This window comes from Micromonospora sp. B11E3 (assembly GCF_039871625.1).
Lineage (GTDB): Bacteria > Actinomycetota > Actinomycetes > Mycobacteriales > Micromonosporaceae > Micromonospora.
In genome coordinates this window covers 1-186,168 of record NZ_JBDPMC010000004.1, presented here as the reverse complement: position 1 = coordinate 186,168, position 186,168 = coordinate 1, and the positions used below count along the sequence as shown (strand labels likewise).

Annotated in this window: 181 protein-coding genes, 3 tRNA genes and 2 pseudogenes; 133 read left to right on the top strand and 53 right to left on the bottom strand. The window is 72.7% G+C overall.

Annotated features, from left to right (window positions below; genetic code table 11):
* The first annotated feature begins 552 nt into the window (after window positions 1–552).
* From ABGB16_RS04120 to ABGB16_RS04070, 11 genes and pseudogenes are all read left to right on the top strand, one after another.
* Window positions 553–927: a transcriptional regulator gene (locus tag ABGB16_RS04120; protein ID WP_347666587.1), complete on the top strand. Its 375-nt coding sequence runs from the start codon at window positions 553–555 to the stop codon at window positions 925–927.
* Window positions 928–1,128: 201 nt separating this feature from the next.
* Entirely contained in the window at window positions 1,129–2,724 is a 1,596-nt protein-coding gene (locus ABGB16_RS04115; RefSeq protein WP_347666586.1) for an FtsK/SpoIIIE domain-containing protein, read from the top strand.
* Window positions 2,721–2,987, top strand: coding sequence for a hypothetical protein (locus ABGB16_RS04110; RefSeq protein ID WP_347666585.1), 267 nt, complete (start codon window positions 2,721–2,723; stop codon window positions 2,985–2,987). The genes ABGB16_RS04115 and ABGB16_RS04110 overlap by 4 nt, the downstream gene beginning before the upstream one ends.
* A gap of 4 nt (window positions 2,988–2,991) precedes the next feature.
* The gene (locus tag ABGB16_RS04105; protein WP_347666584.1) at window positions 2,992–3,177 is read left to right on the top strand and encodes a hypothetical protein; all 186 of its coding nucleotides are present in this window, start codon (window positions 2,992–2,994) and stop codon (window positions 3,175–3,177) included.
* A complete protein-coding gene (locus tag ABGB16_RS04100; RefSeq protein ID WP_347666583.1) occupies window positions 3,174–3,758 on the top strand; it encodes a DUF2637 domain-containing protein in 585 nt (194 codons plus the stop codon). The genes ABGB16_RS04105 and ABGB16_RS04100 overlap by 4 nt, the downstream gene beginning before the upstream one ends.
* A gap of 114 nt (window positions 3,759–3,872) precedes the next feature.
* Window positions 3,873–4,271 (top strand): annotated as a pseudogene (locus ABGB16_RS04095) (replication initiator); the annotation flags it as partial.
* On the top strand, window positions 4,268–4,453 hold the full coding sequence (locus ABGB16_RS04090) for a helix-turn-helix domain-containing protein (protein WP_347666582.1): 186 nt from the start codon (window positions 4,268–4,270) through the stop codon (window positions 4,451–4,453). The pseudogene ABGB16_RS04095 and the gene ABGB16_RS04090, both read left to right, overlap by 4 nt.
* The gene (locus ABGB16_RS04085; RefSeq protein ID WP_347666581.1) at window positions 4,450–5,886 is read left to right on the top strand and encodes a tyrosine-type recombinase/integrase; all 1,437 of its coding nucleotides are present in this window, start codon (window positions 4,450–4,452) and stop codon (window positions 5,884–5,886) included. The genes ABGB16_RS04090 and ABGB16_RS04085 overlap by 4 nt, the downstream gene beginning before the upstream one ends.
* Window positions 5,887–6,003: 117 nt before the next feature.
* Window positions 6,004–7,389, top strand: coding sequence for a hypothetical protein (locus tag ABGB16_RS04080; RefSeq protein ID WP_347666580.1), 1,386 nt, complete (start codon window positions 6,004–6,006; stop codon window positions 7,387–7,389).
* A gap of 310 nt (window positions 7,390–7,699) precedes the next feature.
* Window positions 7,700–7,930: a hypothetical protein gene (locus ABGB16_RS04075; RefSeq protein ID WP_347666579.1), complete on the top strand. Its 231-nt coding sequence runs from the start codon at window positions 7,700–7,702 to the stop codon at window positions 7,928–7,930.
* Window positions 7,931–7,955: 25 nt separating this feature from the next.
* On the top strand, window positions 7,956–8,675 hold the full coding sequence (locus ABGB16_RS04070) for a hypothetical protein (protein ID WP_347666578.1): 720 nt from the start codon (window positions 7,956–7,958) through the stop codon (window positions 8,673–8,675).
* Window positions 8,676–8,831: 156 nt separating this feature from the next.
* Here ABGB16_RS04070 and ABGB16_RS04065 read toward each other — a convergent pair whose 3' ends face one another.
* The gene (locus ABGB16_RS04065) at window positions 8,832–9,776 is read right to left on the bottom strand and encodes a mechanosensitive ion channel domain-containing protein (protein ID WP_347666598.1); all 945 of its coding nucleotides are present in this window, start codon (window positions 9,774–9,776) and stop codon (window positions 8,832–8,834) included.
* Window positions 9,777–10,452: 676 nt separating this feature from the next.
* Here ABGB16_RS04065 and ABGB16_RS04060 point away from each other — a divergent pair.
* The 48 genes from ABGB16_RS04060 (at window position 10,453) to map (ending at window position 48,971) form a co-directional block, all read left to right on the top strand.
* Entirely contained in the window at window positions 10,453–10,596 is a 144-nt protein-coding gene (locus ABGB16_RS04060) for a hypothetical protein (RefSeq protein ID WP_347666577.1), read from the top strand.
* Window positions 10,597–10,704: 108 nt separating this feature from the next.
* Window positions 10,705–13,293, top strand: a complete 2,589-nt coding sequence (locus ABGB16_RS04055; RefSeq protein WP_347666576.1) for a bifunctional diguanylate cyclase/phosphodiesterase — start codon at window positions 10,705–10,707, stop codon at window positions 13,291–13,293.
* Window positions 13,294–13,396: 103 nt separating this feature from the next.
* A tRNA-Thr gene (locus ABGB16_RS04050) sits at window positions 13,397–13,469 on the top strand.
* 25 nt (window positions 13,470–13,494) lie between these two features.
* Window positions 13,495–13,567: transfer RNA gene (locus tag ABGB16_RS04045), tRNA-Met, on the top strand.
* Window positions 13,568–13,697: 130 nt separating this feature from the next.
* A complete protein-coding gene (gene rpmG / locus ABGB16_RS04040) occupies window positions 13,698–13,865 on the top strand; it encodes a 50S ribosomal protein L33 (protein ID WP_007073056.1) in 168 nt (55 codons plus the stop codon).
* 118 nt (window positions 13,866–13,983) lie between these two features.
* Window positions 13,984–14,430 (top strand): MaoC family dehydratase N-terminal domain-containing protein, encoded by a 447-nt coding sequence (locus ABGB16_RS04035; RefSeq protein WP_347666575.1) that lies wholly within the window; start codon window positions 13,984–13,986, stop codon window positions 14,428–14,430.
* 1 nt (window position 14,431) lies between these two features.
* Window positions 14,432–14,824, top strand: a complete 393-nt coding sequence (locus tag ABGB16_RS04030; protein ID WP_347666574.1) for a MaoC family dehydratase — start codon at window positions 14,432–14,434, stop codon at window positions 14,822–14,824.
* Between the two features lie 125 nt (window positions 14,825–14,949).
* Window positions 14,950–15,022 (top strand) — tRNA-Trp (locus ABGB16_RS04025).
* Window positions 15,023–15,231: 209 nt separating this feature from the next.
* Window positions 15,232–15,621, top strand: coding sequence for a preprotein translocase subunit SecE (gene secE, locus ABGB16_RS04020; RefSeq protein WP_347666573.1), 390 nt, complete (start codon window positions 15,232–15,234; stop codon window positions 15,619–15,621).
* 39 nt (window positions 15,622–15,660) lie between these two features.
* A complete protein-coding gene (gene nusG / locus ABGB16_RS04015; RefSeq protein WP_347666572.1) occupies window positions 15,661–16,383 on the top strand; it encodes a transcription termination/antitermination protein NusG in 723 nt (240 codons plus the stop codon).
* Window positions 16,384–16,569: 186 nt separating this feature from the next.
* A complete protein-coding gene (rplK, locus tag ABGB16_RS04010; protein ID WP_073828960.1) occupies window positions 16,570–17,001 on the top strand; it encodes a 50S ribosomal protein L11 in 432 nt (143 codons plus the stop codon).
* Between the two features lie 83 nt (window positions 17,002–17,084).
* On the top strand, window positions 17,085–17,801 hold the full coding sequence (gene rplA / locus ABGB16_RS04005; RefSeq protein WP_347666571.1) for a 50S ribosomal protein L1: 717 nt from the start codon (window positions 17,085–17,087) through the stop codon (window positions 17,799–17,801).
* A 78-nt stretch (window positions 17,802–17,879) separates the two neighbouring features.
* Window positions 17,880–18,773 carry an ABC transporter ATP-binding protein gene (locus ABGB16_RS04000; protein ID WP_347666570.1) on the top strand — a complete coding sequence of 298 codons (894 nt, stop codon included), beginning with the start codon at window positions 17,880–17,882 and terminating at the stop codon, window positions 18,771–18,773.
* Window positions 18,770–19,456, top strand: a complete 687-nt coding sequence (locus tag ABGB16_RS03995) for a hypothetical protein (RefSeq protein ID WP_347666569.1) — start codon at window positions 18,770–18,772, stop codon at window positions 19,454–19,456. Before ABGB16_RS04000 ends, ABGB16_RS03995 begins: the two co-directional genes overlap by 4 nt.
* Before the next feature lie 394 nt (window positions 19,457–19,850).
* A complete protein-coding gene (gene rplJ / locus ABGB16_RS03990; protein ID WP_347666568.1) occupies window positions 19,851–20,396 on the top strand; it encodes a 50S ribosomal protein L10 in 546 nt (181 codons plus the stop codon).
* A 54-nt stretch (window positions 20,397–20,450) separates the two neighbouring features.
* The gene (rplL, locus tag ABGB16_RS03985) at window positions 20,451–20,834 is read left to right on the top strand and encodes a 50S ribosomal protein L7/L12 (protein WP_347666567.1); all 384 of its coding nucleotides are present in this window, start codon (window positions 20,451–20,453) and stop codon (window positions 20,832–20,834) included.
* A 573-nt stretch (window positions 20,835–21,407) separates the two neighbouring features.
* Entirely contained in the window at window positions 21,408–24,839 is a 3,432-nt protein-coding gene (locus ABGB16_RS03980) for a DNA-directed RNA polymerase subunit beta (protein WP_347666566.1), read from the top strand.
* 165 nt (window positions 24,840–25,004) lie between these two features.
* A complete protein-coding gene (locus tag ABGB16_RS03975) occupies window positions 25,005–28,892 on the top strand; it encodes a DNA-directed RNA polymerase subunit beta' (RefSeq protein ID WP_347666565.1) in 3,888 nt (1,295 codons plus the stop codon).
* Between the two features lie 117 nt (window positions 28,893–29,009).
* Window positions 29,010–29,378: a hypothetical protein gene (locus tag ABGB16_RS03970; protein WP_347666564.1), complete on the top strand. Its 369-nt coding sequence runs from the start codon at window positions 29,010–29,012 to the stop codon at window positions 29,376–29,378.
* 805 nt (window positions 29,379–30,183) lie between these two features.
* Window positions 30,184–30,552, top strand: coding sequence for a hypothetical protein (locus ABGB16_RS03965; RefSeq protein WP_347666597.1), 369 nt, complete (start codon window positions 30,184–30,186; stop codon window positions 30,550–30,552).
* Window positions 30,553–31,274: 722 nt separating this feature from the next.
* The gene (gene rpsL, locus ABGB16_RS03960) at window positions 31,275–31,649 is read left to right on the top strand and encodes a 30S ribosomal protein S12 (RefSeq protein ID WP_014440718.1); all 375 of its coding nucleotides are present in this window, start codon (window positions 31,275–31,277) and stop codon (window positions 31,647–31,649) included.
* 1 nt (window position 31,650) lies between these two features.
* Window positions 31,651–32,121: a 30S ribosomal protein S7 gene (gene rpsG, locus ABGB16_RS03955; protein WP_013735957.1), complete on the top strand. Its 471-nt coding sequence runs from the start codon at window positions 31,651–31,653 to the stop codon at window positions 32,119–32,121.
* 76 nt (window positions 32,122–32,197) lie between these two features.
* Window positions 32,198–34,294, top strand: a complete 2,097-nt coding sequence (gene fusA / locus ABGB16_RS03950) for an elongation factor G (RefSeq protein WP_347666563.1) — start codon at window positions 32,198–32,200, stop codon at window positions 34,292–34,294.
* A 223-nt stretch (window positions 34,295–34,517) separates the two neighbouring features.
* Entirely contained in the window at window positions 34,518–35,711 is a 1,194-nt protein-coding gene (tuf, locus tag ABGB16_RS03945; RefSeq protein WP_347666562.1) for an elongation factor Tu, read from the top strand.
* 355 nt (window positions 35,712–36,066) lie between these two features.
* A complete protein-coding gene (gene rpsJ, locus ABGB16_RS03940; RefSeq protein ID WP_007073037.1) occupies window positions 36,067–36,375 on the top strand; it encodes a 30S ribosomal protein S10 in 309 nt (102 codons plus the stop codon).
* A gap of 11 nt (window positions 36,376–36,386) precedes the next feature.
* Window positions 36,387–37,052, top strand: coding sequence for a 50S ribosomal protein L3 (gene rplC, locus ABGB16_RS03935; RefSeq protein WP_347666561.1), 666 nt, complete (start codon window positions 36,387–36,389; stop codon window positions 37,050–37,052).
* Window positions 37,049–37,699: a 50S ribosomal protein L4 gene (gene rplD / locus ABGB16_RS03930; protein ID WP_347666560.1), complete on the top strand. Its 651-nt coding sequence runs from the start codon at window positions 37,049–37,051 to the stop codon at window positions 37,697–37,699. Before rplC ends, rplD begins: the two co-directional genes overlap by 4 nt.
* Window positions 37,696–37,998, top strand: a complete 303-nt coding sequence (rplW, locus tag ABGB16_RS03925; RefSeq protein WP_088982052.1) for a 50S ribosomal protein L23 — start codon at window positions 37,696–37,698, stop codon at window positions 37,996–37,998. The genes rplD and rplW overlap by 4 nt, the downstream gene beginning before the upstream one ends.
* Window positions 37,999–38,010: 12 nt before the next feature.
* Window positions 38,011–38,850 carry a 50S ribosomal protein L2 gene (gene rplB / locus ABGB16_RS03920; protein WP_347666559.1) on the top strand — a complete coding sequence of 280 codons (840 nt, stop codon included), beginning with the start codon at window positions 38,011–38,013 and terminating at the stop codon, window positions 38,848–38,850.
* A 15-nt stretch (window positions 38,851–38,865) separates the two neighbouring features.
* The gene (gene rpsS, locus ABGB16_RS03915) at window positions 38,866–39,147 is read left to right on the top strand and encodes a 30S ribosomal protein S19 (RefSeq protein WP_095563690.1); all 282 of its coding nucleotides are present in this window, start codon (window positions 38,866–38,868) and stop codon (window positions 39,145–39,147) included.
* 40 nt (window positions 39,148–39,187) lie between these two features.
* Window positions 39,188–39,646, top strand: a complete 459-nt coding sequence (gene rplV / locus ABGB16_RS03910) for a 50S ribosomal protein L22 (protein WP_145773679.1) — start codon at window positions 39,188–39,190, stop codon at window positions 39,644–39,646.
* On the top strand, window positions 39,646–40,512 hold the full coding sequence (rpsC, locus tag ABGB16_RS03905) for a 30S ribosomal protein S3 (RefSeq protein ID WP_347666558.1): 867 nt from the start codon (window positions 39,646–39,648) through the stop codon (window positions 40,510–40,512). The genes rplV and rpsC overlap by 1 nt, the downstream gene beginning before the upstream one ends.
* Before the next feature lie 3 nt (window positions 40,513–40,515).
* Window positions 40,516–40,941 carry a 50S ribosomal protein L16 gene (gene rplP, locus ABGB16_RS03900; protein WP_043965519.1) on the top strand — a complete coding sequence of 142 codons (426 nt, stop codon included), beginning with the start codon at window positions 40,516–40,518 and terminating at the stop codon, window positions 40,939–40,941.
* Window positions 40,941–41,177: a 50S ribosomal protein L29 gene (gene rpmC, locus ABGB16_RS03895; protein WP_347666557.1), complete on the top strand. Its 237-nt coding sequence runs from the start codon at window positions 40,941–40,943 to the stop codon at window positions 41,175–41,177. Before rplP ends, rpmC begins: the two co-directional genes overlap by 1 nt.
* Window positions 41,174–41,461: a 30S ribosomal protein S17 gene (gene rpsQ, locus ABGB16_RS03890; RefSeq protein WP_347666556.1), complete on the top strand. Its 288-nt coding sequence runs from the start codon at window positions 41,174–41,176 to the stop codon at window positions 41,459–41,461. Before rpmC ends, rpsQ begins: the two co-directional genes overlap by 4 nt.
* A gap of 97 nt (window positions 41,462–41,558) precedes the next feature.
* Window positions 41,559–41,927 (top strand): 50S ribosomal protein L14, encoded by a 369-nt coding sequence (rplN, locus tag ABGB16_RS03885; protein WP_007073026.1) that lies wholly within the window; start codon window positions 41,559–41,561, stop codon window positions 41,925–41,927.
* A complete protein-coding gene (gene rplX / locus ABGB16_RS03880) occupies window positions 41,924–42,244 on the top strand; it encodes a 50S ribosomal protein L24 (protein ID WP_211372506.1) in 321 nt (106 codons plus the stop codon). Before rplN ends, rplX begins: the two co-directional genes overlap by 4 nt.
* A complete protein-coding gene (rplE, locus tag ABGB16_RS03875) occupies window positions 42,244–42,813 on the top strand; it encodes a 50S ribosomal protein L5 (RefSeq protein WP_145773674.1) in 570 nt (189 codons plus the stop codon). The genes rplX and rplE overlap by 1 nt, the downstream gene beginning before the upstream one ends.
* A 1-nt stretch (window position 42,814) precedes the next feature.
* Complete coding sequence (locus ABGB16_RS03870) at window positions 42,815–43,000, top strand: type Z 30S ribosomal protein S14 (RefSeq protein ID WP_007073023.1); 186 nt, start codon at window positions 42,815–42,817, stop codon at window positions 42,998–43,000.
* 118 nt (window positions 43,001–43,118) lie between these two features.
* Entirely contained in the window at window positions 43,119–43,526 is a 408-nt protein-coding gene (rpsH, locus tag ABGB16_RS03865; protein ID WP_347666555.1) for a 30S ribosomal protein S8, read from the top strand.
* Window positions 43,527–43,542: 16 nt separating this feature from the next.
* Complete coding sequence (gene rplF / locus ABGB16_RS03860; protein ID WP_347666554.1) at window positions 43,543–44,085, top strand: 50S ribosomal protein L6; 543 nt, start codon at window positions 43,543–43,545, stop codon at window positions 44,083–44,085.
* A gap of 79 nt (window positions 44,086–44,164) precedes the next feature.
* Window positions 44,165–44,542 (top strand): 50S ribosomal protein L18, encoded by a 378-nt coding sequence (gene rplR / locus ABGB16_RS03855; protein WP_347666596.1) that lies wholly within the window; start codon window positions 44,165–44,167, stop codon window positions 44,540–44,542.
* A 33-nt stretch (window positions 44,543–44,575) separates the two neighbouring features.
* The gene (rpsE, locus tag ABGB16_RS03850; protein ID WP_067359624.1) at window positions 44,576–45,190 is read left to right on the top strand and encodes a 30S ribosomal protein S5; all 615 of its coding nucleotides are present in this window, start codon (window positions 44,576–44,578) and stop codon (window positions 45,188–45,190) included.
* Window positions 45,190–45,372, top strand: coding sequence for a 50S ribosomal protein L30 (gene rpmD / locus ABGB16_RS03845; RefSeq protein WP_145773670.1), 183 nt, complete (start codon window positions 45,190–45,192; stop codon window positions 45,370–45,372). Before rpsE ends, rpmD begins: the two co-directional genes overlap by 1 nt.
* The gene (gene rplO / locus ABGB16_RS03840) at window positions 45,372–45,815 is read left to right on the top strand and encodes a 50S ribosomal protein L15 (protein WP_347666553.1); all 444 of its coding nucleotides are present in this window, start codon (window positions 45,372–45,374) and stop codon (window positions 45,813–45,815) included. Before rpmD ends, rplO begins: the two co-directional genes overlap by 1 nt.
* Window positions 45,816–46,046: 231 nt before the next feature.
* Complete coding sequence (gene secY, locus ABGB16_RS03835) at window positions 46,047–47,375, top strand: preprotein translocase subunit SecY (protein WP_347666552.1); 1,329 nt, start codon at window positions 46,047–46,049, stop codon at window positions 47,373–47,375.
* Window positions 47,376–48,029: an adenylate kinase gene (locus ABGB16_RS03830; protein WP_347666551.1), complete on the top strand. Its 654-nt coding sequence runs from the start codon at window positions 47,376–47,378 to the stop codon at window positions 48,027–48,029.
* 90 nt (window positions 48,030–48,119) lie between these two features.
* Window positions 48,120–48,971 carry a type I methionyl aminopeptidase gene (map, locus tag ABGB16_RS03825; protein WP_347666550.1) on the top strand — a complete coding sequence of 284 codons (852 nt, stop codon included), beginning with the start codon at window positions 48,120–48,122 and terminating at the stop codon, window positions 48,969–48,971.
* A 239-nt stretch (window positions 48,972–49,210) separates the two neighbouring features.
* Here map and ABGB16_RS03820 read toward each other — a convergent pair whose 3' ends face one another.
* Window positions 49,211–49,348: a hypothetical protein gene (locus ABGB16_RS03820; protein ID WP_347666549.1), complete on the bottom strand. Its 138-nt coding sequence runs from the start codon at window positions 49,346–49,348 to the stop codon at window positions 49,211–49,213.
* 122 nt (window positions 49,349–49,470) lie between these two features.
* On the opposite strand from ABGB16_RS03820, the gene infA reads away from it, so the two are divergent.
* From infA to truA, 8 genes are all read left to right on the top strand, one after another.
* On the top strand, window positions 49,471–49,692 hold the full coding sequence (gene infA / locus ABGB16_RS03815) for a translation initiation factor IF-1 (protein ID WP_007073013.1): 222 nt from the start codon (window positions 49,471–49,473) through the stop codon (window positions 49,690–49,692).
* Between the two features lie 98 nt (window positions 49,693–49,790).
* Window positions 49,791–49,904 (top strand): 50S ribosomal protein L36, encoded by a 114-nt coding sequence (gene rpmJ, locus ABGB16_RS03810; protein WP_088982067.1) that lies wholly within the window; start codon window positions 49,791–49,793, stop codon window positions 49,902–49,904.
* A 251-nt stretch (window positions 49,905–50,155) separates the two neighbouring features.
* Complete coding sequence (rpsM, locus tag ABGB16_RS03805; RefSeq protein ID WP_007073012.1) at window positions 50,156–50,536, top strand: 30S ribosomal protein S13; 381 nt, start codon at window positions 50,156–50,158, stop codon at window positions 50,534–50,536.
* An 18-nt stretch (window positions 50,537–50,554) separates the two neighbouring features.
* A complete protein-coding gene (gene rpsK / locus ABGB16_RS03800) occupies window positions 50,555–50,962 on the top strand; it encodes a 30S ribosomal protein S11 (RefSeq protein WP_007073011.1) in 408 nt (135 codons plus the stop codon).
* A gap of 14 nt (window positions 50,963–50,976) precedes the next feature.
* Window positions 50,977–51,603, top strand: a complete 627-nt coding sequence (rpsD, locus tag ABGB16_RS03795; RefSeq protein ID WP_347666548.1) for a 30S ribosomal protein S4 — start codon at window positions 50,977–50,979, stop codon at window positions 51,601–51,603.
* A gap of 96 nt (window positions 51,604–51,699) precedes the next feature.
* A complete protein-coding gene (locus ABGB16_RS03790) occupies window positions 51,700–52,722 on the top strand; it encodes a DNA-directed RNA polymerase subunit alpha (protein ID WP_013735931.1) in 1,023 nt (340 codons plus the stop codon).
* A gap of 34 nt (window positions 52,723–52,756) precedes the next feature.
* Window positions 52,757–53,317 (top strand): 50S ribosomal protein L17, encoded by a 561-nt coding sequence (gene rplQ, locus ABGB16_RS03785; protein WP_347666547.1) that lies wholly within the window; start codon window positions 52,757–52,759, stop codon window positions 53,315–53,317.
* A gap of 69 nt (window positions 53,318–53,386) precedes the next feature.
* Window positions 53,387–54,217, top strand: coding sequence for a tRNA pseudouridine(38-40) synthase TruA (truA, locus tag ABGB16_RS03780; protein ID WP_347666546.1), 831 nt, complete (start codon window positions 53,387–53,389; stop codon window positions 54,215–54,217).
* A gap of 27 nt (window positions 54,218–54,244) precedes the next feature.
* Here truA and ABGB16_RS03775 read toward each other — a convergent pair whose 3' ends face one another.
* Complete coding sequence (locus ABGB16_RS03775; RefSeq protein ID WP_347666545.1) at window positions 54,245–55,108, bottom strand: hypothetical protein; 864 nt, start codon at window positions 55,106–55,108, stop codon at window positions 54,245–54,247.
* Between the two features lie 42 nt (window positions 55,109–55,150).
* On the opposite strand from ABGB16_RS03775, the gene ABGB16_RS03770 reads away from it, so the two are divergent.
* The 5 genes from ABGB16_RS03770 (at window position 55,151) to ABGB16_RS03750 (ending at window position 60,260) form a co-directional block, all read left to right on the top strand.
* On the top strand, window positions 55,151–55,984 hold the full coding sequence (locus ABGB16_RS03770; RefSeq protein ID WP_347666544.1) for a hypothetical protein: 834 nt from the start codon (window positions 55,151–55,153) through the stop codon (window positions 55,982–55,984).
* A gap of 99 nt (window positions 55,985–56,083) precedes the next feature.
* Entirely contained in the window at window positions 56,084–56,689 is a 606-nt protein-coding gene (locus tag ABGB16_RS03765; protein WP_347666543.1) for a methyltransferase, read from the top strand.
* A gap of 41 nt (window positions 56,690–56,730) precedes the next feature.
* Window positions 56,731–58,410: an ATP-binding cassette domain-containing protein gene (locus tag ABGB16_RS03760; RefSeq protein WP_347666542.1), complete on the top strand. Its 1,680-nt coding sequence runs from the start codon at window positions 56,731–56,733 to the stop codon at window positions 58,408–58,410.
* Window positions 58,407–59,237 carry a nucleotidyltransferase domain-containing protein gene (locus ABGB16_RS03755; RefSeq protein WP_347666541.1) on the top strand — a complete coding sequence of 277 codons (831 nt, stop codon included), beginning with the start codon at window positions 58,407–58,409 and terminating at the stop codon, window positions 59,235–59,237. Before ABGB16_RS03760 ends, ABGB16_RS03755 begins: the two co-directional genes overlap by 4 nt.
* A 78-nt stretch (window positions 59,238–59,315) precedes the next feature.
* Window positions 59,316–60,260: an aldo/keto reductase gene (locus ABGB16_RS03750; RefSeq protein WP_347666595.1), complete on the top strand. Its 945-nt coding sequence runs from the start codon at window positions 59,316–59,318 to the stop codon at window positions 60,258–60,260.
* Window positions 60,261–60,338: 78 nt separating this feature from the next.
* Here the strand turns inward: ABGB16_RS03750 and ABGB16_RS03745 are convergent, their stop codons facing one another.
* The 4 genes from ABGB16_RS03745 to ABGB16_RS03730 all read right to left on the bottom strand — a co-directional run bounded on the left by ABGB16_RS03745 (window position 60,339) and on the right by ABGB16_RS03730 (window position 65,866).
* Entirely contained in the window at window positions 60,339–63,650 is a 3,312-nt protein-coding gene (locus tag ABGB16_RS03745; protein ID WP_347666540.1) for a hypothetical protein, read from the bottom strand.
* 70 nt (window positions 63,651–63,720) lie between these two features.
* A complete protein-coding gene (locus ABGB16_RS03740; RefSeq protein ID WP_347666539.1) occupies window positions 63,721–64,029 on the bottom strand; it encodes a cupin in 309 nt (102 codons plus the stop codon).
* A complete protein-coding gene (locus ABGB16_RS03735; RefSeq protein WP_347666538.1) occupies window positions 64,026–64,976 on the bottom strand; it encodes an LLM class F420-dependent oxidoreductase in 951 nt (316 codons plus the stop codon). Before ABGB16_RS03735 ends, ABGB16_RS03740 begins: the two co-directional genes overlap by 4 nt.
* A gap of 2 nt (window positions 64,977–64,978) precedes the next feature.
* Window positions 64,979–65,866, bottom strand: a complete 888-nt coding sequence (locus tag ABGB16_RS03730; RefSeq protein ID WP_347666537.1) for an ABC transporter ATP-binding protein — start codon at window positions 65,864–65,866, stop codon at window positions 64,979–64,981.
* A gap of 270 nt (window positions 65,867–66,136) precedes the next feature.
* On the opposite strand from ABGB16_RS03730, the gene ABGB16_RS03725 reads away from it, so the two are divergent.
* Entirely contained in the window at window positions 66,137–67,165 is a 1,029-nt protein-coding gene (locus ABGB16_RS03725) for an ABC transporter substrate-binding protein (protein WP_347666536.1), read from the top strand.
* 99 nt (window positions 67,166–67,264) lie between these two features.
* Window positions 67,265–68,125, top strand: a complete 861-nt coding sequence (locus tag ABGB16_RS03720; RefSeq protein WP_347666535.1) for an ABC transporter permease — start codon at window positions 67,265–67,267, stop codon at window positions 68,123–68,125.
* Between the two features lie 65 nt (window positions 68,126–68,190).
* On the opposite strand, the gene ABGB16_RS03715 is transcribed toward ABGB16_RS03720, so the two are convergent.
* Window positions 68,191–69,372, bottom strand: a complete 1,182-nt coding sequence (locus tag ABGB16_RS03715; RefSeq protein ID WP_347666534.1) for an ABC transporter substrate-binding protein — start codon at window positions 69,370–69,372, stop codon at window positions 68,191–68,193.
* A gap of 447 nt (window positions 69,373–69,819) precedes the next feature.
* Here ABGB16_RS03715 and ABGB16_RS03710 point away from each other — a divergent pair, with 447 nt between their 5' ends.
* The 4 genes from ABGB16_RS03710 to ABGB16_RS03695 all read left to right on the top strand — a co-directional run bounded on the left by ABGB16_RS03710 (window position 69,820) and on the right by ABGB16_RS03695 (window position 74,292).
* Window positions 69,820–72,855 carry a nitrate- and nitrite sensing domain-containing protein gene (locus ABGB16_RS03710; protein ID WP_347666533.1) on the top strand — a complete coding sequence of 1,012 codons (3,036 nt, stop codon included), beginning with the start codon at window positions 69,820–69,822 and terminating at the stop codon, window positions 72,853–72,855.
* Window positions 72,852–73,259, top strand: coding sequence for a roadblock/LC7 domain-containing protein (locus tag ABGB16_RS03705; protein ID WP_043965587.1), 408 nt, complete (start codon window positions 72,852–72,854; stop codon window positions 73,257–73,259). Before ABGB16_RS03710 ends, ABGB16_RS03705 begins: the two co-directional genes overlap by 4 nt.
* A gap of 66 nt (window positions 73,260–73,325) precedes the next feature.
* Entirely contained in the window at window positions 73,326–73,691 is a 366-nt protein-coding gene (locus ABGB16_RS03700; protein ID WP_347666532.1) for a DUF742 domain-containing protein, read from the top strand.
* Entirely contained in the window at window positions 73,672–74,292 is a 621-nt protein-coding gene (locus ABGB16_RS03695) for an ATP/GTP-binding protein (RefSeq protein ID WP_347666531.1), read from the top strand. The genes ABGB16_RS03700 and ABGB16_RS03695 overlap by 20 nt, the downstream gene beginning before the upstream one ends.
* A 65-nt stretch (window positions 74,293–74,357) precedes the next feature.
* Here the strand turns inward: ABGB16_RS03695 and ABGB16_RS03690 are convergent, their stop codons facing one another.
* The 5 genes from ABGB16_RS03690 to ABGB16_RS03670 all read right to left on the bottom strand — a co-directional run bounded on the left by ABGB16_RS03690 (window position 74,358) and on the right by ABGB16_RS03670 (window position 82,002).
* The gene (locus tag ABGB16_RS03690; protein WP_347666530.1) at window positions 74,358–75,446 is read right to left on the bottom strand and encodes a uroporphyrinogen-III synthase; all 1,089 of its coding nucleotides are present in this window, start codon (window positions 75,444–75,446) and stop codon (window positions 74,358–74,360) included.
* On the bottom strand, window positions 75,446–75,790 hold the full coding sequence (nirD, locus tag ABGB16_RS03685) for a nitrite reductase small subunit NirD (RefSeq protein WP_347666529.1): 345 nt from the start codon (window positions 75,788–75,790) through the stop codon (window positions 75,446–75,448). Before nirD ends, ABGB16_RS03690 begins: the two co-directional genes overlap by 1 nt.
* On the bottom strand, window positions 75,787–78,324 hold the full coding sequence (gene nirB / locus ABGB16_RS03680) for a nitrite reductase large subunit NirB (protein WP_347666528.1): 2,538 nt from the start codon (window positions 78,322–78,324) through the stop codon (window positions 75,787–75,789). Before nirB ends, nirD begins: the two co-directional genes overlap by 4 nt.
* Before the next feature lie 76 nt (window positions 78,325–78,400).
* Window positions 78,401–79,885, bottom strand: coding sequence for an FAD-dependent oxidoreductase (locus ABGB16_RS03675; protein ID WP_347666527.1), 1,485 nt, complete (start codon window positions 79,883–79,885; stop codon window positions 78,401–78,403).
* Window positions 79,882–82,002: a molybdopterin oxidoreductase family protein gene (locus ABGB16_RS03670; RefSeq protein ID WP_347666526.1), complete on the bottom strand. Its 2,121-nt coding sequence runs from the start codon at window positions 82,000–82,002 to the stop codon at window positions 79,882–79,884. The genes ABGB16_RS03675 and ABGB16_RS03670 overlap by 4 nt, the downstream gene beginning before the upstream one ends.
* A 146-nt stretch (window positions 82,003–82,148) precedes the next feature.
* Between ABGB16_RS03670 and ABGB16_RS03665 the strand changes: the two genes are divergently transcribed.
* The 7 genes from ABGB16_RS03665 to glmM all read left to right on the top strand — a co-directional run bounded on the left by ABGB16_RS03665 (window position 82,149) and on the right by glmM (window position 87,581).
* Window positions 82,149–82,844, top strand: coding sequence for a class I SAM-dependent methyltransferase (locus ABGB16_RS03665; RefSeq protein WP_347666525.1), 696 nt, complete (start codon window positions 82,149–82,151; stop codon window positions 82,842–82,844).
* An 86-nt stretch (window positions 82,845–82,930) separates the two neighbouring features.
* The gene (locus ABGB16_RS03660; RefSeq protein ID WP_347666524.1) at window positions 82,931–83,191 is read left to right on the top strand and encodes a DUF6364 family protein; all 261 of its coding nucleotides are present in this window, start codon (window positions 82,931–82,933) and stop codon (window positions 83,189–83,191) included.
* Window positions 83,181–83,474, top strand: a complete 294-nt coding sequence (locus ABGB16_RS03655; protein WP_347666523.1) for a type II toxin-antitoxin system PemK/MazF family toxin — start codon at window positions 83,181–83,183, stop codon at window positions 83,472–83,474. The genes ABGB16_RS03660 and ABGB16_RS03655 overlap by 11 nt, the downstream gene beginning before the upstream one ends.
* A 122-nt stretch (window positions 83,475–83,596) precedes the next feature.
* A complete protein-coding gene (locus tag ABGB16_RS03650) occupies window positions 83,597–84,970 on the top strand; it encodes a nitrate/nitrite transporter (protein ID WP_347666522.1) in 1,374 nt (457 codons plus the stop codon).
* Between the two features lie 210 nt (window positions 84,971–85,180).
* Entirely contained in the window at window positions 85,181–85,624 is a 444-nt protein-coding gene (gene rplM / locus ABGB16_RS03645; RefSeq protein WP_347666521.1) for a 50S ribosomal protein L13, read from the top strand.
* 20 nt (window positions 85,625–85,644) lie between these two features.
* Entirely contained in the window at window positions 85,645–86,109 is a 465-nt protein-coding gene (gene rpsI / locus ABGB16_RS03640) for a 30S ribosomal protein S9 (protein WP_145773639.1), read from the top strand.
* Window positions 86,110–86,225: 116 nt separating this feature from the next.
* Complete coding sequence (glmM, locus tag ABGB16_RS03635; RefSeq protein WP_347666520.1) at window positions 86,226–87,581, top strand: phosphoglucosamine mutase; 1,356 nt, start codon at window positions 86,226–86,228, stop codon at window positions 87,579–87,581.
* A gap of 59 nt (window positions 87,582–87,640) precedes the next feature.
* Here the strand turns inward: glmM and ABGB16_RS03630 are convergent, their stop codons facing one another.
* On the bottom strand, window positions 87,641–88,387 hold the full coding sequence (locus tag ABGB16_RS03630; protein ID WP_347666519.1) for an ABC transporter ATP-binding protein: 747 nt from the start codon (window positions 88,385–88,387) through the stop codon (window positions 87,641–87,643).
* A gap of 2 nt (window positions 88,388–88,389) precedes the next feature.
* Window positions 88,390–91,212: an FtsX-like permease family protein gene (locus ABGB16_RS03625; RefSeq protein WP_347666518.1), complete on the bottom strand. Its 2,823-nt coding sequence runs from the start codon at window positions 91,210–91,212 to the stop codon at window positions 88,390–88,392.
* A gap of 102 nt (window positions 91,213–91,314) precedes the next feature.
* Between ABGB16_RS03625 and ABGB16_RS03620 the strand changes: the two genes are divergently transcribed.
* Complete coding sequence (locus ABGB16_RS03620) at window positions 91,315–91,920, top strand: PadR family transcriptional regulator (protein ID WP_347666517.1); 606 nt, start codon at window positions 91,315–91,317, stop codon at window positions 91,918–91,920.
* Window positions 91,921–91,937: 17 nt separating this feature from the next.
* Here the strand turns inward: ABGB16_RS03620 and ABGB16_RS03615 are convergent, their stop codons facing one another.
* Together ABGB16_RS03615 and ABGB16_RS03610 are read right to left on the bottom strand one after the other, a co-directional pair.
* Complete coding sequence (locus tag ABGB16_RS03615; RefSeq protein ID WP_347666516.1) at window positions 91,938–93,131, bottom strand: pyridoxal phosphate-dependent aminotransferase; 1,194 nt, start codon at window positions 93,129–93,131, stop codon at window positions 91,938–91,940.
* Window positions 93,132–93,172: 41 nt separating this feature from the next.
* The gene (locus ABGB16_RS03610; RefSeq protein ID WP_347666515.1) at window positions 93,173–94,087 is read right to left on the bottom strand and encodes an MmpS family transport accessory protein; all 915 of its coding nucleotides are present in this window, start codon (window positions 94,085–94,087) and stop codon (window positions 93,173–93,175) included.
* A gap of 310 nt (window positions 94,088–94,397) precedes the next feature.
* Here ABGB16_RS03610 and glmS point away from each other — a divergent pair, with 310 nt between their 5' ends.
* Window positions 94,398–96,311 carry a glutamine--fructose-6-phosphate transaminase (isomerizing) gene (gene glmS, locus ABGB16_RS03605; protein ID WP_347666514.1) on the top strand — a complete coding sequence of 638 codons (1,914 nt, stop codon included), beginning with the start codon at window positions 94,398–94,400 and terminating at the stop codon, window positions 96,309–96,311.
* 143 nt (window positions 96,312–96,454) lie between these two features.
* On the opposite strand, the gene ABGB16_RS03600 is transcribed toward glmS, so the two are convergent.
* Both ABGB16_RS03600 and ABGB16_RS03595 read right to left on the bottom strand, forming a co-directional pair.
* Window positions 96,455–98,140, bottom strand: coding sequence for an alpha/beta hydrolase (locus tag ABGB16_RS03600; protein WP_347666513.1), 1,686 nt, complete (start codon window positions 98,138–98,140; stop codon window positions 96,455–96,457).
* Window positions 98,137–98,433: a hypothetical protein gene (locus ABGB16_RS03595; RefSeq protein ID WP_347666512.1), complete on the bottom strand. Its 297-nt coding sequence runs from the start codon at window positions 98,431–98,433 to the stop codon at window positions 98,137–98,139. The genes ABGB16_RS03600 and ABGB16_RS03595 overlap by 4 nt, the downstream gene beginning before the upstream one ends.
* A gap of 237 nt (window positions 98,434–98,670) precedes the next feature.
* Here ABGB16_RS03595 and ABGB16_RS03590 point away from each other — a divergent pair, with 237 nt between their 5' ends.
* The 12 genes from ABGB16_RS03590 (at window position 98,671) to ABGB16_RS03535 (ending at window position 111,074) form a co-directional block, all read left to right on the top strand.
* On the top strand, window positions 98,671–98,799 hold the full coding sequence (locus ABGB16_RS03590) for a hypothetical protein (RefSeq protein WP_347666511.1): 129 nt from the start codon (window positions 98,671–98,673) through the stop codon (window positions 98,797–98,799).
* A complete protein-coding gene (locus ABGB16_RS03585) occupies window positions 98,796–100,265 on the top strand; it encodes an NAD(P)H-hydrate dehydratase (protein WP_347666510.1) in 1,470 nt (489 codons plus the stop codon). Before ABGB16_RS03590 ends, ABGB16_RS03585 begins: the two co-directional genes overlap by 4 nt.
* Before the next feature lie 129 nt (window positions 100,266–100,394).
* Complete coding sequence (gene alr / locus ABGB16_RS03580) at window positions 100,395–101,513, top strand: alanine racemase (RefSeq protein ID WP_347666509.1); 1,119 nt, start codon at window positions 100,395–100,397, stop codon at window positions 101,511–101,513.
* Between the two features lie 128 nt (window positions 101,514–101,641).
* On the top strand, window positions 101,642–102,736 hold the full coding sequence (locus tag ABGB16_RS03575) for an alpha/beta hydrolase (protein ID WP_347666508.1): 1,095 nt from the start codon (window positions 101,642–101,644) through the stop codon (window positions 102,734–102,736).
* A gap of 22 nt (window positions 102,737–102,758) precedes the next feature.
* Window positions 102,759–103,241, top strand: coding sequence for a tRNA (adenosine(37)-N6)-threonylcarbamoyltransferase complex ATPase subunit type 1 TsaE (gene tsaE / locus ABGB16_RS03570; protein WP_347666507.1), 483 nt, complete (start codon window positions 102,759–102,761; stop codon window positions 103,239–103,241).
* Window positions 103,242–103,710: 469 nt separating this feature from the next.
* Window positions 103,711–104,412 carry a uracil-DNA glycosylase gene (gene ung, locus ABGB16_RS03565; protein WP_347666506.1) on the top strand — a complete coding sequence of 234 codons (702 nt, stop codon included), beginning with the start codon at window positions 103,711–103,713 and terminating at the stop codon, window positions 104,410–104,412.
* A 280-nt stretch (window positions 104,413–104,692) separates the two neighbouring features.
* Complete coding sequence (tsaB, locus tag ABGB16_RS03560; RefSeq protein WP_347666505.1) at window positions 104,693–105,388, top strand: tRNA (adenosine(37)-N6)-threonylcarbamoyltransferase complex dimerization subunit type 1 TsaB; 696 nt, start codon at window positions 104,693–104,695, stop codon at window positions 105,386–105,388.
* A gap of 188 nt (window positions 105,389–105,576) precedes the next feature.
* Window positions 105,577–106,035, top strand: a complete 459-nt coding sequence (gene rimI, locus ABGB16_RS03555) for a ribosomal protein S18-alanine N-acetyltransferase (protein WP_347666594.1) — start codon at window positions 105,577–105,579, stop codon at window positions 106,033–106,035.
* A 2-nt stretch (window positions 106,036–106,037) separates the two neighbouring features.
* A complete protein-coding gene (gene tsaD, locus ABGB16_RS03550; protein WP_347666504.1) occupies window positions 106,038–107,084 on the top strand; it encodes a tRNA (adenosine(37)-N6)-threonylcarbamoyltransferase complex transferase subunit TsaD in 1,047 nt (348 codons plus the stop codon).
* A gap of 22 nt (window positions 107,085–107,106) precedes the next feature.
* Window positions 107,107–107,361, top strand: a complete 255-nt coding sequence (locus ABGB16_RS03545) for a hypothetical protein (RefSeq protein ID WP_347666503.1) — start codon at window positions 107,107–107,109, stop codon at window positions 107,359–107,361.
* Between the two features lie 123 nt (window positions 107,362–107,484).
* The gene (locus tag ABGB16_RS03540; RefSeq protein WP_347666502.1) at window positions 107,485–109,188 is read left to right on the top strand and encodes an ABC transporter ATP-binding protein; all 1,704 of its coding nucleotides are present in this window, start codon (window positions 107,485–107,487) and stop codon (window positions 109,186–109,188) included.
* Entirely contained in the window at window positions 109,188–111,074 is a 1,887-nt protein-coding gene (locus tag ABGB16_RS03535) for an ABC transporter ATP-binding protein (RefSeq protein ID WP_347666501.1), read from the top strand. The genes ABGB16_RS03540 and ABGB16_RS03535 overlap by 1 nt, the downstream gene beginning before the upstream one ends.
* Window positions 111,075–111,120: 46 nt before the next feature.
* Here ABGB16_RS03535 and ABGB16_RS03530 read toward each other — a convergent pair whose 3' ends face one another.
* From ABGB16_RS03530 to ABGB16_RS03505, 6 genes are all read right to left on the bottom strand, one after another.
* Window positions 111,121–112,302 (bottom strand): ROK family transcriptional regulator, encoded by a 1,182-nt coding sequence (locus ABGB16_RS03530; protein WP_347666500.1) that lies wholly within the window; start codon window positions 112,300–112,302, stop codon window positions 111,121–111,123.
* A 7-nt stretch (window positions 112,303–112,309) separates the two neighbouring features.
* Window positions 112,310–113,572: an ABC transporter permease gene (locus tag ABGB16_RS03525; RefSeq protein ID WP_347666499.1), complete on the bottom strand. Its 1,263-nt coding sequence runs from the start codon at window positions 113,570–113,572 to the stop codon at window positions 112,310–112,312.
* Window positions 113,569–114,375 (bottom strand): ATP-binding cassette domain-containing protein, encoded by an 807-nt coding sequence (locus ABGB16_RS03520; RefSeq protein ID WP_347666498.1) that lies wholly within the window; start codon window positions 114,373–114,375, stop codon window positions 113,569–113,571. The genes ABGB16_RS03525 and ABGB16_RS03520 overlap by 4 nt, the downstream gene beginning before the upstream one ends.
* A 93-nt stretch (window positions 114,376–114,468) precedes the next feature.
* The gene (locus tag ABGB16_RS03515; RefSeq protein WP_347666497.1) at window positions 114,469–115,560 is read right to left on the bottom strand and encodes a substrate-binding domain-containing protein; all 1,092 of its coding nucleotides are present in this window, start codon (window positions 115,558–115,560) and stop codon (window positions 114,469–114,471) included.
* A gap of 86 nt (window positions 115,561–115,646) precedes the next feature.
* Window positions 115,647–116,126 carry a Cys-tRNA(Pro) deacylase gene (gene ybaK, locus ABGB16_RS03510; protein ID WP_347666496.1) on the bottom strand — a complete coding sequence of 160 codons (480 nt, stop codon included), beginning with the start codon at window positions 116,124–116,126 and terminating at the stop codon, window positions 115,647–115,649.
* Between the two features lie 21 nt (window positions 116,127–116,147).
* Window positions 116,148–117,329 carry a methyltransferase domain-containing protein gene (locus ABGB16_RS03505; RefSeq protein ID WP_347666495.1) on the bottom strand — a complete coding sequence of 394 codons (1,182 nt, stop codon included), beginning with the start codon at window positions 117,327–117,329 and terminating at the stop codon, window positions 116,148–116,150.
* A gap of 455 nt (window positions 117,330–117,784) precedes the next feature.
* Between ABGB16_RS03505 and groES the strand changes: the two genes are divergently transcribed.
* The 3 genes from groES to ABGB16_RS03490 all read left to right on the top strand — a co-directional run bounded on the left by groES (window position 117,785) and on the right by ABGB16_RS03490 (window position 121,592).
* On the top strand, window positions 117,785–118,099 hold the full coding sequence (gene groES / locus ABGB16_RS03500; protein ID WP_145773611.1) for a co-chaperone GroES: 315 nt from the start codon (window positions 117,785–117,787) through the stop codon (window positions 118,097–118,099).
* Between the two features lie 70 nt (window positions 118,100–118,169).
* Window positions 118,170–119,816, top strand: coding sequence for a chaperonin GroEL (gene groL / locus ABGB16_RS03495; protein ID WP_347666494.1), 1,647 nt, complete (start codon window positions 118,170–118,172; stop codon window positions 119,814–119,816).
* A 126-nt stretch (window positions 119,817–119,942) separates the two neighbouring features.
* Entirely contained in the window at window positions 119,943–121,592 is a 1,650-nt protein-coding gene (locus tag ABGB16_RS03490; RefSeq protein WP_347666493.1) for a sulfite oxidase, read from the top strand.
* Window positions 121,593–121,781: 189 nt separating this feature from the next.
* Here ABGB16_RS03490 and ABGB16_RS03485 read toward each other — a convergent pair whose 3' ends face one another.
* Window positions 121,782–122,165, bottom strand: coding sequence for a WhiB family transcriptional regulator (locus ABGB16_RS03485; protein WP_347666492.1), 384 nt, complete (start codon window positions 122,163–122,165; stop codon window positions 121,782–121,784).
* A gap of 253 nt (window positions 122,166–122,418) precedes the next feature.
* Here ABGB16_RS03485 and ABGB16_RS03480 point away from each other — a divergent pair, with 253 nt between their 5' ends.
* Window positions 122,419–123,237: a helix-turn-helix transcriptional regulator gene (locus ABGB16_RS03480; RefSeq protein ID WP_347666491.1), complete on the top strand. Its 819-nt coding sequence runs from the start codon at window positions 122,419–122,421 to the stop codon at window positions 123,235–123,237.
* 159 nt (window positions 123,238–123,396) lie between these two features.
* Here the strand turns inward: ABGB16_RS03480 and ABGB16_RS03475 are convergent, their stop codons facing one another.
* Window positions 123,397–123,807 carry a DUF5319 domain-containing protein gene (locus ABGB16_RS03475; RefSeq protein ID WP_347666490.1) on the bottom strand — a complete coding sequence of 137 codons (411 nt, stop codon included), beginning with the start codon at window positions 123,805–123,807 and terminating at the stop codon, window positions 123,397–123,399.
* 370 nt (window positions 123,808–124,177) lie between these two features.
* On the opposite strand from ABGB16_RS03475, the gene guaB reads away from it, so the two are divergent.
* The 4 genes from guaB (at window position 124,178) to ABGB16_RS03455 (ending at window position 129,954) form a co-directional block, all read left to right on the top strand.
* The gene (guaB, locus tag ABGB16_RS03470) at window positions 124,178–125,668 is read left to right on the top strand and encodes an IMP dehydrogenase (protein WP_347666593.1); all 1,491 of its coding nucleotides are present in this window, start codon (window positions 124,178–124,180) and stop codon (window positions 125,666–125,668) included.
* A 31-nt stretch (window positions 125,669–125,699) separates the two neighbouring features.
* Complete coding sequence (locus ABGB16_RS03465; RefSeq protein ID WP_347666489.1) at window positions 125,700–126,818, top strand: GuaB3 family IMP dehydrogenase-related protein; 1,119 nt, start codon at window positions 125,700–125,702, stop codon at window positions 126,816–126,818.
* 113 nt (window positions 126,819–126,931) lie between these two features.
* Window positions 126,932–128,296 carry a M1 family metallopeptidase gene (locus ABGB16_RS03460; protein WP_347666592.1) on the top strand — a complete coding sequence of 455 codons (1,365 nt, stop codon included), beginning with the start codon at window positions 126,932–126,934 and terminating at the stop codon, window positions 128,294–128,296.
* Window positions 128,297–128,496: 200 nt separating this feature from the next.
* Window positions 128,497–129,954, top strand: a complete 1,458-nt coding sequence (locus ABGB16_RS03455; RefSeq protein ID WP_347666488.1) for a M1 family metallopeptidase — start codon at window positions 128,497–128,499, stop codon at window positions 129,952–129,954.
* Window positions 129,955–129,963: 9 nt separating this feature from the next.
* Here ABGB16_RS03455 and ABGB16_RS03450 read toward each other — a convergent pair whose 3' ends face one another.
* Entirely contained in the window at window positions 129,964–131,109 is a 1,146-nt protein-coding gene (locus ABGB16_RS03450; protein WP_347666487.1) for an LCP family protein, read from the bottom strand.
* Window positions 131,110–131,241: 132 nt separating this feature from the next.
* Here ABGB16_RS03450 and ABGB16_RS03445 point away from each other — a divergent pair, with 132 nt between their 5' ends.
* Both ABGB16_RS03445 and guaA read left to right on the top strand, forming a co-directional pair.
* The gene (locus ABGB16_RS03445; protein ID WP_347666486.1) at window positions 131,242–132,936 is read left to right on the top strand and encodes a GMC family oxidoreductase; all 1,695 of its coding nucleotides are present in this window, start codon (window positions 131,242–131,244) and stop codon (window positions 132,934–132,936) included.
* A 121-nt stretch (window positions 132,937–133,057) separates the two neighbouring features.
* Window positions 133,058–134,614 carry a glutamine-hydrolyzing GMP synthase gene (gene guaA, locus ABGB16_RS03440; RefSeq protein ID WP_347666485.1) on the top strand — a complete coding sequence of 519 codons (1,557 nt, stop codon included), beginning with the start codon at window positions 133,058–133,060 and terminating at the stop codon, window positions 134,612–134,614.
* A gap of 16 nt (window positions 134,615–134,630) precedes the next feature.
* On the opposite strand, the gene ABGB16_RS03435 is transcribed toward guaA, so the two are convergent.
* Complete coding sequence (locus ABGB16_RS03435) at window positions 134,631–135,047, bottom strand: PspC domain-containing protein (RefSeq protein WP_347666484.1); 417 nt, start codon at window positions 135,045–135,047, stop codon at window positions 134,631–134,633.
* A gap of 144 nt (window positions 135,048–135,191) precedes the next feature.
* Here ABGB16_RS03435 and ABGB16_RS03430 point away from each other — a divergent pair, with 144 nt between their 5' ends.
* The 3 genes from ABGB16_RS03430 (at window position 135,192) to ABGB16_RS03420 (ending at window position 138,570) form a co-directional block, all read left to right on the top strand.
* Complete coding sequence (locus tag ABGB16_RS03430) at window positions 135,192–136,139, top strand: NUDIX domain-containing protein (RefSeq protein ID WP_347666483.1); 948 nt, start codon at window positions 135,192–135,194, stop codon at window positions 136,137–136,139.
* A 133-nt stretch (window positions 136,140–136,272) separates the two neighbouring features.
* Window positions 136,273–137,304 (top strand): NUDIX domain-containing protein, encoded by a 1,032-nt coding sequence (locus ABGB16_RS03425; protein WP_347666482.1) that lies wholly within the window; start codon window positions 136,273–136,275, stop codon window positions 137,302–137,304.
* Between the two features lie 342 nt (window positions 137,305–137,646).
* Complete coding sequence (locus ABGB16_RS03420) at window positions 137,647–138,570, top strand: CDP-alcohol phosphatidyltransferase family protein (RefSeq protein ID WP_347666591.1); 924 nt, start codon at window positions 137,647–137,649, stop codon at window positions 138,568–138,570.
* A gap of 64 nt (window positions 138,571–138,634) precedes the next feature.
* Here the strand turns inward: ABGB16_RS03420 and ABGB16_RS03415 are convergent, their stop codons facing one another.
* From ABGB16_RS03415 to ABGB16_RS03405, 3 genes are all read right to left on the bottom strand, one after another.
* A complete protein-coding gene (locus ABGB16_RS03415) occupies window positions 138,635–139,888 on the bottom strand; it encodes a phosphatidylserine decarboxylase (protein ID WP_347666481.1) in 1,254 nt (417 codons plus the stop codon).
* Window positions 139,889–140,160: 272 nt separating this feature from the next.
* Window positions 140,161–140,652 (bottom strand): hypothetical protein, encoded by a 492-nt coding sequence (locus ABGB16_RS03410; RefSeq protein WP_347666480.1) that lies wholly within the window; start codon window positions 140,650–140,652, stop codon window positions 140,161–140,163.
* The gene (locus ABGB16_RS03405; protein WP_347666479.1) at window positions 140,649–142,217 is read right to left on the bottom strand and encodes a PspC domain-containing protein; all 1,569 of its coding nucleotides are present in this window, start codon (window positions 142,215–142,217) and stop codon (window positions 140,649–140,651) included. The genes ABGB16_RS03410 and ABGB16_RS03405 overlap by 4 nt, the downstream gene beginning before the upstream one ends.
* A gap of 237 nt (window positions 142,218–142,454) precedes the next feature.
* On the opposite strand from ABGB16_RS03405, the gene ABGB16_RS03400 reads away from it, so the two are divergent.
* Window positions 142,455–143,651, top strand: coding sequence for a PspC domain-containing protein (locus ABGB16_RS03400; protein WP_347666478.1), 1,197 nt, complete (start codon window positions 142,455–142,457; stop codon window positions 143,649–143,651).
* 2 nt (window positions 143,652–143,653) lie between these two features.
* Window positions 143,654–144,340: a response regulator transcription factor gene (locus ABGB16_RS03395; RefSeq protein WP_347666477.1), complete on the top strand. Its 687-nt coding sequence runs from the start codon at window positions 143,654–143,656 to the stop codon at window positions 144,338–144,340.
* A gap of 22 nt (window positions 144,341–144,362) precedes the next feature.
* Here ABGB16_RS03395 and ABGB16_RS03390 read toward each other — a convergent pair whose 3' ends face one another.
* Entirely contained in the window at window positions 144,363–145,097 is a 735-nt protein-coding gene (locus ABGB16_RS03390) for a PIG-L deacetylase family protein (protein ID WP_347666476.1), read from the bottom strand.
* A 424-nt stretch (window positions 145,098–145,521) separates the two neighbouring features.
* On the opposite strand from ABGB16_RS03390, the gene ABGB16_RS03385 reads away from it, so the two are divergent.
* The 5 genes from ABGB16_RS03385 to ABGB16_RS03365 all read left to right on the top strand — a co-directional run bounded on the left by ABGB16_RS03385 (window position 145,522) and on the right by ABGB16_RS03365 (window position 151,269).
* Window positions 145,522–147,165 carry an ABC transporter substrate-binding protein gene (locus ABGB16_RS03385; RefSeq protein ID WP_347666475.1) on the top strand — a complete coding sequence of 548 codons (1,644 nt, stop codon included), beginning with the start codon at window positions 145,522–145,524 and terminating at the stop codon, window positions 147,163–147,165.
* 144 nt (window positions 147,166–147,309) lie between these two features.
* Complete coding sequence (locus tag ABGB16_RS03380; RefSeq protein ID WP_347666474.1) at window positions 147,310–148,236, top strand: ABC transporter permease; 927 nt, start codon at window positions 147,310–147,312, stop codon at window positions 148,234–148,236.
* Complete coding sequence (locus ABGB16_RS03375; protein ID WP_347666473.1) at window positions 148,229–149,206, top strand: ABC transporter permease; 978 nt, start codon at window positions 148,229–148,231, stop codon at window positions 149,204–149,206. Before ABGB16_RS03380 ends, ABGB16_RS03375 begins: the two co-directional genes overlap by 8 nt.
* Window positions 149,207–149,234: 28 nt before the next feature.
* Window positions 149,235–150,263: an ABC transporter ATP-binding protein gene (locus tag ABGB16_RS03370; RefSeq protein ID WP_347666590.1), complete on the top strand. Its 1,029-nt coding sequence runs from the start codon at window positions 149,235–149,237 to the stop codon at window positions 150,261–150,263.
* Window positions 150,256–151,269 carry a dipeptide ABC transporter ATP-binding protein gene (locus ABGB16_RS03365; protein ID WP_347666472.1) on the top strand — a complete coding sequence of 338 codons (1,014 nt, stop codon included), beginning with the start codon at window positions 150,256–150,258 and terminating at the stop codon, window positions 151,267–151,269. Before ABGB16_RS03370 ends, ABGB16_RS03365 begins: the two co-directional genes overlap by 8 nt.
* 214 nt (window positions 151,270–151,483) lie before the next feature.
* Here the strand turns inward: ABGB16_RS03365 and ABGB16_RS03360 are convergent, their stop codons facing one another.
* On the bottom strand, window positions 151,484–151,834 hold the full coding sequence (locus tag ABGB16_RS03360) for a chorismate mutase (RefSeq protein WP_347666471.1): 351 nt from the start codon (window positions 151,832–151,834) through the stop codon (window positions 151,484–151,486).
* 406 nt (window positions 151,835–152,240) lie between these two features.
* Window positions 152,241–152,621: a peptidase inhibitor family I36 protein gene (locus tag ABGB16_RS03355; RefSeq protein ID WP_347666470.1), complete on the bottom strand. Its 381-nt coding sequence runs from the start codon at window positions 152,619–152,621 to the stop codon at window positions 152,241–152,243.
* Between the two features lie 266 nt (window positions 152,622–152,887).
* Between ABGB16_RS03355 and pcrA the strand changes: the two genes are divergently transcribed.
* The gene (pcrA, locus tag ABGB16_RS03350) at window positions 152,888–155,299 is read left to right on the top strand and encodes a DNA helicase PcrA (protein ID WP_347666469.1); all 2,412 of its coding nucleotides are present in this window, start codon (window positions 152,888–152,890) and stop codon (window positions 155,297–155,299) included.
* A 151-nt stretch (window positions 155,300–155,450) separates the two neighbouring features.
* Here the strand turns inward: pcrA and ABGB16_RS03345 are convergent, their stop codons facing one another.
* The 3 genes from ABGB16_RS03345 to ABGB16_RS03335 all read right to left on the bottom strand — a co-directional run bounded on the left by ABGB16_RS03345 (window position 155,451) and on the right by ABGB16_RS03335 (window position 157,768).
* A complete protein-coding gene (locus tag ABGB16_RS03345; RefSeq protein ID WP_347666589.1) occupies window positions 155,451–156,398 on the bottom strand; it encodes a phosphatase PAP2 family protein in 948 nt (315 codons plus the stop codon).
* 168 nt (window positions 156,399–156,566) lie between these two features.
* Window positions 156,567–157,079: a hypothetical protein gene (locus tag ABGB16_RS03340; protein ID WP_347666468.1), complete on the bottom strand. Its 513-nt coding sequence runs from the start codon at window positions 157,077–157,079 to the stop codon at window positions 156,567–156,569.
* Window positions 157,076–157,768 (bottom strand): glycosyltransferase family 87 protein, encoded by a 693-nt coding sequence (locus ABGB16_RS03335; protein WP_347666467.1) that lies wholly within the window; start codon window positions 157,766–157,768, stop codon window positions 157,076–157,078. The genes ABGB16_RS03340 and ABGB16_RS03335 overlap by 4 nt, the downstream gene beginning before the upstream one ends.
* Before the next feature lie 65 nt (window positions 157,769–157,833).
* Here ABGB16_RS03335 and ABGB16_RS03330 point away from each other — a divergent pair, with 65 nt between their 5' ends.
* Together ABGB16_RS03330 and ABGB16_RS03325 are read left to right on the top strand one after the other, a co-directional pair.
* The gene (locus ABGB16_RS03330) at window positions 157,834–158,271 is read left to right on the top strand and encodes a hypothetical protein (RefSeq protein ID WP_347666466.1); all 438 of its coding nucleotides are present in this window, start codon (window positions 157,834–157,836) and stop codon (window positions 158,269–158,271) included.
* Window positions 158,268–159,170: an MFS transporter permease gene (locus ABGB16_RS03325; RefSeq protein WP_347666465.1), complete on the top strand. Its 903-nt coding sequence runs from the start codon at window positions 158,268–158,270 to the stop codon at window positions 159,168–159,170. Before ABGB16_RS03330 ends, ABGB16_RS03325 begins: the two co-directional genes overlap by 4 nt.
* A gap of 49 nt (window positions 159,171–159,219) precedes the next feature.
* Here the strand turns inward: ABGB16_RS03325 and ABGB16_RS03320 are convergent, their stop codons facing one another.
* Both ABGB16_RS03320 and ABGB16_RS03315 read right to left on the bottom strand, forming a co-directional pair.
* Window positions 159,220–160,002, bottom strand: a complete 783-nt coding sequence (locus ABGB16_RS03320; protein ID WP_347666464.1) for a M23 family metallopeptidase — start codon at window positions 160,000–160,002, stop codon at window positions 159,220–159,222.
* A gap of 274 nt (window positions 160,003–160,276) precedes the next feature.
* Complete coding sequence (locus ABGB16_RS03315; RefSeq protein ID WP_347666463.1) at window positions 160,277–160,990, bottom strand: M23 family metallopeptidase; 714 nt, start codon at window positions 160,988–160,990, stop codon at window positions 160,277–160,279.
* A gap of 383 nt (window positions 160,991–161,373) precedes the next feature.
* Here ABGB16_RS03315 and ABGB16_RS03310 point away from each other — a divergent pair, with 383 nt between their 5' ends.
* From ABGB16_RS03310 to sucD, 3 genes are all read left to right on the top strand, one after another.
* Window positions 161,374–161,778: a cobalamin B12-binding domain-containing protein gene (locus ABGB16_RS03310; protein WP_145773587.1), complete on the top strand. Its 405-nt coding sequence runs from the start codon at window positions 161,374–161,376 to the stop codon at window positions 161,776–161,778.
* Between the two features lie 471 nt (window positions 161,779–162,249).
* A complete protein-coding gene (sucC, locus tag ABGB16_RS03305; protein ID WP_347666462.1) occupies window positions 162,250–163,428 on the top strand; it encodes an ADP-forming succinate--CoA ligase subunit beta in 1,179 nt (392 codons plus the stop codon).
* Between the two features lie 3 nt (window positions 163,429–163,431).
* A complete protein-coding gene (gene sucD, locus ABGB16_RS03300; protein WP_347666461.1) occupies window positions 163,432–164,319 on the top strand; it encodes a succinate--CoA ligase subunit alpha in 888 nt (295 codons plus the stop codon).
* Between the two features lie 59 nt (window positions 164,320–164,378).
* Here sucD and ABGB16_RS03295 read toward each other — a convergent pair whose 3' ends face one another.
* Entirely contained in the window at window positions 164,379–164,639 is a 261-nt protein-coding gene (locus tag ABGB16_RS03295; RefSeq protein ID WP_347666460.1) for a hypothetical protein, read from the bottom strand.
* Between the two features lie 150 nt (window positions 164,640–164,789).
* Here ABGB16_RS03295 and ABGB16_RS03290 point away from each other — a divergent pair, with 150 nt between their 5' ends.
* Complete coding sequence (locus tag ABGB16_RS03290) at window positions 164,790–166,082, top strand: DUF6350 family protein (RefSeq protein ID WP_347666459.1); 1,293 nt, start codon at window positions 164,790–164,792, stop codon at window positions 166,080–166,082.
* A 153-nt stretch (window positions 166,083–166,235) separates the two neighbouring features.
* Here the strand turns inward: ABGB16_RS03290 and ABGB16_RS03285 are convergent, their stop codons facing one another.
* Both ABGB16_RS03285 and ABGB16_RS03280 read right to left on the bottom strand, forming a co-directional pair.
* Window positions 166,236–166,826 carry a hypothetical protein gene (locus ABGB16_RS03285; RefSeq protein WP_347666458.1) on the bottom strand — a complete coding sequence of 197 codons (591 nt, stop codon included), beginning with the start codon at window positions 166,824–166,826 and terminating at the stop codon, window positions 166,236–166,238.
* Between the two features lie 29 nt (window positions 166,827–166,855).
* Entirely contained in the window at window positions 166,856–167,104 is a 249-nt protein-coding gene (locus ABGB16_RS03280; protein ID WP_347666457.1) for a CD225/dispanin family protein, read from the bottom strand.
* Window positions 167,105–167,419: 315 nt separating this feature from the next.
* Between ABGB16_RS03280 and purN the strand changes: the two genes are divergently transcribed.
* Together purN and purH are read left to right on the top strand one after the other, a co-directional pair.
* Window positions 167,420–168,034, top strand: a complete 615-nt coding sequence (gene purN, locus ABGB16_RS03275; RefSeq protein WP_347666456.1) for a phosphoribosylglycinamide formyltransferase — start codon at window positions 167,420–167,422, stop codon at window positions 168,032–168,034.
* Entirely contained in the window at window positions 168,031–169,602 is a 1,572-nt protein-coding gene (gene purH, locus ABGB16_RS03270) for a bifunctional phosphoribosylaminoimidazolecarboxamide formyltransferase/IMP cyclohydrolase (RefSeq protein WP_347666455.1), read from the top strand. Before purN ends, purH begins: the two co-directional genes overlap by 4 nt.
* Window positions 169,603–169,672: 70 nt before the next feature.
* On the opposite strand, the gene ABGB16_RS03265 is transcribed toward purH, so the two are convergent.
* Complete coding sequence (locus ABGB16_RS03265) at window positions 169,673–170,149, bottom strand: hypothetical protein (RefSeq protein ID WP_347666454.1); 477 nt, start codon at window positions 170,147–170,149, stop codon at window positions 169,673–169,675.
* A gap of 13 nt (window positions 170,150–170,162) precedes the next feature.
* Window positions 170,163–170,252, bottom strand: a pseudogene (locus ABGB16_RS03260) (hypothetical protein); the annotation flags it as partial.
* A 183-nt stretch (window positions 170,253–170,435) separates the two neighbouring features.
* Here ABGB16_RS03260 and ABGB16_RS03255 point away from each other — a divergent pair.
* From ABGB16_RS03255 to ABGB16_RS03245, 3 genes are all read left to right on the top strand, one after another.
* The gene (locus ABGB16_RS03255) at window positions 170,436–170,810 is read left to right on the top strand and encodes a peptidase inhibitor family I36 protein (RefSeq protein ID WP_347666588.1); all 375 of its coding nucleotides are present in this window, start codon (window positions 170,436–170,438) and stop codon (window positions 170,808–170,810) included.
* Between the two features lie 461 nt (window positions 170,811–171,271).
* Window positions 171,272–172,132, top strand: coding sequence for a bifunctional methylenetetrahydrofolate dehydrogenase/methenyltetrahydrofolate cyclohydrolase (locus ABGB16_RS03250; protein WP_347666453.1), 861 nt, complete (start codon window positions 171,272–171,274; stop codon window positions 172,130–172,132).
* 258 nt (window positions 172,133–172,390) lie between these two features.
* A complete protein-coding gene (locus ABGB16_RS03245; RefSeq protein ID WP_347666452.1) occupies window positions 172,391–173,341 on the top strand; it encodes a malate dehydrogenase in 951 nt (316 codons plus the stop codon).
* 88 nt (window positions 173,342–173,429) lie between these two features.
* Here ABGB16_RS03245 and ABGB16_RS03240 read toward each other — a convergent pair whose 3' ends face one another.
* Complete coding sequence (locus ABGB16_RS03240) at window positions 173,430–174,251, bottom strand: TetR/AcrR family transcriptional regulator C-terminal domain-containing protein (protein ID WP_347666451.1); 822 nt, start codon at window positions 174,249–174,251, stop codon at window positions 173,430–173,432.
* A gap of 83 nt (window positions 174,252–174,334) precedes the next feature.
* Here ABGB16_RS03240 and ABGB16_RS03235 point away from each other — a divergent pair, with 83 nt between their 5' ends.
* Both ABGB16_RS03235 and ABGB16_RS03230 read left to right on the top strand, forming a co-directional pair.
* Window positions 174,335–174,733, top strand: coding sequence for a VOC family protein (locus tag ABGB16_RS03235; protein WP_347666450.1), 399 nt, complete (start codon window positions 174,335–174,337; stop codon window positions 174,731–174,733).
* 173 nt (window positions 174,734–174,906) lie between these two features.
* Window positions 174,907–176,124 carry an NADP-dependent isocitrate dehydrogenase gene (locus ABGB16_RS03230; RefSeq protein ID WP_347666449.1) on the top strand — a complete coding sequence of 406 codons (1,218 nt, stop codon included), beginning with the start codon at window positions 174,907–174,909 and terminating at the stop codon, window positions 176,122–176,124.
* Window positions 176,125–176,535: 411 nt separating this feature from the next.
* Here the strand turns inward: ABGB16_RS03230 and galT are convergent, their stop codons facing one another.
* The 7 genes from galT to ABGB16_RS03195 all read right to left on the bottom strand — a co-directional run bounded on the left by galT (window position 176,536) and on the right by ABGB16_RS03195 (window position 185,931).
* Window positions 176,536–177,612 carry a galactose-1-phosphate uridylyltransferase gene (gene galT, locus ABGB16_RS03225; RefSeq protein WP_347666448.1) on the bottom strand — a complete coding sequence of 359 codons (1,077 nt, stop codon included), beginning with the start codon at window positions 177,610–177,612 and terminating at the stop codon, window positions 176,536–176,538.
* Entirely contained in the window at window positions 177,609–178,421 is an 813-nt protein-coding gene (locus tag ABGB16_RS03220) for a DeoR/GlpR family DNA-binding transcription regulator (RefSeq protein WP_347666447.1), read from the bottom strand. Before ABGB16_RS03220 ends, galT begins: the two co-directional genes overlap by 4 nt.
* A gap of 155 nt (window positions 178,422–178,576) precedes the next feature.
* The gene (gene cysC / locus ABGB16_RS03215) at window positions 178,577–180,106 is read right to left on the bottom strand and encodes an adenylyl-sulfate kinase (protein ID WP_347666446.1); all 1,530 of its coding nucleotides are present in this window, start codon (window positions 180,104–180,106) and stop codon (window positions 178,577–178,579) included.
* A gap of 97 nt (window positions 180,107–180,203) precedes the next feature.
* Complete coding sequence (locus tag ABGB16_RS03210) at window positions 180,204–180,758, bottom strand: DM13 domain-containing protein (protein WP_347666445.1); 555 nt, start codon at window positions 180,756–180,758, stop codon at window positions 180,204–180,206.
* A 316-nt stretch (window positions 180,759–181,074) separates the two neighbouring features.
* Window positions 181,075–183,693 carry a valine--tRNA ligase gene (gene valS / locus ABGB16_RS03205; protein ID WP_347666444.1) on the bottom strand — a complete coding sequence of 873 codons (2,619 nt, stop codon included), beginning with the start codon at window positions 183,691–183,693 and terminating at the stop codon, window positions 181,075–181,077.
* A gap of 143 nt (window positions 183,694–183,836) precedes the next feature.
* Entirely contained in the window at window positions 183,837–184,358 is a 522-nt protein-coding gene (locus tag ABGB16_RS03200) for a methylated-DNA--[protein]-cysteine S-methyltransferase (protein ID WP_347666443.1), read from the bottom strand.
* 70 nt (window positions 184,359–184,428) lie between these two features.
* Window positions 184,429–185,931, bottom strand: a complete 1,503-nt coding sequence (locus ABGB16_RS03195; RefSeq protein WP_347666442.1) for an AlkA N-terminal domain-containing protein — start codon at window positions 185,929–185,931, stop codon at window positions 184,429–184,431.
* Between the last annotated feature and the right edge of the window lie 237 nt (window positions 185,932–186,168).

Genomic DNA, 186,168 nt, shown 5'->3' with positions numbered 1-186,168 from the left:
CCAAAGCGGAGTTCCTGGTCTCGAGGGTTTCTTGGAGTGACTCACCTCAATACCGGAACTCCGCTTCTGTTTGCCTGAGCGACACACCCCTCGACAGCCGCCACAACGCCTTAACCGAGCGGCGTTGAGACTAGTGCCCCTGAGTCGCTAACTCGTTGATGAATTGCTGGTATGGGTGATGGCCGTGGCCCGAATCTGGCGCCGCAGGAGCTGACCGCCGAGGCCGCACTACCTCGTGTGTGTCTTTCGCGGCCACCTCTGCCGCTTCCTGCTCGGCTATCGCAAGCTGCCGCGTTAGATCCTTCGCTTGGCGCCGAAGCTCTTCCAGCTCCGCGACTCCCATGGAGCGGATGCCTCGTAAATTGCTCCTATCGATTGATTTGCTGCTAATCCTCGCAACTTGACGTGCTTGCGCTCGCCGCATCGCCGCCCTCCCTCAATCTCCGGCTCAATCCCGGATGTCCTTCAACCAACTTGTTGACTTGTCTGCCAAGTGGTGTCCATCTTGGAGTGCCAACTTGGCAGACATGCCAACAAGCTGGAGGTTGAGCGATGGCTCTGCGGGGCGGTGCGAGGTTCGCCGTGCGGTTCGAGGACGTGTTCCCGGCGGGGTGCGCGTTGGTGCCCGAGTCCCTGGGCGAGGTGGAGGACTACGACGAGAAGACCGGCCGGCGGAGCCCGGCGAAGGACAAGGTGACCGGCCAGCGGGTGTGGCAGGTGCGGGTGATGGACCTGGACCCGGAGTTGGGGAAGCGGTCGCGGGAGACGACGGTGAAGATCTCGGCTGACTACCAGCCGGTGCCGCCGACGGGTGCGCCGTTCGAGGCGGTGGAGTTCGACGGGATGACGGTCACGCCGTACGTGTCGAACAACGGCCGGATGGCGTACTCGCTGCGGGCGACCGGCATGCGCGCCCCGGCGGCGTGAAGTCGAAGGCGGCGGCGTAGCCGCATCTGGTGGGGGCGGGGCTGTCAGGTCTTGGCGGACGGCAGCCCCGCCGTCTGTCTCTTTCCCCTGCTCTGACGAGAGAGGTAGTGACGTGTCCAAGCGTAAGCCTGCCCTCGGGCCGGTGCTGATGGCGGCTGTGCGGGGTGCGCGATGATCCGCCGGCCGCGTGGTGAAGTCGTGATGACCACGGCCGGAGACCTGATAGTGATCCGGCCTCGCCGACTGGAACTGCCGTTCTGGTTGATCGCGCTGGGCCTGATGCTGCGGTGGCTGTGGCGGGGCCTGTGGTGGTGCCTGCGTCACCCGGTCACCGTCGCCCTGGTCGTCGCCGCGGTGGCCCTGTACCGGGAGTTCGGCCGGGCCGGTCTGGTGGTGCCGTTCGTGCTGGCGGCTGCGGTGTCGGCGCTGTGGCGGTGGCGGCACGAGACGTCCTGGTGGAAGTGGTGCGCCGGTCCGATCCTCGGTCGGTTCCGTCAGGTGTTCGTCTACCGGCGGGCCTGGCGGGAGGCCATGACGCTGTGCGGGCTGTCCAGGACGTACGACCATCGGCCGGTTCTGCCGCAGCTGCTGCGGGTGCGTTCGGATCAGGCCCTCGACGTGCTGACGATCCGCATGGTGCGCGGGCAGACGCCGGAGGAGTTCCAGCGGGTCACGGCGAACCTCGCGTACGCGTTCGGCCGGCGGCACGCCCGCGTCTACACCGAGCGGCCCGACGCCCCGCCGGCCCGCTCCGGGTACTGGGCGCTCGTCCTCGGGGCGGTCGACCGGCTGCGGTTCCGGGACCGGCCGTCGGTGGTGTACCTGGTGATCGTCCGCACCGACGCCCTGCGCACGGTCGTCGAGCCGTTCGACGTGCCGTTGGTGCCGGACTTCACCGCGCTTCCGCTGGCCCGGCGTGAGGATCTGCGGCACTGGCGCCTGCACCTGCTCGCCACCCACGTCCTGATCGGCGGTGCCACCCGGTCCGGCAAGGGCTCGGTGCTGTGGTCGCTGGTGCGGGCGCTCGGCGGGGGCATCGCCTCCGGGCTGGTGCGGCTGTGGGTGATCGACCCCAAGGGCGGCATGGAGTTCGCCATGGGCCGGCCGCTGTTCGCCCGGTTCGCCTGCAAGTCGTTCGAGGCCATGGCGGACCTGCTCGACGAGGCCGTGGCGGTCATGCGGGAGCGGCAGACCCGGCTGGCCGGCGCGGTGCGGGTGCACACCCCGACCGAGGCCGACCCCCTGGTGGTGGTCGTCGTTGACGAGATGGCGGCGCTGACGGCGTACCTCCAGGACGTCGAGCTGCGTAAGCGCATCGCGGGTTCGCTGGGGCTGCTGCTGTCGCAGGGGGCCGGCGTCGGCGTCCTGGTGGTGGCCGCGTTGCAGGACCCGCGCAAGGAGGTGCTGCCGTTCCGGGACCTGTTCCCGACCCGCATCGCCCTCGGCCTGACCGAGGCGTCACAGGTCGACCTGGTGCTCGGCGACGGTGCCCGCAACCGGGGCGCGCTGGCTGACCAGATGCCCCGGTGGGCCAAGGGCGTCGGGTACGTCATCCTCGACGGCACCCCGGAGCCCGCGCGGGTCCGCTTCTCGTACGTCACCGACGACCACATCCGCCAGCTCGCCGCCGAGTACCCGGCCCCCGTCGACGCGGCGGACATCCTCGCCCAGGTCGGCCGCGAGACCGCCGCCGAGCCGGCCCGGCCGCCGCTGCCTCGCCCGCGCAAGGGGCCGTTGCTGCCCGACTCGCTGCTGAACTTCCTCGACCCCGACCGCGACGGGGGTGAGCCGCGGTGACCGCCCCGACCGGCAGCCGCGCCTTCTACCGGCTCCGCGCTCCCGGCACTGACGGCGCCACCGGCACGGCCGTGTCCGTTCGCGTCGACCCCGACCGGCCCGACCCGTACCCGGTCTATCTCGCCGTCAGCGGCGGCCGGCGCCGCATGTACCTGACGCCCGACGAGGCGTGGGCGCTGTGGCGCTGCCTCTCCGAAGCGGTGGCCTCCCTCGGCGAGCCGCCCGACCACATCCGTACCCGTGTCACCCCGGCCCGGAGGTAACCCGATGTCCCTCAAGCGCTTCTTCCTCGGCACCGGCCGTGTCAAGCCGCTACACATCGAGCTGAACGACACCCCGGACCGGCTCGCCGCCGCCCTGCGCGGCCTGGCGCACTTCGTCAACCGCCGCCAGGACCTCGACGGCCAGCGCATCCACATCACGCTGACCGTCCGCACCGGGGGCCGCCGATGACCCGCCACCGACTCGAAAGCGTCGTACGGCTGCTGATCCTGCTCGCCATCGGCACCATGGCCGGCGCCGCCGCCTTCACCCACGTCCACGACCTGACCGTGGCCCACGGCCAGCCCGACTGGATCGGCTGGGCCAACGCCGTAGCCGTCGAGCTGATGGCCATCTACCTCGGCCTGGAGATCCGCGCCCGCCGCCGCGCCGGTCGCCCCGTCGGCCTGGTCGGCGTGCTCCTGGTCGCCTTCGCCCTGCTGTCCCTCGCCGCCCAGGTCGCCGAGGCCGAGCCGTCCGTGTGGGGCTGGATCGTCGCCGCGGTGCCGTCGCTGGCCTTCCTCGCCCTGGTCAAGGTCGTCCTGTCCAGCGCCCCTGTCACCGCCTCGACGGTCGAGCCCGACCAGCCCGAGCCCGCCCCGGCCCTCGACGAGCCGGAACCCGTCGAGCCTGAACCCGTCGAGCCTGAACCGCAGCCGGCCCCTGAGCCCGTCGTCACGGTCCCGGCCGTCCGCCCGACTCCGGCGGTGGTGCTGCCTCCGCTCGGCGTCGTCCAGCCCCAGCGGCCCCAGGTGGTGGGAGTCATCCGATGACCGCTCCGACCCTGCCCGGCCTCGCCCCCGCCGCCCCGACCCCGGCTGCTCCTCGCCCGGGGTCGCGGGCGGCCCGCATGGCGCTGCCCCGCTCGGTCGACGTGCTCAAACAGCAAGGGCAAGGTTCACCAGCGGGACACCCTCGGCATCGGCGGCCGGCGCATCCTCATCTCCCGCGACTGGTCCGGCAAGACCCTCGCCGACCACAAGCACGACGCGCGGGCCTGGGTCCGGGCGCTGCTTGGCGTCACCACCGACGGCACGGCCGGCGACGCGGCCCAGCCCATCGACGATCAGGCCGACACCGCCGAGCGGGTCCGGCACGCCTGGGAACTCGCCCGGCCCGACGACCCCGACGTGGGACCGCTGACCCACCGGCTCATGCGCTCCATCAGCGAACGCGCCCGCTGGCGGGCCGAACTGCTCGCCGCCAAGGACCGGGCCGAGCAGGGGGCGCCAGATCTTTCGGCAACTCAGCACCAGGCACAGCACGACGGGGAGGAACCGCGATGAAGGAGGAGTTGTTGACTGTGCCGGAAGTCCTCGCCGAGCTGCGCGTACCGCGCTCGACCTGGTTCTACTGGCGGCAGACCGGCAAGGGGCCCCGGGTTATCAAGCTCCCGAACGGGCAACTGCGGGTCCGCCGGTCGGCGCTCGGGCAGTGGCTCGGTGAGCTGGAGCAGGACGCGGCATGAAGAGCTATGAGGTCCAGATCTGGGAGATCGGCAAGCGTGCTGACCGGAAGGCCCGGCCGTGGCGGGTCCGCTGGGCGGTGAGCGGCCGGCGCTTCGAGGAGATGTTCCGTACCAAGGCGCTGGCGCACTCGTTCCGCGCCGAGCTGGTCCAGGCGTCGAACGCGGGGGAGCCCTTCGACCCGGCCACCGGTCGCCCGGTGTCCGAGGCGAGAACCAAGAACCCCACCACCTGGTACGCGCACAGCCGCGCGTACGTCGAGATGAAGTGGCCCCGGGCGGCGGCCAAGACCCGCCGGTCGATCGTCGAGGCGCTGACCTCGATCACGGTGACCCTGACCCGGCCGACGAAGCGGGGCCGACCGGATGACGCGCTGCTCCGTGAGGCGCTGTACCTCTACGGGCTCAACCCGCGTCGCTGGTCCGAGGAGATCCCGGCCGAGCATGCGGCGGCGCTCGCCTGGCTGGAAACCGCGTCGCTGCCGGTCGTCGAGCTGGACTCGCCCGCGATGGTCCGCCGGGTCCTGGACAGCCTGTGCGTACGCCTCGACGGCAAGCCCGCGGCTGCCTCCACCGTCCAACGGAAGCGGGCCACCTTCTACAACGCGCTCGGGTACGCGGTGGAGCTGGAACTGATCGACTCCAACCCCGTCGACCGGGTGCAGTGGACGGCCCCAGAGGTCGCGCAGTCCATCGACCGTCGGGTGGTGGCGAACCCGGCCCAGGTCGCCACGCTGCTGGAGGCGGTGAGATCTCTCGGCAAACGGGCCGACAAGGTCACGGCGTTCTTCGGCTGCCTCTACTACGCAGGGATGCGGCCCTCGGAAGCGGCGGACCTGCGGCGGGAGGACTGCGACCTTCCCGGGCGCTGCCTGGAGTGCGGGACCGACTTCGACGACCTGGTGACGGTCAAGCCCTCGGCGTCCTGCGATCACGAGAAGATCGAATATCGCTGGGGCCGCCTGGTGCTCGCGGGCACTTCGCCGCGTGCCGGGTCGCACTGGACGGATGATGGCGGGTCGCACGAGCGTCGCGGCCTCAAGCACCGGGCTCGGCAGGAAACGCGTACGGTCCCGATCCCGCCTCGGCTCGTCGAGCTGCTGTGCGCGCACGTCGAGAATCACGGCGTCGGCCCGGACGGCCGGTTCTTCCGGGGCCTGCACGGCGGGCCGCTCTCGGAGTCGGTCTATGACCGGTGGTGGAAGCTCGCCCGGGAGAGGGCGCTCACCGAGGCGCAGGTGGCCTCGCCTCTCGTACGCCGTCCCTACGACCTGCGTCACGCGGCGGCCTCGCTGTGGCTGAATGCCGGCGTCCCGCCGACCGAGGTGGCCCGGCGCCTGGGCCACGGCGTCGCCGTCCTGCTCCGGGTCTACGCCAACTGCATCGACGGGGGGAACGACACGATGAACGACAAGATCGGCGACGCGCTCGGATGAGTGGATGAGTGGACGAGATGCGCTAGACGTTGAGGGGTGGAGTTGCCCGCATCACAAACATCATCCCGGCCCGATGTTCACGTCGCGGTCGGTCCGATCGCGACCAATGAAAGCCCGGTGCCAGCACTGCGGCTCTGGGGCATCCGCCGGTCAATAGCTCTGGCTGTCGCAGCCGCGTTGACGCTGGTCGGTGCCTTGATCGCCGCAGCGCTCTGGTACGCCGGCTGGCCCGGCATCCAGCGGGATGCAACCGTCACGGCAGCTACGCTCTTCGACCTCCTGAAGCTCGTCTTTGCCGTTGTGGCGGGCGTTGGTGGCGTCGCAGCCTTGGTGGTCGCATACCGTCGGCAGCGAGTCGCGGAGCACACTAACGCGCTGGCAGAGTTCGCTCACCAACTGGCACACGCAGCTGACCTACGCGCCGAGGTCACCAAGGCTCTCGCTGAGGCGGCAGACGAACGGGCCAAGATTGAGACCGATCGTAACGGCGTCCGCCTGTTTAACGAACGCTTCGCCAAGGCATCCGAGCAGCTCGGGTCGGACAAGGCGGCGGTCCGACTGGCCGGTGTCTACGCCATGGCCGGCCTTGCAGATGACTGGCGGGAGGGTCGGCAAACCTGCATCGATGTCCTCTGCGCCTACCTCCGCATGCCCTACTCGCCGCCGTCGGAGACTCCGAGCGAAGCGTCGACGCAACAGGCTGAAGGCCAAGCGTCGACCGTGGACGCGGAGACGGCTCGGGCTGCTCGCGAGGAGCGGGAGGTGCGTCATACCGTTATCCGGCTCATCGGCAGGCACCTACGTTTAATCCTGGGCGATCCGACATCATGGCGCGGCCTTGACTTCGACTTCACCGGCGCGGTTTTCGACGGTGGCGACTTCTCGAACGTGACATTCAGTGGTGGGCGAGTGTCTTTCGAGGGGGCGACGTTCAGTGCCGGGCGGGTGCGCTTCAACCGGTCGACGTTCAGTGGTGGGGAGGTGTCCTTCAGGGGGTCGACTTTCGGTGGCGGGGAGGTGGTCTTCGGGGGCTCGACGTTCAGCGGCGGGCTGGTGTCCTTCGAGGGGGCGACTTTCGGTGGCGGGGAGGTGTTCTTCGCCTGGTCGACGTTCAGTGGTGGGGAAGTGTCCTTCGCGGGGTCGACTTTCGGTGGCGGGGAGGTGATCTTCGAGGGGTCGACGTTCAGCGGCGGGCGGGTGTCCTTCGGGGGGTCGACGTTCAGCGGCGGGCGGGTGTCCTTCGGGGGGTCGACGTTCGGTGGCGAGCGGGTGTTCTTCGGCGGCGCGACCTTCAGTGGGGGGCAGTTGCGGCTTGACAAGGCGCTCATCAACGTGCCGCCCGAGTTCGGCGTTTGGTCTGGTAAGGCGCCTCCCGATGGGCTGTTCCTGCCGGAGGCGTGGGCGTGGGCAGATGGTGGGCGGCTAGCCAAGCGGCACCTGGCTAGAGCGGAGAAGCGGCAGCTCACCAGGGCTGACGGGAGCAAGAACGCAGACGCCCTGTAAATCCGTCGCGAAAGCTACAGAGGTTCGAATCCGCCACCAGGCGCGACAATGGCCCCTTGACCAGTAGGAATGCTGATCGGGGGCCGACCGGTGGTGGAAGTCGGCTCGAGAGAAGGCGCTCACCGGAGCCCAGGTCGCCTCACTCCTCGTACGCGGTCTCTACGACCTGCATCGCGCGGCGGTCTCGCTCTGGCTCAATGCCGGCGTCCCCACCGACCGAGGTCGTCCAGCGCCTGGACCACGGCGTGGCCGTGCTGCTCCGGGTACGTCAACTGCAGCCTGCCCGGTCACGCTGGGCGAGAATGCCCGGGTGATTTACACAGCGGCGCTCGCCATGGTGGTGCTGGTGGTGCTGGGCCTGGTGGCGGTGGTCGCTGTGGTACACCTCGGGTTGGTTGTGGTGGTCCGGGAGACGTGCGGTTACATCTTTACCCCACCGGTTGAGGTCACTGACGGTCGAGCCACCACCGGGACGGGCATTCAACGACGCGCGGGACGTCTGGCCGATGCCGGCGGACGACCGGTAGAGGCGGCATCGTGAAGCTCAACTGTCCGGCGCTTTCCGGATGACGGAGTTGAAGGCCCTCGGCGGACGATCGGTGTGGCGTGGGGTGCTTCCCTCGCTTCTTGCGGGAGTCGCCCTGGGGGTGGCGGCGTTCACTGCCGACCTCGTGCCGGAAGCCGTGGGCAGGTTCCTCGTGCCAGCCTTCAGTTCGGGATTCGCCTGGGGCGTGGTGGCGCTCGCCGTGAGCTACTGCGCCCCGACCTTCAGGTCCACTCTCCTCGCCGGGGTCGGCACACTCGTCCTGGCGACCCTGGTCTATTACGGTCTCGTTGCCTCGCTGACTCGGGAGTGGCTCAGCGGTTCAGGGCCAGCGCTGTCGCCCGACGGGCTCCACTCCGTCATGCGTGCGTCGGCCTTCTGGCTGGCCGGCGCGTTGTTCGGCGGATTGGTGCTCGGCTGCCTCGCGCACGTCGTGAGGGTGGGCACGGTCCGTGACGCCGGCATTGCTCTCGGCGTCGCGTTCGGGCTGCTCGCCGGGGAGGCTGGTTATGTCATTTTCCACGTCGTCTTCATCTGGCTCGGGCCCGTGGATTCCTTCATCTTGGGCCGGCTTGGCGCGGCGGCAGTGCAACTTCTTCTTTCGGCAGCGGTCGTGCTCGCTGCGTTACGGCTCCGTCGACCGTCGGTCTCGATGTGGGTATTTCTGGTGGCCGCCACGGTGTCGACGGCGGCGAGCATCGCGAGTTGGCACCTGATCACTTCGGTCCGGATGACGCTGTAGCGCGGATCGGCGGTCATGGGGGCAGGGTTCGGTACGTGGGCAGGGATGGTGGGCCCTCCCGGTGTCGTTGCCGCTCCGCGGATGGGAGCAGGTCAGGGCTTGTAGTCGTTGCGGGTGCGGGGCAGCCACTCCGGGTGCTCCTCCCGCAGGAGCGCATCACGCCCTCGCGCACGTCGCAGCGGAGGTCCCAGGCGCTCGGGCCGTCGGCGGCGGACGCCTGGATCTCGATGACCACGCTGTGCGGGGTCGCGTCGACCATCTGCAGCACCCAATTGTCCGCGGTCCCAGAGCGGTGACGCCTCGACCAGCCGTCGGGCCTCGACGCGAAGGTCTTCGAGGTCGGCGGTGTGGTCCACGTGCAGGTGGACCCGGCAAGACCACCCGTCCCTCGTGCTTGGTCCAGTTCTGGAACGGCCGTTCGGTGAAGTAGGTGGTGGGCAGGATCAGCATCCGGTCGTCCCAGAGCCGGACGACGACGTGGGTGAGCTTCACCTCCTCGACGCGGCCCCACTCGCCGTCGATCACCAGCGCGTCGCCGATGTGCAGCGCGTCGGTGAAGGCGACCTGGATGCCGGCGAACGCGTTGGCCAGGGCGGTTCGGGCGGAGAGCCCGATCAGCGCGCCGACCACGCCGGCCGAGCCCAGCACCGACACCCCGAACAGGCGGAAGGGCCTGAAGGTGAGCAGGATCATGCCGATCGCCAGGACGGTGACGACCACCGACGTGAGGCGCCGTACCGGCCGGATCTGGGTGCGGGCGCGCCGAACGCTGCGCTGGCCGGCGGTCTCCGGCAGTCGGCTCGAGGCGACCGCCTCGGTCACGTGCAGGCCCCTGACGATCAGCCATCCGGTGACGGCGATGAGCAGCGCCAGGATCAGGTGCCGGAGTTCTCGCTGCCACTGCGCGGGCCCGGACGGCAGCGTGGCGTACGACGCGGCGAAGAGCACCACTCCGATCGCGGGCACCCGACAGGCCCGGTGCAGCGGCGTCACCAGCCACGCGTAGCGTCCGCCGGCGAGTCGGCGGCCGAGCACGTCGACCAACCGTTCCAGCACGACCGCCCCGACGACCGCGATCAGTACCTTCACCGTCCAGTGCATCACGGTCCGATCCGTGCGGCCTTGGTGCCCATGCTCCGCCCGCTCCTCGGTCAGTCGTCTGCCCGAGCGTGTCATGTAGAGGCGGGGCTATGCGGCTTTCGTGGCGAAATAGCGGGGTGCTCGCGCTGGTCGCGCCGGGCCGGGTGGCGTGCGCGGCCGGCCGGGAGCGCCGTGCAGGTCCAGGTTCGTTGCGCGAGGGGTCCGCTGGGCGACGGGTACGCCCATGATCCGCCTCCGCCGTTTCGGTGAATCGGTTCGACCGTCTCGCCTCTTCTGGCACCCGAAGGGGTATACGCCGCTTCCCGGACGGCTCTCGTTGCGGTAGACAGATAACTTCTTCGATAGATGGCTAGCGGAGGAGAAGGCCGCTCTGGTAGTCAGAGCGGGGCACATGGGGTATGGAGCCGGCCTTTGTCCGTTCGTGGGGTTCGGAGGGCACTCAGGAAAAATCAGCCATTGACGCCGAAAGTCCGAGTGTTCGCCAAGTGCATCGGGGCGCGGCGGGCTTTGCCTACCTGGGTATCAACCCGCCAGGCAGGCCCTGCTGCCAATCAGTCGGACTTGCCTGCGTCCCGGCGGAGGCCGCCCCGGGACGTCTTTGTTGCAGGTGCGGGGTGTGGCACCATCATGGAATCTTCACCCCCCGTGCTGCTTGTTCGCGACAGGAGCCCCACCGATGCTTATTCGAAAGCTGGGTCGGCTGCTCGGCTTGACCCTGATGCTGGTCGCCCTCGCTGCGGGCGTTGCCGGCGTCGCCGCCGGCGGTGCCGGCGCCCCCGCCGTCGGAGACCAGACAAGTCTCGAGTACGACTGGGCCTAGGCCCGCGGAGTGGAAATGGTCGCAGCTTCGCTTCCGGCGCAAGTGCGGGGCCGTGAGGTTCCGGATTGAACGCGGAGCGCGCGTCTCTGTGACGACGAGGGGGGCTGCATGGCCAGCGATGCCCGGGTGGCCCGACGGGCCACCGAGAATGCCTGGCTGATCACCGGGCCGCTGACGCTGCTTGCCATCGTCTGCTCGACCGTCCTGGCCCTCGCCCAGGTGGCAGCGGGTCGGCAGGGCGCCGGGGCCGACCCGCACACGGCGGTCGGCGCCGAGTGGGGCACCGCGGTCCTCATCTTCGTCGCCCTCGTGGCCGTGCAACTGCCGTTGCTCACCTTCGTGGTGCGCCGGCAGACGCTCACCGCCAACATCACCGAGATTCCGCTGGTGCTGGCGTTCTACTACCTTCCGCCCCTGCTCGTCGTCCTGATCGCGACCCTGGCCGCGGTCGTTGTCCAGCTACGACGCAGGTTGGGCCCGGCGAAGTTGGCATTCAACGTCGCCCGCTCGGCCGCGGCCACCTCGTTGGCCGGTCTGGTCCTGCTCGCGCTGCCGGAGATCCGTGGGGTGGGGCCGGGCACCTGGGGCATCCTCTTCGCGGTGGTGAGCACGGTCACCCTCGTCACCTTTGCCGCCGTGGTCGGGGTCATCACCCTGCTGCAGGGCTGGCAGGCCGGCCTGGAGATCGTCCGGACCTCGGTGGCGTCGCTCCTGGCGGCGGTGCTCAGCATGACGGTGGGGCTGATCATCCTCATCGCGGTGACGACGACCCAGTGGTCGCTGGTCCTGCTCGCCGCGCTGGCGCTGGCCGTGGCCACCCTCTACCGGACGTACGCGCAGTTCCTGCGACAGCACCGGACGCTGGCCGACATCTACGACCTGACGCGGGCGATGGCCCACAGTGGTCAGGACGGGACGCTGCCCGACGCCCTGCTCGGCCGGGTGCGCGCCCTCATGCAGGCCGAGTACGCGACCCTCTGGCTGCCGCAGCACGGACGCCACCCCGAGGTGCTGCTCACCGCCCGGCTGGACCGACCGGGCCTGCTCGACTTCGGCAAGATTCCGGCCACGCTCCGGGAACAGGCGGTGGAGCAGCGGCGGGCGATCGCCGTCGGCCCTCGGCTCGGCGGGGAGCGGCAGCAGCTCGCGGTGCTGCGGGAGGCGGCGGTGAAGGACGCCATCATCGTTCCGCTCCGGTCCGGCCCGGCGGTGATCGGCACACTCGAGGTCACCAACCGGCTCGGCGGCGTCAACTTCTTCACGGCGCAGGACGTACCCGTCCTGGAGACGGTGGCGGCGCACGCCGGGATCGCCCTGGAGAACTCCCGGCTGGTCGACCGGCTGCGCCACGACGCGTACCACGACACGCTGACCAGGCTTCCCAACCGGCGGCGGATCACCGGCGCGCTCGACGAGGCGGTCAAGATCCGGGCGCCGGGCGAGGTGGTCGCCGTCCTGCTGTTCGACGTCGACGGGCTGCGCCAGGTCAACGAGTCCCTCGGCCACGCCGCCGGCGATCAGGTCCTCGCCGAGGTCGCCGACCGGCTGCGCGCCTCCGCGCCGTCCTCGGCCCTGGTCGGCCGGGTCGGCGGCGACGAGTTCCTGGTCACCCTCCGCCTGGAGAACGCCGAGGCGGCGCTGGAGCTGGCGGCGCGGCTGCGCGAGGAGATCCGGGCCGAGATGGTCTTCGACGTGCTCACCCTCGACGTGGACACCGCCGTGGGGGTGGCCGTACATCCGGATCACGGCAGCGACGCGGCGACCCTGTTGCAGCGGGTGAACCTGGCGGCGACGGCGGCCAAGTCGGTGCCCGGCAACGTGCAGCTGTTCAGCCCGGCGTTGGAGTCCCGGTCGCTGCGCCGGCTCGGCATCGCCGGTGATCTGCGCCGCGCCCTCGACGAGGGCGAGCTGGAGGTCTACTTCCAGCCGAAGGTGACCCTGCGGGACCGCCGGCTGGTCGGGGTGGAGTGCCTGGCCCGGTGGGAGCACCCAGCGCACGGCGAGGTCGCCCCCGAGGACTTCGTCGCGGTGGCGGAGCACACCGGCCTGCTCGGCCGGCTCACCGAGGTGGTGCTCCGGGAGGGGCTGCGGCGCAGCCGGGACTGGGGTCACGCCCAGCGGCCGCTCGCCGTCTCGGTCAACCTCGCCGCCCGTACGCTCACCGACCGGCACTTCCCGGACCGGGTCAGGGAGCTGCTCGCCGAGTACGACGTGCCGCCGCAGCGGCTCACCTTCGAGATCCGGGAGGCCGCGGTCCTGGACGGCACGGACCGCCCGATCCCGGCCCTGCGCCGGCTGCGCGACCTCGGCGTACGGCTGTCGGTGGACGACTTCGGCGTCGGCTCCTCGTCCCTGGCGTACCTGCGCCGCCTGCCGGTGCACGAGGTGAAGGTCGACCGCTCGTTCGTGCAGGGCATGGCGACCGACCCGGGGGACCTGGCCATTGTCAACGCCGTGGTGACCCTCTCCCAGCAGTTCGGCCTGGCCGTGGTGGCCGAGGGCGTGGAGAGCGAGCTGACCCTGGAGCTGCTCCAGGACATCGGCTGCGAGATCGGCCAGGGCTTCCTGTTCAGCCGGCCGCTGCCGTACGAGCGGTTGGAGACCTGGTTCGGGGCGCAGGCTGACCCGGAGACGACCGCCGGCTTGGAGCATCCCCGGCTGCGGGTGGTCCCCGACCGCTCCACGATCCTGCTCTGACCTGCGGTAACGGGGGTCGTCGCTGGCGCGGGGGGATCCGATTTCACCTCTGGGATCGGGCCGTGTACTCTTACCTCTGCGCGGTCACGGAGTGATCGAGCAGGCCCCCTTAGCTCAGTCGGCAGAGCGTCTCCATGGTAAGGAGAAGGTCTACGGTTCGATTCCGTAAGGGGGCTCAAAGGGTCCGGCTGGACCCGCCACGGCGGTGTAGCTCAGATGGCAGAGCAAGCGGCTCATAATCGCTGTGTCGCCGGTTCAAGTCCGGCCACCGCTACTCTCGTCCTCCGGCTCGCTTCCGGTGGATGGTGAAAGGGGCGCCGAAGGCGCCCACTTTGCATGTCTGCGTCCGCAGCGCGTACGCTGTGACGCCGTAGTTGTTGACTGAGCGAGGAAGGCACTCCGCCGTGGCGAAGGCTACCGATGTCCGGCCGAAGATCACTTTGGCGTGTGTGGAGTGCAAGGAGCGCAACTACATCACGCGCAAGAACCGCCGCAACGACCCGGACCGTATCGAGCTGAAGAAGTTCTGCCCCCGGGACGGGCGGCACACGGTCCACCGCGAGACCCGCTGACATCGCTGGCGCGAGCCGGCAGCACGACTCCGAAAGCCGATCCGGTACGGACGGCGCGGCCCCTCGGCCGCCCGTCCACCCGGGTCGGCTTTCATGCTCTCCGTGTAGGTTCTCGGGCATGCCCTTGGACCCGTCCTTCGTCGGCCGGACCTATCCGCCGACCGCCCCCTACCAGGTGGGCCGAGAAAAGATCCGCGAGTTCGCCACCGCCATCGGCGCCACCGACCCGGCGCACCACGACCCGGCCGCCGCCCGGGCGCTCGGGCACCCGGACGTGGTCGCCCCGCCGACCTTTCCCGTGGTGCTGACCATGGCCGCCAGCCGGCAGATCGTCGAGGATCCCGCCCTCGGCGTGGACTACAGCCGGGTGGTGCACGGCGACCAGCGCTTCGCGTACGCCCGGCCCGTGGTGGCCGGGGACGAGCTGGTCTGCGTGAACACCATCGAGGGCATCAACCACCGGGGCGGGCACGACTTCCTCACCACCCGCACGGACGTCAGCACGCCGGCCGGCGAGCCGGTCGTCACCGTCTGGTCCAAGCTCGTCGTACGCGGGGAGGCCTGAGATGGAACTGCCCACCAAGACCTTCCGGGTCACCCGGGCCGACCTGGTCCGCTACGCGGGCGCCTCGGGCGACTTCAACCCGATCCACTGGAGCGACCGGTTCGCCACGAACGTGGGTCTGCCGGGGGTGATCGCGCACGGGATGTTCACCATGGCCCTCGTCGGCCGCGCGGTCGCCGAGTGGGCCGGGGCGCCGGACGCGGTGGTCGACTACGGGGTCCGGTTCACCCGCCCGGTGGTCGTCCCCGATGACGACGCCGGCACCGAGATCGAGGTCACCGCCAAGGTCAAGGAGGTCACCGACGAGGGCCTGACCAGGCTCGACATCACCGCGACATGCCGGGGCGAGAAGGTGCTCTCGCAGGCCCGGGCGGTGATCCGGACGCCCCGCTGAGGGGCTCCGCCACGCCAGATGGCAGACCGGTTGGGAAAGTGGCCTCGCTACCCGTACACTGGTCCGCCGTGGGGCAAGTGACCCCGCCCGGTGCTGGCTGGCCGGGCCGGGTGAGCGTGCCGCACAGGGGTGTAGCTCAATTGGCAGAGCAGCGGTCTCCAAAACCGCAGGCTGCAGGTTCAAGTCCTGTCACCCCTGCGCCTCAGGCCTGACCGTTCCGTGGGTCGCGCCGCCAACCGGCGGCGTTCGGCCCGTGGTGGTGGCATCGGTGGGGTGGTCCGAGGCATCGGGCCCGTCCGTCGATCCGCCGGCCGCGGCCCGTCGCGGGACGGTTGGTCCGGCCGGCGTGACCAGCGCCGCGCACACCGCACCGGTGTGCGACCCGATTTCCCGCGACGGAGGGCGAAGTGGCCGAGAACAAGCGGCGCAGCGAGGACGCCGGCGACGACCGTCTGAACGACGAGAACGTCGACGACGTGGCCGCCGACGACGCCACCGACGCGGAGGAGCCGGTCTCCCGGGGTGGCACCGCCACTCGGGCGCGGGCCAAGGCCGAGTCGGCTGACGACAGGAAGACCCGTAAGGACACCGACCGGGTGGGGCTGTTCGCCCGCATCGGGCGGTTCTTCCGCGAGGTCGTGGCCGAACTGCGTAAGGTCATCTGGCCGACCCGCAAGGAGTTGCTGACCTACACGGCCGTGGTCGTCACCTTCGTCGCCGTGATGCTGACGATCGTGGGCGCCCTGGACTACGCCTTCGCGAAGGGCGTGCTGTGGGTCTTCGGCAACGCCAGCTGACCGGCTGATTCAAGCCGATAGTGACGGAAGTGAGCGAGCGTGCCTGAGTACGACGAGACCGCCGAGACCACGGACGAGCAGTCCACGGTGGCGACGGCGGCCAGTGACGAGTCGGTCGAGGCCGCCAGCGAGCCGGACTTTCCGACCACCGAGCCTGCCCCGGACGAGGAGTACGACCCGGTGGCGGAGCTGCGCCAGAAGCTGCGCTACGCGCCTGGCGACTGGTACGTGGTGCACTCGTACGCCGGCTACGAGAACAAGGTCAAGACCAACCTCGAGACCCGGATCACGTCCCTCGACATGGAGGACTACATCTACCAGGTCGAGGTGCCGACCCGGGAAGAGGTCGAGGTCAAGAACGGCAAGCGGTCCCAGGTCCAGGCGAAGGTCTTCCCGGGCTACATCCTGGTCCGGATGGAGCTGACCGCCGAGTCGTACTCCTGCGTGCGCAACACCCCGGGCGTCACCGGCTTCGTGGGGGCGACCGACCGGGCCGACCGTCCGGCGCCGCTGAGCCTCGACGAGGTGCTCAAGTGGCTGGCCCCGGCGGTCGAGACCGAGCAGAAGAAGGTCAAGCCCGAGGTCAAGGTCCTCGACTTCGAGGTGGGCGACTCGGTCACCGTCACCGACGGCGCGTTCGCCTCGCTGCCGGCGACGATCAGCGAGATCAACGCCGACCAGCAGAAGCTCAAGGTGCTGGTGTCGATCTTCGGCCGGGAGACCCCGGTGGAGCTGAACTTCAACCAGGTCGCCAAGATCTGACGTACCGCTCGCCGGCGGTGGGCTGCGGGCCCGCCGCCGGCGTACTCGTTCCGCCTCCGTCGCCGGACCTCGGGGGAGGAGGCGGCGGAACGCTGCGCTACCCTAGAACGTCGCCGCTGTCGCACCGCGCTGACCGTGCGCGCCCGCGGCCGGCGCATTTCCCAGTTTCAAGCCCCAGGAAGAGACATGCCTCCGAAGAAGAAGCTCGTCAAGACGTTCACGCTTCAGCTGCCGGCGGGCCAGGCCACCCCGGCGCCGCCGGTCGGCCCCGCGCTCGGTCAGCACGGCGTGAACATCATGGAGTTCTGCAAGTCCTACAACGCGCAGACCGAGTCCCAGCGGGGCGACATCGTCCCCGCCGAGATCAGCGTGTACGAGGACCGCACCTTCACCTTCGTGCTGAAGACCCCGCCCGCCGCCCGGCTGCTGATCAAGGCCGCCGGCGTGCAGAAGGGCTCCGGCGTCCCGCACAAGGAGAAGGTCGGCAGCGTCACCCGCGCCCAGCTGCGCGAGATCGCCGAGAAGAAGATGGCCGACCTCAACGCCAACGACATCGAGCAGGCTGAGAAGATCATCGCCGGCACCGCCCGGTCGATGGGCCTGACCGTCGCCGACTGACGTCGCCCACCGCAGACCGGACCCGTTCGTGGGAGGGCGCGCGGACGCCGCGGCCCGCCATAGACCACAGGAGTAATCGAGAAATGCAGCGCAGCAAGAGCTACCGCAAGGCCGCCGAGGTCATCGACCGGGCGAAGCTCTACACCCCCGCCGAGGCCGTCAAGCTGGCCAAGGAGACCACCAACGTCAAGTTCGACGCCACGGTCGAGGTCGCGATGCGCCTCGGCGTCGACCCCCGCAAGGCGGACCAGATGGTCCGCGGCACGGTCAACCTGCCGCACGGCACCGGTAAGACCGCCCGCGTGATCGTCTTCGCCGCCGGCGCGAAGGCCGAGGAGGCCGCGGCCGCCGGTGCGGACGAGGTGGGCACCGACGAGCTCGTCGCCCGGATCCAGGGCGGCTGGCTCGACTTCGACGCGGCGATCGCCACGCCGGACCAGATGGCCAAGATCGGCCGGATCGCGCGGATCCTGGGCCCGCGCGGTCTCATGCCGAACCCGAAGACCGGCACCGTGACCATGGACGTCGCCAAGGCCGTCTCGGACATCAAGGGCGGCAAGATCACCTTCCGGGTGGACAAGCACTCCAACCTGCACCTGATCATCGGCAAGGCCTCGTTCTCCGAGTCCCAGCTGGTCGACAACTACGCCGCGGTCCTCGACGAGGTGCTGCGGGCCAAGCCGTCGGCGGCGAAGGGCAAGTACCTCAAGAAGGTCACCCTCACCACCACGATGGGCCCGGGCGTACCGGTCGACCCGAACCTGGTGAAGAACCTCCAGGAGGGCTCGGCCGAGGGCTGAGCACGGCTGCCTCGACGGGGCCCCGCCACGACCTGTGGCGGGGCCCCGTTCGTTCGTCCGCTGTGGCAGGCTCGTGGCATGCGGTGGGAGGACGTCTGGCTGCGCTACCACCGGCGTGGCCCGTGGGTGCTGCGCGCGGCGAGCCTGGGCATCGGCCCGGGCGAGGCGGCGGTGGTGCTCGGCCGTAACGGCGCCGGCAAGTCGACGCTGCTGCAGCTCGCGGCCGGGGTGCTGCGGCCCACCCGGGGCCGGGTCGTCGACCGCCCTCGGCGCGTCGGCTGGGTGCCGGAACGGTTCCCGGCCGACCAGCCGTTCACCGTCGGCCGCTACCTTGCCGGGATGGCCCGGGTCGCCGGCCTGGGAGCGGCGGAGGCCGACCGGGCGGTGGAACGGTGGGCCGAGCGGCTGGGCCTGACCCGGTTCCGCGACGTGCGGCTGCCGGAGCTGTCCAAGGGCACGGCCCAGAAGGTCGGCCTGGCCCAGGCCATGCTGCGCCGGCCGGGGCTGCTCGTCCTCGACGAGCCCTGGGAGGGGCTGGACGCCGCCGCGCGCGACCTGGTTCCCGCCCTGATCGACGAGGTGCTTGCCGACGGCGGGTCGGTCCTGGTCAGCGACCACCGGGGGGAGACGGTCCGGCTGCCCGGCGCCGCCCGCTGGACGGTCGCCGACGGCACCGTCACGGCCGAGGGGCCGGCCGCCGGGCCGGGCGGGTCCGTCGCGGTCGTGGAGATCGCGGTCCCGGCCGCGCGGGTGGCCGGCGCCGTCGCCCGGTTGCGCGCCGACGGCCACCACGTCCTGCGGGTACGCTCCGACGCCGCCCCGCCCGACGCCCCGGTCCCGCCCGAGGACCGTCCGGTCGTCGGCCTGCCCGCGGCCGTCGACTCCGCCGCGGCCGAGGGCGGGTCGGCTCCGCCGGGCGACGAGCCGGGCGGTGCGGTGCGGTCCGCCGAGCCCGGGCGGGTGGCCCGGTGAGCGCGCTGGTCCGGCTGCGGCTGGCCGGCTTCCTGCGTACCGGGCGGGCGGTCGCGCCGCTGCTGGCCGGCCTGCTGGTCCTCGGCGTCCTGTACGGCGGCGGCCGGGCCGAGCCGGCAGAGGCCTACGGCGTCTCGGCGGTGGTGCTCTTTCCGGTGCTGGCCTGGCAGACCAGGATCCTGCTCGACGTCGAGCCGGACGTGCAGCGCCGGCTGGCCGTGGTGGCCGTCGGGCCGACCCGGGAGCGGGCCGCCGGGCTGCTCGCGGCGGGCGCGGCGGGGCTGGGCGCGGTGGCCGTGGCGCTGGTGTTCCCCTGGCTGGTCGGCGGGGTGGCCGGCCCGGCGCCGGGGGACCGGTCGATGGCCGCCGGCGTGGCGCTCGGGCTCTGGGCGCACCTGCTCGCCCTGCCGGCGGCGGTGGCCCTCGGCGCGCTGGCCAGCCGGGCCGTCACGGGCAGCGCCGGCTACGGCGTGGCCGTGCTGGCGCTGGGCGCGGTGGGCGCCGTGGTCCTCGGCCTGTCCGGATCGGTGGCACCCTGGCTGGCGCCCCCGGTGATGCCGACCGCCCGGGCCGCCGCCGCCGGCCCGTCCGCGGCGACGGTGGTCCTGCTGAGCGCCTGGGCGGTGGCCTGGAGCGCGGCGGCCCTGGCGGGCTACGACTGGCGCCGCCGCGCCCGCGCCTGACGCACGCCGCCTTCCGGGGGACGGCGCCCGCGCGTCCCGGCTCTTCGGACAGGGCCGGCAGCGGCCGGCCGAGGCGACGTGACCCGGAGCACGCGGGGGGCGATTTGGCCCTTACCGCAGGTGTGGCGTAGCCTTGTCGCGAAGTACCACCCAGAGACCGCTGGTCACCGTGCCCCGGCACGGTCGAAGGTCCCGCTTCGACGGGCGACCCGCGCAGGGCGGCAAGCGAAAATCGGCTGTAGTTCCCGTGGTCCGCCGACTGCGGTGAGTCCGGTCGGCCCTCGCCCCGTGCGCCCTGCGCCGGGGCTTTTCTCGTTGTCGTGGGTCCCTTCGCAACCGCGGGAGCCCGCCGGCTTCCCGGTGCACCAGCCTCGAGCAACGAGAGAGGAGGGACATGGCGGACAAGCCGATCCGGGCCGACAAGGCCACGGCCGTCGCTGAGCTGACCGAGAGCTTCCGCAACGCGGGCGCGGCGGTCCTCACCGAGTACCGTGGCCTGACGGTTGCCCAGCTCACCCAGCTGCGGCGCTCGCTCGGCAAGGAGAGCACCTACACGGTCGCGAAGAACACGCTGGCGAAGCGTGCCGCGAGCGAGGCGGGCATCTCCGGCCTCGACGAGCTGTTCACCGGTCCTACCGCGCTGACTTTCGTTTCGGGCGACGTCGTCGAGGCGGCGAAGGGGCTTCGCGACTTCGCGAAGGCCAACCCGAAGCTCGTCATCAAGGGCGGCGTCTTCGAGGGCAAGGCCATCTCCGCGGCCGAGGTCACGAAGCTCGCCGACCTGGAGTCCCGCGAGGTGCTGCTGGCCAAGCTGGCCGGCGCGATGAAGGGCAACCTGAGCAAGGCCGCGGCCCTGTTCCAGGCCCCGCTGTCGAAGACCGCCCGCCTGGCGGCCGCCCTGCAGGACAAGCGCGAGAAGGAGGGCGCCGAGGCGGCCTGAGGCCCCGCGGCGCACCCACTTACCTAGTCAAGAATTCAGGAAAGGACGCCAGACATGGCGAAGCTCAGCACCGACGAGCTGCTCGACGCGTTCAAGGAGATGACGCTGATCGAGCTCTCCGAGTTCGTGAAGCAGTTCGAGGAGACCTTCGAGGTCACCGCCGCCGCCCCGGTCGCCGTGGCCGCCGCCGCCCAGGGTGCCGCCCCGGTCGAAGCCGAGCCGGAGAAGGACGAGTTCGACGTCGTCCTCGACGCCGACGGTGGCAAGAAGATCCAGGTCATCAAGGTCGTGCGCGAGCTGACCGGCCTGGGCCTGAAGGAGGCCAAGGACCTGGTCGAGGCCGCGCCGAAGGCGGTTCTGGAGAAGGTCAACAAGGAGACCGCCGACAAGGCCAAGGCCAAGCTCGAGGGCGAGGGCGCCAAGGTCACCCTCAAGTAACTGGGGGCCAGGCGCGTGTCCGGCTCCCCGTGAGCCAGGGCACACCGCGTGTGCGGCGGGCGACGATCCGAAAACGGGTCGTCGCCCGCCGTGTTGTTTGCAGACACCCACCGCAGCCGCGTGAGCAGGGCATCGACGCCGCGTGTCGGTCGGTGGGGCGGGGGCGGGCCGGTCGCCCGTCGGCGGGAAACGCCCCGCCCGGACGAGACGCCCCTTGACGCGGCCCCGGGCCGGCAGGCACGCTGACACCAGCAAGACCTTCCGCGCTTGCAACGGCCACCACTCGGGTAATGGCAGCGGCGGTGCATCCTCCGCAGCACCGGGCGGTCCGTGGGTTCGCCGCGTTCCGAGCGGCCCGGTGCGGCCCCGTTTCGAGGGGCCCCCGAGGCGCGTTCCGCGACGACCTGCGGGGCGGGCTGGACAGCGGTTAGCCTCTCGGCTACACTGCTAGTTTGCGCTGCCTTCCGACTTGACCCCTGCTCGGAAATGTCCGTTTATGGATATTTCTGGTGGGGTCATTGGAGTGCACGCGTACCAGCCGTTCTGCAGCACCGGTCCTCGGAAGGACGCATCTTGGCAGCTTCCCGCCCTGCGAAGACCAGTCGTACGTCGAGCGCTTTCGCGCCCCGCCGAGTCTCTTTCGGCAGGATCACCGAACACCTCGAGGTCCCCAACCTCCTCGCCATCCAGAACGAGTCCTTCGACTGGCTCGTCGGCAACGAGGCTTGGCAGGGCCGGTCGGCGGACGACCCGCACGCACGCTCGGGTCTCGCGGAGATCCTCGACGAGATCAGTCCCATTGAGGACTTCTCCGGCACCATGTCGCTCTCCTTCTCGGCCCCGCGCTTCGACGAGGTCAAGGCCTCGATCGAGGAGTGTAAGGAGAAGGACCTGACCTACTGCGCCCCGCTGTTCGTGACGGCGGAGTTCACCAACAACACCACCGGCGAGATCAAGAGCCAGACGGTGTTCATGGGTGACTTCCCGATGATGACGCCCAAGGGCACGTTCATCATCAACGGCACCGAGCGGGTCGTGGTCAGCCAGCTCGTCCGTTCCCCGGGCGTCTACTTCGACAAGCAGCCCGACAAGACCTCCGACCGCGACCTCTCCAGCGTCAAGCTCATCCCGAGCCGGGGTGCCTGGCTGGAGTTCGACGTCGACAAGCGCGACACCGTCGGCGTCCGTATCGACCGTAAGCGCCGGCAGGCCGTCACGGTGCTGCTCAAGGCCATCGGTTGGTCGGCGGAGCGGATCCGCGAGAAGTTCGGCTGGTCCGAGCTGATGATGACCACGCTCGAGAAGGACCACATCGCCGGCCAGGACGAGGCACTGCTCGACATCTACCGCAAGCTGCGCCCTGGCGAGCCGCCGACCCGCGAGAACGCCCAGACCCTGCTGGACAATCTCTTCTTCAACCCGAAGCGGTACGACATCGCCAAGGTCGGTCGGTACAAGTTCAACAAGAAGCTCGTCCTGGACGTGCCGATCACCACCGGCACGCTGACCGAGGACGACATCGTCGCCACCGTGGAGTACCTGTGCCGGCTGCACGCCGGTGAGGAGGGCTACGAGGCCGACGACATCGACCACTTCGGCAACCGCCGGATCCGTACCGTCGGCGAACTCATCCAGAACCAGGTCCGGGTCGGCCTGTCCCGGATGGAGCGGGTCGTCCGCGAGCGGATGACCACCCAGGACGTCGAGGCGATCACGCCGCAGACCCTGATCAACATCCGTCCGGTGGTGGCGGCGATCAAGGAGTTCTTCGGCACGTCGCAGCTGTCCCAGTTCATGGACCAGACCAACCCGCTGGCGGGCCTGACCCACCGGCGGCGGCTGAACGCGCTCGGCCCGGGTGGTCTGTCCCGGGAGCGGGCCGGCTTCGAGGTCCGTGACGTTCACCCGTCGCACTACGGCCGGATGTGCCCGATCGAGACGCCGGAAGGCCCGAACATCGGTCTGATCGGCGCCCTGTCCACCTTCGCCCGGGTCAACCCGTTCGGGTTCATCGAGACGCCGTACCGGAAGGTCGTCAACGGTCGGGTCACCGACCAGATCGACTACCTGACGGCGGACGAGGAGGACCGGTTCGTCAAGGCGCAGGCCAACGCCCCGCTGAAGTCCGACGGCTCCTTCGCCGAGGACCGCGTCCTGGTCCGCCGTAAGGGCGGCGAGACCGAGGACGTGGCGCCGGAGGCCGTGGACTACATGGACATCTCGCCGCGGCAGATGGTGTCCGTCGCGACCGCGATGATCCCGTTCCTCGAGCACGACGACGCCAACCGCGCGCTCATGGGCGCGAACATGCAGCGCCAGGCGGTGCCGCTGGTCAAGGCCGAGTCGCCGCTGGTCGGCACCGGCATGGAGTACCGTGCCGCCGTCGACGCCGGCGACGTGGTCGTCGCCGAGGTCGGTGGCGTCATCGAGGACCTGTGCGCCGACTACATCACCGTCCACCAGGACGACGGCCACCGCCGGACGTACCTGCTGCACAAGTTCCGCCGCTCCAACGCCGGCTCCTGCGTCAACCAGAAGCCGGTCGTCTTCGAGGGCGACCGGGTCGAGGCCGGCCAGGTCATCGCCGACGGTCCGTGCACCGACGAGGGCGAGATGGCGCTCGGGCGCAACCTGCTCGTGGCGTTCATGACCTGGGAGGGCCACAACTACGAGGACGCGATCATCCTGTCGCAGCGCCTCGTGCAGCAGGACGTCCTCACCTCGATCCACATCGAGGAGCACGAGGTCGACGCCCGGGACACCAAGCTCGGCCCGGAGGAGATCACCCGCGACATCCCGAACGTCAGCGAGGAGATGCTCGCCGACCTCGACGAGCGGGGCATCATCCGGATCGGCGCCGAGGTCGTCCCCGGCGACATCCTGGTCGGCAAGGTCACGCCCAAGGGCGAGACCGAGCTGACCCCGGAGGAGCGGCTGCTCCGCGCGATCTTCGGCGAGAAGGCGCGCGAGGTCCGGGACACCTCGCTGAAGGTGCCGCACGGTGAGACCGGCACGGTCATCGGCGTACGCACGTTCTCCCGCGAGGACGGCGACGAGCTGCCCCCGGGCGTCAACGAGCTGGTCCGGGTCTACGTGGCCCAGAAGCGGAAGATCCAGGACGGCGACAAGCTCGCCGGCCGGCACGGCAACAAGGGTGTCATCTCGAAGATCCTGCCGATCGAGGACATGCCGTTCCTGGAGGACGGCACCCCGGTCGACATCGTGCTGAACCCGCTGGGTGTGCCGTCCCGGATGAACATCGGCCAGGTGCTGGAGACGCACCTCGGCTGGGTGGCCAAGACGGGGTGGAAGGTCGAGGGCGACGACGTCGAGTGGAAGCGCCAGCTGCGCTCCATCGAGGCGCACGAGTCGGAGCCGGACACCAACGTGGCGACGCCGGTCTTCGACGGCGCCCGCGAGGAGGAGATCTCCGGTCTGCTCGCGTCGACCCTGCCCAACCGGGACGGCAAGCAGCTGATCGGCTCCAGCGGCAAGGCGCAGCTGTTCGACGGCCGCTCCGGCGAGCCGCTGCCGGACCCGATCGCGGTCGGCTACATCTACATCCTGAAGCTCAACCACCTGGTCGACGACAAGATCCACGCCCGGTCGACCGGCCCGTACTCGATGATCACGCAGCAGCCGCTGGGTGGTAAGGCGCAGTTCGGTGGCCAGCGCTTCGGTGAGATGGAGTGCTGGGCGATGCAGGCGTACGGCGCCGCGTACGCCCTGCAGGAGCTGCTGACGATCAAGTCCGACGACGTCCTGGGCCGGGTCAAGGTCTACGAGGCGATCGTCAAGGGCGAGAACATCCCGGAGCCGGGCATCCCGGAGTCGTTCAAGGTGCTGCTCAAGGAGCTCCAGTCGCTGTGCCTCAACGTCGAGGTGCTCTCCAGCGACGGGGTCGCCCTCGAGATGCGCGAGACCGACGACGAGGTGTTCCGGGCCGCGGAGGAGCTGGGCATCGACCTGTCCCGGCGCGAGCCGAGCTCGGTCGAAGAGGTCTGAGGTGGTGGTTCGGGGCAGGGCGACCCGCTCCGGCGCGGGGTTCCGGGGCGCGATGCGAAGCGGGCGCGCCGGAATCCGCGAGGTCAGGCTTGATCCCTACGCGGGTCGCCCTGCCCCGAACCCCGCTGGTTTGCTAGCAGTACAGACGACGACATAGGGGACATAGTGCTCGACGTCAACTTCTTCGACGAGCTGCGGATCGGCCTTGCCACCGCCGACGACATCCGTCAGTGGTCCCACGGCGAGGTCAAGAAGCCCGAGACGATCAACTACCGCACCCTCAAGCCGGAAAAGGACGGGCTCTTCTGCGAGAAGATCTTCGGCCCGCAGCGGGACTGGGAGTGCTACTGCGGTAAGTACAAGCGGGTCCGGTTCAAGGGCATCATCTGCGAGCGCTGCGGCGTCGAGGTGACCCGCTCCAAGGTCCGCCGCGAGCGGATGGGCCACATCGAGCTGGCCGCTCCGGTGACGCACATCTGGTACTTCAAGGGCGTCCCGAGCCGGCTGGGCTACCTGCTGGACCTCGCCCCCAAGGACCTCGAGAAGATCATCTACTTCGCCTCGTACGTCGTGACGAGCGTGGACGCCGAGGCGCGTCACCGCGACCTCTCGACGATCGAGAACGAGATCCTGGCGGAGAAGCGGCAGGCCGAGAACAGCCGCGACTCGGAGATCGAGAAGCGGGCCGCCAAGCTCGAGGCCGACCTGGCCGAGCTGGAGGCCGAGGGTGCCAAGGCGGACGTCCGGCGCAAGGTCAAGGAGGGCGGAGAGCGCGAGATGCGCCAGATCCGCGACCGGGCCCAGCGCGAGATCGACCGCCTGGACGAGGTGCTCGACACCTTCCGCAAGCTGGATTCGAAGCAGCTGGTCACCGACGAGCTGCTCTACCGGGAGCTGCGCGACCGGTTCGGCGAGTACTTCACCGGCGGCATGGGCGCCGAGGCCATCAAGGCGCTGGTCCAGAACATGGACCTCGACGCCGAGGCCGAGAGCCTGCGCGAGACCATCCGTACCGGCAAGGGCCAGCGGAAGATCCGGGCGCTCAAGCGGCTCAAGGTCGTGGCGGCGTTCCTGAACACCCGCAACTCGCCGCTCGGCATGGTGCTCGACTGCGTCCCGGTCATCCCGCCGGACCTGCGCCCGATGGTGCAGCTCGATGGTGGCCGCTTCGCGACCAGCGACCTGAACGACCTGTACCGCCGGGTGATCAACCGGAACAACCGCCTCAAGCGGCTGATCGACCTCGGCGCGCCCGAGATCATCGTCAACAACGAGAAGCGGATGCTCCAGGAGGCCGTCGACGCGCTGTTCGACAACGGCCGCCGCGGCCGGCCGGTCACCGGCCCGGGCAACCGTCCGCTGAAGTCGCTGTCCGACATGCTCAAGGGCAAGCAGGGCCGGTTCCGGCAGAACCTGCTGGGCAAGCGCGTCGACTACTCCGGCCGTTCGGTCATCGTGGTCGGCCCGAAGCTGAAGCTGCACCAGTGCGGCCTGCCCAAGCAGATGGCGCTGGAGCTGTTCAAGCCGTTCGTGATGAAGCGGCTGGTCGACCTCAACCACGCGCAGAACATCAAGTCCGCCAAGCGGATGGTCGAGCGGCAGCGGCCGGTCGTGTGGGACGTGCTGGAAGAGGTCATCGGCGAGCACCCGGTGCTGCTGAACCGTGCGCCGACCCTGCACCGTCTGGGCATCCAGGCCTTCGAGCCGCAGCTGGTCGAGGGTAAGGCCATCCAGATCCACCCGCTGGTCTGCACCGCGTTCAACGCCGACTTCGACGGTGACCAGATGGCGGTGCACGTGCCGCTGTCCGCCGAGGCCCAGGCCGAGGCGCGGATCCTGATGCTCTCGTCGAACAACATCCTCAAGCCGGCCGACGGCAAGCCGGTCACCATGCCCACCCAGGACATGGTCATCGGCCTGTACCACCTCACCCACCTCACCCCGGGTGGCAAGGGCGAGGGCCGGGCGTTCAGCTCGGACGCCGAGGCGCGGATGGCCTTCGACAACGGCGAACTGCACCTGCAGGCGCCGGTGAAGATCCGGCTGCGCGGGCTGGTCGGCGTCGACAACGGCGCGGGCGCCGAGCCGTGGGTCGCGCCGGAGGGCTGGGTCGAGGGCGACCCGGTGACCGTCGAGACCACCCTGGGCCGGGTGCTGTTCAACGAGACGCTGCCGCCGGGCTACCGCTTCGTGAACTACGAGATCCGCAAGGGCCAGCTCTCCGCGATCGTCAACGACCTCGCCGAGCGCTTCCCGAAGGTGGCCCTCGCGGCCACCCTCGACGGGCTCAAGGAGGCCGGTTTCCACTGGGCCACCTGGTCCGGCGTGACGATCGGCATGGAGGACGTCATCGCTCCGCCGCGCAAGCGGGAGATCCTGGAGCGGTACGAGAAGGAAGCCGACCGGATCGACAAGCAGTACCAGCGGGGTCTGATGACCGCCGAGGAGCGCCGCGGCGAGCTCATCGAGATCTGGACCAAGGCGACCAACGAGGTCGCCAAGGAGATGGACACCGCGCTGCCGCAGGAGAACCCGCTGTGGAAGATGATCAACTCGGGTGCCCGCGGTAACCTGCTCCAGCTCCGCCAGATCGCCGCGATTCGTGGTCTGGTGGCCAACCCGAAGGGCGAGATCATCCCGCGGCCGATCAAGGCCAGCTACCGGGAGGGTCTGTCCGTGCTGGAGTACTTCATCTCCACGCACGGTGCCCGCAAGGGTCTCGCCGACACCGCGCTGCGGACCGCCGACTCGGGTTACCTGACCCGTCGTCTGGTGGACGTCTCGCAGGACGTCATCATCCGCGAGGAGGACTGCGGCACCGACCGGGCCATCCCGATGCAGATCGGCGAGCGGCGCGACGGCAAGCTGTACATCCACGAGCACGCCGAGACCAGCGTGCACGCTCGGACCCTGGCCGACGACATCAAGGGGCCGGACGGCACCGTCGTCGCCGAGCGGGGTCAGGACGTCAACTCCATCCTGGTCGACAAGATCGTCGCCGCCGGGGTGGAGACGGTGCGGGTGCGCAGCGTGCTCACCTGCGAGTCGAAGCTGGGCGTCTGCGCGGCGTGCTACGGCCGCTCGCTGCCGACCGGCAAGACCGTGGACGTCGGCGAGGCGGTCGGCATCATCGCCGCCCAGTCGATCGGTGAGCCCGGTACGCAGCTGACGATGCGTACGTTCCACACCGGTGGCGTCGCGGGTGAGGACATCACCCAGGGTCTGCCGCGTGTCCAGGAGATCTTCGAGGCCCGCGTCCCGAAGGGCAAGGCGCCCATCGCCGACACCCCGGGCCGGATCCGGATCGAGGACGGCGAGCGCTCGCGGAAGATCATCGTGGTGCCGGACGACGGCAGCGACGAGATCGTCTACGACAAGATCTCCAAGCGGGTCCGGCTGCGGGCCCACGACGGGGACCACGTCGAGGTCGGCGAGAAGCTCACCGAGGGCACCATCGACCCGCACGAGCTGCTGCGCATCCTCGGCCCGCGCGCGGTCCAGGTCCACCTGACCCAGGAGGTCCAGGAGGTCTACCGCTCGCAGGGTGTGCTCATCCACGACAAGCACATCGAGATCATCATCCGCCAGATGCTCAAGCGGGTGACGGTCATCGACTCCGGCTCGACCGAGTTCCTGCCGGGCGTGCTGGTCGACCGGGCGCTGTTCGAGTCGGAGAACCGCCGGCTCGTGTCGGAGGGCGGCGAGCCCGCCGCCGGTCGCCCGGTGCTGATGGGCATCACCAAGGCCTCGCTGGCCACGGACTCCTGGCTGTCGGCGGCCTCCTTCCAGGAGACCACCCGGGTGCTGACGGACGCGGCGATCCACGCCCGCAGCGACTCGCTGATCGGCCTCAAGGAGAACGTGATCATTGGTAAGCTCATTCCGGCCGGTACGGGCATCAGCAAGTACCGCAACGTCCGGGTCGAGCCGACCGAGGAGGCGAAGGCCAAGGTCTACTCGATGACCGGATACCCGGAGACCGACTACGGCTTCGGGCCGGCCAGCGGGCAGGCGGTTCCGCTGGACGACTTCGACTTCGGGTCGTACCGCTAAAGCAGGACACGACGAGGCCCCCGGCACCCGCCGGGGGCCTCGCCGCGTTTCCGGCGGGACACCGCCATATGGCGGTAGCGGGACGGGCCGGTCGGCGGAGCGGGGCATGATGGGTGCATGACGATCGCACCCGGGCAGGTGCCCGTCGCGCAGTACGGGGCGCGCCACCCGCTCGACCCCGACCCGGTCCGCTCCAGCAAGGCCCGCGCGGTCTTCGCCCTCGGCCTGCTCGGCGCGCTCACCGGGCTCTTCCTCGGCGGGGTGGTCCCGGCCACGCTCGCCCTCGTACTGTCCCGGCAGGCCCGCCGGGAGGCGTACGCGTCCGGAGGCTTCCTCACCGGGGCGGACTGGCTGCGCCGGGGCGAGCGGCTGGCCTGGGCCGGGCTGGTCCTGGTCGCGGCGGCCCTGGTCGTCGCGGTGGTGATCGGCGTGGTCCGGCTGGCCGGCGACCCGTACGGGCACGACTTCGCCCCGAACGTGGACTGACCGTGTCGGGGAATGCCCGTACGCGCGTCCGCGGGCTCGGCCCGGCGGCGGTAGCCTGGCCGGTGCCCGTGTCCCTCACGCGATCGCGTCGATGGCCAAGTTCGCCATCGTCGGCCCGACGGTGGACACCGACCCGCGACAGGAGGCCCTCGTGACGGAACCGGCGCCGCCCTCGGGCGACCCGGCGGAGCGACCCGCCGCGCCCCCTGACCCGGCGGGCCCTGCGCCGGGGGAGAGCCCGTGGGCCAGGCCGAGGCCCGACGGGGGCTCGCAGTCGCGCATCGCCCCGGAGGTCGCCTCCGTGGAGTACGCCCCACCACCGGTCTCCCCGCCGCCAGCGGAGGCGCCGGGCGAGGCACCGGCCGCGCCGGCCGGAAATCCCGGGGTCCCCGCCGGTCCGCTCGCGCAGCCCGGCTCCGCGGCGCAGTCCGGTTCGGTCGCGCAGTCCGATCCGCTCGCGCAGTCCGGCTCCGCGGCAGAGTTCGGCTCGACGCCGCAGCAGGGCTCCGCACCGCAGTCCGGTACCACGCCGACGGTCGGACAGTCGCCGACGGTGGGCCCCGGACCGCAGGCCGGGCCGGGGCCGTACCTGGGGGCGCCGCACCCGGGCCCGCTTTCCGGCGGGCACGCGCAGCCGCCCGGGGCGTACCCGGGGCCGGCGGCCTGGCCGGGGCAGCCCGCCGGGGCGCACCCGGGCTACCCGGGCCAGCCGGCGGTCGGCGCCTGGGGCGGCCCGGGCGCGAGCTGGGGTCGGGTCCCCCCGCCGCCGCGGGAGGCTGCCCGGCCGCCGAAGCGGGTCGAGCCGGTGCCCGGAACGCCGTTCGGCGTGGTGCACCTCGACGTGCCCCCGGTGACCTCCGGGCTCGCCGTCGGGTCGCTGGTCGCCGGGATCGCTTCGGTCCTGGTGTCCGTCCTGGTGATCTGTGTCGGCGCGGCGGCCGGGTCCCAGGGCGTCTGGGCCGCCGGCGTGTTCACCGTGCTCGGCGTGCTGGTCGGCGCGGGGGCCGTCGTCGCGGGCCTGCTCGGCATGCGGCAGATTCGCCGGCCGGCGCCCCCGCCCGCGGTGCGCTTCACCGGCCGCGGGCGGGCGGTGGCGGGGATCAGCTGCGGGGCCACGGGGCTGGTGCTCAGCCTGCTCGGGCTGGGGCTGGCGTTGTTGCTGGGACTCGGCTGACGGCAGCGGCGGCGGAGCCCGGCGGACGAGATCTTGGTGCGAAACGGCCCCCAGAGGGGCCGAAATCGTCCAAGAATACTGAGCTGGAGCCGAACGGCCGTCGGAGCGAGCCGAAGGCGGCGGGGCCGCGGCGTGCCCGGAGGCGGGCGGGCGGCGGTTCGCTCGAGGCGTGAGGCCGTGGGGCGGGTTCGCCTCGGGGTGGGGGGTGGGGCTGGGCGGCGGTTCGCTCGAGGCGGGCGGGAGTAGGGCCCCGGATCCGGTCCGCGCGGGGGCGCCGGGCCGGATCCCACGGGAGCCGTTACACTTGTTGCCGTAGGTGCCCATCGCGGGTGGGCAGGCACGACGGTTCGGCCGGCAGGGCGGTGACGCGATCTCCGGGACCTCTCCGTTTTGACCTGTGCGGCTGTGATAGGTACTCTTTCCCCTTGTGCCCGGGCCTGCCCGGGCAACTCGTGCGTGCGCTGGACCCGGTCGACCCGGTGATCGCGCGGCGACACGACAGAGCCAAAGACCCGGTGCGCGAGACGACCGCGTGCCGGTGACAGAAATCCGGTGCGCGCGCGAGCGACGGCGCCGGGTCCGTGAGCTGGGCGACACGCCCGACCGCGGGTGCCGGGACCTCCGCAAGGTGGCCCTGGCCGGAATGTAGGAGAGCCGACCACCGGGTCGGCTACGGCAGACGGCGCGGTCGCTTCGGCGGCCGAAGGGAGCGGAGAAACCCGGTGCCCACGATCCAGCAGCTGGTCCGCAAGGGCCGCCAGGCGAAGACGAGTAAGACCAAGACCCCGGCGCTGAAGGGTTCCCCTCAGCGGCGCGGCGTGTGCACCCGCGTGTACACCACCACCCCCAAGAAGCCGAACTCGGCGCTGCGCAAGGTCGCTCGTGTCAAGCTCAGCAGCCAGATCGAGGTGACCGCCTACATCCCGGGCGTGGGTCACAACCTGCAGGAACACTCGATCGTGCTCGTGCGCGGCGGCCGTGTGAAGGACCTCCCCGGCGTGCGGTACAAGATCGTTCGCGGTTCGCTGGACACCCAGGGTGTCCGCAACCGCAAGCAGGCGCGCAGCCGCTACGGCGCGAAGAAGGAGAAGAGCTGAGATGCCGCGCAAGGGACCCGCTCCGCGGAAGCCGCTGGTCGCTGACCCGGTGTACAACTCGCCGCTGGTCACCCAGCTCGTGAACAAGATCCTGCTGCGCGGCAAGCGGCAGCTCGCCGAGCGCATCGTGTACGCGGCCCTCGAGGGCTGCCGCGAGAAGTCCGGCACCGACCCGGTCGTCACCCTCAAGCGGGCGATGGACAACGTCAAGCCGACCCTCGAGGTGCGCAGCCGCCGTGTCGGTGGCGCCACCTACCAGGTGCCGGTCGAGGTCCGTCCGGCGCGGGCGACCACCCTGGGCCTGCGCTGGCTGGTCACCTACTCCCGCGCCCGGCGCGAGAAGACCATGGTCGAGCGGCTGATGAACGAGCTGCTGGACGCCAGCAACGGCCTCGGTGCCGCCGTCAAGCGGCGCGAGGACACCCACAAGATGGCCGAGTCCAACAAGGCCTTCGCGCACTACCGCTGGTAACACCCTGGTTCCGGCGCCGGCTTCGGCGCCGGAACCGCAGCCAGTTGTGTCGAGACGACGATAAGTAGGGATTGAAGTGGCCGCCGCAGACGCGCTCGCCAACGTACGCAACATCGGCATCATGGCGCACATCGATGCCGGTAAGACCACGACCACCGAGCGGATCCTGTTCTACACCGGTATCACGTACAAGATCGGTGAGGTCCACGAGGGCGCTGCCGTCATGGACTGGATGGAGCAGGAGCAGGAGCGTGGTATCACCATCACCTCCGCTGCCACCAAGTGTGAGTGGAAGGGCCACACGATCCAGATCATCGACACGCCCGGCCACGTCGACTTCACGGTCGAGGTCGAGCGGTCGCTGCGGGTGCTGGACGGTGCGGTCGCGGTCTACGACGGCGTCGCCGGCGTGGAGCCGCAGACGGAGAACGTCTGGCGTCAGGCGGACAAGTACAACGTTCCCCGGATGTGCTTCGTCAACAAGCTCGACCGGACCGGCGCGGACTTCTTCCGCTGCGTCCAGATGATGATCGACCGGCTCAACGCCACCCCGCTGGTGCTCCAGATCCCGATCGGGACCGAGGCCGACCACATCGGCGTCGTCGACCTGATCGGCATGCGCGCCCTCACCTGGCGTGGGGAGACCCAGAAGGGCGAGGACTACGCGATCGAGGAGATCCCGGCCGACCTCGCCGACACCGCCGCGGAGTGGCGCGAGAAGCTGATGGAGACCCTGGCCGACGTCGACGACGCGGTGATGGAGAAGTACCTGGAGGGCGAGGAGATCTCCGTCGAGGAGATCAAGGCCGCCATCCGCCGGGCCACGATCGGCGGCAAGGCCAACCCGGTGCTCTGCGGCTCCGCGTTCAAGAACAAGGGCGTCCAGCCGATGCTCGACGCCGTGGTCGACTACCTGCCGTCGCCGCTGGACATCCCGGCGATCGAGGGCACCGCGACCGACGGCGAGACCCCGATGCAGCGGAAGCCGTCGACGTCCGAGCCGTTCTCCGGCCTGGCCTTCAAGATCCAGACCGACAAGCACCTCGGCAAGCTCACCTACGTCCGGGTGTACTCGGGCGTGGTCGAGTCCGGGTCCCAGGTGGTCAACTCCACCAAGGACCGCAAGGAGCGGATCGGCAAGATCTACCAGATGCACGCCAACAAGCGGGAGGAGCGCAGCTCCGCCAAGGCTGGCGACATCATCGCGGTCCAGGGTCTGAAGCAGACCACCACCGGTGACACGCTGTGCGACCCGGCCAACCCGGTCATCCTGGAGTCGATGACCTTCCCGGAGCCGGTCATCGAGGTCGCCATCGAGCCGAAGACCAAGGCCGACCAGGAGAAGCTCAGCACCGCCATCCAGCGGCTGGCCGAGGAGGACCCGACCTTCCGCGTCAAGCTGGACGAGGAGACCGGCCAGACGGTCATCTCCGGCATGGGCGAGCTGCACCTGGACATCCTGGTCGACCGGATGCGCCGCGAGTTCAACGTCGAGGCGAACATCGGTAAGCCGCAGGTGGCGTACCGCGAGACCATCCGTCGCAAGGTGGAGAAGGTCGAGTTCACCCACAAGAAGCAGACCGGTGGTTCCGGCCAGTACGCCCGGGTAATCATCACCCTGGAGCCGCTGCCGCTGGACAACGACTCCCCGACGTACGAGTTCGCCAACGCCGTCACCGGTGGCCGTATCCCCAGGGAGTTCATCCCCTCGGTGGACGCGGGCGCCCAGGACGCCATGCAGTACGGCATCCTGGCGGGCTTCCCGCTGGTCGGCGTGAAGCTGACGCTGGTGGACGGTCAGTACCACGAGGTCGACTCGTCCGAGATGGCGTTCAAGATCGCCGGTTCGATGGCGCTGAAGGAGGCGGCCCGCAAGGCCGACCCGGCGCTGCTCGAGCCGATGATGGCCGTTGAGGTCACCACTCCTGAGGAGAACATGGGTGACGTCATCGGCGACCTCAACTCCCGCCGTGGCATCATCCAGGCGATGGAGGAGCGCGGCGGTGCCCGCGTCGTCCGCGCCCTGGTGCCGTTGTCGGAGATGTTCGGCTACGTCGGCGACCTGCGGTCGAAGACCCAGGGCCGGGCTAGCTACAGCATGCAGTTCGACTCGTACGCCGAGGTTCCGGCCTCGGTGGCGAAGGAGATCATCGCCAAGGCGACTGGTGAGTGACGCTCACCTGAGTTGATCCGATGGTCCGAGGTGGGTCGCGGGGGAGGGCCCCTCGCCCGCGGCCACCTCGGTCGGGTTGCGTGAGACCGGGCCTGTAGGCTTCACCGCCGCAGAACCCACAAAGGCTCTCCGGCCGTCAGGCCGGAAAGGCTGTCGACAGAGTCCTAAGCGCCGACCGGCGCGCCGGGGCGAACGAACCAAGAAAGTCCACAGGAGGACACCAGTGGCGAAGGCGAAGTTCGAGCGGACTAAGCCGCACGTCAACATCGGCACCATTGGTCACATCGACCACGGTAAGACGACGCTGACGGCGGCCATCACCAAGGTCCTGCACGACCAGTTCCCGGACCTGAACCCGTACACGCCGTTCGACGAGATCGACAAGGCGCCGGAGGAGAAGGCCCGCGGTATCACCATCTCCATCGCGCACGTCGAGTACCAGACCGAGGCGCGGCACTACGCGCACGTCGACTGCCCCGGTCACGCCGACTACATCAAGAACATGATCACCGGTGCCGCCCAGATGGACGGCGCGATCCTGGTGGTCGCGGCGACCGACGGCCCGATGCCGCAGACCCGCGAGCACGTGCTGCTGGCCCGCCAGGTCGGCGTGCCGTACATCGTCGTGGCGCTCAACAAGAGCGACATGGTCGACGACGAGGAGCTCCTGGAGCTCGTCGAGCTCGAGGTCCGTGAGCTGCTGTCGGCGCAGGAGTACCCGGGTGACGACCTGCCGGTCGTCCGGGTCTCGGCGCTGAAGGCTCTCGAGGGTGACCCGGAGTGGACCAGCAAGCTCCTGGACCTGATGAACGCCGTCGACACCGCGATCCCGCAGCCGGAGCGCGAGACCGAGAAGCCGTTCCTGATGCCGATCGAGGACGTCTTCACGATCACCGGTCGTGGCACGGTCGTCACCGGCCGCGCGGAGCGCGGCATCCTCAAGCCGAACGAGGAGGTGGAGATCGTCGGCATCCGCGAGAAGTCGCAGAAGACGGTCTGCACCGGCATCGAGATGTTCCGCAAGCTGCTCGACGAGGCCCGCGCGGGTGAGAACGTCGGTCTGCTGCTGCGTGGCATCAAGCGCGAGGACGTCGAGCGCGGCATGGTGGTCATCAAGCCGGGCACCAGCACCCCGCACACGGAGTTCGAGGCGACGGTCTACATCCTCTCCAAGGAGGAGGGCGGCCGGCACACCCCGTTCTTCCAGAACTACCGTCCGCAGTTCTACTTCCGGACCACGGATGTCACCGGTGTCGTCACCCTGCCTGAGGGCACCGAGATGGTCATGCCGGGTGACAACACCACGATGACCGTGAAGCTGATCCAGCCCATCGCGATGGAGGAGAACCTCAAGTTCGCGATCCGGGAGGGTGGCCGTACGGTCGGCGCGGGTCGCGTCACCAAGATCATCAAGTGAGCTGGGTAACCCCGATTAGCGTCGCCGCGGGTCGTGCGGCATACTAGTCAGGTTGCGTAACGACGGTTCATCGCCCGTGTCCGGCATCCGCTGGACCTCCGGGTCGTAGAACGGTCGCGCGTAGGGTGGTTGGCCTGCCCCTGGCGGCCAACCACCCTCGCACGGCGTCCGGGTCGCGGTGACCGCGATCGGCGCCCTGACCCATCGCGTGGTCGGTAAAGCTCCGGGACTCTGGGGCGGAGCCCGGCCCGAGGGCGCGACACGCCCGACCGCGGGGGTCGGCGGAAGTGGGCCTGTGCCAGCCGGCGCAGGCGCCCGCAACACAGCGGCATCGAGAGAAGGAACAGAAGCCACCATGGCGGGACAGAAGATCCGCATCCGGCTCAAGGCCTATGACCACGAGGTCGTCGACTCCTCGGCTCGGAAGATCGTCGAGACGGTGACGCGTACCGGGGCGCAGGTCGCTGGCCCGGTGCCGCTGCCCACGGAGATCAACCGTTTCTGCGTCATCCGCTCGCCGCACAAGTACAAGGACTCGCGCGAGCACTTCGAGATGCGTACGCACAAGCGGCTGATCGACATCATCGACCCGACCCCCAAGACGGTCGACTCGCTCATGCGCCTCGACCTGCCGGCTGGCGTCGACATCGAGATCAAGCTGTAGGGACCGGACAAATGGACAGGCAAGTCAAGGGGATCCTGGGCGCAAAGCTCGGCATGACCCAGGTCTGGGACAACAACCGCGTTGTCCCCGTGACCGTGGTTCAGGCCGGCCCGTGCGTCGTGAGCCAGGTTCGTAGCGCCGAGAAGGACGGCTACTCGGCGATCCAGCTGGCGTACGGCGCGATCGACCCGCGCAAGGTCAAGAAGCCGATCGGCGGCCACTTCGCGAAGGCGGACGTCGCGCCGCGGCGGCACATCGTCGAGCTGCGGACCACGGACGCCGCGGACTACTCGCCGGGCCAGGAGGTCACGGTCGAGGAGTTCCCGGCCGGCATCAGCATCGACGTCACCGGCAAGACGAAGGGCAAGGGCTACGCCGGCCCGATGAAGCGGCACGGCTTCCACGGTCTGCGCGCCAGCCACGGTGTCGAGCGCAAGCACCGCTCGCCGGGCTCGATCGGCGCCTGCGCCACCCCGGGTCGCGTCTTCAAGGGCACCCGGATGGCGGGCCGGATGGGTGGCGTGCGCTACACCGTCCAGAACCTGACCGTCCAGGCGGTCGACACCGAGAACAACCTCCTGCTCGTCCGCGGTGCCATCCCCGGTCCCAAGGGCGCGCTGGTCCTGGTCCGTACCGCGGCCAAGACCAAGGCGAAGAAGGGCGGTGCGGGCAAGTGACCACCGTTGACGTCCTCAACGTCGAAGGCACCAAGAGCGGCTCCGTCGAGCTGCCGGGCGACGTCTTCGACGTCCAGGCGAACATCGCGCTGATGCACCAGGTCGTGGTGGCCCAGCTCGCGGCCGCGCGCCAGGGCACGCACAAGACGAAGACCCGCGGTGAGGTAGCCGGCGGCGGCAAGAAGCCGTACAAGCAGAAGGGCACCGGTCGCGCCCGGCAGGGCTCGATCCGCGCGCCGCAGTTCGCCGGCGGTGGCGTGGTCCACGGCCCGGTGCCGCGCGACTACAGCCAGCGGACCCCGAAGAAGATGAAGGCCGCCGCCCTGCGTGGTGCCCTCTCCGACCGGGCCCGCGCGGGCCAGGTGCACGTCGTCGAGACGTTTGTCTCGGGCGAGAAGCCGTCGACCAAGGCAGCCCTGGCCACGCTGGCCAAGGCGACCGAGGCCCGTCGGGTCCTGGTCGTGCTGAGCAGCACCGACGAGCTGAACTGGGTGTCGCTGCGCAACGAGCCGCGGGTGCACCTGATCGAGGCCGGCCAGCTCAACACGTACGACGTGCTGGTGGCCGACGACGTGGTCTTCACCAAGGACGCCCTGGACGAGTTCCTCGGCGTGCCCGCCGAGACCACCGAGGAGGGTGGCAAGTGAGCACGATCGCCGACCCGCGCGACATCATCGTGGCGCCGGTCGTCTCGGAGAAGAGCTACAGCGAGCTGAACCGCAACTGGTACACCTTCCTGGTGCACCCGGACGCCAACAAGACCGAGATCAAGATCGCTATCCAGCAGATCTTCAACGTCCGCGTCCTGACGGTCAACACGCTCAACCGCGAGGGCAAGCGCAAGCGCACCAAGACCGGCTTCGGTCAGCGCAAGGCCACCAAGCGGGCGATGGTGAAGCTGGCTGACGGTGACCGTATCGAGGCCTTCGGCGGCCCGGTCAGCTGAGGGGTGTAGACAATGGCTATCCGTAAGTACAAGCCGACGACGCCGGGCCGGCGTGGCTCGAGCGTCGCCGACTTCGCCGAGATCACCCGGTCGACGCCCGAGAAGTCGCTGCTGGTGCCGCTGCCGAAGAAGGGCGGTCGCAACGCCCACGGCCGGATCACCACGCGGCACCACGGTGGCGGCCACAAGCGCCAGTACCGTCTGATCGACTTCAAGCGGGTCGACAAGGACGGCATCCCGGCGAAGGTCGCCCACATCGAGTACGACCCGAACCGCACCGCGCGCATCGCGCTGCTGCACTACGCCGACGGCGAGAAGCGCTACATCATCGCGCCGAAGGACCTGAAGCAGGGCGACGCCGTCGAGTCGGGCCCGGGCGCCGACATCAAGCCGGGCAACAACTTGCCGCTGCGCAACATCCCGGTCGGTACCACGATCCACAACGTGGAGCTGCGCCCGGGCGGCGGCGCCAAGCTGGCCCGCTCGGCCGGCGTCGGCATCCAGCTGCTCGGCCGCGAGGGCGCGTACGCCACCCTCCGCATGCCGTCCGGCGAGATCCGGCGGGTCGACGTGCGCTGCCGCGCCAGCATCGGCGAGATCGGCAACGCCGACCAGTCGAACATCAACTGGGGCAAGGCCGGCCGTATGCGGTGGAAGGGCAGGCGCCCGACCGTCCGTGGTGTCGCCATGAACCCGGTCGACCACCCGCACGGTGGTGGTGAGGGTAAGACCTCCGGTGGTCGCCACCCGGTCAACCCGCAGGGTAAGCCCGAGGGCCGCACCCGTCGTAAGGGCCAGCCGAGCGACCGGCTGATCGTCCGCCGCCGCTATGCCACCCGCAAGCGCGGCTAACAGGAGAGCTGACTTATGCCTCGCAGCCTGAAGAAGGGCCCGTTCATCGACGACCACCTGCTCAAGAAGGTGGAGACGCAGAACGACAAGGGCTCGAAGAACGTCATCAAGACCTGGTCGCGGCGCTCGACGATCATTCCCGAGATGCTGGGCCACACGATCGCCGTGCACGACGGGCGCAAGCACGTCCCGGTGTTCATCACCGAGGCGATGGTCGGGCACAAGCTCGGCGAGTTCGCGCTGACCCGCACGTTCAAGGGTCACGAGAAGGACGACCGGAAGAGCCGCCGGCGCTGACGCCGCGGGCATACGGATAGAGGAACAAGGGGTTACAGCGATGCCAGGAAAGGGCGACGCTCCGGTGCTTCCGGGCGCGCGGGCGGTTGCGCGGCACGTGCGCATCTCGCCGATGAAGGCGCGCCGGGTGGTCAACCTCGTCCGCGGCCTGCCCGCGAAGGAGGCGCTCACGGTGCTGCAGTTCGCGCCGCAGGCTGCGAGCGAGCAGGTGTACAAGGTGCTCGCGAGCGCGATCGCCAACGCGGAGAACAACGAGCGGCTGGACCCCGACGCGCTGCTCGTCAGCGAGGCGTTCGTCGACGAGGGCCCGACGATGAAGCGGTTCCGGCCGCGGGCGCAGGGCCGGGCGTACCGGATCCGCAAGCGGACCTGTCACATCACCGTGGCGGTCGAGGCGGTGGCGCCGGCCGCGCCGAAGAAGGCGGCGGCGAAGAAGGCGGCCCCGGCGAAGCAGGCCGAGCCAGCGGAAGCGCAGAGCACGACGGAGGGTGCCGAGTAATGGGTCAGAAGGTTCACCCCACTGGGTTCCGGCTCGGCATCTCGACCGACTGGAAGTCCCGCTGGTTCACCGACAAGCTCTACAAGGACTACATCGGCGAGGACGTCAAGATCCGCCGGATGATGTCCAAGGGGCTGGAGCGGGCCGGCATCTCGAAGGTCGACATCGAGCGCACCCGGGACCGGGTCCGCGTCGACATCCACACCGCCCGGCCGGGCATCGTCATCGGCCGTAAGGGCGCGGAGGCCGACCGGATCCGCGGCGAGCTGGAGAAGCTCACCGGCAAGCAGGTGCAGCTGAACATCATCGAGGTCAAGAACCCCGAGTCGGACGCGCAGCTGGTCGCCCAGGGCGTCGCCGAGCAGCTCTCCAGCCGGGTCAGCTTCCGTCGGGCCATGCGCAAGGCGATGCAGTCGGCGATGAAGAACCCGGTCTGCAAGGGCATCCGGGTTCAGGTCTCGGGTCGCCTCGGCGGCGCCGAGATGAGCCGGACGGAGTTCTACCGCGAGGGTCGCGTCCCGCTGCACACGCTGCGGGCCAACATCGAGTACGGCTTCTTCGAGGCCCGTACCACCTTCGGCCGCATCGGCGTGAAGGTCTGGATCTACAAGGGTGACGCGGTGCCGGGTCGGGAGACCCCGGCCGAGGCTCCGTCGCGCCCGCGCCGTGAGCGCGGTGACCGCCCCGAGCGGCCGCGCCGTGGTCGGTCCGGCTCCGCTGGCACGACCGCCGGTGGCACCGAGGCCGGCCGGGCTGCCGCGACCACCATCGCGCAGCAGGCCGAGACGCCGAGCGGCGAGCCGATCGACAGCGCTGCTGTCTCCTCGGCCGCTTCGACTCCGGCAGAAACGCAGCAGGAGGGCTGACAGATGCTGATGCCGCGCAAGCCCCCGAAGGGCTTCCGCAAGCCGCACCACCCGGACCGCCACGGCGCGTCCAAGGGCGGCAACCGGGTGGTGTTCGGTGAGTTCGGGATCCAGGCTCTCGAGCCGGCGTACGTGACCAACCGGCAGATCGAGTCGGCGCGTATCGCGATGACCCGTCACATCAAGCGTGGCGGCAAGGTCTGGATCTCGATCTTCCCGGACCAGGCCCTGACCAAGAAGCCGGCGGAAACCCGAATGGGTTCCGGTAAGGGCTCGCCCGAGTGGTGGGTCGCCAACGTCAAGCCGGGGCGGATCCTCTTCGAGATGTCCTTCCCCAACGAGCAGATCGCGCGAGAGGCGATGCGTCGCGCGATCCACAAGCTCCCGATGAAGTGCCGCATTGTTACGCGCGAAGTGGGTGAATCCTGATGGCAGCGGGCGTTAAGGCCTCCGAGCTGCGTGAGCACTCCGACGAGGAGCTGGTCACGAAGCTGCGCGAGGCCAAGGCGGAGCTGTTCAACCTCCGCGTGCAGGCCGCAACCGGTCAGCTGGACAACAACCGGCGGCTGCAGGTCATCCGTCGGGAGATCGCCCGGATCTACACGATCATGCGTGAGCGCGAGCTGGGTCTCTCGGCCGCGCCGACTGAGGTGACTGCGTCATGAGTGAGAACACCACCACCACCACCACCACCGCCGCGCGGGCCCGCCGGAAGGTCCGCGAGGGCCTCGTGGTCAGCGACAAGATGGACAAGACCGTCGTCGTCGAGGTCGAGGACCGGGTCAAGCACGCGCTGTACGGCAAGATCATGCGCCGGACCAGCAAGCTGAAGGTGCACGACGAGCAGAACGCCGCCGGCATCGGCGACCGGGTGCTGATCATGGAGACCCGGCCGCTGTCGGCCACCAAGCGGTGGCGGCTCGTGGAGATCCTGGAAAAGGCCAAGTAGCGAAGGCTCGAGCTCGCCCGGCGTCAGCCGGGCGCAGGTTCCGCCAGGCTCCGGCCGCGACAGGCGGCCGGAGAACCGGCAGACATAGGAGATAGACGTGATTCAGCAGGAGTCGCGACTGCGCGTCGCCGACAACACGGGTGCCCGGGAGATCCTGTGCATCCGGGTTCTCGGTGGCTCCGGTCGGCGCTACGCGAGCATCGGCGACGTCATTGTGGCCACGGTCAAGGACGCGATCCCGGGTGCCGGTGTGAAGAAGGGCGACGTCGTCAAGGCTGTCGTCGTCCGCACCGCCAAGGAGAAGCGGCGGCCGGACGGCTCGTACATCCGCTTCGACGAGAACGCCGCCGTCATCATCAAGGACGGCGGGGACCCGCGCGGCACCCGTATCTTCGGCCCGGTGGGTCGCGAGCTGCGGGACAAGCGGTTCATGAAGATCATTTCCCTCGCGCCGGAGGTGTTGTGACCGTGAAGGTCAAGAAGGGCGACACGGTCGTCGTCATCGCCGGCAAGGACAAGGGTGCCAAGGGCAAGGTCATCGCGGCCTACCCGCGGCAGGACAAGGTTCTGGTCGAGGGCGTGAACCGGGTCAAGAAGCACACCCGCATCAGCACCACCCAGCGTGGCGCCAAGACCGGTGGCATCGTCACCCAGGAGGCCCCGATCCACGTCTCGAACGTGCAGGTCCTGGACTCCGACGGCAACCCGACCCGCGTCGGGTACCGGTTCGACGAGAACGGCCAGAAGGTTCGCATCGCGCGTAGCACCGGTAAGGACCTGTGATGACCACGGCTACCGAAACCAAGACCATGCCGCGCCTCAAGGAGCGGTACCGCAACGAGATCGTGGCCAAGCTGCAGGAGCAGCACAACTACGGCAACCCGATGCAGGTGCCGCGGCTGGTCAAGATCGTCGTGAACATGGGTGTCGGCGAGGCCGCCCGGGACGCCAAGCTGATCGACGGCGCCGTCCGCGACCTGGCCACCATCACCGGCCAGAAGCCGCAGGTGCGCCGGGCGACCAAGTCGATCGCGCAGTTCAAGCTCCGCGAGGGCATGCCGATCGGCGCGAAGGTCACCCTGCGCGGCGACCGGATGTGGGAGTTCCTGGACCGGCTGCTGTCGATCGCGCTGCCGCGTATCCGTGACTTCCGCGGTCTGGACGGGCGCAAGCTCGACGGGCACGGCAACTACACGTTCGGCCTGACCGAGCAGTCGGTGTTCCACGAGATCGACCAGGACAAGATCGATCGGCAGCGGGGCATGGACATCACGGTGGTCACGACCGCCACGACCGACGACGAGGGCCGGGCGCTGCTGAAGCTCCTGGGCTTCCCGTTCAAGGAGAACTGAGATGGCCAAGAAGGCGCTGATCCTCAAGGCGGCCGCGAAGCCGAAGTTCTCGGTTCGCGCGTACACCCGCTGCCAGCGGTGCGGGCGTCCCAAGGCGGTCTACCGCAAGTTCGGTCTCTGCCGGGTCTGCATCCGGGAGATGGCCCACCGCGGTGAGCTGCCGGGCGTGTCCAAGGCTTCCTGGTAAGGGCTGCCGCGCCCCGGTCGACGGCCGGGGCCCCCTTGCACCGATCACGTATTGCTCTTCGCCGTAGGCCCGGGGCTCACCGCCCCGGGAACCCCGGCGAGAAAGGCTGACGAAATCCATGACGATGACCGACCCGATCGCAGACATGCTCACGCGTCTGCGTAACGCCAACCAGGCGTACCACGACCGGGTGACGATGCCCTACTCGAAGATCAAGGCGAACATCGCCGAGGTCCTGAAGGCCGAGGGTTACATCAGCACCTGGTCGGTCGAGGAGCCCGAGGAGGGCGCCGTCGGCAAGCGACTGGTCGTCGAGCTGAAGTACGGCCAGAACCGCGAGCGGAGCCTGGCCGGCATCAAGCGCGTGTCCAAGCCCGGTCTCCGGGTTTACGCCAAGTCGGACGGGCTCCCGCGGGTGCTCGGCGGGCTGGGCGTGGCGATCATTTCGACGTCCCAGGGGCTGCTCACCGACCGGCAGGCCCGCAAGCGGAGCGTTGGCGGGGAAGTCCTCGCCTTCGTCTGGTAACGGGAGACAGGTAGAAATGTCGCGTATTGGACGTAAGTCGATCCCGGTGCCAGCCGGCGTCGACATCACGATCGACGGCCAGACCGTCACGGTCAAGGGCCCGAAGGGCGAGCTGAGGCACGTCCTGGCCGAGCCGATCACGGCGGAGCGGGGCGAGGACGGCCAGGTGCACGTCAACCGGCCCAACGACGAGCGCAAGGCCAAGGAGCTCCACGGCCTGAGCCGGACCCTGGTCGCCAACATGATCGTCGGCGTCACCGAGGGCTACCGGAAGAGCCTGGAGATCGCCGGTACGGGTTACCGCGTCACGGCCAAGGGCAAGGACCTGGAGTTCGCGCTCGGGTTCTCGCACCCGGTGCTGGTCCCGGCCCCTGAGGGCATCACCTTCACGGTGGAGAAGCCGACGCTGTTCCACGTGGCCGGCATCGACAAGCAGCAGGTCGGTGAGGTCGCCGCCAACATCCGGAAGATCCGTCCGCCGGAGCCCTACAAGGGCAAGGGTGTGAAGTACCAGGGCGAGGTCATCCGCCGTAAGGCTGGAAAGGCGGGCAAGAAGTGACCGCGGCCGTCAGCACCAAGGCGAGGTCGTCCGCCGGCCGTGAGGCCGTGAGAAAGGCAGGTAAGAAGTGAGCGCCACGCTGCTCAAGCGCCGCCGCGGCGTTGCCGCCAAGCGCGCCGTCGGGCGTGCGCGTCGGCACTTCCGGGTCCGCAAGAACATCAGCGGCACCGCCGAGCGTCCCCGCCTGGTCGTCACCCGGTCGCTGCGGCACATCGTGGCCCAGATCGTGGACGACACCAAGGGTCACACCCTGGCGTCGGCCTCGACCATGGACGCGTCGCTGCGCGGTGCCGAGGGCGACAAGAGCGCCCTGGCCGGCAAGGTCGGCGCCCTGCTCGCCGAGCGGGCCAAGGCCGCCGGCGTCTCGAAGGTCGTCTTCGACCGCGGTGGCAACCGGTACGCGGGGCGGGTCGCCGCCCTTGCCGACGCCGCCCGCGAAGCCGGGCTCGAGTTCTAGAAACCCCGTCACGAGAGAGAAGGAAGGCTGCTGATGCCAGGTCAACAGCGCCGTGGCGGCGGGTCCGGTGGCAACGAGGGTGGTCGCCGCGACAACCGCCGTGAGGGCGGCCGCGGAAACGCGCCCGTCGAGAAGACCCCGCACCTCGAGCGGGTCGTCGCGATCAACCGCGTCGCCAAGGTCGTGAAGGGTGGTCGTCGCTTCAGCTTCACCGCCCTGGTGATCGTGGGCGACGGCGACGGCACCGTCGGCGTGGGCTACGGAAAGGCCAAGGAGGTGCCCGCGGCGATCGCCAAGGGCGTCGAGGAGGCCAAGAAGCACTTCTTCAAGGTGCCGCGGATCGGTGCCTCGATCCCGCACCCGGTGCAGGGCGAGGACGCCGCCGGCGTGGTGCTGCTCAAGCCGGCCTCGGCCGGTACGGGCGTCATCGCCGGTGGCCCGGTGCGTGCCGTCCTGGAGTGCGCGGGCATCCACGACGTGCTCTCCAAGAGCCTCGGGTCGTCGAACCCGATCAACATCGTGCACGCCACGGTGGCGGCGCTGAAGGGGCTGGAGTCCCCCGAGGCCGTCGCGGCCCGTCGTGGCCTGCCGGTCGAGGACGTCGCGCCGGCCGCCATGCTCGCGTCGCGGGCGGGGGTGGCGTCCTGATGGCTCGCCTGAAGGTCACCCAGGTCCGGTCCGAGATCGGGGCCAAGCGGAACCAGCGTGACTCGCTGCGCTCGCTCGGCCTCAAGCGGATCAACGACGTGGTGGTCAAGGAGGACCGGCCGGAGATCCGCGGCATGATCTTCACGGTCAACCACCTCGTGAAGGTCGAGGAGGTCGAGTAATGACGATCAAGGTCCACCACCTGCGCCCGGCGCCCGGTGCCAAGACCCCGAAGACCCGGGTGGGTCGCGGTGAGGGCTCCAAGGGCAAGACCGCCGGTCGCGGTACCAAGGGTTCCAAGGCCCGCAAGAACATCTCGCCGGCGTTCGAGGGTGGGCAGATGCCCATCCACATGCGTCTGCCGAAGATGAAGGGCTTCAAGAACAAGTTCAAGGTGGTCTTCCAGGTGGTCAACCTGGACAGGCTCGCCGAACTGTTCCCCAACGGCGGCCAGGTCGGCCCGCTGGAGCTGGTCGAGGCCGGCGCGGTCCGCAAGGGCCAGCCGGTCAAGGTCCTCGGCACCGGCGACCTGGGTGGCGTGGCGCTCCAGGTGTCGGCGCACGCGTTCAGCGCGTCGGCCAAGGAGAAGATCGCCGCCGCCGGCGGCTCGGTCACCGAGCTGTAAGGCAGCATCCGTGGCGCCCGTTCAGTTGATCACAACTGGGCGGGCGCCATGGTCTACCTGGGCCGTGTGCGCCGGGTAACATCGGATTCGATTTATGTAGCCGGGCACACCTGCCCGGAGCGGGGTCGGACTGTTAGAGTCCCATCCCAGCCATGGATATCGGGCGTCCCGCCCGGCCCACCCCGACCCGCCAGGGACCACCGGCGGCCCGCCTCGCGCAGGAGGAAGAAGTTGCTGTCCGCCTTTCTCAGTGCGTTCCGTACGCCTGACCTGCGCAAGAAGCTGCTGTTCACAGTTGGCATCATCGCGGTCTACCGGCTCGGTGCCACCCTGCCCAGCCCGGGCGTGTCGTACGGCAACGTGCAGAAGTGCCTCGACACGCTCCAGGGCGGCAGCACAGGTGTGCTGAACCTGCTCAACCTCTTCTCCGGTGGGGCACTGCTCCAGCTGTCGGTCTTCGCGCTGGGCATCATGCCCTACATCACCGCGTCGATCATCCTGCAGCTGCTGACCGTGGTGATCCCGCGGCTGGAGCAGCTCCGCAAGGAGGGGCAGGCCGGCCAGGCGAAGATCACCCAGTACACGCGCTATCTGACCCTGGGCCTCGGCGTCCTGCAGGCCTCGGCGTTCGTGGCGCTGGCCCGCTCCGGGCAGCTGTTCCAGAACCAGTGCGACCAGTTCCCGATCATCCCCGAGGGCACCGGCATCCCCGACTGGCTGACCCTGGCCATCCTGGTCATGACGATGACGGCGGGCACCGGTGTGGTGATGTGGCTCGGCGAGCTGATCACCGACCGCGGCGTCGGCAACGGCATGTCCGTGCTGATCTTCACCTCGATCGCCGCCCGGCTCCCCGCCGAGGGCTGGAACATCAAGGAGAGCCAGGGCTGGTTCAAGTTCTTCCTGGTGATCGTGCTGGTCCTGGTCGTGATCACCCTGGTCACCTTCATCGAGCAGGCGCAGCGCCGGATCCCGGTGCAGTACGCCAAGCGGATGATCGGCCGGCGGATGTACGGCGGCACCTCGACCTACATCCCGCTCAAGGTCAACCAGGCGGGTGTCATCCCGGTCATCTTCGGCTCGTCGCTGCTCTACCTGCCGCAGCTGGCGTTGCAGTTCTTCGACCAGACCAACCCGGGCCCGACTCAGGCCTGGATCCAGAACAACCTGGTCGACCCGACGAGCCCGATCTACATCTCGGTCTACTTCCTGTTGATCATCTTCTTCACGTACTTCTACGTGTCGATCACGTTCAACCCGACCGAGGTCGCGGACAACATGAAAAAGTACGGCGGCTTCGTGCCGGGCATCCGCCCCGGCAAGCCGACCGCCGACTACCTCGACTTCATCCTCAGCCGGATCACGCTGCCGGGCGCGCTCTACCTCGGTGTCATCTCGATCCTGCCGAACTTCTTCTTCATCTGGCTGGACAAGCAGCAGTACCTCAACTTCCCGTTCGGCGGTACGGCGGTGCTGATCATGGTTGGCGTCGGTCTGGAGACCACCAAGCAGATCGAGAGCCAACTCATGCAGCGGAACTACGAAGGGTTCCTGCGGTAGATGCGACTCGTTCTGGTTGGCCCGCCGGGCGCGGGCAAGGGCACACAGGCGGAGTTCATCGCCGCGCACCTGTCGGTTCCGAAGATCTCGACCGGTGACATCTTCCGGGCGAACGTCTCCCAGGGCACGCCGCTGGGCGTCGAGGCCAAGCGGTACATGGACGCGGGCAAGCTGGTCCCCGACGAGGTGACCATCAACATGGTCCGGGACCGGCTCGCCGAGCCGGACGCCGCCGAGGGCTTCCTGCTCGACGGCTTCCCGCGCACCACGCCGCAGGCGGCCGCGCTGGACAAGCTCCTCGCCGACCTCGGCACCGCCCTGGACCTGGTCCTGGAGTTGGTCGTCGACGACGACGAGGTGATCCGGCGGCTCTCCGGCCGGCGTACCTGCCGCGGCTGCGGCAAGATCTGGCACGTCGAGTTCGACGCGACGACCCGGGACGGCATCTGCGACCGCTGCGGCGCCGAGCTGTTCCAGCGCGACGACGACAAGCCGGAGACCATCGCGGCCCGGCTCCGGGAGTACGCCGACAAGACCGCGCCGCTGGTGGACTACTACGGCGCGCAGGGCAAGCTGGTGGGCATCGACGCCACCGGCCCGGTGGAGGACGTCACCGTCCGCGCCATCGACGCCCTCCGCTCCTACAGCGGCTGACGTACCGCCGGGAGTCCGGCGGATAGAGTGCGAACAGCGGGGTACGTCCGACGTGCCCCGCTGTCCCGTGCGACGAAAGGTAACGGCTCCATGCGTCGTCCCCAGCTGGACATCCAGCTGAAGACCCCCGACCAGATCCAGAAGATGCGCGCGGCCGGCCTGGTGGTCGCCGAGGCGCTGCGTCGGATGCGGGAGGCGGTCGCCCCCGGGGTCACCACCGCCGACCTGGACGCGATCGCCGAGTCGACGATCCGCGAGGCCGGGGCCGTCCCCTCGTTCAAGGGGTACCACGGCTTTCCCGCCTCGATCTGCTCCTCCGTCAACGAGCAGGTCGTGCACGCGATCCCCGCGCCGCAGCAGGTGCTCCGCGAGGGCGACCTGATCTCGATCGACTGCGGGGCGATCCTGGACGGCTGGCACGGCGACGCGGCGATCACGGTCGGCGTGGGGGAGGCCGACCCGGCGCTGCTGAAGATGGCCGCCGTGGCCGAGGACGCGATGTGGGCCGGGATCGCCGCCGCCGCGCGGGGCGCGGCTAGCGGCAAGGGCCGGCTGACGGACATCTCCCACGCGGTCGAGAACGCGATCCGCAAGGGCGGCCGGTACGGCATCGTCGACGGGTACGGCGGCCACGGCATCGGCACCGAGATGCACCAGGACCCGCACGTGCTCAACCACGGCCGGCCGGGCAAGGGGCCCCGGCTGGTGCCCGGCATGGCGCTGGCGATCGAGCCGATGATCACGATGGGCTCGCCGCGTACGGTCGAGCTGGCCGACGGCTGGACCGTGGTCACCCGGGACGGCTCGATGGCCGTGCACGTCGAGCACACGATGGCGCTGCTGCCTGACGGGGTCTGGGTGCTGACGGCGTTCGACGGCGGGCGCGCCCGGCTCGGCGACCTGGTCACGCCCCGCCAGCCGGCCGAGTCGCCGGCGGCCTGAGCAGCCCCACCCGCGCCGCGCGGCGATGTCGATCGGGTGCGCTCAGAGGTGCCCTGCGCCGGCGCTGCCCGAGGCAACACTTTCACGGAAACTGCGGCCTCTGGCGCCCCGCGAGGCCACAGTTTCCGTGAAATTGCGCGCAAGCCCGGCGCGGGGCCGGCGGCGCGGGTCGGGGTGCGGGGCCGAGTGCGCAAGCTGGGTGCGGGGCCGGCCCGAGGCGCGGCCGAGCGGCGGCGGTCTCATGTGACGTAGGTCACCATGCGGATCTCATGATGCCGGAATTCCTCCGAGTGGGCGACCGGCCGGGTGGTCGGTTTGGCGACGGCGCGCAGGCGGGCGTACACTTTCTGATCGGCGCACAGCGTCCACTCCGGCATGCCCACCCTGCGCTTCGGTGGGGCCGGAGCCGCGGCTGGCTCGGGCACCCGATCAAGGTTCGGTGGCCCGTGTAAGACGTTGTGGGCCATCCGGAGCAACCGACGTCAGGACAGCGGAGGACATGCCGAAAAAAGACGGAGCCATCGAGATCGAGGGTCGGGTCATCGAGCCCCTGCCGAACGCCATGTTCCGGGTGGAGCTCGCGAACGGTCACAAGGTGCTGGCTCACATCAGCGGCAAGATGCGGCAGCACTATATCCGCATCCTGCCGGAGGACCGGGTCGTCGTTGAACTCTCGCCGTACGACCTGACCCGCGGGCGCATCGTCTACCGCTACAAGTAACCGAACCTGACGACGGCCGGGACGTCCCCGTGTCCGTCTTCGACGTCCGGTGTCGCGCGTAGCCGCGTCTCCGGGCCAGATTGGGAAGTAAGGCAACCGTGAAGGTCAAGCCGAGCGTCAAGCGGATCTGCAACAAGTGCCGGGTGATCCGCCGGCACGGCCGGGTCATGATCATCTGCAGCGACCCGCGCCACAAGCAGCGCCAGGGCTGATCCGGTTCCGGCCGACCGTGACCCGTCACGGCCGGTCGAACGGGCCCGGGCCGCAGGTCCAGCCAACACATCATCAGCTCGTCCCAGCCGCGAGCGGTGCGCGTCGCGTACCACTGCGTGGTTGACCCCCGGTCGGAGGCCGGGGCCCGTTCGGGCAACGGTCGTCGCTGGCGTCACGCCGGAGCAGACGACCGGAGCGGGGTGGGGCGGGTGCAGACCTCCGCCAGACACCACAAGGAGCACGCCCGCACATGGCACGTCTAGTCGGCGTCGACCTCCCCCGCGAGAAGCGGATGGAGATCGCGCTCACCTACATCTTCGGGGTCGGTCGTACCCGCGCCCTGGAGACGCTCGCCGCTACCGGCATCTCCCCGGACAAGCGCGCTCGGGACCTCACGGACGAGGAGCTGGTTCAGCTCCGCGACCACATCGAGGCCAACTACAAGGTTGAAGGTGACCTGCGCCGCGAGGTCGCCGCTGACATCCGCCGCAAGGTCGAGATCGGCTGCTACGCCGGCATCCGGCACCGCCGGGGCCTGCCCGTGCGTGGCCAGCGGACCCGGACCAACGCGCGGACCCGCAAGGGCCCGAAGCGGACCGTGGCCGGCAAGAAGAAGCCCGGCAAGAAGTAATTAGGAGCGCACAGACTTATGCCACCGAAGGCTCGTGCCGGAGCCGCCGTCAAGAAGGTCCGGCGCAAGGAACGCAAGAACGTCGCCCACGGGCAGGCGCACATCAAGAGCACCTTCAACAACACCATCGTGTCCATCACGGACCCGACCGGTGCCGTCATCTCGTGGGCCTCGGCTGGCCAGGTGGGCTTCAAGGGCTCCCGCAAGTCGACGCCGTTCGCCGCGCAGCTCGCCGCCGAGGCCGCCGCGCGCCGGGCGATGGAGCACGGCATGCGCAAGGTCGACGTGTTCGTCAAGGGCCCCGGCTCCGGCCGGGAGACCGCCATCCGTTCGCTGCAGGCCGTGGGCCTGGAGGTCGGTCAGATCTCCGACGTGACCCCGCAGCCGCACAACGGGTGCCGTCCGCCGAAGCGTCGCCGGGTCTGAGAGGTTAGAGAGAGATGGCTCGTTACACCGGTGCTGACTGCCGCCGTTGCCGGCGGGAGAAGATGAAGCTGTTCCTCAAGGGCAGCAAGTGCGATGGCCCGAAGTGCCCGTTCGAGTCCCGGCCGTTCCCGCCCGGGCAGCACGGCCGTGGCCGCACCAAGGAGACGGAGTACCTGCTCCAGCTCCGTGAGAAGCAGAAGGCCCGCCGCGTGTACGGCGTGCTGGAGAAGCAGTTCCGCGGTTACTACGAGGAGGCCGTGGCCAAGCAGGCCAAGACCGGTGAGGTCCTCCTGCAGATCCTCGAGTCGCGGCTGGACAACGTGGTCTACCGGGCCGGCTTCGCCAAGTCCCGGGACATGGCCCGTCAGCTGGTCAAGCACGGTCACTTCACGGTGAACGGCAAGAAGGTCGACATCCCGTCGTACCGCGTCAAGGAGCACGACATCATCGAGGTGCGGGCCAAGAGCAAGGAGCTCACCCCGTTCCTGGTGGCGCAGGCCGAGGCCGGCTCCCGCAGCGTTCCGGCGTGGCTCGAGGCCATCCCCAGCCAGATGAAGATCCTCGTGCACTCGCTCCCGGCCCGCCAGGTGATCGACACCCAGGTCCAGGAGCAGCTGATCGTCGAGCTCTACTCGAAGTAAGAGCTCGTTGCGGTGGCCCGCCCCGAGGGGCGGGCCACCGGAACAGTTTGTGTCGTGGGCGTCATATGGCGGGCGCCCCGGAAGAGAAGAGAAGACATGCTCATCAGCCAGCGACCGACCCTCTCCGAGGAGTCGATCAACGAGACCCGGTCCCGGTTCACCATCGAGCCGCTGGAGCCGGGCTTCGGCTACACCCTCGGCAACTCGCTGCGGCGTACGCTGCTGTCGTCCATCCCGGGCGCGGCGGTCACCTCGATCAAGATCGACGGTGTGCTGCACGAGTTCACCACGATCCCCGGTGTCAAGGAGGACGTGGTCGAGCTCGTCATGAACATCAAGGAGCTGTGCGTCAGCTCCGAGCACGACGAGCCGGTCAGCATGTACCTGCGCAAGCAGGGCCCGGGCGACGTGACCGCCGGTGACATCCAGCCCCCGGCCGGGGTCTCGGTGCACAACCCGGACCTGAAGCTCGCCACCCTGAACGGCAAGGGGCGGCTCGACATGGAGCTGACCGTCGAGCGGGGTCGCGGCTACGTGACGGCGGCGCAGAACAAGCAGGCCGGTGCCGAGATCGGCCGGATCCCCGTCGACTCGATCTACTCGCCGGTGCTCAAGGTGACGTACCGCGTCGAGGCGACCCGTGTCGAGCAGCGGACCGACTTCGACCGGCTGATCATCGACGTCGAGACCAAGCCGTCGATGGGCCCGCGTACGGCGCTGGCCTCCGCCGGGTCGACGCTGGTGGAGCTCTTCGGCCTGGCCCGGGAGCTGGACGAGACCGCCGAGGGCATCGACATCGGGCCGTCCCCGCAGGACGCCCAACTGGCGGCGGACCTGGCCCTGCCGATCGAGGAGCTGGACCTGACCGTCCGTTCCTACAACTGCCTCAAGCGCGAGGGCATCAACAGCGTTGGTGAGCTGATCGGGCGTACCGAGGCCGACCTCCTCGACATCCGCAACTTCGGCCAGAAGTCGATCGACGAGGTCAAGATGAAGCTGGCCGGGATGGGTCTGGGGCTGAAGGACTCGGCTCCGAACTTCGACCCGGCGCACGTCGTGGACGCCTTCGGTGAGGCCGACTACGACACCGACGACTACCGCGAGACCGAGCAGCTCTAGTCCCGGCTGCCGCCACACCTGAGGAGCACCAAGAATGCCCACGCCCACCAAGGGTCCCCGCCTCGGCGGCAGCCCGGCGCACGAGCGGCTGATGCTGGCCAACCTGGCCATGTCGCTGTTCCAGCACGGCAAGATCAAGACCACCGAGACCAAGGCCCGGCGGCTGCGCCCGCTCGCCGAGCAGCTCATCACCAAGGCCAAGCGTGGCGACCTGGCGTCCCGTCGGCGGGTGCTGGCCGTCGTCAAGGACAAGGACGTGGTCTACACCCTGTTCGACCAGATCGCGCCCCGGTACGCCAACCGCCCCGGTGGCTACACCCGGATCGTGAAGACCGGCCCGCGCAAGGGTGACGCCGCCCCGATGGCGATCATCGAGCTGGTCGAGGAACTGGTCGTCAGCGAGCCGAAGGCGAACAAGAAGACCGCGGCCCGCAAGGCCGCCCAGCAGGACAAGGTCGAGGCGCTCGCCCCGGCCGAGGAGACCCCGCAGTCGGCCCCGGCCGACCAGGACTCCGAGCCGCCGGTGTCGGCCAGCGGCGACACGGCCGAGGCGCGCGAGGACAGCGACGAGGCCGCCGAGAACGACAAGGCCTGATCAAGGGCACCGCGTCGGGCCCGGCACCCCTGTGTGGGTGCCGGGCCCGACCCGTGACGGGAGGCACGCGTGGACGATCGGACCCGGCTGCGGCTGGACGTCGCGTACGACGGAACCGACTTCTCCGGCTGGGCGGCCCAGCCGACCCGGCGGACGGTTGCCGGTGTGCTCACCGCGACCCTCGACCTGGTCCTCGGCGCGGGTGTGGCGACCGGGCTGACCGTGGCCGGGCGGACCGACGCCGGCGTGCACGCCACGGGCCAGGTGTGCCACCTCGACCTGCCGTCCGACGTCTGGCGCGGGTTCGAGGGCTCGCTGCTGCGCCGGCTCGCCCGGTTGCTCCCCACCGACGTGCGGGTCCGCGCGATGACCCCGGTGCCCGCCGACTTCGACGCCCGGTTCTCGGCCACCTTCCGCCGCTACGAGTACCGGGTGACCGACGCCCCGTACGGCGCCGAGCCGCTGCGCCGGCACGAGGTGCTGGCCTGGCCGAAGCGGCTCGACCTCGACCTGCTCAACGCCGCCGCGGCCGGGCTGGTGGGGGAGCACGACTTCGCCGCGTACTGCCGGCGCAAGGAGAACGCCACCACGCTGCGCGAGGTGACCCGGCTGGACTGGCGGCGCGACCCGGACGGCCTGCTGGTCGCCACGGTCCAGGCGGACGCGTTCTGCCAGGCGATGGTGCGCAGCCTCGTCGGGGCGATGCTGGTAGCCGGGGACGGGCGGCGCCCGGTGGACTGGCCGGGCGGCCTGCTGAGCCGCCGTGAGCGGTCCAGCGAGGTGACCGTGGCGCCGGCGCACGGCCTGACCCTGGTCGCCGTCGGCTACCCCGACGACCCCGCCGAGTACGCCCGCCGCGCCGACCTCACCCGCCGGCTCCGCGTCCCGGTCGAGGGCTGACGCGAATCCTTACGACGCTGAGCCGTGTCAGTCGCGCTCGGCGGCGTCGGGCGTCGGCTGGCTGGCCGAGCCGCCGGTGGCGCGGCGCTCCAGCACCGCCTTGCTCAGGTGCAGCTCGATCAGGTCGACGAGGATCTCGCGGGCCTTGGGGTCGCCGCTGCCGACCGGCTCCCCGTCGGCACGGACGACCACGCAGTAGGCGAGGTAGTGGCCCCGCGTCTGCCAGCCGACCCGGGACGGGGCCGTGGTGAGCGCCTCGGTGTCGGTGCCGGCCGCCATCCCCCGGAACCGGCCCTGCCGCTCGTCCAGCAGTTCCCGAACGCGGTCCCGGACGCGCTGGGCGGTGGCCACGTCGGTCAGGTTGAACAACCCCGCCGTGAGCAGGTAGGCCCCGTCGGGGGAGCGCAGCGTCGCCCGGACCACCTGGTTGCAGCCGAGCCGGACGAGCAGGTCGGCGACCTCGTCGGTGGCGGCGACGGCGCAGCTGCCGCTGGACTGGGTCTTCAACACCGAGTACGACGTCTGCCCGTCCGCGACCGTCAGCTTCTTGGTCGGGAAGACCTCCTTGGCGGTCAACGGCGCCTGGTCGCTGTCCCGGGAGTCGAGCTCGTGCCGGTCGCTCTGCGACGGCGACGGGGCGGCCCCCGTCGGCTGGGTCGGCGTGCCCTGCGGGTTGCCGCTCCGCTCCATGACCAGCGCGGCGGTGCCGAGCCCGCAGAGGGCGAGCAGCACCAGGACGGCAGCGCCCCCGACGAGCGCCTGCCAGAGCCGGCCGCCTCCCAACCGGGTGTTCCGACGCCAGCGGGGGCGGGGGCCGCCCGCCGGCTCGGGTCCGGCCGGCACCTGGGTCTGCGGCGCCGGAGCCACCGGTTCGGACCGGGTGGGGGACACCGGCTGCTCCTGCTGCGGAGGGGCCGGTGGTGCGTGCTGTGCGTGGGCGTGTGGCTGGTGCTCGACCTGGGCCGGCGGTTCGTGCCGGACGCCGGCGTGCGGTTCCTGTGCCTGGGCCTGGCCGTGGTGCTGAACGGCCTGCGGCTCGTGGTGCGTCTGGGGCTGCGAGTGGCGCTGAACCGCGGGTTCGTACTCTGCGTGGGTCTGCGGTTCCTGCTGGACGTGACGCTGGATGGCCTCGGGTTCGTGCTGCGTGTGGGCGTGCGGCTCGTGTTGGACGTGGGCCTGCGCGTGGTGCTGAACGGCCTGCGGTTCGTGCGGGCCGTAGGGCTGGGGTTCGTGCTGCGGGTGGGCCGGCGGTTGAGGCTGCGGGTACGCCTGCGACTCGTGCTGGGAATAGGGCTGCGGCTCGTGCTGGGGGTGGGCCGGCGGGTGGTGGTGGACGTACGGCTGCCGCTCGTGCTGCGCGTACGTCGGCGGTTCAGGATGCGGGTACTGCTGCGGCTCGTGCTGCGGGTAGGCCGGCGGGTGGTGCTGGACGTGCGCCGCCGGCTCCCGTTGGGCATGGTCCAGCTGTTCGTGCCGGACGTGCGCGGAGCCGGCCGGATAGGCCGGTCCGGCGGCGGCGCGGGCCGCCGCGGGGCCGGGCGCCCGTCCAGCCGTCGGGCCGGGGCCGGGCGGCGCGGCCCGGTTGACCCGGGGCAGCGACGGCGTCGGGAAGCGGGACGGGGAGGGCCGGGAACGGAGGGGCGGGCGCCCGCCCCGCATCGACGGGTCGGAACCCGACCCCGGGTACTCCTCGAAAGCGTCCTCATCGGACTCGTGCCGATACACCATGTCGCCCAGGGTAGGACCGATTATCCCTTTAGGGGGTAATAATGGGAAATTGTGGTGGAGTGGCGTGTCGCCTGGCAGTGGGCCGGAGGCGAGCAGCCCCGCACAGCGGCGCGCGGCGCCAGTGCGAGAATGCCGGGCGTGACCGGCGACCACTACTTCACCGCTGAGCCCACGGCCACGGCCCGGCCCCGGGAGGTCGAGTTCACCGTCGCCGGGCGCGAGTACACGCTGGCCTCGGCCGGCGGGGTCTTCTCCGCCGACCGCCTCGACCCGGGTACCGCCGTGCTGCTGCGCAAGGCCGAGCTGCCGGGGCGGGACGTCAGCGGGCCACTGCTCGACCTGGGCTGCGGCTTCGGCCCGATCACCTGCGTGCTCGCCGACAGCGCACCGGCGGCCACCGTCTGGGCGGTCGACGTCAACCAGCGGGCCCGGGAGTTGACGGCCGCCAACGCGGCCCGGGTCGGGGCCGCCGGCCGCGTACGGGTGGCCGCCCCGGACGACGTACCCGACGGGCTGACCTTCGCACAGATCTGGTCCAACCCGCCGATCCGGATCGGCAAGGAGGGCCTGCACGAGCTGCTGTCGCGCTGGCTGCCCCGGCTCGCCCCGGACGGCGTGGCCTGGCTGGTGATCGCGCGTCACCTCGGCGGCGACTCGGTGCACCGGTGGCTGGCTGAGCAGGGCTGGCGGGTGGAGCGGCACGCCAGCCAGAAGGGCTTCCGGGTACTGCGGGTCAACCGGTAATTGACTGGAGCCCGCCCCGGCCCCTCCGGGAGGATGCCGGCGTGGGATACGTGGACGTGGCGGCGGTCGGGCACATCCTGCCCGACGGCCGGGAGCTCTTCACCGACGTGTCGTTCCGGGTCGGTGAGGGCGCCAAGGTCGCCCTGGTCGGCCCGAACGGCGCGGGCAAGACCACGCTGCTGCGAATGGTCGCCGGCGACCTGCCGGTGAAGACCGGCGCCGTTTCCCGCTCGGGTGGCCTCGGCGTGATGCGGCAGTTCATCGGCATGATCGGCGACGACTCCACCCTCGCCGACCTGGCCCTCTCGCTCGCCCCGCCGGCGCTGCGCGACGCCGGTCGCCGGCTCGTCGAGACCGAGGCGGCCATGCGGGCGGCCGAGGTGCGCGGCAAGTACAGCAGCGCCGCGGGCAGGGCGCAGCTCGCGTACGCCGACGCCCTCGCCGCCTGGGGCGAGGTCGGCGGGTACGACGCCGAGGTGCTCTTCGACACCGTCGCCACCATCGTGCTCGACCTGCCCTGGGACAGCGCGCGGGAGCGTCCCGTGCGGACCCTCTCCGGCGGTCAGCAGAAGCGCTTTGCCCTGGAACTGCTGTTGCGCGGCACCGACGAGGTGCTGCTGCTGGACGAGCCGGACAACTTCCTCGACGTGCCCGGCAAGCGCTGGCTGGAGGCGCGGCTGCGCGAGTCGGGCAAGTCGGTGCTGTACGTCTCGCACGACCGGGAGCTGTTGGCGCAGACCGCCGACCGGGTGGTCGCCGTCGAGGGCGGCAGCGCCTGGGTGCACCCGGGCGGCTTCGCGAGCTGGCACGACGCCCGGGTGGCCCGGCACGCCCGCCTCGACGAGCAGCGCCGCCGCTGGGACGAGGAGCACCAGAAGCTGCGCGAGCTGATGCTGATGTACAAGCAGAAGGCCGCGTACAACGACGGGATGGCCTCGCGGTACCAGGCCGCGCAGACCCGGCTGCGTAAGTTCGAGGAGGCCGGGCCGCCGCCCGTACCGCCGAAGGACCAGGACATCCGGATGCGCCTGAGCGGCGGGCGGACCGGCAAGCGCGCGGTGGTCGCCGAGCAGCTGGAGCTGGACGGCCTGACCTACCCCTTCGACCTGGAGGTCTGGTACGGCGACCGGGTGGCGGTGCTCGGCGCGAACGGCACCGGAAAGTCGCACTTCCTGCGGCTGCTGGCGCGGGGCGGCACCGACCCGGACCCGGCCAACGGGCCGGTCGACGGCGCGGCGGCCCTCGCCCCGGTGGCCCACGACGGGGTGGTGCGGCTCGGCGCCCGGGTCCGCCCCGGCCACTTCTCGCAGACCCACGACCGCCCCGAGCTGATGGAACGGACGCTGGTCGACATCCTCTGGCGGGGCGACGAGCATCGGGCCGGGATGGACCGGCACGCGGCGATGGCGGCGCTGTCCCGGTACGAGCTGGCGGGGCAGGGCGACCAGCGGTTCGGCACGCTGTCCGGCGGCCAGCAGGCGCGCTTCCTGGTGCTGCTGCTGGAGCTGTCCGGTGCCACCCTGCTCCTGCTCGACGAGCCCACCGACAACCTCGACCTGGCCAGCGCGGAGGCGCTCGAAGCCGGCCTGAACGCGTTCGAGGGGACGGTGCTCGCGGTGACCCACGACCGGTGGTTCACCCGTACCTTCGACCGGTTCGTGCTGTTCCGCGGCGACGGCGAGGTGGTGGAGACGCCCGAACCGGTGTGGGACGTCGGGTGAACCCGGAGGAGCTGGCCGGCCGGCTCTGCGCGGTCGACGGCGTGGTGGCCGTGGCACTGGGCGGCAGCCGGTCGCGCGGCACCCACCGGCCGGACTCCGACTGGGATCTGGGCCTGTACTACCGAGGAAACCTGGACGTGCCGGGGCTGCGCGCGGTCGCCGCAACGGTCGCCGACGAGCCGGTCGCGTTGACGGAACCGGGCGGCTGGGGTCCGTGGGTGGACGGCGGCGGCTGGCTGCGCGTCGGCGGAACGCCCGTCGACTGGATCTACCGGGACCTCGACCGGGTACGCCGGGTGTGGAACGACTGCCGGGCGGGCCGCTACGAGGTGGGCGTGCAGGCGGGCCATCCGCTCGGCTTCTACTCCCACGCCTACGCGGGCGAGGTGGCGCTGTGCCGGGTACTCGCCGACCCCACCGGTGAGCTGGCCGCGCTGCGGGAGGAGACGCGGGCGTACCCGCCCGCGCTGGCCGATGCCCTGGTGCGCGGTGGCTGGGAGGCGGGATTCCTGCTCGACGGTGCGGCCAAGGCCGTCGCGGCCGGCGACAGCGGTGCGGCCAAGGCCATCGCGGCCGGCGACAGCGCGTACGTGGCCGGGTGCCTGTTCCGCGTGGTCGGGGTGCTGGTGCAGGTGCTCCACGCCCGTGCCGGGCACTGGCTGGTGAACGAGAAGGGCATGGTCGCCGCGGCCGGGCGGTTGCCCGGCGCGCCACCCGACTTCGCGTCCCGGGCACAGGCGCTGCTCGGCTCCGTCGGGCATTCACCGGCCGAGTTGACCGCCACCCTCGGCGCGGCCCGCCGGCTCTGCGTCGAGGTGCTCGGCTGAGTCGGGCATCACCCACCGAATGGGCTGCTGGCCCGCTGCGTCCCGCCGGACGGGCATAGGGTTGATCTCGTGACTGAGATGACCTACCGCCGGTTGGGCGACTCCGGGCTCGTGGTGTCCGTGGTCGGCATCGGCTGCAACAACTTCGGCCGCAAGCTCGACCTCGACGGCACCCGCGCGGTCGTCGACGCCGCCCTCGACGCCGGGATCACCCTGTTCGACACCGCCGACATCTACGGTGAGCCGCAGGGCGGCTCGGAGGAGCTGCTCGGCCAGGCGCTCAAGGGCCGGCGGGACGACGTGGTGCTGGCCACCAAGTTCGGCATGGACATGCACGGCCTCAACGGGCCGGACTTCGGCGCCCGGGGCTCGCGGCGGTACATCGTCCGGGCCGTGGAGGCGTCGCTGCGCCGGCTCGGCACGGACCACATCGACCTGTACCAGATGCACGAGCCCGACCCGGGAACCCCGATCGACGAGACCCTCGCCGCCCTGGACGACCTGGTCCGCGCCGGCAAGGTCCGCTACCTGGGCAACTCCAACTTCGCCGGCTGGCAGATCGCCGACGCCGACTGGACCGCCTCCTCCCAGGGGCTGACCCGGTTCGTCAGCGCCCAGAACCACTACAGCCTGCTGGATCGGGGCGTCGAGGCCGAGGTCATCCCCGCCTGCGAGCGGTTCGGCCTGGGCATGCTGCCGTTCTTCCCGCTGGCCAACGGGCTGCTGACCGGCAAGTACAAGCGGGGAGAGGCGCCGCCCGCCGGTAGCCGGCTCTCCGGCGGCGGCCGGTACGCGCAGCGCCTGGCTGCGGCGGACTGGGACACGATCGAGGCGATCGAGGCGTACGCCGCCGAGCGCGGCCTGTCGGTGCTCCAGGTGGCCATCGGCGGGCTGGCCGCCCGGCCCGCGGTGACCTCGGTGATCGCCGGTGCCACCACGCCGGAGCAGGTCCGGGCCAACGCCGAGGCCGGTGCCTGGCAGCCCACCGACGCCGACCTCGACGCGCTGGACGCCATTCTCTGACACCACCCTCGAAGACCTTGGTACGAAACGGCCCCCGGAGGGGCCACTTCGTACCAAGGTCTTTCTGTCGAAGGGGCGTCAGTCGCGGTGGTGGCGGCCGGGGGAGCGGCGCTTCCGTGACCCGCCGTCCGGGCCCCCGTCCTGGTCGACGTTGGAACGGCCGAGGCCCGCGACCCAGTCGACGTACTCCGCGTCCTGGGCGGGCAGCGGCTCCAGCTCGTGGCCCCGGTTGTCGTGGTCCGTGCCGGCGTCGTCGCCCCCGCGGGCCCGGTTGCGCCGGAACAGGCCACGACGGATCCGGGACAGGCCACCGCCCGACTCCTCCGCCGTGCCGCCGGGAACGCCGGCGACCGGGCCGCCGCCGGCCGAGCCGGTGCCGGGGTCCCGATGGTCACCGGACGGCCCGCCGGTGAATCCGGTGGTCCAGGTCGGTTCGTGGCCGACCGATGGCGGCACGGGACCGCGGGCGGCCGGGACCGTCCAGTCCACCGGCTGGGGGCCGGCCTGTCGAGCGGCGCTCGCGAGGGCGTCCCAGTTCGAGGCGCGGTCCAGCTCGGGTTGGGGGGCTCGGTGTCGGGGGAGCGGAGCCGGGTCGTAGAACTCCGGCTCCGTTCGACCGGTGGGCGCGTACGGCGGGACCGGCTCGGCGGCGGACCAGGTCGGCTGGGGTACGGCGGGCAGCGCCATGTCGTCCGCGGAGGGCGCCTCGAAGTACGGCGGGCCGGGCCTACCCACCGGCGGGGGCGCGGTCGGTTCGGGCGCCTCGGGGTGGCGGGGAGCGGGCGGTGGGAGGGTGCCGTGCGGCGTGCCCGGGCCGGCTGCGCCGACGGCCGGATCTGCGGCTGCCGCCGCCCCGGCCCCAGTCACCCCGGCTCCAGGCGCCTCCGCCTCAGCCAGTCCGTCTTCCTTGCGCTCGGCTCCGTTCGCGTGAGCCCGACCGGCGTTCGCGTGACCCGTGTCTGCGTGACCCGTGTCTGCGTGACCCGTGCCTGCGTGACCCGTGCCTGCGTGACCCGTGCCTGCGTGACCCGTGCCTGCGTGACCCGCGTTCGCGTGACCCGGGCTCGCCTCCGGGCCAAGGATTCGGGTGTCCGCGCCAGCCGGGCCGGCGGCCGGGCCGGGGACTGAGGCGCCCGCGTCAGCCGGGCCGGGGACGTGGGCCTCCGGGCCGACCGGGGAAGCACCGACGTCGGCCGGATACGGGTCGGGGGCGGCTGGGTACGGGTCGGGGGCGACCGGGCTGACGCCCGCCCCGGCGGGGGACGAGGCCGCGTCCGCCGTGCCCTTGTCCGCCCGGCCGCGGGCGCCGCCGCGGCTGCTCGTGCCGTCCGCCGGGCTGGCCGGGCCGGCGCCGGCCGTCCCGGGGGCGGCCGGGGAGGTGACCGCCCCGGAGGCGTCCGCCCCGGAGGCGGCCGGGCGGGAGGCGTCCGCCCCGGGGGTGACCAGGTGGGAGGCGTCCGCCCCGGAGGCGGCCGGGCGGGAGGCGTCCGCCCCGGGGGTGACCAGGTGGGAGGCGTCCGCCCCGGAGGCGTCCGCCCCGGAGGCGGCCGGGCGGGAGGCGTCCGCCCCGGGGGTGACCAGGTGGGAGGCATCCGCCTCGGGGGTGGCCGGGCCGGAGACGGCCGCACCGGAGGTCGCAGGGGCGGAGGTGGCCGAGGCCGAGGCCTTCGGCTTCCGGGCGCGCCTCGCGCGCGGGGCGGGCGCGACAGGAGTAACACTCTCCACCGGCGCGGCCGGGGCCGCTTCGTCCCGCGTGGCCGGAGCCACTTCCAGCTGTGCGACCGGGGTCGCTTCGTTCCGCGTGGCCGGGGCCACTTCCAGCTGTGCGACCGGGGTCGATTCGTTCCGCGTGGCCGGGGCCGGCTCGTTCCGCGTGGCCGGGGCCGGCTCGTTCCGCGGGACGGGAGCCGACTCGGTGCGCTGGACCGGAGTTGCCCGCTCCTGCAAAGCAGGCGCTGTCCGCTCCTGCAAAGCAGGCGCTACCTGCTCCCGCGGAACGGGTGCCGTTTCCTCCCGCGGGAGCGGTGCCCTCTGGCCCTCCTCGCCGGGAATGGTCGCCTCCTGCCGCGCGACCGGGGCGGCCAGTTCCTCCTGCGGGGCCGATGCGGCGTCTGCGGTGGCCGGCCAGTCCCGGTGGGCTGGAGCGGTTTCGGGTGTGGTGCCCGTCGCCGCGACGGTCGGCCGGTCGGCACCGGAGTGGCCGGGTTGACCGGCGGGAGAGGCGTCGGCGGCCGGGACCGGTTCGGCCGCGGGGTGCGGCGGCGGGTCACCGGCGGTCGCGGCGACCCGGCGCGCGCTCCGGCCTTCGGTGCCGCCGGCGTCGACCGGGTCACCGCTGCCGACCAGGTCAGCGCCGGCGGCCGGGTCGACGGTGGCGGCCAGGTCGACGGTGGCGGCACCCGCGCCCGCGCCCTCCCCGGCACCCGCGCCCGCGCCCTCCCCGGCACCCGCGCCGTCCCCGATGGGCGGGACCGGGCCGGTGGGCAGGGGCCGGAGGATGTCGGTGGGCTCGATGGCCGCCGGGTCGGCGCTTTCGGCGGCGATGAGCGGCCAGCGGACCAGCGTGGCGGCGGTCGAGCCGAGCGCGCCGGCGAAGACGGCGATCAGGGCGCCGTAGTAGGGCGCGAGCTGGTACCGGTCGGCGGTGTCGCCAGGCCCGGCGGCCAGGTAGGCGAACGCGATCATCACCGGGCCGGCCGCGCCGGAAGCGCCGCCGATGATCGGCGGGTGGTTGCGCCAGCGGGCCAGCGCGCCCGAGGCCGCGCCGGCCAGCAGGGTCAGCAGAGGCAGGACGAGCATCGACAGTCGCTGCGCCGTGTCGGCGCTCAGCCACCTCGGCTCCGGCACGCCGAGCCGTACGGTGTGCAGCGGGCCGGTGTCGAGCAGAGCCGGCAGGGACGAGACGAGGGCGATCGCCCAGATCCCGCAGGCAACCGTCGCGGCGTTCCAGCCCAGCGGCGGGCGGAGCAGCACGGCGAGGGCGGCCCCGGCACCGAGCACCGCGCCGAGGATCGCGCAGATGGCGACCGCCCAGACCGGGTCCACGTTGTTCAGCTCGGCGGCCCGCGCCGGCTGCATGCACAGCGGCGCGACGACGGTCGCGCCCAGCGCCGACGCGCCGGCGGTCCCGAGTCGCCCGGCCGTGGTGCCCATGACGCCGCGGGCGCGGGCGAGGCGCTCGGTGACGATGGCGCCGACCACGGCGGCGCTTGCGGCGAACCAGCCGACCCAGACCAGTTGGGCCGGCCAGCGATTGACGGTGGCGTCGGTGAACGCGCCGGTGAGCTGGACGATGCCGAACCCGTACGCGACGCCGAGCTGGCCGGCTCCGGCCAGCACGCTCACCCCGAGCGCCGTGAGCAGCCATCTGCCCCACGTGCGATAGGCCATGTCGGGCACGTTACGGCCCGGTACGCCCGATCGCCACCTTGACGCGGCGCGGCGGCGTGGCTGCTTACCGCTACTTCAGCTCGACCAACCGCGCCAGGTACGTCGTGTCGCCCACGTTGGTGAGCATGTGGACCGCGCCCGGGTCCCGGTAGACCACCCCGCCGGTCGGCTCGTCCGCGTCGATCGTCTTCCCGTCGATGGTCTGCACGATGTTCTTCGCGCCCTGCACGGCGATGACCAGGTACGGGTGGTCGTGGCGGTGCAGCGGCTGCCGCTCGCCCGGCTCCAGCCGGATGTGCCACACCCGCACCCGGTCGTTCTCGTAGACGATCTCCTGGCCCACCGGGCCCAGCTCGATCCCGTCGACGACGTCGGTCATCGGTCCGCTCCCAGCTGCGGCAGCACCTCGGCCGCGACGAGTTCCAGATGGTCGAGGTCGGCGAGGTCGATCAGCCGCAGGTGCACGCGGGTCGCCCCGACCGCGGCGAACTCGCCGATCCGGTCGACCAGTTGGGCGGGCGAGCCGACCACCGGGTCCTCCGGCGGCAGGGCGCTCTTGACGTGCAGCGGCGCCGCCCGCCGCTGCGCCTCGGCGTCGGTCCGCCCGATGGCCACCACGATCCCGGCGGAGAGCACGAGTGGCGGGCGCCCCGACTCCGTACGGCCGTGGCGCTCGCACGCCTCGGCCACCCGCTCGTACGCCGCCGCCGTCTCGGCGACGCTCTTGAACGGCATGTTGAACTCGTCGGCGTACCGGGCGGCCAGCTCGGGGGTGCGCTTGGGGCCGCGCCCGCCGACGATGACGGGCGGGCCCGGTTGCTGCACCGGCTTGGGCAGGGCGGGCGCGTCGGCGAGCCGGTAGTGGTCGCCGGTGAAGCTGTAGGTCTCGCCGACCGGGGTCCGCCACAGCCCGGTGATCACCTCGAGCTGCTCCGCCAGCCGGTCGAAGCGCTCCCCGACGACGGGGAACGGGATGCCGTACGAGGTGTGCTCCCGCTCGTACCAGCCGGCGCCGATGCCCAGCTCGATCCGGCCGCCGCTCATCTGGTCGACCTGGGCGGCCATCACCGCGAGCGGCCCGGGCAGCCGGAACGTGGCCGAGGTGACCAGGGTGCCGAGCCGGATCCGGGTGGTCTCCCGGGCGAGGGCGGCCAGCGTCAGCCAGGCGTCGGTGGGGCCGGGCAGCCCGGGCTCGTCGCCCATCGCCTGGTAGTGGTCGGCCCGGAGGAAGCCCTCGAAGCCGGCCGCCTCGACGGCGCGGGCGAAGCGCAGCTGGTCGGTGTAGCTGGCGCCGCGGTGCGGCTCGGTGAAGACGGACACCCGCACGGTCAGCGTCCCCCGCGGCCGGGCGAGGCCGACGCCTCCTCGCGGACGGCGGGGTCGGCCGGGACCGCGACGGCGTCGGCGGGCGGGTCGGCCGGCGTCGCGTCGGCCGGGGCCGCGACGGCGTCGTCGGCCGGGGCGTCGCGTTCCATCAGCAACTCGTGCAGCTCGGCGCTGACGCGGGCCACGTCGGCCAGGTGGGCGTTGCGCCCGAGGGTGCGGGGCCGGGGGATGTCCACCTCGACCACCGACCGGATCCGGCCGGGGCGGGGGCTGAGCACGACCACCCGGTCGGCCAGCAGCACCGCCTCGTCGATCGAGTGGGTGACGAAGACGACCGTGGCCCCGCTGGTCATGTGCACCCGCTGGAGCTCGCCGGAGAGCTCCTCCCGGGTGAGCGCGTCGAGGGCGGAGAACGGCTCGTCCATCAGCATCACCCGGGGGTCGCCGATCAGCGACCGGCACAGGGAGACCCGCTGTTGCATGCCACCGGAGAGCTCGTGCGGCAGCCGCTTCTCGAACCCGGCCAGCCCGGCCAGTTCGAGCAGCTCCCGGGCCCGGTCCCGGTGCTTGGCCCGTTTCCAGCCGAAGATCTCCACGGGCAGCAGGACATTGTCCAGCACCGAGCGCCAGGGCAGCAGGGCGGGCCGCTGGAACAGCATGGCGATGTCCCGGCGGGGACGGGTGATCGGCGTACCGGCGACGGTGATCTGCCCTGCGGTCGCCGGGATCAGCCCGGCGATCATCCGCAGCAGGGTCGACTTGCCGCAGCCCGAGCGGCCGAGCACGGCGAGGAACTCGCCCTCGGCGACTTCGAGGTCGATGCCCCGCAGGGCCTCGACACGGCCGGCGCGGCCGTCGAAGGTACGGGACACCCCGGACAGTCGGATCATCGCCGGTGGCCTCCCTGAGTAGATGGTCAGGATCGGAACCCAGGAAGGGTAGCTGGACGAAGCCCTGTCAGCACAGCCCCGGGCGGATGTGACTTCGTTTCCGTTCCGCAACCGACACGCGTGGCTACATCGGCTGGTCCTTCTCGTACGCTGTGCCCGCTAAGAGTCCCACCCGACGGCGGCGCCGGCCCCCCCTCTGTCGACGCCGTCGCTCTCGACGACCCGTTCAGGCGGCCTGTCGCCCCTGGTCGGAAAGGACATGGTGCACTGATGAAAAGGCTGACCCGTACGGTCGCCGCCGCCGCCCTGGCTGCCGCCCTCACCCTGGTTTCCGCGTGCAGCAGCGGCTCGGACTCGTCCGACGCCAAGGGCGGTGGAGGTACGGCCCTGGAAAAGGTGACCTACCTAACCTCGTTCGGCAACTTCGGCCGTGACTCCTATGCCTGGGTGGCCAAGGACAAGGGCTTCTTCAAGGAGGCCGGCTTCGACGTGGACATCAAGCCCGGCCAGGGCACCGGCGCAGTGATCCAGACCGTCGTCGGCGGCCAGGCCAACTTCGGCGTCATCGACCTCACCGGTGGCCTGCTCCAGGTCGGCAACGGCCAGGCCAAGGACTTCGTCGCCGTCGCCGCGATCCAACAGCGCACCATGGCGGCCATCGTGAGTGTCGAGGGCAAGGGCATCGCCTCCCCGAAGGACCTGGAGGGCAAGAAGCTCGCCGACACCCCCGGCTCCGTGGTCCGCAACCTCTTCCCGACGTACGCCCGGCTGGCCGGTGTGGACGCGGCCAAGGTGACCTGGGTCAACGGCGAGGCGCAGACCCTGATGGGCACGTTGGCCTCCGGCCAGGTCGACGGCATCGGCCAGTTCGTCGTCGGTCAGCCCACGGTGGCGGCGGTGACCAAGAAGACGCCGGTCGTCCTGCCGTACAGCAACGTGATGCAGGACCTCTACGGCAACGCGCTGATCACCTCGTCGAAGACGGCCAAGGACAAGCCGGAGATGGTCAAGAAGTTCACCGCCGCGCTGCTCAAGGGCCTGGCGTACGCCCTGGCCAACCCCCAGGAGGCGGCGGACATCCTGAAGAAGAACGTCGACGCCACCGTACCCGCGGCGGCCGCCGCCGAGCTGCAGCTGATGGCCGGGTACGTCCGGTCGAGCAACTCCGGCACCGCGATCGGCACGCTGGACAGCGGCCGGGTCGCCAAGGCCATCGCCATCCTGCAGGGTGCGGGCTCGCTCAAGCAGAACATCACCCCCGACCAGGTCATCGACTTCAACCTCGCGCCGAAGGCCTGACCTGTTCGACCGTGCAGGAAGGGGGTACGCCCCGCCGGCCTCCGGCGGGGCGTACCCCCCGTTCCGTCCCGGCCCCCGCCGGACACAGAGGAGGAGAAGATGACCGACCTGCGGTCACCGGAGCCCGCGGTGGCGTCCCAGCCCGCCGGTCCCGCCCGCGCGTCCGCCGGGCGGCCCGGCCTCGGCGCCCGGCTGGGGGCCGGCGTGAACGGGGCGCTGCTGCCCGCGACCGGCCTGCTGGTCGCGTTCGCGGTGTGGTGGCTCACCGCCCGGCTGGAACTGGTCCACACCACCACCCTGCCCACCCCCGGCTCGGTGCTGACGGCGTTCACCGACAAGCCGGACAAGATGCTCGGGCACACCGGCGACACCCTGCGGGAGATCCTGCTCGGCTTCGCGCTGTCGTCCGTGGCCGGGATCCTGCTCGGACTCTCGCTCGCCGCCTCGCGGACGGTGGAGCGGATGTTCACCCCGCTGCTCGTCGCGGTCAACGCGGTACCGAAGATCACCCTCGGGCCGCTGCTGGTGGTGGCGCTCGGCTGGGGTCAGAAGCCGATCCTGACCATGGTCTTCCTGCTCTGCTTCTTCCCGATCGTGCTGTCCACCGCGACCGGGCTGACCACCACCCCGGCGGACCTCGCGGAGCTGGCCCGCTCGCTGAACGCGTCCTGGTGGCAGGCGTTCCGCAAGGTGCGGCTCCCCGCCGCGCTGCCGCAGATCTTCGTCGGCCTGAAGGTCGCCATGCCGCTGGCCGCGATCGGCGCGGTGATCGGCGAGTTCCAGGCCGGCGAGAGCGGCCTCGGGTACGTGGTCACGCAGTACGCGGGCATCGGCGACACCGCGACCGCCTGGGCCGCCATCATGCTGGTGGCGCTGGTGAGCATCCTGCTCTACTCGGCGCTGGTCCTCGCGGAGCGGCTGGCCCTGCCGTGGGTGCGGGAGACGACCTCCACCCGCTGAGATCCCGGAAACGGAGAGAGCGCCCGGCCGGATCCGGCGCGGGCACTCTCTCCGTCGGCGTGGGATCAGCCGGCGAGGCGCCACCGGCCGCCCCGGGCGACCAGGGTGGTCAGGGCCTGGGGCATCAGGCCCGAGTGGTTGTCCGGGGTCATCCGGATCGGGCCGGACAGGCCGTCCATCTGGGACGTCTCGAGCACGTCGCGCAGGCCGTCCCGGTTCACCTTGCCGGCGGGGCCGCCGGCCCGCAGTTCGGCGTCGGCGATGAGCTGCACCGCGTCCGCGGCGAACGACGAGAAGCCGTGGTAGCCGCCGAACCGGGCGGTGTAGTCCTGGAACCACTGCCGGCGGGCCGCCTTGGCCGGGGTGGTGGCGATGACGTCGTCGATCACCATGGTCTGGGTGAAGATCAGCGTCGCCTTGTCGGTCGACCGGGACGAGGCGCCGAGGAACAGGTCGCCGGCGGCCGCGGCGTCGAAGAAGAGCGAGCCCTTGAAGCCCGCCGACTGGGCGGCGGTCGCCGCCAGCATCGCCTGCTCCGGCGGCGTCCAGACGACCAGCGCCTGCGGCTTGCCCGCGGTCAGCGTGCCGACCGGCTCGTTGACGTCGGTGACGGTGGTCCGGACCTTCTCGCTGCCGACCAGCCGGATGTTGGCCTTCTCGAACTCGCTGCCCAGCGCGGTGAGCCCCTCCTGGCCGTAGCTGTCGTCGGCGTGCAGCACGGCGGCCTTGCGGATGCCGCGGCGGCGCATCTCGGTGGTGAGGGCGGCGGCGCTGTCGGCCGCGTTCGGGGCGAGCTTGAAGACGTACCGGCGCTCCGCGACCGGGTTGGCGATCGCGCTCGCCGCGGCGAGCGCGATGGTGGGGATCTTCTTGTCGTTGATCGTCTTTACGGCGCCGATCGCACATTCGTTACAGCCGCCCATGATGATCGCGCTCACCCGCGAATCGCTGCTGAAGTCGTCGATGTTGCGCAGCGACTCGCTCGCGTCCGAGCGGTTGTCCTTCACCTTGAGCTCGATCGTCCGGCCGCCGAGGGCGCCGGAGGAGTTCAGCTGCTCGACCTTGAGTTCCAGCGCGCGCTGGTAGGCCTTCCCGACCGGAGCCGCGGGGCCGGACAGTTCCAGGTCGGCGGCGATCACGATGGGGCTCGTGTCCTGCTCCGCCGCGCCGAGCTGGCAGCCGGTGAGCGTGGTGGCCACGAGGGCCGATGCGAGCGCCGTGATGGTCACGGAGCGGATGGGGCTCAACTCAGTCCTCCAGGTGCGGCGCGGGTGATGCCCGGTCACCGCCGCTTGATCCGTCCTCAGTGGAGAAACGGGATTGGTTGCCGTACGGTGTGCGCGAAGCCTGCAAAACCTTGCCAATGCTGGGGCCTGTGGTCAAGCGCGGATGCCCCGCGGCTCTTTCGGGACGAGCGTCCCACATGTTGGGGTGCCTCGACGTTTGCAAAAGCTTACTTTGCATTATCGGACGACCACTCCAGAGTTATATCCCCTGCTCAGAGGCTTGCGGAAATGAAGGTATAAGGTGACCGGATCGCGGGATGAGTGGAGCTCGACCGTTCCCTGCCTCACTGCGACTTCCCAAACACGATCTTCTCTGGTGAAATCGCGGCCGTGCCGCGCGCGGCGCTGTCCGCTACGCCGGGCACGGGTCGGCGGTTCAGGCGTGGAAAGAACGACGGAGGCGATGTCGTGAGCACCGGACCCACCACCCTGCCCGAGAGCGGCAAGCCCGAGCGTCGGAGCAGGGGTCGCCGGCTGCCGCGGCTGCGGGACGCCCGCATCCGTTCCAAGCTGGCGCTGATCCTGGTCGTCCCGGTCGCGGCCGTCATCGCGCTGGCCACCATCCGCCTGATCTCGACCGGCCAGGGCGCCGTCGAGGCGACCCAGCTCCGCTCGCTCACCGCGCTGTCGGCCGACATCTCCGCGCTCACCCAGGATCTGCACAAGGAGCGGATGGCGGCGGCCAACTACCTGGCCCGGCCGGGGGAGAAGGCCGACGCGTTCAACCTGCGGGTGCGCAGCACGGACACCCGGATCGAGGCGTACAACGCCGAGCGCGGGGCGATCGGCGACGTCCCGGACGCGGTACGCGACCGGCTGAAGGCCATCGACGACCACCTGAGGACCCTGAACAGCACCCGGCAGGAGGTGCTGGACCGGCGGCAGATGCCGGTGGCCGAGGCGGCGCTGCGCTACGGCGTCATCCTGACCGACCTGGTCTCCTACGGCGACGCCCTGGCCCAGCTGCCCGGCCAGGAGGGCCTGGCGGACAAGCGGCGGGCGGTGGCGGCGTTCGCCCACGCGAAGGCGGCGGTCGCCGAGGAGGAGTCGGTCGCCTTCACCGCGCTCTCGGCCGGCCGCATCGACGAGGAGCAGTTCTCCTCGTTCGTCGCCACCCTGACCAGCCAGCAGGAGGCCCTGGTCTCCTTCTCGCTGGTGGCCGACCCGACCCAGCGGGCGCTGGTCGACGGCACGGTCTCCGGCGACGCGGTGGTGCTCGCCGACCGGATGGCCGCCGACATCACCCGGTCCGTCGGCCAGGCCCCGCTGGTCACCGCCGCCGACACGTCGTCCGCGATCGGCTCGGTCAACGACCTGATGCGCTGGGCCGAGATCCGCCTCCAGGACCGGCTGCTCGCCGAGACCGAGGACGCCCGCGCGGCGGTCATCCGGCAGGCCGTCATCGAGTCGCTGCTGGTGCTGCTCACCCTGGTCATCGCCGTCACGCTGGCCGTGGTGCTGGCCCGCTCGCTCAACCACTCGCTGCGCCGCCTGCGCGAGGGCGCCCTGCAGGTGGCCGACCGCGACCTGCCGGACGCGGTCGCCCGGCTGCAGAACATCAGCAGCGTCGGCGACGGCGGCGTGGAGGAGATCGTCCGGGAGGTCCGGGACCCGATCAAGCTCACCAACCGGGACGAGGTGGGCCAGGTCGCCTCGGCCTTCAACGTCGTCCACCGCGAGGCGGTCCGGATCGCGGCGGAGCAGGCCGCCCTGCGGACCAGCGTCTCGGCGATGTTCCTCAACCTGGCCCGGCGCAGTCAGACCCTGGTCGACCGGATGATCGGCGAGCTGGACGCGATCGAGCGCGGCGAGGAGGACCCGAAGAGGCTCGCCAAGCTCTTCGAGCTGGACCACCTGGCCACCCGGATGCGCCGCAACGACGAGAACCTGCTCGTCCTCGCCGGCGCCGACTCCGGCGTGCCGCGGCGCGAGGACGCGCTGCTCATCGACGTGCTGCGGGCGTCCCAGTCCGAGGTCGAGCAGTACAACCGGATCGAGTTCGGCACCGTCGACACCGACATCTCCGTCGCCGCGCACGCGGTCAACGACGTCGTCCGGCTGGTCGCCGAGCTGCTCGACAACGCCACCCGCTTCTCCCCGCCGAACACGATCGTCGTCGCCGACGGCCGGCGGATCCGGGACTACGTGCTGATCCAGGTCGAGGACCGGGGCCTCGGCCTGACCGACGAGCAGCTCGACTCGCTCAACCGCCGGCTGTCCGCGCCGTCGACCGTGGACGTGGCCGCGTTCCGGCTGATGGGCCTGGCCGTGGTGAGCCGCCTCGCCTCCCGTCACGGCATCCGGGTGGAGCTGCGGCGCAACGTGGAGGGTGGCACCGTCGCCCAGGTGACGCTGCCCAACTCGGCCGTGGTGCTGCCGTCGCTGCGCGGACGTGAGCAGGCCCTGACCGCGCCGCCGCGCCAGCCGGCCCCGATCGAGCAGGCGCCGCTGACCCCGCTGGGGCTCGGCGAGCCGCTGGGCGCCGGCCGTACGTCGGCGGCGACGCTGGCCGACCAGTGGCGGACGTCCGCGCCGACGCCGGCCCGCTGGCAGAGCCAGGCGGACACCCGGGACAGCGCCCCGCCGGTGCAGTTCGGCGGCCTGGGCTCGGCGTCTCCGGCGCTCCCGCCCGTCGCGCCGTCGCCGGCCCCGACCCAGCCGACGTTCTCCGGCGGCCTGTCGGCGGGCGGCCCGACCACGGCGTACCCGACGATCGACCCGCTGCCGAAGCGGGTGCCGGGCGGGGATCCGGTCAAGCCGGTCGCACCGGCTGCCCCGGCCGCGCCGGTGCTGCCGGCCGGCCCGGTCGCGGGCGCGGTGCCGAGCGCTCCGGCCGTGCCGGTGGCCCCGCCGGCCCCGCCGGCCCCGCCGGCCGAGGCGCCGATCTTCCGCGAGATGGAGGCGGTCTGGTTCCGGTCGCACGGCAACGACACGACCGCGATCTTCCAGCGGCCCAGCTTCGACGAGGAGCCGCCGCCGGCCGCGCCGCGCGTCGCGGAGGCACCCCGGCCCACGCTGGCCACCCGGGTCCCGGGCGCCACCTCCATGGCCACCGCCCCCACGCCCCTCGCCCCCATGGCCCCTGCCCCCACGGCGGCCCCTGCCCCCACCGTCGCCTCCCCGACGCCGCCGCCCGCGTACGCCCCGCCCGCCGCCCCGGCGATCGACCCGGACGCCTGGCGGACCGCGGCCGACGAGGGCTGGTCCCGCGCCAGCCGGGCGGCCGAGCCGGACGTCGGCGGGACCACCCGTTCCGGCCTGCCGAAGCGGGTGCCGCAGGCGCAGCTCGTCCCCGGTGGGATCGAGACCAAGAGCAGCCAGCGCACCCGGCGCAGCCCGGACGAAGTACGCGGCCTGCTGTCGGCCTACCACCGCGGCGTGCAGCGGGGCCGCTCGGCCGGCGGGGACCTCAACAGCACCTCGACCAAGGAGACGAACCGATGAACAGGCCGGCGGCCATGCAGGACATGGGTTGGCTGCTCACCAACTTCGCCGACAGCGTGGCCGGCATCGCGCACGTGGTGGCGGTGTCCGCGGACGGGCTGCTGCTCGCCTCGTCGCGGGACCTGCCCCCGGACCGGGCCGACCAGCTCGCCGCCATCACGTCCGGCGTGGTGAGCCTGACCGAGGGTGCGGCCCGGATGTTCAGCGCGGGCGGTGTGCTCCAGACGGTAATCGAGATGGACAGCGGGTACCTGTTCCTCATGTCGATCAGTGATGGCTCGTCGATGGCCGTGCTCGCCGCGCGCAGCTGTGACGTCGGCCAGGTCGGCTACGAGATGGCGCTGCTGGTCGAGCGGGTGGGCGCCGCGCTGGTGCCGCTGCCCCGCGACGCGGTGCGCGCGTAGCGCGGCCGCAGGCACGAGTACGAACGGCGTCGAGGGACGGCGCCGACCGGGAGGAGGTGATCGCGGATGGACCAACGGCGAGAGGACCCGCGGGGTGCGCTGGTACGTCCGTATGCGGTCACCCGCGGCCGGACCGAGCCGCGGCAGGACATCGCGCTGGAGGCGGTGCTGACCGCCAGCCCGACCGCGGTCGCCGAGTCCCGGTTCGCGGGCCACGACAAGCACCGCATCGCCACGATCTGCGAGGGCCGGCCCCAGTCGCTCGCGGAGATCGCCGCGTACGCCCGAATGCCGCTCGGCGTCGCCCGGGTGCTGGTCGCCGACATGGTGGCCGAGAACCTGCTGACGCTACACGCTGCCGCTCCCCCCGACGGATACGAGGAGCGGATGGAAATCCTTGGAAGGGTGCTAAGTGGACTTCGCAGGCTATGACCCCGCCGGGGCGCGCCGCAACCGCGGGATCACCTCCGCGAAGATCGTGATTGCGGGCGGCTTCGGTGTGGGCAAGACCACTCTGGTCGGCGCGGTCTCGGAGATCACTCCGCTGACCACCGAGGCGGTGATGACCGCGGCCGGCGTCGGTATCGACGATCCGTCGAAGGTGCCGGGGAAGCAGACCACCACCGTCGCCATGGACTTCGGCCGTATCACCATGGCCGAGGACCTCATCCTGTATCTCTTCGGCACTCCCGGGCAGACCCGGTTCTGGTTCATGTGGGACGAGATCATCAAGGGTGCGGTGGGCGCGGCGGTGCTGGTCGACACCCGCCGGATCACCGACGCGTTCGCGCCGCTGGACTACTTCGAGAACCGCGGCCTGCCGTACGTGGTGGCGCTGAACCGGTTCGACAACGCCCCGCAGTACGAGCTGGACGAGGTGCGCGAGGCCCTGGCCATCTCGCCCCAGGTGCCGCTCATCCACACCGACGCCCGGCACCGCGAGGCGGTGAAGCAGGTGCTGGTCACGGTCGTCGAGCACGCGATGCTGCGGCTGCAGGCCGAGCACGGCCGGGGCTACCCGGCCCGGGTCTGAGGCCACGCTCCACCCCGGGCCGGCGCTGAGCCGCGCTCAAGCCGACCCGGCGGCGGTGGCCGCGCTCAGTCCACCCGCAGGCGATAGCCGCGCTTGACGACCGTCTGCACCACCCGGGGCGCGCGCAGCCCGGCCCGCAGCCGGGCCACCGCCATCTCCACCGCGTGCTCGTCGGCGCCGCGTGGCAGCGTGCGCAGCAGCACGGTGCGGGACAGCACCCGCCCCGGGGACGCGGCCAGCGCCCGCAGCACCGCCATCGGGGCGGGGGCGAGCGGACACAGCTCGCCGTCGACCACCGCCGCGTGCCCGCGCAGGGTCAGCAGATGCCCGGCGGCCCGGATGGTGACGGCGCGCTGGGGCAGCTCGTCCACGATGGTCCGGACCAGCGCCCCGAGCCGCGCCCGGCTCGGCGCGCTGACCGGCACGCCGCGGCGGATCAGGGGTTCTGCGGTCACCGGGCCGACGCAGCCGGCCAGCACGTCGCCGCGTAGCGCCTCCAGCACCGTCTCGGTCCGGTCCCCGGCGGCGCGCAGCAGCGCCTCGGCGGCCGCGGCGGAGGTGAACGTGACCGCGTCCACCAGCCGTCCGGCGACGAGGTCGATCAGCCGGTGCAGCGGAGCCGGGTCGGCCGGCGGGGCCCACCGGTAGACGGGGATCTCGATCACCGTGGCCCCGGCCGCCTCCAGCGCCTCGGTGCACTCCGGCTGCCGTTCACCGTGCAGTTGGAGCGCGACGACCTGGCCCGCCACCCCACGCCGCAGCAGGTGGTCCACGACCTCGTCGCAGCTCTCCGAGGCCGGGGACCAGTGCTCGCGCAGCCCGGCCGCCCGGATCGCGCCGGTCGCCTTCGGGCCGCGGGCGACCACGTACGACCGGGAGAGCACGTCGCGCAGGGGCTCGCCCAGGGCCCACCCCTCGGCGGCCTCCAGCCAGCCGCGCATCCCGATGCCGGTGTTCGCCATCAGCACGTCCGGCGGACGGTCGAGGCACGCCCGGGTGGCGTCGCGCAGGTCGGTGTCGTCGGCCAGCGGGGCGATCCGCAGGGCCGGCGCGAGCACCACCCGGGCGCCGCGCCGCTGCAGCAGCGTGGCCAACTCGTCGCGCCGCCGGTCGGCGGTGACCCCGATGGTGAAGCCGGCCAGTTCCTCCCGCATCACTCCTCCCGCAGCCGCACCTCGACCAGCCCGTCCCGGCAGCGCACCTCGTGCCGCCGCAGCGCCACGTCCGGGCGGTCCAGGCACCGCCCGGTCCGCAGGTCGTAGACCTGCTTGTGCAGCGGGGAGGCGAGCGTGGGCACGCCGCCGCGGCTGCCCACGATCCCGCGGGACATCACGTACGCGCCGCCGACCGGGTCGAGGTTGTCGACGGCGTACAGTTCGCCGCCGGTCCGGACGAGCGCGACCTGCACGCCGTCGACCAGCGCGGCCACCCCCCGGTCCGGGTCCAGCAGGTCGAGCGGGCAGACCACTGCCCAGTCCAACATGGTCGGCGCGGTCATCGGCGAACCTCCGGGAGTCCCAGGGTGACGGGCTGGCGGTGGCGGTCGGCGGCGGCCGTCGGCGGTGCCCCGCGTGCGGGCACCGGCTGGCCGCGTTCGACGGCGAACGTGATGGACGAGTCGGGTACGTCGGGGGCGTTGACGAAGGAGGTGAAGCGGCGCAGCCGCTCCGGGTCCTCCAGGACGTCCCGCCACTCGTCGGAGTACGACGCGACGTGCCGGGCCATCGCCGCGTCGAGTTCGGCGCAGAGCCCGAGCGAGTCGTCCACGATCACCGAGCGCAGGTGGTCGAGGCCGCCGTCCATCGCCTCGATCCAGGCGGCGGTGCGCTGCAACCGGTCGGCGGTGCGGATGTAGTACATCAGGAACCGGTCGATCAGCCGGACCAGCTCCTCGGTGCTCAGGTCGGTGGCGAACAGGTCGGCGTGCCGGGGGCGGAAGCCGCCGTTGCCACCGACGTAGAGGTTCCAGCCGATCTCGGTGGCGATGATGCCGAAGTCCTTGCTGCGTGCCTCGGCGCACTCGCGGGCGCAGCCGGAGACCGCCGACTTGAGCTTGTGCGGGGCGCGCAGCCCCCGGTAGCGCAGCTCCAGGGCGACGGCCAGCCCGACGGAGTCCTGCACCCCGTACCGGCACCAGGTCTCACCGACGCAGGACTTCACGGTGCGCAGCGCCTTGCCGTACGCGTGGCCGGACTCGAAGCCGGCGTCGACCAGCCGGCGCCAGATCTGCGGGAGCTGCTCGACCCGGGCCCCGAACAGGTCGATCCGCTGCCCGCCGGTGATCTTGGTGTAGAGCCGGAAGTCCCGGGCCACCTCACCGATCACGATGAGTTTCTCCGGGGTGATCTCCCCGCCCGGGATCCGGGGCACCACCGAGTAGCTGCCGTCGCGTTGCAGGTTGGCCAGGAAGTGGTCGTTAGTGTCCTGGAGGGATGCCTGCTCGCCGTCGAGCACGTGCCCGGTGCCGAGCGAGGCGAGGATCGAGGCCACCACGGGCTTGCAGATGTCGCAGCCGCGCCCCCGCCCGTGCTCGGCGATGAGCTGGGAGAAGGTGCGGATGCCGCGGACCCGGACGATGTCGAACAGTTCCTGCCGGCTGGCGTCGAAGTGCTCGCAGAGCGCGGTGGACTGCTTCACCCCGGCCGCGTCCAGCAGCTGCTTGAGCATCGGCACGCAGGAGCCGCAGCTCGTGCCCGCCCGGGTGCAGGCCTTGAGCGCCGGCACGTCGGCCGCGCCGTCCGCGATCGCCGCGTCGATCTGCTCGCGGGTCACCGCGTTGCACGAGCACACCTGCGCCGCGGCCGGCAGCGCGCCGACCCCGGCGGTCGCGCCGCCGGCCGGCGCCAGCAGCGCCAGCGGGGGACCGGGCAGCGGCCCGCCGACACAGGCCCGCAGCGTCGGGTACGCGCTCGCGTCGCCGACCAGCACGCCGCCCAGCAGCGTCTGCGCGTCGTCGGAGAGGACCAGCTTCGCGTACGTGCGGGTGGCCGGGTCGGTGAAGGTGACGTCGAGACAGCCCGGGGTGACGCCGTGCGCGTCGCCGAACGAGGCCACGTCCACGCCGAGCAGCTTCAGCTTGGTGGCGGTGTCCGCGCCGGGGAAGGTCGCCGCCCCGCCCAGCAGCCGGTCGGCGACCACCTCGGCGGTCGCGTAGCCGGGGGCGACGAGGCCGTGGCAGATGCCGTCCACCGCGGCGCACTCGCCGACCGCCCAGATCCGCTCGTCGGCCGTCCGGCAGGTGTCGTCGACCAGCACGCCGCCGCGCGGCCCGAGCGGCAGCCCGGCCGCCCGGGCCAGCTCGTCCCGGGGCCGGATGCCGGCGGCCACCACGACCAGCTCCGCGTCGACCGTACGGCCGTCGGAGAGCTCCAGAGCGGCGACCGCGCCGTCCGGGCCGGGGCGCAGGGCGGTGGTGGCCACCCCGAGGTACGAGGTGACGCCCAACTCCTCGACGTAGCGGCGGAGCATCGCCCCGCCGGCCTCGTCGACCTGCACCGGCATCAGCCGGGGCGCGAACTCCACCACGCTGGTGGACAGGTCGAGCAGGCGCAGCGCGTTCGCCGCCTCCAGGCCGAGCAGGCCGCCGCCGATCACCGCGCCGGTCCGCCGGCCCCGGGCGTGCTCCCGGATAGCCTCCAGATCGTCCAGCGTCCGGTAGACGAAGACTCCCGGCAGGGCGGTGCCGTCGACGGGCGGCACGAAGGCGTACGACCCGGTGGCCAGCACCAGGGCGTCGTACGGGTGCTCGCCGGCCGCCGTGGTCACCACCCGCCGGGCCCGGTCGATCCCGGTGGCCGGCTCGCCCAGGCGCAGCTCCACCCCGTCGTCGGGGGTGTGCAGGTTCAGCTCCTCGGCGCTGGCCCCGTCGAAGAAGGCCGAGAGCCGCACCCGGTCGTACGCCGGCCGCCGCTCCTCCGCGAGCACCGTCACCCGCCAGCGCCGCTCGTGGTCCCGGGCCCGCAACGCCTCGACGAAGCGCTGCCCGACCATGCCGTTGCCGACAACCACCACCCTGCTGATTTGCTCGCTCATGACAGCACTCCGCTTCGCTGCGTGCCGTCATGAGGCACAGCCGCACCGAGCCTGCTGATTCGCTCGCTTCGCTCGCTCATCGGGTCACCTCCATGCCGTTCCTCGTTCCAGCCGTCGCCGGTTCCGCCCCGGCGAGCCACTCGGCGATGCCGGCCACCGCGTCCCGGCAGCCGCCGCAGCCGGTCCCGGCCCGGGTCGCCGCCGACAGCTCCTGCGTGGTCCGGGCGCCGGAGCGCCAGCAGGCCACCAGCGCGCCCTTGCTGACGTCGTTGCACTGGCACACCGTGGCCGCGTCCGGCATCAGCGCCGGGGACGCGGCCGGGGTGGCCGGGGCGGCGCCGAACGCCCGCCCGAGCAGCAGCGACCGGCGGTCCGCCGGCACCGGGCCACCCCGGTCGAAGAGCTGCACCACCGTGCCGACGGCGGGGTTGTCGCCGAGCAGGATCGCCCCGGTCAACCGGTCGTCGCGGATCCGCAGCCGGGCGTACGTGCCGCGGGCCGGGTCCGCGAAGGTCAGCTCCTCGACCGCTCCGCCGTGGTCGCCGCCGTCGTCCGGCGCGGTGTCGGCGGCGTCGCCCATCGCGGCCAGGTCGATGCCGGCCGCCTTGAGCCGGGTCACCACCGGCCGGGGCCGGTACCGGGCCTGCGGCTCGTCCCCGGCCAGCACCTGGGCCACCACCCGCGCCTGCGCCCAGGCTGGGGCGACCAGCCCGGTCAGCGCGCCGGCGTGCTGGGCGCAGTCGCCGATCGCCGAGACGTGCGGGTCGCTGGTCCGCATCCGGTCGTCCACCACCACACCCCGGTCCACAGTCAGCCCGGCCGCGGCGGCCAGGGCGGTGTCGGGGCGTACGCCGCAGGAGAGGACCAGCAGGTCGGCGTCGAGCGAGCGGCCGTCGGCGAGGTCGAGGCGGACCCCGTGGGAGTCGGCGGCCACCCCGATCGCCGGGACGGCCAGCGCGGTCCGTACGCCGAGCCCGGCGAGGGTGCCGGCGAGCATCGTCCCGGCGGTCGCGTCGAGCTGCCGTTCCATCAGCCAGCCGGTCGGGTGCACCACCGTCACGTCCAGCCCCCGGGCGGCGAGCCCGCGGGCCGCCTCCAGGCCGAGCAGCCCGCCGCCGAGCACCAGGACGCGGCGTGCGTCCCGGGCGGCGGCGAGGATCCGCCGGCAGTCGTCCAGGGTGCGGAACGGGATGACCCGGTCGGGCAGCGGGTCGAGCCCGGGTAGCGGCGGCACCACGGCGCGGCTGCCGGTGGCGAGGACCAGGTGGTCGTAGCCGTGCCGGTCGCCGTCGGCCGTGTGCACCTCCCGGGCGGCCCGGTCGATCGCGGTGACCGCCACCCCGGTCCGGACGTCCACGCCCTGCCCGGTGACGTGGGTCAGCTCCACGTCCGGCTCGTCGATCTTCCCGGCGAGCAGGGTGGAGAGCATGATGCGGTTGTAGGCCCGGTGCGGCTCCGCGCCGAGCACGGTGACCTTCCGGTCCCCGTCCCGCGCGTGCAGCTCGGCGGCGAGCCGCGCGCCCGCCATCCCGTACCCGATCACGATGACTCGCGTGCTCATGCTCTCTCCACTCGGACCGCGCAGATCTTGAACTCCGGCATGCCGGAGATCGGATCGACGGCGTCGTTGGTGACCGAGTTGGCTCGGGCCGCGCCCGGCCAGTGGAACGGGGCGAAGACGGTGTCCGGCCGGATCGCCGGGCTGACCCGGGCCGGCGCCCGCAACTCGCCCCGGCGGGAGACCACCCGCACCTCGTCGCCCTCGGTCACGCCGAGCCGGTCGGCCAGGTCCGGGTGCAGCTCGACGAAGCCGTTGGGGGCGGCCCGGCGCAGCGCGTCGACCCGGCGGGTCTGCGCGCCGGACTGGTACTGGGCGAGCACCCGGCCGGTGGTGAAGTGCAGCGGGTACTCGGCGGACACCTCCTCCGCGGCGGGCCGGTGCGTCACCGCGTGGAACCGGGCGCGCCCGTCGGGGGTGGGGAAGGAGCCGGCGAAGAGCCGGGGCGTGTCGGGCCCGTCCGGGTCGGGACAGGGCCAGAAGACGCCGTCGTCCCGCTCGACCCGATCCCAGGTCACCCCGGCGTAGTCCGCCGGTCCGCCGGCTGAGGCCCGGCGCAGCTCCTCGAACACCGCATGCGGGTCGGTCGGGAAGCCCTCGCCCCCGGCGGCCCCTTCTTCCAGGCGGGCGGCCAGGGCGGCGAGCACGGCCAGGTCGGTACGGACCCCGGCGGGCGGCTCCCGTAGCGCCCGTCGGCGCAGCACCCGACCCTCCAGGTTGGTCATCGTGCCGTCCTCCTCGGCCCACTGCGCGACGGGCAGCACCACGTCGGCCAGCTCGGCGGTCTCGGAGCGCAGGAAGTCGGCCACCACCAGCAGGTCCAGGTCGCGCAGCCGGGACTCGATCCGGGCCGCCCGGGGCGCGGACACCACCGGGTTGGAGCCGAAGACCAGCAGCGCCCGGGGGCCGGTCGCGGTGCCGAGGGAGTCCAGCAGGGCGTACGCCGGCACGCCCGGCCCGGGCAGGTCCTCGGCGGGTACGCCCCAGACCCGCGCCACGTGCTCCCGGGCCGCCGGATCGTCGATCCGCCGGTAGCCGGGGAGCTGGTCGGCCTTCTGCCCGTGTTCCCGCCCGCCCTGGCCGTTGCCCTGCCCGGTGAGGCAGCCGTACCCGGAGCCGGGGCGGCCGGGCAGGCCCAGGGCGAGCGCCAGGTTGATGAACGCGGCGACGGTGTCCACGCCCTTGGCGTGCTGTTCCGCGCCCCGGGCGGTGAGGACGATCGCGCGGTCCACGGTGGCCAGCGCCCGGGCGGTCGCCTCCAGGTCGGCCACCGGCACCCCGGAGAGGCGTTCCACCTCGGCCGGCCAGTATCCGGCAACGGTCCGCCGGACCTCGTCGAAGCCGCTGGTCCGCTCGGCCACGTACGCCCGGTCGACCCAGCCCTCGGAGAGCGCGATGTGCAGCAGCGCGTTGGCCACCGCCAGGTCGGTGCCGGGGAGTGGTTGCAGGTGCAGGTCGGCCTGGCGGGCGGTGGCGGTGAGCCGGGGGTCGACCACGATCAGCCGGCCGCCTCGGGCACGCTGGTCGGCGAGGTGGCGCAGCAGCGGCGGCATGGTCTCGGCCGGGTTCGCGCCGACCAGCAGCAGGGTCTCCGCCCGGCCGAGGTCGGCGAGGGGGAAGGGCAGCCCCCGGTCGACGCCGAAGGCGCGCAGCCCGGCCGCCGCGGCCGAGGACATGCACCAGCGGCCGTTGTAGTCGATGTGCCGGGTACGCAGCGCCACCCGGGCGAACTTGCCGAGCGCGTACGCCTTCTCGTTGGTCAGCCCGCCGCCGCCGAAGACCGCGACCGCGTCCCGCCCGTGCCGGTCCTGGACGGCGCGGATCCCGGCGGCCACCCGGTCGAGGGCCTCGTCCCAGCTCGCCGGGCGCAGTTCGCCGCCGCGGCGGTCCCGCAACAGCGGGGTGGTGAGCCGGTCCGGGTGGTCGAGCAGCTCGGCGGCGGTCCAGCCCTTCTGGCAGAGGCCGCCCCGGTTGGTGGGGAACTGCCGGGGAAGCACCTCGACCCGCCGCCCGTTCTCGCGCAGCACCATGGCGCACTGGAGGGCGCAGTACGGGCAGTGCGTGGCCGCCTCCCGGGGCGGTGTCCCCGGTCGTGTCGTCGCGCGCGCACCCTGTGTCATGCCAGAAGAGCGTGCCGCCGGGCGGTTTCCGGTCCGGGTCCCTTTTGTTTCGGTCCTGTCAAGAGCGCCTCACACCGCACGGGAGTGACGGGCCGGACCGTGCGGTTTAGAATATGGGACAAAAATCCTAGATAATGGGAGACGGGATGAGTGTGGCGGAGGCGTTCGACGCCGTCGCGGGCAGCTACGACGAGGCTCGGCGCCGGCTGGTGCCCTGCTTCGACGCGTTCTACGGCACGGCCGTCCAGGTGGCCGCGCCGCCGCTGCGGGCGGCGCTCGCGTCGGGGCGTACCCCCGAGGTGCTGGACCTGGGCGCCGGCACCGGCCTGTTCTCCCTGCTGCTCGCCGCGGCGGTCCCGGGCATCCGGCTGACCCTGGTCGACGGCGCGGCGGGCATGCTCGCGGTGGCCGCCGGGCACCTGGCCGCCCGGGACGTGCCGCACCGGACGGTGCTCGCCGATCTGACCGATCCGCTGCCCGCGGGCCGGTACGACGCGGTGGTCTCCGCCCTGGCCATCCACCACCTCGCCGACGACGGCAAGCGGGCGCTCTACCGGCGGGCGGCCGAGGCGCTGGCGCCGGGCGGGGTGTTCGTCAACGCCGAGCAGGTCGCCGGCCCGACCCCGGCGCTGGACAGGCGCTACGACGAGGTCTGGACGGCCCGGATCACCGAGTTGGGCTCGGACGCCGAGGAGATCGCCGCGGCCCGGGAGCGGATGCGCCACGACCGCCCGGCGCCGGTGGCCGACCAGTGCCGCTGGCTGACCGAGGCCGGCCTGGCGGACGTGGACTGCTTCTTCAAGGAGTGGCGCTTCGCCGTCTTCGGTGGCCGCCGCCCCTGACGGCCCCGGCGGGTCGGGTTGTCCCGTTCGCCGACGGGTGCGAGCGGGGATGACTGGCGGTCATACCAATGGGTAATCTCTCCGGCATGACCGCCAAGGTGACACTGTCGTTCTCCGACGAGACGATCGAGGAGGCGCGGCGGTTCGCCAAGCGGGAGGGCCTCTCCCTCTCCGCCTGGATGGACCAGGCCGCCCGGGAGAAGGCGCTGCGTGAGGTCTTCACCGCGCACGCCGCCGCAGTCGGACGCTCCGGCATCGACCTGGAGTCCGCCGCCCTGGCCGACGCCCAGGAGGCCGCCATGGTCGACGACGCCCTCTTCGGCGGCGGGCGCCCGCGTGCTGCGTAGGGGAGAGGTCTGGCGCATCTCCGGCGCCCGGGAACGGCTCGGGCTGGTCATCAGTTCCGACGTCTACAACTCCACCGACGTGCCGATCGTGATCGTGGCCGAGGTGGTCGAGGAGTCGCTGCTGCGGGACTCGCCCCTGGCCGTGCCCATGGGCGGGCACGTGGTGATGCCCGACCGCCTCTCCTCGCCGCTGAAGCAGTGGTTCACCGAGTGCGTCGACGTGGCCGACACCGAGACCATGCAACGGGTGGGCCGGGCGCTGCGCATCCTCCAGGAGTTGTGACAAGTTCACCGCCGGCTCCCGGCGGACGTGCGGTCTCCGTTTCCGGGCCGACGCGCGACGGGCACCGCCGGGAAACCGCCCGTTCCTAGCGTCCCCCTCGTCACCGACGAGGAGGAGTCGCCGTGAGCACGCTCGCTTCCCCCAGGTCCCTGGCCCCGGACGCCCCCGGGCGCCGGCGGCGGATCACCGACTGGCGCCCCGAGGACCCCGAATTCTGGGCGACCACCGGCGCCCCGATCGCCCGCCGGAACCTGTACGTCTCGATCTTCGCCGAACACGTCGGCTTCTCCGTGTGGAGCCTCTGGTCGGTGATGGTGCTCTTCCTCGGCCCCGAGTACGGGATCGATCCGGCCGGGAAGTTCCTGCTCACCGCCGTGCCGGCCGCCCTTGGCGCGGTGCTGCGGCTGCCGTACACCCTGGCGGTGGCCCGGTTCGGCGGCCGGAACTGGACGATCGTCAGCGCGTTGCTGCTGCTGGTGCCCGCGGTGCCGATGGCGGTGCTGATCGAGCCGGGGGTGTCGTACTCGACGCTCATGGTGCTGGCCTGCCTGACCGGGGTCGGCGGGGGCAACTTCGCCTCCTCGATGGCGAACATCAACCAGTTCTTCCCCGAGCGGCTCAAGGGGCGGGCGCTCGGCCTCAACGCCGGCGGCGGGAACCTCGGCGTGCCGGCGGTGCAGCTCGTCGGGCTGGCGGTGATGGCCGCCGCCGGCGCCGCGTACCCCCGGCTGGTGCCGGCGGTCTACCTGCCGCTGATCGTGGTCGCGGCCCTCGCCTCGGCGCGCTGGCTGGACAACGTTCCCGGGGCGCGCAACGAGCCGGGGGCGCTGCGGACGGCCGCCCGCGACCCGCACACGTGGGTGATGTCCCTGCTCTACCTCGGCACCTTCGGCTCGTTCATCGGCTTCGGCTTCGCCTTCGGCCAGGTGCTCCAGCTCCAGTTCCACGACCGGTTCCCCACCCCGGTCGACGCCGCCTGGATGACCTTCCTCGGGCCGCTGATCGGCTCGCTGATCCGGCCGCTCGGCGGCCAGCTCGCCGACCGGCTCGGCGGGGCGCGCGTCACCTTCTGGAACTTCGTCGCCATGGCCGCGGGCGCTGCTGCGGTGCTGTACGCCGCGCGGGAGCGGTCGTTCCCGCTCTACCTCGCCGGGTTCCTGGCGCTCTTCGTCTTCTCCGGGATCGGCAACGGGTCGACGTACAAGATGATCCCGGCGATCTTCCGGGCCCGCGCGGTCGCCGAGGCGGAGCGGACCGGGGACCGGGCAGCGGCCGAGCGCCGGAGCCGGCGGCTGTCCGGGGCGCTGATCGGCATCGCGGGGGCGGTCGGCGCCTCGGGTGGGGTGCTGGTGAACGTGGCCTTCCGGCAGTCCTTCCTCGTCTCCGGCACGGCGGACGCCGCCTACCTGACCTTCATCGGCTGGTACGCCCTCTGCTTCGTGGTGACCTGGGTGGTGTACCTGCGGCCGGGGCCGCGTAGGCTGTCCGGCGTGTGACCTGCACCATCGGACAAGGAGTAGGCCGCGCGGCGTGGTACCCCGTTTTGACCTGCCGACGGGGCGCCGGGTATCGTTGCCTGCTGTTGTACGACATCCAGAGGCGTGCCACATCAGGTACGCTTGGTCGTTCGTGCGCGCTGGTCCGGCCGGGAAGCCCTGGTCACCTCGGCGCGCAATCCCAGACCGACGACGAGACAAGGTAGACCTGTGCGTACGTACAGCCCGAAGCCGGGTGAGATCGAGCGTCAGTGGCACGTCATCGACGCCTCTGATGTCGTGCTGGGCCGCCTGGCCACCCACGCCGCCACTCTGCTGCGCGGTAAGCACAAGCCGACTTTCGCGCCGCACGTCGACACGGGCGACTTCGTCGTCGTCGTGAACGCGGGCAAGGTCGCGCTGACCGGCAACAAGCGCCAGACCAAGGTCGCTTACCGCCACTCCGGTTACCCGGGTGGCCTCAAGCAGGTCGGCTACGAGGAGCTGCTCAGCAAGCGTCCCGAGCGGGCCATCGAGCTGGCCGTGAAGGGGATGCTCCCGCACAACAAGCTCGGCCGTCAGCTGATCAAGAAGCTGAAGGTCTACGCCGGTGCCGAGCACCCGCACGGCGCGCAGCAGCCGGTGCCGTTCGAGATCAAGCAGATCGCGCAGTGAGCGCGGGCGAAGGAATCAGCATGACCGACATCACCGCCACCGAGGTTGCCCCCGAGGCCGCCGAGGCGCCGGCGCCCGTCGCCCGCGCGCCCCGTGGCGACCGGCCGATCCAGACCGTGGGTCGGCGCAAGGAGGCCATCGTCCGGGTCCGTATCGTCCCCGGCAGCGGCAAGATCACCTGCAACGGCCGTGACCTCGAGGCCTACTTCCCGAGCAAGGTGCACCAGCAGCTCATCAAGGATCCGCTGGTGACCGCCGAGAAGGCCGAGGCGTTCGACGTCATCGCCAACCTGCGGGGCGGCGGCACCACCGGCCAGGCCGGTGCGCTGCGGCTCGCCATCGCCCGCGCGCTGATCGTCAGCGAGCCGGACGACCGCCCGGCCCTGAAGAAGGCCGGCTTCCTGACCCGCGACGCCCGGGTCAAGGAGAGCAAGAAGTACGGCCTCAAGAAGGCCCGTAAGGCGCCCCAGTACTCGAAGCGCTGATCATCAGCGTCGCGTTGTACTTCTGACGGACGGCCGGGTCCGCCTCCCCTCCACGGGGAGGTGGCCCGGCCGTTCCGCTTTTCCTGGTTGCACCGTTTCCTCGGAGGTTGGCGGGTATGGGCCGGTTGTTCGGCACGGACGGCGTACGCGGGCGGGCGAACGCGGATCTCACTCCCGAGCTGGCGCTCGCGGTGGCGGTCGCCGCCGCCCACACACTGGCCGAGTCGGACCGGAGCCATCCGCCGCTGGCCGTCGTCGGCCGGGACACCCGGGCCAGCGGCGAGATGCTGGAGGCCGCCGTGGTGGCCGGACTCACCAGCGCCGGCGCCAACGTCGTGCGGGTCGGCGTGCTGCCCACCCCGGCGGTGGCGTTCCTCACCGCCGAGGCCAAGGCCGACCTGGGCGTCATGCTCTCCGCGTCGCACAACCCGATGCCCGACAACGGGATCAAGCTGTTCGCGGCCGGCGGGCACAAGCTGCCGGACGAGATCGAGGCGCGGATCGAGGCGGCCGTCGAGGCGAACGCCGCCAGCGCGTGGGACCGGCCGACGGGCGCCGGGGTGGGGCGGGTGCACGACCTGCTCGACGGCGCCGACCACTACGTCCAGCACCTGGTCAACACGGTGCCGCACCGCCTCGACGGGATCAAGGTCGTGGTCGACTGCGCCAACGGCGCGGCCGCCGAGGTGGCGCCGGTGGCGTACCGGGAGGCGGGGGCCGAGGTCGTCGCGATCCACGCCGAGCCGGACGGGCTCAACATCAACGACGAGTGCGGGTCGAACCACATCGAGGCGCTGCGCGCCGCGGTGGTCGAGCACGGCGCCCACCTGGGCATCGCCCACGACGGCGACGCCGACCGGTGCGTCGCGGTCACCGCCGACGGCGACGAGGTCGACGGCGACCAGGTGATGGCGATCCTCGCCCTGGCCATGCGCGAGGCCGGCGAGCTCACCGACGACACCCTCGTCGCCACGGTGATGAGCAACCTCGGCCTGCGCCTGGCCATGTCCGCGCAGGGCATCCGGCTGGTCGAGACCAAGGTCGGCGACCGGTACGTGCTGGAGGAGCTGCGCGCCTCCGGGCTGGCCCTCGGCGGCGAGCAGAGCGGGCACATCGTCATGCCGGCGTACGCCACCACCGGCGACGGGGTGCTGACCGGGCTGCACCTGATGGCCCGGATGGCCGCCAGCGGGAAGCCCCTGGCCGAACTGGCCGCGGTGGTGACCAGGCTGCCCCAGGTGCTGATCAACGTGCCGGTCGGGGACCGTACCGTCGGCGCCGCCGCGCCGGCCGTCCGGGCCGAGGTCGAGCGGGCCGAGGCGGAGCTGGGCGAGAGTGGCCGGGTGCTGCTGCGTCCCTCGGGCACCGAGCCGCTGGTGCGGGTGATGGTGGAGGCGGCCACGGAGACGACCGCCCGGGAGGTCGCCGAGCGCATCGCCGACCGGGTCCGGGCCGCCAGTCCCACCGCCTGACCCGCCGGTGCCCGGCCCCGGGCCGGGACCGCGCCGGGACCGGGCACCGCGGTCGCCGGTCAGAGGCGCAGGCGCGTCGCCCGGTCGTAGGTGTCGGCCGGGTCCTCGCCGCCGGTGAGGTCGAGGTCCTCGACGATCCGGCCGTCGCCGAGCCGGAGCAGCCGGTCGCACCGGGCGGCGATGGCGGGGTCGTGGGTGGCCAGCAGGACCGTCATGCCGTGCCGTTCGCGCAGGTCGAGCAGCAGGTCGAGGATCTGACCGCCGGTGGCCGAGTCGAGGTTGCCGGTGGGCTCGTCGGCCAGCAGCAGCCGGGGCTCGCCCATCAGCGCGCGGGCGATGGCGACCCGCTGCTGCTGGCCGCCGGAGAGCTGCGCCGGCAGCGCCCGCTCCCGGTCCGCGAGGCCGACCGCGTCGAGCAGCTCCCGGGCGCGGGCCACGTGGTCGGCGCGGCCGCGTCGGGGCAGCACCGGGGCGATCACGTTGTCCAGCACGGTCAGCGCGGGCAGCAGGTGGTAGCGCTGGAAGACGAAGCCGACCCGCTGCCGGTACCGGGCGAGGGCCGCGCGCCGCAGGGCCGTGACCTCCGTGTCGTCCACGGTCACGGTGCCGCCGTCGGCCTGCTCGATCGCCCCGATCAGGTGCAGCAGCGTCGACTTGCCGGAGCCGCTCGGCCCCGTCAACGCCACCGCCGACCCGGCGGTGATCTCCACCGACACCTCGTCGACGGCGGTGAGCCGTTCGGCGCCGGTGCGGAACTGCCGGACCAGCGCCTGCGTCCGGACCGTGCTGCCTGTGGTCGCGTCCATGGTCAATCCTCTGCCAGTAGTCGTGCGGTCGGGAGGCGGCGCAGCAGCGCGGCCGGGATCAGCGCCGCCGCGCAGGCGACCAGCACCCCGGCGGCGGCCACCGTGGCGGCGACCAGCACCAGCGCCGCCGGCAGGTCGCCCACCAGCCAGGCCGCCCCGCCCAGGCCGAGCGCCGCCCCGGCGAGGGCGCCGAGCGCGCCCAGGAGGAACCCCTCGTACCCGATCAGGCGCCCCAGCGCGGCGTCGGTCCAGCCGACCGCGCGCAGGGTGGCCAGCTCGGCGGCCCGGTCCCGGATGTTCAGGTAGAGCACGTCGGCCACCGCCGCCGCGCCGAGCAGCACCGTCGCGACGGCGGCCACGGTGTCCGCGCCGCGCACGCTCAGCGACACCGTGTCGCCGAGCAGGCTGCCGACGATCGCCCCGCGGAACGCGTACGCGGCGGCGGCGACCAGGGTCAGCGCGGCCACCCCGATGGCCAGCGCGCCCGCGCCGAGCAGGGTGCGTCCGGGGGTGCGGGCGAGGTTGGCCAGGGCCAGGCCGGCCAGGGCGCGCGGGCGGCGTACCCAGCGGGCCTGCGCCACCGGCGGACGCAGCGCGGCGGCCGGGTGGGCGCGGGCGGCCCGCAGCGCCGGCGCCAGCCCCGCGACCAGCGCCAGCAGCAGGGCCACCGGTACGGACAGCAGCGCCCGCCAGCCGACCCCGATGCCCAGCGCGGCGCCGAGCGGGTACGCCAGGGCGAGCGAGAGCAGCCCGGCGGCCAGCCCGAGGACGGCCACCTCGCCGAGGATCAGCGCCCCGATCCGCCGGGCCGGCCAGCCCAGGCAGGCGAGCACGGCCAGTTCCGAGCGGCGGTCCCGGACGGCGGCGGACACGGCGTTGCCGAGGAAGAGCGCGCAGACCACCAGCACCAGCAGGAACAGCGCGACGCTCTTGCGGTCGACGGCCTTGGTGATCACCGAGGCGACCCCGAGGGCCGACCAGTTCTCGGTGAGCCGCAGGGCGGGCCGGCCGAACGACCCCGCCGGCAGCTCCACGGTCTGCGCGGCGGGCGACGAGCCGAGGGTGATGTCCACGTCGAGCCCCGTCGTCGTGGCGATCTGCTCGGCGACCAGCCGGACCCGCTCCGCCGAGCGCTCGCTGTAGCCCGCCACGTCGGCGACCCGGACCCGGATCGCGCTGATCGGGGCCTTCAGCTGGGGGCTGCCTCCGCCGTCCAGCAGCTTCGGCACGCTCGCCAGGTTCGTCAGCAGCAGCGGCGGGGCGGAGAGGTAGCCGGCCGGGTTGCCGCTCGGCTCCAACGGCTGCCCGCCCAGCGCGTCCCGGCTCGCGGCGTCCGCGCCGACGGCCCGCGGCGGCTCGTACGTCTCCAGCGGCACCTTGCCGAGGTCGCTGAACCCGCTCAGCTTCGCCGGGTCGAAGACCCCCACCGCCCGCCATTGGCGCCAGAGAGCTTTCCCGGTCCACTTCTTCAGCGACTGCTTGCGCAGCGGGCGGGCGCCCGCGTCCCCGGTCAGCCAGGGGCGCGGGTACGGGGTGAACTCCTGCTGCTCGCCGTACACCTTGGGGTCGGCCGGCGGGAGCGGGCGGACCCGCAGGGTGCCGTCGGGGAGCCGGTCGTACTCCGTCGGCCCGGCCTGCACGACGGTCATGAGCTGCCCGAAGCAGCAGCCGGTCGGGGAGACGCCCTCGGCCAGTCGGGAACGCCAGCCGGAGATCACGTCGGCGCTGGCGTCCCCGGCGGGGATCGCCGGCCCCCGCCGCAGCTCCCGCTCCAGATCCTTGAGCGGTACGCCGGCCGGCCGGGTGGCGGGCAGCCTTGCGAGGCTGACGCGGAGCTCCTCGTCGAGGAAGGGACGGCTGGTCGTGAGGACCGGGATGGTCAGGTGGTCGGTCGTGGCGTCGCGCTTCTCGCTGACCGGGTCGTCGGGGCGGAGCGCCCGCCCGTCCACCACCGTCCCGGTCAGGCCGACGAGCCGGTCCTCGGCGGCCGGGTCCACCGCGGCCAGCAGGTACGGCACGGTCACGTGGTACCGGATCCGGAGCCGGTCCGAGGCGGACACCGCCTGCTCGTCGCCGCCGAAGAAGGAGTCGGGGGCCTCGAACCGGCCGTCGGGCAGCAGCCGCACGGCGAGCACCGACCAGGTCTCCCGCTCTGAGTAGGCGCCCAGAGCGCCCATGTAGTACCTGGGGTCGCAGATCGCCCGGGTGTGGCCGCCGGGCAGGACCTCCCGCGGGGCGGAACCGCACTCGTCGTACCAGGGATAGGTCTTGCCGTTGGTGTAGAGGGTGGCCTCGGGCCTCATGACCACGTCGTCGCGGGGGTGGATGATCGGGTGCTTGGTGACGTATACGTACCAGGCCCGGCCGTTCGCGGTGGAGAGGCCGCGCTCCGCGACGAAGCGGGGGTCGATCCGGATGACCTGCCGGTCGAGCGAGCGGTCGACGGCGTCGGTCAGGTCGAGGTCGACGGGGACGGGGCTCGTGGAGTAGCCGAGCATCGCGATCGGCGCGGCCACGTCGACGTCCGGTACGGCCCGCACCTGGTCGTACTGGGCGGTGGTGATGCCGCCGAAGAGGCCGGAGAGGTAGTTGGGCTGGACCAGCCCGCGCTCGGCCTCCAGGGGCGTACGCGCGCCCTTGGGCCGGACGAGGATGTCGTACGCGGCCCGGGTGCTCTGCTCCACGGTGCCGGTGACGGCGAGCCGGGAGGCGGTGGTGGTGCCGGTCAGGACGACGAAGCCGGTGGTCGCCACCAGTACGCCGACCAGCAGCGCCACCGACCGTCCCGCACGGCCGCGCAGCTGTCGCCAGATGATGTTGAGCATGTCGCGCCTCCCCGTGTGCTGCACCACACTGTGCGCGATACATTGTGACAATGCAAGGCTCGAGTCGGAAAGTGGCCGGACCGGGCCGGAACGGAGGAGACGGTGGCGATCCAGCACGCGGTCCTGGCCCTGCTCGCACGCGGCCCCAGCTACGGCTACGAGCTGAAGGGCGCGTTCGAGGAGGCGGTCGGCCCGCAGTGGGGGCCCCTGAACATCGGGCACCTCTACCAGATCCTCGACCGGCTCTCCCGCGACGGCCTGGTCGTGGCCGAGCGGCAGGCCCAGCCGGTGAAGCCCGACCGGGTGGTCTACGAGCTGACCCCCGAGGGGCGGGCCGAGCTGGAACGCTGGCTCGGCGAGCCCAGCGCGCGGGGCGGCGGCTTCCGGGACGACTTCTTCCTCAAGGTCACCGCCGCCGCGCGCTCAGGCTCGGCGGAGACCGTCCGCACGGTGCTCGGCAACCAGCGCGGCCACCTCATGCGCGAGCTGCGCAACCTCGACGGCCTGCGCCGCCGGGCCGACGACCCGGTCGTGCGGCTGCTGCTCTCCGCGGCCAGCCGGCACGTCGAGGCCGACCTCGCGTTCGTGGACGACGCCGAGCAGGTGCTGCTGGCCGACGGCGGCGCGTTGCTCGCCACGCTCGCGCGGGACCGGAGCCCGGCCGCGCCCCCCGAGCCGGGCGCGGCGCCGACCCGCGCGGCCGGCTGACGTGGCGGGCCGGCGGGTCAGCCGGTGCGCAGCGTGCGCAGCCGGGTGACGGCCTCGGTGAGCACCTCGGGCCGCTTGCAGAAGGCGAACCGGACCAGCCGCCGGCCCGCCTCCGGGTCGTCGTAGAAGACCTGCGTTGGCACGGCCACCACCCCGCAGCGCTCCGGCAGCGACCGGCAGAACTCGATGCCGTCCCGCCCGCCGAGCGGGGTGACGTCGGCGGTGACGAAGTACGTCCCCTCCGGGGTGAGCACGTCGAACCCGGCGTCGGTCAGCCCGGCCGCGAGCTGGTCCCGCCGGGCCCGCATGCCGGCGGCGAACTCGGTGAAGTACGCGTCCGGCAGGGCGAGGGCCACCGCGACGGCCGGCTGCAACGGCGCCGCGTTGACGAACGTGAGGAACTGCTTGACCCGCAGCACCGCCGACACCAGCGGGGCGGGACCGCTGACCCAGCCCACCTTCCAGCCCGTGCAGGAGAACGTCTTGCCGGCCGAGGAGATGCGCAGCGTGCGTTCGCGCATGCCGGGCAGGGTGGCCAGCGGGACGTGCGGCGCGGCGGCGTCGGCGAAGACGAGATGCTCGTACACCTCGTCGGTCACCGCGTACGCGTCGTGCTCCCGGCACAGCTCGGCGACCAGGGCCAGCTCGTCGGGGGTGAAGACCTTGCCGGTCGGGTTGTGCGGGGAGTTCAGCAGCACCAGCCGGGTCCGCGGCCCGAACGCGGCGCGCAGCGCGTCCGGGTCGAAGACGTACCGGCCGTCCGGGCCGGGCCGCAGGGTCACCGGCCGCCGGACCGCCCCGGCCAGCGCGATCGAGGCCGCGTACGAGTCGTAGTACGGCTCGAAGCAGACCACCTCGTCGCCCGGCTCGCAGAGGGCCAGGACGCTGGCGGCGATCGCCTCGGTGGCCCCGGCGGTGACGACGATCTCGCCGTCCGGGTCGTACTCCAGGCCCCAGAACCGGCTCTGGTGGGCGGCCACGGCGGCGCGCAGCGCGGGGACGCCCGGGCCCGGCGGGTACTGGTTCTGCCCGGCGCGCAGCGCCTCGGCGGCGGCGGCGAGCATCTCGGGCGGACCGTCCGTGTCGGGGAAGCCCTGGCCGAGGTTGACCGCGCCGGTGCGCACGGCCAGGGCGGACATCTCGGCGAACACGGTCGTCCCGAACGGCCGCATCCGGGCCACCAGCGGGTCGACATCGGCGCTTGTCGTCACGTCGGCCAGCCTACGGGCAGCCCCGCCCGGGGCCTACCCCCTCACTCGGGCCGGCAGGCGGTGTTCCAGTAGCCCTGCTGCACCTTGATGACGGGTTTGCCAGCGCCGGTGACCGTCAGCCGGCAGGTGAGGGGCCCGTTCTCGTCGCCGGACCAGGTCGCCTCCACCATGACCCGGCTCTTGCCGTCGGTACGGATCGTGGTGCGCCAGGGAAGCTTCGCCCCGTCGACGTGGATGAGGTCGCTCTCGGCGTCGAAGTACGCGATGTCGGCCCGGCCCGCCCCGGTGACCTCGTACACCACGGTCACCGGCGCCGGCCCGGAGGTCGGCCGGGTGATCGGCTTCTTGGTCGGGTCCGCCGCGAAGGTGGTCGGGTCGGGCGACGGGGTTCCGTCCTCGTGGTACCGGCCGTCGTCGTACGGGTCGTCGTACCAGGGTTCCTCCGATGCCGCCCGGTCCTCGCCGAGGCCGACGAGGGCGCCGGCCACGCAGGCGCAGCCGCACAGCCCGACCACCAGCACGACGACCAGCGTGATGACGAGGCCGACCACGGTTCGGTCGGAGCCGGAGCGCGCCGGCGGCCGCCCGGGGTACGCGTACGGCGGCGGGTACCCCGCCGGCGGCCAGCCGGGCCGGACGTACCCGGGCCAGGGTGCCCCGGCGGGGGGCGGCGGAACGGGCCCCGCCGCGGGCGGTTCGGTGCCCGTCGGTGCGGGCGGCGGGTACCAGGGGGCAGGCGCCACCCACGGGTCCGGAGCGGTCCACGCCTGCGGCGGGGCCAGCGGGTCCGGCGGCGACCACGGCGAGCCTGCCGGGCCGGGCGGCTCCGGGGTCGACGGGCCGGTCGGGTCGGGCCAACCGGATGGGCCGGCCGGCTCAGACCCGCCGGACGGGGTCGGCTCGGGGGAGGAGCCGCTGGACGGGGCCGGCTCGGGGGAGGACGACGCCTCGGACATGAGCGCCTCCGGCGAGGGGCGCGGCCGGGACCGCGGTGCGGGGTGGGGACGCCGGCCCCCGCTGCCGGGCCGCCTTCCCCGAGGGGCCCCCAATGTACGTGGTCGGGCCCAGTTGGCCGGCCCCGGCGGTCCCGCGCCGGCCATCACCGATCCCCCGAACAGACCGGATACGCCCCGGAATGCCCTGGAAGCCGCGTCGCCCCGGCAACCTCCCCCCGAGCACGACTTTCCGCCGTTCGATCAAATTCGGTGTTTGTTTACCTGGCTTCTGCGCACACACGATGAGCGAAACTGGGTTAGGCTGCGGACCATGTGTGGAATCGTGGGTTACGCCGGGGCGCGCCCGGCGCTCGGCATCGTGCTCGACGGGCTGCGCCGCCTGGAGTACCGCGGCTACGACTCGGCCGGCGTCGCCGTCGTCTGCGAGGACGAGCTGCTGATCGAGAAGAAGGCGGGCAAGCTGGCCAATCTCGAGAAGGTGCTCTCCGAGCGGTCCGCCACCGACCCGGACGGTTGCGCCGCGAGCCCGATCGGCATCGGCGACGGCACCACCGGCATCGGGCACACCCGCTGGGCCACCCACGGCGGTCCCACCGACCGCAACGCACACCCGCACGTCGCCGCGGACGGCCGGGTCGCGGTGATCCACAACGGGATCATCGAGAACTTCGCCAAGCTCCGCGCCGAGCTGGAGGCCGAGGGCGTCCAGTTCCACAGCGACACCGACACCGAGTGCGCGGCCCACCTGCTCTCCGCCGCGCTGGCCGACCTGCGTGCCGCGGGCGAGGCGAACGGGCCGCAGCTGCTGGCCGCCGCGATGCGTGCGGTGTGCCAGCGCCTCGAGGGCGCGTTCACGCTGCTCGCCGTCGACGCCGAGGTGCCCGGCGCGGTGGTCGGCGCCCGGCGCAACTCCCCGCTGGTCGTCGGCCGGGGCGCGGGGGAGAACTACCTGGCCAGCGACGTCGCCGCGTTCATCGAGCACACCCGCGACGCGGTCGAGCTCGGCCAGGACCAGATCGTCCTCATCACCGCCGACACGATCGAGATCACCGACTTCGCCGGCCAGCCCGCGGCCGGTAAGGACTTCCACATCGACTGGGACTCGTCGGCCGCCGAGAAGGGCGGCTACGACTGGTTCATGCTCAAGGAGATCGAGGAGCAGCCGCAGGCCGTCGCCGACACGCTGCTCGGCCGGCTCACCGAGAGCGGCGAGATCGTGCTCGACGAGGTCCGCCTGAGCGACCAGGACCTGCGCGACGTCGACAAGATCTTCATCGTCGCGTGCGGCACCGCGTACCACTCCGGGCTGGTCGCCAAGTACGCCATCGAGCACTGGACCCGCATCCCCTGCGAGGTGGAGCTGGCCAGCGAGTTCCGCTACCGCGACCCGGTCCTCGACCGGTCCACCCTGATCGTGGTCATCTCGCAGTCCGGCGAGACCATGGACACCCTGATGGCGCTGCGGCACGCCAAGGAGCAGAAGGCGCGGGTGCTGGCCATCTGCAACACCAACGGCTCGACCATCCCGCGCGAGTCCGACGCCGTCCTCTACACCCACGGCGGGCCGGAGATCGCGGTCGCCTCCACCAAGGCGTTCCTGACCCAGCTCGTGGCCTGCTACCTGATCGGCCTGCATTTGGCGCAGGTCCGGGGGATCAAGTTCGCCGACGAGGTCGCCGCCGTGGTGGACCAGCTCCACCAGATGCCGGGCAAGCTGCGCGAGCTGCTGGACCGGATCGAGCCGGTCCGCGAGCTGGCCCGCCAGATCAAGTCGGAGCCGACCGTGCTGTTCATCGGTCGGCACGTCGGCTACCCGGTGGCCCTGGAGGGCGCGCTCAAGCTCAAGGAGCTGGCGTACATGCACGCCGAGGGCTTCGCCGCGGGCGAGCTCAAGCACGGCCCGATCGCGCTGATCGACAAGGGCACGCCGGTGATCTGCATCGTGCCGTCCCCGGTCGGCCGGGGCGTGCTGCACGACAAGGTCGTCTCCAACATCCAGGAGGTCCGCGCCCGGGGGGCCCGGACGATCGTGATCGCCGAGGAGGGCGACGAGTCGGTGGTCCGGTACGCCGACGACCTGATCTACGTGCCGCGTACGCCGACGCTGCTCGCGCCGCTGGTGACCACCGTGCCGTTGCAGGTGCTCGCGGCCGAGATCGCGGCGGCCCGGGGCCACGACGTCGACCAGCCCCGCAACCTGGCCAAGTCCGTCACCGTGGAATAGCCGCCCGCCGGGCCCCGCCGGGGGTGGCCGGCGGCCGGTACCCGCCCGCCATGGCGCCGACGTGGCGGTATTCCGGCGGCCGGGACCCCGCCATGGCGCCGACATGGCGGCATCCGGTCGGCGGCGTCGGGGCGCCCGCCGTGTCAACGGCCGAGCACGATGCGGGCCATGCCGTCGAGGGCGGGGTTGCCGGGTTCCCAGTAGCCGGTGTGGCCGTACCGGCCGCTGGGGAACGTGCGCGCACCGAACCCGGGGTCGGTCGGATCCCTGCCGAACCACAGGGCATGGTCCTCGGGGCCGGCGAGCACGGCGGCCAGCGGCCCGGCCCCGACCAGGATCCGCCGGGCCAGCGCGTCCGGGGGTCGGGCCAGCCGGATCACGTCGTCGGGCGCGGTGCTCGCCCAGACCTCGCCGGCCGGCAGGCGCAGCCCGGTGGCCCCGTCCACGCCGACGCCGGGCGAGCCGACGAAGACCAGCGCGTCGGCGGCGAGCCCGTGGTCCCGCGCTGCGGTGCCCACCACCAGCGACCCGTAGCTGTGCCCGAGGACCGTCTGCCGGGCCGGCGGCCCGTCGTGGGTCGCCCGCAGCCCCTCCTGGAACCGGTGCAGCGCCGGGCCGGCGTCCCGGGCCTGGCCGGGCAGGACCGCCTCGTGCAGGAAGTCGGGCGCGTCGTAGTCGAGCCACAGCACCGCCGCCGTCGACCCGGTCGGGTCCAGCGCCGCGCAGCGGTCCCGCACCCGGGCCGCCCGGCCGAGCTCGCCCGTGGCGTCGGCGAGGCCGGCGGTCATCCCCGGCACGTACGTCAGCACCCGGTCCGCCCGGTCCGGGTCGCCCAGCGCCACGATCGCCCGGCCCTCCCCGCCCGGGTCGAGCCCCAGCAGGTACGCCCGCGGCTGCCCGCCGCCGGCCAGCCGCGCGGTCAGCGCGTCGAGACCGGACAGGCTCGCCTCGACCCGGGCCAGCCCGGCCAGCTCCAGCGGCCCGCCCGGCAGCCGGCCCAGCAGCCGGCTCCGCTCGGCGAGCAGCACCTCCCGTCGTTGCCCGACCAGCAGCCGGTTGGCCTGGTCCCGCGCGGTCGCCGGCACGCCGTCGAGGCGACCGACCAACTCCGGCTCCCGGGCCACCAGCCACCGGCGCTCGGCGGCGGTGAGCCCGGCCCACCAGGAGCGGACGGTCGCCGGGTCGGTGCCCGGGGCCGGCCGCCAGGGCGGGGGCGGGGCCAGCCAGCCGGCGCCGGCCGCCGCCGCCAACTCGTCGAGGCGGCCGGCGGCCTCCCGGTCGGCCGCGTCCGCCGACTCCAGGGCGGCGGCCACGGCGGCGGCGACGCGCGCCACGGCAGCCGACTCGACCGGCCGCGCCGCCGCGGGGTCCACGGCCGCCCGCCCCTGCCGGTCCAGCCGCACCCCACCGGCGTCGGCCAGGGCGACCGCCTCCGCCAGCCGGGCCTTGGCCAGGTGGAGCCGCCCGGCGAACTCGGCGAGCACCTGGTCGACCTCGATCGCCGCCGGCGCGAGGGCGGTCAGCTGACCCCGCAGCGCGTCGACCCGTCCGCCGGCCGACCCCGCCGCCGCGCCCGTCCACCCGGTCCGCAGCCTGCCGGCGGCCCCCTCCAGCGCCGCGGCCCGTCGGTCGACCAGCCCGGTAAGCCCCGACCACGCCGCGCCGGCCGCCGCCCAGCCGGCCGGGTCGGCAGCCCAGAGCCGGGCGTACCCGTTGCCGACGCCGGCGGACGCCGGGCGTCCCGCCGGGTCGGGTCGACCTCCCGCCGGGCGGCTCCCCGGACCGGGCCGGCTCGGCGCCGGGCCGGTCACCGGGGCAGGGCCGGTCACCGGGGCAGGGCGGTCAGCCGGCGGGCCGCCCGCTCGTCGACCGCCTGGTACCCGTCGGCGGCCGTGGCCAGCGCCCCGGCCGTGGCCGCCACCCGCGCGCCGAGCGCGCCGCACCAGGCGTGCACCGCCGACTCCAGCCCGGCGAGGGCGGACGCCGCGCGCCAGCCGGGGGCGGGCACCAGCAGCCCGGGCACTCCGGCCAGCCCGCGCGCCAGCCGGTACGCGTCGTCGCCCAGCGCCCTGGACACCTCCCGCAGCAGGTCCGGGCGGACGGTGAACGGCTCGCCTTCCATCGGGGAGCTCCTCCTGACTCGGCGCCGTCGGCCGGCGACGGCGGGCGGCGACCGCGCCGGCCGAGGGGCCGGCGGGGGGCGGGGGACACCGAACGCCGACGACGTTAGGCGGCCCGGGGCGGCCCGGAACGCCCCTGTGGACAACGGGCCGACGGCCGTACCCCGGGTTGTCCACAGGCCTTGCCCACGCCCGCTCCGGCGGCTAATTTGCGGCCCCTCCGCCGGTAGGGTGAGGCGGTGGTCGTCGCTGTCGGCACCGACGTCGTCCCGGTCGGGCGGTTCGCCCGGGCGACGGCGCGGACGCCGCTGCGCGCGTACCGGCCGGGGCGCGGCCGGCACGGGTACGGACGGGACGTGGTGGCATGAAGCCGGTGTGGCGGGTCGGGGACGTACGGGCGGCGGAGGCCGCGCTCATGGCCGGCCTGCCCGCCGGGACGCTGATGAAGCGGGCCGCCGCCGGGCTGGCCCGCCGCTGCGCGCTCCTCCTCGCCGACCGGGGCGGGGTGTACGGGGCCCGGGTCCTGCTGCTGGTGGGGACGGGCGACAACGGCGGCGACGCCCTGTACGCCGGCGCCCACCTGGCCCGCCGGGGCGCCGCCGTCTCGGCCCTGCCGCTCAGCCCCGGGCGGGCGCACGGCGACGGGCTGGCCGCGCTGCGCGCCGCCGGGGGACGGCTGGTCGACGGCCCGCCCGCCGTGGTCGACGTGGTGCTCGACGGGATCGTCGGGATCGGCGGCACGGGCGGCCTGCGCGAGGCGGCCGAGCGGCTCGCCGCCGAGCTGCCCGGGCTGCGCGGCCGGGACGGCGCCCGGGCCGCCGTGGTCGCCGTGGACGTGCCGAGCGGGGTCGCCGTCGACACCGGTCACGTCCCGCCGGCCGCGTCCGGCCGGCCCACGGCGATCCGGGCCGACGTGACGGTCGCGTTCGGCGCGCTCAAGCCGGCGCTGGTGGTCGGCCCGGCCGCCGCCCTCGCCGGGGAGGTCGAGCTGGTCGACATCGGGCTGGGGCCGTGGCTGCGCGGCAGCCCCGCGCTGCGGGTCACCGAGTGGTCGGACGTGGTCGGCTGGTGGCCGGAGCTCGGGCCGGCGGCGGAGAAGTACAGCCGGGGCGTGGTCGGGGTGGCGACGGGCTCGGCGACGTACCCGGGGGCCGCTGTGCTCTCCGTCGGCGGCGCGCTCGCCGGGCCGACCGGGATGGTCCGGTACGCCGGCAGCGCCCGGGACGAGGTGCTGCACCACCACCCGTCGGCGATCGCCACGGGCCGGGTCGCCGATGCCGGGCGGGTGCAGGCGTGGGTCTGCGGCTCGGGCCTGGGCACTGGCGAGGATGCGGCGGCCGAGTTGCGCGCCGTGCTCGCCGCGCCGGTCCCGGTGGTGCTCGACGCCGACGCGCTGACCCTGCTGGTCGACGGGTCGATGGCGGACCGGCTGCGCAGGCGGGACGCCCCGATCGTGGTCACCCCGCACGACCGGGAGTTCGCCCGGCTCTGCGGCGAGCTGCCCGGCACCGACCGGCCGGCCGCCGCGCTGCGCCTGGCCGCCTGGATGAACGCGGTCGTGCTGCTCAAGGGGGACCGGACGATCATCGCCACCCCCGACGGCCGGGCGTACGTCAACCCGACCGGCACCGCCGCGCTGGCCACCGGCGGCACCGGCGACGTGCTCGCCGGGCTGCTCGGCTCGCTGCTCGCCGCGGGGCTGGCCCCGGAACGGGCGGCGGCCGCCGCCGCGTACCTGCACGGGCTGGCCGGCCGGGAGGCGGCCCGCGGTGGCCCGGTGACCGCCTCCGACGTCGCCGCCGCCCTCCGGCCGGTCCTCGCCCGGCTGTCCTGACATCCGGCGTCCCGACCACCGGCGGGCGGCGCGGCCGGCGCGCCCCGACCAGCGGCGGGCGGCGCGGCCGGCGCGCCCGGTCCGGCGGCTCCGCCCCGGGATGATCAGCGTGGTCAGTAGGCTGGGGTCATGTGGCAGTCCGAGGTGCGCGTCGATCTCGACGCAATCCGTGACAACGTGGCCCTGCTGCGGTCGGGGACCGGCGCGGAGCTGATGGCGGTGGTGAAGGCCGACGGGTACGGCCACGGGATGGTCCCCGCGGCCCGCGCGGCGCTCGACGCCGGGGCGGACTGGCTCGGCGTCTGCACCCTCGACGAGGCGCTGACCCTGCGCCGGGCCGGGGTCACCGCGCCCGTGCTGGCCTGGCTGCTCGCCCCGGGGCTGCCGCTGCACGACGGGGTCGCCGCCGGGGTCGACCTGGCCGCCGCCAGCCTGCCGCAGCTCGACGAGATGATCGAGGCGAGCCGGCGGGCCGGCCGGCCGGCCCGGCTGCACCTGAAGATCGACACCGGGCTGTCCCGGGGCGGGGCCACCGTCGCCGACTGGCCGGCGCTGCTGGAGGCCGCCGCGAAGGCCCAGGCCGACGGCCTGGTCGAGGTGGTCGGGGTGTGGAGCCACTTCGTGTACGCGGACCTGCCGGGCCATCCCACCACCGACCGCCAGCTCGCGGTCTTCCACGAGGGGCTGGACATGGTCGAGCGGGCCGGGCTGCGCCCGCGCTACCGGCACCTGGCCAACTCCGCGGCCACGCTGACCCGCCCGGACACCCACTTCGACCTGGTCCGGCCCGGGCTCGCCACCTACGGCCTGTCGCCGGTGTCGGGCGAGCGGTTCGGGCTGCGCCCGGCGATGACCGCGCGGGCCCGGGTGATGCTCACCAAGCGGGTGCCCGCCGGCACCGGCGTCTCGTACGGTCACACGTACGTCACCGAGCGGGAGGCGAACCTGGCCGTGGTGCCGCTCGGCTACGCCGACGGGGTGCCCCGCCACGCCTCGAACGTCGGGCCGGTGCAGCTCGCCGGCCGGCGGCGGACCATCTCGGGCCGGGTCTGCATGGACCAGGTCATGGTCGACTGCGGAGACGACCCGGTGGCGGCCGGCGACGTGGCGACCCTGTTCGGGCCCGGCACCGACGGCGAGCCCACCGCCGACGACTGGGCTGACGCGGTCGGCACGATCAACTACGAGATCGTCACCCGGTTCGGCGGGGTCCGGGTGCCCCGTGTCTACGACGGCGAGCGCCCGTGACGGGGGCCCGGTGATGCGCGAGGGGCGCTGCGGAGCGAGCCCCGCAGTCGCGAACGGAAGGTGGGCCCGGTGATGCGCGAGGGGCGCTGCGGAGCGAGCCCCGCGGTCGCGAACGGAGAGTGGGCCCGGTGAGCCGGCGCAGGTTCCGCATCCCCCGGCCGCGTACCGCCGCCGGCCGGGTGGCGGGAGTGGTCGGGGCGGTCGTCGGCGTCGCCGCCGCCGGGCTCGCGGCCGGCGTCGTCAGCGAGCGTGTCCTCGTCCGCCGGCTCAAGGCCGACCCGGCCGACCCGTACGCCGACGAGGTCTTCGGTGAGCAGCGGTGCGACGAGTCGTTCCGGTTGGAGTTGCCGGACGGCACCGACATCCACGTCGAGGTGGTGGAGCCGACCCGCCCCGTCGCCGGCAACCCGACCGTGATCCTGGTGCACGGCTTCTGCCTCGACATGGGGACGTTCCACTTCCAGCGCAAGCTGCTCGCCGAGCGGGGCGAGCACCGGATCGTCGCGTACGACCAGCCGGGGCACGGCCAATCGGGGCGGCTGGAGACCGGCGAGTACGACCTCGGCGCGCTCGGCCGCACCCTGCGCCGGGTGATCGACCGGACGGCCCCCGAAGGGCCGCTGGTGCTGGTCGGCCACTCGATGGGCGGGATGACCATCATGGCGTTCGCCGAGCTGTACCCGGAGCTGTTCGGCGACCGGGTGGTCGGCACCGTGCTGGTCGCCACCTCGGGCGGCCTGCTCGCCGAGAGCAGGCTGGTCGCGCCCGCCCTGCTGGGCCGGGTGGGCGGCCCGGTGCTGTTCATGATGAGCAACGCCACCCGGTACGGCGGCACGGTGATCGACGCGGCCCGCCGGTCCAGGTCCGACGTCGCCTGGCTGCTCACCCGCAGGTACGGCTTCGGCTCCCGGCGGCCCAGCCCGGCCCTGGTGTCGTACGTCGAGCAGATGAACTCCCGGACCTCGGCCGACACGGTCACCCGCTACCTGCGGACGATCGCCACCCACTCGCGGCACCCGGCGCTGGCCGCGCTGGCCGGCACCCCCGTGCTGGTGGTGGTCGGCGACCGGGACACGATCACCCCCGTGGCCCACTCGGAGGAGATCGTGCGGAGGTTGCCGCACGCCGAGTTCCTCAGGGTCCCGGACAGCGGGCACGTGGTGATGCTGGAGCACGCCGACGAGGTCAATGCCGCCCTGATCCGCTTCCTGGAGGCCCTGTGAGCGTCGTTTCCGCGGAGGTGCCGTGAGCGTCGTCGTCACGCTCCCGACCGTCGAGGACACGCACGCCTTCGGACGCCGGCTGGCCCGGGTGCTGCGCGCCGGTGATTTGCTGCTGCTCACCGGCCCGCTCGGCGCCGGCAAGACCGCGCTGACCCGGGGCATCGGCGCCGGGCTCGGGGTGCACGGCGACGTCACCTCGCCGACCTTCGTGATCGCCCGGGTGCACCGGCCCGACCCCGCGCGCGGCGGCACCGTGGCGCTGGTGCACGCCGACGCGTACCGGCTCGGGGACGCGAGCGACCCGCGCGCCGAGATCGACGACCTCGACCTGGACGCCTCGGTGGACGACTCGGTCACCGTCGTCGAGTGGGGCGAGGGGCTGGTGGAACAGCTGGTGGACGCCCACCTGCGGGTTCGCGTCGACCGCCGGGACGACGACACCCGCGTGGTCGAGCTGGAGCCGGCCGGCGGGGACTGGGCGGACCGGATCACCGCGCTCGCCTGACGGGTCGTACCGGTTGTCGTAGGACGCTCGGTTCCGGTAGCCGCCGGCACCGCTCGACCGGCGGCCGGCGCGCGGACGTTGACGCACGAGCAACTCGACACGCCGGGCAGGAAGTAGCTGAGCTGCCAACATCGAGACGGCCATGGCGTTGCCGACCTGGAATGACGGCACGAGCAGGGTCGCCTCGATCGCCGGCTGGGAAACCTGGTCGAGGTAGACCTCGCAGGTCGGCCAGGGCCTCGTCCAGCGTCTCGCCCAGACTGGCGACGTCCAGCTCCAGGCGGCGCGCAACGTACCAGTCGTCTTCCGAGGCGCCGCTGCGATCGGGGTGCGAACCGTGCCGCCGCCAGGAGAACCACCCTCCGACTCCGCCGTCCTGCGGAATCCGTCCCTCGACTGTCGGTCCTTGCGATGGGGGTGTCGGCGGGGGCTGGTAGGAAGAGGGTCGACCGACTGCGAAAGGTTGCCGATGCCCGACGACGCCCCCGCCCTCGACCTGCTCGGCCTGCTGCCCGACGAGTGGCGTGCCGTGCTCACCCCGCACCTCGACCCGGCCCGCACCGCCGCCCTGGCCGAGTTCGTCGCCGGGGAGTACGCCACCCAGACCGTCTTCCCGCCGGTCGAGGACCTGTTCTCGGCGTACCGGCTGTGCGCGCCGCGGGACTGCCGGGTGCTGATCCTCGGGCAGGACCCGTACCACAAGGCCGGGCAGGCGCACGGGCTGAGCTTCAGCGTCCGCCCCGGGGTGCCCGTCCCGCCGTCGCTGCGCAACGTCTTCAAGGAGCTGAGTGAGGACCTGGGCGTCGCCAAGCCGCGCGGCGGCAACCTCGACGGCTGGGCCGCGCAGGGCGTGCTGCTGCTCAACTCGGTGCTGACGGTCCGGCAGGCCACCCCCGGCTCGCACGCGAACAAGGGGTGGGAGGAGTTCACCGACGCCACCATCCGCGCCCTGGACGCCCTCGACCAGCGGGTCGTCTTCCTGCTCTGGGGCGGGTACGCCCGCAAGAAGGCGGCCCTGGTGACCAACCCGCAGCATGTCGTGCTGGAGGCGGGCCACCCGAGCCCGATGAACCCGCGCGGCTTCCTCGGCAGCCGCCCGTTCAGCGCGACGAACAAGGCCCTCGCCGACGCCGGCCTGCCGACGATCGACTGGGAGCGGTCGGCCGGCTGACCGGGCCGCACCGCCCCGTCACGACATGACGGGGCGGTGACCGTCCGATGTGGGCGTCGGGCCCGGGCGGTGCCGTCCGCCCCGGGGGCGGCGGGTGTCGTGCGTCGTGCACCCCGGGCGGTGCCGTCCGCCCCGGGGGCGGCGGGTGTCGTGCGTCGTGCACCCCGGGTGGTGCCGTCCGCGCCGAGCGGGGGAGGTGTCGTCCGCCGGGCGGGGAGGTGTCGCGCGCCGGGCCGGGGGGTCACGCGGGGTGACCGGCGGGCCGGTTAGGGTGGCATCCGTGCTCGTACTGGTGGTGGACTCCTCGACGCCCGCGGTGACCGCGGCGCTGGTCGAGGTCACGGCGGACGGCGTCGCGTCGCGCGCGCAGCGGTGCACCGTCGACGCCCGCGCGCACGGCGAGCTGCTCGCGCCCCAGGTCGACGCGGTTCTCGCGGACGTCGACGCCCGCCCCGCCGACCTGGCCGCGATCGTCGCCGGGCTGGGTCCCGGCCCGTTCACCGGGCTGCGGGTGGGGCTGGTCACCGCCGCCACGATGGGCCAGGTGCTGGGCGTTCCGACGTACGGCGTCTGCTCGCTGGACGCGATCGGCCACCCGGCGGCGGCCGGCGAGCCGGTCCTCGCGGCCAGCGACGCCCGCCGCCGGGAGATCTACTGGGCGATCTACGACGGCGCGGGCCAGCGGATCGCCGGCCCGGACGTGTCCGCGCCCGCCGTCGCCGCCCAGCGCGCCCGCGACCTGGCCGTCACCGTCGCGGTCGGCGACGGCGCGCACCGGTACGCCGACGTCCTCGGCCTGCCGCTGCGCCCGGAGCCCCGCTACCCCGACCCGACCGCGCTCGCCGCGCTGGCCGCCGAGCGGATCCGGGCCGGCGCGCCCGGCGACCCGCTCACCCCGCTCTACCTGCGCCGCCCGGACGCCGTGGCGGCCACCGCCCGCAAGCCGGTCCTCCCACCGACCGAAGTGACGCCGTGAGCGCGAGGAGTGAGCCGGGTTTGCGAGCCCCGCAGTCGCGAACCGAGGTGGAATCGTGAGCGCGAGGAGTGAGCCGGTTTTGCGAGCCCCGCAGTCGCGAACCGAGGTGGAATCGTGAGCGCGAGGAGTGAGCCGGTTTTGCGAGCCCCGCAGTCGCGAGCTCAGGTGACACCGTGACCCCGGCCGGGGTGCGGCTGGAGCGGTTCCGCTGGTGGCACGTGGAGCAGGTGCTGCCGATCGAGGCGGACCTGTTCGGCGCGGAGCGCTGGTCGGCCGCGATGTTCTGGAACGAGCTGGCCAACGGCCACTTCTACCTGGTCGCCCTCGACGCCGATGCCACCGACGACAGCGGCGGCGTGCTCGGCTACGCCGGGCTGATGGTGGCGCCGCCGGACGAGGCGTGGGTGCAGAACGTCGCCGTCCGCCGGGACGCCCAGCGGCGCGGCGTCGGCCGGGTCCTGCTGGAGGCGCTGCTCGCCGAGGCGGCCCGCCGCGGCGCGCGGCACACCCTGCTGGAGGTCGCGGCGGACAATGCCCCGGCCCAGCGGCTCTACGCGACGTACGGCTTCGAGCCGATCGGGGTGCGGCGCGGCTACTACCAACCGAGCAACACCGACGCGCTGGTCATGCGACGGAGTCAGGACTGACCATGGCTGACGAACCACTGATCCTCGGCATCGAGACCTCCTGCGACGAGACGGGTGTCGGCATCGTGCGCGGGCACACCCTGCTTGCCGACGCGCTGGCCTCCAGCGTGGCCGAGCACGCCCGGTTCGGTGGGGTGGTGCCCGAGGTGGCCAGCCGGGCCCACCTGGAGGCCATCGTGCCCACCATGGACCGGGCGCTGGCCGAGGCGGGGGTGACCATCGCCGACGTCGACGCGATCGCGGTGACCGCCGGGCCCGGCCTGGCGGGCGCCCTGTTGGTCGGCGTCGCCGCCGCCAAGGGGTACGCGCTGGCCGCCGAGAAGCCGGTGTACGGGGTGAACCACCTGGCCGCGCACGTCGCCGTGGACACCCTCGAACACGGCCCGCTGCCCGAGCCGGCGGTGGCCCTGCTCGTCTCCGGCGGGCACTCGTCCCTGCTGCTCGTCGACGACCTGGCCCGGGGCGTGACCCCGCTCGGCGCGACGATCGACGACGCCGCCGGCGAGGCGTTCGACAAGGTGGCGCGGCTGCTCGGCCTGCCGTTCCCCGGCGGGCCGTACATCGACCGGGAGGCCCGGGCCGGCGACGCCGCCGCCATCGGCTTCCCGCGGGGGCTGACCGCCGCCCGGGACCTCGCCGCCCACCGCTACGACTTCTCCTTCTCGGGCCTGAAGACCGCGGTGGCGCGCTGGGTGGAGGCCCGGGAGCGGGCCGGTGAGCCGGTGCCGGTGGCCGACGTCGCCGCGTCGTTCCAGGAGGCGGTGTGCGACGTGCTGACCGCGAAGGCGCTGGCCGCCTGCCAGGCGCACGGCGTGGAGACGCTGGTGGTCGGTGGGGGAGTGGCGGCGAACTCCCGGCTGCGGGCGATGGCCGAGCACCGGGCCGCGAAGCTCGGCATCCGGGTCCGGGTGCCCCGGCCGGGGCTGTGCACCGACAACGGCGCGATGGTGGCGGCGCTCGGCTCGCACCTGGTCGCCGCGGGCGTCGCGCCGAGCCGGCTCGACCTGCCGGCCGACTCGGCCCTGCCGCTGACCACCGTCAGCGTCTGACGATCGCGAGGGGAGGACGACCGTGATTGTACGGATGTGGGAGGCGCGGGCGGAGTCGTACGGCTTCGCCGACCTGATCACCTGGGTCTGCGAGACCGCGCTGCCCGAGCTCGACCACGACCCGCTGCACCTGTCCAGCGAGGTGTTCAGCTCGACCGACCACCGGGTGGTGGTGATCTCGAAGTGGCGGAGCAACCCGCGCACGCTGCCGGACCCGCCGCCCACGCTGGTCGCCCGGCCGCCGCACTCCTGGGACTTCACCCAGGTCGATCGCTGAATCCGACAGGCCGCCCGGCCTGGGGCCGCCGCCGAGCCCGGGCCGCGGATCTCCGGCCTGTGTGGACCCGGCGGGGGATCGGGTTGGCGCGGCGGGGTTCCCGCCGCCTAACGTCGACCTGTCATGCGCTTCGAACCGGCCGGTGAACCCGGCGTACCCGACGACCGGTCGCCGGCCCGCTACATGGTGTGGCTGGCCGGCCGGCACCCGGTGCTCCTGGGCACCGCCATCACGTTCGGCGTGCTCTGGATGGGCGCCCAGGCGCTGATGCCGGCCGTCGTCGGCCGGGCCGTCGACGCCGGCCTCACCCACCGCGACCAGGGCGCGCTGCTCACCTGGGGGCTCACGCTGCTGGGGCTGGGCCTGCTCCAGGCGGTGGCCGCCATCCTGCGGCACCGCTTCGCGGTGCACAACTGGCTGGCCGCCGCGTACCGGACCGTGCAGCTCACCGTCGGCGCGGCGAACCGGCTCGGCTCCGAGCTGCCCCGCCGGGTCGCGGCGGGCGAGGTGGTCAGCATCGGTACGTCCGACATCTCCCACCTCGGCCACGCCATGAACATCCTCGCCCGGGGCACCGGCTCGCTGGTCGGGATCGTCGCCGTGGCGGTGATCCTGCTCTCCACCTCGGTGCCGCTCGGGCTGGTCGTGGTGCTCGGGGTGCCGCTGCAGATGGCCCTGGTGGCGCTGCTCATCCGGCCGCTGCACCACCGCCAGCAGGCGTACCGGGACTCGGAGGGGGCGCTGACCACCCGCGCCGTCGACATCGTCTCGGGGCTGCGGGTGCTGCGCGGGATCGGCGGCGAGCCGGTCCTCTCGGCCCGGTACCGGGCGCAGTCGCAGGCGCTGCGCGCCGACGGCCTCCGGGTGGCCCGGGTCGACTCGCTGCTGGAGGCCGCCCAGGTCCTGCTGCCCGGCGCGTTCCTGGTGCTGGTCGTGTGGCTGGGCGCCCGGTTCGCGCTGCGCGGCGACATCAGCGCCGGGCAGCTTGTCGCCTTCTACGGCTACACCGCGTTCCTGGTCAGCCCGCTGCGCAACCTCACCGAGGCGGTGGACTCGCTGACCCTGGGGCACGTCGCCGCCCGGCGGGTGATCGGGCTGCTGCGGACCACGCCCGAGTTGGTCGACCCGGCCCGGCCGGCGACCCTGCCCGAGGGCCCGGGGGAACTGGTGGACGTCGAGTCGGGGCTGGTCGTGCCGCCCGGCCGGTTCACCGCGCTGGCCGCTACCGCGCCCGAGGACGCCGCCGCGATCGCCGACCGGCTCGGCCGGTACGTCGACGGGGACGCGACGCTGCACGGCGTACCGCTGCGGGACCTGGCGCTGGCGACGGTGCGGGAGCGGATCCTGGTGGCCGACAACGACGCGCACCTGTTCACCGGGCCACTGCGCGCGGAGCTGGACCCGCACGACACGGCCGACGCGGCGACCATCCTCGCGGCCCTCGACGCGGCGGGCGCCACGGACATCGTCGACGCGCTGCCCGACGGGCTGGACAGCGCGGTCGCCGAGCGCGGCCGGGAGTTCTCCGGCGGCCAGCGGCAGCGGCTGCGGCTGGCCCGGGCGCTGGTCGCGGACCCGGAGACGCTGGTGCTGGTCGAGCCGACCAGCGCGGTGGACGCGCACACCGAGGCGTGGATCGCCGGGCGGCTCGGGCCGGCCCGGCGCGGCCGCACCACCCTGGTCTGCACCACCAGCCCGCTGGTGCTGGGCCGTGCCGAGCGCGTCGTCTTCGTGGAGGACGGCAAGGTGGTGGCCGAGGGGACGCACGAGGAACTGCTGGCCGCCGAGCCGCGCTACGCGGCCGCGGTCCGCCGGGGGGAGGACTGATGGCCACTGCGCTGCCCGTCGCCGACGCCGACCAGGTCCGCCGGTACGCCCGCACCCTGGTCCGCCGCCACCCGCGCGCCCTGGCCGCCGCGCTCGGCCTGCACGCGCTGGCGGCGGCGACCGGGCTGGTCGCGCCGCGCCTGCTCGGCGACCTCGTGGAGGGCATCTCCCGGGGCGTGTCGACCGTCACCGTGGACCGGATCGCGCTGGTCATCGGCGGGTTCGTGCTGGTCCAGTCGGTGCTGGTCCGGTACGCCTACCTGGCCTCCGCCCGGCTCGGCGAGGGGGTGCTGGCCGAGCTGCGCGAGGAGTTCGTCGACCGGGTGCTCGCCCTGCCGCTGTCCACCGTGGAGCGCGCGGGCACCGGCGACCTGCTCACCCGGACGTCCCGGGACGTCTCGGCGCTGTCCCAGACGGTCCGGTTCGCGGGGCCGGAGACCCTGGTCGCGCTCGTCACCGTCGTGTTCATCCTCGGCGCGCTGCTGCTCACCGGTCCGCTGCTCGTCCTGCCCGGCCTGCTCGCGGTGCCGATGCTGTGGGCGGGCACCCGGTGGTACCTGCGCCGGGCGCCGGCGGGCTACCTGCGGCAGAACGCCGCCTACTCGGACATCACCGACGGGATCAGCGAGACCGTCGAGGGGGCGCGGACGACGGACGCGCTGCGGCAGCCGGGCCGCCGCCGGGTCCGCACCGACGCCGACATCCGCCGGTCGTACGCGGCCGAGCGGTACACCCTCAACCTGCGCACCGTCTTCTACCCGGTCGCCGACTTCGGGTACGTGGTGCCGGTGGTCGCCACCCTGGTCATCGGCGGCTGGTTCCACCTGAAGGGCTGGGTCAGCCTCGGCCAGGTCACCGCGGCCACCCTCTACGCGCAGCAGCTCGTGGACCCGGTCGACCGGCTGCTGGTCTGGCTGGACGAGCTCCAGGTGGGCGGCGCCTCGATGGCCCGCCTGCTCGGCGTGGCCGCCCCCGCCGACGACGACAGGTCCCCGGTCGACGACAGGTCCCCGGCCGACGACAGGCCCCCGGCCGACGGCAGCTTCCCGGCCGACGGCAGCTTCCCGGTCGACGCCAGCTTCCCGGTCGACGGCGACGAGTCGCCGCAGCGCCGCGAGCAGGGCCAGGACCGGGGTGGTGGGGCCGGTGGGCGCGCCGACGGCCCCCGGCTCGCCGTCCGGGACGTCCGGTACGCCTACCGCGAGGGCCGGGACGTCCTGCACGGGGTGACCCTGGTGCTGGAGCCGGGGGAGCGGCTGGCGATGGTCGGCCCGTCCGGGGCGGGCAAGTCCACCCTGGGTCGGCTGCTGGCCGGGGTGCACGCCCCGCGTGCCGGGTCGGTGACGGTGGACGGCCGGCCGCTGGACGACCTGCCCCTGGCCGAGCTGCGCCGGCACGTCGCGCTGGTCAGCCAGGAGCACCACGTCTTCATCGGCACGCTCGCCGACAACGTGGCCATGGTCCGGCCGGACGCCGAGCCCGCCCGGGTCCGGGCCGCGCTGGCCGCCGTCGACGCGCTCGACTGGGCGGACGCGCTGCCGCAGGGGCTGGACACAATCGTCGGCGCGGGCGGGCACCCGCTCTCGCCGGCCCAGGCGCAGCAGCTCGCGCTGGCCCGGTTGGTGCTGGCCGACCCGCACACCCTGGTCCTGGACGAGGCCACCTCGCTGATCGACCCCCGGGCCGCCCGGCACCTGGAGCGGTCGCTGGCCGCCGTACTGGAGGGCCGGACGGTCGTCGCCATCGCGCACCGGCTCTTCTCCGCCCACGACGCCGACCGGGTGGCGGTGGTGGAGGGCGGCCGGATCACCGAGCTGGGCTCGCACGACGAGCTGGTGGCCGCCGGTGGCTCGTACGCCGCCCTCTGGCGCTCCTGGCACGGCTGAGCCTGCTGCCCACGCCGAGGTCGGGCACGGGGGCGTCGGGAAGCCGTCAGGCGGCGTCCAGCGGGTCGGCGAGCAGCCGCTCGAAGGCCAGCTCGGCCGCGCCGATCAGGACCGCGTCGTCCCCCAGCCCGGGGGTGCGCAGCCGGACGTGCTCCAGGCAGGCCGGCAGCGCCACCGAGTTGAGCCGGCTGCGCACCTGGGCCGCCGCCGTGAGGTAGAGGTCCCGCAGCGTCCCCCCGAAGACCACCATCTCCGGGTTGAAGATGTTGACCAGGTTCCCGACGCCGAAGCCGAGCCAGTCGCCGGCCTGGCGTACCGCCGCCTGGGCCCGCGCGTCACCCCGGGAGGCGGCGTCGAAGACCGCGAGCACCGCCTCCCGGCCGTGGGCCTCCGCCCGGCCCGAGCCGCGCAGCAGGGCGTACTCGCCGATCTCGGTCTCCCAGCAGCCCCGCGAGCCGCACTCGCAGGGCTTCCCGTCCCGGTTGACGACCATGTGGCCGACCTCGCCGCCGTACCCGCCGTGCCCGGTCAGCCGCCGGCCGCCCGCGATGATGCCGGCGCCGACGCCCACGTCCCCGTACAGGTAGAGGACGTTGTCGCAGCCCGCCGCCACGCCGCGGGCGTGCTCGGCGAAGGCGCACACGTCGGCGACGTTGCCCACCGCCAGCGTCGCCCCCGCGCCCAGCTCGGCGGCCAGGGCCGCCCCGATCGGCTCGTCCACCCAGCCAGCGTGCGGGCTCAGGCGGACCATGCCGTCGTCGCGGCGGACCATCCCGCAGACCGCGATTCCGGCGCCGACGCAGATCGTGCCGGCCGGTACCGCCCGCCGCATCTCCTTCAGGGCACCGGTCAGCAGCGGGACGGTCTCCGCGGCCACCAGCCCGCGGGGCCGGGCCAGCTCGCGGCGGTCGAGTACGGCGCCGCCGAGGCCGATCCGGGCGACCCGTAGGCGGTCCACCTCGATGCTGAACGCGAACGCGTGCACGCGGTCCCACTCGGGCTGGACGACCAGCGAGGGGCGGCCGGCCCGCCCGGTCTCCTTCGGCGCGCCCTCGCTGACCAGCCCGGCGTTGGTCAGGTCGGCGGTCAGCGCCCCGATGGTGCTGCGGTTGAGGCCGAGGGCGGAGGTGAGTTCGGCCCGCGAGGTCGCGCCGTGGATGTGGACGTAACGGAGCAACGCCCCCAGGTTCTGGCGGCGGATCTCCTCCTGGCTCGGCCCGACTCGCATGGCGTGCTCAGCGGTTCCCGGTGGCGGCGGCCCGGCGTCGGGTGAGCGCGTCGACCCCGGCGGCCAGGAGCAGCACCAGCCCGGTGAAGACGTACTTCACACCGGAGCTGGCGTCCAGCAGGCCCATGCCGTTGTCGATCACCGCCACCACCGCCCCGCCGAGCACCGCGTCCATCACCCGGCCCTTGCCGCCGAAGAGGCTGGTGCCGCCGATGACGGCCGCGCCGACCGCGTACAGCAGCACGTCGCTGCCGCCGGTGTTGGCGTCGACGGAGCTGAACCGGCTGGCCGCCACGATGCCGCCGACCGCCGCCATGGACGAGCAGACCACGAAGACCGAGATGCGGATCCGGTCCACGTCGATGCCCGCCCGGCGGGCCGCCTCCCGGTTGCCGCCGACCGCGTACACGTGCCGCCCGTACGCGGTGCGGCTCAGCAGGAACGTCAGCCCGACGAGCAGCGCGCCGAGCAGCGGCACGACCACCGGCATGCCGCGGTTCGAGCTGATCAGGGCGTTGAGGCTGCGCTCCAGGTTGAGCACGTACACGCCGGCGCCCAGGAGGGCGGCGAGCCCGCCGATCCGGAGCAGCACCACCGACAGCGGGTCGGTCACCAGGCCCCGGGCGGAGCGGTCGCGGTGGCGCAGCAGCTGCGCGGCGGCGTAGCCGCCCACGGCCACGGCGGCCACCAGCCAGCCGACCAGCGGCGGCAGGTACCTGTTCTCGATGGCGACGATGGGGGCCGCCTGGACCGGCACGTTGGTGCCGCCCTTGATCAGCAGCAGCATCACCCCCTGGAAGGCGAGGAAGGCCGCCAGGGTGACCACGAAGGACGGTATCCCGACCTTCGTGACCAGGAAGCCCAGCACCAGGCCGATCAGCGCGCCCGTGGCGAGCGCGGCGAGGGTGGCCACGTACCACGGCTGTCCCTGCAGGGTCAGCAGGTTGGCCAGCACCGCCGCGCAGACCCCGCTGGCGAAGCCGGCGGACAGGTCGATCTCGCCCACCAGCAGGACGAACACCAGGCCCATCGCGATCAGTACGACGGTCGCCCCCTGGGTGAACAGGTTGGCGAAGTTGCCGGCGGTGAGGAAGTTGGGCCGGATGACCGAGAAGAACGTGCAGAGCACGAGCAGGCCGAGCAGGGCCGGCAGGGCGCCCATGTCCCCGCCCCGCAGGCGGGCGAGGTAGCCCCGGAAGTGGCTGCCGATGGAGGGCGGCGGGGTGACGGCCGCCGGCTCGCGGGGGACCGTCTTCGGCTGGGTCGTCATTCGCCGGCCCCCGCCGTCCCGGCGCCGCCGTACCCGTTGGTGTTCTCGGCGGCCCGGCCGAGCCTGCCGCTGCGCCCCGACGTGATCAGCTCGACCACCTGGGCGTGCGTGACGTCCGTTGTCCTGACCTGGGCGACCATCTGTCCGAGGTAGAGGGTCGCGATCCGGTCGGAGACGGCGAAGACGTCGTTCATGTTGTGCGAGATGAGCACGACGGCCAGCCCGTTGTCGGCCAGCCGCCGGACCAGTTCGAGCACCTGGGCGGTCTGGGCCAGGCCGAGCGCCGCGGTGGGCTCGTCGAGGACGACCAGCTTGCTGTTCCACAGGACGGCCTTGGCGATCGCCACGGTCTGGCGCTGCCCGCCGGAGAGGGCGGAGACGTGCTGCCGCAGCGAGCCGATGGTCTGCACCGACAGCCCGGCCAGCGTCTCGGCGGCCAGTTCCTCCATGGCCGCCTCGTCGAGCACCAGGCCCGAGCGCCGCTCCCGGCCGAGGAACATGTTCTGCACGATGTCGAGATTGTCGCAGAGGGCGAGATCCTGGTACACCACCTCGATGCCCAGGCCGGCGGCGTCCCGGGGGCCGTTGACGGTCACCGGCCGGCCCTCGAAGAAGAACTCGCCCGCGTCGGTGTCGTAGATGCCGCTGATGCACTTGACCAGCGTCGACTTCCCGGCGCCGTTGTCGCCGACCAGCGCGGTCACCTGGCCCGGATGGACGGAGAAGGCGACGTCGCGGAGCACCTGCACGGGGCCGAAGCTCTTGTCGACTCCGCGCAGTTCCAGCAGGGGTGTCTCGGGCAAGGGGTCTCCTTCGCGTGCGCGTGGCGAATCGGGGGCCCGGCGATGGCCAGCACCGGCCGGCGGGTGCGCGCCCGCCGGCCGGGCCCGGTCGGCTCAGCTCACGCCGGCCGAGGCGCAGAGCGCCGCGTACTTCCCGGTGCAGACGGCGTCCTTGCTGACGAAGCCGTCGGCGATGACGTTCTTCACGGTCTCCCTGGTGATCGGCTGGGCGGCCAGCAGCACCGCGGGCACGTCCCGGTTGCCCTCGGGGTCCCGGAAGACCTGGTCGGTCCTCCTCCGTTCGCCCCTGGCCAGCGCGACGGCCAGCCGGGCGGCGGCCTCGGCCTGCTGCCTGATCGGCTTGTACACGGTCATGCACTGGTCGCCGGACAGGATGTGCTGCAGCGCCTGCGCGTCGGCGTCCTGGCCGGTCACCGGGACCTTGCCGGCGAGCTTGTTCTTCGCCAGCACGGAGATGACCGCGTTGGCCAGCCCGTCGTTGGCGGCGAGCACGCCGTCGATCCGGCCGCCGGTCTGCGTCAGCATCTGCTCGAAGGTGGTGCCGCCGGTGGTGTTGTTCCACTCGGGTACGTCCTGGTCGGGGCCCTTGACGTACTCCCCGGCCGCGTACTTCGGGTCGAGGACCGAGTCGTAGCCCTCCTTGAGCTGGGCGGCGTTGTCGTCGGTCGGCGCGCCGTTCAGTTCGGCCACCACGGGATTCCGTACCCCCTTGTCGGCCAGGCACCTGACCAGGCCCTCGCCCTGGAGCCGGCCGACTGCGACATTGTCGAAGCTGACGTAGTACTGGGCGGAGCCGCCGAGGGTGGGCCGGTCGTAGTCGATCGTGGCGACACCCTTCTGGGTGGCCTTGTCCAGCACGGCCCTGCCGGTGCCCGAGTCGAGGTTGGTGATCATCAGCGCCGTCACGCCGTTGGTGATCATCTGCTCCGCGATGGTGACGAACCGCGCCTTGTCGTTCTGGGCGTTCTGGATGTCGTAGTCCACCCCGGCGGCCTTGAACGCGGCCGCCAGGTACCGGCGGTCCGCGGTCTCCCACCGGTTCGACGAGCCGCTGTCCGGCAGGATCACGCCGATCTTCGGCTTCGGCCGGCCGGCCGGGTCGGCGCCGGAGCCCCCGCCGCAGGCGGTCAGGCTGCCGGTGACGAGCAGGCCGGCCGCGGCGATGGTGAGGATCCCGCTGCGCATGTGCACGGTTCCTTTCGGGGACGGAACTGGCGAGGGGTGTGTGGTGGACGCGCCCGGCAGAACGCGCCGGAGACGTGGCCGGTCGCTCAGCGGGCGGCCAGCGGGGCGGTCGCGGCGTCGGTGAGGGCGACCAGGTCGGCGGGGGCGAGTTGGACCTGGAGGCCCCGGCGGCCGGCGGAGACGTAGATCGTGTCGTGCGCCAGCGCGGAGGAGTCGAGGACCGTGGGCAGGCGCTTGCGCTGGCCGAGCGGGCTGATCCCGCCGCGGACGTATCCGGTGACCCGCTCGGCGACGGCCCGGTCGGCCATCGTCGCCCGCTTGCCGCCCAGCGCGGCGGCCATGGCCTTGAGGTCCAGCTCGCCGGTCACCGGCACGACCGCCACGGCGAGCGCCCCGTCGACTTCGGTGACCAGGGACTTGAACACCCGCTCCGGGGGCGCCCCCAGGGCCGCCGCGACGAGCGCGCCGTAGTTCGGCGCGTCCGGCGAGACGTCGTACGGGTGGGTGCTGTGCGGAATCTTCCGCTTGGTCAGCAGCGCCGTAGCCGGAGTGCCCTGTCCCGCCATGACGGACAAGCTAACGGACTTTCACACCGGGCGGCAGACCAGGACGGTGGGCGCGTCGGCAACCCGGGTCAGCACCAGGCTCGCCGCCTCCGGGCCGGCCAGCCGCAGGTCCCGCCGCAGCCGCTCCGGCTCCAGCGCCGAGCCGCGCTTGAGGATCTCGACCCGGCCCACCCGCCGCTCGCGCAGCAGGGCCCGCAGCCGCTTCAGCGAGAACGGCAGCACGTCGGTGACCTCCAGGCAGCGGGCGAACGGCGTCGCGGCCGGGGCGTCGGCGTACAGGTAGGCGATGCTCGGGTCGGCCAGCGTCGCGCCGAGGGCGTCGGCCAGCTCGGCGACCAGGTGGGCGCGGACCACGGCCGGGTCGGGGTCGTGGACGTACCGGCGTACCGGGCCGACCGGCGCCTCCGCCGCGCCGGAGCCGGTCAACACGTGGGCGGCGTCGCCGTGCAGCAGCGTCGCGCGGCGGGGGACCTCGGCGAGCCGGCCGCACCAGAGGGCGGCCTCGACCAGGTCGCCGTCCACGCTCACCCACTCCGCCTCCGCGCCCGCCGGGATGAGCGCGTGGTCCAGGCCGGGGGCGACCTTCACCACCGTGTACGGCACCCGCTCGGCCAGCCGGACGACGAAGTCCCACGGCGGCGAGTACGCGTTCGGGTCGAAGATCCGCCGGCCGGTGCCGGCCCGGCGGCGGGCCGGGTCGCAGAAGACGGCGTCGACCCGGGACACGTCGAACTCCGTGGCGTCGCCGCACTCCACGGTGAACAGGTCGGCCAGCCCGGCGGCCTCGGCGTTCGCGGCGGCCATCGCTGCGGTGAGCGGGTCGGCCTCCACCCCGTACACGCGGATGCCGGCGCGGGCGGCGGCGAGCGCGTCCGCGCCGAGGCCGCAGCCCAGGTCGGCGAGGGTGCGCACCCCGGCGGCGCGCAGCCGCCGGGCCCGCCGGGCCGACACCACCCCGCGCGTGGCCTGTTCCAGTCCCGCCCGGGTGAGGAACATGCCGGCGGCGGCCGGGCCGAACTTGGTCGCCGCGCGGCGGCGCAGCTCGGCCTGGGTCAGCGCGGCGGCGGCCAGCCCGCCGGGCACCCCGGCCGAGCGGAGCGCGGCTGCCGCCGCGAGCGGGTCGCCGCCGGCCACCTCGGTCGCCGCCGCGAGGGCGGCCGACCCCTCGGGGGTACGCAGCGCGGCGAGCTGGTCCAGATCCACGCGGCCATTGTCCCGGCCCCGCCGGGCCGCCCGGACGGTGGTGTCGGCGCCTGCCCCCCTGCGCCGGTCGCCCAGCCGGCGGTCGTGCGGATGCTGGCTCCGTGCAGGCCGGCCCCACCCTCTCGGCCGCCTGTGGAGCTGCCCCGTCCGTGCGGGCAGCTCCACAGGGACGCCGGCGTACTGCGCCGGCCGGTTGAGCCGTCGACGCCACCCGTTTCGAGGCTGCGCGGCGACACGGGGGGTGGCGCGTTGGCACTCTCCTTGACGGAGTGCTAGCCGAGGAATAACCTGCGATTAGCACTCTCCCATCGAGGGTGCCAGCTTCCGGGCCCGTGCCCGGGGGCTGAGCGCCAGGCGGACCGGCACCCGCGACGACGGCCCCGCCCGGTGGCATGTGGCAGATTGACGCTGGTCGGCATGCCGACCGGCAACGAAACCAAGTACCCCAGGAGGGTATGCCCGTGACTACCGCGACCAAGGTTGCGATCAAGCCGCTCGAGGACCGGATCCTGGTCCAGGCGAACGAGGCTGAGACCACCACGGCGTCGGGCATCGTGATCCCCGACACCGCCAAGGAGAAGCCGCAGGAGGGCACCGTCCTCGCTGTCGGCCCGGGCCGCGTCGACGAGAAGGGCAACCGGATTCCGGTTGACGTCAAGGTCGGCGACACCGTCATCTACTCGAAGTACGGCGGCACCGAGGTCAAGTACGCCGGCGAGGAGTACCTGGTGCTCTCCGCCCGCGACGTCCTCGCGGTCATCGAGAAGTAAGCAACCGATCAGTGTCGCTGCCCCGGTCCGGCTCGCCGGGCCGGGGCAGCGTCGCTTCGAAGGGATACAGATGGCGAAGATCCTGAGCTTCTCGGACGACGCCCGGCACCTGCTGGAGCACGGTGTCAACGCCCTCGCGGACGCGGTCAAGGTCACTCTCGGCCCGCGCGGGCGCAACGTCGTCCTGGACAAGAAATTCGGTGCGCCCACGATCACCAACGACGGCGTGACCATCGCCAAGGAGATCGAGCTCACCAACCCGTACGAGAACCTCGGCGCGCAGCTGGTCAAGGAGGTGGCGACCAAGACCAACGACGTCGCCGGCGACGGGACCACCACCGCGACCGTGCTCGCCCAGGCGATGGTCCGCGAGGGCCTGCGCAACGTGACCGCCGGGGCCAACCCCGCCGGGCTCAAGCGCGGCATCGACGCGGCCGCCGCCAAGGTCTCCGAGGCCCTGCTGGGCCGGGCCGTCGAGGTCGCCGGCAAGGAGTCGATCGCGCACGTCGCGACGATCTCCGCGCAGGACGCCACCATCGGCGAGCTGATCGCCGAGGCGATGGAGAAGGTCGGCCGCGACGGCGTCATCACCGTCGAGGAGGGCTCCGCCCTCACCACCGAGCTGGACGTGACCGAGGGTCTCCAGTTCGACAAGGGCTTCATCTCCCCGAACTTCGTCACCGACGTGGAGGCTCAGGAGGCGGTCCTGGAGGACCCGTACATCCTGATCACCACGCAGAAGATCTCGGCGATCGAGGAGCTGCTGCCGCTGCTGGAGAAGGTCCTCCAGGACAGCAAGCCGCTGCTGATCATCGCCGAGGACGTCGAGGGCCAGGCGCTGTCCACCCTGGTGGTCAACGCGATCCGCAAGACCCTCAAGGTCTGCGCGGTCAAGGCGCCGGGCTTCGGCGACCGCCGCAAGGCGATGCTGCAGGACATGGCGATCCTGACCGGCGCCGAGCTGATCGCCCCGGAGCTGGGCTACAAGCTCGACCAGGTCGGCGTGGAGGTGCTCGGCACCGCCCGCCGCGTCGTGGTGGACAAGGAGAACACCACGGTCGTCGACGGCGGCGGCCAGGCGGGCGAGGTTGCCGACCGGGTGGCCCAGATCCGCAAGGAGATCGAGGCCTCGGACTCCGAGTGGGACCGGGAGAAGCTCTCCGAGCGGCTGGCGAAGCTCTCCGGCGGCGTCGCGGTCATCAAGGTGGGCGCGGCGACCGAGGTCGAGATGAAGGAGCGCAAGCACCGCATCGAGGACGCGATCGCCGCGACCAAGGCCGCGGTCGAGGAGGGTACGGTGCCCGGCGGCGGTGCCGCCCTGGCGCAGATCGTGCCGGTGCTCGACGACGACCTCGGCTTCACCGGGGACGAGAAGGTCGGCGTCTCGATCGTGCGCAAGGCGCTGGTCGAGCCGCTGCGCTGGATCGCCCAGAACGCCGGCCACGACGGCTACGTGGTGGTGCAGAAGGTCGCCGGCCAGGAGTGGGGCAACGGCCTCGACGCCGCCAGCGGCGTCTACGTCGACCTGGTCAAGTCCGGCATCCTCGACCCGGTGAAGGTGACCCGCAACGCGGTCTCCAACGCCGCCTCGATCGCCGGCCTGCTGCTCACCACCGAGAGCCTGGTGGTGGAGAAGCCGGTGAAGGCGGAGCCGGCCGCCGCCGGGGGCCACGGCCACTCGCACGGCCACGGCCACCAGCACGGCCCGGGCTTCTGACCGACGCCGTACGACAGCGCTGAAGGGCACGCCGTCACCCGACGGCGTGCCCTGACGCCTTTCGGGATGCTTACGGAACGCCCCCGTGGCTGTTGCCCGGCCGGCCGGAGCGTCGACACTGGCGGCATGGAGAGCATGTCGCGCGGGTACGCCGCGCTGGCCGGGATCACCGCCGCCGCCGTGGCGATCGGCGCGGCCGAGCCGGTGGCGGTGCTGACCGGCCCCCGGTCGGCGCCGTTGGTCGCGGTCGGGGGACTGGTGGTGGACACCGTCCCCGAGTCGGTCAAGCAGTTCGGCATCGCCGTCTTCGGCACGTACGACAAGGTCGCCCTCCTGGTCGGGACGGCGCTGCTGCTGGCGGCCTTCGCGGCGCTGTTCGGGGTGCTCGCCGCGCGTCGTTTCCGGGTCGGGCTGGCCGGGATCGCGGCCTTCGCCGCACTGGGGGTGGCCGCCGCGCTGGCCCGGGCCGGCGCGAACGCCGCCGACGCGCTGCCCGCGCTGGTCGGGGCGGGCCTCGGGGCGCTGGCGCTCTGGCTCCTGCTGGCCGGCCCGCTCCAGCCCGATCCCTGGCCGTGGATCCCGCCCACCTCGGGGGCGTCCACACCCACTGCGCCCACTGCGCCCACTGCGCCCACTGCGCCCACCGCGCCCACTGCGCCCACTGCGCCCACCGCGCCCGCTGACGTCCCGGAGGCGCCCGCCGTTCAGCCCGAGGGGCGGCGGCGGTTCCTCGCCGGCGTCGGGGCGCTGGCCGGCGGGGCGGCCGTCGCGGGGCTGGGCGGCCACTGGCTGGCCGGCCGGCGGAGCGTGTCCGCCGCCCGCCGGGCGGTCGTCCTACCGGCGCCGGCTTCGCCCGCCCCGGCCGTGCCGGCCGGGGCGGACCTCTCCCTCGCCCAGCTCGCCTCGTACGTCACCCCGAACTTCGGGTTCTACCGGATCGACACCGCCCTGGTGGTGCCGCAGGTCGATCCCGACACCTGGCGGCTGCGCGTGCACGGCCGGGTCCGCAACCCGCTGGAGCTGAGCTTCGCCGACCTGCTGGCCCGTCCGATGGTCGAGCGGTACGTCACCCTCGCCTGCGTCTCCAACGAGGTGGGCGGGGACCTGATCGGCAACGCCCGCTGGCTGGGCGTACCGATCAGGGAACTGCTCGACGAGGCGGGCCCGGAGGACGGCGCGGACCAGGTGGTGGGGCGCTCGGTCGACGGCTGGACCTGCGGCACCCCCACGGCGGTGCTGCGCGACGGCCGGGACGCCCTGCTGGCGGTGGGGATGAACGGCGAGCCGCTGCCGGTGGAGCACGGCTTCCCGGTGCGGATGGTGGTGCCCGGCCTGTACGGCTACGTCTCGGCCTGCAAGTGGGTGACCGAGCTGGAGCTGACCAGCTTCGCCGACTTCGACGCGTACTGGGTGCCGCGCGGCTGGTCGGCGCAGGGGCCGGTGAAGACCCAGTCGCGGATCGACACGCCCCGGTCGCGCAATCGGCTCACCGCCGGGACGATCCCGGTGGCGGGGGTGGCGTGGGCGCAGCACCGGGGCATCCGGGCGGTCGAGGTGCGGGTCGACGGGGGGCCGTGGCGGCAGGCGACGCTGGCCCCGGCGGTGTCGGCGGACACCTGGGTGCAGTGGTCCTGGCGGTGGGAGGCCACGCCGGGCGAGCACGTCCTCCAGGTACGGGCGACGGACGCCGACGGCGAGACCCAGCCGGAGCGCCGGCAGCCGGTCGCCCCGGACGGCGCCACCGGCTGGCACACGCTCCGCGTAACCGTCCACTGACTCTGCCCGCCCCGCCCCCGCCGGGGTTACCTCTTCCCCGTTGACCATGAGGTTGACCGGCGGTTTGGAGATCGAAAACGCCGCCAACTCCATGATCAGCGGCGGTGCCCGGGGGCGGTGGTGGGGGTGGGGATGCGGCGACGCCGCGCCCCGGGGTGGGGCGCGGCGTCGGTGGGACGGTGGGGTCGGTCAGGCGACGTTGCGCTGGGTCGGGACCGTCGACTTGTGCGGGGCGCCGAGGCGGGCCTCCAGGCGGGCCACGTCGACGCGGGTCTGCCGGCGGTCGGCGAGGTCCTCCCAGCCCAGCGCGAGCAGCCGCAGCCGCTCGGACTCGCTGAAGCCGCCCCAGACGCCGTACGGCTCCCGTACCGACAGGGCGTGGGCGGCGCACTCGGCGCGCACCGGGCAGGCCCGGCAGACCGCCTTCGCGCCGGACTCGCGGCGCAGGCGGGAGGAGCCGCGCTCGCCGTCCGGGTGGAAGAACTGGGCGCTGTCGCGACCCCGGCAGGCACCGAGCCGCTGCCAGTCCCAGAGGTCCACGATGGGTCCGGGCAGTCTGCGTACGTTCGACATCAGCACCCCTCCTCCCGCGCGGCACCGCGGAGATCGTCGTTGACCGGTGTCCGGCCGGCTGGCCGCGCTGGCGCACCGTGTCCAGCTTGGCATCCCCCGTACCCCCGTGGGCGCTCGCTCACACCCATGTGATCGAAAACCTCGGACAAGATGCGGCATATGCCCTATCTGTCGGAAAAGTTCGGAGGATTGCCGGGAACGCCCACCCGACCCGACCTCGCCGTGGTCGACTCAGGTCGGAGAGGAGATCACAGTGCGTACCGTTCTCGTGTGCGTTCGGACACCGCTCGCCGCGCAGCAACTCACCTCAGCGGCGGCCCGTCTCGGACTGTCCGCCGCCGTCCGTACCGCCGTCTCCGATCCCGAGGTGATGCTGCGGCTGGCGGAGCGCCCGGCCGACGTCGTACTGGCGGACACGGCGCTCACCCGGCCGGACAGCCCCGGCTTCGTCCGCCGGGTGCTGGCCCGCTCGCCGCAGGCCGCGGTGCTGCTGCTCGGCGCCGAGGAGTCCGAGGCGGCGGCCGCCACGATCGGGGCCGGCGCGCGCGGCCTGATCCAGGGTGCCGACCACGACCTGACCAGCGCCGTGGCCAAGGCCCTGCTGCTGCTCTCCGCGCCCGGTCGGGCCGCCCGGCACCGGGTGACCGACCCGGCCCGCGACGCCGCGGCGGTCGGCGGCACGGGCCGCCCCGCGCCGGCCGGCCGCGCGCCCGACGAGCCCGCGCCGGCCTGGTCCGGGACTCAGGACGGGCCGGGCGCCGCCCCGGCCGTGGTGCCCGTGCAGCGCGGCGACGACGAGCCGGACTCCGCCGGCGGCGAGCCCAGCGAGGCGCCCGAGGAGACGCGGTCGGGCCCGGCCCGGGGCCCCCGGAGCCAGATCGGCCTCACCGAGCGGGAGCTGCAGGTGCTGCTGGGCATGGCCGAGGGCAAGAGCAACGCCGAGATCGGCCGGGAGCTGTTCGTCTCGGAGGACACCGTCAAGACGCACGCCCGCCGCCTCTTCCGCAAGCTCGGCGCCCGCGACCGCGCGCACGCGGTCGCCGCCGGCTTCCGCGCCGGCCTGGTGGCCTGACGGCTCCCATCGCCTCACCCGCCTGGAAGATCCACTCCGTGGCGCCGACGCGGGGCGGGGCTGCCGCCATGTCGCCGACATGGGCGGGACGCTGCCGTGCGGACACCGCCGTGTCGCCGACATGGAGTCGATCACGGCCTGGCGCGGCCGGACGCCCGGTCAGGTGCGCGGGTCGGCCTCGTCGTCGGGGCCCTCGCTGAGGGTGTCGTGCACCCCGTCCGCGTAGCCGCGGGCATAGTCCCAGGTGACGTAGTGGTCCGGGTCGGGGTCGTAGGCCGGCTCGTGCACCCGCGGCCGGCCGGAGTTGAGCAGGTGGCGCAGGTTGCCCCGGAGCAGGTCCCAGTCGAAGTAGTGCGGCTCCCGGCAGTCCTCGCACTCGATCACCAGGCCGCGCACCCCGATCGGCGCCAGCAGGGCCTGGTAGATCTCCAGGTCGGCCAGGTCCTCGAGCACGTCCTGCCGCTCGACCTCGGTCAGCGGGTCGAGCGCGGCGTCGTCGTCCGGATCGTGCAGCTCCGCCGCCGGATCGGCCGGGTCGCCGTTGAACGGGTCGATGGGCTCGTCGTGCACCCCCTCACCGTAAACCCCGCGCGCCGTCCCGTCCGCACCCGTCCCCGCCGGTCACCCGCCGCCGAAAGGTCTCCCGTCCCCGCCGGTCACCCCGCGTCGAAGGCCGCCCTGCGACCGTCGTCACGCTGCGTCGTCCGGCGGGCGGCACCGACGAGGGCGGGCGGGCCCGATGGGTACGATTGGGGCGGGCCCGCCGTCACGCCGCGTGGCCGGCGCCCCCGCGCGCCATCCCGCTCGCAGCCCCCGAGACAGCTCAGGAGAGCAAAACGTGGAGAATTCGCCCAGCACCGACTTTCCTGTAGGCGCCGGGGACGGCACGGGACCTGCCGCGGGCGCCGACAACGGCGAGCTGGGCGGCCACCTGCCGGAGTTGCCCGCCGGCTCGGCCCGGGTGGTCCCGCTCGGCCTCACCTTCGACGACGTGCTGCTGCAGCCCGCCGAGTCGGACGTGGTGCCCAGTCGGGTCAACACCCGTACCCGGCTGACCAGAAACATCGAGCTGAACGTGCCGCTGCTGTCCAGCGCGATGGACACGGTCACCGAGGCGCGCATGGCGATCGCCATGGCCCGCCAGGGCGGCATCGGCGTGCTGCACCGCAACCTCTCCGTGGAGGACCAGGCGCTCCAGGTCGACCTGGTCAAGCGCTCCGAGTCCGGCATGATCACCAACCCGGTGACCGCCAGCCCCGACGACACCCTGCGCGAGGTCGACGCGCTCTGCGGCCGCTACCGCATCTCCGGCGTGCCCGTGGTCGACGGCGAGGGCCAGCTGGTCGGCATCGTCACCAACCGGGACATGCGCTTCGTCTCCGACCCGGCCACCCGGGTCCGCGAGATCATGACCCCGACGCCGCTGGTCACCGCGCCGGTCGGGGTGAGCAAGGACGAGGCGCTGGAGCTGCTGCGCCGGCACAAGGTCGAGAAGTTGCCGATCGTCGACGCCACGGGCAAGCTGCGCGGGCTGATCACGGTCAAGGACTTCACCAAGAGCGAGCAGTACCCGAACGCCACCAAGGACTCCGCGGGCCGGCTCCGGGTCGCCGCCGCCGTCGGCGTGGGCGAGGACGCGTACAAGCGCGCCCGGGCCCTCGTCGACGCGGGCGTCGACGTGCTGATCGTGGACACCGCGCACGGCCACCAGCGGGCCGTGCTGGAGATGGTCGCCCGGCTCAAGCGGGACACCGTCGTCGACGTCGTCGGCGGCAACGTGGCCACGTACGCCGGGGCGAGGGCCCTGGTCGAGGCCGGCGCCGACGGCGTGAAGGTCGGGGTGGGGCCGGGTGCGATCTGCACCACCCGGATCGTCGCCGGGGTCGGCGTGCCGCAGATCACCGCGATCATGGAGGCGGCCCGGGCCGCCCGCCCGGCCGGCGTCCCGGTGATCGGTGACGGCGGCATCCAGTACTCGGGCGACATCGCCAAGGCCCTCGTGGCCGGCGCGGACACCGTGATGCTGGGCAGCCTGCTCGCCGGCTGCGAGGAGAGCCCCGGCGAGCTGATCTTCATCAACGGCAAGCAGTACAAGGCGTACCGGGGCATGGGCTCGCTCGGCGCGATGCAGTCCCGGGGCCAGGGCAAGTCGTACTCGAAGGACCGCTACTTCCAGCAGGACGTGCTCGCCGAGGACAAGCTGGTCCCCGAGGGCGTCGAGGGTCAGGTGCCGTACCGGGGCCCGCTCGCCCAGGTCGCCCACCAGCTCACCGGTGGGCTGCGGGCCGCGATGGGGTACGTCGGCGCGGAGAGCATCCCCGAGCTGCACCGCCGCGGCCAGCTCATCCGGATCACCGCGGCCGGGCTCAAGGAGAGCCACCCGCACGACATCCAGATGACCGTCGAGGCGCCCAACTACCACTCCCGCTGACCGTCCCCCACCAAGACAACTGGAGTCCCCCATGCGTGACGTGGTCGAGATCGGGCTGGGCAAGACCGCGCAGCGCGGTTACCACCTGGACGACATCGCCATCGTGCCGAGCCGCCGCACCCGCGACGTCGACGACGTCTCCACCTCCTGGCAGCTGGACGCGTACCCGTTCGGCATCCCGTGCGTGGGGCACCCGTCGGACGCGACGATGAGCCCGCAGTCGGCGATCCGGCTCGGCGAGCTGGGCGGCCTCGGCGTGCTCAACGTCGAGGGCCTGTGGACGCGGTACGAGAACCCGACCAAGGTGCTGGAGGAGTTGGCCGCTCTCGACGAGGACGCCCCCGCCACCCGGCGCCTCCAGCAGGCGTACGCCGAGCCGATCCGCCCGGACCTGATCGCCGAGCGGGTGCGCGAGCTGCGGTCCGGCGGCGGGACCGTGGCCGTCCGGGTCTCCCCGCAGCACACCCTGGCGCTGGCCCCGGTCATCCTCGACGCCGGCGTGGACATCCTGGTCATCCAGGGCACCATCGTCTCGGCCGAGCACGTCTCCACCACCGAGGAGCCGCTGAACCTCAAGGAGTTCATCGCGGACCTCGACCTGCCGGTCATCGTCGGCGGCTGCACCGACTACAAGACGGCGCTGCACCTGATGCGCACCGGGGCGGCCGGCGTGATCGTCGGCATCGGCGGCGACGACTGGTCGACCACGGACTCCGTGCTCGGCATCCGGGTGCCGATGGCCACCGCGATCGCGGACGCCGCCGCCGCCCGCCGGGACTACCTCGACGAGACCGGCGGCCGGTACGTGCACCTGATCGCCGACGGCGACATCAAGACCTCCGGCGACATCGCCAAGGCGCTCGGCTGCGGGGCGGACGCGGTGATGCTCGGCGAGCCGCTGTCGCTGTGCGAGGAGGCCCCGGCCGGCGGCGCCTGGTGGCACTCGGCGGCCAGTCACCCGTCGCTGCCGCGCGGCGCGTTCGAGACGGCCGGCGACCCGCTCGGCTCGATGGAGCAGCTGCTCTTCGGCCCCGCCGACGAGCCGGACGGCCAGCTCAACCTCTTCGGTGGCCTGCGCCGGGCGATGGCCAAGTGCGGCTACCGCGACCTCAAGGAGTTCCAGAAGGTCGGCTTGGTCCTCGACCGCTGACGGCCTGCCCGGTCTGATTCGGCGCGCGGGTGCGGATTCCGGTCCGCGCCCGCGCGCCGCGTTCTAGGCTCGGCGGGGTGAACGGCGGTCGCGGGCGGTGGGGCGGCATCCTGCTGACGCTGGTGCTGCTGGTCACCGGCTGCACCGGGCACGACGACCGGTCCGGGCTGCGCGCCGGGGCGGCCGACGCGGGCGACCCGTACGTACCCGGGTACGGCAACGGCGGGTACGACGTGGCCGGCTACCGGCTGCGGGTGCGCTACGACCCGGCCGACGACCGGCTCACCGGCCACGCCACGGTCACCGCCACGGCGACCGAGGGGCTGTCCCGGTTCAACCTGGACCTCGCCGGTCTGACCGTCTCCTCCGTACGCGTCGACGGCGCCAACGCCCGGCATGCCCGGGACGGCCGCGAGCTGGTCGTCACCCCGGCGCGGGGCCTGCCCCGGGGGGCCCGGTTCACGGTCGACGTGGAGTACGCGGGGGTGCCCCAATCCGTCGCCGAGAGCACGCTGGGCGGCGGCGGGTTCCTGGCCACCGCCGACGGGGCGATCGCCCTCGGCCAGCCTGACTCGGCGGCCACCTGGTTCCCCGTCAACGACCACCCCTCGGACAAGGCCGGCTACGAGGTCGAGGTGACCGTCCCGGATGGGCTCGCCGCGCTGAGCAACGGGGTGCCCCTGGGCCGTACCAGCGGCGGCGGCTGGACGACGTGGCGCTGGGCCGAGCGGGCCCCGATGGCCAGCTACCTGAGTTTCCTGGTGATCGGCGACTACCGGGTCGACACCGGCACCCATGCCGGGAGGCCGATCGTGACCGCCGTGGCGGCGAGCCTGCCGGCCGACGGGCCGGCCGCCGCGTCGGTGGCCCGTACGGGCGAGATCGCCGACTTCCTCGCCGAGCGGTTCGGGCCGTACCCGTTCGAGGCGTACGGCGGGATAGCCGTCGCCGACGAGCGCGTGGGGTACGCGCTGGAGACGCAGTCCCGGCCGGTGTACGGGCCGGGCTTCTTCCGCTCCGGCCGGCCCGACCCGGGGGTGGTCGCGCACGAGCTGGCCCACCAGTGGTTCGGCGACAGCGTCTCGCTGGCCCGGTGGAGCGACATCTGGCTCAACGAGGGTTTCGCGACGTACGCGGAATGGCTCTGGGCCGAGCACGACGGCGGCCCGACCGCGCAGCGCAGCTTCGAGCTGCGGTACGCCGCGACGGACTGGTCGGAGCCGTCGGTGGACCCGGGCCGGGCGGGCATGTTCGGCACGGCCGTCTACCAGCGGGGCGCGCTGGCCGCGCACGCCCTGCGGCGCACCGTCGGCGACGACGCCTTCTTCCGGATCCTGCGCGCCTGGACCGCCGAGCGGCGCGGCGGCACCGCCACGACGGCGGACTTCGTCGCCCTCGCCGAGCGGGTCTGCGGCCGGCGGCTGGGCGCCCTGTTCGACGCCTGGCTCGCCGGCGGCACGGCCCCCGCCCTCCCGTGACCCAGCTCCGAATCGACTCCATGTCGGCGACATGGCGGTGTCCGAGTCGCACGGATACCCCCATGCCGGCGATACGGAGTGGATCAGCCGGCCCGCCCCGGCGTGACGCGGCCGTCGCGCGCGCTCGGTAGGCTGCCGCGGGCGGAACGGGGCGCCGGCCGGGCGGGCCGGGCACCGGGGGCCGGAAGGGGACGACGGGTATGACGCTGAGCCTGCGGGGCGCGCGCCTCGGCACCGGTCTGCTGCTGACCGCCGCGCTCGCGGTGGCCGGCTGCGGATCGACGCCGACCGAGCCGCTACCGGCGGAGAGCGAGCAGCCGACCCGGGTGCGGCAGTTCGAGCCCGGGGCCGCGGGGGTGGGCGACGACTACTTCCCGAAGTACGGCAACGGCGGGTACGACGTGACCCGGTACATCGTGAAGGTCCGCTACGACCCCGCGCGGGACCGGCTCTCCGGCACCACCACCGTGCAGGCGACCGCCACCACCGACCTGTCCTCGTTCAACCTGGACCTGGCCGGGCTGAGCGTGCGCGAGGTGACCGTGGACGGCGCCCCGGCCCGGCACAGCCGCACCGGCGACGAACTGGTGATCACCCCCGCCTCCGGGCTGACCTCCGGCAACGGCTTCACCGCGGAGATCAGCTACGCCGGCGAGCCGGCGCCGCTGCGCAACGAGGCCCTCGGCGAGGGCGGCTTCCGGCACACCTCCGACGGCGCCGTGGCGCTCGGCCAGCCCGAGTCGGCGAGCACCTGGTTCCCGGTCAACGACCACCCCTCCGACAAGGCCGCGTACGACTTCGAGATCACCGTCCCGAAGGGACTGACGGCCGTCAGCAACGGCGTGCCGGTGGGGAACAGCACCAGCGGCGGCTGGACCACCTGGAAGTGGGCCGAGCGGTCGCCGATGGCGAGCTACCTGAGCACCGTGGCGATCGGGGAGTTCCGGGTGACCCGGGGCGAGCACAAGGGGCGGCCGGTGTTCAGCGCGGTCACCACGAAGCTGCCGCAGGGGGCCGCCGACGCCTCGATCGCCCGTACGGTCGAGGTGGCGGACTACCTGGAGGGCGTCTTCGGTCCGTACCCGTTCGACGCGTACGGCGGGGTGGTGGTCTCCGAGCCGGGCATCGGGTACGCGCTGGAGACCCAGAGCCGCCCGGTCTACTCGGCCAACTTCTTCCGTGGAGGCGAGAACACCGGGGTGGTCGCGCACGAGCTGGCCCACCAGTGGTTCGGCAACAGCGTGGCCCTGGCCAGGTGGCAGGACATCTGGCTCAACGAGGGGCTGGCCACGTACGGGGAGTGGCTCTGGGAGGAGCACCGCGGCGGGCGGACCGCGCAGCAGTCGTTCGACGACGCGTACCTCGGCTCGGGCAGCCAGGTGTGGCGGACCCCGCCCGGCAAGCCGGGGCCGGCGAACCTGTTCAGCCAGTCCGTGTACCAGCGCGGCGCGATGACCGTGCACGCCCTGCGCACCACGGTCGGGGACAAGGCGTTCTTCGAGATCCTGCGGAGCTGGGCGGCCGACCGGCGCGACGGCAACGCCACCACGGCCGACTTCGTCGACCTCGCCGAGCAGGTCGCCGGCCGGCAGCTCGCCGCCCTCTTCGACGCCTGGCTGTACGGCACCGAGCAACCACCCCGCCCCGCGCCCCGCTGACCGGCGGCCCTACTTCTTCACCACCAGTTCCGGGTGGTCGGCGAGGTACTCGTCGGCCCGCCCCGCCCTGAGCGCCGTCAGGAACCCCCGGCCGACCCGGGTGAGCTGCTCGCCCCGGTACCCGCCGCCGGAGCCGACCGAGTCGCCGGGCAGGCCGACGAGGACGAGCCGGTCGGCCGGCAGCCCGCCGAGGGCGTACGCGAGGTCGACGACGCGCGGCCCGCCCGCGTATGTCAGGGTGTCGCCGAGCGCGGCGACGACCTGCTCGACCCGCTCCGGCTGCCGGGCCAGGTCCTCGGCCTGGATCCTGCGGAGCAGCGCCCGGATGAGCTGCTGCTGGTGGCGCTGCCGCGTGTAGTCGCCGCCGGGGATGTAACGCTGGCGGGCGTAGTCCAGCGCCTGCCAGCCGTTGAGGTGCCGCTCGCCCTTCTCGTAGACCATCTGCGGCCCGACGTACCCGCCTCCGCCCGGCGCCGGGGCGCGGTGCCGGCCGTCCGGCCGCCGGTGCAGCGAGGGGGTCCGCTGGTCGACGTACAGGTCGATCCCGCCCACGGCGTCCACCAGCTTGTCGAAGCCCTGGAAGGTGACCACCGCGCCGGCGTCGAACCGCAGCCCGGTGTACCCGCTGACGGTGCTGCGCAGCAGCTCGTACCCCTGCGCGGTGCTCGGCTGCCGCCGCTTGCCCGGCACCCGGCTGCCGTAGCTCATCGCGTGGGTGAGCTTGGTCCGCCCGCCCCGGTAGCCCGACTCCGGGTACGCCGGGATGTCGACCAGCAGGTCGCGGGGGAGCGAGAACAGGTACGCCCGGTCCAGCTCCTTCGTCACGTGCGCCACCAGTACGGCGTCGCCGTGCGGTTCCCAGCCGGGCACGCTGACCCGGGTGTCGACCCCGACCAGCAGCAGGTTGAGCGGGCCGGTGATCCCCGCCCCGGGCGGCGGGGTGGGGCTGGGCGTCGGGCTCGGCGTGGGGCTGGGTTCGGCCGCCGAGGGCGTGACGGCGGCGGTGGTGTTGGTCGTCCCCGGCCCACGCTGCGGCCCAACGCCTGCGGCCAGCCGGACGACCACCGTGGCGCCGACCGCCAGCAGTGCGACCGCCGCGAGGACGGCCAGCCCGAGCCGCCACCGCCGGAACGCCTGTCCCGCTTGTCCGACCATGCTCCCCACCCTCCCCGATACCAGGCTCGGCGGTGACGCCGGACTGCCAGACGTCGCACCGGGGCCGGTGGGTGCATGGTCCCGCGAGAACTGTCTATGGCGCGAGTGCTACTCATTGGTAATGATGCGTCCATGCGGTACGACGTGCTCGTCATCGGGTCCGGTTTCGGCGGCAGCGTCACCGCGCTCCGGCTGGCCGAGAAGGGGTACTCGGTCGGCGTGCTGGAGGCCGGGCGGCGCTTCGCCGACGACGAGTTCCCGGAGACGTCGTGGCGGCTGCGGCGGTTCCTGTGGGCGCCGCGGCTCGGCTGCTACGGGCTGCAACGGATCGACCTGCTGCGCGCCGCCGACCGCCGGGCCGGCGGCGGGGTGCTGGTGCTGTCCGGAGCCGGGGTGGGCGGCGGCTCGCTGGTCTACGCGAACACGCTCTACGAGCCCCTCGACGCGTTCTACGCCGACCCCCAGTGGCGGGACGTCACCGACTGGCGGGCCGAGCTGGCCCGGCACTACGACCAGGCGAAGCGGATGCTCGGCGTCACCACGTACCCGGTGCACACCCCGGCGGACCGGGCGATGCGGGCGGTGGCCGAGCGGATGGGGGTCGGGCACACGTTCCACCCCACGCCCGTCGCGGTGCACATCGGCCGGCCGGGGCAGCGGGTCGGCGACCCGTACTTCGGCGGGGCCGGGCCCGACCGGACCGGCTGCACGCACTGCGGCTCGTGCATGACCGGCTGCCGGCACGGGGCGAAGAACACGCTGGTGAAGAACTACCTGTGGCTGGCCGAGCGGCTCGGCGTGGACGTGCACCCGCTGACCACGGTCACCGCCGTGCGCCCCGCGGACGGCGGTGGCTACCGGGTCGAGACCGTCCGCACCGGGGCCTGGCTGCGCCGGCGCCGCCGGGTGTTCCACGCCGACCAGGTGGTCTTCGCCGCCGGGGCGCTGGGCACCCAGCGGCTGCTGCACCGGATGCGGGCCGCCGGCGCGCTGCCCCACCTGTCGCCCCGGCTCGGCGAGCTGACCCGGACGAACTCCGAGGCGATCCTCGGGGCGTCCGTCACGCGGCGGCGTGCCCGCGCCGAGGGAATGGACTTCACCGAGGGGGTGGCGATCACCAGTTCGTTCCACCCGGACCCGCAGACCCACGTCGAGCCGGTGCGCTACGGCCGGGGCTCCAACGCCATGGGGCTGCTCCAGTCCCTGCTGGTCGACGGCGGCCCGCACCGGGTTCGCCGCTGGGTGGCCACGCTGCTGCGGCAGCCCGGGGTGGCCGCCCGGATGCTGACCGTGCGCGACTGGTCGCGGCGCACGGTCGTCGCCCTGGTCATGCAGTCGGCGGACAACTCGCTGACCACGCGCTGGCGGCGCGGCCTGTTCGGCCGGCGGCTGGCCGCCGCCCCGGGCCACGGCGCGCCCAACCCGACCTGGATCCCCGCCGGCAACCAGGCCGCCCGCCTGCTGGCCGAGGAGATCGGCGGCATTCCCGGCGGCTCGCTCACCGAGCCGTTCGACATCCCGATGACCGCGCACATCCTCGGCGGCGCGGTGATCGGCGTCACCCCGGGCGACGGGGTGATCGACCCGTACCACCGGCTCCACGGGCACCCCGGGCTGCACGTGGTGGACGGGGCGGCCGTCTCGGCCAACCTCGGGGTGAACCCGTCGCTCACCATCACCGCGCAGGCCGAGCGGGCGATGTCGTTCTGGCCCAACAGGGGCGAGCCCGACCCCCGGCCGCCGCTCGGCCAGCCGTACCGCCGCCTCGACCCGGTCCCGCCGGCCCGCCCGGCCGTCCCGGCGGACGCCCCCGCCGCCCTTCGGTGAGGAAGGGCCCCCTGTTAACGCAGAAGGTAGAGAAGCTCTCACGGGGCGCGCGCGGCGGCCGGCGCCGGAAGGGGGCAGCCGCCGCCCGGAGGCGAGGTGACTGTGGGTAGGCTTTCTGCACATGAGCACGCCGCGCCCCGTCCTCGTCGTGGACTTCGGAGCCCAGTACGCCCAGCTCATCGCGCGCCGGGTGCGCGAGGCGAGGGTCTACTCGGAGATCGTCCCGCACTCGATGCCCGTCGCCGAGATGCTGGCGAAGAACCCGGCCGCGATCATCCTCTCCGGCGGCCCGGCCAGCGTCTACGCCCCGGGCGCCCCGCAGGTCGACGCCGGGATGTTCACCGCGGGCGTGCCGGTCTTCGGCATCTGCTACGGCTTCCAGGCGATGGCCCAGGCGCTCGGCGGCACGGTCGCCCGCACCGGTAACCGTGAGTACGGCGGCACCCCGCTGCGCCCCCGTCTGCTCGACCCGGGTGTGCTGCTCCGCGACCTTCCGGCGGATCTGCCGGTCTGGATGAGCCACGGCGACTGCGTCACCGAGGCGCCCGCCGGCTTCACCGTCACCGCGGAGTCGGCCGGCGCCCCGGTCGCCGCGTTCGAGGATCTGGCGGGCCGCCGGGCCGGGGTGCAGTTCCATCCCGAGGTCGGGCACACCGCGCACGGGCAGGAGATGCTCACCCGGTTCCTGTACGACATCGCCGGCATCGAGCCGACCTGGACGCCCGAGAACATCATCGACGAGCAGGTGGCCCGCATCCGCGAGCAGGTGGGCGACAAGGAGGTCATCTGCGGCCTGAGCGGCGGGGTGGACTCCGCGGTCGCCGCCGCGCTGGTGCACAAGGCGGTGGGGGACCAGCTCACCTGCGTCTTCGTCGACCACGGCCTGCTGCGGGCCGGCGAGGCCGAGCAGGTGGAGAAGGACTACGTCGCCGCCACCGGCATCAAGCTCAAGGTGGTCGACGCGCAGGAGCGCTTCCTCGGCGCCCTGGCCGGGGTCACCGACCCGGAGCAGAAGCGCAAGATCATCGGCCGGGAGTTCATCCGGGTCTTCGAGGCCGCCGCCCGGGAGATCGCCTCGCACGGCGACGTCGAGTTCCTGGTGCAGGGCACCCTCTACCCGGACGTGGTGGAGTCCGGCGGCGGCACCGGCACCGCCAACATCAAGAGCCACCACAACGTCGGCGGCCTGCCCGAGGACCTGAAGTTCGCCCTGGTCGAGCCGCTGCGCACGCTGTTCAAGGACGAGGTCCGCACGCTCGGCCTGGAGCTGGGCCTGCCCGAGGCGATGGTCTGGCGGCACCCGTTCCCGGGCCCCGGCCTGGCTATCCGGATCATCGGCGCGGTCGATCGGGAGCGGCTCGACGTGCTCCGCAAGGCCGACCTGATCGCCCGGGACGAGTTGAGCGCCGCCGGCCTGGACCGGGGCGTCTGGCAGTTCCCGGTGGTGCTCCTGGCGGACGTACGCAGCGTGGGCGTGCAGGGCGACGGGCGCACCTACGGCCACCCGGTGGTGCTGCGCCCGGTCTCCAGCGAGGACGCGATGACCGCCGACTGGTCCCGGCTGCCGTACGAGGTGGTGGCCAGGATCTCCACCCGGATCACCAACGAGGTGGCCGAGGTGAACCGGGTGGTCCTGGACGTCACCAGCAAGCCGCCGGGCACCATCGAGTGGGAGTGACGCCGCCCCGACCGCCTCAACCGGCGGTCGGCGGCACCGACCCGGAGGCGGGCGCGGTCGGCGGTACCGGCGCGGCGAGCGGCGTGGTGGGCGCCTCGGAGCCGGCGTTGCGCGGCGGGGCCGGCGTCGTCGGCGCGGCCGACGGGTGGGCCGGCTGCGGGGCGTAACCCGTGGGCTGCGTCGCGGGGCCCGCCGGGTGCGGCCAGGCCGGGGCGCCGGCCGGCTCCTCCGGCATCAGGAACCACATGATCGGGTACGCGAGCGCGGCGAGCCCGCCGGTGACCAGCGTCGCGACGGCGAAGAGCACCCGGACCAGGGTGGGATCGACGGCGAAGTAGCGGCCGAGGCCGCTGGCCACCCCCGCGACCATCCGGTCGGTGGTGGGGCGACGGAGCTGCTTGTACGGGGCCTGGTGGCTCTGGGTCGAGGTCATGACTCCACGCTCCGCGCGCGGCGCCGGCACGTCCTCGGTGACCGCCCGGATCCCTACCCTGATCGACCCCTGATGATCCAGCATTGGGTCAGGAATCTGACACTTTTCGATGGAGGAAACGGCCGCGGGGGAGAATTTTCTCCCGTGACCACCATGCTGGAGCCGCTCCGCAGGATCGCGGCATACGCAGTTTGTGCTGATTCGGCCGGCCGAGTGTTGTTGGTACGCGCGTCGGGGCGCTCCGGCACCCCGGGCACGTGGTCGCTGCCCGGCGGGGCCGTCGACCACGGCGAGGACCCGAACCACACCGTCGTCCGGGAGACCGCCGCCGAGACGGGGCTCTCGGTGGCCGTCTCCGGCCTGGACGACGTGCTGGCCGACATGCGGGCGCTGCCGGAGCGGGGCATCACCATCCACACCGACCGGCTGATCTACAAGGTCTCGGTGCGCGGCGGCACGCTGGTCGACCGGGTCGACCGCCCGACCGACCTGGCCCGTTGGTTCACCCTGGCGGAGGCCCGCGAGCTGCCGCTGCGCTCGTTCACCGCGCGGGCCCTCGGGCTGCCCGCCTCGTCGGCCGACGTGGTGCCCGACGAGGTGCCCGAGTTCCCCTCGTTCTACGCGGTCCCCGGCCCGGACGGGCTGCACCGGGCCCAGCGCTTCGCCGCGTACGCGGTGGCCACCGACCCGGATGGGCGGGTGCTGCTCACCCGGGTCGCCGACGGGTACCCGGGCGCGGGCCGCTGGCACCTGCCCGGCGGCGGCACCGACTACGGGGAGCAGCCGGGCGCGGCGCTGATCCGGGAACTGGTCGAGGAGACCGGCCAGCGGGGTCGCCTGGTCGAGCTGCTGGGCGTGGCCAGCCACCGGGACGCCGCTTCGCTCGGTCCGGAGGGCTACCCGATCGACTGGCACGGCGTACGCGCCTTCTACCGGGTGGTGGTCGACCAGCCCGCCCCGCCGACCGTGTCGGACGTCGGCGGCTCCACCTGCGAGGCCCGCTGGTTCGCCCGCGAGGAGCTGGGCGCCCTGCCCACCGACCGCCTCACGGAGGTCACAGCGGAGGCCGTCCAGGCCGCCCGCCTCACCTGACTGCCGCGCCCCGACTCGCGGCACCCGCCCCGATCCCGCCTTCGTCGATCATGAGGTTGACGGCACGATACGCCGACTCCGGTGCCGCTAACCTCATGATCGACGGGGTGTGCGGGCGGAAAAGAGGGTGCGGGTGGAGCAGCGGCGGCGGGTCGGGGCGTACGGGATCTGCCGGGACGGCGCCGGGCGGGTGCTGCTCGTGCGGGAGTCGGCCCGGGCCGACTTCCCGGGGGTGTGGCGGCTGCCCGGCAGCGGCCTGGCGCACGCGGAGCACCCGGAGGCCGGCGTGGTGCGGGGGTTCGCCGAGGAGACCGGGCGCGCCGTCACGGTGACCGGCCTGGTCGCCGCCGTCGCGGACGTCATCTCGTTGCCCCAGGAGGGCGTCTCGCTGCACACCGACCGGATCGTCTTCACCGTCGCGCCAACCGACGCCAGCCTGCCCGACGAGGCCGGCCGCGCCGGCAGCGGCGAGGCCGGCGGCCTGCTCCCCGGCGGGTTTGGCGACCCGCTCCGCGGCCGGGCTGGCGACCCGCTCGGCGACCGGGCTGGCGACCCGCTCGGCGACCGGGCCGGCGGTGCCGACCTGGCGCGCTGGGCGACTCCCGAGGAGGCCGCCGCACTGCCGCTCCTGCCGTTCACCGCCGAGGCCCTGGGGTTGCCGGTCGTCCCGGTGCGGCCCGCCGCGCCCCGCGCCGTCCCCCGCGCGCCGCTGCCGCCGTCCCCGGCCGACCGGCGGGTGCGCTTCGCGGCGTACGGGCTGGTCACCGACCCGGTCGGGCGGGTGCTGCTCACGAAGATCGCGGAGGGCTACCCGGGCGCCGGGCTGTGGCACCTGCCCGGCGGCGGCACCGACCACGGCGAGCAGCCGGCGGCCGGCCTGCTCCGCGAGCTGGTCGAGGAGGGCGGCCAGCTCGGCCGGGTGTTGGAGCTGATCGCCGTACACAATCTGCGCAATCCGGCCGCGCTGGGGCCGGAGGGCCGGCCGCTGGACTGGCACGGGGTCCGGGTGATCTACCGGGTGCGGGTGGACGAGCCGACCGAGGCCCGGGTCACCGAGCTGGCCGGCGGTTCGACGGCCGACGCCGCCTGGTTCACTCCCGAACAGCTCGGCGGGCTGCGGGTGACCGAGGTCGTCGCGCTGGCAACCGGACGTCGGGCCGGATAGCGGGCGCGGGTTCGGCCGGCACCGGTCCGCTCCGGTACGCTGGGGACGGGGTTGATGGAGAAACGGGCGATGAGGCCCGAGATGGGAATGAAGAGGCGGTTCGCGCGGTTGACGGAGACGTAAGGCCGCCGGCAGCTATCGCCAAGCCCCACCCCCCTGTGCAATGGTGTACTCCGCTTGAACGGCTGCCGGGCCAGCAGCGGTCCGGCACGAGACAGCCGGACGCCCGCCCCCGAGGCGGCCAGCCGATCCGGTGATGGAGGAAACGTGCCGAGAGCCCCATGGCGCCGGCGTCGTACGACTGACAGTCCGCGCCCCGCAGGGCGTCGCTGGGCGGGCCGGCTGCGCCGCAGCAGCACGTTCGCCCGCCAGGTGCTGCTTGTCCGGGTGGGACGCCGGGACGGCGTCGCCGCCCCGGCCGCCGACCTGGCCTCGCCCGAGCACCGCTACCTCGACCGGCAGCGTCGCCGGTACGGCCTCGACCGGTACGAGCGCACCGACGTCGAGGCGATCGTGCCGGTCAGCCCGGCCCTCGCCCCCAGTTCGGCGGTCGACGACGACTCGTCCTCGATGGCGATCCCGCTGCTGCCCGGCGAGCGCACCGCGGCCCGCCGGGCGAAGTTCGCCCTGGTCAACGCCTGCACCCTGGCCAGCCTGATGCTCGGCATCAACGCGATCTTCGTGGCCATGCGGGGCGACGTGCGGCTCGGCGCGTTCCTCCTGATCGCCTGCGTGGCGTTCGACGGGCTCGACGGGGCGCTCGCCCGCAAGCTCGGGGTCGCCAGCCCGTTCGGCGCCCAGATGGACTCGTTGGCCGACATGTGCTCGTTCGGCCTCGCCGCCCCGGTGGTGGTGTACGCCTCGCTTGCCGGGTCGGCCCCGCCCGCCGCCGCCGCGGTCGCCGCCGCGCTGGTCGCCGCCTGCGCCGCGATCCGGCTCGCCCGGTTCAACGTCTCGCCGAAGGACGGCCGCTTCTTCTGCGGCGTGCCGACCACCATGGCCGCGGCCGTGCTGGCCCTGACGGTCGCGCTCGGGCTGCCGCTGCCGGGCATGGTGCAGATCGCCGGGGTGGCGCTGCTGGCGTTCGCCATGGTCAGCAGCTTCCCGTACGCCAAGCTGGCCCGGCTGGTGAAGCTGCCGCCGTGGCTGTGGCTGGCTCCGGTGATCGGCGCGCTCGTCGACATCCGGCTCACCTTCGCCCTGGTCGTGGTGGGATACCTGGTCAGCGGTCCGCTGCTGTGGCTGCACCAGCGCCGCACCGCCTGACCGGCCCGACGAAGCAGAAGGGGCGCCGCTGAGAGCAGCGGCGCCCCTTCTTCGTGTGTTGCGCTCAGCGCCAGCGGGCGATGACGGTGGCGCCGCCGACGACCTTGTCACCCGGCCCGACCAGCGGCTCGGCCGCGTCCGCCGGCAGGTAGACGTCGGTACGCGAGCCGAACCGGATCAGCCCGAAGCGCTCGCCCTTGGCCAGCAGCGCGCCGATGGGGGCACGCTGCACGATCCGCCGGGCGATCAGCCCGGTACGCTGCGCGACGACGACCGTCCCGTGCTCGGTGTCGAGCACCGTGTACGCCGCCACGTTGTGCTCGGCGTCCGGCTTCATCGCGTTGACGAACCCGCCGTCGGCGACGAAGTAGTCCACCACCTTGCCCGCCACCGGGGACCGGTTGACGTGCACGTCCAGCACCGACAGGAAGACGGCGACCCGCAGCCACTCGCCGTCGCCGAAGCGCTCGTCGTGCAGCCGCTGCACCGACAGCACCTGCCCGTCGGCGGCGGCCACCACGGCCGACGGGTCCTCCGGCACGTCCCGCTCCGGGTCCCGGAAGAACGCGGCCACGGGGGCGGCGGCCAGCGCCGGGAGTAGCCAGAGCCGGGACTTCGGTCGGGCGACCCGGGCCAGCGCGGCCAGGCCGAGGGCGATCCCCGCCGCGGCCACGCCGTTGGAGTCGATGTGCATGCTCCGGGTCAGCGGGACGCTGGACGGGCGGTACGCGGGGGCGAGCCGGGCCGCCAGCGCCGGGCTGGCCGGGGTGAACCGCAGCCGGTGCACCCGCACCGGCGGGGTGTTGCGCAGCACCAGGTCGGAGCCGACGCCGTGCAGTGCCGCCTGCCGCTCCAGTTCGGCGGAGGCGCCGGCGGTGCGGCCGGGGGTCGCGGGCGCGGCCACGCTCAGCACCGCGCCGTCGGCAAGGTACTTGCCCAGACCGTCGATGGTCGTCCGGGTCTCGTCGACGGTGCCGGTGAGCGCCTCGGCGGCGATCACCACCTCGGCGGTGTCGGCCTCGGCGAGGGAGTCCACCACCCGTACCCGGTCGGCGACCCAGCGGCCCTGGGCCGTCACGTGCTCGCGCAGCGCGGCCGGCCCGGCCGTCGCGGCGGGCACGACGGTGAGGGTGTCGCTGGGCAGTAGGGCGTCGATCGCCGCGGCCAGCACCGCGGACTCCGGGGCCGCACCGACCAGCAGTGCGGGCTTGGGGTCGTTGCGCCGGGCCAACTCGCTGACGAGGGTTCGGGCGGCGCGCTCGCCGATGCGGACCGGACCGGGCCGGCCGGCGGCGGGCACGGCGGGGGACTGGGTCATGTCGGACGGGCTCCTGACGGGTAGAGACGACATACGCGGCGGGACCGCCACAGCAACCTGGTCGGCCGGACCGCGGACGAGGCCCGCGACCCGGCGGCTCGGCCACGGGCGAGGCGCGGCGACCCGGCGGTTCGCCGCGGACGAGGCCCGGCGGCGCGGGCCGGCCGGCGGAGGCGAGAACCCCACCGGCCAGCATATGCGTCCCCCGCCGCCGGTCGCACCGCCACGGGTCGTCCCGCCACGGATCGTCCCGCCGAGTCGCCCCGCCGTGGTCAGCCGTCCGCCCGGTCCGGCCCGGCCGCCGCCCGCCCACCGGGCGCGGACGGGTCGGCGTCGAGCGGGTCCGTCGGGGACCAGCGCGCCGGCCCGTACCCGTCGTCCGCCGGGCGGTCCTCGACGGCGGTCGTCCCGGCGTCGGCGGCCGCGGTGGTCGGCCACTCGTCGGCGGGCGCCGGGCCGGCGCCGGTCACGGGCGCGCCGCCCTGCCCCGTGAGGGCGGCGTCCACGTCCCGCGTACCCGGCACGGCATTCGTCGCCGGAGCGTCGGTCGCGTCCGGCCCTGCGGCGGTCCGCCGGTCACCTCGGCCTGCACGCAGCGCCCCGACGAGGCCCAGCATGCCGATCAGGATCAGCCCGCCGGCCAGGAACCAGCCGACCGGCGGCAGGGCCAGGCCGAGCAGTTGGGCGGACAGCCACCAGGCGGCCAGGCCGAGGAAGAGCAGGGCGAAGACGAGCGAGACGAGATCGGTGCGGTGCGCCTTCACCGGGCCACCTCCAGGTTGCCGGCGTTGACGTGGATGTAGAGCCGCAGCTTTCCTCCGCCGGGGCCGTCCAGACCGAGGTCGACGCTCTCCCGGAGCCGGCCGTCCAGCTCGCTCGACCGCTTGCCGAAGACCGTGGCGTCCCCGGCGTTCACGTCGGCGATCGTGGTCACGTCGACGTTCGGCGGCACCACCACCGTCGCCTCCCCGAAGCTGATCGCGACGGTGACGCTGGTCTCCCGCTTGTCGAAGTCGATCGCGCGCAGGTCGAGGACGGCGTTGCCGAAGTTGTTCTCGTAGCGGTCGGCGAGGTCGCGGTGGTCGGTGGGCGCCCAGGTCACGTCCCCGCCCACGCCCCGGATCCGGTCGTAGGACTCGGCCACGGTCGCCACGCCGAGTGCCGCCGCGGTGACCAGCCCGAGCGCGATCAGCCACCGGGCCCGGCCGAACCACGCCCCGACGAGCAGGCCGAGGCCGATGGTGGCCAGGGCCGCCGCGAAGTACGCCGCCGCCCCGACGTGGATGACGTCCAGCAGGTCGAGGATGCCGACCACGCCCAACGCCAGGAAGATCAGCGAGAACGTCACGGCGCCCAGCGGGGAGCGTTCCCGGGGCCGCTTCGGCGGCTTCGCCGGTGCGGGCGGCGGAGGGGCCGGCTGCGGCCTCGTGGCGTACGGGCCGTGCGGGGCGAACGGGGGCCGGTATCCGGCCGGCGAGGAGGGCGGGTAGGCCCCCACCGGCCCGCCGACCGGGGGGAGGGTACCGGTCGACGGGCCCGCCGCCGGCGCGGGCGGCCAGGGTGGCAGTTCGACGGTCGGCTCGGCCGGGGGCCGGGCCGGTGGGGCCGGCCAGCTCACCGGCGGCATCGGGCCCGGCGGGGTGGCCGGCGGCACGCCTGGGCCGGGGACGGGCCCCGGGTGGGTCTGGGCGGCCCGCGCGGCCGCGCCCTGGTCGCGGTTGAGCAGCAGCGCGCCGCCGACCAGGATGGCCGCGCCGAGCAGCACGGCCCGGAAGGCGTCCGTGACGATGTACCCGAAGCTCACCGCGACGAGGATGCTCAGCACGATCACGGTCACCGGCGACATGCTGGAGCGCCCGCGGCCGAGCATCGACTCGACCGGGGAGGCGGTGTCGCCCTCACCCGGGATGATCAGCCAGGCCGTGACGTACACGAGGATGCCGATGCCGCCGAAGAAGCCGAGCACGGCCAGCAGCACCCGCCAGAGCACCGGGTCGGTGTTCGTGGCGCGGCCGATCGCCGCGCAGACGCCGGCCAGGTAGCGGCCGTCGCGGGGCCGGACCAGCCCGTACCGGGAGGTGAACGCCGATCCGCCGGGGGGCGGCGGGGCCGCGTACCCACCGGCTGGCGGCGCGGTCCCGCCGGAGCCTGCGCCGGTGGGCGCTCCCGGGCCGGCGGGCGCCTCGGGGCCGGCAGACGTCGGGCCGAAGGTGGTCGGCGCGGTCCAGTCGGCGGGTGTGGTGGGCGGCGGTCCGGCCGGCGGGGGCGGCGGCGGTCCGCCCGGTTGGGCCGCCCCGGGGCGGGGCGACGGGGCAGCTTCCTCGGTCATGCCTCGATCCTGCTCGCCCGGACCGGCCGGCGGCCTCAGGAGCCGACCCTGACCCCACCCTGAGATCCGCCGGCCTGGAATGTCGGGGGCGTCCCCGTGGTCCCCGGCGGTCGCCGCGTGTGACGATCGGAGCGGCGCCGACCGTCCGGCGACCGTCCCCCGCCCGTCCCGACCAGGGAGCCTCCGATCACCGCCGCAACCCAGCCACCGCGCCTCTACCGGGCACCCGAGCATCGGATGGCCGCCGGGGTCGCCGCCGGCATCGCCGAGCACCTCGGCATCTCGGTGGTCCGGGTGCGGGTCGCGTTCCTGGTGCTCATGGGCCTGAGCGGGCTCGGCCTGCTGCTCTACGCCGCCTTCTGGGCGGTGGTCCCACTACGCCCGGGCGACAACACCGCACCGGCCCGGCGGGACCCCGCGCAGCTGCTGCCGTTCGTGGCGATCGGGCTCGTGGTGCTCGCGATCCAGATGATGGTCTTCGACTCGGTCGGCGCGGCGGGCACCGCCGGCTGGCTGGTCGCGATCATCGCGGTGGGCGCCGGGGTGATCTGGCACCAGTCCGCGCCGGAGCGCCGCCGCCGGTGGGGCGAGTCGCTGCCGGTGCCCTGGCTGGGCGCGGTGGTGGAGGAGAGTGACCGGCGCGCGTTCGTGCTGCGGTTCATCGGCGGCGGCGTACTGGTCGCGGTCGGCATCATCGGGGTCGCGGCGGTCTACTCGCCGGTGCAGAACTTCGACGCCGTGGTCAACGGCGTCATCTTCGCGCTGGTCGGGCTGGCCGGTGTGGGGGTGGTGGCCGCGCCGGTGCTGTGGCGGACGTACAACCAGCTCCGCTCGGAGCGGGAGGGGCGGATCCGGGAGCAGGAGCGGGCGGAGTTGGCCGCCATGGTGCACGACCAGGTGCTGCACACCCTCGCCCTGATCCAGCGCAACGCCGCCGACGTCTCGACCGTGCAGCGGCTGGCCCGGGGGCAGGAGCGCTCGCTGCGCAACTGGCTCTACAAGCCCACCGCCTCGCCCAACGAGCGCTTCGCCGCGGCGCTGGAGCAGGCCGCGGCCGAGGTGGAGGACACCTTCGCGATCACCGTGGAGGCGGTGGTGGTGGGCGACCGGGAGACCGACGAGCGGGTGGGCGCGCTGGTCGCCGCGGCCCGGGAGGCGCTGGTGAACGCCGCCCGGCACGCCGGGGTGCGGACCGTCTCCCTGTACGCCGAGGTGGAGCCGGATCAGGTCAGCGTGTTCGTCCGGGACCGGGGCAAGGGCTTCGACCCGGATACGGTGGGGGATCACCGGCACGGCGTCCGGGGCTCGATCATCGGCCGGATGAAGCGGCACGGCGGCCGGGCGGAGATCCGCTCCGAGCCGGGGGAGGGGACCGAGGTCCGGTTGATCCTGCCGATCTCCCGGGACCAGTCCACAGCGGAAAGGGACAGATGACCATGGCTGAGCAGGCGACCGGGCCCCTGGAGGGTGCGGACGGCCGCCCCGAGCGGCTGCGGGTCTTCCTCGTCGACGACCACGCCATGTTCCGCGCGGGGGTCCGTGCGGAACTGGGGGCGCACGTCGAGGTGGTCGGCGAGGCCGGGACGGTCGCGGAGGCGGTCAGCCGGATCGCCGCGACCCTGCCCGACGTGGTGCTGCTGGACGTGCACATGCCCGACGGCGGCGGCCGGGCGGTGCTGGACGCGATGCGGCGTACCCACCCGCAGGTGCGGTTCCTGGCGCTGAGCGTCTCCGACGCGGCCGAGGACGTGATCGGGCTGATCCGGGCCGGGGCCCGGGGCTACGTCACCAAGACGATCTCCCCGGACGAGCTGGCCGCGGCGGTCCGCCGGGTGGCCGAGGGGGACGCGGTGTTCAGCCCCCGGCTGGCCGGGTTCGTGCTGGACGCGTTCGCCGCCCGGCCGGACGTGCCGGTGGCCGACCCGGAGCTGGACCAGCTGACCAACCGGGAGCGCGAGGTGCTCCGGCTGCTCGCCCGGGGGTACGCGTACAAGGAGATCGCCAAGGAGCTCTACATCTCGATCAAGACGGTCGAGACGCACGTGTCGAACGTGCTGCGCAAGCTCCAGATGTCCAACCGGTACGAGCTGTCCCGCTGGGCCGCGGACCGGCGCCTGGTGTGACGCCGGCCGGGCGCCCGGGCGGTCACTCCGTACGCAGCACGGTGAACGCCTCCGCCAGCCGGCCCGGTGGCAGCCCGGCGTTGTCCGCCACCGTCGTGAGCCGGTCCCGCACCCATGTCTCCACGTCGAGGTGGCCGGTCTGCGACCGGTGCGCCCGCATCGCGGCGATCTTGCGGTCGTACCGGTCGGTGACGTCCACGACGTGGTCCGGCGCCGGGCCGCCGGCGTACCAGACCTCCCGGACCACCCACGGCTCCAGCCCGGCCGCCAGCAGCTCCGGGTACGCGAACCGGTTGCGCGCGTCGGGGTAGATCGCGCAGGTGGTGGCCTCGCCGACCGCCAGGTGGTCGGGGTGGCTGGGGCCGGCGAGGTGCTCCCAGCGGCGCAGCGGGGAGTTGGTGAGCACGCGGTCCGGGCGGAACCGCCGGATCGTCGCGGTGATGTCGCGGCGCAGGGCCGGGGTCGGGGCGAGCGTGCCGTCGGCGTACCCGTCGAGGAACTCGACCCGACGCACGCCCACGGCGGCCGCGGCGGCCCGCTGCTCCTCCTCGCGCAGCCGGGTCAGTTCCGCGCGCGGGGTGTCGTCGAACCCGCCGGCCTCACCGTGCGTGACGATGAGGTAGGCCACCTCCACCCCCTCGTCCACCCAGCCGGCTATGGTGCCCGCACAGCCGAATTCGATATCATCCGGATGGGCGAAGACCGCCAGCGCGCGGCGGATGCCGACGAGTGCCGGCGCGGAAGCGGGGAAGCTCACAGAGTCCAGGCTACGCTCCGCGCCTGGCCCTGATCGGTGCGACGTCCTGCCTGCTCAATGTGGACCCGTAGGTCCGTTTCATGATCTTTTCCCAAGTATCGGCAACACTGCGGCCAACTAACGGCTTGATAACGGCACCTTCACGCAACGGGCCGGTAGGTGTCACAGTTGCAGCACCTCACCCCCGGCGTTAGGCACCCCGTTCGGTTCACGACCACGGATCCGACCGACAGGTCACGTTTCGTGGTCGCCGAGTCGTGCGTGGTGGCGAGCCCGGACGGTGCGGTGGCCCGGCGGATCGGTACATCAGGGGTGTCCCGATTTCTCTGCGGTGGACCGGTGGTCGGTGGTCGAGGCCACCGGCGGCGTCACCCCAACACGTCGAACGACGACGAACCTGGTTAGAAAGAGGAGGCCCCTCGGAATGAGAGTCTCGAAGCGGGCGAGCGGCGCGATCGCGGTGGGCGCGGCGTTCGCGCTCGTCGCGTCCGGCTGCTCCAGCAGCGACAGTGGCAGCGACGACACCGGTAACAGCGCGGACGGCGCCATCGTCATCGACGGTGGTGAGCCGGAGAACCCGCTGATCCCGGCGAGCACCACCGAGACCAACGGTGGCAAGATCATCGACTGGATGTGGACCGGCCTGGTCGAGTACCCCAACAACGGTGGTGCTCCGCAGAACGCCGTCGCCGAGTCGATCGAGACGACCGACTCCAAGGTCTACACGATCAAGATCAAGCAGAACACGAAGTTCCACGACGGTACCCCCGTCAAGGCCAAGAACTTCGTGGACGCCTGGAACTGGGGCGCCTACGGGCCGAACGGCGCGCAGAACTCCAGCTTCTTCGCCGACATCGACGGCTTCTCCGAGGTCAACACGGTGGACCCGGACGGCCCGGACGGCCCGCAGAAGGCCCCGGAGCCGGCGGCGAAGACCATGAAGGGCCTGAAGGTCGTCGACGACTGGACCTTCGAGGTCACGCTGGCGGCGCCGACCGCGGTGTTCCCGACCAAGCTCGGCTACAGCACCTTCATGCCGTTGCCGGACGCGTTCTTCACTCAGAGCGCCGAGGAGTTCGGCAAGAAGCCGATCGGTAACGGCCCGGTGAAGTTCGTCTCCTGGGAGAACAACGTCGCCATCAAGCTGACTCGTTTCGACGACTACCAGCTGCGCGACAAGATGAAGATCAAGGACGTCACCGTCAAGATCTACCAGGACGACAACGCGGCCTACAGCGACCTGGTCTCGGGCAACCTGGACTTCCAGCAGCAGGTTCCGGTCTCCGCCCTGGCGGGTGACAAGTGGAAGACGGACCTGGGCGAGCGCGCCGTCGCGTCGACCACCCCGTCGACCGGCATCATCGCCTTCCCGATCTACGACAAGCGCTTCACCAACCCGAAGCTGCGTCGCGCGATCTCGATGTCGATCAACCGGCAGGAGATCACCGACAAGATCTTCTTCGGTAACCGGAAGCCGGCCGACAGCTGGGCCAACCCGCTGACCCCGGGCGCGCAGCCGGGCAACTGCACCGCCTGCCAGTTCAACGTGGAGGAGGCCAAGAAGCTCCTCGCCGAGGCGGGCGGCTTCACCGGCAAGCTGTCCCTCTACTACAACGCGGACGCCAGCCACAAGGAGTGGATGGAGGCCGTCGCGCAGCAGATCAAGACCAACCTCGGCATCGACGCCGTCGCCGAGGGTGTGCCGACCTTCGCGGTGTTCCGCCAGAACATCAACGCCCACAAGATGAAGGGCATGTACCGCGCCGGCTGGCAGCAGGACTACCCGGACGTGGAGAACTGGGTCAACCCGCTCTACGTGACCGGTGGTTCCTCGAACGACGGTCTGTACAGCAACCCGCAGGTCGACGCCCTGGCCAAGGAGGCCAGCGGTGCTCCCAGCCTCGACGCCTCGCACGCCAAGTTCGCCGAGGCCGTCAAGCTGATCGACCAGGACGTTCCGACCGTCCCGATCTACTTCGGTGGCCAGCAGTCCGGCTACTCGACGAAGATCAAGAAGATGGAGCTGACCAACGTCGGCGAGCTCGACATCACCTCGGTCGAGCTCTGATCCGAACGGTCTGACCCCGGGTCGGGCTCACCTACCGGTGGGTCCGGCCCGGGGCCGTTCCGCGAGAGGTGTACAAGAGCCCTCGCTACGTTGACGCCCCCCGCGCCGGTCGCCCGACGCCCCCCCTTTCTGGAGGTCCACCCCATGGGCCGTTATCTGTTGAGACGGCTACTGCAACTCGTCCCGGTCTTCATCGGTACGACGTTCCTGATCTACTGGCTCGTCTGGTCCGTGCCGGGTGACCCGTTCGCCGGCAAGTGCGGCGACCGCCGGTGCCCGGACGTGTACATCAACATGATGACCGAGAAGTACCAGCTCGATCAGCCGATCTGGGTGCAGTACGCCACCTACATGAAGAACCTGTTCCAGGGGGACTTCGGCACCACGTTCAACAACCGCGAGGTCAGCGACATCATCGCGACGGCGTACCCGAACACGCTGAAGCTCGCTGTGGTGGCCCTGTCGATCGAGGCAATCATCGGCCTGACCGCCGGCGTCCTGACCGGCCTGCGGCGCAACGGCTTCCTCGACAACCTGGTCCTCGTCTCGTCGCTGTTCCTGATCGCGCTGCCGGTCTTCGTCGTCGGCTTCGTGCTCCAGTGGCTGTTCGGCGTGACGTGGCAGATCGTCACCCCGACGGTCTCCAGCGAGATGCGGTTCACCGAACTGATCATTCCAGGCTTCGTTCTCGGCAGCGCGTCCACGGCGTACGTCGCGCGGGTGGCGCGCACGAGCATCGCGGAGAACCGGCGCGCAGACTACGTCCGCACGGCCATCGCGAAGGGCCTGCCGATGCGGCGGGTCGTCGGCGTCCACCTGCTGCGCAACTCGCTGATCCCGGTGGTCACCCTGCTCGGCACCGACCTGGGCGCGCTCATGGGTGGCGCCATCATCACCGAGGGCATCTTCGGCATCAACGGCATCGGCCGCGAGGCGCTCCGGGCGATCGTGACCAAGCAGAGCTCTACGGTCGTCTCCATCGTGGTGGTTCTGGTGCTCGTCTACCTCTTCATGAACCTGCTGGTGGACCTGCTCTACGCCGCCCTGGACCCGAGGATTCGCTATGAGTGACCCCAGCACCGCGTCGATCGTCTCGACCCCGCCGTCGACCAATCCCAACGAGGTCGGGGCCCCCACCGATGCGGGCCTGCCCGGGAACGCCCGCAAGGAGAAGCCCCGCGGCCTGCTCGGCGACGCGTGGCGCGACCTGCGCCGCAAGCCGCTGTTCTGGATCTCCGCCTTCTTCATCCTGATCTTCGTGGTGATGGCGGCCTTCCCGTCGCTGTTCACCTCGGGCGACGCGGTCAACGGCACGCTGGCGAACAGCCGCGTCGGGCCGTCCGGCGACGCCTGGTTCGGCTACGACGTGCAGGGCCGGGACGTCTTCGCCCGGACCATCTACGGCGCCCGCGCCTCCATCGTGGTGGCCCTGCTCTCGGTGATGGGGACGCTGCTGATCGGCGGCACGCTGGGCATCATCGCCGGCTACCGCGGCGGCTGGGTGGACGCACTGCTCTCCCGGTTCGCCGACATCTTCTTCGGCCTGCCGTTCGTGCTCGGCGCGATCGTCATTCTCACCACCTTCAACGGGGCGGACTCGAGCAACAGCGAGTGGCAGATCATGGCCCTGGTCATCATGTCCCTGAGCGTGCTGGGCTGGCCGGTCGTGATGCGGCTGATGCGCTCCTCGGTGCTGGCCACCAAGGAGGCCGACTACATCGTCGCCGCGCGGGCGCTGGGGGCCGGCACCGGCCGGATCATCCTGAAGCACCTGCTGCCCAACTGCCTCGCCCCGCTGCTCGTCTACGGCACGATCCTGGTCGGGTCGTTCATCGGCGCGGAGGCCACGCTGTCCTTCCTGGGCATCGGCCTGAAGACCCCGGTGGTCTCGTGGGGCATCATGATCAGTGAGGCGCAGAACTACATCCGGGTCTCGCCCTACCTGCTCTTCTTCCCTGCCGCGTTCCTCGTCACCGCCGTCCTCAGCTTCGTGATGCTCGGCGAGACGGTCCGCGAGGCCCTCGACCCGAAACTGCGCTAGGGGAGATTCTTCAATGTCCGACATTCTCGTGTCCGAGCAGTCCGCGACGGGCGCCGACGGATCCGGCCGTCCCTCGGGGCGCCTCCTCGAGGTCGAGGACCTGCGGGTGGAGTTCCGCACCCGGGACGGCGTCGCCAAGGTCATCAACGGTGTCACGTACCACGTCGACGCGGGGGAGACCCTCGCCGTGCTCGGCGAGTCCGGCTCCGGCAAGAGCGTCACAGCGCAGACCATCATGGGTATCCTCGACACGCCGCCCGGCTTCGTCACCGGGGGCCAGGTCCGCTTCCACGGCAAGGACATGCTCAAGATGTCCGCCGAGGAGCGCCGCCGCATCCGCGGCGAGGGCATCGCGATGATCTTCCAGGACGCGCTCTCCGCGTTGAATCCGGTCTTCACCGTCGGGTTCCAGATCGCCGAGCAGTTCCGTGTCCGCCGGGGCATGAGCCGCGCGGACGCCAAGAAGCGCGCGATCGAGATGCTCGACCAGGTCAAGATTCCGAACGCCAAGGGCCGGTACAGCAACTACCCGCACCAGTTCTCCGGCGGCATGCGGCAGCGCGCGATGATCGCGATGTCGCTGGCGCTCGACCCGGAGGTGCTGATCGCGGACGAGCCGACCACCGCGCTCGACGTGACCGTGCAGGCCCAGATCATGGACCTGCTGGCCGAGCTCCAGCGCGAGCGGCGGATGGGCCTGATCCTGATCACCCACGACCTCGGCGTGGTCGCCGACGTCGCGGACCGGATCGCGGTGATGTACGCCGGCCGGATCGTCGAGGAAGCCAACGTGTACGACCTGTACGCCAAGCCGGCGCACCCGTACACCCTCGGCCTGCTCGACTCGATCCCGCGGATGGACGAGAAGGGGCAGCAGCTCCGCACCATCAAGGGCCTGCCGCCGAACCTGATGAACATCCCGCCGGGCTGCCCGTTCAACCCGCGCTGCCCCATGGCGCAGCCGGTCTGCCGGGAGAAGCTGCCGCCGCTGCTGCAGATCGGCAGCGGCCGGGCCAGCGCCTGCCACTTCGCCGAGGAGCTGGTGAACCGTGACTGAGAACATCCTCGAGGTCCGTGACCTGGTCAAGCACTACCCCGTCACGCGCGGGATCGTGTTCAGGAAGACCATCGGTCACGTCAAGGCCGTCGACGGGGTCTCGTTCGAGCTGAAGTCAGGCGAGACGCTCGGCGTGGTGGGCGAGTCCGGCTGCGGCAAGTCGACGCTGGCCCGGGTCCTGATGAACCTGGAGCGGCCGACCGCCGGCAGCGTGCACTACAAGGGGCAGGACATCTCCAGGCTGTCCGGCGGCGCGCTGCGCCGGCTGCGCCGCCAGATCCAGCTGGTGATGCAGGACCCGTACACGTCGCTGAACCCGCGGATGACGGTCGGCGACCTGATCGGTGAGCCGTTCGAGATCCACCCGGAGGTGGCCCCGAAGGGCAGCCGGCGGGGCAAGGTCAAGGAGCTGCTCGACCTGGTCGGGTTGAACCCGGAGCACATCAACCGGTACCCGCACCAGTTCTCCGGCGGCCAGCGGCAGCGCATCGGCATCGCCCGGGCGCTGGCCCTGCGCCCGGAGATCATCGTCTGCGACGAGCCGGTGTCCGCTCTGGACGTGTCGATCCAGGCCCAGGTCATGAACCTGCTGGAGAAGCTCCAGGCGGAGTTCGGCCTGTCGTACATCTTCATCGCGCACGACCTGTCGGTGGTCCGCCACCTGTCGGAGCGGGTCGCGGTCATGTACCTCGGCAAGATCGTCGAGATCGGCACCGAGGACGAGATCTACGAGCGGCCGACCCACCCGTACACGCAGGCGCTGCTGTCGGCGGTGCCGGTGCCGGACCCGACGCTGCGGGACAACAAGGCGATCATCCGGCTCACCGGTGACGTCCCTTCCCCGATCAGCCCGCCCTCGGGCTGCCGGTTCCGTACCCGGTGCTGGAAGGCGCAGGACGCCTGCGCCGAGCAGGTCCCACTGCTGGAGATCCGCTCCGGCTCGGACCACCCGAGCGCCTGCCACTTCGCGGAGAAGCGCGAGATCGTCGCCACCCACGAGGCGTGAGCCTCGCGGGCTGGCCGACCCCGACCGCCTGCCGGCGTCCACGCGGATGCCGGCAGGCGGTTCCGCGTTTCCGGACCCCCTGAGGTCGGGGCACGTCACGGCGATGGCGGCGGGCCGGTGCGCCGGGCCGTGCATGGCGGCCCACAGCGGGCCGGTGGGCCGGGCGGCCTACAGGGGCCCGGTGGGCCGGTCTGCAGCGGCCCGGTGGGCCGGTCTACAGCGGGCCGCGGCCGGCGCGGAGCAGCAGCAGGGCGAGCTGGGTGCCGTCGGCGCCCAGCTCCTGACGGAACCGCTCCAGGATCTCGCGCTCCCGAGAGAGCACCAGCCGGGTGCCGCCGGAGGCCATCCGGGTCGCCCCGACCTCCCGGGAGAGGCTTGCCCGCTCGTGCCACAGCTCGATGAGGGTACGGTCGATCTCGTCGATGCGTTCGCGGATGGCGACGATCCGGGCCGCGGCGGCCGTGTCCTCGGTGCCCGTCCCGGTCGCCCCGGCCGGCGCCTCGGTGCGCCCGCCGCCCTGACGGGACTCCGCGCCGCTGTTCTGCTCCACCACGTCTGTCATCATCGCCGTACCCCTCGGGTGTCGGGCCCGGTGCCCGGATCCCGGAACGGAAAAGCCCCGGGCTCCAGGAGCCCGGGGCTTTCGTAGGTCTGACCTGATCAGGCGCTACCCACGGCTGCCGGACTTCCGGTGCCATAGTAAAAGTAGTAGCGCTGACCGAACACGCCGTCGAGTATGCCCAGCCCGGCTCCGGGTTCGCAAGGATTCCCGCCATTCGGTCCGCCGGCCGTCCAGCGGCCCTGACAAGGGCCCCCGCGCCCAAGGCGTGTCTCGTCGTAACCCATCACACCCAGCCGGTTACCCGACGCTCTCTCAGCGTCGCTGGATGGGAGCGGCATACTGGGCTCGAAGGGGCGGCCGGCGACGCCGTCTCGTGCTCGGCTGACTAGCTAGTCCGCGTCACGCTGGGTCAGCATATTGCGGTGCTGCTGGCGCGGTCGTTCCAGCCGTACGGGCGGAAGTCACTGATCTGCGTGTTCGGCGGGAATACCAAGTAGTTGCCACCTTTATACGCGTGCTCGTAAAGGCACCACCTGTAACCCGTTTTGTTCACGGCAGAGCTGGCTCTGTCGTTGAAGTTTGCGTAAGAGAAGTTGTTCAACTGGCTTGGGCTGCTCCACCAGGGGGTGAAATAGGCTCCCCCGAAATAGATGTTGTCAAAGATGCAGAACTGGCCCGACGGGCAGTCCGACCAAGCGGCGCTTGCCGGAGACGGGCTGACGAGAGGGGCAAGCAGACCCGCTAGACCGACGGTAAGCGCGGTAGCTAGCAACGTACGCATCCGCTTCATGTGGTTCCACCCTTCACGCTCGGTGATGTACTGGGACCTTGCTGTGGATCAGTTGCGCCTGACGCGCGCGCAACATCTCGACAGCAGAACGGGGTGCATCCGGTGCTGGGTTCACGGAACCTCGCAGAAACTCGTACGGGTGCGGCTTTTTTGACGGGAAGATCAAGTTGGGCTGACGCCGTCCTCCTGGAAGGGGGCCTTCCCTGCGACCGTGTCGCCGTGCGCGGTCGGGAAGTGTCCGGCCGGAGGCATAGACTCGCCGTGCGATGCAGCCTCTCTTCGACATCCCCGCGTCCCCGCCCGCGCCCGAGCCCGCGTCGGCCCCGCCGCGCCGGCCCGGCCCGGTCGTCCACCGCGACCCGCAGCAGCTGCTGGAGGGCCTGAACGGCCCCCAGCGCGACGCCGTCACGCACGGCGGCTCGCCGCTGCTGATCGTGGCCGGCGCCGGCTCCGGCAAGACCAGGGTGCTCACCCACCGGATCGCGTACCTGCTCGCCGCCCGGGACGTGCATCCCGGCGAGATCATCGCGATCACCTTCACCAACAAGGCCGCGGGCGAGATGAAGGACCGGGTGACGCAGCTCGTCGGCCCGCGTGCCCGGCTCATGTGGGTGTCGACGTTCCACTCCGCCTGCGTGCGCATCCTGCGGGCCGAGCACGAGCACGCCGGCCTGAAGTCGACCTTCTCGATCTACGACGCCGACGACTCCCGCCGGCTGATGCAGCTCGTCGCCCGTGAGCTGGATCTCGACCCGAAGCGCTACCCGGCGCGCGGGCTGGCGGCCCAGGTCTCCAACCTGAAGAACGAGCTGGTCGACCCGGAGGAGTTCGCCGCCCGGGCCAAGGGCCCCAACGAGCGGGCGCTGGCCGAGGCGTACACGCTCTACCAGCGGCGGCTGCGCGAGGCGCACGCGCTCGACTTCGACGACCTGATCATGACGACGGTGCACCTGCTCCAGGCGCACCCGCACGTCGCGGAGAGCTACCGCCGCCGGTTCCGGCACGTCCTGGTCGACGAGTACCAGGACACCAACCACGCCCAGTACGTGCTGATCAAGGAGCTGGTCTCCGGCACCGAGGGCGTCGAGCCGGCCGAGCTGTGCGTGGTCGGCGACGCCGACCAGTCGATCTACGCGTTCCGGGGCGCGACCATCCGCAACATCCTGGAGTTCGAGCGGGACTTCACCGACGCCCGCACGATCCTGCTGGAGCAGAACTACCGCTCCACCCAGACCATCCTCAACGCCGCCAACGCGGTGATCGACCGGAACACCGGCCGGAAGCCGAAGCGGCTGTGGAGCGACGCCGGGGCCGGCGAGCAGATCGTCGGGTACGTCGCCGACACCGAGCACGCCGAGGCGGACTGGGTGGGACGGGAGGTCGACCGGCTGGTCGACGCCGGCGACGCCCGCCCCGGCGACGTCGCGGTCTTCTACCGCACCAACGCCCAGTCCCGCGTCTTCGAGGAGGTGTTCATCCGGGTCGGGCTGCCGTACAAGGTGGTCGGCGGGGTGCGCTTCTACGAGCGCAAGGAGGTCCGCGACGCGCTGGCGTACCTGCGGGCGGTGGTCAACGACGACGACACGGTGAGCCTGCGGCGCATCCTGAACACCCCCCGGCGCGGCATCGGCGACCGGGCGGAGGCGTGCGTGGAGGCGCTGGCCAGCCGGGACCGCATCTCCTTCGGTGCCGCGCTGCGCCGGGCCAAGGAGGCCACGGGCATCTCCACCCGCGCGGCGAACGCCATCGCCGAGTTCGTCGCCCTGCTCGACGGCGCCCGGGAGGTGGCCGAGACGGGCACCCCGGAGGAGGTCCTGGAGGCGCTGCTGACCCGCTCGGGCTACCTGACCGAGCTGGAGGAGAGCCTGGATCCGCAGGACGCGGGCCGGGTGGACAACCTCCAGGAGTTGGTCAGCGTCGCCCGGGAGTACACCGAGCGGGTCGAGGCGCTGGGGGCCGAGGGGGAGCGGGCCACGCTGGCCGGCTTCCTGGAGCAGGTGGCGCTGGTCGCCGACGCCGACCAGATCCCCGCCGACGACCCCGACCACCAGGGCGTGGTCACCCTGATGACGCTGCACACCGCCAAGGGCCTGGAGTTCCCGGTGGTGTTCCTGACCGGGCTGGAGGACGGCGTCTTCCCGCACCTGCGCTCCCTCGGCGACACCCGCGAGTTGGAGGAGGAGCGCCGACTGGCGTACGTGGGCATCACCCGGGCCCGGCAGCGCCTCTACCTGTCCCGCGCGGTGACCCGATCGGCGTGGGGGCAGCCGGCCTACAACCCGCCGTCGCGCTTCCTGGAGGAACTGCCGCCGGAGCTGGTTCGGTGGGAGCGCACCGAGGGGTCGTACACGTCGTGGGCCGGGGGCGGCGGCGGGGTCGGCGGCCGCGCGGGCGGCACGGGTGGCGCGGACCGCGGGCGCGGTGGCTTCACCGGCGGCACGCCCCGGGCCGCCCAGCTGGCCAAGCGGCTCGGCGTGGACGGCAGCCGGCTGACGACGGCGAGTGAGTTGCCGCAGGCGCCGAAGGTGGCGGCCGGGGACCGGGTCAACCACCAGCGGTACGGCCTGGGCCGGGTGCTCGCCGTCGAGGGGCACGGCCCCGGCGCGCGTGTCCAGATCGACTTCGGGGACCAGACGATGTGGCTGGTGCTGCGGCACGCGCCCATCGAGAAGCTGTAGGAACGCGGCGGTGCCCCGGGCCCACCGGCCCGGGGCACCGTCAGGAACACTCGACGCGCCGGTCCAGGTCAGGGCCGGGAGAGCTGTACGCCGAATGCAGGGTGGTCCGTGTCGGCCGCGCGGAGCGAGTGGCCAGCCGTTCGGTGGTGGCTCAGGCAGGCAGAGCCGACTCCTGGCGCTCGCTCGTTTCCTGGCGCTCGCTCGTTCGGTCCTGGTTCGTGCGGCGGCGGGCGCTCCACCAGCGCTCGCCCGCACCGACCAGCAGGAAGATCACCACGACGTAGGCCCAACCGATCAGGACATCGATGATGTAGTGCTCGCCCGCGTAGACCAGCGTGAAGGTCATGGCCAGCGGGTAGGCCAACAGGAGCGGCCAGAAGCGCCGCCGCGTCGTCGGCAGGAAGAACAGCACCACGAACAGCGCGAACGCGGTGTGCAGCGAGGGGATGGCGGCAATCGGATTGGCGGCGTACTGACCCAGGCTGAGCAGATTGCCGGCACCGTGCATGCCGAACGCGTGCCATCCTCGGGTGGAGATGCGAGCCACCTCTTCGGTGAGGTAGCCGTACTCCGCCGCCCACCACGGCGGAGCGGCGGGGTAGATGAAGTACGTCGCCAGGCCGGCCGCGCTGAGCACGAACCATCTCCGCATGAACTTCGCCCACCGGGGCCTGGACCGCAACCACAGGTACACGGCCGCACCGAGCGATGCCACGAAGTGGGAGAAGTAGACCCAACTGGCGAGCACGTCGTACCAGCGGATCGAATCCGGGTCGTAGAGGTGGCTCTGCAACCACACGGTGGGCACCTGGCCGCCAGTGGCCCAGCCCCACATGGCCAGGTCGGCGCCGATGAGCTCCTGTACGTGCGGAACCGTGCCGTTGTCAGCGAAGCCTCGGGAGAAGTTGTACACGGCCAGCAGGACCACCACGGGCACCCAGTCGCGGGCGAAGGCGAGATGGCGCCGCCAGGGCAGGTGGCTGCGCCAGGCGATGGTCAACGCCCACAGCCAGAAGAACGCGTAGAGCGGATCGGTCGGTAGCCCGATCAGGAACCAGCCGGCGCCGAAGGCTGCCGTCCAGATCCCCGTCGCCCGCATCCGGCGCCTGCGCAGCTCCGGCCTCTCGATATCCGGCGCGGCGGACGACGCTTCTGTGAGCTTCGTGGTCATGGGGCCCAAGGCTATCTGGCCGCGGGGACGGGCCGCGTCGAAGGTCTGGCCCACCGACGCCTCCTCGCCCGCGCACCGCAGCCGCCTGACGTCGGATCAGACCGGGTCGGCGTCCATCGACAGCGCGCCAGCGGACGGTCTCGCCGCCGGCTCCTGATCCGCCCTCTTCCTCCGCAGCGCGGCGAACGGCACCAGGCACGCCACGGCCACGGCGAGCAGCAGCCGGGCGTTTCCGGTGAGGGCCGTGGTCGGCAGCGTCGCCCCGAGCGATGTCACGGGTAGGACCATGATTGCCGCCACCAGCGCGAACCAGGCGATGGTGCCGCGCCGCCCCCCGACCGCGATCAGGCCGGCGAGGACCAGCCACACCTGGTGATGAGTCCAGGACACCGGTGAGAAGACGAGCCCGGCAGCGCCGATGATCACTGCGGCGGCGAACGGATCGCCGTTGCGGTTGGCGCGGGACGCTCGGATCAGCGCCACCACCACGACCGCGATGCCGATCGCCCCCGCCAGGGCGGTACGCCAGGTGTCCGGCGCCTCCAAGCGGAGCAGGGCCCCGTTGAGGGACTGGTTGCCACCGGTGGCGATGTTGCCGACGCGGTTCACGTTCCAGATCTCGGTGAACCAGAGCGGACCGATTCCCCCGGCAGGACCAGCCAGGCGACACCCGTACAGGCGCCGAACGCCGCCACGGCGTTGATCGCCGTGCGCCGCTGGCCGGAAACCCACCAGTACACCACGAAGATCATGGGGGTGAGCTTGATCGCCGCCGCGATGCCGGTGAGTGCGCCGCGGTACCGGGTGGGCATGATCCCGAGGCAGTCGACCAGCACCAGGGCGACCAGTACCACGCTGATCTGCCCGAAGCGGAGGTTGCTCGACACCGGCGCGGAGCCGAACAGCAGCAGCGCCACGACCGGCACGCGCAGCGCGGGATCGATCCAGCGGAGTCCGTCCGCCCGCCTGACGAGCACCGCCAGCCCGATCACCACGCCGATCGTCGCCGACGTCCAGAGCGCCCGCAGTGGCGCCTCGGCTATCAGGGCCAGGGGCGTGAACAGCAGGCCGGCAAAAGGCGGGTACGTGAAGGGAGCATCGTTCCACGCCGCGAAGTCGTAGAGACTGCCCCCGTCCAGGAGCACCCGCACGGAGCCCCAGTAGACATGGAGGTCGGCCAGGCGGTCACGGACCGGACGGTTCAGCGCTCCCGCCACCTGCAGGGCCACGACGAGTGCGACCGCAATCCAGAGACCGGTGCGGGCCAACCAGAGCGTCCGCCTACCCTGCGGCTGCATTCTTTCCTCCCCGCGAGCCAACTCGAGGGGACAGCCCGCATGCCCGTCAACAGTAAGGTGCTGGCATGGACTCCATGACCAGGCCCGGTCGGCTTGCGCGCCTTGTCGTCACCGTTCTGGCCGCCGGCCTGCTCGTGGCGGGCACTGTCGCGGGAAGTGACGACGACTTCCCGTTCGGTCCCTTCAAAATGTACGCCTACGCCGACAGTCCGGACGATCCGGTGTCCGAGGCACTCGTTCTGGCGGCCACCGACACGGGTAGGCGCATCATCTTGACCGAGAACGACACCGGGGTGCGGCGAGCCGAGGTGGAGGGCCAGGTGGGGCGGTTTACGGCCGATCCCACGGAACTGCGGATAATCGCGCACGCCTATCGACGGCGGCATCCGGACGTCCGGCTCGCCACGGTGTCCGTGATCATCCGCCGGCATGAGCTGTCCGATGGGCGCCCCACCGGATCCTTCCGGGACGAGGTAGTCGCGCAGTGGCAGGTGCCCCGATGAGGCGGGTGACCGAGTGGCTGATGCCCCCGGTGCCGCTCGGCCGCGTGGCGGCCCTCCGCACGTGTGTCTACCTGTTCGTCATCGCCGACATCACGATCTTCACCGGTTGGGTTCGCAACCGCACCGCCGTGCCACCGGAGCTGTACGAGCCACTGCGTATCGGTCGGATCCTGCCGCTGCCGGCCCCCACCGCCGCGGTGGTCACCACCGTGTTCTGGGTGCTCCTGGTGTCAGCGCTCGTCGCCGCCACCGGTCGCGCGCCCCGGCTGCTGGGGTGGACCGTCGCCGCCCTGTACCTGGAGTGGCTGGTGATCGTCTTCAGCTACGGCAAAGTCGACCACGACCGGTTCGCCCTCCTTGTCGCGCTCCTGACCCTGCCGACCGTCGGGCGCGCCCGACATGGCGACTCGACGAGAAGCGTTCGCGGTGGGTGGTCCCTGCGGGTGACCCAACTCGCCGTTGTCGCCACGTACTTCCTTGCCGCGTGGGCGAAGCTCCGTTATGGAGGTATCGAGTGGCTCACGGGAGCCACACTCACCCGGGCCGTCGTCCGCCGGGGCGCGGAATGGACCGAACTGCTGACCGACGTGCCCGGCCTGCTCATCGCCGCGCAGTTCGGCATCGTGGCGTTCGAACTGGCCAGTCCGCTGGTCTTCGTCCTGCGCAAGCGTGCCCGTTACGTCGCGATCTCCGGCTTCTACCTGTTTCACCTCGTGACGTTCGCGGCCATCTCGATTTCTTTCCTTCCGCACCAGGTGGCGATGTTGAGCTTCCTGCCGATCGAACGCGTCCGACCAGTGCGGTGGCTACGTCGCCGAGTCGCCGGCGGCCGGGCCCGCTCGGGGCAGCGCGATGCCGCACCGGAACCAGATTCGGCGCCCTCCCCGCTGGGGTCGTGACGCCTGCCTGGAGCGCGCTGCGGAGGACCTGGCGAGGATCTGCAGAGGCTCAGCAGGCCACGTCGATGCCCCGGGCGCGCAGGAACGGCGCGGGGTCGATCTGGTTCCACATCTGGCCCTTGTGCACCTCGAAGTGCAGGTGCGGGCCCGTGGCGTCGCCGGTGGCGCCCTCGTAGCCGAGGACCTGGCCGGCCTTCACCCGCTGCCCCACGCTGACGGCGGTGCGGCTCTGGTGGGCGTAGTGGGTGAGGTAGCCGTTGCCGTGGTCGACGAAGACCGAGATGCCGTACCCGTCGCCTACGTCGCCGGCCTTGACCACCGTGCCCGCGGCGGCGGCGTGGATCGGGGTGCCGGCGGGCATCGCGAAGTCGATGCCGGCGTGCAGGGTGCCCCAGCGCTGGCCGTAGCAGGACGTGATCTGGGCGCCCTTCATGGGGATGACCCAGGCGGGAGTGGGCTTGCTGGTCGTCCTCGGCTTCGCCGTGGCGGTGGGCGTGGAGCTGGCCGTCCTGGCCGGGCTCGGGCTGGCGGTCGACGGGCTCGGGGACGAGGTGGCCGGGCCGGCCGAGGGGGTGACCGGGCTGGCGGAGTCCCGCGTGGAGCGGTCAGCGCGGGCGGCGTCCTCGGCGCGGGCCCGGGCGTCGACCGCGACGGCGGCGGTCGGCCCGTCGCTACCGCCGGCGGCGGTGACGACGGACACCCCGGCCAGGCCGAGCCCGACCAGGGCCACCCCGCCGACCACGAGGGCACGGCCGCCGCGGCGGCGGCGGTCCAGGCGGTGCCGGCCCGGGGCGGCCGTGGTGCTTCCGCTGTGGATGTCGTCTTCCTGCACGGGCGGACCTTCACGTCTCGGGGTGGGGCGGACCTCGAAATACTGGTGTCCGCGCCGGTCCGCCCGGGTGCGGGGGCGGGGTGCGGGCGGCGGCCCGGGGACCGCCCGCGCCCGATGCGTGCCCGACCGGGCCGTCCTGTCCCGATAAGTGATCATGCGGCTCGTGTCGTCCGTCACACCTGTCGATGTGGCGCAGCAGACATTCGACCGGTGGGCGGCGACGAAAAACCGCCCGGATCGAGCGATCCGGGCGGTCAACGGTCGGTACGCGGTGTCAGGACGCGGCTACCTCGGTGTAGAAAGCCTCAACCTGCATCTTGATGTCCACTCCGCGCTCCTGCAACCACGGCACCGGGTCCTTCGGCTCGCCCTTGACATGGATCTCCAGGTGCAGGTGCGAGCCGTACGCGTGGCCGGTGGCGCCCACCAGGCCGAGCTGGTCGCCGGCCTTGACCTGCTGGCCCTCCTGCACAGTGAGCGCGGAGGAATGGCCGTAGATGGCCTCGCTGCCGTCGGCGTGCTTGACGATCACCGTGTAGCCGTAGCCGCCGAACCAGCCTGCCTTGGTGACCGTGCCGTCGTGGATCGCGACGTACGGGGTGCCCTCCGGCGCGACCAGGTCCACGCCGGTGTGCAGCTTGCCCCAGCGCATGCCGTACGCGGAGTCGAAGTCGTAGCCCTGCAGGGGCAGCAGCCAGACGTCCTGCTCGGCGGAGGCCTTGGTCTCCGACCGGTCGGCGCGGGAGGCGCGGTCGGCGGAGTCGGCGCGTAGGGTCGCGTCCTGGCTGGCGACGGAGGCCTGCCTGAGCTCGTCGAGGACCGCCGGGTCGACGCTCTTGGCGTCCGGCAGGGCGGCCGCGCCGAGCGCGACCATGCCAGCACCGACGAACGCGGTGGTGACCACGGCGGCGTAGCGGCTCCGCGGGGGCGTGGGTACGCGGCGGCGACCGCGATATCTATCGGGCTCAGACGACAGGCGCTGGCGCACGCACACCCTCCGTTGTCGGGGTTCCGATACGACCCGCCGGCGTCCGTGAAGCGGTGGTGAACCTCGGCTGGCCGCGTCGTCACCCGTCCGTGGACCTGATGACAACCGTGGACACGGTAGCCAACCGCCACGCTGGTCACAAGCCAGACGGCCAAATTGGCGTGTCGATCTGTCCGTTTGCATCCCGTATTGTCAGATCTAGTCGCGTTGGCGGATGACACCCCTGCGGAGCGTTTTCGTCGCGTAGCGTGACGGCGGACACGTTCGGCCCGGCCTCCGCGCCCCGGGGCTTCCGAGTGGCGCCGCCCGGATTCCCCGCCGCCGGCCGGTCGGGTTACCGTTCGTTCAGGTGACAGTCGTAGCGCCGGGAAGGGTGTCCGCTGATGAGCTCTCGTATCCGAGTCGTCGTGGCGAAGCCGGGCCTCGACGGCCACGACCGCGGGGCCAAGGTGGTCGCGCGCGCCCTGCGCGACGCCGGCATGGAGGTCATCTACACCGGCCTGCACCAGACTCCGGAGCAGATCGTGGAGACGGCGATCCAGGAGGATGCCGACGCGGTCGGGCTCTCGGTGCTCTCCGGGGCGCACATGACGCTGTTCCGTCGGGTGATCGAGTTGCTCGGCGAGCGGGACGCCCGGGACATCGTCGTCTTCGGCGGAGGGATCATCCCGGACGCCGACATTCCCGAGTTGGAGCAGCTCGGGGTCGCCAAGATCTTCACCCCGGGCGCGACCACCCAGTCGATCGTGGAGTGGGTCCGGGCGAACGTGGCCCAGCCGGTCGGCTGACCCGGGCCGGCGCCCTCGCGAGACGAACGGGCCGGCCCCTCCCCCCGGAGAACGGGGGGAGGGGCCGGACGCACCCCTCACACGTCCGGCCCCTCTATGCACGATGCCCCGCCGCCACCCCTCGACCGACAGGGCATCGGCCGTCTCCCGTCATCGCGCTGACCAGCGCTCCGACATCTGACTCAACGACGCCCCCACGGCGGGGTTACGCGCCCGGCCAACATCGTCCGGAGATTTCCGCCGGGCCGCCGGCCGCGACCGGTGGGACCGTCCGGGCTGGTAGGCGTGCCCGGGGGCTCGCGTGGCCGCTGTGGAGTAGGGCACACCGCGCACCCGCTCGGTTGCCGGCCGTGCCGGCCTCGCTAGGCTGCGGCAATGGCCTGTGTCAGCTGATGACAGGCGTCAAACTGTTTTCACAACGCTGGTGGCGGCGCGACGGCGCGCCGCGGAGACAGGACGGGACGCGCAATCGTGGACCTGTACGAGTACCAGGGGCGGGACCTGTTCGAGCGGCACGGCTTGCCCGTGCTGGCCGGCGGCGTCGCCGACACCCCGGAGGAGGCGCGGGCGATCGCCGAGCGCCTCGGCGGCCGGGTGGTCGTCAAGGCGCAGGTGAAGGTCGGCGGCCGAGGCAAGGCGGGCGGCGTCAAGCTGGCCGAGGGCACGGACGAGACGGTGGCCCGGGCCACCGACATCCTGGGCATGGACATCAAGGGGCACACCGTCCACAAGGTCATGATCACCGTGACCGCGGACGTGGCCGAGGAATACTACTTCTCCTACCTGCTCGACCGGGCGAACCGTACCTTCCTCTGCATCGCCAGCGTCGCGGGTGGCATGGACATCGAGCAGGTCGCCGCCGAGACGCCGGAGAAGGTCGTCAAGGCGCCGATCGACGCGAACACCGGCGTGGACGAGGCCAAGGCGCGGGAGATCGTGACCGCCGCCGGCTTCCCGGCCGAGGTCGCCGACCAGGTCGTCGAGGTCGCCGTCGGGCTGTGGAAGGCCTTCGTCGCCGAGGACGCCACGCTGGTCGAGGTGAACCCGCTGGCCAAGACCGGGGACGGCAAGCTGCTGCTCCTGGACGCCAAGGTGACCCTGGACGAGAACGCGGCGTTCCGGCACCCGGACCACGAGGCGCTGGTCGACCAGGCCGCGGTGGACCCGCTGGAGCAGGCCGCCAAGGAGAAGGACCTCAACTACGTCAAGCTCGACGGCGAGGTCGGGATCATCGGCAACGGCGCGGGCCTGGTCATGTCGACCCTCGACGTGGTCGCCTACGCGGGCGAGCGGCACGGCGGCGTCAAGCCGGCCAACTTCCTCGACATCGGCGGTGGCGCGAGCGCGGCCGTGATGGCGAACGGGCTGGAGATCGTCCTGTCCGACCCGGCCGTGAAGAGCGTCTTCGTCAACGTCTTCGGCGGCATCACCGCCTGCGACGAGGTCGCCAACGGCATCGTGCAGGCGTTGGCCCTGCTGGAGCAGCGGGGTGAGAAGGTCACCAAGCCGCTCGTGGTCCGCCTCGACGGCAACAACGCCGAGGCCGGTCGGGCGATCCTCGACGAGGCCGACAACCCGCTGGTGCAGCGGGTCGACACGATGGACGGCGCGGCCGAGCGGGCCGCCGAGCTGGCCGCTGCGGGGGTCTGAATCATGGCTATCTGGCTGACCAAGGACTCGAAGGTCATCGTGCAGGGGATGACCGGCTCCGAGGGTTCCAAGCACACCCGGCGGATGCTCGCCGCCGGCACCAACGTCGTCGGCGGCACCAACCCGCGCAAGGCGGGCCAGACCGTGGACTTCGACGGGACGGCGCTGCCGGTCTTCGCGACCGTCGCCGACGCCATGGCGGAGACCGGTGCCGACGTCACCGTTATCTTCGTGCCGCCGCAGTTCACCAAGGCGGCCGTGATCGAGGCGATCGACGCGGAGATCCCGCTGGCCGTGGTGATCACCGAGGGCGTCCCGGTGCACGACACCGCCGCCTTCTGGGCGTACCACGTGGCCAAGGGGGAGCGGACCCGGATCATCGGGCCGAACTGCCCCGGCATCGCCTCGCCGGGCGCGTCCAACGCCGGCATCATCCCGGCCGACATCACCGGCTCCGGCCGCATCGGCCTGGTCAGCAAGAGCGGCACGCTGACGTACCAGATGATGTACGAGCTGCGCGACATCGGCTTCTCGACCTGCGTCGGCATCGGCGGTGACCCGATCATCGGGACCACCCACATCGACGCCCTCGCCGCCTTCGAGGCCGACCCGGACACCGACGCCATCGTGATGATCGGCGAGATCGGCGGCGACGCCGAGGAGCGGGCCGCCGAGTTCATCAAGGCGAACGTGACCAAGCCGGTGGTCGGCTACATCGCCGGTTTCACCGCCCCGCCCGGCAAGACCATGGGCCACGCCGGCGCGATCATCTCCGGCTCGGCGGGCACCGCCGAGGCGAAGAAGGAGGCGCTGGAGGCGGTCGGCGTGAAGGTCGGCAAGACCCCGACCGAGACCGCCAAGCTGATGCGGGAGATCATGTCCGCCGGCTGACGCCGTTCCGAGGCGCCGAGGGGGTCGACCGCAGCGGTCGGCCCCCTCGTGTCGTCCGGTCAGCGGTAGAGCGGATGATTGCCGGTGACCCGCAGGATGGCGCTGCCGATGATGTTGATCACGCCGAACGCGATGGCGAGGTAGCCGAGCACGGGGGACTTCCCGTATCGCCTGGCATCGCGGATCGACAGGTAGCCGAAGATGATCCCCAGGACGCCGCAGCAGAGCAGGCCGAGGACGATGCCCAGCACACCCCACAGCGTGGTGCGGTCGCGCCCGGCGGCGGCCGGAGGTGGGGGCGGCGGATACGGAGCGTTCACGGCTTCCTCCGAGCGGTGGCTGGGAAAGGTCGCGTACTGGGCCGAGGCTATTCCGGATCGGGGCCGCTGGGCGCTGGATCACCGAACTCGCGGCGGGCCCGAGGTGTTATCGGACTGCCGGCAACCGCGCGGCATGCCAGAGTAGAGCCGATGTCCTCCGTCACCCCTGACCAGCCCCGCCGTCCGGACGCCGGGGTCGGCGCCGACGACCGGCCCGCGGCCCGCGTCCCGGGTCCCCGGGTGCCCGCGCCCCGGGCCGGCGAGGCGCCCCGGGGCCGCGCGCCGCTCGCGGTGGCCGCCGGGGTCGCCGCCGTCGGGGCCGCGCTCACGTCGTACCTGCCCGTCGCACTGGTGCTCGGCCTCGCCCAGCTCAGCGAGGGTGCCGGCTCCGTCACCGGGGCGCTGCGCGCCGGGCTGGCCGGATGGCTGCTCGGCCACGGCGTGCCCCTGTCCACCGACGCCGGGCCGCTCGGCCTGGCCCCGCTGGCGCTGGCCGCGCTGGCCGTCTGGCGGCTGACCCGGGCCGGCGTGCACACGAGCCGGGCCATCGGCGCCCGGGGTCGGCGTTCCCCCCGCCAGGCGCTCACCGCGGCCGGTGCCGTCGGCGTCGGGTACGCGGTGCTCGGCACGCTCGCCGCGGTGCTGGTCAGCGGCGGCGGGCTCCGGGCGTCCCCGGTCCGCGCCGGGGTGACCTTCGCGGTGGTCGGCGCGCTCGCGGCCCTGGCCGGGGCGGTCCGCACCACCGGGGTGGCCGGCCTGCTCGCCGCCCGGGCGCCCGCCGTGGCGCGCGACGGCCTGCGTACCGGCCTGGTCGCCGGCCTGCTGCTGCTCGGCGCGGGGGCCGGAGCAGCCGGGCTGGCGGTGGCCACCGGCGGCGGGGACGCCGCGGACCTGATCGGGGCGTACCACACGGGGGTGGCCGGCCAGGCCGGAATCACCCTGGTCAGCCTCGCCTACGCGCCCAACGCCACGATCTGGTCGACCAGTTACCTGCTCGGGCCGGGCTTCGCCGTCGGCACGGACACCGCCGTACGCACCAGCGAGGTCTCCGTCGGCGCGCTGCCGGCCGTACCACTGCTGGCCGGCCTGCCCGGCGGCCCGGTCGAGGGATTCGGGGCCGCCCTGCTCGCGGTCCCGGCGCTGGCCGGCATGGCCGCCGGCTGGCTGCTCGCCCGCCGGCTGCTCCGGCTGGCCGCGGAGGACCGCGTCGAGGTGGCGTGGCCGGCGCTGCTCGGCCCGGCGGCGCTCGCCGGACCGGTCGCCGGGCTGCTGCTCGGGGCGCTCGCGGCGGCCTCCGGCGGCCCGCTCGGCGGCGGCCGGCTGGCCGAGATCGGCCCGGTTCCGTGGCAGGTGGCCGCGGTGGCGACCGCCGTGATCACGGTCGGTGCCCTGCTCGGGGCCGCCGCCACCCGCGTCCTGGGAAAAGGAAGGGCTCCCGCCTGACGTCTCCGGTGGGGCGGCTCTCACCTGCCCGCCTGTGGCCGGCGCTCCGCCCCGGCAACCCCGGCAACGCGCTTCGCGGCGCAGCCGGGGCGCGGACGCGGGAAGGGGCGCCCCGGAGATCCGGAGCGCCCCTTCTGGCCGGGTCGGCCCGCCTCACGTCGTGGGCAGGCTGACGTTCGCCACGATGCCCAGGATCAGCACCAGGATGCCGAGACCGGCGCCCACGATGCCGCAGATGAAGCCCGTCTTGGCCTGGCTGTCGTTGTTGGCCAGGCCCTGGGCCGCCTTCTGCCGGCCGAGGTGGCCGGTGATGACCGCGGCGATGCCGACGGGGATGCCCAGGTACAGGCAGCACGCCAGCGGGATCGACGCGATGCCGAGGATCATCGACACCAGGCCCAGCGTGTTCTGCTGCCCCTGCGGCTGGGGGTAGCCGGCGCCCGGGTACGTCGGGGCCGCGCCGTAGGGCTGCTGCTGGGCGTACGGGTCCTGCCCGTACGGCTGCCCGGAGGTGGGCTGTCCGTACGGCTGGCCCGACGTCGGCTGCCCGTACGGCTGGCCCGAGGTGGGCTGCTGGCCGTACGGCGCCTGCGGCTGCTGGCCGTACGGGTCGTGCCCGTACGGCTGGCCCGAGGTGGGCTGCTGACCGTACGGCGCCTGCGGCTGCTGGCCGTACGGGTCGTGGGGCTGCTGGCCGTACGGATCGTGGGGCTGCTGGCCGTACGGGTCCTGACCGGGCTGCATTCGTTGGTGCTCCTTGGCTGAGGGTGCTGTCAGTAGCTGCTGGTGCTCGTGTCCGCACCCATGATCCCGGCCAGACCGCCCACCGCGCAGCACACGAGGACGATCACGAACCACACGATGCCGACGATGATGGCCCACTTGGACCACTTCTTCGACTCGGCGGCAGCCGCCTGCGCTCCGGCGTAGTCGCCCTGCTGCAGCAGCCCGTTGACCTTGGACGCGTTGATGATGGCGGGGATGGCCAGCGGCCAGAAGAGGAAGATGGCCACGATGGACATCGTCATGTTGTTATTGATCTGTTGCGGTTGGGGCGCCTGGTAACCGGGCTGCATCGCTGCCTACTCCTTGTTTCATCGACACAACGCACGTGTCGGATCACTGACGGGTGCGGGGCCGGGCGCGCGCCGGGCGTGCGGGGGGCCCCGAGCGACGGGAGCGTACAGGGTGCCGGCGACAACGGTGGTCACCGTTTTCCGTTGTCCGCATCCTGGTTGCCCCCGGGCGCGCGGGATCCGGGGCGGCCCGCAGGGGGGGTCCGCGCCGCCCGCGCGCCCGCGCGTCACCCCCTTCGACCTGCCCGATAGGGTTGTCGCGTGACCGCGCCCGTCGCCCGCATCGTCGTCCTCGTCTCCGGCTCCGGGAGCAACCTCCAGGCGTTGCTCGACGCCGCCGCCGATCCGGCGTACGGCGCGCGGGTGGTGGCCGTCGGCGCCGACCGGGACGGCATCGCCGGTCTGGACCGGGCGTCCGCCGCGGGGGTGCCGACGTTCGTCGAGCGGGTGAAGGACCACCCGACGCGGGCGGACTGGGACGTCGCGCTGACCGCGCGGGTCGCCGAGCACCGGCCCGACCTGGTCATCTCCGCCGGCTTCCTCAAGCTGGTCGGCCCGCACTTCCTCGCCGCGTTCGGCGACCGGTACCTCAACACGCACAACACGCTGCTGCCGGCGTTCCCCGGCATCCACGGCCCCCGCGACGCCCTCGCCTACGGCGTGAAGGTCACCGGGGCGACGTTGTTCTTCGTCGACGCCGGGATGGACACCGGCCCGATCGTGGCGCAGGTCGCCGTGCCCGTGCTGGACGACGACGACGAGGAGACGCTCACCGAGCGCATCAAGGAGGCCGAGCGGCGCCAGCTCGTCGAGCAGGTCGGTCGCCTGGTCCGCGAAGGTTGGACGATCACCGGAAGAAAGGTCACGGTCCCGTGAGTTCCACTCAGGACGAGCGCCGCCCGATCCGGCGGGCGCTGGTCAGCGTGTACGACAAGAGCGGCCTGGTCGAGCTCGCCCGGGCCCTGCACGGGGCCGGGGTGGAGATCGTCTCGACCGGCAGCACCGCGTCCACCATCGCCGGAGCCGGGGTGCCGGTGACCCCGGTCGAGTCGGTGACCGGCTTCCCCGAGATCCTCGACGGCCGGGTCAAGACCCTGCACCCGAAGATCCACGGCGGCCTCCTGGCCGACCTGCGCAAGGAGTCGCACGCCGCCCAGCTCGCCGAGCACGGCATCGCCGGGATCGACCTGCTGGTGTCCAACCTCTACCCGTTCCAGGCCACGGTCGCCTCCGGCGCCGACGTCGAGGAGTGCGTGGAGCAGATCGACATCGGCGGGCCGGCGATGGTCCGGGCCGCCGCCAAGAACCACGCCTCGGTCGCCGTGGTCACCGATCCGGCGGTGTACCCGGCCCTGCTGGCGGCGCTCGGCGAGGGGGGCTACACCCTGGCCGAGCGCCGGGCGCTGGCCGCCCGCGCGTTCGCGGCCATCGCCGAGTACGACCTGGCCGTGGCCGAGTGGTGCGCGGTCACCCTGGCCCCGGACGCCGAGGGCTGGCCGCGGTTCGCCGGGCTGACGCTGCGCCGCGGGGCGGTGCTGCGCTACGGCGAGAACCCGCACCAGGCCGCCGCCCTCTACGCCGACCCGGCCAGCCCGCCGGGGCTGGCCCAGGCCGAGCAGTTGCACGGCAAGGAGATGTCCTACAACAACTACGTCGACGCGGACGCCGCGTGGCGCGCGGCGAACGACTTCGCCGACCAGCCGGCGGTGGCGATCATCAAGCACGCCAACCCGTGCGGGATCGCGGTCGGCGCCGACGTGGCCGAGGCGCACCGCAAGGCGCACGCGTGCGACCCCGTGTCGGCGTACGGCGGGGTGATCGCCGTGAACCGACCGGTGAGCGTCGAGCTGGCCCGGCAGGTCGCCGACATCTTCACGGAGGTGCTGGTCGCCCCCGGCTACGAGGACGGTGCGGTCGAGATCCTGCGGGGGAAGAAGAACATCCGGCTCCTGCACGCCCCCGCGTTCGACCCGCTGCCGGCCGAGTGGCGGCAGGTCACCGGCGGCGTGCTGGTCCAGATGCGCGACCGGGTCGACGCCGCGGGGGACGACCCGGCCGCCTGGCGGCTGGCCACCGGCGAGGCGGCCGACGAGGAGACGCTGCGTGACCTGGCCTTCGCCTGGCGGGCGGTGCGCGCGGTGAAGAGCAACGCGATCCTGCTGGCCCGGGACGCCGCGACCGTCGGGGTCGGCATGGGCCAGGTCAACCGCGTCGACTCCGCGCGGCTCGCGGTCACCCGCGCCGGCGCCGAGCGGGCCCGGGGGGCGGTCGCCGCCTCGGACGCGTTCTTCCCGTTCGCCGACGGCCCGCGGATCCTCATCGAGGCCGGCATCCGCGCCATCGTCCAGCCCGGCGGCTCCATCCGGGACGAGGAGGTCGTCGCCGCCTGCAAGGAGGCCGGCGTGACGATGTACCTGACCGGAACCCGCCACTTCTTCCACTGAGGGGCGGGGTCGGGGAGCGCGTGGGTGTGCCGCCGGCGCCCGCACCGTCGCACCGCCTTGCCGGCAGCGGTCAGCCGGCGCGGAGGGTGAGGGCGGCCCGGGTGCCGTCGGTGCGCTCCGCCCGGATGGTCCAGCAGCCGGCCGCGGGAAAGGTCCACCGGCTGCCCCACTCGTCGCCCGGGCGCTGCCAGGTGCTGCCGCCCGTGTGCCCGGTGACGTCCTGGGGCTCCACCCGGGCGCCGGCCGGCCCCTCGGCGGCCAGCGTCAGGTCGCCGTGGCCGGTGACCCGGAAGGCGATCTTCGTCAACCGGCCCGCGCGCAGCTCCGCGCCGTCGATGAAGAGCAGCGCCCAGAAGACGCCGGGCGTGCCCGCGACCTCGGCGAGGCCGGTGCCGTAGCGGTGGTCGGCCGGGCACGGCGGGGCGGCGACCTCCGTCGTACGGCCGTCGGTGCCGTCGCCGTCCGGCGGCTCCCCGGCGTCCGTGCAGCCCGTGGCCGCCAGGGCCGCGGCCACCGCGATCATTGAGATCCCCCGATGCCGTCGCATCCCCCCATGGTGCCAGGGCGGCCATCGCGGCGACCGCCACGACCAGGGCCAGGCTGATCCAGAAGATCGGGTTGCGGCGCAGGTCGCGCCAGGCGTCGCTGGCTTGGCCGCCGGACGCGACGAAGAGCCGGGCCGATTGGGGAAAAATTTCTGCGAGGTTCCGTGAACCCAGCACCGGATGCGCCCCGTTCTGCGGTGGAGATGTTGCGCGCGTGTCAGGCGCAACTGATCCACAGTAGGGTCCCAGTACATCACCGAACGTGAAGGATGGAACCACGTGAAGCGGATGCGCACGTTGCTAGCTACCGCGCTTACCGTCGGTCTGGCGGGTATGCTCGCCCCTCTCGTCAGCCCGTCTCCGGCAAGCGCTGCTTGGTCGGACTGCCAGTCGGGCCAGTTCTGCATCTGGAACCCCATCAATTTCGACGGGTGGGACTACATCCGTCCCACGGGCCTAACCTCAACCCAGAATTCCAACTTCACTTCCGTAGCCTTCAACGACGTGGCCAGCTCTGCCGTGAACAAATCGAGCTCCAGGTGGTGCCTCTACGAGCACGCCAACAAGGGTGGCAACTACCTGGTGTTCCCGCCGAACACGCAGATCAGTGACTTCCGCGCGTACGGCTGGAACGACCGCGCCAGCAGCGCCGCGCGGTGCTGACCTGGTCGCGACCGCCCGAAACTGCTTGAGCTTGTTGAACGCGCGTTCGGGGGCGTTGCGCTGCTTGTAGCGCTCCCGGCCGAAGGTCGGTGGCCGGCCGTCGCGAGATCCCTTCTTGCGGCGGTTGGCCGCCTGATCGGCCTTGATCCAGATCGTGGCCTTCATGCCGCCGCGGCGTAGGTGAGCACGGATGGCCTTCGAGCTGTACGCCTTGTCAGCCAGGACATGCCCGGCGGCGTCCCGCGCCGCCCGTCCCGATGTCGACCGCTCGCCGGGTCCAGGGCGTTCCCGGACTCGGCGCCCGATCCTGATATATGGCCCGAATTGCCCCCCGTGACTAATGCCACGTGACGGATCGTTACGGCCCGGTGGCGCCCGTCCGGTCGGCCCGGCCGGTTCGGGTCGGGCGCCGGGACACGGGTCCGCGGAACGGCGCGCCCCGGCCGTGAGACGATCTGGGCGTGACGGCGACGATCCTGGACGGCAAGGCGACCGCGGCGGAGATCAAGGACGAGCTGCGGGTACGCGTCAAGGCACTGGCGGAGCGCGGCACGATCCCCGGACTGGGCACCGTCCTGGTCGGGGCCGACCCCGGCTCCCAGGCGTACGTCAACGGCAAGCACCGCGACTGCGAAGAGGTGGGCATCGCCTCGATCCGCCGCGAACTGCCCGACGACGCCACCCAGCAGCAGCTCGACGACGTGCTCGCCGACCTGAACGCCGACCCGGCCTGCCACGGTTACATCGTCCAGCTGCCGCTGCCCGGTCACCTGGACACCCAGCGGACGCTGGAGGCGATCGACCCCGACAAGGACGCCGACGGCCTGCACCCGGTCAACCTCGGCCGGCTCGTCCTCGGCTACGACGCGCCGCTGCCGTGCACCCCGCGCGGCATCGTCGAGCTGCTCCGCCGGCACGACGTGGCGCTGCGCGGCGCCAAGGTCGCGGTGGTCGGCCGGGGCAACACGGTGGGCCGCCCGCTCGGCCTGCTGCTCACCCGGCGCAGCGAGAACGCCACCGTGACCCTGTGCCACACCGGCACGCTCGACCTCGCCGCGCACACCCGGGCCGCCGACATCGTCATCGTCGCCGCCGGGGTGCCGGGCCTGCTCACCGCCGAGATGATCACCCCGGGCGCGGTGGTGGTCGACGTGGGCATCACCCGGGTGGTCGGCGCGGACGGCAAGGGCCGCTACACGGGCGACGTCGACCCGGAGGTCGCCGAGGTGGCCGGCAAGCTCGTACCGATGCCCGGCGGCGTCGGCCCGATGACCCGGGCCATGCTGCTCACCAACGTGGTCGAGCGCGCCGAGCGCGGCTGAGGTCGCGCGGGCCGCGATGCCGCCGGCGCAGGCGGGGCGCGATGTCGCCGATATGGGGGTGTCCGGCTGCCTCGGACGCTGCGATGTCGCCGCCATGGAGGTGTCCGAGGACGCCGCCACCGAGCCGACCGCGGCCGAACCTGGACGGGCCGTGACCTTCGCCCCATCCGGCCGTTGGCCGCCGCCCCTGGCCTGATCGGTGCCAGGATGACTGATACGGTCCGGAAAACCGACTGGTAGCAGGGGAGTGGGACGACCATGGGTAAGAAGGTCACTGTCGTCGGGGCCGGCTTCTACGGCTCCACCACCGCGCAGCGCCTGGCCGAGTACGACGTCTTCGACACCGTCGTGATCACCGACATCGTGGAGGGCAAGCCGGCCGGTCTCGCGCTGGACCTCAACCAGTCGCGCGCGATCGAGGGCTTCGAGACCAAGCTCGTCGGCGTCACCACCGGCCCGAACGGCGAGGGCTACGAGGCCATCGAGGGCTCGGACGTCGTGGTGATCACCGCGGGCCTGCCGCGCAAGCCGGGCATGAGCCGGATGGACCTGCTGGAGACGAACGCCAAGATCGTCCGTCAGGTCTCCGAGAACGTCGCCAAGTACGCCCCGAACGCCGTCGTCATCGTCGTGTCGAACCCGCTCGACGAGATGACCGCGCTCGCCCAGCTCGCCACCCAGTTCCCGAAGAACCGGGTGCTCGGCCAGGCCGGCATGCTGGACACCGCCCGGTTCACCAACTTCGTCGCCGAGGCGCTGGGCGTACCGGTGAAGTCGGTGAAGACGCTGACCCTCGGCTCGCACGGCGACACCATGGTGCCGGTGCCGTCGCGCAGCACCGTCGACGGCAAGCCGCTGCGCGAGGTGATGCCGGCCGAGCAGATCGAGGAGCTGGTCGTCAAGACCCGCAACGGTGGCGCCGAGGTGGTGGCCCTGCTGAAGACCGGCTCGGCGTACTACGCCCCGTCGGCCGCCGCCGCCCGGATGGCCAAGGCCGTCGCGGAGGACTCGGGCGAGGTCATGCCGGTCTGCGCCTGGGTCGACGGCGAGTACGGCATCGCCGGCGTCTACCTGGGCGTCGAGGCCGAGATCGGCCGCGAGGGCGTGCGGCGGGTCGTCGAGACCGACCTGGACGCCGACGAGATCGCCGCGCTCAAGGAGGCGGCCGAGGCCGTCCGCGCCAAGCAGGGCGACGTCGCCAACCTGTGATCCCAGCCATCCGGAGCGCCCCGCGGCCGCCGGTCGCGGGGCGCTTTCCTGTCCTGACCGGGGTCAGCCGGGCCGGTCCGGGCCGGGATCAGTCGCTCTGCTCCGCGCCGGGGTCAGCCGTGGCCGCGGTGGAGCGGCTCCGGCCGCTGCGCACCCCGTCGATCAGGACGCCCAGGCCGTCGAGGATCCGGGCCAGTCCGAACTCGTACGCGTGCTCCGGGCTGTACGCGGCGTGCTGCGCGGCCCCCGCCGCGGCGCCGACCCGGACGGCGGTCGGGTACCGCTGCTCGTCGAGGACGCGGGCGAGCAGTGGGGCGTTCGCCGCCCACCACTGCTCATCGCTCCACGCGCTCTCCCGCTGCGCGAGCCGTACCTCGGTCGCCGAGCGGGCCGAGGCCCGGACGAAGTCGAGGACGTAGGTCAACGCCGCATCCCGCTGCACGTCCTCCAGGCCGGTGCCGTCGAAGGCGCGCAGCTCGTACTCGTACTTGGCCATCATGCCCGGGCCCAGCGGCGGCCGACCGGTGGCGACCTCGGCGGCCCAGGGATGGGCGGTGAACAGTTCCCGGTTGTCCTGCGCGAGCGCCGCCACCCGCACCCGCCACGGCTCGCCGGAGCGGTCCGGCCGGGGCATCCGGGCGTAGCTCGCGTCCAGCATCAGGTCGAGCAGCTCGGCCTTGCCCGGCACGTACGTGTAGAGGGTCATCGCCGCCACCCCGACGGCCTGGGCGACCGCCCGCATGGTCACCGCGTCCAGCCCGTCGGTGTCCGCCAGCTCGATCGCGGCCGTGACGATCTCGTCCAGCGACCGGCCCTGGCGTGGACCCCGGCGCGGGCTCTCGTCGGGTTGCCGCCAGAGCAGTCGCAGGGTGCGCGCCGGGTCGCCGGCTCCGCTGCGGTGATTGGGCACCCCCTGATCCTCTCAGGCCAAAACTCCGTACGCAGTACTATGTACAGCGTACGAAGTAATCCGCCCCATCCCAGGGAGTCCACGTGCAGATCACCGCAGCGGCCATCTCGCTCAACGTCGACGACCCGGCGGCCTCGGCCGCGTTCGTCCAGCGGCACTTCGGCTTCCGGCAGGAGATGGCGGCCGACGGATTCGTCTCGCTGGCCCGCGAGGGGGTCGGCTTCAACCTGATCTTCCTGCGTACCGGGTTGGCCAGCCTCCAGCCGGAGAGTCTGAAGCAGCAGCGGGCCCAGGGCCTGATCGTCGCCTTCGTGGTGGACGACATCGACGCCGAGTACGCCCGGATCCAGGCCGCCGGCGTGCCGGTCACGACTCCGCTCCAGACCGAGCCCTGGGGGGAGCGATTCTTCCAGGTCACCGACCCGAACGGGGTGATCCTCCAACTGGTGCAGTGGGTGCACGCCCCGGGCGAGGCCCCCTGAACCGTGATAGACCCGAGGGTGCGGCTCAGTGGCATCGGCCGATGGCGCCAGGGGTCCACCGCGCCGCGTACCCCGGTTCCCGCCGCCGACGCCAGGCCGGCTGGGGGGCGCCGTCCGGTTTCCAGTACGCTCGTACTGCTTGAGCACGTGTCCCCCGAGAGGAGCGCCGGCCGATGGCGAAGATCAAGGTAAACAACCCGGTCGTGGAGCTCGACGGCGACGAGATGACCCGGATCATCTGGAAGCAGATCCGGGAGCAGCTGATCCTGCCCTACCTCGACGTCGACCTGCACTACTACGACCTGTCGATCCAGTACCGCGACGAGACCGACGACCAGGTCACCATCGACGCCGCCAACGCCATCAAGGAGCACGGCGTCGGCGTCAAGTGCGCCACCATCACCCCGGACGAGGCCCGGGTGGAGGAGTTCGGCCTGAAGAAGATGTGGCGGTCGCCGAACGGCACCATTCGCAACATCCTCGGTGGCGTCGTCTTCCGTGAGCCGATCATCATGTCCAACGTGCCGCGGCTGGTGCCGGGCTGGACCAAGCCGATCGTCATCGGCCGTCACGCCCACGGCGACCAGTACAAGGCCACCGACTTCGTCGTCCCCGGTCCGGGCACGGTGACCATCACCTACACCCCCGCCGACGGCTCCGCGCCGGTGGAGATGGAGGTCGCCAAGTTCCCCGGCGGCGGCGTCGCCATGGGCATGTACAACTTCGACGACTCCATCCGCGACTTCGCCCGCGCCTCCATGCGCTACGGCCTGAACCGCGGCTACCCGGTGTACCTGTCGACGAAGAACACCATCCTCAAGGCGTACGACGGCCGGTTCAAGGACATCTTCGCCGAGGTCTACGAGAACGAGTTCAAGGCGGAGTTCGAGGCGGCCGGCATCAGCTACGAGCACCGGCTGATCGACGACATGGTCGCCGCCGCGCTCAAGTGGGAGGGCGGCTTCGTCTGGGCCTGCAAGAACTACGACGGTGACGTGCAGTCCGACACCGTCGCGCAGGGCTTCGGCTCGCTCGGCCTGATGACCTCGGTCCTGATGACCCCGGACGGCCGTACCGTCGAGGCGGAGGCCGCGCACGGCACCGTCACCCGGCACTACCGGCAGTGGCAGAAGGGCGAGAAGACCTCGACCAACCCGATCGCCTCGATCTACGCCTGGACGCGGGGCCTGGCCCACCGTGGCAAGCTCGACGGCACCCCGGCGGTCACCGAGTTCGCCAACACGCTGGAGCAGGTCATCATCGACACCGTCGAGGGCGGCCAGATGACCAAGGACCTCGCGCTGCTCATCTCGCGCGACGCCCCGTGGCTGACCACCGACGAGTTCATGAACGCGCTGGACGAGAACCTGGCGCGCAAGCTCGGCGCCTGATCCACCGCGACACCGACCGAGCCCGCCGGCCTCCGCGCCGGCGGGCTCCGTCGTCCGGTACGGCGGACCGGCTCCGTCGTCCGGTACGGCCGGCGGGCTCGGTCGCCGGCCGGCTTCATGGTGTGGTACGGCGGATCGGGCTCCGTCGCCGGCGGCGATGCCGAGCCGGCCGGAGTCCAGGGCGGTCTCGTACCGGCGTCACCCTGGGTGACGTAGCTCGTTGAGCTGGGTGGACGTGGTGCCAGTCGCGTCCAGGAAGGCCGGGATCGCCCCGCGGCGCGGGTGCGGATCAGCCGACCTTCCCGGCTGTCGCACGCAGCCGGCCGTCCCTTCCCTGCGGGGGGCCCTGTCCCGGGCCCCCCGCGCCCCGTGTGGGCTGCTGCCCACGGGTGGCGACAGGGGCCCTTCCGTTCAGGCGGCGCGCAGGAGTTCGGCGGCGTGCTCGGGGGCGACGTCGCTGATGAACGTGCCCATCCCGGACTCCGCGCCGGCCAGGTACTTCAGCTTGTCCCGGGCGCGCCGGATGCTGAACAGCTGCAGGTGCAGGTGCGCCAGCTCGCGCTCGACGCGTACGGGGGCCTGGTGCCAGGCCGCGATGTACGGCATCGGCAGGTCGAACAGCCCGTCGAAGCGGCGCAGCAGGTCCAGGTAGAGCGGGCCGAAGGCGTCCCGCTCCTCGTCGGTCAGCCCCGGGAGGTCCGGTACCGGCCGGTGCGGGGCGACGTGCACCTCGAACGGCCACCGGGCCGCCGCCGGCACGTACGCCGTCCAGTGCTCGTTGGCGACCACCACGCGCGTCCCGGCGGCGCGTTCGGCGGCGAGCACGTCGGCGTAGAGGTTGCCGCCCCCGGTGCGCTCGGCGTGCCGGCGGGCCGCGCCGAGCATCGCCCGGGTCCGCGGCGTGACGAAGGGGTACGCGTAGATCTGCCCGTGCGGGTGGTGCAGGGTCACCCCGATCTCCACGCCCCGGTTCTCGAAGCAGAACACCTGCTCCACCCCGGGCAGCTCGCCCAGCGCGGCCGTCCGGTCGGCGAGGGCGTCGAGCACCGTGCGGACCCGGCGCGGCGGGAGGCCCGCGAACGAGGCGTCGTGGTCGTCGGTGAAGCAGACCACCTCGCACCGGCCCTGGCCGGGCCGGACCGGGGTGAACGGGGTGATCTCCGCCGGCTCCTCGCCGACCCGCCCGCTGAAGGCCGGGAACCGGTTCTCGAAGACGGCGACGTCGTAGTCGGGCGCCGGGATCTCGCTGAGCAGGTCATCCCGGGACGGGCACAGCGGGCACTGGTCGGCCGGCGGCAGGAAGGTGCGGGTCTGCCGGTGCACGGCGAGCGCGACCCACTCGTCGGTCAGCGGGTCGTACCGCAGCTGCGACGCGCGGGGCGGCGGCGGAAGCTCCCGCCGGTCCGGCTGGTCGCGGACCGCGTCGTCCCGCTCGTCGAAGTAGATCAGCTCCCGGCCGTCGGCCAACTCGATCGCCGTACGCCTCACTCCGCCGTCTCCTCCCCGGCCGGGCGCCCACCCGGCTCCGACCCCACGAGCACCAGCTCGCCGACCTGCTCGCCCAGCACCCGCCGGCCCTCCGGCGCCAGCCGGTCGTCGGTGACCAGCACGTCGGCCGCGGCCAGCGCGACGATCGAACAGAGGCCGACCGTGCCCCACTTGGTGTGGTCGGCGAGCACGACCAGCCGGTCGGCGGCGGCCACCAGGGCCCGGTCGGTCTCCGCCTCCAACAGGTTGGGCGTGGTGAAGCCCGCCCGCTCGCCGATCCCGTGCACGCCGAGGAAGAGCAGGTCCAGGTGCAGCGACCGGATCGCCGCGACCGCCAGCGGCCCGACCAGCGCGTCGGACGGCGTCCGCACCCCGCCGGTCAGCACCACCGTCTGGTCCGGTCGGCCGCCGGCGTGCAGGATCTCGGCCACCGGCAGCGAGTTGGTCACCACGGTCAACCCCGGCACGTCGACCAGCCGGCGGGCCAGCTCGGCCGTCGTGGTGCCGGCGGAGAGCGCGACCGCCGCACCCGGCCGGACCAGGCCGGCGGCGTGGGCGGCGATGGCGGCCTTCTCCGGCAGCTGGCGCACCGACTTCGCGCGGAAGCCCGGCTCGTCGGCCGAGCCGGCCCCGGCCACCGTCGCGCCGCCGTGCACCTTGGCGAGCAGGCCGCGCTCGTGCAGCGCCTCCAGGTCGCGCCGGATGGTCATGTCGGAGACGCCGAACTCGGCGGCCAGCTCGGTCACCCGTACGCCGCCGGCCGCCCGGACGCGCTCCAGGATGGCCGCCTGCCGCTGCCGCGCGAGCACCCCGCCGCACCTCCGGCTTCCTCCGCGCACCTCGCACGCGATCGAACGTGTTCCAACAGAAGCGAACACTAGCGCGCGCGTTGGCCGTATGGAAGCACGGCCCGGCCATGGCGACAGGAGCAGCCGGCCCGGCCGGACCCGAAGCGGCGGCGGGATCAGGTGGACTGGAGGCGGGGCTCCACCCAGCCGGTCTCGGTCAGGTGGTGCATCACCGCCTGCACCGCCTCCTCGATGGTCAGGGCGGTCGTGTCCACCACCACGTCGGCGTCGGTCGGCTCCTCGTACGGGTCGTCCACGCCGGTCATCCCGGTGAGCAGGCCGGCCCGGGCGCGGGCGTACAGGCCCTTGCGGTCGCGCTGCTCGCAGACCTCGATCGGGGTCGCCACGTGCACCAGCACGAACCCGGCCCCGGCCGCCTGCGCCATCTCCCGGGCGGTCGCCCGTGCCTGCGCGTACGGGGCGATCGGGCAGCAGATGCCCACCCCCCGGTGCCGCGCGATCTCGGCGGCGACCCAGCCGATCCGGCGGACGTTCAGGTCCCGGTCGGCCTTGCTGAAGCCCAGCCCGGCGGAGAGCTCCCGCCGCACCACGTCGCCGTCGAGCAGCGTCACCGTCCGGTCGCCGCCCTCACGCAGCACGTCGGCCAGGCCCCGGGCGATCGTGGACTTGCCGGAGCCGGAGAAACCGGTCATGAACACCACCAGGCCCCGGTGCCGCCGGGGCGGACGGGCCCTGCTCAGCTCCTTGGCCACGGCCGGCGGGGTGTGCCACTCCGGCAGCGGGAAGCCCCGGTCGAGCAGGTCGTCGATCTCCGCCTGGCTCAGCGCCAGCCGCCGGTTGCGCGGCGGGATGTCCTCCCGCCAGCGCCACTGCCCGTCCCGGTTGTCGTAGGCCAGCTCGCGGGGGACCAGCACCCGCAGCCCGGCTCCGGAGAGCACCTCGCGGGTGGAGAGCAGGTGGGTCACCCCGTACGCGGCGGCCACCCGGGCCTGGAGCAGGGCGTCGCTGATCTCGTCGCGGCGCCGGGACAGCGGCACCGCGACCAGCGTCGCCGGGGGCATCCGGTCCCGGGCGGCGAAGACCGCCCGGACCAGCGCCTCGGGGGGCAGCCCGTTGATCACCCCCTCGCCGACCGGGATCATGACCAGCAGGTGCGCGTTCAGGGTACGGGCGGCGTGGGCGATCTGGGCGAGCTGCGGCCGGTGCAACGGCCGGTCGGCGACAACCCCGAGCACCCGCCCCGGGGGCAGCAGCGCCCGCACCTCCTCCGGGCTGCGGCGCAACCGCTGGAACGGGCCGTGCCCGCCGTCGCCGAGCCGGCGCACCGGGCCACCGATCCCGGCGACGCCCTCGCGGGCCGCCCAGACGTCGGTGACCTCCAGCGCGGCGACCGGCGCGCCCTCGCCGTCGGTGAGCACCAGCGTCCGGCGCAGCGGGTCGGCCGGGTGCAGGCCGTCCGCGAGCCCGGCGGGCACCTGGAGGGCCACCGGCACCGGCCACGGCGTGCCGTCGGCGAGCCGCCCGCGACGGGTGAGCGAGGTCAGGTCAGCCCGGGTCATGAAGCCGGTGAGCGGCGCGTACGCCCCGCTGAGCAGCAGTCCGAGATCGGCCAGCTCCCCGGGACGCGGCGTGTACGCCGGCGCGTCCCGCAGCACCTCGTCGGGCAGCACCCACCCGTTGCTCATCGCACCCCCCACTCACTGGCCGCCACACAGTTTCGCAGCCGACCGGCGATCGGTCGAGACCGCCACTCCCCGTACCGTGAACGGTGGGCGCGACGGGCTACGCGGCGGCGCGCAGCGGCGCGGCGCCGAAGGAGATCGTGAAGCGCTTGCACCAGAGCGAGACGCTGGTCAGGCCGGTGAGGTCGGTGCCGGCCGGGATGTCGTACGCCTGGTTGCCGAGGTTGCCCTTGAGTCGGCCCACCTCGACCCAGCGGCCGTCGTCGAAGCCCCGCGACCCCGGCCCCGGGCGGACCGGCTGGTCGGTGAGCCAGACCCGCAGGTCCGGCCCGTTGGTGGTGTCCAGCCCGACCAGCTCCAACCGGTACCGACCGTCGACCCCCCGGACGATCCGGGCGGTGCCCGACGTGTCGAACTCCTGGCTGACGAACTCGCCCTGGCTGACCAGGCTCGGTCCGGTCGGGCTCGGGGCGGCCGAGGCGCCGGGTGTCGCGGGGGAGGACGGCGCCGTGGCGATCGTCGACAGGGGCTCGTCGACCTCGGTGTCGGTGACGTACGTCCACGGCTTGAACCACATCAGGCCGGCGGCGACGCCGAGGGCGAGGACGGCGGCGACGACGGCGACCACGCGGCGGCGCGACAGGGCGGAAGACATGGCGCCCATTCTTCCGTCAACCGCGCCCGCCGTCACGGTCCGTCGGCCTATCAAAACCCTACCGTCACGATCTTCCGAGGCGGCGGTCGCCGCGGGCGGGCCGACCCAGCGGGAAAGGTAGGGCTGGCCGGATGGACCCGCTCGGATCGTGCCCGGCAGGCTGGGGGCCATGGTGCTGCTCGGCGTGCGGATGCTGCGCGGCTGGTGAGCGCTCCCGGCGCGGCGGCGGCCCGTGGTGGCGGCTCATTCCGCCGTGACCGACGCCGACACCGGGCGGGCCCGACGACCGCGGGGCGGCGCGGAGGTGGGCGTTCGCTCAGAAGGCGCAGGCGATCACCAGCTCCGGCGTGCGGTCCGGCAGCAGGTCGAGTTTGCCGATCCGGCCGGCGGCGCGCAGGTCGTCCGCCACGAGCGTGAGCCGGTCGAGCAGGGCCGCCGGGCCGAGCGCCTCCGCGAGCGGCACCTCGGCCCTCATCGACAGCTTTCGCTCCGACTTGGCCCGCCGCACCTGGCTCAGCGCGTCGCCGGCCAGCCGCAGCAGCTCCGGGTCGCCCTCGCCGCGCACCGCCCGCCCCACCTCGTACGTGGTGGGCCAGGGGGAGCGGTGCACCGAGCCGTACCGCCACCAGGACCACACCTCCTCGGTCGCGAACGGCAGCACCGGGGCGAACAGCCGCAGCTGCACCGACAGCGCGGCGGCCAGCGCCGCCCGGGCCGAGTCGGCCCCCGGCCCGGAGCCGTAGGCGCGCTCCTTCACCAGCTCGATGTAGTCGTCGCAGAACCGCCAGAAGAACGCCTCCGTGGCCTGCAACGCCGCCGTGTGGTCGTACGCCTCGAAGGCGGCGGTCGCGGCGGCGACCACGCCGGACAGCTCCGCGAGCATCGCGGCGTCCAGCGGCTCGGTGGCCGACAGCTCCAGGTCGCGGCGCGGCGTCAGACGCGCCGAGCTGGAGTTGTCGCACGGGGCGCGCAGCGCGTCGGCGGCGCCCAGCCCGAGGGCGAACCTCGACGCGTTGAGCAGCTTCGTGGCGAGCCGCCGGCCGACCCTGATCTGCGCCGGGTCGAACGCCAGGTCCATCCCGGGCCGCCCGTTGGCCGCCCAGTACCGCACCGCGTCCGAGCCGTGCTGCTCCAGCAGCCCCATCGGGGTGGTGACGTTTCCCTTGGACTTGGACATCTTCTTGCGGTCCGGGTCGAGGATCCAGCCGGAGAGCACGACGTCCCGCCAGGGCAGCACCCCGTGCTCCAGGTGCGACCGGACCACCGTGGAGAAGAGCCAGGTGCGGATGATGTCGTGGCCCTGCGGGCGCAGGTCCATCGGGAAGATCCGGCGGAACAGGTCCTCGTCGTCCGCCCAGCCGCCCACGATCTGCGGGGTCAGCGACGACGTGGCCCAGGTGTCCAGCACGTCCGGGTCGCCGACGAAGCCGCCCGGCCGGCCCCGCAGGGCCTCCTCGTACCCGGGCGGCGGCTCGCTCGACGGGTCGACCGGCAGCGCCGCCTCGTCGGGTGTGAGAGGGTGGGTGAGGTCCGGCTCGCCAGTGTCGTCGAGCCGGTACCACACCGGCACCGGCACGCCGAAGAAGCGCTGCCGGCTGACCAGCCAGTCACCCGTCAGGCCGGCCACCCAGTGCTCGTAGCGGTGCCGCATGTGCTCCGGCACCCAGCGCAGCTCACCGCCCCGGGCCAGCAGCTCGCCGCGCAGGGCGGCGTCCCGGCCGCCGTTGCGCAGGTACCACTGCCGGGTGGTGACGATCTCCAGCGGCCGGTCGCCCTTCTCGTAGAACTTGACCGGGTGGGTGATGGGGCGCGGCTCGCCGACCAGGCCGCCGGCGTCGGCCAGCAGCTCGACGATCGTCCGCCGGGCGCCGGCCACGGTCTGCCCCGCCAGCGCCGCGTACGGCTCCGCCGGCACGCCGGCCGGCGGCACCGGCAGCAGCCGCCCGTCCCGGCCGATCACCGCCCGGGTCTCCAGGGCCAGCTCCCGCCACCAGGTCACGTCGGTCAGGTCGCCGAACGTGCACACCATCGCGATGCCCGTGCCCTTGGCCGGGTCCGCCAGCGGGTGCGCGCGCACCGGCACCTCGACCCCGAACACCGGGGTACGCACAGCCGCGCCGACCAGGTCCGCGAACCGCTCGTCGTCGGGGTGGCAGACCAGCGCCACGCAGGCCGGCAGCAGCTCCGGGCGGGTGGTGTCGATCAGCACCTCCCGGCCGCCCGGGCCGGCGAACCGCAGCCGGTGGTACGCCCCCGGCCGCTCCCGGTCCTCCAGTTCCGCCTGGGCGACGGCCGTGGCGAACCCGACGTCCCACAGCGTCGGCGCCTCCGCCTGGTACGCCTCGCCCCGCGCCAGGTTGCGCAGGAACGCCCGCTGCGAGGCGGCCCGGGCCCGGCGGTCGATCGTCGTGTACGTCAGCGGCCAGTCCACCGACAGCCCGAGCCGCCGCCACAGCGCCTCGAACGCCCGCTCGTCGGCGGCGGTCAGCGTCTCGCACAGCTCCACGAAGTTGCGTCGGGAGATCGGTGTCGGGTTCTTCCGGGCCTCGTCGTCCACGGGCGCGTCCGGCGCCCGCCAGCCCGGGTCGTACGGCAGCGACGGGTCGCAGCGCACCCCGTACACGTTCTGCACCCGGCGCTCGGTGGGCAGGCCGTTGTCGTCCCAGCCCATCGGGTAGAAGACCGTCCGCCCCCGCATCCGCTGGAACCGGGCCACAGTGTCGGTGTGGGTGTACGAGAAGACGTGCCCCATGTGCAGCTCGCCCGATACGGTCGGCGGCGGGGTGTCGATCGCGTACACGTCCGAGCGCTGCTTCGAGCGGTCGAACGCGTACGTGCCCTCCTCCTGCCAGCGGCGCGCCCAGGTCTCCTCGAGCCCGTCCAGCGTGGGACGCTCGGGGACGCCGGCGCGGGCCGTCCTCGCCGTGTCGGTCATCGGTCGATCGTAGGCAGCCGCCCCGCGACGGGCCACGGCTTATCCAGCGTGTCCGGTGCCCCGCCGGCTGGCCGCCTGGCGACGCCCCCGCCGGCCGCCGCGACCTGCGTTGGCCCGCCACGATCCCGGCACGGCGTCCCTCGCTACCGTCCGGGGGCCGCCTCGTGGGCGAGGAGCCACCGCTTCACGTCCAGCCCCCAGCGGTAGCCGCCGAGGCCGCCGTCGGTGCGCAGCACCCGGTGGCAGGGCACGAAGAGGGCCGCGGCGTTGCGGGCGCAGGCCGCCGCGGCGGCGCGTACGGCCGCCGGCCGGCCCGCCAGCTCGGCGTACCCGGTGTACGTCACCGGCCGGCCGGGCTCCACCTCCCGCAGCACCCGCCACGCGTGCGCCATGAACGCGCCCCCGGTGTGCTGCTCGACGGGCACCGCGTCGATCGCGGTCAGCTCGCCGTCGAGGTACGCGGCGACGGCCGCGGTCACGGGCCCGAGGTCCGCCCGGTGCCGCACCGGGCCGCGCAGGGCCGGGTGCACCAGCGGCACGAGTGACTCCGGCCCGGGGGTGAAGCCGGCCGCCCGGACCGCCCCGCCGGGACCGGTCAGGATGCTCAGCGGCCCGGCGGGCGTGTCGACGACGGCGCCGTCGAGGGGGGTGTCGATGCTGTTCATGCTGCTCTCCGGTGTCGGGTGCCGTGTGTTCTTCGGTGTCGGGTGGCCGTGTGCTCTTCGCAGCGGACTGTCATGCCGCTCGCCACAGCCGGATGACGGCGTACGAGCGCCAGGGGCGCCAGCGGCGCGCGTACGCGTCGAGGGCCCTCGGGTCGTCGGGCAGGCCGAGGGCGGTCGCGCCCCGCCGTACGGCCAGGTCGGTGGGGAGGAAGACGTCGGGGTCGCCGAGGGCGCGCATGGCCACGTAGCCGGCCGTCCACGCCCCGATTCCCGGCACCGCCAGCAGTCGCCGCAGGCTCTCCGCCCGGTCCCCGCCGGGATCGAGGTCCAGCGACCCGTCGGCGACCCCGCGCGCCACCGCCCGGATCGTCTCCCGCCGCCCCGCGGGCATCCCGAACGCGTCGTCCCCGACCAGACCCACCTCCTCGGCGGTGGGAAACCCCCGCAGCCCGCCCCGGAACCCGGGTTGATCATGGGGTTGACCGCCGTTTCGGAGATCGATCCGGCCGTCAACTCCATGATCGACGCTGGTGAGGGGGGTGGTGGCGGTCAGGAGGCGGGCGAGGGTGGTGCGCGCCGCGCGTACCGAGACCTGCTGGCCCACGACGGCGCGGACGGCCATCTCGAAGCCGTCGACGGCGCGCGGGACGCGCACCCCGGGCTCGGCGGCCACCAGCGGGGCGAGGGCGGGGTCGGCGGCCAGGGCGTCGTCGACGGCGGCCGGGTCGGCGTCGAGGTCGAGCAGCCGGCGGCAGCGGGCCACCGCCGGCGCCAGGTCGCGCATGTCAGCCAGCCGCAGGGTCGCCGCCACGTGCCCGTCCGCCGGGGTCAGCGCCACCTCGGCTGCGCCGTGCGGCAGCCGCAACCCCCGCCGGTACGTCCCGTCGCGCACCTCCTCCACGCCGGGCAGCGCCCGCAGCGCGAGGAAGTCCAGCAGCGCCCCCGCGTGCAGCGGCGGCCGGTACGCCAGCCGCAGCGTGATCGTGCCGGCCCCACCGGCCGCCGGCTGTCGTCCCCGGGCGGCCCGCAGCTCCGAAGGGGCGGTGGCGTAGACCTCCCGGATCGTGTCGTTGAACTGCCGCACGCTGCCGAACCCGGCCGCGAACGCGATCTCGGCCATCCCGAGCCCGGTCGTCTCGATCAGGATCCGGGCGGTCTGCGCGCGCTGCGCCCGGGCCAGCGCGAGCGGCCCGGCACCCAGCTCGGCGCGCAGCAGCCGGTGCAGGTGCCGCTCGGTGTAGCCGAGGCGGGCGGCCAGCCCGGGTACGCCGTGCCGGTCGACCACCCCGTCGGCGATCAGCCGCATGGCCCGGCCCACGGTGTCCGCCCGGACGTCCCACTCAGGCGAGCCCGGGGCGGCGTCCGGGCGACAGCGGCGGCAGGCGCGCAGCCCCGCCCCCTGCGCCGCCGCGGCGGACGGGAAGAACCGGACGTTCTGCCGCTTCGGGGTGGTCGCCGGGCAGGACGGCCGGCAGTAGATCCCCGTCGACGTGACGCCCGTGTAGAACCACCCGTCGAACCGCTGGTCGCGGCTGTCGACGGCCCGGTAGCAGCGCTCGAAGTCCAACTCCACGGCACCGATGGTGCCCCGTCGGCCACCCGCCCGGCTCGCGGAAATCGGACCTGGCCGTGGAAGGTGCAAGGAACCGTTACCTATCAGTGCGCTCTGGTGAGCATGTGATTGGTAGTCCTGCCTTGCGGTGGGACGGTCCCGGTCTGACCTGCTGGGGCGGTGCCGGGTTGACGTTTCACGGCCACCTGCCCCGCGAGCGGGGTCTTACGGTCGGCTCCACGTCCGTTTGGCGACTCC

What these genes read in the sequence shown, in the direction of transcription:
- ABGB16_RS03450 (WP_347666487.1), bottom strand. Translation starts at nt 131,109, where the DNA reads ATGGTCGGACAAGCGGGACAGGCGTTCCGGCGGTGGCGGCTCGGGCTG.
- cysC (WP_347666446.1), bottom strand. Translation starts at nt 180,106, where the DNA reads ATGAGCAACGGGTGGGTGCTGCCCGACGAGGTGCTGCGGGACGCGCCG.
- ABGB16_RS04120 (WP_347666587.1), top strand. Translation starts at nt 553, where the DNA reads ATGGCTCTGCGGGGCGGTGCGAGGTTCGCCGTGCGGTTCGAGGACGTG.
- ABGB16_RS03465 (WP_347666489.1), top strand. Translation starts at nt 125,700, where the DNA reads ATGCGTGACGTGGTCGAGATCGGGCTGGGCAAGACCGCGCAGCGCGGT.
- ABGB16_RS03335 (WP_347666467.1), bottom strand. Translation starts at nt 157,768, where the DNA reads ATGCAGCCGCAGGGTAGGCGGACGCTCTGGTTGGCCCGCACCGGTCTC.
- ABGB16_RS03535 (WP_347666501.1), top strand. Translation starts at nt 109,188, where the DNA reads ATGGCCACTGCGCTGCCCGTCGCCGACGCCGACCAGGTCCGCCGGTAC.
- ABGB16_RS03200 (WP_347666443.1), bottom strand. Translation starts at nt 184,358, where the DNA reads ATGAACAGCATCGACACCCCCCTCGACGGCGCCGTCGTCGACACGCCC.
- rpsI (WP_145773639.1), top strand. Translation starts at nt 85,645, where the DNA reads ATGACCGACATCACCGCCACCGAGGTTGCCCCCGAGGCCGCCGAGGCG.
- ABGB16_RS03415 (WP_347666481.1), bottom strand. Translation starts at nt 139,888, where the DNA reads ATGACCCAGTCCCCCGCCGTGCCCGCCGCCGGCCGGCCCGGTCCGGTC.
- rpsE (WP_067359624.1), top strand. Translation starts at nt 44,576, where the DNA reads ATGCCAGGTCAACAGCGCCGTGGCGGCGGGTCCGGTGGCAACGAGGGT.
- ABGB16_RS03750 (WP_347666595.1), top strand. Translation starts at nt 59,316, where the DNA reads ATGACCTACCGCCGGTTGGGCGACTCCGGGCTCGTGGTGTCCGTGGTC.
- ABGB16_RS04000 (WP_347666570.1), top strand. Translation starts at nt 17,880, where the DNA reads ATGCGGTGGGAGGACGTCTGGCTGCGCTACCACCGGCGTGGCCCGTGG.
- ABGB16_RS03705 (WP_043965587.1), top strand. Translation starts at nt 72,852, where the DNA reads ATGAACAGGCCGGCGGCCATGCAGGACATGGGTTGGCTGCTCACCAAC.
- rplB (WP_347666559.1), top strand. Translation starts at nt 38,011, where the DNA reads ATGGCTATCCGTAAGTACAAGCCGACGACGCCGGGCCGGCGTGGCTCG.
- map (WP_347666550.1), top strand. Translation starts at nt 48,120, where the DNA reads ATGCGTCGTCCCCAGCTGGACATCCAGCTGAAGACCCCCGACCAGATC.
- rpsD (WP_347666548.1), top strand. Translation starts at nt 50,977, where the DNA reads ATGGCTCGTTACACCGGTGCTGACTGCCGCCGTTGCCGGCGGGAGAAG.
- rpsQ (WP_347666556.1), top strand. Translation starts at nt 41,174, where the DNA reads ATGAGTGAGAACACCACCACCACCACCACCACCGCCGCGCGGGCCCGC.
- ABGB16_RS03675 (WP_347666527.1), bottom strand. Translation starts at nt 79,885, where the DNA reads ATGAGCACGCGAGTCATCGTGATCGGGTACGGGATGGCGGGCGCGCGG.
- ABGB16_RS03700 (WP_347666532.1), top strand. Translation starts at nt 73,326, where the DNA reads ATGGACCAACGGCGAGAGGACCCGCGGGGTGCGCTGGTACGTCCGTAT.
- rplJ (WP_347666568.1), top strand. Translation starts at nt 19,851, where the DNA reads ATGGCGGACAAGCCGATCCGGGCCGACAAGGCCACGGCCGTCGCTGAG.
- ABGB16_RS03690 (WP_347666530.1), bottom strand. Translation starts at nt 75,446, where the DNA reads ATGCGGGAGGAACTGGCCGGCTTCACCATCGGGGTCACCGCCGACCGG.
- ABGB16_RS03405 (WP_347666479.1), bottom strand. Translation starts at nt 142,217, where the DNA reads ATGACCGAGGAAGCTGCCCCGTCGCCCCGCCCCGGGGCGGCCCAACCG.
- rpsH (WP_347666555.1), top strand. Translation starts at nt 43,119, where the DNA reads ATGACGATGACCGACCCGATCGCAGACATGCTCACGCGTCTGCGTAAC.
- nirD (WP_347666529.1), bottom strand. Translation starts at nt 75,790, where the DNA reads ATGACCGCGCCGACCATGTTGGACTGGGCAGTGGTCTGCCCGCTCGAC.
- ABGB16_RS03790 (WP_013735931.1), top strand. Translation starts at nt 51,700, where the DNA reads ATGCTCATCAGCCAGCGACCGACCCTCTCCGAGGAGTCGATCAACGAG.
- rpsG (WP_013735957.1), top strand. Translation starts at nt 31,651, where the DNA reads ATGCCGCGCAAGGGACCCGCTCCGCGGAAGCCGCTGGTCGCTGACCCG.
- ABGB16_RS03445 (WP_347666486.1), top strand. Translation starts at nt 131,242, where the DNA reads ATGCGGTACGACGTGCTCGTCATCGGGTCCGGTTTCGGCGGCAGCGTC.
- ABGB16_RS04070 (WP_347666578.1), top strand. Translation starts at nt 7,956, where the DNA reads ATGACGGAGTTGAAGGCCCTCGGCGGACGATCGGTGTGGCGTGGGGTG.
- ABGB16_RS03630 (WP_347666519.1), bottom strand. Translation starts at nt 88,387, where the DNA reads ATGGACGCGACCACAGGCAGCACGGTCCGGACGCAGGCGCTGGTCCGG.
- ABGB16_RS03660 (WP_347666524.1), top strand. Translation starts at nt 82,931, where the DNA reads ATGACCGCCAAGGTGACACTGTCGTTCTCCGACGAGACGATCGAGGAG.
- ABGB16_RS03395 (WP_347666477.1), top strand. Translation starts at nt 143,654, where the DNA reads ATGGCTGAGCAGGCGACCGGGCCCCTGGAGGGTGCGGACGGCCGCCCC.
- ABGB16_RS03455 (WP_347666488.1), top strand. Translation starts at nt 128,497, where the DNA reads ATGACGCTGAGCCTGCGGGGCGCGCGCCTCGGCACCGGTCTGCTGCTG.
- ABGB16_RS03740 (WP_347666539.1), bottom strand. Translation starts at nt 64,029, where the DNA reads ATGACCGACGTCGTCGACGGGATCGAGCTGGGCCCGGTGGGCCAGGAG.
- ABGB16_RS03820 (WP_347666549.1), bottom strand. Translation starts at nt 49,348, where the DNA reads ATGCCGGAGTGGACGCTGTGCGCCGATCAGAAAGTGTACGCCCGCCTG.
- rplO (WP_347666553.1), top strand. Translation starts at nt 45,372, where the DNA reads ATGACGATCAAGGTCCACCACCTGCGCCCGGCGCCCGGTGCCAAGACC.
- ABGB16_RS03375 (WP_347666473.1), top strand. Translation starts at nt 148,229, where the DNA reads ATGAGTGACCCCAGCACCGCGTCGATCGTCTCGACCCCGCCGTCGACC.
- ABGB16_RS03230 (WP_347666449.1), top strand. Translation starts at nt 174,907, where the DNA reads ATGGCGAAGATCAAGGTAAACAACCCGGTCGTGGAGCTCGACGGCGAC.
- nirB (WP_347666528.1), bottom strand. Translation starts at nt 78,324, where the DNA reads ATGAGCGAGCAAATCAGCAGGGTGGTGGTTGTCGGCAACGGCATGGTC.
- ABGB16_RS03730 (WP_347666537.1), bottom strand. Translation starts at nt 65,866, where the DNA reads ATGATCCGACTGTCCGGGGTGTCCCGTACCTTCGACGGCCGCGCCGGC.
- rplP (WP_043965519.1), top strand. Translation starts at nt 40,516, where the DNA reads ATGCTGATGCCGCGCAAGCCCCCGAAGGGCTTCCGCAAGCCGCACCAC.
- rpsJ (WP_007073037.1), top strand. Translation starts at nt 36,067, where the DNA reads ATGGCGGGACAGAAGATCCGCATCCGGCTCAAGGCCTATGACCACGAG.
- rplQ (WP_347666547.1), top strand. Translation starts at nt 52,757, where the DNA reads ATGCCCACGCCCACCAAGGGTCCCCGCCTCGGCGGCAGCCCGGCGCAC.
- ABGB16_RS03515 (WP_347666497.1), bottom strand. Translation starts at nt 115,560, where the DNA reads ATGCGCAGCGGGATCCTCACCATCGCCGCGGCCGGCCTGCTCGTCACC.
- ABGB16_RS03870 (WP_007073023.1), top strand. Translation starts at nt 42,815, where the DNA reads ATGGCCAAGAAGGCGCTGATCCTCAAGGCGGCCGCGAAGCCGAAGTTC.
- ABGB16_RS03345 (WP_347666589.1), bottom strand. Translation starts at nt 156,398, where the DNA reads ATGCGGGCGACGGGGATCTGGACGGCAGCCTTCGGCGCCGGCTGGTTC.
- ABGB16_RS04085 (WP_347666581.1), top strand. Translation starts at nt 4,450, where the DNA reads ATGAAGAGCTATGAGGTCCAGATCTGGGAGATCGGCAAGCGTGCTGAC.
- rplV (WP_145773679.1), top strand. Translation starts at nt 39,188, where the DNA reads ATGCCAGGAAAGGGCGACGCTCCGGTGCTTCCGGGCGCGCGGGCGGTT.
- ybaK (WP_347666496.1), bottom strand. Translation starts at nt 116,126, where the DNA reads ATGGCGGGACAGGGCACTCCGGCTACGGCGCTGCTGACCAAGCGGAAG.
- ABGB16_RS03210 (WP_347666445.1), bottom strand. Translation starts at nt 180,758, where the DNA reads ATGTCTTCCGCCCTGTCGCGCCGCCGCGTGGTCGCCGTCGTCGCCGCC.
- alr (WP_347666509.1), top strand. Translation starts at nt 100,395, where the DNA reads ATGTGGCAGTCCGAGGTGCGCGTCGATCTCGACGCAATCCGTGACAAC.
- ABGB16_RS03355 (WP_347666470.1), bottom strand. Translation starts at nt 152,621, where the DNA reads ATGAAGCGGATGCGTACGTTGCTAGCTACCGCGCTTACCGTCGGTCTA.
- ABGB16_RS03435 (WP_347666484.1), bottom strand. Translation starts at nt 135,047, where the DNA reads ATGACCTCGACCCAGAGCCACCAGGCCCCGTACAAGCAGCTCCGTCGC.
- rpmD (WP_145773670.1), top strand. Translation starts at nt 45,190, where the DNA reads ATGGCTCGCCTGAAGGTCACCCAGGTCCGGTCCGAGATCGGGGCCAAG.
- ABGB16_RS03310 (WP_145773587.1), top strand. Translation starts at nt 161,374, where the DNA reads ATGAGCTCTCGTATCCGAGTCGTCGTGGCGAAGCCGGGCCTCGACGGC.
- ABGB16_RS03485 (WP_347666492.1), bottom strand. Translation starts at nt 122,165, where the DNA reads ATGTCGAACGTACGCAGACTGCCCGGACCCATCGTGGACCTCTGGGAC.
- pcrA (WP_347666469.1), top strand. Translation starts at nt 152,888, where the DNA reads ATGCAGCCTCTCTTCGACATCCCCGCGTCCCCGCCCGCGCCCGAGCCC.
- ABGB16_RS03745 (WP_347666540.1), bottom strand. Translation starts at nt 63,650, where the DNA reads ATGGCCTATCGCACGTGGGGCAGATGGCTGCTCACGGCGCTCGGGGTG.
- glmM (WP_347666520.1), top strand. Translation starts at nt 86,226, where the DNA reads ATGGGCCGGTTGTTCGGCACGGACGGCGTACGCGGGCGGGCGAACGCG.
- tsaD (WP_347666504.1), top strand. Translation starts at nt 106,038, where the DNA reads ATGGCTGACGAACCACTGATCCTCGGCATCGAGACCTCCTGCGACGAG.
- ABGB16_RS03665 (WP_347666525.1), top strand. Translation starts at nt 82,149, where the DNA reads ATGAGTGTGGCGGAGGCGTTCGACGCCGTCGCGGGCAGCTACGACGAG.
- ABGB16_RS03725 (WP_347666536.1), top strand. Translation starts at nt 66,137, where the DNA reads ATGAAAAGGCTGACCCGTACGGTCGCCGCCGCCGCCCTGGCTGCCGCC.
- rplA (WP_347666571.1), top strand. Translation starts at nt 17,085, where the DNA reads ATGCAGCGCAGCAAGAGCTACCGCAAGGCCGCCGAGGTCATCGACCGG.
- rplL (WP_347666567.1), top strand. Translation starts at nt 20,451, where the DNA reads ATGGCGAAGCTCAGCACCGACGAGCTGCTCGACGCGTTCAAGGAGATG.
- ABGB16_RS03255 (WP_347666588.1), top strand. Translation starts at nt 170,436, where the DNA reads ATGCGCACGTTGCTAGCTACCGCGCTTACCGTCGGTCTGGCGGGTATG.
- ABGB16_RS03330 (WP_347666466.1), top strand. Translation starts at nt 157,834, where the DNA reads ATGGACTCCATGACCAGGCCCGGTCGGCTTGCGCGCCTTGTCGTCACC.
- ABGB16_RS03290 (WP_347666459.1), top strand. Translation starts at nt 164,790, where the DNA reads ATGTCCTCCGTCACCCCTGACCAGCCCCGCCGTCCGGACGCCGGGGTC.
- rplC (WP_347666561.1), top strand. Translation starts at nt 36,387, where the DNA reads ATGGACAGGCAAGTCAAGGGGATCCTGGGCGCAAAGCTCGGCATGACC.
- rplE (WP_145773674.1), top strand. Translation starts at nt 42,244, where the DNA reads ATGACCACGGCTACCGAAACCAAGACCATGCCGCGCCTCAAGGAGCGG.
- ABGB16_RS03245 (WP_347666452.1), top strand. Translation starts at nt 172,391, where the DNA reads ATGGGTAAGAAGGTCACTGTCGTCGGGGCCGGCTTCTACGGCTCCACC.
- ABGB16_RS03595 (WP_347666512.1), bottom strand. Translation starts at nt 98,433, where the DNA reads ATGGAAGGCGAGCCGTTCACCGTCCGCCCGGACCTGCTGCGGGAGGTG.
- rplF (WP_347666554.1), top strand. Translation starts at nt 43,543, where the DNA reads ATGTCGCGTATTGGACGTAAGTCGATCCCGGTGCCAGCCGGCGTCGAC.
- rpsS (WP_095563690.1), top strand. Translation starts at nt 38,866, where the DNA reads ATGCCTCGCAGCCTGAAGAAGGGCCCGTTCATCGACGACCACCTGCTC.
- ABGB16_RS04060 (WP_347666577.1), top strand. Translation starts at nt 10,453, where the DNA reads ATGCTTATTCGAAAGCTGGGTCGGCTGCTCGGCTTGACCCTGATGCTG.
- rpsK (WP_007073011.1), top strand. Translation starts at nt 50,555, where the DNA reads ATGCCACCGAAGGCTCGTGCCGGAGCCGCCGTCAAGAAGGTCCGGCGC.
- ABGB16_RS03670 (WP_347666526.1), bottom strand. Translation starts at nt 82,002, where the DNA reads ATGACACAGGGTGCGCGCGCGACGACACGACCGGGGACACCGCCCCGG.
- ABGB16_RS03970 (WP_347666564.1), top strand. Translation starts at nt 29,010, where the DNA reads ATGACGATCGCACCCGGGCAGGTGCCCGTCGCGCAGTACGGGGCGCGC.
- ABGB16_RS04090 (WP_347666582.1), top strand. Translation starts at nt 4,268, where the DNA reads ATGAAGGAGGAGTTGTTGACTGTGCCGGAAGTCCTCGCCGAGCTGCGC.
- guaA (WP_347666485.1), top strand. Translation starts at nt 133,058, where the DNA reads ATGAGCACGCCGCGCCCCGTCCTCGTCGTGGACTTCGGAGCCCAGTAC.
- ung (WP_347666506.1), top strand. Translation starts at nt 103,711, where the DNA reads ATGCCCGACGACGCCCCCGCCCTCGACCTGCTCGGCCTGCTGCCCGAC.
- groL (WP_347666494.1), top strand. Translation starts at nt 118,170, where the DNA reads ATGGCGAAGATCCTGAGCTTCTCGGACGACGCCCGGCACCTGCTGGAG.
- ABGB16_RS03530 (WP_347666500.1), bottom strand. Translation starts at nt 112,302, where the DNA reads ATGCGAGTCGGGCCGAGCCAGGAGGAGATCCGCCGCCAGAACCTGGGG.
- infA (WP_007073013.1), top strand. Translation starts at nt 49,471, where the DNA reads ATGCCGAAAAAAGACGGAGCCATCGAGATCGAGGGTCGGGTCATCGAG.
- ABGB16_RS04065 (WP_347666598.1), bottom strand. Translation starts at nt 9,776, where the DNA reads ATGCACTGGACGGTGAAGGTACTGATCGCGGTCGTCGGGGCGGTCGTG.
- ABGB16_RS03400 (WP_347666478.1), top strand. Translation starts at nt 142,455, where the DNA reads ATGGCCGCCGGGGTCGCCGCCGGCATCGCCGAGCACCTCGGCATCTCG.
- ABGB16_RS03525 (WP_347666499.1), bottom strand. Translation starts at nt 113,572, where the DNA reads ATGACGACCCAGCCGAAGACGGTCCCCCGCGAGCCGGCGGCCGTCACC.
- ABGB16_RS04035 (WP_347666575.1), top strand. Translation starts at nt 13,984, where the DNA reads ATGCCCTTGGACCCGTCCTTCGTCGGCCGGACCTATCCGCCGACCGCC.
- glmS (WP_347666514.1), top strand. Translation starts at nt 94,398, where the DNA reads ATGTGTGGAATCGTGGGTTACGCCGGGGCGCGCCCGGCGCTCGGCATC.
- ABGB16_RS03585 (WP_347666510.1), top strand. Translation starts at nt 98,796, where the DNA reads ATGAAGCCGGTGTGGCGGGTCGGGGACGTACGGGCGGCGGAGGCCGCG.
- ABGB16_RS03280 (WP_347666457.1), bottom strand. Translation starts at nt 167,104, where the DNA reads ATGTCCATCGTGGCCATCTTCCTCTTCTGGCCGCTGGCCATCCCCGCC.
- ABGB16_RS03360 (WP_347666471.1), bottom strand. Translation starts at nt 151,834, where the DNA reads ATGATGACAGACGTGGTGGAGCAGAACAGCGGCGCGGAGTCCCGTCAG.
- ABGB16_RS03720 (WP_347666535.1), top strand. Translation starts at nt 67,265, where the DNA reads ATGACCGACCTGCGGTCACCGGAGCCCGCGGTGGCGTCCCAGCCCGCC.
- ABGB16_RS03540 (WP_347666502.1), top strand. Translation starts at nt 107,485, where the DNA reads ATGCGCTTCGAACCGGCCGGTGAACCCGGCGTACCCGACGACCGGTCG.
- ABGB16_RS03830 (WP_347666551.1), top strand. Translation starts at nt 47,376, where the DNA reads ATGCGACTCGTTCTGGTTGGCCCGCCGGGCGCGGGCAAGGGCACACAG.
- ABGB16_RS04105 (WP_347666584.1), top strand. Translation starts at nt 2,992, where the DNA reads ATGTCCCTCAAGCGCTTCTTCCTCGGCACCGGCCGTGTCAAGCCGCTA.
- ABGB16_RS03610 (WP_347666515.1), bottom strand. Translation starts at nt 94,087, where the DNA reads ATGTCCGAGGCGTCGTCCTCCCCCGAGCCGGCCCCGTCCAGCGGCTCC.
- rplK (WP_073828960.1), top strand. Translation starts at nt 16,570, where the DNA reads ATGCCTCCGAAGAAGAAGCTCGTCAAGACGTTCACGCTTCAGCTGCCG.
- ABGB16_RS04030 (WP_347666574.1), top strand. Translation starts at nt 14,432, where the DNA reads ATGGAACTGCCCACCAAGACCTTCCGGGTCACCCGGGCCGACCTGGTC.
- ABGB16_RS03385 (WP_347666475.1), top strand. Translation starts at nt 145,522, where the DNA reads ATGAGAGTCTCGAAGCGGGCGAGCGGCGCGATCGCGGTGGGCGCGGCG.
- groES (WP_145773611.1), top strand. Translation starts at nt 117,785, where the DNA reads ATGCCCGTGACTACCGCGACCAAGGTTGCGATCAAGCCGCTCGAGGAC.
- rpsC (WP_347666558.1), top strand. Translation starts at nt 39,646, where the DNA reads ATGGGTCAGAAGGTTCACCCCACTGGGTTCCGGCTCGGCATCTCGACC.
- ABGB16_RS03265 (WP_347666454.1), bottom strand. Translation starts at nt 170,149, where the DNA reads ATGCGACGGCATCGGGGGATCTCAATGATCGCGGTGGCCGCGGCCCTG.
- ABGB16_RS03325 (WP_347666465.1), top strand. Translation starts at nt 158,268, where the DNA reads ATGAGGCGGGTGACCGAGTGGCTGATGCCCCCGGTGCCGCTCGGCCGC.
- sucD (WP_347666461.1), top strand. Translation starts at nt 163,432, where the DNA reads ATGGCTATCTGGCTGACCAAGGACTCGAAGGTCATCGTGCAGGGGATG.
- rpsM (WP_007073012.1), top strand. Translation starts at nt 50,156, where the DNA reads ATGGCACGTCTAGTCGGCGTCGACCTCCCCCGCGAGAAGCGGATGGAG.
- rpmC (WP_347666557.1), top strand. Translation starts at nt 40,941, where the DNA reads ATGGCAGCGGGCGTTAAGGCCTCCGAGCTGCGTGAGCACTCCGACGAG.
- ABGB16_RS04115 (WP_347666586.1), top strand. Translation starts at nt 1,129, where the DNA reads ATGACCACGGCCGGAGACCTGATAGTGATCCGGCCTCGCCGACTGGAA.
- ABGB16_RS04100 (WP_347666583.1), top strand. Translation starts at nt 3,174, where the DNA reads ATGACCCGCCACCGACTCGAAAGCGTCGTACGGCTGCTGATCCTGCTC.
- ABGB16_RS03490 (WP_347666493.1), top strand. Translation starts at nt 119,943, where the DNA reads ATGGAGAGCATGTCGCGCGGGTACGCCGCGCTGGCCGGGATCACCGCC.
- ABGB16_RS03380 (WP_347666474.1), top strand. Translation starts at nt 147,310, where the DNA reads ATGGGCCGTTATCTGTTGAGACGGCTACTGCAACTCGTCCCGGTCTTC.
- ABGB16_RS04055 (WP_347666576.1), top strand. Translation starts at nt 10,705, where the DNA reads ATGGCCAGCGATGCCCGGGTGGCCCGACGGGCCACCGAGAATGCCTGG.
- ABGB16_RS03285 (WP_347666458.1), bottom strand. Translation starts at nt 166,826, where the DNA reads ATGCAGCCCGGTCAGGACCCGTACGGCCAGCAGCCCCACGATCCGTAC.
- valS (WP_347666444.1), bottom strand. Translation starts at nt 183,693, where the DNA reads ATGACCGACACGGCGAGGACGGCCCGCGCCGGCGTCCCCGAGCGTCCC.
- ABGB16_RS03625 (WP_347666518.1), bottom strand. Translation starts at nt 91,212, where the DNA reads ATGCTCAACATCATCTGGCGACAGCTGCGCGGCCGTGCGGGACGGTCG.